Below are 230686 nucleotides of genomic sequence, written 5' to 3'. Positions count from 1 at the left end.
AAACAACTACGGATATATAGAGAAGGATCAGGCTGGCTTATACAAGTACATATCAGTATCAGGTGATGAAGCAGGAATAGGTGTTATCACCAGGATTATATTTAATGATTCTGTAGTCTGGTTTTACGGCGAACAGTCTGTTAGCCGGCACAATCTGAATGATAATAAACTGGAGCTGCGACTGAAATCACCTGATGACAGTCCATTTACCGGTATGTTCGTTACCCCGAAGAATACTTTTATAAACAGGCTAAACTCAGGTTTATTCAGACTTGAAAGTGATACACTTTTCCCTATAGTAACAGGATATGTGACTGAGAATATTGATATTCTCTTCTCGCTTCCATATGATCAGAACAGGGTTTTAGTTGGACTAAGCAATGGAAAACTGCAGCTTTTTGACGGTATAAAATATTACGATTACCAGGTTAAAGATGAAGGTTATCTCCGTGACAATATTCTCTCTGAGGGAATTATGATGGGAGACAGTCTTTATGCCTTCTCTACACTTGATGGCGGAGCTCTGGTTATAGATAAAAAAAGTGGTGAAGTCAGGTTCACAATTAACAACCAGAATAAACTTCCTGATGATGAGATATATGCAATTGGGCAGGATAGAAGCGGAGGATTATGGCTTTCTCACCAGTATGGCCTATCCAGAGCTGAACTGAAACTCCCGGTAGGAAATTTTAGTATTTATCCCGGACTGACCGGCAATCTTACAACATCCCTCTGGTTCAAAGGAGAGTTATTTGTTGGAACCAGTGAGGGTGTTTATTACCTGACCGCTGTAAGGAACTATGCAGAGGTTCAGGTTCTGGTTAAAAATGATGCAGCTTCTGCAGTTGCACAGACAGTTAATCAGTCAGCCACTCAGGAGCAGCAGGGTACCAGGAAGAGTATCTTCACCAGGATATTCGGAAAGAAAATCACAAAAGAAAAAAGCAGTGAGGCTGCATCCCCGTCAGCTTCCGTAAGTGCAGCTGCTAAAAAACCGGCAGAAACATTTACTAAAAAGACTGTAAATAAGCTCAAATCAATTAACTATATCTACAAAAGGGTTGACGGCTTTAATGAGAAATGCAGACAATTGGTGGCAACTGATTATGGGATACTTGCCGCAACAAACAAAGGACTTCTTGTAATAAATAATCATAAAGCTGAAACAATCGCACAGGATCGGTATGTAAATTTCATATCGTGGCAGCCTGTTAAGGACAGGTATTATATAGCTTCAGGTGATGGCTATTTTTCTGTAAGGTATTCCGGAGGAAAATGGATCAGCGAATCCCCGGATCCCGCTTTTTCTGATCCTGTTTATTCTCTGGCAATTACATCAGCTGGTGATTTATGGCTGGGAGTAGATAATGCAGCTCTCCTGACGGATTTACAAGGTGCTGGCGGAAGTGTGAAGTATACCTCGGTCAGCATAAAGAGCGATTTTCCGCAAAGATATCTGGTTGATGCAGTAAATGATTCCGTCTTTCTGTATACCGAGTCGGGAGTTTACTATTATCAGAAGCAATCTGCAGCATTTGTAGAAAGAGATGCTGATATCAGTCCTTTAACATCAAAGACAAAATTTGCTTATCCGCTTTCCAATAAACCATGGGTTAAACATGGATATAACTGGCTGTATCTTAATACTACTGATTCTTTCATTGAGAAGGAAATGTCACTTCTTAAACTATTCAGTGACGTTGTTTCAATAAATACAGAGAATAAGATTCTCTGGGTTGTGGACGGAGAAAATCGTTTATTCAGGATTGATATGGATAAACCTTTGAAAGTCAACCCCGAAAGCAATATTCTTGTTAAAAGTATCTATAATGCAAACGGTACTACATTCAGTCTGTCAGAAATTGTATTTAACCGTGGTGATAATGTCATATATTTCGATATCGTAGCTCCCGGCTACCTTAAACAGAATACCACACAATATCAATATACTGTAAATAAGCTGATGAATGGCTGGTCAAACTGGTCTGTCCGAACCAGTTATAATCTTGCTATCCCAATAGCTGGGGACTATACCCTACAGGTCAGGGCGAAGGATATCTGGGGAAACATCGGGGATATAAAAACGATCAAATTTACGATTAAGGCACCTTTCACAAAGACACCGCTATTCTTTATTCTGACAGCTTCATTTGTTTTGCTTATTCTTTTTCTGATTGTCAGGTTCAGGGAGGGACAGCTGCAGAAAGCAAATAAAATACTTGAACAGAAAGTAAAGGAGCGTACAGCTGAAATTGAAGCACAGAAAGAGGAGATAACCTCAAGTATTGAATACGCAAGCAGAATTCAAATGGCAATGCTTCCTGAGGAAGAGCATTTCAAATCTTTTTTCTCTGATCACTTCATAATTTTTAAGCCAAGGGATATTGTCAGCGGCGATTTCTATTGGATCGGAGAGACCGAAAAACAAATTTTTTTCACGGTGGCCGATTGTACGGGCCATGGTGTCCCCGGGGCTTTCATGAGTACACTGGGAATCTCCACACTTAATGAGATTATTACTAATAATTCTGATCTTCAGGCTAATACAGTGCTTGGACTTCTTCGTGAAAAGATAAAAACTTCACTTCATCAAACAGGAAAAGAAGGTGAAGCTGCAGATGGAATGGATATCTCATTCTGCATTATAAACAAGAGCAAAAAAGTATTGCAGTACTCCGGAGCATATAATCCGCTTTTCATTTTCCAGGGTGGTGAATTCAAGGAATATAAAGCCGACAGGATGCCGATAGGTATTTACTACGGGGAGAAGAAAGCATTTACCAACTATGAGATAAATCTCAAAAAAGGTGATGCGATTTATATATTTTCAGATGGTTATGCTGATCAGTTTGGCGGACCTGACGGGGTAAAATATAAAAGCGCCAACCTTAAGAAGTTATTGGCAGAAAACTATTACAGACCAATGTCAGAACAAAAGGCAATTATTGAAAAAGAGCTTGAAAACTGGAAAGGATCTGCTGATCAGGTTGATGATATAACAATGATAGGTATCAGAATTTAAAGCTAATAATTATCGCCTCATCAACTTTTTAACTTCTTCAATCCCTCATAATATGAGTATCTTTATAAAAATAATATAATATAAAATGAAAATAAAATTCATTGGAGCAGCAAGGGAGGTAACGGGAAGTAAACATTTAATTACTACTAATTTAGGCAAGAGGATCTTACTCGATTGCGGTATGTTTCAGGGGAAGGGACTCGAGACAGACGGTATGAACCGCGATCTTATGTTCGATCCCTCCCTGATAGATCATTTAATTCTCACTCATGCTCATATCGACCATGCCGGACTTATCCCTTATATGTATAAACTTGGTTTCCGGGGATCAATTGTATGTTCGAATGCTACCAGAGACTTGTGTGCAATAATGCTTGCTGATTCAGCCTTTATTCAGGAGCATGATACAATGACATTTAACAAAAGAAGGGCAAAAAAAGGTCTTCCGCTTGTTACTCCTCTATATACAAAAGAAGACGCATCAGCATGTATGAGTCTTTTTATTGGTGTCCCCAATGACATGAAATTCAGGATTGACGAAAATATAAAAGTTAAGTTCACCAATACCGGTCATATGCTTGGCAGCGGTGTAGCTAATCTTCAGATAATTGATAACGGACAGATAAAAAGGATCGCCTACACCGGCGATATAGGCAGACCGGTGGATCCTATTCTTGCTCCTCCGCAACCATTTCCTCAGGCCGACATAATAATAACTGAATCTACCTATGGTGACAGACTTCATCACGATTCAAAGGCTGCAGAAGAAGAGCTCCTGAATATTGTTATGGAAACATGTGTAAATAAAGGTGGTAAGCTGATTATTCCCGCTTTCAGTGTAGGCCGTACACAGGAGATCGTATATGCTCTTAATAACTTTTTTAACAGCGGTCGTCTTCCTAAGATTGACATGTTTGTTGATAGCCCTCTCGCTGTTAATGCCACAACTGTTTTCAGGATGCACCCTGAGTGTTATAACAATGATTTTCTGAAAGTTCTTGAGAAAGATGAAGATCCTTTCGGATTTGCTAATCTGTACTATATCTCAAAAGTTGAAGATTCAAAAAGACTTAATGATCATAAGAAACCTTGTGTAATAATCTCTGCATCAGGAATGATGGAGGCAGGAAGAGTAAAACACCATCTGGCAAACAATATCTCCAATCCGAAAAACACTATCCTGGTGGTTGGTTATTGCGCTCCAACTACTCTGGGTGCAAGAATCGTAAGAGGTGATAAAGAGGTCTCAATTCATGGTATAATTCACGAGGTTAAGGCTGATGTGAAAAAGATCGAATCTTTTAGCGGGCACGCTGATTACAGGGAGATGATTGACTTCCTTGGCTGTCAGGATAAAAGTGCTGTAGAAAAGATGTTTATAGTTCATGGTGAATATGAAACTCAGAAAAAATATGTTGCTTCACTGATTAATGCAGGATTTAAGAATATTGAGATACCTGCCAAAGGTCAGGAATATGAAATCTGAAAAATTTAGTAATTTCTGCAGAAGGATTGGTTCTAGTTATTATTTTTGCCCCTTCAATAAATTCTATTTAGTAAGACTTTAAGATAATAAAATGGGAAGAGCATATGAATACCGCAAGGCATCCAAGGAGAAAAGATGGGATAAGATGTCTAAGTTGTTTCCGAAGCTTGGTAAGAACATTACTATCGCTGCCAAAGAAGGCGGAGCGGATCCGGATCTGAATGCTAAACTCAGGACTGCTATTCTGAATGCAAAATCTCAGAATATGCCAAAGGATAATATTGAGGCAGCAATTAAAAGGGCTGCTGGCAAAGATTCTGAGAGTTTTTCTGAAATTTGTTATGAAGGAAAGGGACCTCATGGTGTCCTCGTTTTTGTTGAATGTGCCACAGACAACAACACACGAACCGTTGCCAATGTAAAAGCATATTTCAATAAATCAGGTGGTGGCATTGTCCCAACTGGATCACTCGAGTTTATGTTTAACAGGAAAGCAGTCTTCGAATTTGAGCTTCCTGCCGGCAAGACAGTTGATGAGATTGAGTTCGAACTTATTGAATCGGGACTTGAAGAGGTTGAAATGGTCGATGATACAGTTTATGTTTATGGTGACTATACAAACTTTGGGTCTTTGTCACAGGCAATTGAAGATATGGGTATTGAGATCAGAAATGCCTCGCTGAAGCGTTTTGCTCTAAATCAGGTTGAATTTACCGAGGAGCAGCTCGTTGATATTGAAAAGCTCATCGACAGACTTGAGGATGATGACGATGTTCAGGCTGTTTATACCAACATCGCATAAGAATAATTGGTTAATTTAAGAGCCTTTGTGTACTTCGTGAAAACTTAGTGTCCTTTGTGGTTAATGGATTTTCATCTGATATGTTTTCTTAATTCCTTTCTGACAGATTTCCATTCCGGGAAAAGCTCTGACAATAATTCGTAGTATTTTGCGCCATGATTATGATGCTTAAGGTGGCATAATTCATGAACTATGACATATTCAATATACAAATCCGGAAGTTTGATTAATTCAGTACTGAGTGTAATCACTCCTTTAAAAGAACAGCTTCCCCAACGCCTTTTCATTGAACGGATTATCAGACCGGCTGGCTTGAAATTCTGATCTTCATGTTTTGAAAGCATATTACCAAGAAGCACGGGAAATAGTTCCGTCGCTTCACGCTTGTATCCTGAATAGAGGACTCTCCTTACAGCTTTCTGATCTTCAGGTCTGGCAACACCAATTTCTATTTTGCCATCAGTAAACACAGCAAATGGCTTCGTGGAATTTATAACCGATAAAATTGCCTCTCTTCCTCTGTAAAGATGAATATCACCGTTGCAATAGGAGCGGCCCGAGATATTATTATTCTGTTTTCTGTAATTGTCGCGGTGTTTTATTATCCATTCCGCCTTCTCTTCGACTATTCTGACTATAGTTTTGTCTGATGTGCGGTAAGGTACCCTGACAATCACTGTGGAATCGGGATGAACACTAATCCCAAGTGTCCTTCGCCGTGAATAAACAACCTTGAAATCAATATCTTTTATTGTGCCTGTTCTTTCAGCAGTTTGCATCCTTTATTCTGATTTAACGACAATGATAATGATAATTTGAACGTTAATTTCCCGATGAGGAGCCTAATGCTGAAAGGTAATAAACCAGACAGGCAGTTCCATCCATTGTGCATTCATTACTCGTATAATCACCTGCATCATCGTGATAGTTGGCCATCGTGGTCTGGAATTTCGCGTATTGATCTTCTTTTTTTAAGGCAACATACTTGCTGTGAGCCCTGAAAATGGATGAGTATACCGGCCCGTCTACTAATCCGCCATTTACCTGTTTTCCCCTGATGACAAATGAAGAATGAGAATCAACAGGATAATCGCCATTTTCAGGAAGGCCGACTACCATGCTTGTCCCCCATGGATTACATCCGAAGAGCCAGTCGCGATGTGCTGCTTCAAGTTCAGCAAAAGAAGTATCCCCTGAAATTTCAGCATAAAGATGAAACTGGGTCAGAATTGATGAAACTAGATTATTTGAACACCAGATGAACGGCACTCCTATAAGAAAAGGATTCTTCTTTGCTTTAAGTTCTGTCATCTCAAGACCTCTTCTCATATACCCGGCAAACTCATCTTGCCCGGTATTCTTTTGAATGCGTGCAATTTCCGGATGTCCCATATTAACAAAAGGGTACCACTGATAGTGCAGGGCTGTATCTCTTCCTATCCAGGGTGTAACAGGTTCCTGTCTGCCAAATTCAACTGCGTAGTCAAAATATTTTTGTTCCCGTGTCAGATTATATAGTTCAGCTGCCGCAAGTTCCATGTCGTCAGTCCAATTATCCTCTTCGTAAAAATAGGGAGCTGATCCCGGAGCTGTCTGGCATACACCCGGATTCTTTAATCCATGATTGAAAGCATCTATAGCTTTAGAAGTGAGTAATTCAGAAAAATCAGGATCAGTTTCTTTATACACCATGGCGCCTCTGGCAAATGATGATGCAAACTTTCCGGCTGTTGATGCAATGCCCGTAGCCCTGTTTTTATATTTAAGCAATCCCTGTGGTTCTCCTGTACAAAAGTATACCGGTCTCTCAAGTCCTTTGCCATACTTTGCCGTGTCATCATTTGGGAACCTGAATCCTATATGGTCCCTGTCATCAGCAATCTGATTGAACATTACTCCAGGAGAGGGATTCATTTTCAGCAGCCAGTCCAATCCCCATCTGCTCTCATTAAGAATATCGGGTATTCCGTCTGCTCCCGGTAACCCGTTGGCCAGGTATTTATCTCCAAAGGAAGAAGGATTTTCAGAATACGAGAACAACATCTGGTATGTTGCATTGGCAGATGTGGCAACATACTGAAGGTAGTCTGCAGCATCGTGCCAGCCTCCTGTTACATCAATATGTGCAGAGTCATCATGTTTTCCGTACACTATATACCCGTCATTGGTGTGGCAGGAGTCATTCAGATACGGATTAAATCCGCATCTCTGTTGTCTCATATAGTTAAGAAGATAGTCAGCAGTACCATCGTACACATTTTCTGCTATTTTGAATTCAGGTGAGTAGCTCTTCCCTGCAAGGATCTTATATGTTCCGTTCTGTTTTAATCCGGAAAAATTTAACCGGTAGCAGCTGATAAACTGATCGAGTGGTTCTGCTTTAACAGGATTGTTTATTGTCATTACTACTTCTCCGCTACTGGCATTAATTACCCTGAAGTCTTTGATATTCTGTAGCTTTGTGCTGATAAAAACCCCGACCTTTATATCACCTGGCCTGTAGCCGAGCTGATTTACTCTAATCCATGTATCTGCTTCGTTATTGCATGATATTGTGCTTAATAAAGCAATTAAAAGAATCAGGGTGAAGGATCTGTTTTTCATTTTTTGACTTTACTGGATAGTAAGATGCAATTTAGTAATAAGTTAAAAATATCCTAAAATTCACCTTCAATGGAATATCCTTTATCTGTTTATTGTCTATATATTATAAAACTGAAATAAGATTTATGTTATTCTCTCTTAAAATGGTTAGTAAAATATCAGGTTAGGTTATTTTCATCCAAAACATTCATGGTTAGAAGGTTAGTTAAATTCTGGGAGAGTAACTACAACGGGCGGCAATTAATTGCTGCCCGTTTCATTTTCAGATGACTTAAGGGAGTTATTCCCTTGTTAGAGTAATAACAGTTATTTCAGGTGGCATACAGATCCTGAAGGGAATTGAAAGCACCCCAAGCCCGCGGTTTACATATTGAACCTGAAGCCCGTTGACGTAAAGACCGTTCCAGTTAGGATAGAAATATTTTGAAGGACTCCACTTGAATCTTTTTGTAATAATACCCATCTGCATACCATGCGTGTGTCCCGAAAGGGTAATATCGATATCTGTCTTTCCTGTGACTTTTTCTTCCCAGTGATTTGGATCGTGACTAAGTAGTATTTTAAGGTCTGCACTGTCTGTCCCGGCAATTGCTTTGTCCAGATCACCATGAATGATATTTGGATGACGTCCTTTTGTCGTTATTCCGATTAGTGCCAGCCTCGCATTTCCGATTCTTACTTCTGCATTTTCGTCATTAAGAACTGTATACCCCGAAGCTTTGATAAGATTGTTCAGAACTGATACATTATTATCTCTGTCAGCTTCAGTGTAATAAGGATGGTAAGTTCCGAAATCGTGATTACCCGCTATCGCAAAATTACCATATTTGCTTTTTGCCCCGGAAAGAATTGTATCGAACCTGCCAAATTCCCTCCAGCCGAAAGTCACAAAATCACCGGTATTTAAGATCAGATCAGGTCTTAGTGCATTGACATTATTTATAACTTTTTCAAGTACTTCCCTGTGATGATGGAATCCGGCAAGGTGCATATCCGATAGCTGCACAATCCTTAGCCCGTCAAGATCAGAGTTTAGCCCCTTAATCTTAATGGTAACCTCTTCTGTTTTAAAATTAAACCTTCCATGCAGAGTGCCTGTAGCAATTATTGTGAATATCACAGCTGCAGTTATTAATCCGGTATTTGTCAGCCATCTTAAGTGATCCCCACTATACCTTTTTATGAATACTCCTGCAAAATGGCAAAGAATAATTATTGTCCTTGGTACGACAACAGCGGCTGTCATTCCTGTAAGGCTCATTAACATCCATACCTGCTGTGGATTGTCAAAAAAGCTTTCATAACCTGCTACTGCAAAAAAGAGAATCCAGAGCCATATACTCAGAATGACATGTATTACAAGCAGAATATAGTACCTGTTTCTTGAATTGCTGAAAAAGTGTTGTCGGAGAACAACAGGCATAAGTATTTCAGCAAAAATCATCAATAACAGCAAAAACATAGGAGATGAATTAGTCTGTAAAATTACGTAATAATTACATATCATGATTATGCTTACATTAGCATCTGTTTAATGACTAGAAGTTATGTCAGAGGTAAAATTCTATGATGCTGTATATGAGCCTGCTACTAAATTGACTTATTCCGTTATCTCAGCCAGATATGAAAAAAAATGGATCTTTGTGCGCCATAATAAACGGACAACATTTGAGATTGCCGGAGGCCATATTGAACCAGGCGAAAGCTCTCATGAAGCTGCGTGCAGGGAATTGATGGAGGAGACCGGAGCTGTTCAGTTCACTATGGAGTGTATTGCCACATATTCAGTAAAAAAAGATGGTATTACAGGCTGGGGCAGACTATATTTCGCTGAAGTAACTGAACTTGGTCCGCTTCCCGAAATCTCAGAAATAGGTGAGGTGATCTTTGACACTAAACTGCCTGAAAAAAACACCCATCCAGATATTCAGCCTTTCCTTTTTACTAAGACACTGGAATATCTGAATGATGGAGAATAGATACGGCTGCTATCTGGAAAATGTCTTGCAGTCTTGCAGTCAGCTTTACTCCGGTCTCCGGTCTTCCGACTTCCGACTTTTTCAAATATACTCAAACGTCACCTTCTTAAGCCACTTCTCTTCAAGAAGCCGGGCAATCCTCTTAACAACTGTTCTCCTTATCTCAAGATCAACAGGCAGGTTGGGATCCTGATGGGCTATATTAATTCTTGTACCGATAACAAAGTGAATCTCATCACTTTCCATTAACAGTCTGACAATTTTATCAGCAGGACCCTTACCCAGTTTTACGCTGTTATTATATGTTTTCAGTATCTCATTCACTTTCTGAAGTGTAAGGATACCTTCGGTGACCAGATCTATGCCTTCAAGAAAACTCTCCGGCGGAAGTTCCGGGTCTTCAAAGATCAGTTCATCAACTATCTTCCTGTTTAGCTGTCGGGCGACTATATCGGCTGTGGTTCCTCCGCAAAGGATAACCTTACCTTTATATCCAACAACTTTGGCAGCCAGTTCTTTATCTTTCTCTTTTTCGTATGGGGGACCGGTGCATACAAGCAGTTTACGCGGTTCCCGAAAATATATTGTTGCACAACTGATATCGTCGCGGGCCTTATAACTGTCATTCTTATGGGCCATTGTTACAATTTTCCCAGCCAGCATAACAGCAGAGATAGAAGCCTCACTATTCACAAGTGCAGCAGCATAAGTTGCAATGTTCTCCCTTTCCCATCCAAAAGGATATGCATCACTTCCCATACCGCTCTGTGATACACCATCAGAGCAGAAGATGATACGGTCCTCTTTTTCTGGCATAAAAGAACAAGTTTTCAGCACTTTCCCCACATGTTTTCCTTTATCGAGCACAACTTTTTTCCACGATGGATCAAATATCTCTTTACCCCTGAGAATTATTGTTGAAGGATTGTCGTATTCAAGGATATTTGTTTTCCCGCTGCTTTCAATATCGACTATTGTGAAAGTGGAGTAGCTTATCTTCCTTTCACTGCAGACAGGCAGAGTATTCATTATTATCTCCGCAATTCTGTCGACCTCCTTATGTTCGCGGGTAAAATTTATCGCCATTGTGGAAGTAAGCGTAGCCAGTATATTCGCTTTTACGCCATGGCCCATTCCATCAGACAGTACGGCAATAACCCTGTCTTCCTCTTTAATGAAGCGGTAAAGGAAAACGTCTCCGCATATCCTCTCGCCGTCATGATTTCTCTGTTGGCTGTTTACCTCTATAAAGAAGTTCCGGTTCACTTTTTATTGTTTGAGATTGGTTTTCAAACCGCCTTTTTTTGACTTATACGACTCAATTATTGAGTTGAGCATCTGTTCTGTTTCGGAAGCACCTTCTCCAAGGAGGAATCCTATTTTTTGTACCATTTCAAGGTTTTTCTCTATTACTTCGCTTACCCTGTTGGTAACCTCTTCTCCCTGAACCTCAGGAGAATAAAGGTCACGGATAATAGCCCCGCACATCTTGTTTTTCTTAATCGGGAAAATCGAGATATTCAGCATCTTATCCTCGAAATGAACATCCTTGCTAACTACAGGCTCATCCTCCTTAATAACAAAAGTGAACATATTGTACACATTAAAGGGGATAAGGGTCTTGATATCTGCCCCTGCCAGTCCTGGTATCACATCGGATATCGCCTTAGCATCTTCCCCGATAATATTTATGAAGCTCTGGTTTGAGTGAAGGATCTTAAGATAATTATCCACAATAACTACACCCGTTGGAAGCTTTTCAAGCATATTATTCATCATGTCGGAAGCACTCTGCGCGATCTCTTTTTCCCTTCTGGCAAGCTCTTCAGAGTCTTTGAGCGCTTTTTTTGTGTCGGCAAGTTTCCTGTTAGTCTGTCTCAGAGTCTCAATATACTCCTGCTTGTTCCGGAGATTATATGTATGGCACATTTCAGGAATGGCGAGACCTTTTGCAACAGTGGAAGCAAATTCCCGGCACGATAGGTAACCACATGCGCCACAATTGATTTCTTCATCCGGATTATCTTTTCCAACAATTTTAAGAACTTCCAGTATGGCATCTTCAGGCGGCTCCGGTATTCTCTGGTCGTCAGGAGTAAAAGTCCTTGTGAAGTCGAGCTTCGACCATTTTTCAATATTCTTTTTCCAGAGCTCCTTATCAAGCACACCGACTCGCTTTTCGGCATAATGCCTTACGAGAGATCTCCTCCTGAAACGCTCATTATGGTGTTGCATCCCCGGTCCAAGCAGACAGCCGTGACAGAAAAAGAGGTTGAAATGGTGTTGTATTGTATCAATGTACTTGTCGAAATCATTTATTGCTTCGAGAATATCTTCTTTACCTGAAGCTGTAATTACACTGCTCGAAACCATATCGCGTTTTATTCCGCCAGCCTGGATTATTCCTGCAGGGAGAGGGTAGAGGGCACCCCAGTTTCCATGCGGAGGATCGAAATCAGACATCTTTACCAGTCTCTCCTGTATTTTGAACTCATCAAAAAGCTCTCTTAACTCAGCAAAGGTTAGTACCCCGTCAACAAGTTTGCCTGACTGATATAAATGTGCTTCATCCTTTGCATCTATACATGGACCTATCTGAACGGTAGCCACTTCAGGTCCATACAGATCTTTTACTACCATAGCAGTTGCTATCATCGGCGATACAAGAGGCGCCAGATTCGGAATAAGTTCAGGATGGAACTTTTCTATCATCTTCACAATGGATGGACAGTTCGCACTGATGAAGTATTTTCCTTCTGCTTTTGCAAAGAGTTTTGCATAGGCTGCAGCTATAAGATCAACCCCGAATGAGACCTCATGAACATAATCGAAGCCCAGCGATCGGATCATAGCCACAAACTTCCGGTAATCGGTTATGTCATCAAATTCAGATGCAATACTTGGTTCTATAAGGGCAGCCGTCTTTCTTTCAGAGGAAAGTAGAGCTTTTACATCTTCATTTGAGTTCCGATAAGCAATTGCATGAGGAGTACAGGAAACATAGCATAGCCCGCAACCAATGCACCTGTCCGGCAGAATAAAGGGATGCGCCTTCTGAGGTTTTACCTCAATGGCATTGACCGGACAAACACGAACGCAGGAATATGAGTTTCTGCATTTTTCATCATCTATATAGAGTACAGGTTTTCTGTCTGACATATCAGCTTCTTTGGTGTTTAAATGAATCGTGCAAATTCTTTCTCCAGGATACTCTCAATTTTTGAAAGAGTAACACCTTCGGTAATGACCCCGTTAATTATGAGGTTTGGCCCGTTGCTGCAGTGTCCCATACAGCGTGCTCCCTTGAAAATTACCCGGTCGTCGAGATGATTTTTTCTCAGATATTCCTTTATAAACATAACAACATCCTTGTTACCTCTTGAAAAACAGGAACTGCCAAGACAAATTTGCATTTCAATTCTCTGAGCCATTTTCTATCTGTTCATAAATAAACAACAACATCAAAAGTACAAATATTTTTCAATCAATATTGACCTACTTTATGCTTAGTTTCACATGATTGACTCAATATTTTGTGATATTTTTTTGCTTTGAAAACGAACAGTATTTTTTTAAAATATTAAGATTGTTCGGTAACTATCAGACATTCAGTATTATATATGCAATAACTGTTCATTAATACAATACATGTTTTATTGTTAATAAAATAACAATGTTTATTTGCTAACAATAAAATCAACTATATTTGTATAGATAATTCTTTACTTTATTATATCCCGATGAGTACAGATCTTGATACAATAATAAAAAAATACAAGCAGGGAAAACGGGAAGATCTTATTCCTCTTCTTCAGGAAATTCAGGAAGACCAGGGGTTTCTTTCTGAAGAGGCAATAGTGAAAACAGGGACTTTCCTGGGATTAAGTACTACTAAGATCTACGGTCTGGCCACTTTTTATGATAAGTTCCGGTTCATTCCTGCCGGTAAAATTCAGATAAAGATTTGTCATGGTACTTCCTGCTTCCTTAACGGCTCACAGTCAATTATTAACAGGATCAAGGAAGAAACCGGAATAAATCCGGGACAAACCACCCGTGATGGGAACTTCAGCTACGAGATAGTGTCATGCATGGGCGGGTGCAATAATGGTCCGGTAATTACAGTTAATGGCGAATTTCACTCTCACGTAAAAGCTGAACAGTTGCCGGAACTTATTAAGAAACTGAAATACGTTATTGATAACGACTAATATACCTGGATGAAAGAATGGAAGATCTGAAGTCATTCCTTATTGAGAAAGTTCTGCTGTTCGAATCAGATACTTTATCATCCGACACCGAAAAAGTGCTAGGTCAGGTGCGCCGTGAAAAGCCTGCCCAGCCTGTTGTTTATCTCTCTTCAGGCACCAGCAGCCTGATAGCCGGATCTGCCCGGACTTACTCCGCAATTGAGAATTATATAAGTGAAAATGCGCTGGAAGCTAAATTGATTAGTGTGGGTTGCACCGGACCTGCAAATTTTGAGCCTCTTGTCTGTGTTCATATTCCCGGAAAAAATAAACTCTTCTTCAGAAATATAACTGAGGAAAAGGTTGAACCTCTTCTTAACGGCGTTTTTCATAATGATATAAATGAAGATGATCTGGCGGGCCAGACAGGTACAAAGGGTTTTGAACTGTGGCCGGGGATTCCGTTTATGGATGAACATCCTTTTTTCTCTAATCAGAAAAGGGTGGTTCTCGGTAATTGCGGCTGTTATGATCCGGAGAGTATTGAAGAATACATTGCCCGGGGAGGGTACCGCTCTTATGTTAAAGCAATACGACACTACACATATGATGAGGTTTGTGATATAATTGAAAAAAGCGGTCTGAGGGGAAGAAGCGGAGGGGGATATCTGACCGGACTTAAATGGAAACATGCCCTTAACACAAATGCGAATGCCCGGTATCTTATCTGCAATGCAAAGGAGAGCGATCCCGGTGCATTTACAGACAGGACAATACTGGAAAGTGACCCTCACAGACTTCTCGAAGGAATAGCAATAGGCGCTTATGCTATTGGTGCTTCAAATGCAATAATCTTCATTCGTTCTGGCTCTGACCACGCCCGTAACAGACTGCAGAGGGCAATAGACAGTGCCAGGGAATTTGGACTATTCGGGCATGATATTTTTTCAAGCGGATATAATCTCGACATTGTTATAAAAAAGGAACCAGGTGCATTCGTCTGCGGTGAAGAGACAGCCCTTATAAATACCCTTGAAGGGAAAAGAGGCATGCCTCAGCTTAAACCTCCCTATCCGACTACTGCAGGTTTATTTGGCAAACCGACAGTGATAAATAATGTGGAAACATTAATGAATGTGCCGCTAATCATGCAGAATGGTCCGGAATGGTTCCGTTCCCTGGGTACGGAAAACAGTCCGGGAACAAAGGTGTTTGCCGTAGCAGGAAAAGGCCGGATGTCAGGCGTTGTGGAAGTTGAGATGGGAACCAGCATAAGAACCATCCTCGAGGATATAGCTGATGGTATCAGGGAAGGAAAAGATTTCAAGGCCATACAGCTGGGAGGTGCATCTGGCTCATTCATAACAAGTGAACACCTCGATCTTACAATTGATTTTGATGAGCTGAGAGAGAATGGTATCGGCATGGGCGCCGGCGGTTTTGTCATTATAGATGAGAATACCTGCATGGTCGACCTTGTCAGATATTACATGGAATTTATCCGTAACGAGAGTTGCGGAAAGTGCATCCCGTGCCGTGAAGGAACGGGCAGGATGCTTGAGATCCTTGAGAGTGTGATCAGGAAACCTCTAAACGAGGAGTCAGGAACTACTCTTGAACGTTTTAAAGGTGTTATGCAGCTCGAGACTATTGCATCGGTGATGAAGGATACATCGCTGTGCGGTCTGGGACAGACAGCTCCAAATCCGTTCATGAGCGCCCTTAAAAACTTCAGGGATGAATTTGAGGAACATATCTTCGACAGGAAATGCCGGGCCAATATATGCCGTGGACTGAGATCGTTTTCAATAGATGTTGAAAAATGTACCGGATGCACTGCCTGCGCCTCAAAATGCCCGGTGAATGCAATTTATGGCACGCGCCTTCAGCCCTTCTTTATTGTTGAGGATAAATGTATTGGCTGCGGGATCTGTTTTGACATATGTAAGTTCAGTGCAATAACTGTTAAATAGCTGATATGCTTTTTACTATACAGGTAAATAATAAGAAAATCAAGGCTGAGAAAGGAGAAACAATCCTTTCAGCTCTTAACCGAAATGGTATTATTATTCCTACCCTTTGCCGGATGAAGGATTTTACTCCGACAGGTGCCTGCAGAATGTGTGTTGTGGAGGTTGAAGGCCGTGAAAGACTTGTAACTGCCTGTTCTCAGCCTGTTGAGGAATGGATGAAGATAAAGACTCACTCTCCCCGTGTTATTCAGGCAAGAAAAACTATTGTTGAATTACTCCTTTCAAACCATCCCGACGATTGCCTCTACTGCGACAGGAACCTTAATTGTGAACTGCAGCGCCTTTCCGAAGAGCTTAATATACGCGAACGGCGAATGCGTGCACGTAAGATAAAGCCCCGTCTCGACCAGTCGAGCCCTGCCATTGTAAGAGAATTGTCAAAATGTATTTTATGCGGCAGGTGCGTAAGAGTCTGTGAAGAGGTAATTACCTGCACTTCATTGGATTTTATAAATAAGGGACGCGAGACACATGTGGGGGCAGCTCTCGACAAAGCCTTTAACTTCTCAAGCTGTGTGCATTGTGGTCAGTGTGTGCTGGTTTGCCCAACGGGAGCACTACATGAAAAACATAATATAACAGAAGTACAGGAATATCTGAATAAACCTGAAATAGTAAAGGTTATTCAATACTCCTCAATGGTTGTTTACGGAATAGCTGAGGAGCTTGGGATGAGGTATACCAAAGATTTTGATAAGCTTCTGAATGCCGTATTACGGAAGATCGGGTTTGATAAAGTATATAAGACGGGCACTGGTACTGACATCTGCATAACCGAAATTACAGACCAGCTAACCGAAAAAATTGAAATTAAGTCTGAAAAGCCATTATATATTTCTGCTTGTCCGGCCTGGGTAAAATATGCTGAACAGTTTTTACCATCTCTCTTGCCTCAGCTCTCAACTGTTAAATCACCGCAACAGATTACCGGTGCATTGATCAAGACTCTTGTTGCGAACCAGTTAGGAGTGAAACCAGCGGAGATCTTTTCAGTATCAGCAACTCCCTGCATGGCTATGAAATTTGAAGCAAGACGCGATGGTATGATGAGAAAGGGCATCAGCGATGTTGATTCTGTGCTCACAGTGAGGGAACTGGCACGTCTGATCAGACTTTACGGAATTGATACTTCAAATATTGAACGCGAACCTGCTGATGAGCCTCTTGCAGGAAGGAGTTCTGCTGCAATAATGGCTGAGGTTTCAGGAGGTATGGCTGAAGGTGTAATCAGGCTATACCATTATCGTAAAATGAAGAAAGAGCCTGATAAACTTGTCTTTAAGAAAATGAGATCAGGGGGAAACTTCAGGGAATCAACAATATCAGTAGGTGATGAGGTTATCTCAGTTGCAGTTGTAGACGGATTAACGGGGTTAGAAAAACTCAGGACCAATATTGCTGCAGGTAAAAAGTATGATCTGGTAGAGGTAATGACTTGTCCGGGAGGTTGTGTTCACGGAGCCGGCCTGCCTTTCAGTCCGTCAAAGGATGAGATAAAAAGCCGTGCGAAACTGGTCTATCAGTCTGACGAGACAGAAGCAATTAATCTGCCATGTAAGTCACCTGCATGTATCAATTTGTACGATAAGCTGTTAAAAGAGAATAGTGATATCTCTGACAAAAAAATATTTTACACCCATTTCGAGAAGAGAAACGTGTTATTATGATCAGCAAACTAAACTGATATGTTGGTTTATACTATAAAGGAACTTTGCCGTACATGCTATACCTGCGTCAGGGAATGCCCTGCAAAGGCTATACGTATAGTTGGTGGACAGGCTGAGGTAATCGACGAACGTTGTATTGCCTGTGGTAACTGTACAAAGGTCTGCAGTCAGGGAGCCAAAGTGTTTCTGAACACGATCGACAGGGTAGTAAAACTTCTTGAGGGTGATGCCAAAGTTGCTGCAATTATTGCTCCAAGTTTTCCTGCAGAGTTTTCTGATATCCCCGATCACAGGGTTTTGAACGGAATGATAAAAGGACTTGGATTTGAGTACGTTGCAGAGGTCTCTTTCGGGGCGGATCTTGTAGCTGACAGGTACAGGAAGCTGGTGAACGAGAGTAAGAATTTTTATATTTCCTCCGATTGTCCTTCGATTGTTACTTATGTTAAATTCTACCATCCTGCACTGGTAGATAACCTTGCCCCGGTTGTGTCACCGATGGTGGCAATTAGCAGGGTTATCAGAAAAAAGTATGGGAGCGATACCAAAATAGTCTTCATCGGTCCGTGCATTGCTAAAAAAGCCGAAAGCACCGAGATTGATGAAGCTATAACTTTTACTGAGCTGAGAGATATGCTGGCAGACAGGAATATTACTCCTGATACCTGTCAGCCTGCAGAGTTTGATCAGCCTGTCGGAGGACGGGGAGCTATTTTTCCTGTTGCAAGAGGATTATTACAGACCGCCAAAATAAGCGATAATGCTATTACCGGAAATATAATTGCAGCAGAGGGAAGGATCGATTTTCAGGGTGCACTTAAAGAGTTTGAGGCCGGACTAATTAAGAACCAGCACATGGAACTGCTTTGCTGTGAAGGGTGTATCATGGGCCCGGGATTATCAAAAAACGGCAAACAATATAACAGACGTTCGCTGGTGAGTTCATATGCTAATAGCAAGATGCAAAATATCGATAATGAGAGCTGGCAGAAATCATTTGATGAGTATGCAGATCTCGATCTTTCTATTCGTCATAAGGCTGAAGAACCCAGAGTAGAACAACTTGCTGAAAATGATGTAATTGATGTTCTGCAGAAAATGGGAAAATTCACAAGGAAAGACCAGCTCGATTGTGGTGCATGCGGTTACGAAAGTTGCGTGGAACATGCAATTGCTATTAAAAAAGGTCTCGCAGAAGTTGAGATGTGCCTTCCATATACTATTGAAAAGCTTCATAAATCAGTCAAGGATCTTGCGCTTTCAAATGAGAAGCTCTCGTCAATGAAGCAGGCTCTTAAACAGTCAGAGAAGCTTGCTCATATGGGACAGCTATCTGCCGGTATAGCACATGAACTGAATAATCCGCTTGGAGTTGTAATAATGTACAGCAATATCCTTCTTGAAGAGTCAGAAGCGGGAGATCCGGTGCGGGAAGATCTTAAACTTATTGTTGATCAGGCTGCACGCTGCAAGAAAATAGTAGCAGGACTCCTTAACTTTGCAAGAAAGAATCAGGTTAATCATCAGCAGGTCAATATAAAGGAGCTGATTGATCATAGTCTGGAGAGTCTTATAATCCCTGCAAAAGTTAAGATTTCGATAACAGATAACATGACCAGTCCCGATGCCATGCTCGACACCGAGCAAATGATGCAGGTGCTGACCAACCTTATCAAAAATGCATTCGAGGCTATGCCCGATGGCGGTTTAATAAATATTAAACTTGAGGATACTCTCAGCGATATAATAATTATTCTGAGTGATACGGGTACCGGAATTAAGGAGGAGGACAGGGCTAAGATCTTCGAGCCTTTCTTCACAACAAAAAGTATCGGGCAGGGTACTGGTCTTGGACTGGCGACTGCTTATGGTATAGTAAAGATGCATAAGGGACAGATTAGTGCGGAGTCAAATACTGATCCGGATAAAGGGCCAACGGGAACGAGTTTTAAGATTGTGTTGCCAAGGAGGAAGGCGTAGGCTCTATGCATCTTTGATCATTGAACAAAAAGTAGTTTTGAGATGTTAATTAATTAACAATAAATCATATTTATCATATTAACTCTTTGATTTAAAGTTTTTTTAGAAATTTGTGGAAAGATGAAGAAGAGTGACTTTACGATTCTGGTGGCTGACGATGATCCCGATTATCTTTTTCAGACAGTATTCAATCTTGAAAAAGCAGGGTATAAGACGATGGCAGTTGAGAGTCAGGCTGAGGCTGAATCGGTTATTGCAAAGTTTAAACCAAACCTTGCAATATTCGACCTGATGATGGAGAGTGACGACAGTGGTTTTATTCTTTGTTATAAGATTAAGAGAAAATATCCTGATGTCCCGGTTATTCTTGCAACCGCTGTATCGCATGAAACGGGAATGTCGTTCAGCATAGATTCGGAGCAGGAGAAATCGTGGATCAGAGCGGATGTCTATCTTGAAAAAGGGATCAGGCCTGAACAGCTCGATCAGGAGGTAATGAAACTATTAAAACTTTAACATGGCAGTTTTAAAGGTGCTTGTGATTGACGATGAACCCGGTATCCGCTCCGGTGTTTCACGTATTTTGAACAACTTCCATGTTACTTATCCTTTTATGGAAGAGGATTATACCTTTGAAGTTACAGAGGCTGCCACCGGTGAAGACGGTATAGAAATCCTTGAAAGAGAGATGCCTGATATACTGTTACTCGATAATAAATTGCCGGGAATACAGGGTGTTGAAGTTCTGGAGTATATCAGAAAAAGGAATTACGACATTGTAGTTGCAATGATTACTTCCTATGCTTCTCTTGATGTTGCTATAAGAGCAACACGCGACGGAGCAATAGATTTCATTCCGAAACCTTTTACTCCCCAGGAACTTAAATCAAGTATTGAGAACATTACAAAGCAACAGTATCTCAAGAGGATAACTCATAAAATGAAGCAGGAGGGGAAAAAGATCAGATATCAGTTTCTCTCTGTTCTGTCACACGAACTCAAAGCTCCCCTGAACGCACTTGAGGGTTACCTGAGGATGATGCAAGCCAAGCAGGCCGGAGATATGATTGATGATTATGCAACACCTATCGAAAGATCGTTGCAAAGGATACAGGGAATGAGAAACCTGATAATGGATCTTCTTGATTTTACCAAGATAAGACTTGAAAGGAAAGAAGAGAAGGTTGAGGAGGTGAATCTTTCTGAAATTGCTTCCGCCGCAATCGTTACAGTTCAGCCATATGCAATTCAGATGGATGTTTCAATTAACCTTGACATAAGGTCAGAAGCAATAATAATGGCCGATCCTGTGGATATGGAGATTGTTTTCAATAATCTTATCTCCAACGCAGTTAAATACAATAAAGTAGGAGGAAAGGCAGAAATAACAATCGACTCTTCTGATAGTGAAGTGATTCTGATCATTTCTGATACAGGTATTGGAATTACAAAGAGTGATACTGAAAACCTTTTTACCGAATTTGTCAGAATCAAGAATGAGAAAACAAGAAATATTTCGGGAAGCGGATTAGGCCTTTCAATTGTTAAGAAAGTTGTCGAGTTATATCATGGTACTATTAATGTTGATAGTACTCCGGATGTAGGAACCGTATTCACGATAAGAATACCAAAGAAACAGATTACAATAACCTGAAAACAGAAACCAATCTTAAACAGTCAGAGAAAGTACCCCAGTACAATTAAAATCGATATTTTATGATTAAACTACCAGGAAAAACCGTAGAAAGGCTTAGTGAATACAGAAGGACACTTCTGGAATGCCTGAATGAAAAAAGGAATTTTATTTTTTCTCATGATCTGGCTGCCAGGCTGCATATCACGGCAGTTCAGGTACGTCGCGATCTTATGCTCATCGGTTATTCAAGTGTCCTGAGAAAAGGATACGACGTAAGAGAGCTTATCGATACCATCGGAAATATAATTGATTCGGAAGAGAGTGTAAATGTTGCAGTTATAGGTATTGGTAACCTTGGAAGAGCTGTTGCAGGGTATTTCAAGGGAAAACGTTCAAAACTGAACCTGGTGGCATCTTTCGATAACGATCCGCAGAAAGTTAATAAGGTCATTTCGGGGGTCAAGTGTTACTCTTACAGTGATATCGAAAAGATAATTAAGGAGCTTGATATCAGAATTGCGATTCTGACTGTTCCGCCGGATTTCGCCAGGGAGATATCTGAGGAGATAGTACGTTTTGGAATAAAGGGTATACTGAATTTTACAACTATCCCGCTTAATGAACCATCAGAAGTCTATCTTGAAGAATACGATATGATAACCTCTATTGAGAAAGTTGCCTACTTTGTGAAGGAGAGCAAAATTTAGGACAAGGTTGCAACATGAAGATTTTCAGGAGCTTTGAAGATGCAAAGGTTATAAAAAATCCTGTTGTAACTACCGGTTCGTTCGATGGTGTTCACATTGGACATAAAACGATCCTCAACCGTCTTAAAATGCTCGCTGAAAAGCAAAACGGAGAATCTGTACTAATCACATTCGATCCGCATCCGAGAAAGGTTCTTTATCCCGATACTGCCGGGAAAGAACTTAAACTGATTAATTCACAGGAAGAGAAACTGGCTCTTCTTGAGAAAGCCGGACTCAATAATGTCATCATAATTGAATTTACAAAGGAATTCTCACGGGTAACAAGCGAGCAGTTCGTGCGTGACTTCCTTCATGGCCTCCTCCATGCAAAGGTTGTGGTTGTTGGTTTTAATCATCACTTCGGGTTTAATAAGGAGGGCGATTATAAGCAACTGTGGTCGTGGCAGGAGAAATACAATTTTGAAGCGGAAGAGATCCCTGAACAGGAGGTCTACCACGAAACGGTAAGCTCAACAAGGATCCGCCAGGCTATAAGTGAAGGCTACATACAGCGGGCTAATGCGTATCTCGATCATTATTATATTGTGATGGGAAAACCTGAGAATACTGACCGGGTGATTGGTTCTGAACTGCCGCATTTGCTGAACGTTCCTATTACTGAAGAGTGTAAAATCCTACCTTCTCCCGGAATATATGCTGTCTCTGTTGAATCCGGGTCTGACTATTCTAAGGGGATGGTAATTATTAACAGGGAGAACGGCGAAAGAGCTAAGGTTTTGATCAATATTTTTGATGACAATAATCACCTTCAGAATTCAAAAGTATCGATACTGTTCCATAAAAAAATCCATGGCGCTGTAAATCTGTCAGACACTCGTTCTGCACCGAAGATTGCTTCTGCAAAAGTTGAAATTTCAGACCTCATTTACTGACAAGAATCATCTGTATTCGCTCATTAATTGATTAACTTTGCGATCAAATACCTCACCCCAACCCCTCTCCCTTCGCCTTCGCGTAGCTTCTGCGAAGCAAGGCGGGGGAGAGGGGCTTAATAAACTATTTAATGAAGTTTTCACCTGAAAAATTATCCATCCCCGATCAGAGGATGAAACCATTCATAGATCCGGAGGAGATCTGGAATCTGATCAATAATACAAAACCCGAAAAACAGAGGGTCAGAGATGTTATTGCAAAATCGCTCGATAAAAACAGACTTACACTTGAGGAGACTGCTGTTCTTGTTAATGCTGTTGGAACAGACCTGGTTGATGAAATAAAACAGGGTGCCCGCACACTCAAGGAAAAAGTCTATGGCAACCGTATTGTTCTTTTTGCACCGTTATATGTAGGCAACAGATGCACAAACAATTGCAAATACTGCGGTTTCAGGGCTTCAAATTCTGATGCAGTAAGAATGACTCTTGACGATAATGCCATTATACATGAGGTTGAGGCACTGGAAGATAACGGACAAAAACGGTTAATTCTCGTTTATGGGGAACACCCCGATTATTCACCGGAGTATATTGCACATACTGTTAAACTTGTATATGGTGTAAAAAAAGGACATGGCGAAATCCGGAGAGTTAACATAAATGCTGCACCTCTTGATATTGAGGGATTCAGAACTGTCGGTGAATCAGGTATCGGCACATATCAGGTGTTTCAGGAAACTTACCATCCCGAAGCATATAAGTGGTACCATCTGGGAGGGAAAAAAAGAGACTACGAATATCGGCTTACAGCACTCGACAGGGCACAGGAAGCAGGGATAGATGATGTTGGCATAGGTGCACTGTTCGGATTGTACGACTGGCGCTTTGAGGTACTCGGACTGGTGCGTCATACAAACCATCTTGAGGCATGTTATAATGTTGGTCCTCATACAATTTCATTTCCAAGGATCAAAGATGCTGCAACCCTTAATCTCGATAATAAGTATGAGACCACCGATGATGAATTTAAGAAACTGGTGGCAATTCTTCGTCTGGCTGTCCCTTATACAGGATTAATCCTTACAGCACGTGAATCTCCTGAGACACGCAGGGAGGTAATGCAATATGGTGTATCACAGATAGATGGAGGAACAAAACTTGAGCTTGGTTCATATTCAGATACAAAAAATGAAGAGCAGAATCTGAATAAGGAGCAATTCAAGATAAATGATGCCAGATCACTTGCTGAAATTGTTGATGAGCTCCTTGAAAATGATTACATCCCCTCATTCTGTACTTCATGCTACAGGATGGGCAGAACTGGGGAGCACTTCATGGAGTTCTCTGTACCCGGATTTATTAAGCGTTTCTGTACTCCAAATGCGATTCTTACTCTTTCAGAATATATATGTGATTATGCACAGGGTGAGACAATTGACAAAGGATGGAAGGTGATTGAAAAAAATCTCGAAAAACTTGAACCAGCAGTTGCTGCTACTACAAGGGAGAAGATTGAGAAGATTAAGACGGGAGAGAGGGACTTATACTTTTAATTTGAAGGGGAGAAAGGGAGAAGAGGAGAGGGGGAGAAGAAAAGAATAAGGGATTAAGGGACTCCGTGTGACTCAGTGTAATCCGTGTCTCCGTGGTAAAAAAAATTAAGTGTAAATAATATTCAGGCGCTATGATTAAGGTACTAGGAATAAAAATCATCGACAGGATCAAGGAAGCCGGTCTGACCCAGGAGATCTTATCCCGTCATGCTACTCTAATTACAACCCGTCTCGGGTTTCACGAAGTAAGCGACTCAGTCTGCAGCCGTGAAGCATATATTATCCTTCATCTTAATGGCGATCCCTCCGATACAGATAATCTCAGATCTGAACTGGAAGCTCTTGGCGGAGTAGTTATCAGGGAAATGGTCTTTACAGCTGATAAGGAGAAACTTAATAAAATACCCGGTGCAGGAAGTGTTGAGATCCTTGGCTTACTTGTTGAAAGAAACCGCGATGTAATTCTGTCTGTCCAGAAACTTCTTACATCATACGGATGCAACATCCGCACCCGCCTTGGTGTTAATGAGGTCTTCTTTGGCGAGCCGGCAGGACTTATTATCCTCGAATTAAAAGGAGATCTTGCCCAGCGCCTCCTTCTCGAAAGAGACCTGAAGGAGCTGAAACAGGTTCACGTTAGGACTATGGTGTTCTAGCCCGTAGGTCCCTGAATTTCATATCCAGATTATTTTGTCAAAATTACTGTTGAATAACCAGGAATTGTAACCTGATTATTTTTAGTTTGGGCTGCTTTGCCAGCAAAATAGACTACATTAAATTCCTTCAAATTCGCCGGTAAATTAAATTTCTGACTTTTATCGGATAGATTGTGAATCACAACCAATCGCTCTCTTTCATCAGATCTGATAAATGCACAGATTGACTTATTGGCGGTTTCTACAGGAATTAATTCGCCATACGTCAGAGCATAACTCTTATTTCTCAGTTTTATTAATGTTTTATAATAATTAAGCAATGAACTTTTTTCGGCTGACTGTTGTGATACCGGTATAATTGTTGAATCGGTTGAAAAACGAGGTTTAATCCAGAAAGTTCTGGTTTTATCGTTCTCTTTTTTATCCCACAAAAAGGGTTCCCTTATATTTTCATCTGGTTTTTGTCCCAGCATCCCAATTTCTTCGCCATAATACAGATATGGGGAGCCTGGAAGTGTGAGTAATAATGCAACGGCCATTTTTTCTTTATCCGCATTGCCATTAACACTGCTCATAACACGATCCTGATCATGATTAGTTAAAAATGTCGCATCAATATATTCAGGATTAATTTTTTTATAGAAGTCTTCAATCTCTTTGTGTTTTGAAACGAGAGTACTTCCATTTCCTTCATTTACTGCTTTGATAATCTCTCCTCCCATATCAAAATTAAACAAGGCTGGTATTCCTTTCAGGTATGGTCCAACAAGCTCCGCCGGAGCCCATACTTCACCGACAATATATACATCCTTGTTCACGGTTTTCATTTCCTGCAGAAAATACTCCCACCATTTATGATTATCAGTGGCTCTTTCATCAGGGAATATATGGCGGGCTGCATCTAAACGAAATCCATCTACTCCGACATCACTCAACCAGAACTTTCCAATTTTAAAAACTTCCTGCTGTAATTTTGGATTATCAAAATTTAGATCCGGCATATTTCTGGTGAAATGAGAAAAATACAAATAATCACTATTTGGGACTGCATTCCAATTACTTCTGATTTTCCTTTGTGTTCCATCAGGTGCTGTTATAGATACTGGTTGTACCCTGGGATCATTTTTATGCGCCCATACATAATAATCCCAATACTTAATATGTTCATCTTTCAATGCCTCTTTAAACCATTGATTCTGACTACCTGAATGGTTAAATACCATGTCCATAACAACCTTAATATTTCTTTTATGAGCTTCCTTTACGAAATTCTTAAACTCCGCGAGTGTCCCGTAATTGGGATGAATATCATAATAATCGGAAACATCATACTTATGATAGGTTGGAGAAGGATTCATTGGCATCAGCCATATACCTTCGATTCCTAATTCCTGAAGGTAATCAAGTTTTGAAATCATACCATTTATATCCCCGATTCCATCACCATCAGAGTCGGCAAAAGACTGAACAAATATTTCATAGGTTATTCCCCTTGGCCATTTACTGACGTTTTGTTTATCCTGGGCTCTTAATGTGCTGACAAACAACAATATTATGAGTGAGCAGATGCTGATCTTAATAGCTTTTTTCATATTGATGGTTTGAATTTTTTTTATAATAAAGTCATCTTAAAAATAGTGAAAGTATTTGCATTTATAGTTCGTGACTTAAAATGGTTTCGTCTTTTAGAGTAAGTTATTTTTAAACTTTAGTTATCTTTGAGAAAAGGTTTATACAATGACAGTATCCGATTTAAAACTGAGAATTTTCCGCCAGATTGATTCATTGGAAAAGAACAAACTTGAAGAGTTTTACGGACTTTTGATGAATTATATCAACGGACAAAAAGATATTTCTGATTGGGACAAGCTTACCGAATTTCAAAAAAAGGAATCCTGGATGCTATTGATGAGGTTGAATCGGGTAAAGGAATTTCCAACAAAATTGTCATTGATAAATTCCGAAAGAAATACCCAAATGCCTAAACCAATTCTCTGGTCTCCTTTAGCAGAAGATGATTTTGCAAATATTCTCGATTACCTTGACAAGCACTGGGGGAATAAGGTAGTTAATAACTTTATTGATTTGACTGAGAATCTTTTGATTCTGATCTCAGAAAATCCAAAACAGTATCCACTCTTCCATAAAAGAAAAGGGTTAGAAAGTGTGTACTTACAAAGCACAATTCTTTGTTCTACAGAGATATGAATTCCTCTATTGAAATACTTAGAATTTACGATTCCCGGCAAGATCCGAATACACTTAAATTCAAATAAGCATTTCAATTATCCTGTTTAGTTTCTGATCACAGACTTTAACTTAAATAATTATTTCATATTTAAATATTTTTACCTAAATTTATAGGTAATGCTATTAGTTTCCAGGATATGAAGAAGTTTATATCATTATTGATATTCAGTAATCTGTTTTTAGGATCTTATAGTCAGGTTATTAAGGGAAAAATTCTTGACAAAGAAACAAAAAATCCAATTTCATTTGCAGTAGTCTATTTTGACGGAACTTCAGTTGCATCATATACAGATGAGAATGGAATATTTAATCTTGATATCAGGAAAAATTCTGCAATGCCGCTCACAATAAGTGCATTAGGCTATTATTCTACCAATATCAGTGATTTCTTATCTGCGAAAGACATTATTGTATACCTGACTCCGAAAGTATTCGAAATGAAGGATGTTAATGTAAGTGCAAAGGGAAATCCAAAGATCAGAAAGCAGAACCTGGCAATTTTCAGAAAAGAATTCCTGGGCAGGACGAACAATGCAAAAGATTGCGAAATTGTTAATGAAGATGATATTAAGTTCATCACCAGCCCTGATAAAGACACATTAAAAGCATTTTCGATTAAACCGATTTTTATAATTAATAAGGGATTAGGCTATAAAATTACATACTACCTCAATAAGTTTGAATACATAAAATCAGGGTATCTCAATCAAATAATTGGTAACTCTTTATTCGATGATGATACTACTGCGACAACTGATAAACAGAGTTTTGAAATTAAAAGGAACAATACATACTTTGGATCGAAGATGCATTTTATTAGGTCTCTCTGGAATGATGAGCTGAAATCAGCAGGATACATAATAAAAAACCTTAACCAACAACTTTCTTATAAAGATCTGGTCAGAAATCAACTAAGTACTGATCCATCCCAGCGCAAAAAAGTCATCTACTATTCCAAATCCATTCCCATACTTTTCTCTGTTAAATGGACTACAGCCAAGTCTGAAAGTGGAATGGAATTACTGAGAAACAATATTCTGTTTGATGAAAATGGCTTTTATAAAGGTCCCGGAATTATCTGGCATGGCGAAATGGCAAAGCAGGGGATCGCAGACTTACTTCCTTATGATTTCCAGCCTTCTGTAAGACAGCAAGATAAATCTCTGATAGATATCAGGTCTGTTGATTCTCTTTCAAAGATTGAATCAGATGACCAAACTGCAGAATTAGCTGAAAAAGTCTATTTACATACTGATCGTGATTATTATAATCTAGGTGATGATATCTGGTTTAAAGCATATGTGATAAATGATTTAACAAATGTACTTTCTGACAGCTCCCGGAATCTTCATGTGGAACTCATTTCTCCTTCATTTGAAATAATTGACAGCAGAACAATAAGACTGGATAATGGCCTGGGAAATGGTGACTTTACTCTGTCGGATAATCTCTTGTCAGGCACATACAGGATCAGAGCATATACAAACTATATGCGGAACTTTGGAGATAAATTATTCTTCAATAAAGACATTTCAATTATTAATTCAAATGATACAGCCAGTTCCACGTCTGATGCCATAAATTACATAAATCGTTCACTGGAAATCAGTTTCTTTCCTGAAAGTGGTTCGTTAGTTGATAATGTTACTTCTGTAGTCGCATTCAAAGCTGAAAATGCCACGGGATCGGGGTGTGATGTTTCGGGTGAGGTTTACTCATCTGCCGGAGACTTAATTACAACTTTCAGGAGTACTCACCTTGGTATGGGTTCATTTATATTAAAACCATTACCTGGTTCAAACTATTATGTAACTGTTAAAAACTCAGATGGTGATTTAATCAGACGGGAAATTCCAAAAAGTTTTCCTAAAGGTTTTGTTTTAAATGCAAGTGAAAACCAGCGGAATGAACATAAAATAGTACTTAAGACAAATCCTGAAACATTGCCCGATTTTATTGGCAAGGATCTTTTACTTACGATTTCAACTCATAACAAGATCCTGAAGTCACTCATTATAAAACCAGATTCACTCAATAACAGCTTTATTCTGCCGACTGAAGACCTATCTGACGGTATTTTAATGATTACCTTATACAGTCTTGATAATTATCCACTGTGCGAAAGACTGATATACCTTCAGAACAGGGAAGATCTTGATCTCAAAATTGAAACTGATAAATCAATTTATAAGCAGCGTGATTCGGTTTCTGTAAAACTATCATTAATTGATGATTCCGGATCAGAGCAGGAAGCATTTATGTCATTATCCGCGACTGAGAGTATTTATACAAAAAGAACATTTACGTTTCCAACAACGATTTCTTCCTGGTTTCTACTTGAATCAGATGTGCGAGGGAAGGTTGAAGATCCAGCATATTATTTCGATCCGTCAAATTTCAATCGTTTGAAAGATCTTGATCTTCTTTTGCTTACACAGGGTTGGCGTGATTTTGAATGGAAATATAAAGAAGCAAAATACTTGCCGGAGTCGGGCTTTTCTATAAGCGGAAAAGTAAGAAAAACGTTTTTGGATGCACCTTATGTAAACATTCCAGTCAATATTGGAATTTTTCAGGGAGAGAAGAATATTATTACTACAGTACAGACAGATTCAGCTGGACGATTTAGACTTTTTTTGGATAATCTGGCAGGTAGTGCAAGATTGGTTGTTAATGTGGCTGATAAAAATGGAAATTTTAGGGGTAAAGTGAAATTGGATTCACTCGGATTTGTACCTGCTAGAATTCAATCAAATAGTTCAAATGACGAAACATCTGTCAGCCTTACGCTAAATGAGGTAAATAATTTTTCAATACTATTGCAAACCAGCGAATTTCGAAATAATATCAAGAAAAAGTATTCCCTCTCTGATACAATCTTAATTGGAGAGGTCAATATATATGCAAGAAGGAAGGAAACACCCAGAGAGAGTCATATTAAACAGAGCCGCATTGTCTATGGACAACCTGATAAAGAAGTAATAGTTACTAATGAGTTAGCAAGTCTAAGAACTATAAAGGACTTATTGGTAGGTAGAGTGGCAGGAGTATATCCTCTTGGTTCAGGAATAAGAATCCGTGGATATGGTTCTTCTCTTGAAGGGAGTGATTTACCTTTATGCCTGCTCGATGGAATGGTGGTTTCATATGGGCAAGTTTCATCCTTGCCTCTATTTTGGATTGATAGAGTTGATGTTATAATGTCTGAAAAGACTGCAGCTTTTGGAGTCAGAGGAGCCAATGGGGTCATTTCAGTAATCACCAAAACTTTTGATAAATTACCATATAAGGCAGAATCTTATTCAATTAATTCAACGATTTATGGTTATGATACCCCCAGGATTTTCTATTCACCTAAGCATACCTCGAAATTTCAAACCGGACAACTTCCTGATATGAGATCAACTTTGTACTGGTTTCCGGATATAAAGGTGGTAACTAATCAGGACTATCTTATCAAGTTTTATAATGCGGATGTTTCTTCAACTTATAAGATTATTGTTGAAGGTATGACCTCAGGCGGAATTCCTGTGACAAGTAGGGTTGAGTATGAGGTGAAATAATTCTGCCGTATTTTAGTTTATAGAAGCATTTCTTTTACCCCCCGGGGATCCTTCGCTAACGCTCAGGATGACATGGATCTGGGTATTTGTAAGGGGAAAAAGTGGCGATTCGTAAATTGCTTTTTTATGGACACAGTCTTTCGTCAAATCGCCACTTTTTTCCCTCTATGATCCCAAAAAGCACTGTCATCCTGAGCGTTAGCGAAGGATCTCCGGCTTTCAGCAGGAACTCTCAATACCTTACCGAAAAGATATTGGACAATGGTTTCGCAGCATCAATACCCCGAATAAAGCTGATTAAACAGTAACTTGAATGTACTGTAAGTCTGTGCCCTGAAGGTAATCTCCGGTCCGAAAGCATACAGTTTTCCTGTACCGACTTTAGCTTCAAAAGCGGCTACTCCATCTTTTAAATATTGCTGTCCCCATGCCCAACCGCTTCGAAGTGGCTGATCTGAATCGAACCAGGCTATAGGCTTGATTGTACCCTGACTAACTGCTGTTGGGGTTATTCTGAAGACCGGACTCGAACTAAAAATTACATCGGTTTTCGATTCCATACCCCAGGCAAATGATTGTAATGTGTCAATACTGACTCTAAGAACACTACCGGGAATATAGTATTTATCTGAAGGTAATGTGACAGGATTGCCATTCCTGATTTCAATAAGTGCATTGGTAACAGGTAGTTTTAAATGGTAAGCAAGATTTGTACTTGTTCCGATAGTAACAACTGAACCTCCCGCCTCCATAAACTTCTTTAAAGCAAGGATCGAAGTATCGGCACTTATCCTTCCAAGCTGGGATTTATATTCATCAGGAATCCCAGTTACTCTGGCAGTATCTCTCGGAGAAAACTGAGCAGCGGATGAAACTGAAGGAATTGCACCTCCGACAAATATTATCACATCAAATTTCTTTTTCAGGTTCCCTTCATTTATTTCTTTTACATAAATAGTCTTATAAACGAAATTATGCTGTTCCATTATCCATTTCAGCCATCCTGCTGACATTGAACCTCCATATGTATCCCAGATAGCAACACGCAATGGTGATAGTTTTCCTGAGAGATTTCCCGGACGTTTTCCAACTGAAGTAACGTTGAGACTCAGATCAACTGAGGCTTTTTCAAGTATTGATTTGGCCTTTGCATTTTCAGGAATGAAGAAAGATCCCTGGCCAAAATCTGAATTGCCTGCCTGACTCTTGATTCTGAAAACATCAACACCTGCAGTAAGTAGTCTATTAACAGCAATATAAGAATTATCACATCTTGAATCTATTATATATCCTGCTGCAGATCCGGCAACTTTATAAGTTCCTTTTGGTGATTGGATTTCGCCGTATGATAGTGTTTTGAAAGGACCATCAAAAGAATCCAGGACTCTTTTAAATTTAAATCCCATTGTAAATGCTGGTGTCCATCCTGCCATATCGTAAGGCGGTACGGGAGGTCCACCGGGATACTGAAAATCATTCGGATGATCCTGTGGTTCGAACATATCAAGAACCATCGGACGAAATGCCTGATTCGTTTTAACTATATAAGAACCAGCCGGATAACTGGTTCCTTCAACCTTAAAGTCAGCTGTTGCCTGAGATACGCTTATGCCTGAACGGACCAGTGCATTTATAAACCTTACCGCAGTGGGGAAGTCGGGCTGATCGGCAGATATTATATAACCACGAGGGTCACGGAGAGATGAATCTTTAAATATAACGTCAAAGTATTTAGAGGGTATTGTACTCTGGTTTCCTCTTTGGACACCGAATGAACTCCCTTTTTGATCTTTCTCATAAGCCGCATTAATTAAATCAACCCTTTTTGGATATATAGTCCAGGTATCTTTGTTCCCCGATTGAATAGAACTTTTACCCATACTATAAATATTGTATAATAGGTGCTCGCTGTTTCTTGCAGCGTAATCTATTACAGCATAGTTGAGCGACAGGGAATAGTCGATTGAAGTCCTGAAATACCATTTCTGAGGCATTACAGGATAAGTGGTATTTCCGTTTGGAAGAAGCCGGGAAGGTACAAGGGGTACTGATGCAGGAGTAGGGTTTCCGATTATTTCGGTAAGCAATCCAATCATATTATGAAAATAAGTAGTTGTTCTAAGACCGCCATTGTACCAAGTGGAGAACACAGAACCTCCTTTTGCGGTAAATCCCGGTTTTCCTTCAACATTCAGTCTGCTTACCATTGCAGCTCCGACAGCATCTATACCCGTAATAACCAAAGGGTTGAATACATGATTAAAAGGATCACGATAAGGAGGTCCGGCTACTACTGACCCTGCCGGCCCTGCCTGATGATGATTGTAAATGATTTGCGGAAGCCATTCAATATAAAGCTGTTTGCTCATATTCTGTGTCTCCTTCATATTCATCATATAGAAATCACGGTTGTTGTCGTGACCAGCATACTTTTGATATAATCTCGGGATCTGGGAATATGATCTTTTAAGACTGTCAGGATTACGCATATACCAACCGGAGACCAGTTCCTGGCCATCGGGATTTGCATGTACCAGTAGAATTATTACTTTATCTAGAATCCTCAAGGTTTCCGGGTCTTTTCTGCTCACCAGCTGCCACAAAGTTTCTATCAGCTGATGTGTTCCGACTGTTTCAGTGGCGTGAAGTCCTCCATCAATCCAGACAACCGCTTTGCCTTCCAGTGCTAGTGCCCTGGCCTGTTCATCTGATATTCCTTCAGCCCGGGCAAGCTTCTGAGAGATCTCTTTATAACGGTTAAGGTTCTTAATGTTTTCAGGTGAGGATACTATCATCATATATTGTGACCGCCCTTCTTCAGTAACTCCAAGGTTTTCAAGTTTTACGCGGTCAGAAACAGATGCGATCTTTTTAAAATACTCTTCTGTCTGAGAATAGGTGGCAAGCTTATAATTGTCACCTATTGAAAATCCGAAATGTTGTTTCGGCGATGGGATCTCTTTACTATTTGCTGCATCCTTAAGTAAGGATTGGTCTTTAGTTACCTGTGCGTTGACTGAGAGGCATAAACACAGAGAGATTGACAGAGAAAGAAGCATTTTCATTATGAGAAATATTGATTGAATAATGTAACAATAGTAGTAAAAAATATGTTTGTAAAAACAAAGAGGATGTCTCAAACCCCATTCTTTTGCCCCCTGCCCCCTAAAGGGGGTTCTCTAAGTATTTGATAATTAGAAAGTCCCCTTTAGGGGATTTAGGGGCTTATATAGAAGGGACTTGTGAGACAACCTCTTTATGTTAAATATTCATAAATAGATTTATCTAAAGACTATCTCCAAAGTCAGTTTTGAATTTTGCGAGAAGTTTATCAGGCCAGTTGCTTACCGGAGCAAGTCTTCCTGTAAAGAAGCGCAACACAGGAGGCTCCTCTACAAATTTCAGTCCTCCGACAAGATTCCTGTTTTGATAGAGCCAGTTGAGTCGGTCCATCAGGTATTCTACCTGCGATAATGTGAATACCCTTCTCGGGAAGGCAAGTCGCATGAGTTCGAGATCGGCAAGGATGTCATTACCAGCTTCATCACGTATGCTGCTTAAGGTACCTCGCTCCATTCCTCTAACACCTGATATGATATAATATGCTGCAACCAAAGCTCCGGCAGGATACTCACTTTGGGGAATGTGCGAGAGGAACTGCCCTGCATCAACATGGCATCCAAGTGCTCCGCCGGGCATAATAACCGGGACCCCGAGTTTATCAAGCTCCTGAACGGCATAGCTTATAAAATGATGGGGACTGTCCGACAACATCCTCTTCAAGTGTCTCATAAAGACCAACTGTCATCGCTTCAATCTCTCTTATTGAAATACCTCCATAAGTAAGGAATCCCTCATACAGAGGAACGAGGTCTTTCATTTTATTGTAGAGTTCCCTGTTGTTTGTGCAGATAGCCCCTCCGCGCGATGAGCTCACTTTTCTTCCGGAGAAGTAGACAATATCTGAAAGATTGCACATTTCAAGAAGAATTGATCCGATAGTTTTATTCCTGAACTCCGGTTCACGCTGTCTGATGAAATATGCATTCTCTCCTATAAGACTTGCATCCAGCACAATCATAACTCCGTGTTTGTCAGCTACTTTTCTGACATTTCTCATGTTTTCCATTGAGAAAGGTTGTCCGCCAATAAGGTTGGTAGATGCTTCCATTCTTATAAATGGAATATTCTGTGCCCCGGTGGAAGTAATTAGTTTGTCAAGTTTCTCTATATCAATATTACCCTTGAACGGATGAGTACTTTTATCTTCATTGCCTCCTGGGTAAAAAGTTCCACAACTTTTCCCCGTTAAGCTGGATATGTGCAAGAGTTGTTGTAAAATGGTAGTTCATAGGCACTACCGATTCTTTTTTTACAAATGTCTGTGATATTATGTTTTCAGCTGCACGTCCCTGATGCACCGGCAGAATAAGGTTTTTACCAAATACTGTTTCAATACTTTTCTGGAATTTTACAAAGCTCTGAGAACCGGCGTATGCATCATCTGCAACGAACATTTTTGATATTTGTTCATCGCTCATTGCATTGGTTCCGCTGTCTGTCAGCATATCAAGAAATATATCCTTTGTGCCGAGAAGGAATGAGTTATAACCAGCTTCTGCGATAGCTTCACATCTTCTTTCAACCGGGACAAGCTTTAAGGATTGAACTATTCGGACTTTGTGCATTTCGAGAGGGATCTGCTTTCCATTAAAGAATTTTACAGTTCCTTTTGTCTGAGTTTTTTCCATGGTTTATTTCAATTGGTTTTAAGGGTTATAAAAAAAGCTTACCTTTTCCGGGTAAGCCTCATATTTTAAAAATTGTGTTGTCAGCACTAGTTATTAACAGGACTTACAATTCAGCCTGCAATAATAATAGTAATAGTAAATTCCAATATTTAACTTAATTATGCCCATTAGTTAATGTTTGAATTCAAACCTACAATATTTCTGATAGAAACCAAAAATAAGTTCGTTAAAAATATAAAATATTTGATAATTGTTTTTACAATTGAATGACTATCGAATGACCATTGAATGACTTTTCCCCACACCTCGCACCTCGCACCTCACACCTCACACTTCACTCCTCCGTCTTGAATAATGAGATGAATCGCCCCACTCACCATAAATTACCTCTGCGTCAGCAAGACTGACCCTTGCCTCCAGGCAGCTCTGACAATCTTCGGCTGAATCGTCGGTACAGGGTTTATTATCATATAGTTTATAGCTGTCGCGGTATTTGCCGGGAGTAATATTCGGCATAAGAATATTTGCACCGATTTTAACAGCCTTCTCCCTGCCGACAGGATCAATAGCCTGCAGGGCAGTTGCAGCTACAATATTGATATCCTTCATCATTATCCTTATAATAGCAATCATCTTCAGTGTCAGATCAAAGCGCTCTTTAAGAGGAAGAAGGTTTCCGGTATGTTCTATCAAAGGTGTATCGGCATGCTCAACATAAGGACCCATGCCACACATGTCGATATCAAATTCCTTCATAAAGAGCAGGTCACCCGCCAGATCATCGAGCGTCTGAAATGGAAGTCCAATCATTACTCCGGTGCCAGTCTGGTATCCGATGTCCTGAAGAGTTTTCAGGCAATCGAGTCTCTTCCTGAAATTGTGTTTAGAGTCATCAGGATGAATCTTTTTGTAGAGTGCCTCATTTGTAGCTTCAACGCGCAGCAGGTAACGATGAGCACCGGCATCGTACCATCTTTTGTACACTTCGGGAGATTGTTCCCCTACCGAAAGGGTAATTCCAAGTTCACCGTTTGATGATACTTTAATTCTTTGAAGCAGGTTTTCTATCCTGTCGGTTACAGATTTACTCTCAAGCTCTCCAGACTGTAAAGCAATTGAACCATATTTGTTTTCCCAGGCAAAACGGGCGGCTGAAAGGATCTCGTCATCAGACAGGCTGTAACGCGATACATTTTTGTTTCCCTTTCTGATACCGCAGTAAAGACAATCCTTTCCACAGACATTTGAAAATTCAATCAATCCCTGAACCAGACCTTTTTCCCGATGTATTTCTCCTTTACCTCAGCGGATTTCTTGAAAAGTAAAGTTCTATCCTTTCCTTCCGATCTCAGAAGTGAAACAATATTTTCTCTAGTAAAATCCTCTTTTTCAAGTATATTGATGATATCCATTCGTTTTGCTTTCAAAATCCCCTTCCAAACATCCCCCACAAGCTAACCTTCATCTCTTCCCAGCGTGTCATAGCAGCACCGGCAAAACTGTTTGTATAGGAAGTAACATATTTTTTTGCCTCCTCATTCTTACCTTCTTTTACCAGTTCCACGACTTTTTTGTCGATAGCGGGAAGCTCCTCAAACGCTTTATCCTCAAACTCTTTGACAGCAGGTTCTATCAGGGCCCTTCCTTTTGCCCAGTTAACTGTTGCAAGCCTGTTAGCCTCCCGGAACGACCAGATAGCAGCATCGGTTCTGTAACGCTGCTGACCGCATATATTAAATGAGGGAGGTAGGCTGATCGCACCTGAAAAGATCGGAATTCTTGGACTCTGTCCGGGATTATCGAATGAGAACCAGGCAATTGCACCAACTTCGTCGGGCAGCCAGCTGCGGCACTGAATGACATGAGAATAGGAGCAGCCTGCAATGGCAATTGTTCTCTGTCTTTCAATTACGCCTGGTTTAACTTCATTTAGCAAAGTCCTCAGATCGTTGCTCATCCAGTTATTGATTACAGGTGATTTTACCTTCTTTTCAATTTCATTTCCATCCTTATCTTTTTCCTTGACGGTTATCATGAGGTTTTGTGTCATATCCCATTTTGTTCCCTCATATGTCTCACGGAAATATTTCATTACATCGCGTGGTGAAAGCTTATTCTCTGGTTTTACCGAGAATGGCAGTTCCTCCGCCTCAAAGGAGAGATTCAACGATGGTGCGAGCGTACTGAGGATATAGTATTCCCTTATTGCAAAAGGTTTCTTGTCATTTATTATTTTCCAGAATTTAAGCGGTTCTTTTCCGTCCCAGTAACCAAGTTTCTTAGCTACATTCTGGAGGTCAGTGCTATACATGAACTTATCGGGATTTTTAAAATCAATTACAGAGATCCTTGGGATATTGGCAGCAACGCCAACGTGATCGTCAGGGATTCTCTGAGCACACCATAAAGCAGATGGTTTCCCTTTTCCCGATCCGGCTATCTCGAAGTGCCATACTTCTTTTGGATCGGCTATAGTTATGCATTCAGCAAGGTCTCCGTATCCATATTCTTCAGCAAGCTTTCCAATCAGGGCAATTGCTTCCCTTGCGGTTTTACACCTCTGTAATGCTATCTTTTCGAGTTCTTCTATGAGAAAAATCCCTTCTTCATTTATAAGTTCCTGCCGTCCGTAAATGGTGGTCTCGCCGATAGCAAGCTGTTTCTCATTCAGGCATGGATATGCGGTGTTCAGGTAGGCATAGGTCTCTTCAATTTCAGGGATCTCACCTTTCTTTGTGACCTTCGACATATCCCACGATTCTTCAGTATGCAGCATTCCCCAGTAGACCGGATGCATTGACCCTTTTTCAAACTTTACACGTGGTGCAATTTCAAGCCATGTTCTGTAGTTTCCGTCACAGCTGTGCGACGTCATTACTGATCCGTCGGTGGAAGCCAGCCTGCCAACCATAATTGTTGTGCAATTCTCGCCATAACCTGGTCCATCTGTATCAATATCAGAATATTGGGCGTTTGTAGTAAGTGAAAGGGAGAGGGATATAATAAGTGTTAATATGACACTTAATGGAGCAATTTTTTTCATAGATAATTTATATTGGTCAATTATTGATTGAGTGCTTTTACAAAAGTAATTTTTTACAGAATTAAATTGCATCATTTATTTTATTTATCATTAAGTCAATTCTCTTCTAACAGCTATTTTCTAGGTAACTCTGTGACTCCTCTGTGTAACTCTGTGTAAGTTCTTAAATATTTGTTACACAGAGAAAATCCGGAGGAGACACAGAGAGCCACAGAGGAACCAATTCAGTGTTTTACTTAACCTCTTAAGGAAGTTGTTTAAGCGATTAACATGACGTTTGTTTGGTTTTGCTCTTTTTATTTTTCTTATCTTGCTTTAAATAAAACAGACAATAAATTGGTTGCAAGTCATTATATATCAGAGAAGTATTTATTCGTTGTTGCTCTGAATGTTGGCTATCTCAAGAGGTTTGCGGGATTATAATTATCTTACCTGTATTACTGGATTCAAAATCGTGATTCGTAATTCATAATTCGTAATTTGTATTTCTTTTCTGAATCATTACTTTTAATTATGATTAGTGATAAACTTATAAATCCCAGGAGCATAGTAGTCGTTGGTGGTTCTGATGATACCGGTAAGCCTGGCGGAAAGGTCCTGAAAAATCTTATTGACGGCAGATTCTCCGGCAACCTGATTGCGGTCAATCCAAAGCAGGATATTGTACAGGGATAAAATCCTATAGGGATATAGTGCTTATACCCGAGACTGATCTTGCAATTCTTGCTATCCCGGCAAAATTGTGTGTGTCAGCTGTAGAGATTCTTTGCCGTGAGAAACAAACAAGGGCATTCATTATTCTGTCAGCCGGATTCAGTGAGGAAAATGCAGAGGGTAAAGTCATTGAAAAACAGCTTGTTGATATTATTAACAGGTATAACGGTTGTCTGATAGGACCAAACTGTATCGGTTTTCTCAACTATAATTACAATGGGGTTTTTACTACTCCGATTCCAAAACTTGATCCGAAAGGAGTTGATTTTATTTCTGGTTCCGGTGCAACTGCTGTCTTCATTATGGAAGCGGCAATTCCAAACGGACTCACATTTTCAAGTCTCTGGTCAGTAGGAAACAGTGCCCAGACAGGAGTAGAGGATGTCCTGGAGTATCTTGATAACTCCTTTGATGCGGAAAATTCATCAAGGATCAAGCTTCTCTATATTGAAACAATAAATAATCCTTCAAAGCTATTAAAGCATTCTTCTTCATTAATAAGAAAAGGTTGCAGGATAGCAGCAATAAAATCAGGTATTTCAGAGGCCGGAAGCCGTGCAGCTTCATCTCATACAGGGGCAATGGCCAGTCCTGATACAGCAGTGGAAGCTTTATTCAGAAAAGCCGGAATAATAAGGTGCAGCGGGCGTTCAGAACTGATTGCCGTTGCATCGGTTTTTACACGTCCGGAACTAAAAGGGAAGAGAATTGCAGTCATAACTCATGCAGGCGGACCGGCAGTTATGATGACAGATGCTCTTTCAAAGGGTGGTATGGAAGTGCCGCAGATCCTTGGAAAGAAAGCAGAGTTGCTTAAGGAAAAGCTGTTCCCGGGTTCATCTGTTGCAAATCCCGTTGATTTTCTGGCAACCGGTAATGCTGAGCAGCTTGGTTATATAATTGATGCCTGCGAAAATGATTTCGAAAATATAGATGCTATGGCAGTCATTTTTGGTAGTCCCGGACTATTCCCTGTCTATGATGTCTATGACTTGCTTGATAAAAAAATGAGGTCCTGTAAAAAGCCCATTTTCGCTGTCTTACCGTCAGTTATAAATGTCAGCAACGAAATCAGTGAGTTCCTTTCAAAGGGAAATGTTAACTTCCCTGATGAGGTGGTTTTTGCCAATGCGTTATGTAAAGTGTCTGATAATCAGGTTGTAAAAAATGCTGATTATCAGCCTGTTGTAATTGATATAAGCTCAATCCGTAAGATTATAGATAATTCAGAAAATGGATATCTTAAGCCGGAGGATGTAAATTCTTTGCTTAAATATTCCGGAATTCCATTAGCAAAAGAAGCTGTTGTTAACGACTCGGCTGAAGCAGTAAGAAAAGCTTCAGAGATAGGATTTCCTGTGGCAATGAAAGTTGTGGGACCAGTTCATAAATCAGATGTGGAGGAGTGGTGCTGAATCTGAAAGATAGTGATTCAGTATCCCGGGCATTTTCTTCAATGATGAAAATCAATGGTGCAAAAGCGGTACTGGTTCAGAAAATGGTTAACGGTACCGAGTTGTTTGCAGGCATTAAAGCCGAGGGATCATTTGGACATTTATTACTTGCAGGGCTTGGAGGTATTTATATAGAGGTGCTTAAAGATGTTTCAGCTGCGCTTGTTCCTGTTTCCTGTGGTGAAGCAGAAAAAATGATTCATTCTCTTAGAGGTTACGCAGTTATAAAAGGAGTTAGAGGTCAGGCAGGAGTTAATGAATCCGGATTTATTGATATTATATGCAGATTATCGGCGCTGGTTGAAGCAGCACCTGAGATTTGTGAGATGGATATAAATCCCCTTATGGCAACGGAGAATACTGTTATTGCAGTTGATGCAAGAGTGAGGATTGAGAGGGGTGATAAAATAACATATATGATCAGGTTATAAATTTATTACTTTTGAAAGTTTTTTAACGAATTCCAGGAGATCCTGAATACCAAAATGAGAAATACCCCGGTTGATAGTAGTCTGGTTAAAAAAAATTGTAACAGAGAGTGGTCTGACAAATCTCGGTACGGCCAGTATCCGTGAAATTGCAAAACTTGTAAGTCAGATAGAAGGTGCAACGGGAATCAAATATGTCAGGCTCGAGATGGGTATTCCCGGTCTTCCGCCTCCGATGATCGGTATAGAGGCTGAGATAGCTGCACTGAAATCAGGGGTTTCATCTGCCTATCCGAATATTGAGGGAATAGCTCCTCTGAAAACAGAGACATCAAGATTCATGAAGCTGTTTCTGGATATTGATATTGCTCCGCAGGGATGTATTCCAACCGTAGGCTCAATGATGGGGTCGATGGTTACTTTCCTGGTTGCAAACAGGAATGACAGGACGAAGGAAGGAACATTGTTTCTTGATCCCGGATTTCCGGTACAGAAGCAGCAGGTAAAAATGCTTGGTCATGATTACCATTCATTTGATATCTTTGAGCACAGAGGGCCAAAACTCAGGAGTAAACTGGAAACATATCTTAAATCAGGAAAGATCTCATCGATACTTTATTCCAATCCGAATAATCCAACCTGGATGTGTCTGAGCGAAGAGGAACTGTCAGTTATTGGTGAACTTTCCAGAAAATATGATGTTATTGTAATTGAAGATCTTGCTTATTACGGAATGGATTTCAGAAAAGATTATTCAAGTCCGGGTGCGGCTCCTTTTCAACCAACAATAGGAAAGTATGCTGATGACTATGTTATACTTCTTTCGAGTTCAAAAATCTTCAGTTATGCAGGACAAAGAATCGGTATGATGGCAATTTCCGATCATCTTTTTGACAGGTGTTATCCTGATCTGCTTAGATATTATTCATCTGATAAATTTGGTCATTCTGCCGTATTCGGAGCATTATACGGATTATCGGCCGGAGTTACGCATTCTGTGCAGTACGGTCTGGCTGCACTTCTCAAAGCTGTAAATGATGGAAATTTTATGTTCCTCGAACCACTTAAAGAGTATGGGGAAAAAGCGAAGATTATGAAGGAACTCTTTCTTAATAATGGTTTTTCATAACCTACGACACTGATATTGATGAGCCAATTGCCGATGGATTCTTTTTTACAATCACTTATCCAGGCATGACCGGACGGCAGTTACTTGAAGAGCTATTATTATATGGTATCAGCGCTATTTCGCTCGATATAACAGGAAGCAACAGGAATGACGGTTTAAGGGCCTGTGTTTCACATGTTTCCCGAAACCAGTTCGATGATCTTGAGGCCCGTCTTAAAATATTTCAGGAAAATCATCCTTTTAAAACGAATTAATATCTTTATATATGGCTAAGATAAAAGGCAGTATTGTTGTTAATATGGAGAAATGCAAGGGGTGCGAAGTGTGTATGGTTTCCTGCCCAACAGGCACCATCGCAATGGCCAGAGAAGTCAATGGAAAGGGTTATAATTATGCTTATCCGGCCAATCCCGATTTATGCATTGGTTGCGCAAGTTGTGCAATGGTATGCCCTGACGGAGTAATAACTGTTTATAAAACAAAAATATAGTCAGCCAATGGAAAAGGAATTAAGATTAATGAAGGGTAATGAGGCTATTGCTGAAGCTGCGATACGTGCCGGGGCAGATGGCTATTTTGGTTACCCTATAACTCCTCAAAGTGAGATACTTGAATACCTTATGGAGGCTAATCCTGCTGAAACAACCGGCATGGTAGTCCTTCAGGCTGAAAGCGAAGTTGCTGCAATCAACATGGTTTATGGTGGTGCAGCCTGCGGCAAGAAAGTACTGACATCTTCTTCATCTCCGGGCATCAGTCTGAAACAGGAGGGGATAACATATATTGCCGGTGCGGAACTGCCCTGTCTGATTGTGAATGTAGTAAGGGGAGGACCGGGTCTGGGTACCATACAGCCGGCACAATCCGATTACTTTCAGGCTGTAAAAGGCGGAGGTCATGGCGATTATCATCTTATTGTTCTTGCTCCTTCTTCGGTTCAGGAGATGGCTGACTTTGTTGATCTTGGTTTTGAACTTGCATTCAAATACAGGAATCCTGTTATGATTCTTTCTGATGGTGCAATCGGACAAATGATGGAGAAGGTGTATCTCAGTCCTCATAAGCCAAGAGCAACAGAATTCCCGTCATGGGCTACAACCGGAAAGCCGGATACAAGAGCCAGAAACATTATTACTTCTCTGGATCTTGATTCAGATGGTCAGGAGGCATTCAACCATAAGCTTCAGGCTAAATATGCAGAAATAAGGGAAAAAGAGGTACGATATGAAGAATTTCAGACTGAAGATGCTGAATATCTTCTGGTTGCTTACGGTACAAGTGCACGGGTATCGCAGAAGGCGATTCAGCTTGCAAGGGCGCAGGGACTCAAGGTTGGCTTGCTCAGGCCTATTACATTATATCCATTCCCGTCCAAAAGGATCAACGAACTTGCTGACCAGGTAAAAGGGATACTTTCAGTTGAGATGAGCGCCGGTCAGATGGTTGAAGACGTTCTTCTTTCTGTCAGCGGGAAAGTACCTGTTAAACATTTTGGCAGAATGGGCGGTATTGTTACAACACCTGATGAGGTTGTTGAAAATCTGAAATCAAAAATTATAGGAGGTTAAGATATGGCTGTTGTTACAGGAATCAAAGAGATCATAAAGCCTGAAAACCTGGCTTATCAGAAAACTGAACTGCTTACAGATAATACACTTTCATATTGTCCGGGCTGCGGACATGGGACTGCCCACAGGATTCTTGCTGAGGTTATAGATGAGGAAGGACTGCAGTCGAAGACTATTGGTGTATCACCTGTTGGATGTTCCGTTTTGTTGTATAATTATATTGATGTTGATATTCAGCAGGCAGCACACGGACGTGCACCGGCTGTTGCTACTGCTATTAAAAGACTCCTGCCCGATACTTTTGTTTTTACTTATCAGGGCGATGGCGATCTTGCTGCTATTGGTACTGCGGAAACAATTCATGCCTGCAACAGGGGAGAAAATATCCTTATAATTTTTGTGAATAATGGAATTTATGGAATGACCGGAGGCCAGATGGCGCCGACCACACTTGCAGGAATGAAATCATCCACTTCTCCCTTTGGAAGAGATGTGAAAACGATGGGAAATCCTCTTAAGATGACCGATATTGTTGCAACACTCGATGGTACCTACTATGTTACCCGTCAGAGTGTTCATACTCCCGCAAATGTGAGAAAAACAAAGAAAGCTATCAGAAAAGCTGTTCAGTATCAGAAACTTGACAAAGGAACATGTTTCATTGAAATAGTTTCTAACTGCCCTTCCGGATGGAAAATGACTCCTGTTCAGTCAAACAAATGGATGGAAGAGACAATGTTCCCGTTTTATCCACTTGGCGATCTGAAAGTTCCACAGGAATAGGCAGCAACTATTAATAAAGAAATTTATAAGAAAATGACTGAAGAAATAATTATAGCCGGATTTGGAGGACAGGGAGTACTGTCAATGGGTAAGATTATGGCTTATTCCGGAGTGATGCAGGATATGGAAGTAAGCTGGATGCCGTCATATGGTCCGGAGATGCGTGGCGGAACAGCAAATGTTATTGTTATAATAAGCAGTGAAAGAATTAGTTCTCCTATTGTCAGGCATTTCGATACTGCAATAATCCTGAACCAGCAATCGCTTGATAAATTTGAAGGATTCGTAAAACCAGGCGGTGTTCTTATCTACGATGGCAATGGAATTACAAGACATCCTGAGAGAAAAGATATCACAATATACAGAGTGGATGCCACTGAAGAGGCCGCAAGAATGAACAGCTCCAAGACTTTCAATATGATAGTATTGGGCGGATTCATTAAGGTTAAGCCTATTATAAAAATTGAGAATATTATAAAAGGTCTGAAGAAGTCACTTCCTGAGAGATATCATAACCTTATCCCTATGAATGAGAAAGCCCTCATCAGGGGTGAGGAGATAATTAAGGAAGTTCAGAAAGCTAAGATTTAAGACGCACGATGCACGACGCACGACGCAAGAAATAGATACTCTGCCGTGAGTCGCGAGTCGTTAGCCGTGTGCCGTTTTTTCGTAGAAATGCATCTCCCTAATATATTTCCACACAGCCGGGGCGAGGAAATAGGAGAGGTCTTTTCCGCTTGATATTCCTTCCCTTATAAATGTTCCTGAAATATCCATTAGCGGTGCATCAACGTAATGGATATCGGCTTCCGCCATTATTTCGTCAAGCTGAACTGATGCCGGTCTCACCGAATCAGGTCGCGGATAAACATAAACAGGATAGTTCTTTATCAGTTCTGCAGCATTCTTCCATTTATGAAGTGTGAAGAGATTATCTTCTCCCATCACAAGGCAGAACCTGTTTTTAGGATATTTCTCTTTCAGATATGTAAGAGTATCAATAGTATACGAAGGTACAGGCAGCTTGAATTCAATATCGGAAGCCTTCAGCCTGTCATTGTCTCCAATAGCGAGCTGCGCCATATAGAGCCGGTGGTGATCGGCGAGAAGTGTTTCTTTCTTCTTCAGGGGGTTGTGAGGACTTACAACGAACCAGACCTGGTCGAGGCCGGCATACTCTGTCATATAACCGGCAATGGCTGTATGTCCGATGTGAACAGGGTTGAATGATCCGAAATATAATCCGATTTTAGTCATCAACAGATATAAGTTAAGATTGAAGAAATGATGTTAATATTTTCACAGCTTCTTCCTTCGCCTTATCGAGCTGGTGATTGACAATTACAGTATCGAACTGGTTGGCAAGCTCAAGCTCCTGACGTGCTTTTTCTACTCTGATCCTGATTTTTTCAGGAGTATCAGTCGCTCTTTTTATCAATCTGTTTTCAAGTTCTTCAACTGAAGGAGGCATAATGAAAATGGCAATTGATTTATTACCAAATATTTTCTTCAGAGTTATACCTCCTTTAACATCAACATCAAAAAGTACATTTTGTCCGTTTGCCCAGATCCTTTCCAGTTCGCTTTTCAGAGTTCCGTAATAGAGATCTTTATAAACTTCTTCCCATTCAACAAATTCGTTGTTTTCGATCCTCTTTTTAAACTCTTCAACCGACAGGAAGAAGTAGTCCTTGCCACTTTCTTCATTTCCTCTCAATGGTCTTGTTGTTGCCGAAACCGAAAACGACAGATTCAATCCTGAACCCAGAAGATGGTTTACTATTGTTGTTTTTCCGGCACCGGAGGGTGCAGATATTATCACCAATTTTCCTGCCATTTTAGAGTACATTCAAAGTTTGCTCTTTTATCTTTTCAAGCTCATCTTTCATCATAACAACAAGCTTTTGTATAGAGGCATCATTTGCTTTTGAGCCGATGGTATTGATTTCCCGTCCGATCTCCTGGGTTATAAAGTTCAGGATTTTTCCGTTCGGGGCCGGTGTATTCATTGTTTCAAGGAAGTAATCGCAATGAGTTTTAAGTCTTACCTTCTCCTCATTAATGTCATATTTTTCAAGGTAAAAGATCAGTTCCTGCTCAAACCTGTTTTTATCTATATTTTCTTTACCAACTGCTTCTTCAAGGAGTGTGTCAAGTTTCTCTCTCACTTTAGCTATTCTTCCGCTCTCATATGTTCCTATCGTTTCAAGAAATGAAAGAATTTTTCCAATACATTTCTTCAGGTCGGTTGTTATTGAATTACCCTCTTCAATCCTGTAAAGATCGAGCATGTCTATCGATTCAATGATCTGTTTTTTAACAAGTTCCCATTCTCCTTCAGGCATCTCCGGCTTTTCAGTCTTTAGGGTATCAGGCAGTTTCATTATAGCAGTAAAGATCTGGTCATCAAGATCTATTTTAAGATCGGAAGCAATTTCTTTGAACTGGTTATAATAATTCCTTACAGCAGTCTTGTTTATAACAGTAACGACCTCATCATCAAGCATATCGCAATAGACTGAAAAGTCAATTTTACCGCGGTCCAGTTTCTGGCTTATCAGATTCCTGATCTCAGGTTCTTTTTCCTTGTAGAGCCACGGCAACTTTGTATTAAGGTCAAGTTGTTTGGAATTAAGTGATTTGATCTCAATTGTGATTTTCTTCTGCGGAGTTTCAGCAATTGCTTTCCCGTAGCCTGTCATCGATTTAATCATAAGCAGTTCTGTTGATTTAGAGAAGTATTAACAAAACGTAAGTTACAAATTCTCGTCGTATATAACAACCGACTTCTTTTTCCAACGTCCTGATTTATAGTAAAAGTAGGATAAGGCCAACCCAACAAACCAGCCGGCCGGAATTGACCACCAGATTCCATCTTCACCAATCTTGCCCGAGAGGTACCAGGCCATTGGAATCCTGATGATCCACAGGGAGAGGAGTGAAATAAACATCGGAATAAGAGTGTCGCCGGCTCCTCTCATAACACCTGCGTAGATAAACATCAGCGTAAACATTATATAGAATGCACTTACAATTGTAAGGTAGTTATCACCTATTCTTATCACTTCAGTATCTTTCGTAAACATACTCATTAAGAGGTGTCCTCCAAAAATTATGAACAATGATGTAACAATTGTTACAATTCCTGACATCTTCAGGGTAGCAATCAGACCGGCCCTTATCCTCTCAGGTTTATTGGCTCCGATATTTTGTCCGACAAAGGTAGAGAGAGCCTGGGAAAACGACATTGCCGGTATAACTGCCAGAGCATCAAGTCTGCTCGCAACTGAAAATCCTGCAATGATATTTGTCCCGAATTTATTGACAATACCCATTAATGCCAGTGCTCCTATTGCTACTAGAGTTTGTTGTATACCTGTTGGTAATCCGATCCTGATACTGTGCTGAAATACTTCCCTGTCAAAGTGCAGTCCCCTTATAGCGATTCTTATAATTTTATGGGTTTTATTCAACCACCAGATAGCCATACCGAAGGCTATTGCATTAGATACCAGTGTTGCATAAGCAGCTCCAGCCACACCCCATTTGAATACTGCAACAAAAAGGAGATCTAGTATTATATTGGAAACGGTTGCTATTATAAGAAAATACAAAGGTGTTTTTGAGTCACCCAACCCTCTTAACACTGCACTTGTACCGTTAAATCCAAAGAAGACTATCATCCCTGATAAGTAGATCTGAAGATATTTAACTGCCTGTGGCATAATATCTTCAGGTAGCCCTAATAATCTTAGTAAGGGTTCTGCAATAATAATTCCTACTACTGTTGTGATTATCCCGAAAACAGCACTGTAAATGTACATGGTGTCAATTGCTCTCTTGACCTTCACAAGGTTTTTTGCACCGAAGTACTGGGAAATAACAACTGTGGTTCCCATAACAAGTCCGATTATCATCGAGACCATTATAAAAATGACAGGAAAGGATGCGCCCACAGCAGCAAGAGCCTCTTTCCCGACAAAATTTCCTACGACTATACTGTCAACAACACTGAACAATTGCTGAAATACATTGCCAAGCAGCATTGGCGCCGCAAATTTAAAAATGAGTTTTCCCTCGTTACCGTTTGTGAGATCTTGCATTCGGAGAAATTAGAACCGCAAAGGAAATCATTTATGGAATATAAACAAAACGATTCTGGGTGCTGGGTACTGGGTACTGGGTACTGGGTCTCCTAGCGCCAAGCACCAAGCACCAAGCACCCAGCACCCAGCACCTAGCACCTCTCCAGCTTAACAGTGAAATGCCTCATAATAGGTGCTTCCCAATTAATTATGACACCCTTGTTTATACTTTTCCTTCTATCATAAACATTCTTAACAACTGCAGCTACATAATCCATATGATTATCAGTATAAACCCGCCTTGGAATTGCCAGCCTGACCAGTTCCAGTTCCGGGAACCTGTTTTCGCGGGTTATGGGATCGCGATCGGCCATTAGAGCACCAATTTCCACACCTCTTATTCCTCCTTCAATAAATAACTCAATTGCCAGTGTTTGCGCCGGAAATTCTTCTTTTGAAATTTCCGTGAGGAATTTTTTTGCATCAATGAAGACTGCGTGTCCTCCGAATGGTTCCATTAAAGGGATCCCGGAATCTTTGAGTTTATTTCCAAGGTATGCCACCTGGTTAATCCTCGATTCAAGATAAGACAGCTCTGTACCTTCCCTCAGGCCCTCTGCGAGTGCGTTCATATCTCTGCCCGACATACCTCCATAGGTTATAAAACCTTCATATATAATATTATAGGTAGATGCTTTCCGGAATAATTCTTCATCTCTGAATCCAATGAAACCTCCCATATTAACTATTGCATCTTTCTTGGAACTCATTGTCATACCATCTGCATATGAGAACATCTCAAAGGCAATCTCCCTGATACTTTTTTCGGCATAACCTGCTTCCCGGAGTTTTATAAAATAAGCATTTTCTGCAAACCTGGCTGAATCGAGAATAAATTTGATGCCATACTTTTTAGCCAGTTTTCCTGTCTCTCTGATATTCTCCATGCTAACAGGCTGACCGCCGGATGTGTTATTTGTGATAGTGGTTATAATACATGAGATCTTATCAGCCGGATTCTCCCTCAGTACATTTTCAAGTTTAACAAGATCTACATTTCCCTTGAAAGGATGCCAGGCAGTCGGATCCGATGCAATCCCTACTGTGCAATCGACAGTCTTCGCCTTACGAAATTCAATGTGTCCCTTTGTTGTGTCAAAGTGGGAGTTCCCCGGGACGATATCACCTTCTTTAACGAGTACTGAAAACAAAACATTCTCAGCAGCCCTGCCCTGGTGTGTGGGAAGGAAGAATTCGAAACCTGTGATCTCCCTGATTGATTCCTTCAGATTATAGTATGATGAGGATCCTGCATAGCTCTCATCGCCGGTCATAATAGCTGCCCATTGCCGGTCGCTCATTGCTCCGGTTCCTGAATCGGTGAGAAGATCTATGTAGAACTGTTCCGATCTGAGATTAAACAGGTTATAAGAAGCCTCTTTAATCCAGTTAAGTCTCTGCTCTCTTGTACTCTTATATATGTTTTCAACCATTTTAATCTTAAATGGTTCTGCGAATGGTAATTCCATGGAAAAATGTATTATTTATAATGTATGATGTATTATTTGAAGGTCAGGTTTTGGGCTAAAGCCAATGTTCATCTGCATCAGTTAACCACGGACTTAAGTCCGTGGTTAGCTGATATTGAGCTGCATATGGACTTTAGTCCGTAACTTGTATTAGTATTGGAGAGAAAAGAAATCCCTGTTTTTGAGATTCCTGTATATACCAGACCGGTATTTTTCCGTTATGAATGGACTTGTATGCAATTTTCAAAAATGTTTTTGTAAAATTAAAAGTATTTTATGATATATTCAACCGGGAAAAAGATTCAAAATATAATTGACATCATGGAACATAAATTCCTAAGGTATTTTATTATTGTATTCTTTGTAAGTATTTCTTTATCATCATTTTCGCAGGAAACAGGTGCAGGGGAAGAATCTGTAAAAGCTATAATAGACTCTCTTAAAAACAGCGGTGTTATTTTTAATTATAATGTCAGGAAACCTGAAATTTCCCTTTCAAAAGAACAGGCAATCAGATTTTTGCAGCATAGAATCAGGCCTCAGTACTGGAAGAATACCGAGGATCCTTTCAGAATTGCATTAAATCAACTTGTCTTTGAAGCATCACATCCAAAGTATGATTCGGCTGCCTATATACTTGCCAGTTATCCCTATGATTCGCTGAAAGTCGCATGGGATAAGTTTTATATATGGGAACCTCTGCGGTTGAAAATCCCTGTTGTATCGATTCCTGATTTTCCAATGAAGACCGATTCGGTATTAATTGTGGATTCTACAGTAGTAAGCAATCTGTCTGACACTCTTGCAGCTATACCGGCTCAGATGACAAATATGGTTGCTAAAAGACAAAATTCAGGACTTAAGGATACAACAATTATGGTTGTTCTGGATACCCTTAATGAAGTGACATCATATGCTGACGGTTTTCCTTTCAGGTACTATGAGTTTCCGTATCAGGGCGATTCTATTGAGGTTGCTGTAAGATTACTCATGAATTACCTTGTTGAGCGAGATTCGTCTGTCATAAGCTTTACCGGAATAAATAATGAAAACATTCCGGTCTGGCTGAACACCAGATCAGAACAGATGTCGAGGTTCTGGCTGAAGAATGAACTTTCTGATTCTGTAACAGTGTGGATAGGAAATCCTTCCCGAAATACAGTTGGACTTTACCTTGAGCAGGGTGTAAGTTTCAGAAGGCCTGTAAAACAGGGAAATTATTCCGATGCCAGAATAAATGTCCAGGCATTGGATAAATCTAAATTACTTGACGTTCAGAAGATTGTTGTGAAACCGCAGTACTGGAAATACAGGTCGGAGGCTTCATTTGTATTCAGCCAGTCAGCCCTGTCAAACTGGGTAAAAGGAGGTGAGAACAGCGTATCCACTGCTCTTGATATAACGGGATATGCCGATTACAATAATAAGGCCCTGAAACTCTCTTCAAGTAATTTTGCCAGGCTGAAATACGGTTACATTGCTTCAGGTGATAAGGGGATAAGGAAAAATCTGGATCTTCTTGAAACTAACTCCAAACTCAACCATAAAGCGTTTGGAAAGTTTGACTTCAGCGGTATTATGCTTTTCAAAACGCAAATAGCTAAAGGGTACAATTATACCAAAGTGAAGGACAGGGATACTGCAATCCTTGTTTCAAAATTTATGAATCCGGCTGTTCTGACAATAGGGTTTGGGCTTGATTATAAGCCCAATAAAACAACTTCCATTAACTTTTCGCCACTGTCGTACAAAGGAACATTCGTTTCTGATCCGGCCTATATGAATCAGACCTATGATTCTACAAAGATTGACCAGACAAAATATGGTGTACCCAAGGACAAGAAATCACTTAATGAACCAGGTGTCAGTTTTATGATAAGTAATACATGGAAGCCTTTTAAGTCAATAACTGTTACAAACAGGCTTCAATTATTTACCAACTATATCAATAACCCTCAGAACATTGATATTGACTGGGAAGCTATTGTTGTGGCAAACCTGAACTGGTTTACCGATATCAGATTTAATACCCACCTGATTTTTGATGATGACACCAAGACTCTGGAGCTGGATAGTGAGAAGAAACCCGTTTTAAGACCTGATGGCACTCAGAAAAAAACAGCACGGGTTCAGTTTAAAGAGATGCTGGGATTATCTCTGGTGTTCAGATTCTGAAGACTCATGCCTCATGCCTGACGCCTGTCGCCTTTACAGATCTTTCTGGTATATACGGAATTTTTTAACCACCTTACAGCCAACTCTCTCATATTCAGCTCTCATCTTGGTATTGTTTTCAAGTACAAGATGACTGTCGAGTGAATCCATTTTGTGCTTAATGCCCGATTGGAGGATTTTAACACCCATCAGAACATCAAGTCCTTTTCCTCTGTAGTCTTTCTTTACACCTCCGAGCATCATCAATAGTTTCTTTGATTTCTTTGAGTCGCTGAGGATCTTAAAAATTCCGAATGGAAATAATTTACCTTTTGCATCTCTTATGCCTTTACTGAAGTCAGGCAACCCTATTGCAAACCCAACTAATTCACCTTTTGCTGTTTCAATCAGTTTTACGAATTTAGGGTCGAGGATAGGAAGGTATCTTGCAGCAAAATCTTTCTTCTCATTATCGTTGAGGGGAACAAAACCATAAATTTCGGCAAAGGTTTGATTCATAAGTTCCAAGACAGCGATGATATAAGGCCTGAGCTCTTTCTTTGTGTTGAATTCAATTATTTTATACTCCATGCTGTGTTCCATCCTTGAAAGGACTTTTTCATAAATCAGCGGGAATTTTTCAGGAATTTTGCCGAGGTAATTTACCAGGTCTACTTTCTTTTCATATCCTTCAGCCTCAAGTAAAACAGGCATATAAGGTGAATTATTCACGCTTGTCATGAACTGAGGATATTCAAATCCTTCTATCTGAAAACCCTGAGGATCTTTGTCAGAAAAGCCCAGAGGCCCGATGATCTTTGTCATTCCTCTCTCTTTCAGCCATGTTTCGACCTTTGAAAGGAGTGCATGAAATACCTCTTTGTCGTCGTAACACTCCATGAAACAGAATCTGCCATGATTCTCATTGTTGATGGTGTTATACCTGTTATTTATGATACCCATTATCCTTCCAACCGGCTTACCGTCTCTGTAAGCAAGTAAGAGTAAAGCATCGGCATACTTATAGGATTTGTTTTTCTTCTTATCATATAACTCCCATTCATCCATGTAAATTGGTGGCAGCCATTCTGGTTCATGCTTATGTACTTTTTCAGGCAGATAAATAAAATCACGCCGGTCTTTCTTTGTAATGACTTCTTTTATAACCAGTTCACCCATAAGTCTATTTTTTGAAAGGAAAAACAAAAATTGATTTTGAAAAAATAAGGCGGAAATATAATTGAAAAAATTGAATCAGAACCTTTTTTTTGCCACCAAGACGCCAAGGCACTAAGAATCACCAGAAAAACCAACCATTTGCTGTTATTTAATTAACAGATCCAATATTATAAAAACAGCGAAGAGAATACTTGCAATTCCGTTAGTTGTACCAAAGGCCAGAGTTACTTTACTCAAATCGTCATGTTTTACAATCAGATGCTGATATATCAGAAGTGATGTAAAAATTACTGCTCCGGCCCAGAATAAAATTCCACCATTCCCGGAATACCCGGCTGCGAGGACCAGCAGGAAAGTGATAAGGTGAACCATTGATGAAATTGTAAGAGCCCTTTTTCTTCCAGCAATTGATGGCAGCGAATGGAGGTTGTTTGATTTGTCAAACTCATCATCCTGAAGTGCATATATGATATCAAAACCACTTACCCAGGTAAGGACAATAAATGAATAAATAAGAGGGGTTATACTGAATGTGCCTGTTACTGAGATATATGCGCCGATGGGAGCAAGGCTGAGCCCAAGTCCCAATATAAAATGACAAAGAGAAGTTATTCTTTTTGTTAAACTGTAGCCAAGAATTACGAGCAGGGCAACCGGTGATAAATATAGTGTAAGTCTGTTGATGAATGCAGTTGTGACGATAAAAAGAAGTGCGTTAATAATTACAAAAGCTGTTGCTGCTTTGGAACCAATTACACCTGCCGGAATTTCCCTGCTGCTTGTCCTTGGATTAAGTGCATCAAATCTCCTGTCTGCAAGCCTGTTAAAGCCCATTGCGGCGTTTCTGGCAAAGATCATGCAGAGTATTATCAACAAAAGGAGTTTAAGGCTAAAATCATATTCAGCATCCGCAACTGCCAGTGAAAATCCAATCAGGGCAAATGGCATTGCGAATACAGTATGACTGAATTTAACAAGCGACAGGTAGTTTTTAAAAGATCTGAAAAGTTCACTCATACATCCAAAAGCTTTCGGTATGTTTCGTAATTATCATCTCCGAATGTTACAAATATTACTTTTTCAGGATATTTGTTTTTTGCCAGGAATCTTCTGGTCTCATTAACTGCAATAAGTGCTGCAAGATCTTTCGGGAATCCATATACTCCGGTAGATATTCCGGGAAAGGCAATTGTTTTAATTTTATTCTCTTTAGCCAGAGTCAGACTCGACTGATAACATGCTGCCAGAGTTTCCGGTTCATCACGATATCCTCCATACCAGATAGGTCCGACAGTATGTATGACATGTTTTGCCCTCAGGTTATATCCGGCGGTTATCTTTGCTTTGCCGGTCTCGCAGCCATTAAGTCCTTCACATTCGGCAAGCAGGCCAGGACCGGCAGCAGAATGAATTGCTCCATCCACACCTCCTCCTCCCAGGAGTGAGTTATTGGCTGCATTTACTATCGCATCAACATCAAGTGAAGTGATATCACCATTTATAAGCTCGACTCTTTCTTTAGTCATTATCTGATTTGTGCATTAAGTTCTTTTTCAAAGACACGGATCAGATTATTCATGACTTTTTCTATATTCTTATCAGTCATTGTTTTAAGATCGTCGCGGAGGATGAAACTTACAGCATATGACTTTTTGTTTTTGCCCAGATTATCACTCTCATATACATCGAACAGGCTGACATCCTGTAGAATGTTCCTTTCTGTCTTATAGGCCAGTTCTCTTATCTGTCCGAATTTAACTCCTTTGTCAAGAAGCAAAGCCAGGTCTCTTTTTACAGCGGGATATCTGGGAAGTTCCCGGAATGTGATCTTATGTGTTTTAATTATTTTCAAAAGCAGATCCCAGTCAATATGACCGTAATAGACCTCCTGCCCGATATCAAATTTTGTCAGATAGCTCTTGGAGATTTTGCCAATTTCAGCAATGACTTTATTATTAATAATATATGTGAGTGATTCAGCAAAATATTTTTTATCACTTTCTCCTGTAGTCATATTTTCAGGTCTGATTCCCAGCCTTGAAAGTACCATTTCAACAGATGACTTAACGGTGAAGAAATCTGTAGGATTGGTCTTGCTGTTCCAGCCCTGCTTTTCCCTGTTTCCCGAAATGAAGAGATCGAGAGATGCTTTTTCAATATAGTCTTTTGCCTGAGGAATAGATTCGCCTGACTTCCTGAAGAAATAGCAGTGTCCGAACTCATAAAGTTTGAGGTCAGGATTTTGCCTGTTCAGGTTCCAGCTTACAGAACTCAGTCCGCCATAAAGTAGCGACTGTCTCATTGCATTCAGATCAGAGCTGAGCGGATTTGCAAGCATAACAAGCTCTTCATTTGAGAAGTCTGCACTCTGCTCATACCAGGCAGCAGGATTAAGTGAATTGCACATTATCTCAGAAAAGCCGTTAGCTGAAAGCATATCAGAAATTGTATTTACAATCTTCTCTTTATCAGGTTTTTCAGGATAAGTAAGTGTGGAATTTACATGGTTTGTTACCGCTATATTATTGTATCCATAGATCCTGAGAATTTCTTCAATTACATCTGCCTCTTTTTTTACATCAACACGGTATGCCGGAATTTCCAGAATCAGGTCATCAGCTGTTTCTGAAATAGTTTTAATATCAAGAAGTGCAAGAATAGTTTTTATTGTATTCTGTTCAATTTTCTTACCTATTAACCTGTTAATATTGTTATAGTTAACTTCAATGATCTCTCTCTTTACCGGTACCGGATATACATCAACCACGTCAGAAGATATTTTGCCTCCTGCAATCTCCTTAATCAGCATAATTGCCCTTTTAAGAGCCCATACTGTGATTTCAGGATCAGCACCTCTTTCAAACCGGAAAGAGGCATCAGTTTTAAGTCCGTGTCTTTTTGATGTTTTACGTATGGCAACCGGATTAAAATAGGCACTCTCAAGGAAAATATTTTTTGTGCCGGCTGTTACTCCTGATTTTATTCCACCGAAAACACCTGCTATACACATACCTTCCTTTGGATTGCAAATCATGAGATCCTTTGACGAGAGAGTTCTTTCAGCAGAATCGAGAGTGATAAATTTACTCTTATCAGGCAGGTTCTTGATTATCACCTTTTTACTGTCAATTTTGTCGGCATCGAACGCATGCAGTGGTTGTCCGGATTCATGCTGAACGAAATTGGTAATATCAACCACATTATTGATAGGGTTTAATCCAACAGCTCTCAACCTGTTCTTAAGCCAATCAGGTGATTCACCAATTGTGACTCCGCTGATTGTTATGCCGGTATATCGCGGACAATCGGCACTGTTTTCAATAATTACATCGTATTTATTATCCTGATTATCTGGTTTAAATCCTGACACCGACGGGAGCAATGCTTTCTCCTTCATCCCCGCATTCAGATTCAGGTATGCTGCAAGATCTCTTGCAACACCGAAATGGGAACCGCTGTCTATCCTGTTAGGAGTAAGACCGATCTCAAAAACAAAATCCTTTTCAATTTTGAAATAACTGCCTGCAGGAGTTCCTGGTATGGCATCCTTATCCAATACCATAATTCCATCGTGTGATGTACCCAGACCTAATTCATCTTCTGCACATATCATGCCCTCGGACAGCTCACCGCGGATCTTTGACTTCTTAATTTCGAGACTCTCATCACCTTTAAAAACCATAGTGCCAACAGTTGCAACAGGAACTTTTTGTCCGGCAGCCACATTCGGTGCGCCGCAGACAATATGAAGCGGTTCCGGAGCCCCGATATTTACTGTAGTAACAGAAAGCTTATCAGCATCAGGGTGTTTTTTACAGGTCAGAACCTCACCGATTACAACCCCTTCAAGGCCGCCTTTAACAGATACCCATTCCTCTGTTCCTTCAATCTCAAGTCCTATACCTGTAAGTATCTCTGCCACCTTGTGAGGATCAAGGTCAATCTTTAAATAATCTTTAATCCAGTTGTACGAAATCTTCATCTTTTGATCGGGCTATAATATTATCATTAAGGTGCAAAAGTAAGGATTTTTAAAATATGATTTGCCTATATTTGTATCTCAAAATGGTAATATTATGGTGATTGAAAAAGGTGATAAACTAATTCTTCTGACAAACGATGATGGTTTATATGCTGCAGGACTTAAAACACTGCTTGAGGTGGCAGAAGAGTTTGGCAAAGTCGTTCTGATTTCTACTACAGAGAGTATGTCGGGGATGTCGCAGGCACTTACTGTAAAGACACCCCTGAGAGTCAAACTGCTGGAAGATACTGACAGACATATGATTTATGCCTGCAACGGAACTCCGACTGATTGTGTAAAACTTGCAATAAATCAGTTGCTTGAGAGGATGCCCGACTGGGTTGTTTCAGGTATTAACCATGGTTCAAATGCTTCTGTCAGCGTATTGTATTCAGGTACAATGGCTGCTGCAATAGAAGGGTGCCTTTATGGTGTTACCTCGGTAGGTTTTTCACTCAACAATTTCTCGCCTACAGCAGATTTTTCAGTCTGTAAGAAATACATTCGCATTGTTTTGAAAAAACTATCTCTTGAGCCTCTTCCTGCCGGTGTATGTCTGAATGTTAATATCCCTGCAAAGCAAAAAGGTGAGATTAAGGGAATAAAAGTGTGTCGCCAGGCAAAAGGTAACTGGAAGGAAGAGTTTGAGAAAAGGAAAGATCCTATGGGAAAAACATATTACTGGCTCACAGGTATATTCAAGAATCATGAGCCGGAAGCTTCAGATACTGATGAATGGGCGATAGCTAATAATTATGTTTCAGTGGTTCCGGTATCCGTTGATATGACAGCTCACTGGTATGTTGATAAACTTAAAACCAGATTTAAAAAATGAGGTTTGCCGAAAAGTTCGATAATTTTATTACAGGTTTTTTCTCCGGAATATTACTTCCAGTTCTGGTTGGTGTATTAATCTATCTGTTTTCACCCGGAAGTCTCTCAGTTAAGGAATATATTGCCCGTATAGTTGAAACGAATATAGTAACACATTCCATTTCAATATGTGTATTCAGCAATATAATTATATTCCTGATATTCAATCGTTTTGATATGCTGCGTGCAGCAAAGGGAGTGTTGGCAATTACAATAGTGTGGGCAGTAATTGTATTTGCAATAAAGATTCTGTGATGAAGTATTTCATAATTGCAGGTGAACAGTCAGGAGATCTGCACGGTTCAAATCTGGTTAAAGGGTTGAAGGAAGCTGATTCAAATGCTGAAATAGTATGCTGGGGCGGTGATCTTATGGAAGCTGCAGGGGCAACCCTGCTGGTTCATTACAGAAAGACGGCCTTTATGGGCTTCATTGAGGTAATCAAAAACCTTGGTGCGATTTCGAAAAACCTGACTCTGTGCAAACAGCATATTGAAGATCAAAAACCCGATGTTGTAATTTTAATTGATTACCCCGGATTTAATATGCGTATAGCAGAATATGCTAAGAATGAAGGATATAAAACATTCTGGTATATATCTCCAAAGCTATGGGCCTGGAACGAGGGCAGGGTTAAAAAGTCAGGAAGTTTGTCGACCGGATGTTCATTATTTTCCCCTTTGAGGTTGAATTTTACAAAAAGCACGGCATAACTGTAAAATATATGGGCAATCCGCTTGTTGATGAGACTGAATTGCGGATAGCCTCATTTCCCTCTAAAGCTGATCTTGTAAAAAATCTTAAAGTTGAAGAGAAGCCCGTTATTGCGCTGCTGGCAGGAAGCAGGAAGCATGAGATAGAACTTATTCTGCCTGAGATGCTTAAAGTAGTCCATCATTTTCCTGAATACCAGTTTGTTCTTGCAGGTGTGAAAAACATTCCTGATGAACTATATTTACAAATTATTGGAAGTCATCCTGTTAAGCTGATTAAGGAAAAGACATATGAGATACTTTATGTGGCTGATGCAGCACTTGTCACATCAGGAACTGCCACACTGGAAGCCGCACTTCATGGTACTCCACAGGTGGTATGTTATAAAGGAGATTTCTTGTCGGCACTTATTGCATGGATTGTTGTTAAGGTGAAATATATCTCTCTTGTAAACCTTATAATGGATACTGAGGTGGTCAGGGAGGTGCTCCAGTACAAACTGACTGAGAAAAACGTTTTAAAAGAGCTTAAAGCTATTCTTCCCGGGGGGTCAAAAAGAGAAAAGATCTTATCTGATTACGAAGTACTTAAGCAGAAACTTGGTCCTGCCGGGGCGTCGGGGAGGATAGCGGGGGAGATGGTGGAGGAGCTGAGAGCGCAGAGCGTAAAGCGCAAAGCGTAAAGCGAATAGCGTTAAGCGCAGAGAAGATGACTATGATAGGTATTAGGATATTTATTATTTTTTTATTAAGTGTTATAAGTACACTTGTTTCTGCGCAGGTTAAGATCCGGCTGTTTGCAAATCAGTCTCCCGAATCTGCAGTATTTACCGTTGTCGAAGGAAGCTATTCGATAAATACATATCATGGCGGAATAACACCTCTTTCAAAGGGTGAATCATTGATCATATCACGCTTTGATGGAAAGCTTGCTGTCAAGACACGAAATTCAACAGGATACATTGCCGACTCAGTTCTTTTCTCGGAACAAACTCCCGAAGCTTCATTTTCTCTCAGAATAAACGGACAATTACCTGTAAGGCAATATTATACCGGTGACTTACATTGTTATCCTGATCTTGGAACTCTGGTTCTTATAAACAATTGTGATGTTGAGAAATATATTGCCGGCGTTGTTAAAGCTGAAGGAGGAAGCGGCAAAAATATTGAGTATTTCAAGTCGCAGGCTGTTATTGCAAGGACATATATGTATAAGTATTTCGACAAGCATATGCAGGACAAATACAATGTTTGTGATAATACGCATTGCCAGGCTTTTAACGGAACGTCAACAGATACTATCCTAAATAAAGCTGCCATGGAAACCCATGGTGAGGTTATTCTTGATCAGGATAGCGTCCTTATCATTTCCGCCTTTCATTCCAATTGCGGAGGCGAAACATCATCTTCCGAGGATGTCTGGCTGACAAGTCAGCCTTATCTGAAACGTGTTATTGATCCTTATTGTTTAACGTCCCGCAATGCATTGTGGGAGAGGAGTATAGCTCTTGAAGACTGGGTTGGATACTTAAGAAAATCAGGTTTCTCAGGTAACTCTGATAATCCTTCACAATTTGGATTCACTCAGAAGTCCAGATTAACGACTTACAAAGCAGGTACATTTACAGTGCCGTTAAGGACTATTCGAACAGATCTTAACCTGCGCTCTACTTTTTTTTCGGTATTGCCGGAGGGTGACACAATAAAACTTAAGGGAAGAGGTTATGGTCATGGTGTTGGCCTTTGCCAGGAAGGAGCAATGGCGATGGCAGCAAAAGGATTTGATTATAAGCAGATTATAGATTTTTATTATGTTGGGGTTCTAATTTCAGATATAGCTAATTTGCCCCCCAACCTCCCTAAAGGGGGCTAAGCCTCTCATATTGATGGAATTAGTGAAAAATATCATAATCTGCATAAAGGAAAACAAGAGTAAATAAAAAAGTAAAAAGTCTGATATATAGGAGTTTAATCCCCCTTTAGGGGGGCAGGGGGGCAGAAAAGGGGCAATAAAACAGATATAATATAACAGAATATGTACGCAATTTTCAGGAAGGAGATAACAGGTTTTTTCAGCAGTCTGACAGGATATGTTGTAATAATCGTTTTTCTGCTTGTTAACTCCATGTTTATGTGGGTGCTTCCCGGCGAATGGAATATTTTCGACAGCGGATATGCTGGTCTCGATACACTGTTTATACTTTCTCCATGGATCTTCATGTTTCTTGTTCCGGCTGTTACAATGCGGATGATCGCAGAGGAGAAACGTCTTGGTACTATTGAACTTATTTTTCACGACCGATCAGTGAACGGGAGATAGTCTATGGAAAATACCTGGCTTCAGTTGCTCTTGTAATTATAGCACTTCTACCGGGTTTAATATACTATATATCAGTTTATCAGCTAGAGCTACCCCTGGTAACCTTGATATTGGCGGTACAATCGGAGCATTTATCGGATTGTTTTTTCTGGCAGCAGTTTATGCTTCTGCCGGTATACTGGCATCTTCGCTTACTGATAACCAGGTAATTGCATTTATCATTGCCGTTACAATCTGTTTCATGATGTTTATCGGTTTTGATTCATTTGCCTATCTCCCGGGTCTGAAAAAGTAGACGAAGTAGTAATCCGGCTCGGAATAAATGAGCACTACAAATCGATTAGCAGGGGAGTAATTGACATAAGGGATATTGCTTATTTTCTTGCTGTTATAGCAATCTTCAACGAAATAACTGTATTCAAACTTCAATCTCATAAATGGAATTTAAGAAAGCTTGAAGCAAAAAACTGGATCAGGCTGATCGTCTCTTTTTCGGTAATCATTATTGTTACATCTGCCTGTTCTCTTATAAGGTTAAGGGCAGATCTGACAGAAGATAACAGATATACACTTTACACTCCAACCAAAACAATTCTATCAGGTATTAAGAATGATATCTATATACAGGTCTATCTCGACGGGGAGATCCCCATTCCGTTGAAACGTCTTAAAAGATCTGTGAGAGAAATGCTTGATGAATTCAGGATCACCTCCGGAAGAAGAATAGACTATGAGTTTATTAATCCATCGGAGGGCAGGGATGAAAAGCAACGGAATACACAGTATCAGAATCTGGCAAATAAGGGACTGACACCTATCAATTTGCAGGCCGGTGATGCGGAGGGCGGATCGACAAGGAAGATAATATTTCCGGGAATGATAGTTAACTACAACGGGATTGAGGTCCCGGTTAACTTCCTGAAGAATAATCCGTCTATACCTTATGAACAGAATATCCTGCATTCTGTGGAAGGACTTGAATATGAAATGATTCAGACTATTTCCACTTTAAGTTCTGACACGATATACAAGATTGCTTTTCTTGAAGGGCATGGCGAGATGCCGGAGATAGAGACAGCTGATATTACCTGGAATCTTGCAAAATATTTTACAGTCGACAGAGGTACAATAGGAGGAAAGTCAGGTATTCTCGACAGCTACTCTGCAGTTGTTATTGCCGGTCCGGAGGAAGAATTCAGTGAAGCTGACAAGCTTGTACTCGATCAGTACATAATGAAAGGTGGAAAAGTCGTATGGATATTTGAGGAGGTTTCCGTCAACTCCGACAGCCTTGCTCTTGGTGAAACAGTTGGCCTCTACAGACCTCTTAACCTTGAGGATCAGTTATTCAGGTATGGTGCAAGGGTTAATCCTTCAATTATTCAGGATCTCGATTGCATGGTTATCAGGCTGAAAGTCGCAACAGGGGGGACTAATCCGCAGCTGGTTCCGGCACCATGGGTCTATTATCCAAAACTACATCCTTCACAGAATCACCCGATTACAAGAAGCATCAATAAGGTGAAAGGGGAATTTGTTAATTACATTGATACAGTCGGACTTGACAGAAATATTAAAAAAACAGTTCTCCTTTCAACCTCAGAGCTGGCAAAGACACTTAATCCCCTGTTATGATAAGCCTCCGTGAGGCTGAATTGATAGCCGATGAAAAACCTATAATAAACCTTATCTTCCCGTAGCTGTCTTACTTGAAGGGATCTTCCTTCTGCTTTCAAGAACAGGATGATTAGCGGGATTACTGATGACAAGAATCTTGTTGTAAGGAACGAGAGCATTAATACAAAAATGATTGTAATCGCCGACGCTGATATTATAAGGAATGAAGTCAGAAGATCAGGCATGCAGGCGGCTCCGGTCCCGCTCGGTCAGGATAAGTATACCGGAGAGATCTTCGGTAACAGGGATTTTCTTGTTAACTGCCTTAATTACCTTGTTGATGATAAGGGAATCCTGGAACTCAGATCGAGGGAGCTCAAAATGAGACTTTTAAACACAGTAAAAGTGAAGTCTGAGAAGCTGAAATGGCAGCTTATAAATGTAGGGGGTCCGGTAATTCTAGTCATTCTGGCCGGATTGGTTTATGGGTATATGAGGAGGAGGAAGTATGCAAAGTGAAAAATTCAAAGTTCAAAATTCAAAGTTCAAAGTTCAAAATTCAAAATGAATCAATAGCCCCGCGGCTTTAGCCCGGGGTAGGCAAAACATCAACAAATTAGCGCCGGATTAGAAATCGGATTATGTTCAAAGAACTGACCCCGGCGCTTAAAAAATGCAAAGTAAAAAGTGAAAAGTGAAAAGTGAAAAATGCAAAATGCAAAGGTGAAAAGTGAAAAGTAAAGGAATAGGTACCATAATTGCTGTCATAGTAGTATTTGTATTACTGCTTCTCTTGTTGTTCCGGAACAGGTCGCCGTTCGGGAAGAGCAATACGTCATTTGCAGCTGAGCCCAAAAAAGAGATTACTAAGGTTCAGTTCCTTCAGGGTAAAGAACGACTCACACTTGAAAAGGAGGGTGATGAATGGATACTGAATGGCAAAACAGAAGCAAGAAAAAGCGGTGTTTTGTTTATTCTGCGGGTGATGAAAGAGATTAAAATAAAATCGCCTGTTTCTCAGGAACTGTTTGAATCAGAGATTATTACTAAAAATGTTGATCCGGTTAAAGTCGTGGTTTATGAAAAAAGGAAGATCATAAAGAGTTTCTATGTTTATAAAACATCTTCAAATGTGTATGGTAATATAATGAAGACAAGTGCCGGGTCAAAACCGTTTATAGTTTATATGCCTGGTTTTGAAGGTGATATTGGTTCAGGTTTTACTCTAAATGAGCTTTTCTGGCAGCCTTACACTGTTTTTAATCTTCTGCCTTCGGAGATTTCATCGGTGGATTTTGAAAATCTGACGGATAGTGTTAATTCTTTCACAATAAAAAGCAACAACAGAAATTATTCATTTACAGACAGAACCAATAATCTCACAGGCTGGGATACAGCGCTTGTTACAAGATATCTTTCATATTTTACCCGTATTCCTTTTGAATCGTGGCTGACTGAAATTAATGAAGAGGAGAAATTAAAAATCAAATCAGAAAAACCTCGCTACAGGATAACTGTAAATACTGTATCAGGATCAAAAATCGTCCTTTCTCTCTGGGAAAAGACAATCGGAGACAGCGGATCACAGCAAAAAGACAGTGACAGGCTGATCGGCAAGACTGATAGTCGCGATGAGTTCTTCATCATCAGGTATTTTGACATTGATCCCCTGTTAAAGAAGAGATCATATTTCTTCCCCCGATAAATTGATTTTTTCGCTCCCCCTGGGGCCCATAGTTGTCAACCTTAGGCTTGGTGATGAATGAGAAACAGCATAAAAGAGTTTCCACTCCTTCTAACTAATCTTTATACACTTCTTATTTACATTCATAGGCAGGCTCAGCCCGGAGGGCTGATAATCCAATAGCCACGGTAACGTCCGTGGGAAAGGCTGGGTGAGATATATCAACCCCGGAGTGGGTTGAAAATAATTAAATTATCAGATAGTCCTCATTGAAGTCCACAGAATGTTCCTTCAATAACTCAATTAATTCATCTTTAAAAGAAACGACTTTATGGTGCTCTCTCTGCCCTACAACATATCTAATGAGATTTGCCTTCGAAGAAATATGGTATGTAAAGCTGCTGTAGCCAACCTGCCATCCGCTAAAATGAGAAAACATCCTGCTATTCTGTGACATCATTTTATGACTGGCAAGTTTAATGTCCTTGACTATATATGCAGGTGCTACAGTAGGATGAAGATGTGTAATTATATGAATATGATTACAGGCTCCACCAACTATATATGAATGGCATGATTTATTTTTCAGAATACCGGCTATATATGCGAAAAGTATGTTTTCGTTCTCTGTATTCAAAAATGGAGTATAGTCATAGGTTCCGAAGACTATTTGATATAGAATCTGGGTGTAGGTTGACATATTTATCTTTTTAGCAGCGAGTATAAATTTATAAATTAATTAAATCCTATAAAAACATTATGCAATATTTTTGAATTTTAATATCTATGAATTTATTCTTACTATTTGATTTTCAACGCCTCCGGCGTTGTTCCATTTATTATCGAATTACCACGGACGTTACCGTGGCTATTGGATTTTGACGCTTACAGCGTCTTTCGCCCAGATATAATGGAATTACACAATAAATGTGTATAAAGGGTAGTCCTTCAAAAGGAGGGGAGACTTATTTATGAAGTTTCTCACCCATCCCCAAGGCTTAGATTAACGGATGTGCTCTAGGGCCGGGGTAATTGAAGAACCGGATAAACTCTTTATTTTTGTTTGAGGTAATAGTTTTTTTTTGTAATATTGGTAATTAAGATTTGAGCAGGAATCATGGCTCAATTCCTTAGTTAACAGATGAATAGTGAAACTTGTGAATCAAAAAATCAACTTAAAACGATAACAATATGAAATTTGTTGTATCCAGCTCGGAACTTCTTGGTCATCTTCAGGCTATAAGCAGGGTAATCAGTTCAAAGAACACCCTTCCAATACTCGATAATTTTCTGTTTAATCTTTCAGGCAACGATCTTGAGATTACAGCTTCTGACCTTGAGTCAACTCTGATAACCAGGATGAAGCTTGAGAATACCGACGGTGACGGTACAATTGCCCTTCCTGCAAGAATCCTGCTCGATACTCTGAAAGAGTTTTCAGTTCAGCCACTTACATTTGATATTAACATGTCAACTATGGCTGTTGTTATCAGTTCTGAGAACGGAAAATTCAATGTTGTTGGTCAGAACGGTATCGACTTTCCGGCATTACCGGCAATCAAAAAAGATAAGAAGATTGTATTCAGTATCAATGCAGATGTCCTGCTTTCAGGTATCACCAAAACACTCTTCGCCACTGCAGATGATGAACTGCGTCCGGTTATGGGTGGTATTTTTGTTGAGGCATCAACTGACAAGATAACCTTCGTGGCATCCGACGCTCACAAACTTGTAAGGTATCAGCGAACAGATGCTCATGCTGATGATAACGCTTCATTTATTCTTCCGAAGAAACCTGCCTCCCTTCTGAAAAATATTCTGCCAAGGGAATCCGGTCCGGTAACTGTTGAGTTTGACGATAAAAATGCCTTCTTCAATCTGAGCGACTATAAAGTTGTTTGTCGTCTGGTTGAAGGGAACTATCCAAATTATAATTCAGTTATTCCAAAGAACAACCCGCGCAAGATCACTATCGACAGGGTTGAGTTTTATAATACGCTCAAAAGAGTATCTGTCTTCTCCAACCAGGCAAGCAATCTTGTGAAGCTTCAGCTGAAAGGAAACCAGATTATGGTATCGGCACAGGATATCGACTTCTCGATTTCAGCATATGAGAGGATCAAATGCCAGTATGAAGGGGAGGAGATTGAGATTGGTTTCAAGTCTGTCTTCCTGCTTGAGATCCTTGCAAATATCGCATCTCAGGATGTTATGATTGAACTGGCTGATCCGACAAGGGCTGGTCTGTTCCTTCCTGTTATTGCAGATAACGAATCGGAAGATCTGCTGATGCTTCTTATGCCAATGATGATAAACGCATAGCCATTGAATCTGAATCTTAAAAGCCGATCGCTTTTATCGATCTTGAAACGACGGGTATTAACGTAACAACTGATCGCATCGTTGAGCTTTCGGTACTTAAGATCCATCCAAACGGTAAGGAAGAGTGGATGACCACCAGGGTTAATCCGGAAATGCCTATTCCTCCTAAAACAACTGCTATTCACGGTATTACAGATGCAGATGTGGCAAATTCACCTACTTTCAAAGAAGTTGGAAAAAACCTTGCAGCCTTTCTTGAGGGGTGTGACCTGGCCGGATATAATGCCATAAAATTTGATATCCCTGTTCTTGCTGAAGAGTTTCTGAGAACAGATATCGACTTTAATTTCAGAAAGCGCAGATATGTGGATGTTCAGGTTATATTTCACAAAAAAGAACAACGAACCCTTACCGCAGCTTATCTTTTCTACTGCAGGAAAGAACTAGAGGGGGCTCATGGGGCAAAAGCCGATACTGCTGCAACATTTGAAGTTCTGAAGTCACAGCTCGACAGGTATCCTGACCTTGAAAATGATGTTGAAAAGCTTGCAGATTTTAGCTCATTCAACAGCAATGTCGATTTTGCAGGAAGAATTATTCTTGATGAAAATGGTGTCGAGGTATTTAACTTCGGAAAACATAAAGGGAAAGCCGTTGAGAAGGTTTTTGCAGAAGAGCCTGCCTACTACTCCTGGATGATGAACGGTGAATTCCCTCTCTATACAAAAAAAGTTCTTACAGAAATAAAACTCAGATCGTTCGGCAAAACTCAGGGTTAAGATGAAGATAATCTGTATCGGACTGAACTACAGAAAGCATGCAATTGAGATGGGATGGCCGATCCCTGAAGAACCCGTTGTCTTTTTAAAACCCGACTCGGCACTTCTTAAGAATAACAAACCTTTCTTCCTTCCGGGTTTCTCCGATAATATCCACTATGAAGTTGAGGTAGTTATAAAGATCAGCAAGCTTGGTAAGGGGATCTCTGCAAAATTTGCACCCCGTTATTATGATGAGTTGACTCTAGGCATTGATATCACAGCCCGCGATATTCAGAGCCGGCAGGCAAAAAACGGTATGCCATGGGAGCTCTCAAAGTGTTTCGATGGTGCAGCACCAATAGGTACTTTTGTTCCTGCTGCCTCTGTTAAAGATATGAGCGACCTCGATTTCAGACTTGAGATTAACGGAAAAATTGTCCAGCAGAGCAATACCTCCGATATGATATTCAATATCAATGAGATAGTGGAATACGTTTCAAGGTATTTTACTCTTAAAACAGGCGATCTTATATTTACCGGTACTCCCTCGGGTGTTGGTCAGCTGAAGAAGAATGACAATCTTGTAGCCTATCTTGGGGATAGGCCGCTTCTTGATTTTATGATCAAGTAGTTATTACCGATTCTGCTCTGTCCCTGTAATACTCCCCGGCCAGCTTATGTTTGATAAGGATTATATCAATAAACTCCTGTGCCAGATTTGACATCTGCGATCTTTTCCTGTGAATATGTCCTTTCTCAGGATGGGTATTGAGAAATGATGGACCATTGTATTTTTTTGAAAACCAGGGTAATATCAAACCAAATGCATTGCTGTACGCTTCCATTTTTGTTATTCCGCCTACTCCGAATGAGGAGTCCCCTTCGAACTGGACTTCTTCATGAATTATCTTTCCGATTAGTCCTTCCTTCTGATAATGAACCAGTTGTTTAAATAATTCAGATTCCTCTGATAGCATGCTTGCCCGGAGTATCACATGAAATGGCTTATGGAGGTATATATTGTTACGGTTCCTCCCGGCCAGGTAACAGGCTGTTTGCGCAGCTACTATGGTACCGGAGCTCGAAGATGTTATAATAAGTTGTGTGTCAGGTGATATGCCGGCTGAGACGATCATATTAAGAGCCTCTGAGATCAGCTTCTCATTATCGGGATTGACTACCGGTTTCTGGGCATTATTCAGAGCCCAGATAACATTAAGCATGGTTGATTTATAGTAGATCCCTTTAATATACTGAAAATCATCTTCAAAGATCTGATTCATCAGACTTATAAAAGAGCCGGTAAATTTGTTGAACCTGGTATCCCAGTTATCAGCCCCGGGAAAAAACCAGACCTTGCATTCCTCTTTATTTATGGCATTAATCAGTTCGCCGGTACTATTCATAAACGCTAATTAAACCAATACGAAAGTTTAACTACCAAACCTCTGTTCTTGATTGTATAGTCGCCCGGGAATGAGTTTTCTGTGTAGACAATGTAAAGGTCAGAAACCGGTGCAAAGCGCCATTGAAAACGAAGGTTCAGATTCAGGTTGTCAATCTGGTTATTATATTGAACAAACGAAGTAAAGAATAATTTATCAGTGAAAGTCAGATCCAGGCGTGGGCCAATTAAAAACAGTTTCACACTCTTATATGGATCAGGTAAAGAAATGTCATTGTAATTTGCTGTAATTGAAATGCTTCCATAAGGCTGAGATCTGTAGTTGATTGTTGCCCCAAGTGTTGATCTGGTTCCGTTATAATAATTACCATATCCGCCATTTACGCTGAAATTAAACATCTTGCGAAAGTCAGAAGAAAAGTTAACTCCTGCCGATTGCCAGTTATAATCACTTCCTGCAATGAGTTTTATTCCGCCGCTGTTAGTAGGGTCAAATGCGTTGCTGAGCTTTACATAATAGTCACTTACATTAAAGGTAACCTGGTTTCTGTTCTGCCATCCAATTGTATATGTAAGCTGCGTTTGACGGTCAGTCATTTCTGCGCTTGGATCAAGAATAATGTCAAAATCAAATCCCGGACCATGGCTTAGTATTTTACCCGAAGCTGGAAAGAACAGATACTTAATCCCCGGGGCTACCTCGAAATATCCCGTTCTTCTTATATACCCGACCTCCGAAACATAATCCGCACCGATCCAGGTCTGTTCGAAGCTGGCTTTCAGGGAGCGGCCTGAATATAACAGACTGTTTGCTACTGTCGCAGCATCGCCTGTTGCTCCCGGATAAAATGCCTGATGATAAAATGATTTTCCGGCCCACTTGTTATTCTTACTTGCAAGGTTGTATTCCAATCCTGCTACTCTGTTATATTTATATCCTGTATAAACGGTATCATTATAATTTCCTGTAACCTGTTTGTTTACAAGGAATCCAACTACGCTCGATCTGTTGAAAACCTGTCGCTGCAAAACCGCAACAGCAAAATTGGTTGATGGAATATCTTCTTTTGATCCGGTTTGCATATCCATTACGCCTACTCTCCAGTTTTCTCCAATCCTTCCGCTTAGTCTGCCTCCGCCAATTACCGGTATATTTAACCCGATCCGTCTGGAAAAGAAAGGCTGATCGCCGGTTGTGCCCAGATTCGAAAACAGGTCGCTGTTTTCAAGAAAGAACTGTCGCCTTTCAGGGAAGAACAGTTCAAAACGGTCGAGATTTGTTTGTTGACGGTCCTCTTCTACCTGAGAGTAATCAGGATTTACAGTAAGATCGAGGTTCATTGATGAGGATAATATCATTTTAGCATCAAAGCCTCCATTACCCTTCCAGTTTGTACTCTCATTCAACTGATTATTTTTGGTTGCCTTTGCTGTTACGTAAGGGATCAGAGAAAAGCGAACTCCCGCATTGCCTAATGGTTTATCCCATACAAGTGTTCCGGTATGAGGAAGAGAGCAATGATTCAGGTTGCGGGGTATTGGTGCCCAGGCCGATTTCTCATTTGTTTTCAGATCCAGACGTCCGAAATTAATGCCCCATTCAGTGGATCCCTCAAAATAACGGATACTTCTGAAAGGAATACTAAACTCTATCACCCAGCGATCGTCGTAACTGGTTACAGCCGACTTCCATTTTATGTCCCAGCTGTATGAAATCAATTGGGCATCATGTTCCAAGCCTTCAGTCTGCGCACCAGCAGCTGAAACACCAAAAGCAAATCCATTTGTCAGATCATTATAGGTGTCAATAAATAACATGAAGTTATCGTTCTTCGAAAAATTGAAATCTCTCCGCAAAGATTCAATTGGCCTTTTCCCGGGAGTCGGATCATAGCAGATTGCACCAAGGTAAAAATTTGTCTCATCATAGGAGATCATAACTTCAGTCTGAGCAATCGCGAAACCTGTGTCAGAAGGAGTTACGGTATGAAAATTTCCAACCCGCTGAGCTGTCTTCCATGCTTCGTCATCGAGAATACCATCAATAACTACCGGTTTACTGGTACCGGCAATGTTGATCCGGTAATTATCGCGGTTTACACCTTTAGTCTGACCGGACAGATTATAGTTCACACAGAGTATCAGAACAATACTCAGAAAAATTGAAGATTTAAACATCAGGTTAGAAATTTGACCACAAGATATGTAAAAATCATAAACAGTCTGGAAACGGCTTATGTTACTTAACATACTTTAACTAACCGGTTTTTTATTTGGGATAAAAATTCAGAGTATTTAAATCACTTCTGATTAATTGTTTTAATTTTAACGGAAGAGTTTAAAACCAGTTGAGATGAATATTATAATATGTGAAAATGCTGCGGAGCTAGGATTAAGAGCTGCCCGGCTTGCAGCTGAAAAGCTGAACCAATCAATTGCTGGCAGGGGAGAGGCACGACTCGTTGTATCTACAGGAAGCTCCCAGTTTGAGACTTTAAGCGCGTTATTAAGTGAAAAGGTTGAATGGGAGAAGGTTGAGATTTTTCATCTTGATGAATATATCGGGCTTCCTGTAACCCATCCTGCAAGTTTCAGAAAATATCTGTACGAACGATTCATTAATCATATAAAGGCAAAAGCGTTTCATAGTGTTGATGTTGAGGGATCTATCGAGCAAAAGATAAAAAAGCTTACTGAAGAGATCAGAAGGAAACCTGTTGATCTTGGACTTATCGGTATCGGGGTAAACGGACATATTGCATTTAATGATCCGCCAGCTGACTTTGATACAAGGGAAGCGTATATCGTTGTTAATCTTGATAATGAGTGCAGGATGCAGCAGGTTAATGAAGGGTGGTTCAAATCTCTTGAAGAGGTACCGGCGCAGGCAGTTTCAATGACACCCTGGCAGATAATGCAGTGCAAAACGATCATATCGTGTGTCCCTCATAAGGTTAAGGCAACTGCAGTAAGAAATACATTATTAAATAAGGTGACGGAAGTTGTGCCGGCAACTTTGCTTAAGCAACATCCGGAATATCATCTTTATATTGATAAAAACTCATCATCGGCGATCATACCTTTTTAATTCTATAGATGGAAAGAGTCAGGAAAAAGTCAGATGATGATATTTTACTTTCAGGTATTGAAGGTATCCATTATTCCAATGGCAAACCAGTCAGACTGGAGGTAAAAAACGGGATCATTACTGAAATCCAAGAGATAAAAGTACTCAGTAATCAGCAGACTAAATTATATGTGGCACCCGGATTAATTGATAATCAGATTAACGGGTACGCTGGTATAGATTTCTCAGGAAACAGATTGAATGATAATGATTTACTTACTGCTGCACAAGCAATCTGGAGTGAGGGAGTTACCTCTTTCATTCCAACAGTTATTACAAACAGTCATGAGAATATTGTTAAAAATTTAACAATACTTGGTGAAGCATGTAAGGCCGATGAACAGCTTCGTAAATCAATCCCAGGATTTCATCTCGAGGGACCGTACCTGTCACCTGTTGAAGGATACAGAGGCTGTCATCCGGAACAATACATGCGAAAACCATCTTTTAAAGAGTTCTCTGAATATCAAAAGGCATCAGGCGGAAGGATAATACAGGTAACAGTAGCTCCGGAACTTGAAGGTGCAATGGAGTTCATTAAGGAATGCACCGGAAATGGTATAATCGTTGCAATTGGTCATAGCAATGCATCCGCAGATAAGATTAACAGGGCGGTTGATAATGGTGCAACAATTTCAACTCATCTGGGAAACGGATGTGCAAACTTAATTCACAGGCATAATAATCCGTTATGGCCTCAGCTGGCGAACGAAAAACTCACACCATCAATAATTGCTGATGGCCATCATCTTACTGCCGATGAGATCAAAGTGTTCTGCAAAGTCAAGGGAACTGATAATATAATTCTTACTTCTGATGTTATTTATCTCGCTGGAATGGTGCCCGGCCGGTACTTATTCCTTGGAGCTGATGTCTTACTGAAAGACGATGGGATGCTAATCAATGAAGAGCTGAACTGTCTTGCAGGTGCCTCTTTCCCTTTGAAGAAGGGTGTTGAGAATATAATGAAACTGGCCGGCTATTCACTTTCTGATGCAATTAAGATGGCCTCGGAAAATGTCGCCCGTCTCTACAGACTGAATTCACTTGGAACACTCGAAAAAGGCAAAAGAGCCGATATTATATTATTCGAATTAGTAGAAAACCAAATACATATTAAACAAACAATACTAAGTGGAAAAACTGTATTTAAATACAATTAACCGGACTCTTTTTTAACCACAAAGCACACAAAGAAGGCTCAAAGAACACAAAGATAGCCTAATTCCTTTGTGACCTTTGCGAATAACCTTTGTGACCTTTGAGGTTATGGATTTAAATTTTACAACAAACTACTTCATATGAGTACAATTGATTATATAGTCTTATTCGGATATTTCATTTCAATTACGGCTTTCGGCCTCTGGATGGCAAGAAAGACAAAAACAAGCGACGCCTATTTCAGAGGTGAGCGTAAATTCAAATGGTACATAATGATTGGTCAGGCTTTTGGTGTAGGCACACATGCAGAAATGCCTGTAGCACAGACAGGTGCAACATTCAGTCAGGGATTCGCCACAATCTGGTACCAGTGGAAAAACATGCTTATCACCCCGTTTTACTGGCTTATTGCACCTTTCTACAGAAGGAGCGAACGCACAACTGTTGGAGAGATAATCGAGGACAGGTACGGAAGCAGGATGGGTCTTGTATATTCTTTGTTCGCTGTTTCATTTTTTGTATTCAACATGGGTGTAATGCTTCAGGGAGCTGCAATGGTTATTTCAGTGGCATCAGGAAATCTTATATCGCCAACGATGGTCGTTCTGGTTATGACAATAGCTTTTATTATTTACAGTTTTGCCGGAGGTTTAATTGCTGCGGCATATACTGATTTCATTCAGGCTTTTCTTATCATAATTCTGTCAATAATGCTTATACCGCTGGGATTAAGTGAAATAGGCGGCTTTGCAGGAATGAAGGCTGTGCTGCCCGATCATTTCTTCGACCTGTTTAACAGTGCCAGCGGGATTGACGGATTTACGATTGCCATGCTTGCAGTTAACGGGATTGTTGGAATAACGGCTCAGCCTCATATGATATCAATGTGCGCAACAGGGAATACTGAAAGAGCCGGACGTATCGGTCAGACATTCGGTTCGATGGTAAAGCGTCTTGTAACAATAGGATGGGCCCTTACCGGTCTTGTTGTGGCAGCACTTGTTATTAAAAACGGAGTCACTCTTGAAAATCCTGAGATGGCTTTCGGATATGCATGCAGCGTGCTTCTGGTACCCGGATTGGTTGGCTTAATGCTGGCCGCAATTGTAGCAGCCAACATGTCGGCATGTTCAAACTTCATGGTTAATACAGGAGCCCTTTTTACAAAGAATTTTTATAAAAAATATCTTAAGCCTGATGCACCGGATCAGACACTTTTATGGATGGGCCGTTACTCGGGACTGGGATTATCAGTTCTTGCTGTGTTATTTGCACTCAGTATTAAGAATGTTCTGCACGCATTTCTGTTCACTGAGACTCTTGCCGCTTTTATGGGCATAATTTTTCTAGGCGGTATTATCTGGAAAAGAGCAAACAGGTATGGCGCGGCAGTTGCGCTTGTTGTATCTGTATCTGTTTATTATGCTGTGAATTATGTAAATACAGGTGAGCTGATGCTTGTATATAAGTGGAAACCTGCACCTTTTGGCATGGCAATGCTATCCGGTTTTTTTGTATTCTGGCTGGTTAGTATTCTTACAAAACCTGAAGAGAAGGAGAAAATAGAATCATTCTTTGACAATATGAGAAGAAAGTCAGATGCCAGGCAGCTGCTTCCCGACGGCAGGAAACCATTGGCATCCGATACCGGTGATGATCTCTTGCTTCTCGATCTTCCGGGCTGGGGACATAAAGAAAGGTGGGTAAATTTCTTCCGGAGATACAGGGAAGATCTAATTGGTTTCCTCCTAAGCTGGGTAGTTGTGGGAGCGCTTATCCTGCTTGCCTGGGGAATACTTCAGATTTAATAATTTCAAATTACAAAAAATGAATCTTTTTGATTTAGGACTTACAACTGAACTTTCAGAATATATTAAGGAACATATTTCTTCCGACCTCACAATAGGAAGGGTAACACAGGAACACAGAGAAAGATATGCTGTGTCGACAGGAGAAAAAGAGTATGAAGCTGAAATTACAGGGAACATGAGGTTTACAGCAAGCTCGAGGTCTGATTTTCCTGCTGTAGGCGACTGGGTAGCAATGATGACATATGATACAGATTCAGCAATAATACACCAGATCCTGCCGAGAAAGTCAGTTCTTGAACGTCAGGCTGTAGGGAAAGCCGGGGAAAAGCAGATAATCTCATCAAACGTCGATTGTGCTTTTATAATGCAATCTATCGACAACAACTTCAATATTAACAGATTGGAAAGGTATCTGTCGGTTTGTTATTCTTCAGATATTGAACCGGTGATGGTAATAAGCAAAATTGATTTATCTACAGAATCAGACATTCAGAAGGCTGTCAGCGGACTCGAGACAAGAGAAAAGAAAGTAAAATATATACTTCTCAGTAATGTTACAGAGGAGGGACTTGATCAGATTGTTTCCATTATTCAAAAGGGAAAAACATACTGTATTATCGGATCATCAGGTGTAGGTAAATCAACCTTAATAAATAATCTTTTAAAAAAGAATATCCTTAAAACAAAGGAAATTAGTCTTAGCACCAATAAAGGAAGACACACTACTGAACACAGAGAACTCTTCATTCTTGAAAATGGCGGAATAATTATAGATACTCCGGGTATGAAGCTGCTTGGCATGGCTGACAATATTGAGGGAATACAGGTAACATTCAGTGATATTGCCGAACTTTCATTAAAGTGTAAATTTCCTGATTGTCAGCATATTAATGAAAAAGGATGTGCTGTGATTGAAGCTCTAAAGAACGGTACAATAGACAGTAAATCCCTTGACAATTACATGAGAATGTTAAGGGAACAGGAGCATTTTCAGAGTACTGTGGCCGAAAAGCGCAAAAAGGATAAGCAGTTTGGAAAGATGGTAAAAGATGTATTAAAGGAGCAGAAAAAGAACAAGTTTTAGGCTGGTATGTTGCTGAAATACTGATCTTATAGTTATTATTCTGAAACCCTATTGAGTGATGTAAGGTAAAGATTTAGGATTATTTAACAGATCGTATTACCCCTTTTGGTTTGGTAATAACTGATACTATACTTAACTTTGAGTGTTAATTTAATTTTAAGAAGATGGGAAATTTTGGAGCTACTGAGATCATTCTGATATTACTTGTTGTTGTACTTCTTTTCGGCGGACGTAAGATTCCTGAACTTATGAAGGGAATTGGTCAGGGCATGAAAGAATTCAAGAAAGCCTCACGCGTTGAGGATGAGCCTGAGAAGAAAAGTACTGATACTAAAGAAGAGACTAAATAAAAAAGGTTGTTGCAGAATTACGTTGTGAAACAACCTTCGTTTTCATAGCGTATTGTTGATCAGTCTGATACAATATATTTTGGCGCTTTTCTGTGTTTTGTTCCCTGTTCGTAACTGTATGCAATTTCGAGCAGCATTGGTTCGTTCCATGCCTTGCCGAAGAAGGTGACACCAACAGGCAGATCATCAACAAAACCCATAGGTACTGTAATAGCAGGGTAACCTGATATTGCTGCAAGCGATGAACTTCCTCCAACAAAATGATCACCAAGGAGCAGATCTGTCTTCCAGGCAGGTGATCCTGTTGGTGCCATAATAGCATCAAGCTTATTGCTGTTCATAACTTTATCAATTCCATTTTCGCGTGTTGCTCTGAGCATAAGTTGCAGAGCTTTTTTGTATTCCGGCGAATCAATGGGTCCCTTCTTTTCGGCCATCTCAAGAAGCTTCTGATCGAAATATCTCAATTCGATGCTATCGGTTTTGTTGAATTCAATAAGTTCTTTAAGGGTTCTTACTTTCGCACTATCCCCAAGACCAGCAAAATATTTATTTAATCCATCCTTAAATTCATACAGCATCACCTCAAAAGAGGCATCTTCATAATTTTCTCCTCTCGGGAATTCAATTTCAACTACCTCAGCGCCATTTGCTTTCAGGTAAGCTACAGTCTCATTCATAAGAATATCCACTTTATCTGAAAAGCCCATAGATTTTTTCATGAGTCCGATGCGTTTACCATTTAATCCATCCTTCTTCAGAAATTTTGTATAATCCTTAAGAAATTTTCCGGCAGAGGCAAAGGTTTTTGAATCTGCAGAATCAATTCCGGTAAGCGCTCCAAGAGCAATTGCAACATCTTCAACTGAGCGTCCCATCGGACCGGGAGTATCCTGTGTAAAGCTTATGGGAACAATCCCGGAACGGCTTAACAGTCCAACGGTAGGCTTAATTCCAACTATTCCGTTATTATTTGAAGGGCATACTATTGAACCGTTTGTTTCTGTACCTATTGCCAGCATACAGAGGTTAGCCGACACTGCAACACCTGATCCTGAACTTGAACCGCAGGGATTACGGTCGAGTACATAAGGATTTTTGGTTTGTCCGCCAACACCGCTCCAGCCGCTCGACGACATCATTCCCCTGAAATTTGCCCATTCGCTCAGATTAGATTTTCCTATTATTACGGCACCTGCCTCCCGAAGCTTTTTTGCCACATAACTGTCTGCCTCAGGGAATGAATTCCTGAGGACAGTTGCACCTGCAGTTGTTGGCATCTTATCATGGGTATCAATGTTGTCCTTAAGTATCACAGGTACACCATGCATTGGACCTCTGCTCTTGCCTGCAGCTAGTTCACGGTCGAGTTCTTCAGCGATCTGCAGAGCATCAGGGTTGATCACAATAACAGAATTGAGTCCGGGACCATTTTTGTCTATTTCGATTATGCGGTCGAGATAAGTGCTGACAACGCTAGTAATTGTATATTTTCCTTCCTTATAGCCTTGCTGGAGCTCTGTAATTGTCAGTTCTTCAATCCAGTTGTTTTCGGGCTCTTCCTGAACCTGATTATTTACCGGCGATTTGCATGTTATAAGTACCAATAGAAGGGAAGCAATGAATAATGGAAATCTTGAGTTTATTACTGTTTTCATCTCTGTCAGAATTTGTTTGACTAAGTATGTATTTCTTTGTGTCCCTTAGTGTTATCCTTAGTGTTCCTTTGTGGTTAATGGATTTTTTTACCACAAAGGGCACAAAGTACTTCACAAAGTAGCACAAAGGAGTAAAAAGAACGATCAAAAAAATTGCCTTTAATTGTATGAACGATAAAAATATGAATAATAAATCAAATTAATCTATATTTGTTATCAGACAGCTTTCAGGCTGAAATATAACTACTAACTGTCCGGAGAATATGAAAAACATTTACATTCAGATTCTTGATTATCAATCCGGAAAATCACCTTTGGCATTGGCCACTGTTACATCAACGAGCGGGTCTACTCCTCAGAAACCCGGAAGTTCTGCACTGTTCAGCATGAATGGCATTGTTACGGGTACCATTGGAGGAGGGATTGTTGAAGGTAAAGTGCAAAAACTGGCTGTTGAAGCACTCAAATCAAAGGAGTCTGGCCTCTTCCTTTTTAACCTTGCTAACGATATATCAAATAAAGAAGATGCTATTTGCGGCGGTCAGATAAGTGTTTTGATTGATGCTAATCTCAATAATTCTGTTTCGGTTTTCGGGCAGATAAAGAAGTCTCTTGAAGAAAGAATTCCCGGTGTTCTGATAACCATGGTGACCATGTATAATGAGAAGAGTGTACTGATAAACCGTTACTGGATGAGCAGTACAAATTCTCCTGAAATACCTCAGCCCTTTCTGGAAAAGATTTCACCTGTAGTTATCGAACTTGTTAATTCTAAGAATCCTTCAGACTACAGGCAACTTGAGATAAGTATTCCCGGAGAAGAGCCGGCTTCTGTCTTTTATCTGGAGCCAGTATTCCCTTTGCCAAAGCTTATTATTGCAGGTGCCGGACATATAGGGAAGGCTCTTTCGCATCTCGGCAGCAGACTTGATTTTGATGTTACAGTTATTGATGATCGTCAGGAGTTTGCAAATGCTGAAAATCTTCCTGATGCCAGGACTATTATAGTAGGTGACATTGGTAGGGCAGTACAAAATATTAAGAAAGGTGATGATACATATATCGTTATAGTCACACGCGGACATAAAGATGATGCTGAAGCCCTGAAACCCTGCATCGGAACAGATGTGGCTTATACCGGCATGATTGGAAGCAGGAAGAAAATTGCAGCCATGCGAACTCATTTTATTGAGCAGGGTTGGGCAACAAAGGAGCAATGGGATTCAATTTATGCGCCGGTTGGGATAGATATAAAATCGCAGACAGTTGAGGAGATAGCGGTTAGTATAGCGGCTCAGCTTGTGCTTGTCAGGAATAGTCAATCCGCAATCCGCAATCCGAAATCCGAAATATCTTAATTCTAAAATGGGAACGATCCGGGCAATAATACTGGCAGCAGGTGAATCGAAGAGGATGGGCTTTCCGAAGATGCTTCTTGATTTCAACGGGAAGAGCATGCTTGAGAAGGTCATTGAAAATGTTAAATCATCAGATGTAAATCAGATAGTGGTGGTTTTGGGAGCGGAAAAGGATAAGCTTCTCAAACTGGTAAATAAAATGAGTGTAAGTTATTGTTATAATGAACATTATAAGAAGGGAATGCTTTCATCCGTACGATGCGGGGTGGAAACTACACCCGGGGATTGTGATGCAGTGCTGGTATTTCAGGGTGACCAGCCTTTCATATCTCCCAAAGTTACAAACATGGTGATTGGCGCTTACCGTTCAACAGGTAAAGGCCTGGTAATGCCTGTCTGTAATAAGAAACGTGGCCATCCGCTTTTAATAAGCAAAATGTATCTGGAAAAAATTGCACTGCTTGATGATCATGAAGGACTGAGATCACTTGCTTATCTTTATTCAGATGATGTACTTGAGGTAGAGACTGATGATCTGTCAATACTCAGGGATTTTGATACTTACGAAGAATATAAAAAGGAAATAAATCAAATATTGTAACTATGGAACAGAAAATTACTTTTCAGTTAAACGGGAAAAAGACTGAAGCGATGCTTGATCCTTCACAGACACTTCTGTGGGTGCTTCGCGATCATTTCGGTCTTACCGGGACTAAGTTTGGCTGCGGAATGGGATTCTGCGGATCGTGTACCGTTCTTATCGACAATGAACCGTTAAGATCGTGCCAGGTAACTGTTGGTGAGGTTGCAGGCAAAAAAGTGGTTACCATTGAGGGCCTTGCCGAAAAAGGGAAATTACATCCTGTTCAGAAGGCATTTGTTGAACACGATGCACTTCAATGCGGTTTCTGTACTCCGGGTATGATAATGAATGCAACCGGGCTGCTCTTAAAAAATCCAAATCCTACCACCGAACAGATCAAGGCAGGAATGGAGGACAACTTGTGCCGTTGCGGAGCTCATGTTAGAATTGTTGAGGCTGTTAAAACAGCTTCCAAAGAAATGAAAGGAGGGAAGTGATCATGAAAAAAGATGTTAAAAAAGCAAACAATAAGACTTCATCAACGAAGCGCAGCGGGATGCCAAGACGCGATTTCTTTAAACTGCTGGGAAGCGGTATCATAATATTTTTCCGTCCGTGGGGCGCATTGGATCTGATAGCACTTCCAGGAGATCAGGCTCGCAGCCTTCCTAAAGACTACAATTCATTTTTGTCAATAGCAGAAGATGGAACAGTAACATGTTTCACAGGTAAGATCGAAATGGGTCAGGGGATAATTACATCACTTCCTCAAATGATGGCTGATGAACTGAATGTCCCGCTTGAAAAAGTAAAAATGGTTATGGGAGATACTGATCTCTGTCCATGGGACGGAGGTACCTGGGGATCACTTACTACAAGGGCTTTTGGTCCGGCAATGAGGGCTGCAGCAGCGGAAGCGAAAGCTGTTCTTCTTGATCTGGCATCAGTCCAGCTGGGAGTGCCCGTAGCTCAGCTTGAAGCAAAAGATGGAATTATAATTGATACAAAGAATCCTAAAAACACTGTAAGTTATTCTCAACTGGCTAAAGGTAAACGGATTGAAAAGTTTCTCGATGTAAAACCGACACCGGAAGACTATACAAAATTCTATTATGTAGGGAAATCATATAAGCACAGTGATGCCAGCCTGAAAGTTACAGGAGCTGCAAAATATACAGGTGATTTGAAACTTCCCGGTATGGTTTATGCGAGGATACTCCGTCCGCCTTCACATGGTGCCAAACTGACTTCAGTTGATTACTCAGCGGCTGAGAAATTGCCGGGCGTTAAAGTCATCAGGGATGGTGATCTGGTTGCTGTTCTTCATGAGAACCGTGAGAAAGCTGATGCTGCCCTGGCAACTATAAAGGCTGAGTATTCATTTAATGAGATGCCTGTAAATGACAAGACTGTATTTGAATGGATGCTCAAAGCTGATTCAAGAGCTAATGTTGTACGATCAAAAGGAGATCTTGAAGCCGGACGTCAGCAATCAGAAAAAGTTTTTGAATCGGAATATCACGATCCGTATCTTGCTCATGCTCCGATGGAAACGCATACCGCTCTCGCACAGTTTGAGAATGGGAAAATGACAGTGTGGGCTGCAACGCAGACTCCTTATCCTTTGCAGGACTCTATCTCAAGGGACCTTGGATTGCCACTTGATAAAGTGCGGGTTATAGTGCCTTTTGTCGGAGGTGGTTTTGGCGGAAAAAGTGCATATCAGCAGGGAAATGAAGCTGCTAAACTGGCAAAATTATCTGGCAAACCAGTTATGGTTATGTGGACCCGCGATGAGGAGTTCTTCTATGATAATTTTCACTCAGCGGCTGTAATAAAGATCAAGTCGGGCATTGATAAAGAGGGCATGATAAAACTATGGGATTATCATGTCTATTATGCCGGGACAAGGGGGTCAGAAACGATATATGATGTTCCGAATAATAAGACAACCGACTACAGCCGTAACAGAGAGGCACCACCTGTTCATCCGTTTAGCACTGGTCCGTGGCGTGCACCAAATGCCAACACAAATACCTTCGCCAGGGAAGTGCAAATAGATATTATGGCCTCTGCAGCAGGAATTGACCCACTGGAATTCCGGTTGAAAAACCTCAAGGATGAGAAGATGATCGCTTGTCTGAAGTCTGTAGCTGATAAATTCGGATATGTACCGGGTAAATCGCCCAGCGGCAGGGGTATAGGTGTAGCCTGTGGTACTGATGCAGGGACATGGGTTGCCCATATGGCTGAGGTTAAGGTTGATAAGGCAACAGGTAAGGTTACCGTTGTCAGGATAGCCTGTTCACAGGATATGGGCTTATGTGTGAATCCACAGGGTGCAACAATTCAGATGGAGGGATGTATAATGATGGCCCTTGGATATACTTTCACCGAGGAGTTGTTCTTTGAGGGAGGAAAGATTATTGACCGCGGATTTGATACATATGAAATACCAAAGTTCTCCTGGTTGCCAAAGATCGATACGGTTATACTCGACAGGAAAGACAAAGCCCCTCAGGGTGGCGGTGAGCCTGCAATAGTATCGGTCGGTGCCGTAATTGCAAGTGCAATATTTGATGCCACAGGTGCTAGGCTTTACAGAATGCCAATGACGCCAGCCCGGGTACTTGAGGCGTTGAAGAAGGCGTAACGACATAACGGCGTAATGGCGCAAAAGTGCAAAGGAAGAAGATAGAGAGGGGGAGAAGGGGAGAATGGGAGAGGAAGAGGAAGAGACTCCGTGTACCTCCATGCTCTCTGTGTCTCCGTGGTAAAAAATGAATAATTGAGTACTAGTTTAATGTTAATAAATTAACAGGAAGAGAAGGGGAAGGATGATTCCGATTATAGTCAGGATCGCTCCCCTTTTTGTTATTCCGTTTTTGCCTTTTACAATAAACAGTCCGGTTATTGTAACTGTGATAAGGGCAAGACAGAAAATATCACTGAAGTATTTCCACCACCTGCCCGGATTATAATGCAGGAAGTTCAGCTGGTAGAAAATTGGTCTTTTACTGATCTTCTCAATAACTCCTTCCCCTGTTGTTTTTACCTGGATGAAACCACCATCTATGAAGATTGTAACCTTGTTGCCTGTTGGGAAATGAAATGCTTTATACTCAATGTCATTGCCGATACTCTCAATGATCTTCAAAGCGGTTTCGTCATTAAATGATTGTCTGTCAACAGGAACCGAAGTTGTGAATTCCCGATTATCGAAGATATAGTTTGGATTCCAGTTATTCTTATGGTTAAGCGCTATTCCGGAAATAGCATATATAATTGTTAGTCCGGCAATAAGATATCCTATATCACGGTGGGTGACCCGGTTCAGTTTTGACAGATTCATTAAATTCAGATATTAAAAAAAAGGTCAGCTGTTCACTGACCTTCTCATATTTCGAAAAGATAAATTATTTAACAGAATGACTTTTATAGTCCATGATTATGTTTGCAAGTGAAGACTGTTTTGCAAGAGCAGTTTCTGTTTCGCAGGTATCAGCAGCCATCGGTTTAGCTGTACCTTCAGCCATCATTGCAGCATGTTTTTCTCCTGCAGCCATTTCTGGTGCGCCGCCGACTTTGGTAATTGTACCTTCAACTGTGACTTCGCTACCAAGAAGTTCCAACGGGAATTTCGGCATGTTTTCACCTGCAGCAATGAATAATCTTACATCGGGATTTTCGCCAACAATAAACAGTTTTTTGCCGCTCTCGGTGCATACATGAACAACTTTACCTTCAACAACAATATTTTTACCAACGAAATTATCAGGATTTTCAACAAGTGATGCAAATTCAACTTTTACCGCATCTGAATTTTCGGCTTTTGCAGTTTCCTTATTACTTGTATTACCACATGATGAAAGTATTGCAGCAATAACTACGAATGAAAAAATACGTCTGATCATAATTGTCTTTGTTTAGTTAGGTTTTATTTTAAATTTTGGAGCTGCAATATCCGAAAATTTATTCAGTTATCAATGACTTATATCAATTTTAACTAATCCTTAACTCTTAATTGATTGGTAATTATGACGGATTATTAATCTGATCCATCTTTCAAAATATTTGTCAATTTCAGATTAGTCCGGTATTTATGAACGTAGCACTGTCTTTAAAAGTATCTATATCCATCTCAACAAAGATGTTTTTCACTCCTCCTTTTTTTAGTGATGAAAAAAACTCCTTCCAGTCTACAATCCCTTTTCCGAGAGTTACATTTTTCTTTTCAGTTGGTGAATAGTCAGCCAGATGCGCTGAGATAAACCGTCCCGGGTATTTATTAAAGTAATCCGAAGCTTTATACCCGATACTTATAACAGCAACCTGAAATTGCATCTTAACGTAATCAGGATCAAACTGTTTAAGTAAAGCGTCGTAAATCAGCGTATCATCGATTTTTTCAAATTCTCCGTGATGATTGTGAAATCCCGTCTGAATTCCGGATTTTTTAGTCTTCATTCCAATGGTGTTGAGTTCATCAGCTGCCTTCATCCAGTCACTCATTGTTGCAGTCCGCGGAAGTCCGAAACTTGATAGTATCATTTGTTTCTGCCCTGATTCGGCTGCAAATGCGATCCTTTCATCCAGATTTTTTCTTAGTTCTGTCATCCCATAATGAGTGCTTTCAAAGCCGAGTCCGGCATCGTTGATTATCTTCTTCATCTCTTTGGCTGTCAGTTTCATCAGCGGACCAAATCCGGAACTCTCATATCCTGGAGGCGAACACATCTCTACGGTTTTATAACCAAGAGCGGCTATCTCTTTTAATGTCCCGGGAAAGTCTTTGACAAGTTTGTCCTTTACTGTCCAGACCTGAAATCCGAGAGGCAGATTTACTGCTTTGGGTATGCTGTTACTGTATGAATCCAGAGGGATTTGTGATGCCAGAACAGCGGATCCTATTCCGATAGCGCTTTTGCCCAGGAATTCTCTTCTTGATATTTTTTTCATATGATTAATTTTTATAGCCTGACTAATTAACCAAATTTACATAAATGTCATGATTATTGCAATCCCGCTTGAAAATCAATTTTTTTACCTGTATTTTTATGTCATGAAGAAGACATATCTGTTAATATCTGCACTGGCATTCAGTGCGATATCATTGGCCCAAATCCCGCAGGCAGACATATCTAACGGGATTATCAAAGCAAAATTTTATCTGCCTGATGCAGAGAATGGCTATTACCGGAGTACCAGATTTGACTGGTCGGGTAATATGCCTGTTCTTGAATATAACGGACACAGCTATTTTGGACAGTGGTTCTCAAAATACAGTCCCGAGATACATGATGTTATTATGGGCCCGGTTGAAGAGTTTGTTGCTCTTGATTATGCAGAGACCAAACCCGGGGATAATTTTGTAAAAATTGGAGTAGGTGTACTTAACAAACCGGATGATAAACCATATACTTTCAGCCGGCTATACACTGTTGTAAATGCCGGTAAGTGGAGCGTAAAGAAGAAATCTGATAACATCGTTTTTAAACATGATTTAAAAGACAAGGTGTATTCCTATAAATATGAAAAAACCGTTAGTCTTACCAAAGGCAAACCTGAACTGGTCCTTCATCACATACTTAAGAACACAGGAACAAAAACAATTGAAACAAGTGTCTACGATCACAATTTCTTTGTAATCGATAATCAGCCAATTGGCCCGGATTTCATTATTAAGTTTCCGTTTAATCTTTCAGGAACAGGTCAGGGTGTTGGTGTCCTTGCAGAATTAAAAGAAAACACAATTCAATTTCTGAGAATTGTAAATGACGGAGAAACAGTATTCTGCGGTGATATAAAAGGTTACGGACCTGATGCAAAGGATTATGATATCAGGATTGAAAACCGCAAAACAGGAGCCGGTGTAAGAATAACATGCGACCAGCCTTTCCAGAAACTCAATTACTGGAACTGCGCAACAACATTATGTCCTGAACCTTATATTAAAATCAAGGCAGAACCGGGAAAATCAGTTGAGTGGACTATAAAATATGAATTCTATACTCTTCCGGAATAATTCAGGATTTTACAACTCCTGAATTATCAGTTTTCTCCATTTTACTTTAATCCCGCCGCCATCGTGAATCTGGAGGGCAATAGAACCATTTGCCTTACCTATCTTTTCATCGGAGAAATCAACCATCGGTTTCCCGTTAAGCCATGTCTGTACCTTGTCGCCTTCAACGCGCAGACGTAGTTTATTCCATTTGCCGGGTTTAAGTATGTTTTCTTTCTCATCCTCAATCTGTTTCAGCCATCCACGGCCATATGATTCATAGATGCCACCGGTATCTTTTCCCTTAGGAGCCACTTCGCACTGCCACCCTGAAATTTTTGTTCCTTCAATTGTTGAACGGAAGAAGAGTCCGCTGTTACCGTTGGCTTCCTGAAGGAACTCAACAGTTATATCAAAGTTTTTGTAAAACTTTTCAGTTGCCAGGTATCCGTATTTTTTATCCGGACCGCTCTCACAAACAAGAAGACCGTTTTCCACATACCATTTTTCAGTTCCGTAGATCTTCCAGCCTGTAAGATCTTTGCCATTAAAAAGAGATTCTTTCTTCTGAGGAGCGGAGAAGCTGGCGAGAAGAATTAAAACAGTTAAGGATAGGATTAGTTTTTTCATAAGTTATTGGTTATTGGGTTATTGGGTTATTGGGTTATCTGTGTTTTGAACCCCCTGTGGTCCCCCTGAGAGGGGGACAAATTTGGAGTCATTATATTATTTCGTTAAGAACTGGCGGAGGTAGTTACGGCTCTGGAGGAGTGCTGTTTTTCTGTTTTCCAGGGAACCTTCAAATGATTTATCTTCCACCTCAATACAGGCACTTCCTTTATACCCGACTTCGTAAAGTGCCGAAAAGAATTTTCCCCAGTTGATATCTCCAAGTCCGGGAATCTTTGGAGTGTGGAGGTTTAGTGGTGTTGTCAGAATACCGACTTCATTGATCTTTTCCCACAGCACCCTGGCATCTTTTATATGTACATGAAAAATCCTGTCCCTGAATTCAAAAATGGGTTTTACATAATCCATCATTTGCCATATCAGATGTGACGGGTCGTAATTCAATCCGAAATTTTTCGAGGGAATAGCCTCAAACATTCTTCTCCAGAGAGCAGGGGAGTGGGCAAGGTTATTTCCTGATGGCCATTCATCCCTGGTAAAGAACATCGGACAGTTCTCGATTCCTATTTTAACATTTTTTTCTTCAGCATACCTTATAATAGCGGGCCATAACTCCATGAACTTCGCGAAATTGTCGTCATCATGTTTTGAGGAGTCGGCACCTATAAACGTATTCATTATGCCAACTTCAAGACGGGCAGATGCATCTATAACCTTCTTAATATGATCGATATAGAAATCTGATTTTTCCTTATCAGGATCAAGGGGATTAGGATAGTAACCCAATCCTGAAATAAATACATTTCTCTCCCTCAGTTTTTTATTGATTCTGCTTATTTCATTATCGTCGAGGGCTGCAACATCGATATGTGTGACACCGGCATATTTTCGGTTGGCTTGTCCTTTAGGCCAGCACATTAGTTCCACACAGGCAAATCCGTTATCAGATGCGAAATCTATAAGCTCATCGAAAGAAAGATCTCCAAGAATGGCGCTTTGAATTCCAAGTGTAATCATATTATCAGTTTGAAATTATCAAATGAAATTATTACCGCAATTTAATTAAAAACGGCATTAATGATTTCTTAAAAACACTTAAAAAACTGATTACAGGAATCTTCTTTCCTGAATTAGAATTATAAATTAATCCACAGGTTTTTTTTATTTAACCTCAGCCTTTGCACCAGTTGTTATAGCGACATTTTTTCTCCACTCATACTTGTTTCCCAGGTTCAGTAGTACATCATATGTGCCTGGTGAACAGCAATTAGTGATCTTTGCCTTCTCATAACTTATTGTCTCAGCTGATTTGTTCGGAGCCGGATTGCCTGTCTGGCGGGCAGCAGTTCCTGCCGGATAGAGATGCATCCCTTTTACGTCGAGAGGGCCTGCATAGGTTATTCCACCGGCGTTAAGATTTGTTGTTATCAGGTACTTAATATCGGGCTGCATCTTAAAATTCTCAAGCCAGATCTTATGTGTTTGTCCGGAAATACCTACCGAAACAAGTACATCATAGGTATTTGGTTTTATACTCCCTTTAGTTTTCTCTGCAATTTTATCAGGATTAATTGATGCATCGTGTTTGCCCGGTAAATAAAATGTGGGTACTCCGAAATAAATATCCTGGATAGTATTTGTTTTGCATCTGTTAACAACTGATTCGTAGGATGCCAGACCTGCCTGCGGTGCCGGTGACTCTGTTACTGTGATCTGATAATCATACAGAGTTATTGATACTGTTGTCTTTGTATTCGGTTTAATAATGACATTCTTGACAACAAAACCGAGTGTCCCGGGTTTTGCTGATAATTTGAAAGTCAGTTTCAAATCGTATGTACCAGAGGCTGCTCCCTGGGTTTTTACTTCCTTGTTTCCGCTGAAAAGTTTGAAGGAAGATCCGGAAATAAGATCTCCCAGTGTCCTGATATCAACATTCAACGCTGTCTTGTCGGCAGCATTCATTGCGGCATAGCTCTGCTGAACCCATACCTGGTTCCAGCATCTTTCAGTCTTGACAGTTATCCCATTGTCAAATTTGTAACTGTACTCTGTAACAGGTTGTGCCTGAAGTGACAAAATCACTAAAGCCTGAATAGTTATTAAAGAAAATACCTTTTTCATGGCAGTAAATTTTAGTCTGTTGAGAAAGAACTAATCAAATTTACGCCAATTAAACGTTAGAAAAAAATCTTTCTTTTAACTGGTTATAACCTGAAATTTTCCTGAATAATCCGGATCAATATCAACTCCTGACCCTGGTCCGGTCGGGACTTTTACAACGCCATTTACACTTTTAAGCGGCGATGTTTTGCATTCGTAAACAATATCCGTTTTAAATCCCTTGAATTCGTGGTAGGGCAGGGCATTGGGAAGTGCTGATACAAAATGAATCATATAAAGGAATCCCAGATCTCCACCGGTCATATGAGGAGTACATGGTTTGCCAAAAGCGTTTGCCATCATCGCAACCTTCATTGCCCTGATCATTCCTCCGAAATAGAAATAATCAGGCTGTACTATCTGAAGACCATCATTTGCGATTAACCAGCGGAAGCCATGCAAACTATATTCCTGTTCTCCTCCGGCAACAGGAATACTGAGGGCATCGGCTACCTGTTTGGTTTCCTCATACCAGTCGAAATGGACCGGTTCTTCAAAAAACTGAAAATTGTAATCCTCGAGTAGTCTTCCAACTCTTATGGCCTCCTCAACTGAATAGAATCCATTCGAATCTCCATATAAAACCATATCATCACCAAATGTTTTCCTGACAAGCGGAATAATCGTTTCAGTCCTTCCGGGAGGACCAACGGCATTAATATCTGCAGTACCGAACATAAGCCCCCCGACTTTGATCTTGAGAGCCTTTGCATTATATTCTGCTACATCTCTTTTTATCAGTTCCATTGATTCTGCTACCGGTTTTTCTCGGTATTCAGTAGCCTGGTATACAGCAACAGCCGGATTATGAATATCTCCGATTAGTTTTCCCAAAGGCTTATTTGCAATTCTTCCCATCATATCAAGTATTGCAAACTCAATAGTGGCAAGCGGTACACCCAGAGCCATTCCCGACAGTCTGAAATTAAGCTGGTAGATATAAACTTTTTCAATAAGAAGATCAAGATCGCGAGCATCCTTATTTATAAAAAATGGTTGCAACAGATTGGTAAAAATCGGGTATAACGACCTTAACTGGCCGCTATGTCCTACCGATATGCCCTCAGCTCCGTCTTTAGACCTGACCCTGCACAGGAAACTGTTTTTATATCTGAGCAACTCCAGTTTTTCAATAATTACCGGATTGGAATAGAACTCCCTTTTGAAAACAGGTCTCTTTAATACCTCATCGAGTTTTGTATAATTGCTCTTAATTTTTTCCGATACCTGTTCAGAAGAAAAGCCGGATGAATTAAGAGGAATCGTTGCTGCAATGCCTCCGGCTATTGAAGTCTTAATAAATTTTCTGCGGTTTGTTCCCATAATATTTTCAGGTTTTTTAAGGTTTATTATTCAAGATCTATTCCTATTATCTCATGGTCAAGGATATGACCAACATTAAGTTCAATCCTGTTATCTTTTATTACATATGATGCCGGTCTTTCGCCAACAAGGAGTTTAACTGCTGTGACTTTAGTATTTTGAGGAATGTTTATACTTATATCTGCGCCAACCGGAATCAATTCTCTGAAAGGTCCTTTCATCATCATCGGATTTGTCAGGTTTACCAAGTGTACAGTCATTGAGTTCTGCTGTCTCCATAGTGTAACATCAAGTACTCCCGGCCCTTTTACCTCAATAATTGGTTCTTCTTTGAGGGCCCATCTGATGGTATTTCGGAGAAGTTTACCATGATCAGCGCTCATTATCTGCCAGAAGGTTCTGTCAATATCTCCGGGGAAATAAGCTATGCGTCCTTTATTGGTTTCGCGAAGGAAGAGACCACGTGTATTTGTCTCGGGGATTCTCGGATAAACATCTTCCATCGGAAGATCAGGATAAGTTGGTATATGAGTTACAGGATCGGGGAATGTGGCTCTTGGAATAACCTTTACCATATTAACTGTATTAATGATACGGTATGCTTCCTCAAGGTCCTTTAGTACCGGATGAAACTGACCTGATGAACTATCCTTCTTCAAACGCAGATAACTGTTTTGCATTGGTCCTTCAACACCTTTATCATAAGAAACTCCGAACAGATCTGCCAGTCCGAAATCCATCCTTCTTCTACCTTCCTCATCATAAAGAGATGTTTCGAAAGTTGCCAGGATACTTCCTCCTGCGATTACAAATTTTCTTATCTGGTCACATTGCTCTTTCGAAAGAGTAGCAATATTCGGAAGTATAAGAAGCCGGAACTGTTTTAAATGTTCTTCATCCAGAAGCCTGTCATTTACCATTTCAAAAGGCATACGGTCCTCTATTAGTGCATGATACATACCTGAAGCATGATCGCCATTTCTTTGTTGCCAGGTTTCGCTGCCATAATTTGGATTCTGTTCTTTAAATACCATTCCAACCCGCGCCATAGGTGAAGTATTTCTGAGATAACTTTCATTTCTGTAATGCACCTGATAAATCTTATCAACAATATCAAGCCATCGTTTATCGTATAATACTCCTGAAAACTTGGTGAACCACGGATGCATTCCATTTGCCGTACCCTCAGCTACCCAGACTCTTATCTCCGCCTCCGTTTGTACCGAATCTTTCCATCTGTACTGTTCCTCGACACCGACACTGAAAATTCCACCAAGTGGTTTCATTCCTATTGAGGCTCGTAACTCCTTGGCAACTTTTCCGTTTGACCATGGCAGAGTTGAGCCGCTTCTTGCCTGGTGGTCTGTAAAGACTATGTCAGATAATTGTCCGGTAATAACTTTGTCGGGGAATCCGTTAGGAATAAACCTCGATTCGGCTTTTTCCTTTCTGATGATCCCATCCCATAACAACCATAGCTCTTTTAACCTGCCCGTGCTCCATTCAATATATTTCTGATAAGTCTTGTCGAACCTGTCATTACTTTCAGGCAATTCAAGCCCTGAATATTCTTTGAAATTTCTACGGCAATGTTCACAATAACATATACCATGTCCGGCCCAGCGATTCGAGAAAATGCCATCCGGCTTATATCGTTCCATGATCTCCTTATGGACCTGGCTCATAAACTCAAAATTGTAGGGTCCAAGAGCGCATGTCACCCATAATTCCTTATTAGCCCAGTGACGTCTCTTTTCACCATTCGCAGTAACTGCAATCCAGTCGGGATGAGCATCAAACACATCCTGCCGTGCAGCGTGCGGATCAGTCCTGGCAATAATTGACATTTTCATCTTTCTGCTTCCTTCAACAAGGTATCCGAAAGGATCGCTTTCTCCCAGCCAGTTGCTTCTGTGATGCAGTGGAATATTTGTAGGATAGTATGCCACCACACCCCCGGCACTGAGGGTGGCCCCGTCAGCATGGATCTTTTTAAAGTAACTTAGCCAGAAGTCGGGATCAAATTTCCCGGGATCATTTTCTACTAATGTAAGTTGAGCCCATCTCATTGGTTTATTGAACCATTCAGCCTCCTGTTGAAGTCCAAAAATTCCGAATGCTGAAGGATCTGTAAGAAGATATGCTCCAGTAGCTGCCGAGGTGGATTTAATGAAATTCCTTCTGTTCATTTCTCTTTATTTAAGTCATAAAAGATAGTCAAAATATCTTTTGCCAACTATCCGGAATCATTAACAATACGTTAACACTCTGTTAACTAAATATTTGTATTAATTTATGTAACATTTGTAAAATATTACCGTCTTTATAGATGACTAACCTAAAACTAATGCAGAATGGATCATGTTGTTTACCTCGATTGGAGGTCCCGGGAACTTGAGAATCTTGTAAAGGGCAATAAATCAATGATTATCAGAGGAGCCAGCGGACGGAAATTACCTTATGGAAGGGTAAATGAAGGTGACGTACTCTATTTTGTAAATAATAACGGAGAGGGTGAAATTAAGGCAAGTGGTGTTGTATCTTCCGTGCTTAATACTGAAAAGCTAAGTGTTGAAGAGTCATATGAGACAATAATTAATCACCAGGACAGGCTTCAGTTGCCCGATAAACAATTTGAACAGATAGCCGGAAAAAGGTATCTTGTCCTTATTGGTCTTACCGATATTAAGCCTGTTAAGCCTCTGCGGATAGATAAGTCTTCATTCCCGAATACAGATGACTGGATTGCAGTTGGCAATATCTCAGCAGTGCTTCCGGTAAGAGTTGATTTTTAGTATAAATAGCCTGAAAAATGTTTAAGAACATTTTGGTGTTTTTTTTCAATTTTGCGGGAATATTTTCAGTAGATTAGTTGTCATATACAAAATCAACTCACTTAAATTCTTCTAATATGAAAAAAAGTTTTATGAGATTCCTATCAATTACAATCGTTCTGGCTCTTATCGCGCCTGTAATGATTAATGCACAGGCTGGCAAAGCTAATTTCGCCGGCAGCTGGGTTGCAAATGCAGAGAAAAGTACTCCGGCTCCTGCTGGTGGCCAGGGTGGTGGCGGCATGAGAATGGGTGGCGGCGACTTCACAGCTACTCAGGATGCTAATCTCCTTTCTGTTACAAGAACAAGAACCGGACAGGATGGTACCGCAACTACAACAACAACCAAGTATACCCTTGACGGAAAAGAAACTGTAAACACAACACAGAGAGGCGAAAGCAAATCAACTGCAACATGGTCAGCTGATGGTAAAGCCCTTACGATAGTTACAGTAAGTACTTTCGGCGACCGGGAAATGAAAACTACCGAGGTATGGACACTTACCGATGCTAAAACTCTTACAGTTACATCGACCAGACCAGGTATGGATGGTGCTGAAGTCACAACCAAAAGAGTTTATGATAAAAAATAGCTTTTGAGATTCTGGATTTTTTCAAAGAGGCTCCATTTTGGGGCCTTCTTTTTTTCTCCTGTGTTAATCTACTGTTAATGTTTTCTTTTTAAGAATATAACCTGATTTATGATTGTCTATTGATTAAACAGACGGATCAGGATGGTGTACAACTTCTTCTCCGGCTTAGTTGAAAATAAACAAATTAAAAAACGATAATTATGAAAACAACAGTAAAAATGACAGGACTTCTACTGATGATCCTGTTAGCATTTGGCGGAACACTTAATGCACAGAGAGGAATGAGAGGAAATGGTATGCGTACCGACTCAGTAAGAACAAGAGAATTCAGACCTGATTTGGCTCCGGGACGAATGACCCCGCGGGGACAGTTTAATGATCAGAGGCAAATGAATGGAATGCGTCATGGTATGGGAATGGGTCCGATGGCAGGAATGGGACGAGGCGCCGGATATAATTTCAGGAATGGCCGCGGACCAGTGGGTCCGGGTAGACTTATTAATGAAAGCCTTCCGAATGTAACCGAGAAGCAGAAAAAAGATATGGCCGATCTGCAGGTAAAACAGCAGGAGGAGATGAAAAAACTCCGTGAAGAGGTAACTGCTAAAATGCAGAGCCTGCGCGATGCTCACAAAAAGGCCATGGAAAGTTTGCTTACCGAAGAACAGAAGAAATTTATTGAATCAAAACAGGTTAAGCCTGCGGCTGCACCTGCTGCAGTAACCGCTCCTGCAAAATAGGATCTGTTTAAAATACTTGTTTGTTAATTGAACTTATTGATCTGTACGGCTGTTTCTTCGAAAGAATAAACATAACTTAGTACAGATCAATATTTTTTATATGATAAAGCTCTTTTTTATTGCACTGCCTGTATTTTTCGCCATCGACATGCTATGGCTCGGATTAGTTGCCAAAAAATTCTATAGTCAGCATCTTGGTTTCCTGATGCGACCTGACGTAGGGTGGGTACCGGCGATAATATTTTACCTTTTGTTTATTACTGGTCTTGTAACTTTCGTTATTTCACCTGCTGTCGAAAAACAGTCATGGCTGAATGCTTTATTATTCGGGGCATTCTTCGGACTGATAACCTATTCCACATACGATCTTACAAACCTGGCCACTCTTAAGGACTGGCCGATAATAGTCACAATAGTAGACCTGATCTGGGGAATGGTGTTGTCAGCATCAGTTTCCGTGGTAACCTATCTCATTGCAATCAGAATAGGGTAGGAAGAGGGTAATTTAAATTTCGCTGAATTTTACCAGCCTGCCGCTCTTTTCATCATACAGCTTTAAAAGTGCCGATTCAAATGCACTCCAGAATGTAATTGGCTTTACCTGCTGAAATATTGCATTTTCCCTGTGACATTTTTTCAGATTATAATTCGGGATCATTGGACTCAGATGGTGGATATGATGATATCCTATATTTCCGGTGAACCAGTTCAGAAGAAAAGGAAGTTTAAACATAGAACTGCCCTTTAATGCTGTGTTCATGTAATCCCAGTTCTCAGCCTTAGACCATAAAACATCTCTGAACTGATGCTGTACGTAAAATAGCCATACTCCGTGCGCAGTTGCTATATACAGGATCGGAATCTGGACAAGAAGAAAAGTCTTCCAGCCAATAAGAAAAATGAGAGCGACTACAGCTGCTGCCAGAGCTAGGCTTGATAAATGAACGTAAAGTTTCTCGGTTAAGTTCATATTTTTTTTTGGAAACCTCTGAGCAATTGTAAAAATAATTATCGGTGCAATTCCGAAAAGAACTACCGGGTTACGGTAGATCCGGTAATAAAGCTTCTTCCACTTTGATAGCTTCTGATACTCATCAACTGTAAGTGTCATAACATCACCCACTCCCCGTTTGTCAAGATTCCCGACTGTCTGATGATGAATCTTATGCTCGTGATGCCATTTATTATATGGTGTGAAGACAATGAGGCCTGTGATTATTCCAACAATCCTGTTGAGCACTTTTGATTTGAAGAATGATCCATGCCCGCAGTCGTGAAAAATTATGAATATCCTTACCATGAAACCCGCAGCAAAAACAGAAAGCAGAAGAGTAAGCCAGTAAGATATTTCAATAGATTTGATCATTAATATCCATAGTATTATATATGGTCCCATTGAATTGACTACCTGCCACCAGCTTTTGAGAGCATTGGGTTTGTTATACCTTGATATAATAGTCATCCAGTCGGGTTTGCTGCTATTATTTATATTTTCGGTTTTTTCCATTATTTCTGTTTATAAATCGGATGCATTTGTGCAATTCTTTGAAAATCAGAATGCAAAGTTACAATATTGAGCATCAAATGTCAAGTCCCGGGGATTTTTGAAAGCAGGAAGTTGATATGTAAAACCCATTATTAATTATAAAACAAAATTCTTACCGAAATGTTTAAGCTGCTGTCTCTTCATAAAATAGCATAACCGGAAATTTATGAGTACCTTTGAGCAATTAATGCATATTGCAGGATAAATAACGAACCAAATTTAATTTATGGGAAGATCGCAGGAGACATTCAACAAAAAAGAGGTTAAGAATAAAAAAGAGAAAAAGAGAAAAGAAAAAGAGAAGAAGCGTCTGATCAGAAAAGAGTCTGGAAAAAAAGGCAGCTTCGACGACATGATAGCATATGTTGATGAAAATGGTATGATTACATCAACTCCACCCGATCCCAATAAAAAAATTGTTATTGATCCGAGCAGCATTGAACTCGGAAATACAAAGAGTGACCCATCCGATAAGCCTGATTATATAAGAAAAGGAGTTGTAACCTTCTTTAACGATTCCAAAGGATTCGGATTTATCCGCGACATGGATAACAAACAGAGTGTATTTGTTCATGCAAATAACCTTCTTGATAAAATCAAGGAAAACAATGTTGTGACATTTGAGATTGGAAAAGGCCCTAAGGGAGCGACAGCTTTAAATGTTAAGTTGTTCAAAGATTAGCAGTTCCATCTTTAAACAATTTCAATGATCAATCGTTACTAGGGTAATGATTGAACAATTTTCCCATATATTTTATTACCATTATGTCTTTAATTCTTAGAAGGATACTGACTGTTGTTATTTTATTAACAGTCAGTTTTAAAGTATTTGCACCAAGCAGCAATGCCATTGTAATCTTCGCCTCACAACCATACGAGCCATTCCGGAAACTTATCACCGCAATTGGTATGGTAGAAACAAAATTCGATACACTTGCCTATAATCCCGAGGAGGAAGCAGTTGGTTATTTTCAGATCAGACCCATAAGGGTACAGGATTACAATGAAAGAACCGGAGAAAGTTATGAACCGGCTGATATGTACGATTATCAAACTTCTGAAAAAGTATTCTTATACTACGCTTCAGAAATTGGTCCCTATAATTTTGAGAAGATTGCAAAGAACTGGAACGGTTCCGGTAAAAAGACTATTCAGTACTGGAAAAAGGTGAAGAAATACCTGTAAAACGTATTACCCTCTACACCTCTTTCCTCACAATTTACTCGTTTCTCGCTACTCCGTTTAACAGGATATTCCCTTTTTTTTACCATCCGTTTGGTCAATCCTGCCATCCGTTGGATTATCCTTTTCCGGTATTGTCTTATAGCATAATTTTGATGTGAAGATTGAAACTAATCCTTCATGAAAATGAAGAAAGAATAAAAAAGAGACAGTTAAAAGCATTAATCAAAATTATCAAAATTTAAAATTTTAAAGCCATGAAAAGAGTGTTAATCGCAGGTTTACTAATGTTAGCATTAAGTACTGCATCGTTTTCGAGAGAATTTGTTGCTGCAGGGAAAACCCATTCAGCACTGGGAGACTACAAAATAGAGATGGCCGATAAGCCTGTTACCATTAATGGTGAAGAACTTAAGGCATTTGTTATCAGCTATCAGAATTCACCTCTTGAGGTAACTGTAGCTATTAAGAAAGACAAGAAGTGTAAAAACTACATTGTGCTTTCCGATAAGTTATCAGTTCAGTATGTATGTAACGGAGATTATTTCGGGGTTCAGAAACTTGACAAATCAATGGATCTGGTAGGTTACACAAAATCTGAGGAGGCTTTGGACAGGAGCCAGTATTTTCATCAGAAGTTAATTGTACCAGGTAAAAACAGTGAGACCGAAAGTACCCAACTTATAGCAGCTTACTTCCCCCTTCTTATCAAAGGTGAAGTGCTTGCAGCAATGTAGATCATCGCGATCAATAACAGGCCGCCAGGCCATCCCTAGTTTTAGGTTTTAATTTAACTGAAAAGAGACATCCACCGATGTCTCTTTATCATTTTATTGATTATTCATACCTGAGCGACCTTACCGGATTCCGGCTTGCAACATTCCACGTCTGTGAGCTAACCGTCAGTAATGCGACCAGTATGGCCAGCAAAGGTCCTGAAACAAAAGCCCAGACAGGAACCGGAGTATGGAAAAAGAACCTTCCGAGAAATATCCTGCCAATCATTAATGCCAATGGAACAGCCATAAGAACTGATATTAAAAGCCATTTACAATAATTTGTTAGCAACAGTCGCATCACAGATAAGGTTGTGGCTCCGTTGGCCTTCCTGATCCCTATTTCTTTTGTACGGTTTTCAGAAGTGAAGGAAGCCAGTCCAAATAATCCCATGCAGGCAAGAATAAGCGCGATTATGAATGCAAGACCAACCAGTTGTGATGGCAGATTCAGATTAGAGTATGAGATCAGATCACGAAATAATATTGCCCTGTATGGCTCTTCTGTCTCATATGCATGGTAAACTTCCCTAATTTTGTTGCTTACTGTTAAAAATGAACCTGATGAATACTTTACCAGAATAGTTGGCTGTTCATCTGGTTTGATGCGCATAATTGTTGGTACAAGAGGACCGGCCAGATCAATTGCGTGAAAATCCTTAAAGACACCTATAACAGTACCTTTTTGTCCCTCAACGGTGATTGTCGATCCAACCGGATTTGTGTTTTTTATCACTCCGGCTGCAATATCATTTATGAGATAGGAAACAGAATCTGTTGAAAAGGCAGGATCGAAAAATCTGCCATCGGCAATGTTTACTGTTACCGTTTTGTTATAATCAAAATCCGAATTGACACACCAGAAAAGTATTTGTTCGGTGATATCCTTTCCATTCCAGCTGACTTCACCCGAAACCTTTGCACCGCGTCCGGGAATACAGTTAGTAAAGCTTACTGCATCAATACCCGGAATGGCAAGCAAATCAGCCTTAACACTTTCTGCATGTTTCTGTATATTGGTTGTAGTATTAAGTATAATTGTCCTGTCCCTGTCTACTCCAAGGTCGTAATTTCGCATGTAACTGTCCTGGGCCCTTATTATCATCATGCATATAATCAGAACCACAGGTATTGTGAACTGGAATACAATAAGAGTTTGCCTGAAAAAACTATAGCTGTGACTGGTGATCAGTTTCCCCTTAAGGGCATCCACAGGATTGGATGATGCAAGATACAGGGCCGGAAGTAATCCTGAGACCAGGCCTGTAAACAGGGCAACTGCAATAAGAATACCGATTATTACAGGGTCGGGACTGAAATGAATATCAAAGCTGAGTATTGCATTTAAGCCCGGAAGTAATGCCATTACTAAAATAAGAGAACTCAGAAGGCTAATTGCTGTTAATATGAATGTTTCGCCGAGGTACTGAATTGCAACAGAAGACCTGCCTGCACCCGCTGCCTTTTTTATTCCCGCTTCGCGATACCTTCTGAAATTTAAGGCAATTGAAAGGTTTATATAATTGAAACATGCAATCAGAAGAATTGCAAAACCTATGGAACCTGCAATTGCGATATTCTGCATTTCATTCCATACCCTTTTTCCTCCGGCATATGAGTACAGGATCTTTTCTTTCAGAGGAAACAGGAACAGCTCCTGATTAAGAGTTGTTTCCTCGTCTTTGATAAGATCTCTGATCTTGTTCTCAACATACAATTTTTCAGCATTGTCCTTTAATACAATCCAGGTTTGATTAGCTGTTGAACCAGGGTCAGTAGCCCGGGTATTCTCTGACAGAAATCCTGAAAAGGGAATAACAAAGTCAAATTGCAGGAGAGACTGACGCGGAACATCTTTAAAGATTCCGGCTATATTAAAAGACTTCTCTTTTCCGTTCTCTTTAACTATCAGTGTTTTTCCTTCACAGTCTGTGCTCTGAAAGAACCTGACAGCCATGCTTTCAGATACCAGAATTGAGTTCGGACCCGTCAGTATATTGGTTTTGCCCGGACTGACAAGAGGGAAAGTGAAAACACTGAAGAAGTTACTATCGGCATATAATCCGGTCCCGGTAAACGCTTTATCACCGGTGATAAAAGTAAAATCCTGTGCTGCTGTCCGGGTTATTTCCTGTGCTTCGGGAGCCGCTTCCTTCAGCAGATCTGAAAGAGAAGCTGAAAGGTACTCTTTAGGAAAACGGTCTCCATTGAAGTATGTTACCCAGGCTTCAACTGAATAGATTCTATCATAATTCTTATGAAACCTGTCATAACTATATACATTCCTGATATAGAGGAGAGTAATAATTGCGCAGGTTAGTCCGAATGTCAGACATAAATAAATGAGCAGACTGTATGTTCTTTTTTGCCATAAATAGCGGAGAGCTATCTTAAAGAAATATTTTAGCATAATTGTTCAGATTAAATTCATATCAAAATGAGCAAATGCTGAACTCATTGCCAAATCTGATATACCAAATGAACAATTTGCCAGACGAAATCTGCTGTATGACCAGTGAAATAAAGTGAATGAGCTTTATGAACTGCTGTTTCATTTGATCCTGAAAGGTTTAACCTTCCAGATCTTTTCACAATAATCACCGATAGAGCGGTCAGAGGAGAATTTTCCCATTCTGGCGACATTCAGTATTGCCATTTCATCCCATTTACCGGCATTTTTCCAGGTGCCGGCTACCAGGTCCTGGCAGGCAACATACAATGGATAATCAGCCATAAGCATATAAGGATCGTGCCATAACAGGTTGTCGGTTAAAGGCTTAAACAAATTGCGGTCGCCTTTTGAGAAATGACCTGAATTAATCATGTTTATCACTTCGCGCAACTCTTCGTTATTATCGTAAAGAAACTTAGGATTGTATCCGTTACGTTTTGCGTCATCCACCTGCGAAGAAGTGAGGCCGAAAAGGAAGAAATTTTTATCTCCAACCTCTTCGCGGATCTCAACATTAGCCCCGTCGAGTGTGCCTATTGTCAGTGCTCCGTTCATTGAAAACTTCATATTACCGGTACCACTGGCTTCTTTACCGGCTGTTGAGATCTGTTCTGAAAGGTCTGCTGCCGGGTAAATAATCTGTGCATTTGTAACATTAAAATCAGGAAAGAAGACCACCTTGAGCCGGTCCTTAACATCCGGATCAGAGTTTATCACCTCGCCAACTGAATTAATAAGTTTTATAATGAGTTTGGCAGTATAATAACCAGGGGCTGCCTTTCCTCCAAAAATAAATGTCCGGGGTGCAATATCGATATCAGGATTTCGCTTTATGCGTAAATACCGGGTAATGATATTCAATACGTTCAGGTGTTGACGTTTATACTCATGAATTCTTTTTACCTGTATATCGAACATTGAAGCCGGATCAACTATAATACCCGTTCTTTCTTTAATAAGTGCAGCAAGAAGTTTCTTGTTGTTGAGTTTAACATTTCTGAACTGTTCCCTGAATGAGGCATCGCCGGCAAAGGGCTCAAGCTTTCTCAGTTCCTCCAGCTTACCGGGCCATTTGTCACCAATAGAATCAGTAATAAGCCTGGTTAATCCGGGATTGCTCAGTACAACAAACCGGCGGGGCGTTACGCCGTTTGTAACATTATAGAATCGGCCTGGGTACATTTCAACCCAGTCGTGCAATACCTGTTCCTTCAGCAGATCAGTATGCAATGCTGCAACACCGTTTATTGCATTACTGCCTGCGCAGGCAAGGTTAGCCATCCTCACAAATTTGCCTCCAGTTTCATCAATAAGGGACATTCGGGAGAGTTTTCCCTCATCGCCTGGAAACCTTTTGCTGACTTCTGTCAAAAAGCGGCGATTGATTTCATAAATAATCTCAAGAACCCGTGGTATCAGGTATGCAAACAGTCCCACAGACCATTTTTCAAGGGCTTCGGGGAGGAGAGTGTGATTAGTATAACTGAAGGTTCTGCATGTTGTATCCCATGCTGTGTCCCAGTCAACGCTGTATTCATCAACGAGTATCCGCATTAGTTCGGCAACAGATACTGAAGGATGTGTATCATTAAGTTGTATAGCCCATCTTTTATGGAAATCCTTAGGCTTACCATCGAATCTGAGATGTATTCTCATCATATCCTGGAGAGAACAAGATACGAAGAAATACTGCTGTTTTAGACGCAGCTTCTTACCTTCAAGCATCTCATCATTGGGATATAATACCTTGCTGATATTTTCAGACTTCACTTTGTAATCCACAGCTTTATAGTAGTCACCCTGGTTGAATGAGGAAAAATCGAATGATTCTTCGGCTTCCGATTTCCACAGGCGCAGGAAATTACACGATGGTACATGGTATCCCATTATAGGTGTATCACAGGGTATTCCGGTTACTTTATAAGCCGGTTTCCACCTGAAGTATACATTTCCGTCAGAAGTGGTATATGACTCGGTATGGCCACCGAAATTTACGTTAACAGCAAGCTCTGGTCTTACGCTCTCCCAGGGATTACCTTTACGCAACCACTTGTCTGTTTTTTCAACCTGCCAGCCATCGCGGATCTCCTGATCGAAGATCCCAAACTCATACCTGATTCCATATCCTATAGCAGGTATCTGCAGAGATGCCAGCGAGTCAATATAACAGGCTGCCAGCCGGCCGAGACCACCATTGCCCAGTCCGGGTTCTTCCTCCTGGGCTATTATTTCCCCGAAATTGAAACCCAGCTCTTCAACAGCCTGTTTCATAGCGTCGAAAATATCCAGAGCAATAAGGTTAACTCCTAAATGCGGACCCAGAAGAAACTCAGCAGACAGATAGCTTACCAGCCGCGCATCATTTTCAAACACGGCATTCATTGTTTTATGTTCTCTCTGTAGTAACCTGTCACGTATGGTATATGAAACAGCCATATACATATCATTCAGGGAAGTATTCACTATATTTCTGCCCTGCTGGTAAAATAAATGCTCTGTAACAGCCTGTTTCAGTGATTCTACATCCATGCCACTACGGACATCTATCTTGGGTCCGTTTGAGTTGGTGCTTCCCATATCACCTTTATTCGTCTTCTTTGCCATTTGAGTTTAGTGTAAAATGATCGATCCGGTTTTGAAAAAACAGCAACGAAAAGGTACGAATAAAAACGTTAAAGTTTTCAGCGCTTTTAGAAATCTGTAAGCAACTACGAAAATGCTTCTGGAAAGTTTACTCTTATTATAACTGAATTACCATGCAAATGGTATCAGCCTGTATTTGGTTTTAAGAGTATAAGCAGTATACCCCTTCAGCTCCTTCCTTAAGGTTTCATCTTCCCATAATGTTCTCATTATGTGCAGAATGATCATAAAGACAACAGGAATAATGCTCCACAAAGATCCTAACAGAAGCGGGAATCCAATAGCCTGGATAGTTGATCCCATGTAAGCAGGATGCCTTACAACTTTATACAGTCCTGTATCACAAACAATATGTTCTCTTTCAGTTTGTATTCTGACAGTGCTTGAAAAGAATCTGTTCTGTTTCTGTGCCACAATAAAAAGCAGTTGTCCGGTTGCGGTGAGGATAATCCCGGCCAGAGTCAGGCTCCAGTGGAAATCCGGTGACCAGTAATAACGTCCCGAATCAAGTCCGGCCACAATGTACATAGCAATAGTAGCCAGAAACGATAGTCCCAATAACATTTTATCCCAGCTTTTGGTTCCCTCTCCAGGCTTTGAACGTTCTTCTAAAAGTTCAGCATCAGGTTTGAGCAGTGTATAACTCAGGATACCCATTATCAGTCCGATGCCTGTATAAATCAAACCCTGCCAGTAATAAAATCTGCCCGCACTCAAAAACAGAATGAGAAAGAACACCAGTGTACCTGTGAGGTGTTTAAGAATATAACCTGTTTTCATCTGATCATGAATATGAATTATTTTAATGTAAATAGCTTCTAGTCAGAATCATTTAGTGGTATGGTTCTCAGACTCTAAGCAATCCTCGGAACCCTCTGGCAGCATAGTAAGATTCTGCCCCATTGTGATAAACAAAGACCTGGTCAAAGCGACGATCGCAAAAGAGCGCACCTCCAAGTTTTCTGATATTTGCAGGTGTTTTTACCCAACTCGATGTCTTAAGATCGAATTGTCCGGTTTTCTGAAGATCCCTGTATTGTTCTTCAGTTAAAAGTTCAATCCCCATTTCCGCAGCCATATCAACTGCACTGGTTTGGGGCTTATTTTCCTTCCTGGACTCCAGTGCTTCTCCGTCGTAGCAGATGCTTCTCCGGCCTGCAGGACTCTCCGCTGAACAGTCATAAAATATGTACTCTCCGGTCTTCTTATCAAAACCAATAACATCCGGTTCACCGCCGCTTTTTTCCATCTCACAAAGTGACCACAGTTTCCTGGTATCAGATTTAAGCTTTGCCTTAACTTTATCCCATTCAAGATCATTATGCCGGATCATATTCTTCTCAAAACGTAATTTCAAAGTATTGAGCTGTTCATCCTGTTGTTCGGGTATCAACTCTTTTCTTGTATCGACTTTTGACATAGTTAGTTTGGATTAATTGGTGATAATTTTATTACATCCTGTTAACAAAACAAATAATCAATTGTATTTGTTGTCAGGTTTAAAACTATCTGATATTCCTTATCTCTGCTCTGCTACCATCCATAGCACACTGATAATGGAGCACCTCTACAATTCTGGCATTGCTGCCGTCTGCATTCATCATCCAGACCGGACGTTTATCACCTTCTTTTTCAGCATATGTCTGTTTCATCTTTTGCTGGTCGCGCCAATAGGCTTCATTGGTGACTCTGAATGTTATAATTCTGCCGTCTGGTGAATATGCCGGAGAACTACTGATTTGTTTAAGATCTGTCAGTTGCCTTAAATCAGATCCGTCGGCATTACACGAGAAGATCTCAGCAATCTCACCTGCCTGCATTGAAAATGCTACTCTTTTCCCATCAGGTGACCATATGGGAGCTATACCGCCAATCTCGGATTCATTTGGTATTATCTGTAATGGATTCTTCCCATCCCAGTCCATTATCCATACTCCCCAGGCTTTTTGTCCTTTTCTTGTGAAAACCAGTTTTTTCCCGTCCGGTGAAATATTGGCATCCCTTCCTTCTGCTGTTACTTCCTGTTGAGAGCCATCGGGTTTTACTCTATAGATCTTCGAAGAATTTCCTTCATTAAAATAAATCCATTTGCCATCAGCAGTAAATGACGCCCAATAAGCAACTGATCCTTCTGTCAGACTGGTAATCTTTTTTAAGGTTTGAGCCATCAGAATTTGATATATAATAGTTAAAAGTTTTACCATCATCACGATCAGATGTGAAAATGACCTGTTTACCGTTTGGGTGAAATGCCGGATAACGCTCTTCTGATTCAGGTGCTTTGGTTATGTTGAAAGCATCGCCTGTAACAGGATCAACTGTAAAAATTTCAGTATCACCTGTGCGGACAGTTGTAATTAAAAATTGGATGCGTTCAGGCTGGCCAAATACATTATTGCTAAGTACAAGCAGCAAAATAATCAGTTTTTTCATGTCACTTTTCCTGTAAATTATTTGTATGATTTATAGAGCCGGGGAAACCTGGAAGACTTTAATCAGAAAGACAAATAAAAGTAGCATCTTCATTTAAGTATTTGCAATTCAGAGTTTTCTTGCGACAATAAAGCTGGCTGTAATTCCATCAAAAATCTTTTCGGATTCAACTATCTCAAAATTCTGATCCATGATTAGTTTTTCTACATCCGATGCTTTATACATGTTTAAGTGCAGAGGGAATATTCCAAGTCTTTTCATAATCAGAATTGATGTTACTTCGAGTCTTTTGCCGGAGGCCATCTTTTCTTTCATGCAGCCGGTTGTTGAAATAAACAGCCCGCCTGGTTTTAATAACTCATGAATTCTCCGGATTACTTTTTCACTATCCTCTAATAGATGAATTATTGCGCCAGCAATTATTTTATCAAAGGAAGAATTCTCAAAATCATCATCTGATAATGTTCCCTTTGAAAAAGATACATTCTCTGCTTTCGACTCTTCTTTTTTATTAATGCATATCTGATCATTTCAGATGAGAGGTCAAGGCCATGAATGTGTTTTACTCCACCCGCGAGCTCAATCGTTTTTGTCCCGGTTGCACAACCAAAATCAAGTACATTGTCGTTTATACTCAGATGTTTCCTTATCCTGGCAATAATATCCTTATTAATTGCATCCGATTGACTTTCACTGTTTTTAAAGGCAACCGCCTGCTTATCCCAGAATTTCTCGGCTTTTGTTATCATTTTTTGTCTTTGTCACGGACTTAAATTTATTAAGCAAAAAAATGAAAAGCAAATAAAAATTTGATTGTCCCGATGATCACACCTGCTCTTTTTATGCAGCAGAATCTCCTGATCTGAAACCAGCTTTCAAAAAGGGATCAATTTTGAAGGTTCCGGAAACAGTATTTATATACTAGCTTTCTTCAATGAAATAAAGTTTATTGTCTTCGACAAGGTAGAATAGGGGAGCAATCATGATTTTGGGATACCTTAGCCGCAGCCTTTTTGTCTCACTTAGAATAAATTCAGTCTCGTTGCTGATCTCAAACATAGGAGCGTAATTCATAAATTGCTCTTCTGCCCTTTCTTTAGTCCATCCAGCTGTAGCTACTAAGCCGTCAATAAACTCGGTACGTCGTGAAATCAGATTAACCATTCCACAGTTGTTGTGTCCTATCAGTGCGATATAGCTTACTTGGCCTACAGCAATTGCATAAGAAACTTTGAACTCGCTGTACCTTAAATTTGCCCCGCCTGAACGAATGATAAAGGCAAAGTTATCGGGCATATGAAGGTGTTTACGGTTATCCATACACATACCAACAAGAAGCTGAGCTTTCTCATATATCTCAAGTGGCCGGTTCAGGTTATGAAACTCCAGGAGCAATCCAATCGGGGTTTGACGATATTGCGGAAGTATGTCTTCTAACGTGTTAATTGACAAAAGCTTATCCATTTGGTCCGTTTTATATTTTAGTGTTGATTTTCATATTGTTGTTTAAAAAGATTTGACAAGACGGATACCAATAGAGTAGTCACCGTATTCTGGTGTGACATTGTCGCGATATGCTGACCTGCAACATTTTACACAATCATTCCAACTTCCGCCACGGCGTACATGGGTTTTTCCGGAAGTTGCATCTTTCCGGTTTACGATTATACCCGGATGTTTTTTTCTGCCGGTAGCATCGCTAAACAGATCGTACTTCTCACATGTTACTTCGTATCTGCTCATCATGAAAGCACTTAAGTTTACCTGATGCATAGTTTCATTATCATCTCTTTCTGCCTCACAGGCCGGACTTCCCACATTAAATGTTCCGGCGGGAATAGTAACCCACTCAATGGCAGGCTTGTTTTGAACAGTAACAATCAACTCATAGCTTATAAACGTTAAAATAAAAAATGCTTTCAGCATGGGTTGATTATTTTTTGTTGTTTTTATGGTATGGAACTTGTTTGTAACTGTCAAATCTGGGTTCTTAGAAGAAAAAGTCCGGGATAATTTTAATGGTCCGATTTCATTTATTTTACTTACTTAATCCTTGAAACTGGAATCGCGATCTTTTAGATTATGAAGGTTGATGATTTGTGTCCAGAAATTAAACTATCTATTGGTTTAAAGATGTTTATGGATAATTGAAAGAATTCCTTCTCTGGTAAAAGGTTTACTCAAAAAATCATCACAGCCGGAAGCCATGGCATTTTCTGTATCAGTAACGAATGCGGTCTGGGCAATCACAGGAAGATTTGGAAAATGCTCCTTGATTATTTTTGTTGCAGTATAGCCATCCATTAACGGCATCTTCAGATCCATTAACACCAGATCGAAATTGTTTGCTTTACATAGATTAACTGCTTCATTTCCGTTCAATGCTCTCATTATTTTTACTTGAGGATCAGACAAAAAATGTAATATAAGATTGAAATTCTGATCATCATCTTCCGCTACAAGAATAATTACTGGTTGTTTGAACTTCAAATATTTAAAGTCTTTTATTTCCTTTTCCCTCTGAACTTCGGATTCAGAATTAATATAAGGAACATTGAAATAAAATGTCGAACCCTTGCCTGGTTCGGATTGTAGCCATATTTTTCCTCCAAGAAGTTCTGTGTAAGCTTTAGAAATTGCCAGGCCAAGACCTGTTCCACCATATTGCCGTGAGAGTTCATTTTCAACCTGATAAAAGTTTTCAAAGATCCTTAAGTGCTGATCGTCTATTATCCCAATTCCGGTATCTGACACAAAAAATTCTATCATAGATTCTTTAACTTTGTAGCCAATTTCAACTTTCCCGTTTTTGGTGAATTTGAGAGCATTGCTAATCAGATTTGACAAAATTTGAATCAGCTTTGTACTATCTGTTTCAATCTGGGCATCTTCTTTTCTAAGGCCGGGAGTGACTTGAATAGAATTGCTATTCTCGACAGCTTTTAATTGGAACTGTGTATAAAGGCTCTCTAAAATATCGTTGATATTAACTTTAGTAATACTTTTCTTAAGAATATTCGCTTCAATACTTGAGATATCAACAATATCATTAATTATTGAAAGAAGCTGGTTACTTCCTTCCTGAATTGCTTTGATAAAAGATTTCTGATTTTCAGAAGTAGTGTCTTCTTCCTCAAGAATAGTAGAAAATCCGATTATCGCATTCATTGGTGTCCTGATCTCGTGAGAAATATTATGAAGAAATGCTGTTTTCAGGCGATCACTCTCTTCTGCTCTGTCTTTAGCTTCTTCAAGTTTGAGTTCAAAATGCTTTCTTTCATCAATGTCACGCAAAGATCCTTCAATACCATCTGGGTTACCTTCAGAATTGAGTAATAAATGTGCGTTTAGAGAAGTATATTTAGTCATTCCGTCTTTAGTTCTCATTCTGACTTCATAATCCCATACTTCGCTGTTCTTTGATAATTTTTCCAGCAATTGATTTCTTTCTTCCGGATAATAATAGAATATTGATACTGGCACTCCGATCAGTTCCTGAGAAGTATATCCTGATAATCTTTGTATTGACGGACTAATTTCTGTTATAATTCCATCATTATTAATCCGGTAATAGACATCCTGAATATTTTCGAATATGCTTCGGTATTTTTTTTCACTCTCCTCCAAAGCTTTTTGAGTCAGTTTTCTATCGGTAATATCCTTTAAAATATGAACTGATGACTCAAATTTCCCATCAGCATCGGGTATCGGCCAGACTTGTAAATGGTAAAATTTGTTATCCTGTTCATATTCGAATGAGGTACTTTCAGCGAATTGTTTAATCTTTGCACATGGACAATCTGGAATTGGTCCTGATGTATTATGAATACACTCATAGCACTTGCTACCAATAGTTTTTTCAACAGAAAATACGGGATTCTCCAGTCCGGCACGGTTCATTGCCAGGATCTTATAGTCTTTTGAAACGATATAAACAGTATCTGAAATAGCATCAAAAGTGCTCACCCACCTCAAAGCTGCTGCCTCGAGATCCCTGCTCGCCTTTATTCTTTCAGTAATGTCCCTGCAACTTCCATATAAAAAGCCCCCGGGCAATATAACAGCATTTAAATCTACAGGTAAAAATGATCCATCCTTTTTAAGAAGTTCAAGTTCTCCGATAACTTTTCCTTCAGCAAGCAATCTATTAAAAAGCATATTAAATTTATCAATAAGGTTTTCAGGAGCAAGGTCGGTAATAGTTTTCGAGATCATTTCTTCTCTGGAGAATCCCAACATTTCTGTAACCCTGTTATTTGTAAAAACATACCTTCCGGTTTGATCAGCAACAAAAATTGCGTCGGCAGAGTTTTCTGTTATTGTTCGGAATTTTTCTTCACTTTCCCTTAATTCTATTTCTGCTTTAATTTTGTCTTGCTTAAGGCTGGCTTCCTCCAGTGAATGTTCAACAGCGGTTGCCAGGCGCTTCAGATTCTGTTTAAGAAGATAATCTGAGGCCCCGTATTTCAGCATCTGAACAGCTATATCTTCACCAAGAGTTCCGGAAACTATTATAAAAGGTATTTCAGGATAACATTCAGAGCAGATCTTAAGAGCTGATATGCCATTAAATGACGGCAAATTATAATCCGCCAGGATTATGTCGAAATGATTTTGTTCAAGCTGATATCTGAAATCCTTTTCACAATCAACCCTTGTATAATCTATTTTGAAGGGGAGTGTTCCTAGCTCAGTCAGAACAAGCTCTGAATCATCCGGATCGTCTTCTAGATGAAGGACCTTAATTAATTCATCCTCTTTCATTGCTTAAATATTTAAGTTTTTAACGGAGGTTTATTAATAATACCCCAGAAAGCACCTACGAGCTTAACTGCCTCTATAAACTCATTAAATACAACTGGTTTTACAACATATGCATTTGTTCCCAGACGGTACCCTTCAATTATGTCCTTTTCTTCATTTGAAGATGTAAGAATCACTACCGGGATCATTTTTGTCTGATCGGTTTCTCTAATCTTTTTCAGAACTTCCATACCACTGACCTTAGGAAGTTTTAAGTCAAGGAGAATTACAGCTGGGTTACCACTTTCCCTTGATTTCCACTTGCCCTTGTAAAAAAGATAATCAAGAGCTTCTGATCCATCTCTTGCGATATCCAATTCATTTGCAAGGTTATTTTTCTTTATGGCGTCGATTGTCAGTTCCAGGTCATTTTCATTATCTTCAACAAGCAATATTCTATTAAGCTGGATTTTCATATTAATAGATTTTTAATTAGGATAAAAGATTATATCATAGTCTCTTTGGAAGAGTAAAAAAGAAAGTCGCCCCTTCATTTTCTACTCCTTCAGCCCAAACAGATCCGTTATGCTTATGTATGATTCTTCGAACAGTAGCGAGACCGATACCAGTTCCCTCAAATTCCTCATTGGTATGCAGCCTCTGGAAGACACCAAATAATTTATCTACATACTGATTATTAAAACCGGCTCCATTGTCCTTAACAAAAATTGTATATTCCTTTTTACTTTTATCGTAAAATCCGATTTCGATTACTGCGTTTTTTTTCTTACTGGTAAACTTTATCGAATTTAAGATCAGATTCTGCAACACAAGTTTGATTAGTGTAGAATCTGCAATAACATCAGGAAACTGGCTTATCTTCCATTCAATCTTCCTGCCTTTGGTAATATCAGCGGCTTCTTTTATAATGTTCTTAATGATAGCATTTAATGATAGTTTGACTGCCTTTAATTCAGCTCTTCCATGGCGTGAGTAGGTTAGTAGTTCATCTATCAGCAGACTCATTCTTGATGCTGCATTTTTTATTTTACCGGTTAGCCTGGTTATTTCCGGATCATTTTTATCTCTAAGTTCTGATTCAAGCTTTTCTGAAAATCCTATTACATGTCTCAGGGGTGCCCGAAGATCGTGAGATACCGAATAAGAAAAAGCTTCCATTTCATGATTGGCTTCTTTCAATTGAACGGTTCGATCTTCAACACGCTGTTCCAGGGTTTCATTGAGTTTTATTATTTCTTCTTCAGCATTCTTACGCGCGTTAATATCTATTACAAAGCCTATTACATTCAAGGGCGCTCCATTATCATCATTTTTGACGATAGCGCCTATATCATAAAACCATTTATATTCTCCTGCACTGTTCATAATACGATATTCAACCTCGTATTTTTCTGATAGTCTGCTTAAGTGCATTTTCATCGCGTTCATTGCTTTGTCTAAGTCCTCCGGGTGAATCAATGCTGTGAAATCAGTATAATGCTTAAATTTTTCAGGCTGATAACCCAACATAGTGGCTTTAAGTTTATCAAATGTTACTTTGCCAGTACTGATTTCCATTTCCCACCATGCCATATTTGCTGTTTGCATTGCAAGGTCAAGCCTGGAGCTCTTCTCTCTCAGTGCTTCTTCAGCCAGTTTCTTTGAGGTTATGTCCATATTAAACCCATACCATGTTACACTTCCGTCAGGCAATCTTTCAGGTGTTGAGTTGGAATAGATCCATTGTATTTCCCTGCCTGGTATCTGCACTCTGAATTCGCAGGTAAAATATGTCAGATGTTCAGCTGAATATTCAATATCATGAATTACTCTTTCCACGTCATCCTTATAAATTACCCGGCCAATAGGAGAAAAATCAGCCACAACATCTTCGGGTGTGCATCCAAAAATATTTCGGATTCCTTCCGAGGCTATTGGTACATAGTATGTCCCATCAGGTCGACGTGTGAATTGAAAGATTAAATCAGGCACATTTGCTGAAAGCTTTCTGAATTCTATATCCTTTTCCCGAATTTTTTCATCTGCTATCTTTTGTTCTGTGATATCATTGCAAATTCCAATCATTCTCAAGGGCTGGCCGTTTGTGTCATAAAATGCTTTACCGGTGGCATTGATCCATCGTATTTTTCCATCCGGAAGTCTAACCCTGTAATTGTTTTGCAGGTTGATTTTGTTTTTCAGGGCTTCTGCAATTTTTAATTCAGCCTGTTCTTTATCGTCGGGATGTAGTGCAGCTCTCCAGGTGTCGAAAGATGCATCTGCAACTTTCATATCGGTACCGAAAAGTTCATACATCTGTTCTGACCAGATAATTTTGTTTGTGGCTACATCCCAATCCCATACTCCGGAGTGGGATGAATTCAAAGCAAGATCCAAGCGGATGCCAGTTTCCTGTAACGCCTCACTAGCTAATTTGCGTTCGGTAATGTCCTCAATAATACCCAGGTTATAAAGAAACTGACCATCACTATCATAGGTGGATGTAACTGTCAGCGAACCCCAAACCACCTGCCCGTCTTTCCTGATGTAGCGTTTTTCTGTCTTATAAACTGCCAACTCTTTATTCATTAGCTTATGGACATTCTTAATATCATTCTCCAGATCATCCGGATGGGTTAAGTCTTTAAATGTTAATTTACGGATTTCAACTTCATCATAACCCATGATTCTGCAGAACATAGGATTTGCTTTTTAAACCGGAATTCTTTATCTGCCATTACCATGCCGAAAGGACCATTTTCATACAACTTTGTAAATCTGAACTCGCTTTCATAAAGCTGTTCTTCCCGAAGTTTACGCTCGGTTATATCTATGGATAAAATAAATACTCCTTCCGGAACCGGTTGAATACTCAAATCGAACCAGCCATGACTTCCATCCGGATAAACAAATTCATTTTCAAGATGACTCGCGGTTTTTTCTTCAATTGTCTGTTTAATGATTCGAAAAACTTCTGTTTTTTCAATTCCAGGCCACATGTCCTGATACCGGTTACCTATCAATTCTTCATTAGGGCGACGATTATGGATCTCTGCAGTTCGATTCAGATAGATGTATTTCCAATCAAAACCAATTATCTGGCACCCTTCCAAAAGATAGTCAAGTGTCGACTGGAATCTTTCCTCACTTTTTGCCAGGGTTGCAATCTTGCTTTGTCTCTCTGCTTCAATGGCCCTTAGATTTGCCTGACGCATTGCCTCAGAGACCCCAGCGATCATGGCACCTGTTATTGCAAATACAAATAGTCCGATAACATCGCCATGAGTCTTAATAAATGGCTGTGGAACTATGAGAAACCATAAAAAGTAACTGATGCTGCAAGCCAGTATGGTTCCAAGTAATCCGGCCCAAAGTCCGCCAAAAACCGAAACAATCATTACTGCAGGATAAAATGTCAGCCATGCCAATGTAGAGTCTAATGATTGCAATGGCCAGATTCTAAGTAAGGATGCAAGAATGATAAGGGAAAGTGTTATTGTTAAACGCTTCCATGTAAATGGAGTAAGTTGATTCAGTTTCATGTTAATATCCTTTAAGTTACCAAATGATTGAAGTGGAGAGCAAAAAAGGAACCTGAACACAGAAATCTAAAAGAACCTTCAATATATAAATAATAAATGATGTTTTAAGAAGAAAGTCATATTTATGCTATTTGTAAAACAATTTTCAGGTCATTTTTTGAGCGTCATTATGGGTATAAATTAAGAATATTACTGCTATTTATATAGGTAAACAGTAGAATACAGTATAAAACAGTAATAAACATTGATAATATTTGAAAAATGTTGTAATTTTATAGTATAACTAATTTCTTTAACCATGGAAAAAGCTAATGGATTAATTGAAGTTTTCAAAATATTTCAGAATGCTGAGTCATATTTTGAAGAGCGAAGTAAGGATCAATCGAAAAGACTAATCCTTAATCAGTTGCTGATTATTTGCGTATTTACATTTCTTTATGGAATTGTCATGGGCAGTTATCATAGCTTCCTTCAGTCACTTATTGCCGGATTAAAAGTGACTTTTCTGTTTATTAGTGCAATTCTGATTTGTTTCCCGTCATTCTATGTAATTCAGCAGGTCCTGAGTTCCAAAATGACACTGAAACAAATGATATTTATAATTCTGAGCGGTTTTGTACTTACCGCTGCCATTGCTATCTCTTTCGCACCAATTGTAATATTGTTTCAGTTAACAGGGGGGAACTACCATTTCCTGCAGCTTCTGCATGTATCAATATTTGTCTTCTCAGGGATCTTCGGTATGAGATTAATGATTGAAGCGTTGAAATTTGCCTGTGAGAAAAAAGATATTTATCCGCGTATCGGGGTCAATGTTTTCAGAATCTGGATGATAATACTTGCTTTTGTCGGAATACAGATAGCCTGGAACCTGCGTCCTTTTCTGAGTAACAAGACCGAGGAATTTAAGCTCTTCAGGAAATATGAGGGTAACTTTTATACCGCAATAATCTATTCAGTCCAACAGCTTACGAACCCTGCAATTCCTGACAATCAAAATGATTTCAATGAGGATAAACGAAACCCAATAAATGAAAAATCACAAATTAACGACACAGCATTGGTGAATCTGCTGAACAAGCTTAATGGTACAGATACAACTGTAACTTTAACCTTTAAGAGGAGGTAAGGATGGATGAAATTATGACGATTGAGGAAGTAGCAAAGTATTTAAAGCTAAAGCCGCAAACCATTTACACATGGGCTCAGAATGGAAAAATCCCGGCGGCAAAACTGGGAAAGGAGTGGAGATTTAAAAGATCCGTTGTCGATAAATGGTTTAACCAGCATATTGATCAGAGGTTTTCTGACTACTTATAAAAGTGAGCATAATCCGATCAAGACCTTTCTTAGTTCATTATTTTATACTGCAGGAGCAATGGTTCCCTGTTTTAACCTTCTCAAAACACTCCCTGCCTTCTTTGAATGAATAATAAGCCAGCCCGAGTGTGCCGATAGAATCGATGTATGGTATTTTAAATAGTTCGTATGTTACACTGGCAATTAAAACGATAACTGACATATAGATGCATACCTGTGTGCATTCTGCATCTGCAATTATCGCATTCGAATTGAGTTCCTTTCCGATTTTCCTTTTGCCATAAACAAGCAGTAACATAACGACTATCGATAACAGGGAGATTATAATTCCCCAAAGAGTCGTTACAGGCTTATGATCTGTAACAATATTATAAGCACTTGAAATAACCAGACCTGCTGTGAGTATATAAAATGAAACACCGGTTATTTTTAATGCTGTCCGTTCAAAATCATCCCTGCTGCCATTTGGGTTATTCCTGATTCGTATTATCATATGAGCAATACCTACTCCTGAAAGAACTTCTATAAAACTGTCAAAACCGAAACCCAACAGAGTTAAACTTTCATCGGTATAACCAAAGTATACTGAAAACAGACCCTCCAGTATGTTATAGAAGATTGTGAAAAGGGCAAGATACCAGGCATATTTATAAAGCCTATGTTTATCCATAATTTCCGGAAGATAGGTTTTTATTCTATATACAACAAGAAGCTATCGCCATTGTTCAGCAGGTCGGTTTTTGAGGATTCTGATAGTCTTTTTTTGTTATAATGACAGATGACTTTTCTATTTTTTCGTTTCGCCACCATAATACGGTCTGAAAGATCAAACTGCTTGATGATAAAATATTTAGGGTTATATGGTTTATGTATTGATTTCAGCTGTATCGTTCTGATATACTTATAATATTTGAATTCTGAGTTTTTCAACTATTACTTATTTCAAGAAGGACCATCACAGTTCCCATGTCGAGTAAGCCATGCATGATTGCAAAATATGGGAATAATTTTGGGACGATTATAGAGGGTGATGCCAATCAGACAGGCGAAGGGTAAGTACATTAAAAGCCTGTATATTAAGAATTTCAAGTCTGGAATAAAAGGCAATGTACAATGCTGGGCAGATAAAAATAATACAGGGAAGAAGACTGCTAACCACTTTTTATTCAGTTGTTTTTTTAGCGCAGGCATAATATAGCCAAAGTAAGTTGCTAATTCTCCAAATGCAATAGTAACAGGAAACAAGACCAATAAAACATATATCAATGGAAGCGGGATTGGGTTAAACATCATGTTATATGGAACAGCCGAATCTCCCCACAGCCAGATGCTAAGATAGTAATTAGGGAAAAAAAACACCGGGCCACAAACCAGGGTAAGACCTAAAAATAAAAGGATGTCTTTTTTAAATGAGGTTTTGTCTACTCTAAACAAATCCAGAAAACGGAGTCCCTCCGACTTAAAGACATATATTAAAAAGATAATACTAAAAAGGTTTGTTACTGATGCTGATAATAACCAATATTTTACTGATTGCTCAAAAGAACTTAACAGGAGTGCAATTAATAGCTGAAAAACCAGAAATAACACTAGCCGGCTTGGCAGAAGAAATATAGATGGTATTATTTTCGAATTCATTGATGATTTAAGATTTGTTTTATTATGAATGGCATCGGAAGGAAATTCTGAATGCTATAAATGAATTGAGAAGGAGAAAGTTTTTACTACATTTTAAGTACAATTAATACTCCTGTTATAAAATCAATTAAATTTAAAAGGCAGTGGGCTCCGATACCAAGAAACAGGTTTTCTTTTCTTTTTACCAGATATATTAAGGGTAATACACCAAATGTGCGAACGACAATCATCCATGGCGTCCAGGTATGATATAGTGCAAATAATCCACTGTGTGTTATTTCTGTCCAGCCTTTCAGGCTGTCTGGCATTCTTGGTAAAAGGTATCCTCTGAAATAAAACTCTTCAATAATTGGTACGACCAAGACCATAATGGGAAGAAAGAGAAGATATGTGAATAGAAGCTTTGATTTTGTCAGTGTAGAATCCAATCCCATGTCAATAATTGTATCAGCAGGCAGCCAATTGAAAAAAGTCATGAGAAATGTCGAAGTAAAACCGAGTATTTTAAACAGAACACCGGCAATTACAATAATCAATGGGATGAATAAAAGATATTGCCAAAATGGGATAGGTTTAAAATATTGAATTACACCTTTAAAGAGATTCTAAGAAGTCACTTTCTTCTGGTAGATTAAGAACCCTAATTCAAAAGGAATTAAAATGACTGTACCAGAAATAATAAGTGCCATAAGTGTTGGAAAACCATTTGCCTTTACAATCGGGCTTAAAATATAATAAGCTATTCCGCCCAGTATTCCCGGTAAAAGATGCAAGGCTATTGACTTTAAGAGGGTGTGTCTGGTAATATTATTTTCCATATTCTAAAACTGAATAAATGAATACACATAAACTTCTTCTGCTAACAATTTATTTAATCACTGCAATTCAGCTATAAATTAAATGGTGGCCAACTCATGTATATGAAACATGACAGAATCAATTTCTTTGCTAAGGTTTCTGTAGTAAAAATAGGAAAGTTTCAGTAATTAAAAACTAATGTCGATGGGCAAATGTGTCAGGTAAGACTTTTATCTGATCAGAAACAGTGGGGGATAGAGCTTATTAAAAGGGCATAAAAGTGTAATTGGGTTTTACGGAACCAGGCAAAGATTATGACAAGTTTTAATTTCAGTTATCCATACAATGGCCTGTTGGCTGGCGAATGAGAATACCTATACCATCCAGGTTAGATTAAGTGCTAATTTTAAACTGTCATGCAGGTACGAATTTGTCCTGTGTCATTTAGGTTTTATAATGCTCTTTGAATTCTTCGCCTCATGTCTGTTTGATAAAAACATTGCGAGAATAGTAAATGACAGTGAAAGCATACCCAGAAAGGGTCCCATATTCGATTTTGAAATCAGGTCCTGATAATCGATGAAAAACAGATTTGAAACTAATAATGCAAAAGAAAGGCCAGCAATAATTAACCTGAATTTTCTCATATTTTAACTGTTTTGTAATGAACACTTGAATCCAGTTTGAAATTTAATAAAAATTCCAATATGTTGCGTGCGATCCCGGGACCTCGCTTTTGAGTCAAAGTGTGACAAACAATATGCCCATATTGCCCGTGTTAACTGATCGCTTTTTTATTATCATTTTCTCTGTATTCCAGAATATCACCTGGCTGACAGTCTAACGCATTGCAAATAGCTTCAAGGGTCGTAAACCTGATTGCTTTTGCTTTTCCGGTTTTTAGAATAGAAAGATTAGACAGGGTTAAATCAACTTTCCCCGACAGCTCATTGAGCGACATCTTTCGTCGCGCCATCATTACATCCAAGTTTACTATGATTGGCATGGCTTATACAGTTAAATCGTTTTCATTCTGGATTTCAACTCCTCTCGAAAAAATAGTAGCCAGAACATAAACTACAGCTGCCATTAATAAAAATGCACTGCCATCTTCCCAGAATTTATCCAGCGTGCCAGGTTCTAATCCGTAATGAACCATACTTTGTGATATTTCACGGGCTATTAAACTAATTATCCCTATTTCGAGAGTGATATAACTGATTTTTTTAAACTGGTCGGCAACATAAGTATTGAATGGTTTCTCCAAATCAAGTTTATGTAAAAGCATTATTACTACATAGAACAGATATGCCTTTGAAATCGAGATTGTCAGGATAAAACCGTACATACCGAAATACACCCAAATGTTAGTATTATAAATTTGACTGAGGTCCAGCTTCTGATAAAGGTTATGGACAACTTCAGGATTGAAGAGACTCAAAACAAAATTAACTATAAGTGCTCCGGCTTCGATGCACAAGCCAACGAATATGATCCAGCCAATTATTTGAAGGCCTATAAATACGAGATTGTTTCTTTTTGTCATAATACTTAAGATTAGAATTATGGCTCAAAGATAATAAAAAATTATTGATAAACAATATATATGTAATAAATATCAAAAAATATTTAATGAATATATATTTATTTCTTTTTATTTTTCTGTGTGATGGTTGTCACTGTTCATATAGGCCAACGGTCAAATTGCATGTGTGTATATCTGGTGGATATAACTAAATTTCAAATTGTTATTGAGAATGATCGCTAACAGTTCGGCGGTTGGGGTAGAAAAAGATTATTATCCCTACCATCTGTGTTAGGCGCCGGAGTTTTTAAATCCCGACAGATGAGTGAAACCTGTCACGCCAAGATAAAGCAATCCAGTCAGCTGAGCGTAGGGATGAGAGATTTGTAAAAGGGAAGAAAATTGTCAGGTGATAGATTTTTATGTCTGCCAGTCATGGTTAAGCTGTCCGTATGTCATTATCAGTTAAGGATATTTAGGAGAATAAAAATCCTTAGATTTAATAGGAATACTGGTTTGTTGTTAGGTTGTTGAGAATCTATTTATATTAGTCTGTATATAATTTTATTATTCAACTCTCCTAGATTCAATTCTGCTACCTGTTATCGTTCTGGTAATGCTGAATGCGGAAATATTGATTATTGACATTATTTGGTCATTGTACTGTGATGAGATTAATTTATCACTTTTAGCACCGTCCATGTCACCAAGGACTTCCTTTACTTTAGATCTTGATTCGTAAAACTCAAAATTAAACCGGTTGTCTGTAATTGCCTCATTGTAGAGCTTTAAAGCTTTTTCATACTTTTGTTTTTCAAAATATCTTTTAGCATTTTTATTATAATCAATAGGTTGTGTGTTTTTGTAAATTCTATACCTGAAAATGAACAGATAGTTTTTGTCAATTGGTATATTATTTATTTTAGCAGGACTCCATTCCTTTTCCAGATCATTTATTGCGACTAATGAACTGTTAGATAGAGAAATATCCGGAGAGCTTACCACTGCTAAGCTGGTGAGTTTGCCTTCCTTTGTAATGGTACACGAAAGAACTACATCACCCTCTATCTTTGGCGATGACCCTTCTCTAGGGTAAAGAACCCTGCGGGCAAAAAATTTATTAAGATCTCCCTTTAGATATTCTGCCTTTTTATTTCCTAAGGTAGGATCAGAAATTTGAATTGACTGACTTTTCCCATTCATCAAATAAGTCAGGAGAATCATTATAGCTATTAATATTTTCTTCATATTTCGATAGTATTTTCAGTTACCTAAAGTTAATATTCTACAATAATATTTTACCTGTTTTAAATTTTTTTAATCTGCAGATTAATGTGATTTGGATAGTCAAATTAGATTTTTCAAGGAGATTGATTTTAGATTTAAAAGTCTGTAAGTCAGGGTTAAGCCGTTATCTGGCTTTGTCGTTAGCATGAGTGAGCATTAGTGAGCAGGATTTGTCAGGGATGGCCGGCTCCGAAAATTGGCAAGATGATAAAATGATCAAAAGAAAAAGGAGCGTTCGGGCCCCTGAATTACTTGCAGTTTTTGCTCGGCTGGCGTTCACGTCACCAGGCAAAAATTGTGACAAGTTTATTACCCCAACCATCCGGGTTAGCATTTGTGCCTAGATTAAAACTGTCCCGATATGAAGAACTTGTCACAATAACTGAAATTTGTCACGGTTTTCAGTCCTGGATTATGGGCAGGATTTATCTAGGTATTGTTTTTTGATATAGTTTTTGTGGAACTGATTTAGCAGTTATCAAGAATTAGCTCGATTGCGTCATAACTGATAGCGTCAAACATTACCTGAACATTCTTTGTGTACTCAGAATCATGACTCATAATGGCATCTTTGACAATAAAAGCCTTATAATCATGGTTCTGAGCTCCAATTTTACTAGCCAATACACAACCTATGGCACTAAAACCGCAAAGGAACACTGTATTACAGCCTTTTTTCTTTAGAATATCATCAAGTATTGTTTTGTTGAAACTGTCAGAATATGTTTTGATAACCTGAGTGTCTTCTGATTTAATTTTAATTGTATCTGGATATTCGAATTCTTCAGAATTTGGTAATTGTCCGGTTTCATTATTACTGTGGTAAATACGGATGATTGGAAAATCATGTTTTCTAAAGAGATCAATTAAAAGATTAATGAAGAAAAATGCAAGTTCCTTGTCTCTTTGTGCGATAGATGTTAGATATCTATTTTGGACATCAATTATTAGTAAAGCTGGTTTGATGTCTCTTCTTTTTTTTGATTTATCTGCCATGATAGTTTCTTAGTTGTATAGTGCGAAATTAATAAATATTTGTAGAAAGAATCATTCGAAATTGTTCAAAGTCAGTGTCATCGGTGAGTGATTGCCAAAATCGTGCAAAAGCAAATTTATTATGTGTTTTGAATACTTGTTGCTGTGGAGTCCTTGCCTTTTTCGTTAGCATTTGTGCGATCTGTCAAGGGTTACATAATTGTCACACTATAAGTAAACTGTCCCGGCAGGAGCGGACCGCGCATAAATACTATCGGTCTGCCGGTAACAGGTGTTTTTGTTGGTGAGTCCACCTAAGGCCGCAGGCAGGAAATATAGTGGGGATCAGTCATTTAATAAGGCCATATGGGAGCGAACCAGGGCGTGGTTTTTTGCCTGATGAAGTATCGTGGTGCAAACATGAACGATGCCAGGATTAACTTATGGTGCAGGATTTAATAGCCGGCAGATGCACCAATCCGGGTTTACGGACATGATAAATTCTCTCCGATGCAGGAATATAACGCAAAAACCGTGACAAAAAAAATAATTGCTACTGTCCGTGTTTGCATTTCGTGATATTTTATTTGTCTTAATCACTTTGAAACTCACAATATATTTTTAGCTTTGTAGCACAAAGTTCTTTGTATTATTCTAAGTTATAATAAAGTAATAATTTAAAAAATTAGCATTATGAACAGCTTATCTATTATCGGGAAAACATTCAGTTGGATTTTCGGAACTGCTACCTTTTTGGCGGGCATAATCAATACATTTTGGGGGAACGATCCGTTTTTTGGAATTTTCTTGATTATTGTATCGGTATTTTACTTTCTGCCAGTGAATATATTAATTATGCTGACAAAAAAAGTTTCGCGTATTTCAATTGGTCCTAGATTGGCGATTTTAGCAAAAGTTCTTGTCGGCATTTTTATCTTTATTGCAGTTCTTGGTGTAGGTGAGATATTTGATAAAATAAACTTGATGATGGCTGATTTAAATTTTTAAGTTAAAGTTTGGAACGAATGTAAATCTTCTGCTAATTCTCGATCTCATGAAGGCTAACGGCTCTGCGGTTGCGCAATTTTTACCATCCCGGCTGAAGAGTGAAAACTGTCACGTCACCAGGCAAAAATTGTGACGAGTTTATTACCCCAACCATCTGCGTTAGGTGGTCGTAGCAATATTAAAATCATTTTATCATTTGATTATCGGCCATCCCTTCAGGTATCCAATGGAAATCAAGAATTTATCTGTTTCTTCCATTGTCGAGAAGAAAGTTGGATTTTCACCTTTGTAATAATTGAAAAAACCATGCCCGAGTCCTTCAAAAGGGACAACTTCACAATTATTGTCATATTTTTTCATAGTCTCACAGAATCTGGTAGCCTGATGAAAGGGCACTGCATTATCTGCTGTCCCATGGAATATGATTGTTGGTGGCACCCCTACGGATAGGTGATGAATTGGAGAAATTTCTGTCTCTCTACCCGCGAAAGCTTTGATTAACTTTTTTGGTAAATTATTCACTATCTCTGGCACATCAAGTACAGGATTATAGAGCACCAATGCATTTGGTACTGAGCTTATACTCAACTCTTCAGTTGTCTCATCAAAGTCTTTTATCAAGGCGGTACATGCTGCCATGTGACCGCCGGCACTTCCTCCTGCTGCTACGATTCGATTTTCATCAATACCAAACTCACTGGCGTGTGCTCGTACATAACGAATGGCTGATTTCGCATCTGCCACACATTCAAATGGTGTAGCTCCCTGCCGCTTTCTGACCCGATATTCGACACTTATTGCTACCATCCCACGTTCAGCCAGATACTTACACTGAGGTATAAACTGCCAAGCATGTCCTCCAGACCAAGCACCTCCGTGAAAAAATACTATTGCAGGGAATTCTTCCATATCATTTCGTACAGAAGGCTGAAAGATGTACAGTTTTAGTTTTGTCAATCGGATAGTTTTATAAACCTTGGTTTGCATTACATATCCATTGTCTGGAACTTGTGAATAAATTAATCCTGTAAAGGAACTTATCACAACTAGAAGCAAAAAAATTGGGAGTTTGTATTTCATGTTGTGTTTCATTGAAATATAGTCTCTTTTGGAACATAGGAACTTAATTGTAAAAGTACAAAACTAAAATTAGTCCGTTAGGTGGTCGTAGCAGTTTTTAACAATGGCAATCCGAAAATAGTGACTTTCTGAAATAGTCATGTTGTAAATATATTTGCCTTGTAATGAGTTGTTTAATAAATTTGTAATAATTGACAATTCTTCTTTTAGTTTAATTCTAATGAATCACAAACCTTATGAAAAAAATTAGTTTAACAATCATAGTGATGGTCGTCCTGCTGATTCTTTCGAATGGTCTCCAAGCGCAAACTTCAGGTGATAAACTTGATCAAGTTGAATTAATGAAACAATTTACTGGAAAATGGAAATGCGAAATAGCAAAAGACACATCAGAAGTTATGGAGGCCGTACCTTATGGAAAAGGTTTTGAAGTGCATTATATGTTTGTTGGGTCAGGCAACATATTTATGGAAGGTAAACAACTTTGGGGCTTTGATTCGAAGTACGAAAATTTCATTTGCTACTCACTCTCAACTGGAGGCAAATTTCAATATTTTACTGGGAAGTTCACAACAGATAAAAAAATTTATTGGGAAGGTAAAAGTCTCATTACTCCCGATAAAATACTTTCAAGATATGATTATGAATTTTTATCACCTGATTCATTTAGCATTCTTGAAGGGAAGAATCCAGTCCCATTTGTTTATAAACGAGTGAAATAGTAATGATTAGCTCGCAATTTGAAAATAATTAAGGTAATAAATCCTAGTCAATATACAGAATTTATCAATACCATTACGTGTCCTGACCTCGCCCTCCGAAGCGTTTTTCACGCGTAGGAGGGTGCCGAAAAACTGTCCCGGCAGACAAGCCACCATGGCGCATTTTTTGCCATCGCGACAGAAGAGTGAAAACTGTCACGATGAAACGAATTTGTCACGGTGTGCAAAAGTTGATTACTAATCAAGCCGGTTGATTAGTCACGATAGCCAGGCAGCGTGTTCTTTTAGTCTTTTAATATGTTTGAATTCTGGTGCTTTTAACTTTTTTTGCTTTTCAAGATCAAAGTCGTTCTGAAGTCCAAGCCAGAATTTAGCAGAATTACCAAAATAGTAACTCAGTCGTATAGCCGTGTCGGCAGTTATGCTTCGGTTGCCTTTGATAATCTCGGATGTTCTGGTCTGTGGAATTCCAAGGTCCTTTGAAAGTCTATAGGCAGATATATTCAAAGGGATGAGAAATTCTTCCAGCAGTATTTCTCCGGGGTGAATATTTGATAGCTTTTCCATTTTATACTATTTATGATAATCCATTATTGTAACATCACTCGAATTTCCATCGTCCCATTTAAAAACAATTCTCCATTGGTCATTAATCCTGATGCTGTAAAAGTCACTCATATTGCCTGAAAGTTTCTCAAGCTTATTTGATGGTGGAATCTTTAAGTCAATCAAGTTCTGTGAGTTATTAAGCATCCTTAATTTTCTTCTTCCAATTTGTTGTATCTCCTGGGGTAGGTTTTTAACTCTATCCCCATTCCATATTTTTTCAGTATCCTTAGTCCCAAAAGAGGTAATCATTTTCCGTTTAGCGTTACTAACGTCAAAGATAAGTAGTTTATTTCAATAATTCAAATCTTAATTACAAAAACTAATTTGTCCATTTTGCTGTTAGGCGCCGGAGTTTCTAAATCCCGATAGATGAGCAGGATTTGGATGTCACGATAAAGTTGTCCAGATGAGTGAGTCCCGATAAGTGAGCAGGATTTGTCACGGTTTGATAAAATTGTCACGACGGTGATGCAAAAACCATGACAACAGCGCGATGGCCGACAGCCCCATTGGCTTTGTCTCGGTAGCAGGATTTGTCACGGTACAAAAAGTTAAATAAGAGGGTGCAAATTAAGGTGATAGACATTGGGCTGATTACGAATTGGTCCGGGCTGGCGAAGGCAATTACCTATACCATCCGTGTTATGCTTAGGCGTTATTTTTAAATTCTCTCTCAAGCAGTTTAATTGTCAAGTCAAGTCCATCTGTCATTTTTAATTTTTCGGAGATTTCACCTGCCCTTTTTTTAAACTCACTATTATTTACACAATTTTTAATAGCTGAAGAAATTGCATTTGCAGTCAACTTTTTAAAATCGCAAGTCTTAGGTCCAAGTCCAAGTTTTATAATCTGTTTTCTGTTTTCAAATTGGTCAGCCATAAATGGGAAAACTGCTTGTGGGATAGCAGCTCTTGCTGCTGCTGCCATAGTCCCTGTACCTCCATGATATACTATTGCTGCAAGTCGTGGAAATAGTAATTCAAAAGGAATTTCATCGACATAAAGAATATCAGTTGAGTTATTCTCTTGCAGATTTGCCCATCCTTTTGAAACTATTAATCTTTGATTTGTCTCTTTCGAGACTTGGTTAAAAATAAGATTGTACTTTTCAGGTCGATCTACTGGATTACTACCAAATCCAATATAAATCGGAGGTTTCCCTGATTTAAGGAAATTGTCCACATATTCAGGTAATCCATCTTGTGCTATGAACAACATATATCCTGTTTGAGTAAAATTAAATGAAACCCCATCTCGAACAGTATTTAACTCTTTGTCACATGCAGCAATGACATGTTCCCCCATCCAGTGTTCCCAAACGTCTTTTATTGGAGGTAGTCCCATGTCATTTCGACTTTTATTGATGAAACTTTTCATAACCAGATTAGTCATCGATCTGCCAAGTCCGAAAAGTAGTCGATTGAAAAAGGGATCTTTTTTACTCGTTCCCAAAAGCATTGGGTAGAAAATAACGAAACGATATGGGATCTTTAAGAGGTCTGCAACGGTATGAACACCTAAAACAAACCCCACACCCAGTACTAAATCAGAACCTTGAACCATTTTCGGGAGCTTTTTAATCTGGTTATCAGTCTCCGTTTTCATCTCTTTTGGGGAAGGCGCTGAAGTTGCCCCACCTTTCATTTGTGCATTTTGTTTGAACTTTTCTTTGTAGTTCGGACCAAATGCAACAAAAGGACAATTATATTTATTTGCGATTTCTTCATTCTCAGGTGGGGCAAAGAGAATTACTTCATGTCCATTTTTCTTGAGTCCAATTGCTAGAACAAGCATTGGTTGCACATCTCCTCTTGTTCCGTTAATAACGATTGAGATTTTCATTTTTTGTCTTTAAATGATTAATCTTGAAGTATGGATTTGTCGTCAAGTTAGAAATAAAATTGTCCCATTTTGCATTAATCATCGATTTTACCGTTATGTTTAGGCGTTTTTTAATAGACTAACTGTCTCGGCACGAATCGCTTAAGCATAAGGGCCCGGCTGTTGAGGGAGTAAGCGTTGGTGGCGCCGTCCGCCGTTACGTGTCCTGGCTTCGCCCTCTGAAGCGTTTTTCACGCGAAAGAGGGTGTGACAAAACTCTCCCGGCGGGCAAGCCACCATGGCGCAATTTTTGCCAGTCCCGGCGAAAGATAATTTGTCCCTGCATTACGGATTTGTCCAGAGCCGGAAAACATGGATTTGGCAGATAAGTTAAAAGTTTTGTGGCAGGATAAAATTGTCACGGTGGCGAGCAAAAAATGTAAATAGTTTATTGCCTATACCAGCGTTGTTAGCGTTTCGTTATTTATTTTTAATGCATCGTACTGAGAATCCCATTCTTTTTGGATGGGTATCTCGGGCTACTAATTCAAAAGAATAGATCAAGTTTCGATAATATGCGCTCGATGCACTCGCTTCAGTACTTGTCCACCAGAAACCACTACTACCACCTGCATAGAAGCGGCTCAATCTCTCTCCTCCAGGTAGAGCTGAAAAGCCTAATTCGTCAGTGCCAGTAACTCCCTTTCTCCAGCCATTGACAGATTTAAGTCTTTGTCCGGCATCAAATCCTCTAAGTCCCAGTTTATTCCAAATTGAATCAGTCATTTTATATTTTGTATCTGCCGTGCCTTCAATTTGTACCCAGTCACTATCTGCAGGGACCCTCCAACCTGTAGGACATAGTTTTCCTGAGTTAACCGCATACCAATTATAAAGAAATCCAAGAGTATCCGCATAATTTAGATTATTCTGATAATAACAGTATGCAGGTGAGTCTAATCTTAACCAAATTGATTGATCTTTTACGCATGGAATATTTGAGCCATCATTGAACCTGGTCGATTTTAAATTCTCTGTCATCCACAAGTAGTCCCCAATCAAGACAGTACTGTAAATATTGCCATCGATATCTTTAATAGTATTGTTTTCTGACCGCTTGCATTGCGAGGTAATTGCTAGAATAAGCAAAACTGTCATTATAAGGTAAATACGAGAGATCATATCGTTGTTAGCATTTGTGCTTATTTCAAACTGTCATGATGCAAAGAATCTGTCACTATAAATGAAATTTGTCAGGGGTGCAGGTCCTGAATCAAATGCAGGATTTGTCTTGGTGTGTTATTTTGTTAACAGATGTCTGGGAAATCTGAAATTATCCTGTTTGTTATTTAGAAATTTACATTTTTGAAATAGGCTTATCTAAAGTATCCCAAATCATGGTATGAACTGAATAATCAAACCATTGGGTAAATAATTTAAATGTCCTTTTTTGGACCCAAAGTGATTCGTCAGTATACCAATGATTCATTTGGTCACAAAAGATTATATCGAAGTTTTTCGTAATCCACTTCTCCATTTGATCTGTGTCATCGAAGGCAGGCAAAAGATAGATATCGGTATCATTGTAAATATCAGGATCATCTGACAGACTCTCAATACTATTAAGCCAATCGAAAAATGGTTTATTGGGTTTTATGACAAGCGCAGTTCTATTTACATTGTCAAAAAATACTGGGATTGGCTCCATGCTATTGGTTGGTTTTATTGTTGTTTCGTAAACTATTTAAAAATCTCAAAAGATGGAGCTATAAGTATTTTTTCTGAATCAGGGTATTCGCATAAGTCATATCCAATATATGATCTTACATCAAGATATGTGACTGGTTCAGAAGTATGATTATAAAATTGATGCGCACCTGTTTCACCCATCTCAAAAAAAACAAGGTCTCCAGTTTTAACAATTTCTAGTCCTTCGGGGGTTCTTAGCATCATTGAACCTGAAATTACCATAAATAGTTCTTCTGCAAACCTGTGATAGTGAAATGGTGCTGAAAATTGGCCAGGATTTAATAATCTAAGATCGAAGTTTAAATTTTGGGGATTTAACCCCCTCTTTTTTATTGAAACATCAGAGAATAAACGAAAATTGTCAATCTTATTGGGATCTTCTCGAAATTCTCTTTTTTCCGATTTAAATATTGTTGCCATAATTCTTTTTTTGATTTTAAAATATGCTTAATTAGTTTTAGTAAAGTGAATATGAATCTGTCATTAACAGGGTTTTGTAATTTCACTGTCACCAAATTTACAAAGTATTTTGAATCATGGATCCATAAGGAATCATGCTTTTTTCGTTAGTATTTGTGCGATCTGTCAAAGGTTATGTAATTGTCACACTATATGTAAATTGTCACGGTAGAAGGATTAGTCACGATATACAAGACTTGATAAGTGGGTGTAAATTGCGATGATAGACATTGGGGTGATTACGAAGTAGTCCGGGCTGCTGAAGGCAACCGAGGACCGACTGAAATCTCAATTGCAAAGCAGGTAAATACTATCTCGGTCCGAGCTCGGCGCAGCCAATTACCTATACCATCCGGGTTATATTTAGGCAAGGAATTAAAACTGTCACTGAAGAGTAATTTCTCCAGATATAAAAAGCTGTCTAGATCTTTTTGTAGTCCAATTTTATTTAGGATCATTATTTTGTGTCTTGAAAGTAAAATGTTTTTGCGTTAAGGCGCGATCGCGGTACAAGGTTGCTAAGTGGCCGGGAATTGCTCCCGGTGCAGGAATTTTATAAATGGGAACTGGCGAAGTATCGCGGTACAAAGTTGTCTCAAAGGCAGAAATTAGTCAAGGTGCAAGATTTTAATTGTGAGCAGATGCGCGTATCCGGGTGCAACGGCCATTACAAATTTGTCTTGAGTGCAGGAGCAAAATCAAAAACCGTGACAAACAAATTACCCATAGCACTTATGATAAAAGCATAGTCTCCGGTACGATACAATAATTTCATAAATTAAAGTTCGTAAATGACTTAAACTTAGAGACTATGCAAACACAAGTTACGAAAAAAATCGATTTCACAGGTAAACAGCTATTCATTGGATTAGATGTTCATAAGAAGAGCTGGAGTGTAACGATCCTTGTTGATGGTACTGAACACCGTACCTTCACTCAACCTCCCGACCCGGAATCTCTCAATAGTTATCTTCATCGAATGTTTCCCGGAGGAGAGTATAATTCTGCTTATGAGGCCGGATTCTGTGGTTATGCAATTCATCGAAGGCTAAATCAACTTGGGATAAACAATATTGTAATCAATGCTGCCGATATTCCTACCTCCCAGAAAGATAAGCTTCAAAAGCGTGACCCGGTTGACAGCCGTAAAATCGCCCGGTCACTTGAAAAAGGGTCACTTCGGGGGATTCATATTTTTGATCGTGAACTGGAAGAACTCCGTAGCTTAAACAGGACACGGTTTTACCTGATGCGTGATCTTCGACGAAGCAAGACCAGGATAAAAAGCTTTCTTCAGTACTACGGAGAACCGATCCCTGTGGAATTTGACAATAACCAATGGACATTAAAGTTTGTATCGTGGTTAAAACAGGTAAAGATGCAGACACAAAGCGGTCAGGATGCACTATCCAATCTGATTAGTTCATACGAGTATCACAGGAACCTGTTGCTGACACTAAGTCGTCAGATAAGGGAAAGGATCCGGGAATATGACAGAGAGCTTTATACATTATTAAAATCAGTATCAGGAATAGGTCCGCTAACTGCATCAGCATTAATTACAGAACTTGGGGATATTAATCGTTTTACGAACATTGATCAGTTAGGCAGCTATGTTGGTCTCATTCCCAGGATAAGGGAGAGCGGAGAAACCACTTATACCGGTGGAATAACCTTTCGTTGTAATTCGTTTCTCAGAACCCTTCTCATTGAATCCTCATGGCAGGCAATAAGGATGGATCCTGCAATGATGCAGTACTATCATTCCCATCTGGTAAATAACAAAGGACATAAAGTTGTGATCAAAGTGGCACGTAAACTATTAAACAGAATCAGATATGTAATGAAAAACAGGAAGCCATACATAACAGGAGTGGCATAGAAAAACAAAACCTATAAGGTCAAAAGAAATGAGGGATAACGTAAAACACGGCAGGTAACATTGCGATTACAACCCTTAGCATACGTACCCTTACTATAAAAAATGACAAGTGATTGCGGCAGGCATATCTTACTGACCACAGATAGCAGTGTGATTTTATAGGATTTTTTAAGAAGTTTATAAGTGAAGAATATTATTTAAATTTGCTTAACCCGAGGCGATTGCTTTTCATAGCATTGTCCGTGTTAGCATTTCGGGCCAGATTTAAAATTGTCTGGGTATCTATTTATTGGCAGATCTGACGATATTTAAACGAGTCAAGACCCAAAGAGTGTCGATTTGATTAAATTTTAGTGCTTCTCTTTTATATTGTCAAGTAGCTCTTTAGGATTTAAAATTGGGAGAGGAAATTCGTTAATTTTTTTTCCCATGGTATTTTTTATCATCATGCCTCGGGTAGTCCCAATTACAACACTAAGTAGAGATATCAGAAATTCGTCCTTAATATTGATTTTGTCATTTTCAGTTGTAACTACTTCATCAATATTTAAAACACTGAAAGTAGTTTGATTTTCATATTTTAAGACTTCATCCTTTTTAAAAATATATTGGATTAAGGTACCAATTATGAATTCATTTTCTTCCTTCTTCAGTTGGAAGTTAAAACCGATTTCAATTTTTAAATATTTTTCAATAATACTGTAATCCAGATCATTGGCGATATCTGTACAAGAAAACGACAATTCTTTTACTTTTAAGAACTTAACTTGTACTTCTTTTGTCTTTGACATTTTTATGAAAGATAGGATGTTGCTTTCTGAAATTTTGAATGGATCTCAATTTCTTGAGATTCTCCAATATTGATTTTTTTCCCTTGATTAAAGTGAGCATATTCTTTTTTTACAAGAAAAAGGGTTGGATGTTTCTGAATTTGGTCCTCTTTTCTCACCACTTTAACAATAGAAGATCCAAGAACTTTTTCAATCCTAACAATTGTTTTTATGGTGAAATTGTGAGTACCAGACATCCACTTGCTAATTTCAGACTCCTTTTTTCCAAGTAGAGTTGCAAGATCTTTTTGATCTAGTTGTTTAAAAGTTAATATTTCATGTATCCTATCAACTATATCAAATGATCTGGTTACAAATAAGTCAATTTCAGTTGGAATTAACTTCCTTCGTTCTTCAAGTCGGGGATTCTTTTTCATGGTTTAAATTTCAAACTCAAGTTTACCAAATAGTTGTTTTTCAAAAATTTGAATAGCTCCTTTAATGAGTCTACTCCTAAGTAAAACATCTATGGATTGCAGTTGTTCAACGTAACTATTGAGTTCAGGATCTTCGTTGTAAGTTTTTGTTTTCTTGTTTCCTCCATTACCAAGAATAATAATATGGTCTGAAATTCGAATAACATATAATCTTAAATTGGTAGTTTCAATAGGAATAGCATAAACATTATCTTTGAATTTTCCTTCTGGCCTTAAGTACCTTTCTAATGCTCCTTTTTCGCCGATTTTAGTTATCCATGTAACTATAATGTCAATATCTTCATCAAATTCACAACCCAATGGATACTTGTTCAAAAATTTGTCAAATTCTGACAAATCATTTTGATATCGAACTGTGTAGATATTGACATTTGTGTGCTCTTCGAAAAGTTCTATTTCTAGCTTTTTCTTCACTTATAAGTTAAGTTACAAATATAGATACTTAAAATTAATCTCCAAATATTTTTCGAACATAATGAAAATAATTAAGCAGTTAGAGTAGATTTATCGATAATTATCAACATATTAAGAGATATTTCTTGTTGAAATATTTTTATCATATTTAGTAGAAATGATGAAATATATTCATATGTAAAATTCAAGAATCTACATTTAAAGTCGAGAAGCTTTATTTTGTATTTTGCTTATAGTTGAAGTAAAGGCAATTTATTCATAATTTAAAAGTATTTTGAATCTCGGTAGATGTGTGAAATCGTGCTTTTCTGTTAGCATTTCGGGCCATCTGTCACGGTAACGGAATTGTCAAGCTATGTGTAAATTGTCCCGGTAGGCGCGAAGCGGGCCTGAATGCTAACGGCTCGGTGGTTGCGGTAGTAAGCGTTGGTGGCGCCGTCCGCCGTTACGTGTCCAGGTACTTTAGGTCGGATTAGTCCCGGCGGGCAAGCCACCATGGCGCAATTTTTGCCAGTCCCGGCGAATGATAATGTTGTCACTGATTCTGGATTTGTCCAGAGCCGGAAAAAACGGATTTGGCAGATGATTGATAAGTTAAGTGTCAAGATAAAATTGTCACGGTTGAGAGCAAAAATTGTGACAAGCTTATTACCTCAACCATCCGGGTTATGTTTAGGCGAAATATTAAAATTGTGAGTCCAAACGAATCTGTCACTGATATCGAAATTGTCCCGATTGTTGATGACTTCTATTAAAATTCGTGAATTATTTTTATGAATTGGAGATCAAATTAACGATTATTTATACTCAAACTTGACATCGCCTTTTTTTATTGGATAATCCTGTAAATTATATTCATACGTTGATTCTGTTACCTGAATTTTGTCAACTCCAGCGACATTAATGTTAAGGGTCAATGTTTTCTTTATTATATTATTTTCATTGGTATATACTCCAGGTTGTAGAAGTCGCTTAAATGCTTTGTATGGGTTATTTTTGTCATCAAATTCGAACTGTTCTGTGGAACTTACTACTGGACTTCCATTAACTAAATCTTTGTGCGTCACAAGAATTAGGTTGCCTCTTTCATCATAACTATATTCACGGAAACCACTTGGTTGATTGTTGTAATAGTATGTTTGCTTTGAAATCCTACCATTATTATCATAATCAAACGTGACGGAATTAGCGGTACCACCTGGGAACCGTGTTACTGTAATTTTGTCAACTTATTATCATTGTATGAATAAGTTGCTTGGCCAGAAATTTCAGTATTCTTTGGGGAAACCCAATCAGTTCTATTCATTGCTGCCTGAAGAGTAGTCCAGTCGCTGCTGGCCATACGCAAGTCTTCATACATATCATAAGAAACTAATTGATTGTCATTATTGTAAGAATAGCTTGTATATGACCATTTGGTCTTCCTTTCAAAAAGAAGATTTGCCTCATTATAAGTATATTCAAAATATAAATCTTCTGCAAAAACTTCTTTCCAAAGCAAAGGCATATTTTCGTTCTCTATTGTCATCTCCTTCGCATTTTCACACGAAAGAAGCAAGATGCTGGAAAAGAGTAATATATAAAATAGACTCGGTTTCATGTCATTAAGTTTAAGTGAGTGAGTCAAAGTAAAAATCAAAGTTATGTTAATTTATTAACAGAGAAGTATAGTCCTACATTAAAAATTAATTTCAAGGCTTTAAAAAATGCTTGAAAACGGTTTTTGCAAGTCCTGATAAATAGATAGGATTTGGGTGTCATGGTAAAGTTATCAAGATGTAAATGTCCCGATAAATGGGCAGGATCTAACCCGTCATGATGTATTTGTCAAGGTAATGAGCAAAAACCATTGGAGTATCTGTCAAGTGGATAGAAATAGTCAAAATTATTAACAATTTTTCATCAAAAAGTTATGTTTAGGCGAATCCTGTCAAGACGGGTAAGAGCTTGATATTAAGGCGAATTTGTCCAGATAATGCGAAGCTCGCTTAAACATAACGGCCCGCTGGTATGGGCAGTAAGCGTTGGTGGCGCCGTCCGCCGTTACGTGTCCTGGTACTTTAGGCAGGATTAGTCCCGGCGGGCAAGCCACCATGGCGCAATTTTTGCCAGTCCCGGCGAAAGATATAATTGTCCCGGAAGCAGGATTTGTCCAGAGCCGGAAAAAGATTGGTAGATGAGTGAGAAGTTAACCGTCATGATAAAACTGTCAAGGTGGCGAGCAAAAATTGTGACAAGCTTATTGCCTATACCAGCGTTGTTATAGTTAGTTGTAATATTAAAACTGTCACGTGGAAACGAATCTGTCACGATAAAGAGAGTTGCAGATTATAAGTACAGATTTAAAATTTAGTCTAAGGGTACTATTCGATTCTCTCTATTATTTGATTTTTTGCGATTAGGAAATAGTCCTTCGGAATTGAATTGTCAACGATTTTGAGAATAACATCAACTGTAATGTCAGTATCCCAAATGGGGCCATTGTTGCTTAGTCCATATAATTTGTAGTCAGGGAATTTTCTTTGTCGATTATCCAGTGGGTCTGAAACCCAAATTGTCTGGTTTGAGATAATGTACATTTTTTTTATTTGAATATGATCAGGAATTGAATTACTGTCACATTTAACCAAATATACCGAAGCAATCAATGGACTTTTTCTTGGAATTGGTCCACCAGGGAAGAAGTCCCGGTATAGTTCTGCTTCGATTATACATTTGTCAATCCCGATAGTCAGTGTATCAACCGAGTCTGAGTAAAGACTTGAATATAGTTTTGGATCCTCAATTAAGTCACCGGAAATCTTATCTTTTTCGCATGAAACAAATAAAAGGGAATAGATTAGGAGCAAGGTAATCCTATTCATAAATCCAGTACTAGTATTAATCTTATAAATATCTTCTTAATCTATGATAAAAAAATAATTTCTTTTAAAATGGAATTCAGGATAGTCATAATATCCGGGATCATTTGATTTAAGAATCATTTCGTCATTTGTTAGCGAAGTTAGAGTTATAATTGAATTAGCAAATAGATGTGACCCTGCAAATGAGCTTGTCATTGGATAAACTGCAGCAAAGTATATTTCCAATTTATCATTATTCTGTGAAATTATTTTTATAGTACCATTTTCGATTGTGTTAGTAGAATCATATTGAATGGTATATGTAAGATCGTCATTTATTATTAACCTGTCATATCTTGTTGATTTTGTGACGGTAATACCTGAACTATCATAAGTTATGAATTGAGTATTCCAAGGTCCAATAACTGACTGATATTTAGCGATAAAGGTATTATCCTCTTTCTTGCAACAGATCAAGAGAAAGGTAATAGGGATAAGTAGAAGAAACTTTTTCATAAAATTTGTTTTATTGTTAATTTGTTCACAACAAAAATCGAGCCACTCAGTTCAATATCAGAGTATTATTTTCAGTTCTGGTAGAGGTGTAGAAATTAGATTGTCCTGATAAAGTTGTCAAGGTTACCAATCCCGGCAGATGGGTGTAAATTTACTCGTCATGATGTAATTGTCCAGATGTTAAATCCAGTCAAAAGAGCAGGATTTGTCTCGATAAACGAACCTCGCTTTCGGTTATAGTTAGTTGCTTAAAACTCTCTAACGTGCAGAAAACCAACAATTAACTATAACGGCCGGCTGGTGTAGGTAGTAAGCGTTGGTGGCGCTGTCCGCCGACACGGGTCCCGGTACTTTAGGTCGGATTTGTCCCGGCGGGCAAGCCACCATGGCGCAATTTTTGCAAATCCCGGCGTAAGATAAAACTGTCACGGTAAACGGATTTGTCCAGAGCCGGAAGTCACGAATTTGGCAGATTAGTGATAAGTTTTGTGTCATGATTAAACAGTCAAGGTGGCGAGCAAAAATTGTGACAAGCTTATTACCCACACCAGCCTTGTTAGCACAAGTAGTAATTTTAAAGGTGTCAAAACTATCATTGTAGTCTTTAATCCTGAAATATGTGGCGAAGCAGTCACCCCAGCAGGGTTTCGATAGGAGAGTGTCATACTTTAATTCAGGTTTTCAAAACTGAACTGATTAGCCCGGATACATAAAAAGGTCATGATATATTCTGATCCCGGCAAAAGAGGAGAAATTGTCACACTAGCAGTGTTTTGGTAAATGGTTTTATAGCGAATGTTTTATTTTTTACTGCGAGAATAAATCATTTAATTGAACTCTTGAACAAAAACAATTCATGTCCCAAGGTTCTATAAGGTCCCGAGTTCTGCCAATAATCAGAAATCCTTTATCTGACAACTGACGGACGTCATAACCTAAATCATTAAATGGTTGTTTATTATAACTGTTTTTTGACCATTGCAGTACTCCATTGTCATTGAATTTTTGTAATAAAACCTGTTTACCGCTCCAAGTACCTGTAATTGCGAATCCATTTTTATTCATAGGTGAAACAGATGCCCCAGAAAAACATAATTCTGATCACTGTTTTCCCATTCCTTCGAAAAATCTGAGTTTAGTTTAATTAATTTGCTACCAAAAAGTAAGTATCCATCATCATTAGTTCTGATAACGCTGAGAAGCGAAGTATGCTCTAATTCAGTCTTAGTTTTTTCATTGCCAAATTTATCAAGTGTGACTATTAACACGGAATGCCACATTACATCGCCACCTTCTGATACTGAGCAGAAGCATACAAGATTTCCATTCTCTTTTTGAAATATATCTACAACCTCAACTGAATAGAAAGCTCCTCCCCAACCTCCCTCAGATAATAATTCGCCCCATTCATAATTATCTTTTTGCCATATCGGATCAAAATTCACGTCCAATTTTGATATTGTTATTCTTGAATCCTTTATTCCAGAAACTATGAATCCATTATTAATCTCTTTTATGTTAAGTAGAGTATTTAATTGAACTTCGGCAGTTGCTGTTAGATCAATTTTAGTACAACTTGACAAGAATAATGTGGCTAGGAATAAAAATTGAAAGGAATAGAGAAATTTCATTTTCATAGAATTATTAATTTTCACTAGCAAAAATCGTTCCAATTGGTTAATAATCAAAGTATCTGCTTTAATCACATTGGTTATTACCGGTTTTTAGTTAGCACAAGTAGTTTTAGCAGGAATTGTCCCGAATTGGCCGGCGGATAAAATTCTCCAGGTTGACGAAATATGCTTTTCAGACGTATTTGTCAAGGTAGCAGTAGCGGGGCGATATTCAGTCCAGATGACACGAAATATGAATGTCAAGATAAGCCCAATAGACGGCGGCGCGAGGCCAATAACACCGAAGACTATTTGTGCTAACGGCTCGGTGGTTGCGGTAGTAAGCGTTACCTGGCGCAGCAACCGTTACGTGTCCCGGAACTTTAGCTACGAATTTCTCACGGTTGCAAGACAGGTATGGCGCAATTTTTTCAAAGTCCCGGCGAAAGGAATAAGTGTCAAGAGTACATTTATTTGGCATGAGCCGGCATGCAGGAATTAACAGCTGAGTGAAAGTATTGGTTTAAGATAAAATGGTCCCGGTAGAAAAAAAAATTGCGACAAGCTTATTACCCCAACCATCCGGGTTAGCACAAGTAGCAAATTAAAATTGTCACGGTAGGAGAAAGCTGTCAAGGTATCTAAAAATCCAGGCTTAGTTGGAATGATTTTAACACAGGCCAAATTAGTCCTGATACAAAAAACGGTCATGATATATATTGATCCCGGCAGATAAGTAGAAGTTGTCACGAAAGCAGGATTTTGGTAAATTGTTTTAAGTGCATAGATCCAGTTGTCAAAGCGGGACGAAATTGTCCAGTTAAAAATAGCTGGCTTGTGACGTTAGCACAAGTAGTTTTAGCAGGAATTGTCCCGAATTGGCCGGCGGATAAATTTCTCCAGGTATACGAAATATGCGTTTCAGACGAAGTTGTCAAGGTGCAGCAGCGGGGCGATATTTCAGTCCAGATGACACGAAATATGATTGTCAAGATAAGCACAATAGATGGCGGCGCGAGGCCAATAACATGACAAACTATTTGTGCTAACGGCCGGCTGGTGTAGGTAGTAAGCGTTACCCGGCGCAGCAACCGTTACGTGTCCCGGAACTTTAGCTAGAAAATGGTCCCGGTTGCAAGACGGGTATGGCGCAATTTTTTCAAAGTCCCGGCGAAAGGAATAAGTGTCAATAGTACATTTATTTGTCATGAGCCGGCATGCAGGAATTAACAGATTAGTGAAAGTATTGGTTTACGATAAAATGGTCCCGGTAGAAAAAAATTGCGACAAGCTTATTACCCACACCAGCCTTGTTAGCACAAGTAGTAGAATTAAAACTGTCACGGCAGGAGAAAGCTGTCATGGTAGTCTTAAATCCTGAAATAAGTGGCGAAACAGTCACCCCAGCAAGGTTTTGATAGGAGAGTGTCATACTTTAATCAAACAATGTAAGACTGGCCTGATTAGTCCGGATACATAAAATGGTCATGGTATCTTTACGCTGTGGATTTTAATTTTTCAATTTTTTGTAGAAAACCCCAATTAATCCTGAAAAACAGATAAATCCAAGTCCTATTACAAGGCTATATTGCTTTAAGGGATTGTTTGGGAAAATATTAGTCAAGGAGATAATTAGAAGTATTAGACTTATGGTCCAGATAAGTGGAGCAGAAATCCAAAAAAGCTTTGCCATGGTCATAATGATTATTTTTTTAAAGGTAATGTATTTTGCATAGTTGCAGTCAAGTTATCAAAGCGGTACGGATTTGTCCGGTTAAAAATAGCTGTCTTGGGGAGTTAGCACAAGTAGTTTTAGCAGGAATTGTCCCGAATTGGCCGGCGGATAAAATTCTCCAGGTATACGAAATATGCGTTTCAGACGAAGTTGTCAAGGTGCAGAAGCGGGGCGATATTTCAGTCCAGATGACACGAAATATGATTGTCATGATAAACACAATAGATGGCGGCGGGAGGCCAATAACACCGAAGACTATTTGTGCTAACGGCAGGCGGTATAGTAAGTTGCCGACTTCCCTGTCACTGGAATGGGTTTTTGCTAAGTCCCGATAGATTGCGATATGTTTCACGTCGCGATAAAGTTGTCAAGATGGCTGAGTCCCGGTAGCGTGGCGAAATGGTCATGATATAGAAAAACTGTCAAAGGAAAGAGCAAAAACCCATGCCAGCCAGAAATTTCTCCCGGTAGCCAATGCAGGATTTGGGCATTAGAATAATTTGTCCGGGCTACCGTTCGGCAATTTACTATACCGACCTTGTTATAGTGCGTTCAATTAAAATTGTCCTCCAGCGATGAAATTGTCACGGTAACAGGATTAGTCACGGTATCGAAATTTTGCAATCTCCCGAAACCTGTCACGGTCGCGCGAGGGCCGAATCCAGGTAGAAAGCAGTATTGTTAATTAAATAACAGAGTTTATATGTGAAGGTGCGAGGGCAAATTTCTGTCGAGCGTTGGCAGGTCCCGATAAGTGTGAGGAAACTATCATGTCATGACGAAACTTATAGAACAGTGCGCGAGGGCAAAATCATCAACTATTGAATATTTGCGGTTTGGAGTTATAGTGCGTTTGTCCGGGTCAAGCTGGGATTTGTCAAGGGCTGAAAATGCACTATAACGGCTCGGCGGTTGCGGTAGTAAACGGTGGTGGCGCCGTCCGCCGTTATGTGTCCCGGTACTTTAGGTCGGATTAGTCCCGGCGGACAAGCCACCATGGCGCAATTTTTGCCAGTCCCGGCGAACGATAAAGTTGTCACAATAAACGGATTTGTCCAGAGCCGGAAAATACTAATTTGGCAGATGAGTGAAAAGCTAAGTGTCACGATAAAATTGTCACGGTAGGGAGCAAAAATTGTGACAAGTTTATTACCCCAACCGACCGGGTTAGCTGCTGGGCAAGAATTAAAACTGTCCCGATTGCAGGTACTGACACGTTAAGGGAGAATTTAAAAGTCCCGGCAAAAGAAACTGATTTGTCATGGTATAAGAATTTTATATAAAACCTTTCCATATTTTGAACACTCAAGTTATTGTTGATTTTAATTCAATCTGTTTGTTCATAGCTTTAATAACATAATTGGTTTTTAAGTACCAAATTCTCAAAATTTTTAATGTAATCAAATCTGGTATTGGTTTTTTAGCTGGTGCATGCAATGAGCTTTTTTATGACAAATTTGGGATAAAAGCAAGATTAAAAGCTTATTGCACGCACCAGCCAGTTAGCTGCAGGGCAGAGTTTAATTAGACTTGGCATATTAACTAAACGCCCGATTTAACGCCTGATCGGATGAGTGGCAGGGACGGGCTTGAAGGCTCTTTACGCAAAGACATATTTCAATTTGTAGGATGGAATTTAATGTTTGCGTAATGTGCCTGAAAGCAGTAGGGACGGTTTGGCCATATAAATCAGGTATTGAATTCCGTTAAGTATTTGCATGAAAAGAAATCAGGCTTTTGAATCAGTGCTTTTATAATCTCAAGAAGTATATTAAAATTTGAGACTATAAGTAACTGACGGAAGAATTGGAAACAGAGTATATTTCTTAAAAACAATTATATCCTTCCTGCCATGCAGATCATCGTTACCAAAGTAAAGAAAGAATACATTCTTATGGTTATAAGCATTATAAACGCTAATGCTCCATGTTCTGTAAACTGATTTTTTCTGTTTATGAAAATTTACCCCCAGATCAAGTCGGTGATAAGCCGGAAGACGGTAATTATTTCTGGACTCATAGTATTGAATATTAGTAAAACTTCCAGCAGGTAGATATGACTCATAAACATCAGTGATTAAAGTAAATAAATTTCCTGAGCTGAATTCCCATGTAAGTCCTGCATCTATTCTGTCATTAAATTTTTGATTTACAAGTATGCTGACATCATGACGGCGGTCATATTTGTATGGGAACCAATTACCCATACTTATGTTTTCAAATTGTCGTTCTGTTTTTGCTAAGGTGTAAGTGATCCATCCCGTTGTTTTTCCTGAATTCTTTTTTAGCATGAATTCAAGCCCATAAGCTCTTCCTCTGCCACCTTTCTCAATTTTGCTTTCCCAACTGCCCGGGTCAAGAAAACTGCTGCCTTCGGAGTATTCAATCAACTCATTCATTGATTTGTAATACGTTTCAATACTCAATTCAATATCTTCATTGATGTTGAAGATTGAACCAATTGCAATTTGATCAGACATCTGTGGTTTTACTTTGTCGGTTGTAGGTACCCATAAATCAGTGGGAAATGTAATTCTTGAGCTGGTAAGCAAATGGATATATTGGTTCATTCTTGAATAAGCCAACTTTATAGCCCACTGATCAGAAAGGAGATATCGACCTGAAAGGCGAGGTTCTAAAGAGCCGTAAATTTTATTTTTGACAAGAAATGATGACAATCTGAAGCCAGCATTTACTTTGAGTCTGCTACTTAATTGAATCTCGTCTTCCAGATAAAATGAAGGTTCAAACGCAAGTTGTCGGAAATTGTCTGAATTGGTAAATGTACTGTCGGGATTTGAATTAATTAACGAAATCTGAGCATATGGAGTGAAAATATGATAAATACCTCCTAGCCCAAATTTAACATTGTGACCAGTAAAAGGTTGATAATCAAAATCAATCTTTGAAGCTATGTCTCTTATCCCGGTTTTAAAATCTGATTTGAACTTCTCATTTTTAACTACTCCGGTTGCCAGTTTGGTCTGTGTGTTATTGAATAGCTTATTATCAAAGTATTTATAATTGCTGTATGTAATGCTTGTATTACTGAAAAGTTTGCTGTTGAAAATGTAATTCCATCTGAGTGCAGCTGTTATATTGCCCCAACCATAATAATGGTTCTGTTCGGAAATATACTTAATGCCTTCGCTTACAAATTCACTTTTTGTATTTATACTCGAGATATGGTCCCTCCCGGTATAAACGCTAAAGTATAACCTGCTTTGATTTGAAAATGTGTGATTAATTTTTGCGGTGAGATCATAGAAATAGTAATAGGGCATTTCTTTCTTTTTGAGGAAGCTGCGTGTGATGATGTCAATCCAGCTTCTACGGGCTGATATCAGGAATGCTGTTTTATTATTTTTAAGGGGACCCTCAAGTGTTATCTTTGAAGAGATCAAACCGACAGTTGCATCACCATGAAATTCTTTATTATTCCCTTCTTTCATCCGAATATCTATCACTGATGATAACCGTCCACCATATTGAGCAGGAAATCCACCTGTAATCAGGGTTACATTTTTAATCGCATCTGAATTAAAGACTGAAACAAAACCAAAAAGATGGTCAGGATTATATACAGGTACTCCATCCAGTAATATAAGGTTTTGATCTGGTCCTCCTCCCCGAACATAAAGACCAGCAGTACCTTCTGTTCCAGCCTGAATTCCGGGCATATATTGTAGCGCCTTTAAAACATCTACCTCTCCCATGAGCATGGGTATCTGTTTTATAGTATTTACCGGAAGTATTGTGGTACTCATGCGGGAACTTTCAACAAGACGTTTTTTATCACCAACAATAACCTCTGAAAGTGCATAAATTTCCGGCTCGAGCAAGATATTTACTGATGTATCATGAGTCAGATAAAAATTCATTCTTGATGTTTTATAACCTATGAAACTGCTGATTATATTTACTGAACCCTTTGCTCTTTTTAAAATAAAATAACCATAGGAATTGCTGCTTGATCCGGAAAATGATAAGGAATCGTAGACCATAGCACCAATAAGCCTTTCACCTGTTTTTGAATCTTCAATGTATCCGCTTATCGAAATGGTTTGCCCGGATATTTGAGAGAGGGGAAAAATCAGAGCGAATATTATTAAAATGATTTTCATTTGGAGTTCCTATTTTTTATTAAACCACACATAATAGTAGATTGGAACTATAATCGAAGAGTCAACACTTGCTGAAGAGCCTGAAAAGATTCCTGTACCATTGTTAATATTATTATAAACATAACAAGGTTCAGAGAAGAAGTCATTTTTCTTATAGAACTGAATATAATTTGAACGTGCATATTTGTAATATTCCTCGTTAATTGAAGACAATTCAAAATTAATTTTCCTCAATATGAATTTCTCTCCATGTTGTGGGAAGGCCATATCTTCTAATAAATAAACAGGAATCATTACTATCAATTCGTAGATTTTTCCATCAAAAGAATCATCAGCTATATAGATTTTGTCAGGCATTGCTTCTTCCATCTCCATATCCGGAGTAACTAATATCTGAGATTCAGGAGGTCTTTTAAAATATACTGCATTAAGATCATGGCAAAGAAAAGGGATAGCCTGCTTAAAGGTGAATAATCCTGAATATCCGGGTACTGATCCTGCTGACAGATAGTATAATGCGGTTCTTCTGAGACTTAATTTATAATAGTTTCTGATTCCTGGTGGATCACGGAATTTTATTTTGCATTCAATAGTTTTATATTGATATGGGCCGCTCATTGTAAATACAGTACTAGTATCAATAGATATTATAGGAACCGGATTTGGCAAATAGGTACTTGAATTAACATCAGGAAATCCAGGTGAACTGACTTTGATTGAATAAGAATGATCTGTTCTGGGACGGAATTGATTTAGAGAATGGTACGCTGCTGTAACACGGGGAATACGCATTAAGTTGAAAGTTTCCTGATAAACAAGATCTTCTATGTATACATCATCTTCATAAAGTTTTACAATTGCATTCTTAATAACAAGGTCGGTATCTGTAATTGGTGGATATGGTTGACTTTCGCTTACCCGCATTTGAATTGGTTCACCTTCATTCAATATGCAATTGACAGTGATCATCGGACCACTATCCGGAATTTTAATTTGCAGAATTTCTTCGCAAGATTGAATTATCAGAATCAGAAATATTAATGGAATTATCCGGTTCAATTTTGTCTGGTTAGTAGTAGATTGAAACATGATGTGTTAGTTAGGGCTATCATTGTTGCACAAAATTCATTCCAAATAGTAAACTACCGATATTGATTAAATTAAAACTATTTCAATGTACAAAATGAAAGTCACATTTGAGACAAGCGATGGCTTAAAATCATTATAAAGTTGTCAATTGATGCCAAATTCCCGGCAGGTGTGTAGGGTTTCTCACGGTTTGAAAGATTGTCACGATGGCGGAGTCCCGGCAAGTGGGTGGGATTTCGCACGGTTCGATACAGTTGTCAAGAGATGCCAAAGTCCGGCAAGTGGGCAGGATTTGTCATGATTTGATAAGTTGTCACGAGATGCCAAAGTCCCGGCATACGGGCAGGGGTTGTCATGTTATGATAAAACTGTCACGAGATGCCAAAGTCCCGGCATACGGGCAGGGGTTGACTTGGTAAGATAAAGTTGGCCCGATGGCGGAGTCCGGGCGGGCAAAGAAGCATGTGTTTTGAAGCGAAGGGACGGTTGCAGGGAAGGGCTTCAAAACTATTGCGCGCGCGTCGGAAGTCTTGGTAGAATGGGGGTGTAGTGTAATGCCTTGCAGCTAACGGCTCGGTGGTTGCGGTAGTAAGCGTTGGTGGCGCTGTCCGCCGTTACGTGTCCTGGCTTCGCCCTCCGAAGCGTTTTTCACGCGAAGGAGGGTGTGACAAAACTCTCCCGGCGGGCAAGCCACCATGGCGCAATTTTTGCCAGTCCCGGCGAACGATAAAGTTATCACGGTATACGGATTTGTCCAGAGCCGGAAAGAACGGATTTGGCAGATGATTAAAAAACTAAATGTCATGATAAAATTGTCACGGCGGCGATGCAAAAATTGTGACAAGCTTATTACCCCAACCATCCGGGTTATAGTTAGTTGTAATTTTAAAATTGTCCCGGGGAAACGAAACTGTCACTATAACTGAACATTGTCAAGATTCCCAGTCATGAATGCCATGCAGGATTTGTCTTGGAAGTCGTAGTTTGTTAAAGCAGAGCTATTTTAGTCTATTATTTTTAGCCGAGTAGTTACTCAGTATAATAGAGTTTCAATTTGTACTCCATTTTGCCTAGATTCGAATTTCTAGAAAAAGAAATAATTGAATCGGTAACTTCTTCAATATTGTAACTTCCCATTAATAAATAGTCCTGATTACATTCAGCAACAGTCTTATTCGGAGGCTGGGCAATTTGAATATTATCAAAATTTATAATACCATCATTGATTTTGTAACTACCTTTTGTCAAGCAGTAAAGTGGAAATTTTTGATTCATGACTCCTCCAGAGGCATACTCAACAAAAGTGCCATTTTTAATTCCAAATGATACCCAAAGTTGTTGAGTACCATAATTAAATGATCCCATATAAGAACCGTCTTTTAGGCTTTTGACATCCTTTTCACAAGCCAGAAGAGCCAGTAATAAACAAATAAGTAATAAGTGTTTCATGGCAATCAATTTTAGAAATTATTAGTTCTAGTAAATGAATTTCGATTTATAGTGTTAATATATTCACAGCAAAAACCAAGCCAGTGGTCAGTAACGAATTTGTCATTTTATTTGAGGAAAATTGTCTTATTGATCATGTTAATTCCTTTTTTCATAGATCAGTACCCTATTTTGATAATAAGAATCCCATGATGGTGAAAGAAAGTAGCAGGTATTGTCACCTGAATATTCAGCACCTGATTTACATTGCAAAATGCCATCACAATCGAAAACTAAGGATATAGCATCTTGTCCATCTACGCGTGTACAAATAATGTATTCTTGACCATCAAATTCTAGTTTAAACACATTCGCATAAGTCGTCAAAGACAGAAAATCTTTAAGCCAAGGGATATTCTCTTCAGGATGCTCAACACTGCAGGTACAGATAGATTCTTTTTTACAGGAGTTTGGAATCAGGAAAAGAAGGATTAGTAATAAAATTAATACTGTATGTTTCATATTTTTTGAAGCTTATATAAAAATAAGAAATTATAACTATTTGTTCATCTGATCTCAGGTAAAAATTTTGCATCTTAATTAATCCCGGCAGAGGGGCAGGAGTAGTCCAGTTTTACGACTTTGTCCCAGGTACAAATCCCGGTGGCGAAGAAGGATTTGTCACGATATCGGACCTCGCTTTTCTGTTATAGTTAGTTGCTTAAAACTCTCTAACATGCAGGAACCCAACAATTAACTATAACGGCTCGGCGGTTGCGGTAGTAAACGTTGGTGGCGCCGTCCGCCGTTATGCGTCTTGGTACTTTAGGTCGGATTAGTCCCGGTGGGCAAGCCACCATGGCGCAATTTTTGCCAGTCCCGGCGAAAGATAAGGTTGTCACGGTAAACGGATTTGTCCAGAGCCGGAATGTACGGATTTGGAAAATGAGTGAGAATTAATCGTCATGAAAAAGTTGTCAAGGTATGGCGCAAAAATTGTGACAAGTTTATTACCCCAACCGTCCGGGTTATGGGCAGTAGTTATTTTTTTAATAGATCTTTTTTTCCCAAGTCCTGATAAATTGTAGTATTTGTCACGATAGCAGGATTGGTTATGGTAGAAAAGTATAAAAATAATATTGGAAAAATTTCTTTTATAAACTTCGAGGCAATTACGGATTAGTCCTGGTGGCCAATCTTCATTGGAATTTTAGTAAACTGCATAATCCAATATTAATACCATTGTGCTTGCACTGTCGGTTTTAACCGTTACTGGATTAATCACACCTTGTCCATCCGTGCTGTTCGCATAGAATTTATCATTTTCCTTTATGAAGATTGAGTACTTTCCAGGGTCTATAGTTACCTGAAAAAAACCAACTTGGTCAGCATTACATTTAGCGATCAATTTTGAATTTACCGAATTATAAGAAGGTCCCCATCCCTCTACCTGATTCATGTTAGTAGAATTATAAATCAAAATTGTTCTGCTAACAGGGTAAGTCCTACAGGTGTTACTCCCGCTTATCATTGGCATGCAGTCTCCGGCCTTCTTTAATAAGGTGCCAGCTATCCCATTTTTAATACTAACTTTTGATGCATTCTTTAAGACAAGAGAGTCGATATTAATTGATTGAATTATGTCGACTGGTCCATCATTTGATTCGCAGGAAACAGATAAGACTAATATAATGAAACCTATTATACTTATATTTCTCATGGTAGTTACATTTGAAGTTTGTCAAGAGGAATTTTGGGTCAATTCTCAAAATAGTATCTTTCCTACTATATCCACAATTATGATGCCAAGCTGTTATAGGCTGTTGCGCTGATAGATAATTTGTCACGGGGAAACGAAATGGTCACGCTGACGAATTTGTCTAGGTAACTGTAACTGAATCAGCGCTATTGCCCATAACGGCTCGGCGGTTGCGGTAGTAAACGTTGGTGGCGCCGTCCGCCGTTACGTGTCCCGGTACTTTAGTTCGGATTAGTCCCGGCGGACAAGCCACCATGGCGCAATTTTTGCTCGTCCCGGCAGAAGAGTGAAAACTGTCACGTCAAGATAAAACAAGCCAGCCGACCGAGCGTAGGCATGAGAAATTGGTAAAGGGCAGAAAATTTTAATGAAGATAAAATGATCAAAAGAAAAAAGAGCGTTCGGGCCTCTAAATTACTTGCAGTTTTTGCTCGGCTGGCGTTCACGTCACCAGGCAAAAAATGTGACAAGTTTATTACCCCAACCGTCCGGGTTAGCATTTCGGGCCAAGGTTAAAACTGTCACGATAATTGAAATTTGTCAAGGGTTCCAGTCCAGACTGAAAGGCAGGAATTGTCATGGTATTGTTATTTTGTTAACAGTCTTTGTCCGGGTTGGATTTGTATCGGTAAAGTGACCCCGCAGATGATTTAGTGTCCTTCGAAAAATATGACAAACAACTTACATTTATTGTGTTAGCCTTAGAATTTTTCTATTCTATTCCTTCATTATCCCGTCATAATATTCAACAGAGCCATAGTAATTAAAGCCTTCTAATGAGTTAATTCTCCACTGGTCAGCTTTTCTTAGTGCTGTCATTTTGTATTTATGGGGGGCAAAATCTGGACTTTTATTCCATGTCCAATAAAAACTTGCGGTGTCGTTTGCAATTTTTATTTCGGTTAAAGTTAAAATCTCCCAATAATTATCTGGATAGTCTTGACAGCCACACCAATCATCAGCATTTGTATCCCATATGGGTATACCTTCATTCATGTCTCTCCACTTTATGTCTGCTTTATTTATTGATGAGTCAATATTTAATGCTAAAGTCTTATGATAGGATAAAAATTGATCAGTGAAGAAATTTGTCTTTTTAAATATTTCAATGTTGTGATCATATGATTCCCAGTCAATTCCAGTAAAAATATTTTCTGAAGGTTTTTCATATTTATAGGGAAAGTCATTCAAACGGGTGGTCATATGCCATTTATAAACTTGTCTGACTAATGCTGTAAGTTGTATACTGTCATTCGCTAATTGGTTTTTGGTTTGTTGGCTTTCTAATCGATTTGAATTGTTTGATCCGTTGCAGGTTGTTAGGAAAGCCATTATTGAAAAAAGTACGGTTAAGTAGATCGTTTTTATCATCTTATAGGAAATTTAAATCATTTGTAATCTGTCTCTTATGTTGCAAGTTAAGGAATATCATTTTTAAACTAATAATCAAAGTTACAAAGTATTTTGAATCCCGATTATCAAGTGAGATTTTGCTTTTGACCGTTAGCATTTCGGGCCATCTGTCAAGGTTACGAAATTGTCATGCTATTTGCAAACTGTCATGGTAGGCGCGAAGCGGGCCTGAATGCTAACGGCTCGGTGGTATAGGTAGTTGCCGTCTGTGTCGGGGTTGGCATGTGTTTTTGCACAGTCCCGATAGATGAGCAGGATTTGGATGTCACGATAAAGTGGTCCAGATGAGTGTGTCCCGATAAGTGAGCAGGGTTTGTCACGGTATGATAAAATTGTCACGATGGCGATGCAAAAACTATGACAACGGCGCGAAGGCCGACAGCCCCATTGGCTTTGTCACGGTAGCAGGATTTGTCACGGTATACAAAACTTGATAAGTGGGTGTAAATTACGGTGATAGACTTTGGGGTGATTACGAATTGGTCCGGGCTGGCGAAGGCAATTACCTATACCATCCGGGTTAGGTTACGTGCTAGAATTAAAACTGTCCCGCTGGCATAAGTCTGTCCTGTACTATTTATTATTGTCACAAAACTCAATTTGTGCTGTAAACTCAGGCCATAAGCAAGCAGCATTTGCTGGCCCGGTCCATTTATTATATTGTATTATCTTAAAATAAATAAGATCTCCTTTATTTATCTTTGAAAAAGCTAATGTGGGATCAAACGTTGTTGTTGAACCTATTGATAGTCCCCCTGCTTCAGGGCATTCAATAATTTCAAGGATATTATTACATCCATCCCCATTGTTTAGACTTACAACTTTGCCTTTATAACAGTCTGAATTAATATGTTTTACACAACCAATTATTGGCAAAATTAGCAGGATGAACAGAAAGCTACATTTTAAAATATATGTTTTCATTGTCTGGAAATTATTATAAAGTTAATAATTTAAAAATTAGCTTGAGATAGGACTTATACTTATATTTTTATTCACAGAATAATCTGAAATAATGATATTTAAGAGTTGTCCGGTTACACAAATCATTGTAATTTGAAAAATTTTTCAGGGTGCCGTTAGGTTGCGTGCAATCCCCAGATCCCGATAAATGGGCAGGACAATCACGTCAAGCAGGATTTGGCAGACGGCTGAATCCCGGCAAATGGACGAAATCTAATTGTCACGATAAATTTGGATAAGTATGAATCAAGATATAATAGAAAGGAGAAACTATCAAGATATATAAAACATGGTGGATAGATTTTGGAGCATGCAACCTAACGGCCCGGTGGTAGGATTAGTTGCTGTCCGTGTCAGGGCTGGCGAGTTTTTTGCTGGTCCCGGTAGATGGAACGGAGTTGTCATGTCAAGGTAAATCTTAATAGTGTAGCTGCAAAAAACTTGACAGCTTGTGCGTCAGCCGGCAGCCCTATTGACCTTGTCATGGTAGCAGGAGTAGTCATGGTGCCAAAAGTTTGATTAGTGTGCTTAAACATGCGCTCATAGACTTTGGGGTGATTAGGGATTAGTCCGGGCTGCCGAAGGCAATTAAGCCTACCATCCGTGTTAGGTTACGTTGCAATTTTTGTCCGGATTAATCCCGTCCTTGAATTATTGAATTTTGCCTCTGACAAGTTGCTCAAATTTAAGTAATGCGTTTCTGAGTTCAGTATTTGTCACTTCTGTCTCTTTATTATTAGAAACTAAATAAATATAAGCCCAAGTTCCTGTTTTTAATGTTGATTGTTTAAAATCCCCATTTATTTGAATCTGGCTGTTAAGTGCCTGGTTTAAAGACGAAAAGGCTTGAGTATTATCATTATTGGCATCAATAACAATTTGAATCGTTGTGTCACGAAAACTATATTTTGTTACAATAGCATTTAGTTCGGTGTTGTCGGTGGTATATAAATTGAATTCAATTTGCCCACCGCCCTCACGTACAAAGTGCATAGAATCATAATATCCTTTCACAATATCTGCATCTGTTTCACAACCAGCGCACATTACAACAAAAAAGAAGAATGTCGTTAATGCTTTCATTTTGTAAGAATTAGTCAAAGATAAAAGACTTATTGTTATTTTATTCACAGCAAAAATCATTCCATTAAATGCTAAGAAGTTAACCGTCAAGTTGCAACTTTAAAACGACCGTTAGGTTTCTGTTGCCTTTTTAAGTCCCGATAAACAGCAGAAAACTATCACGTCAAGAGAAGATTGGAAGATGAAGTAGTCCCGAAAAGTGATGAGCTCTAAGTGTCATGATAATTTGTCATACAGGCAGTTACTCGGTTTTTCGAAGGCAATGAAACCTAACGGCTCGGTGGTATGGGGAGTTGCCGTCTGTGTCGGGGTTGGCATGTGTTTTTGCACAGTCCCGATAGATGAGCAGGATTTGGATGTCACGATAAAATGGTCCAGATGAGTGTGTCCCGATAAGTGAGCAGGGTTTGTCACGGTATGATAAAATTGTCACGATGGTGATGCAAAAACCATGACAACGGCGCGAAGGCCGACAGCCCCATTGGCTTTGTCACGGTAGCAGGATTAGTCACGGTATACAAAACCTGATAAGTGGGTATAAATTACGGTGATAGACATTGGGTTTATTATGAATTGGTCCGGGCTGGCGAAGGCAATTACCTATACCATCCGGGTTAGCATTTGTGCTTAAATTAAAACTGTCCCGATGCGAAGAATTTGTCACAATAACTGAAATTTGTCACGGTTTTCAGTCATTGCTAACAGGCTGGATTTGTCATGGGGCTGATGTTTTATTAACATCTGATTAAGTCCGGTTAAAAGTTGTAGCCCATTATTTAGCATTTGTCCTTATTTTAAAACTGTCCCGATCAAAAGAATTTGTAACGATAACTGAAATTTGTTAAGATTTTCAGTCCAGCCTAACAGGCAGGATTTGGTGCTTTGACTACAAAATCCGAAAAATTTCATTTACCTCATTGGTGGGATTCAATTCATATATTTTCTTTCTTATGTGAACGAATGAGTTTAGTATATGGCATTTTCTTTTGTCCATTGTCCATTGTCAAAACTTGAAAATATTGCTGCATCAAGAACACAAGGATATATATTAGCCCTTTCACAGAGTAGCTGGATACCATCAGATACAAAATGATAATAAGCTTTTTCTTGCAATGCAGTTGCAGATAGTGTAACAGGAAAGCCAAAGTCATTCAACCAATTCGATATTCTCGAGTCAATTGGAATTTCAAATTTTGTGATGCCTAATGCTTGTAAAAAATTACGAGCTTGTTTAGAACCAAATCCTTTAAAAGATTGATCAATACTATCTGCAACAATTCTTTCAGTTTGTTTAGTCACCTGATCTTCAAGAAGGCTTTCAATATTTGTTAGCAATAACCATTTGGTATCTTCCAGATAGCTCAAATTGATAGCGAAAAAGGCAGGTATCTTATTTATAAACCGACTCAAACTATTCTTTTGTAATACCCATCTTACATAATCTTCAACATCCTCAACATGAGATATAATCGAATAGGTCAAAGGGAAAGGATTCTGCCTAAGGAAAACGTTAGTCATACTGTCAGGACCAGAGCGTTGTTGTGATGTTAATAAGCACATTAACATACATTTTAGGACAGAATCTTTGTCAATATGAAGGTTGTGTCGGTATATGTTTTGTTCAATCCTTTTCTCCACAAAAGGATTTTTATGTTGATTAACGAAATCAATTATTTTCTGAATGTCACTTTCGGTTATATCCCATTTTATGTCCATGTCAGTTAAGCTTTATGGTAAATTCTTATAAAAAATAAATTTCATGGTTGTGTAATATAATACTTACAGGTTAAAATTGCCTGACGCTTCCGGTTGATAAATAATTTTATCAATCCTGATTCTAGTTAGACCTGCTGGGACAATCCATTCAATCTCGTCCTTTATTTTGTAGCCAATTAATGCAGTGGCAATCGGAGAAAAAATTGAAATTTTGTTGTCTTTTAAACTAGCTTGATTTGGGTATACTATCTGAAATTCAATCTGTTTATTTGTGTTAAGAAAACTTATCCTGACAACTGAATTCATGGTTACCACATTATCTGGAATTTCTTGTGGCTCAACAATTTTAGCAGAGTTCAATTCTTTTAGTAAAGTCTCTTCTTCTGATGCACTTATCGATTTAAACTGTTTCGCGTCACTGATGCACTTTTTTATCCTTAGATAATCCAATCTATTCAAAACTATTTTATTCATAATCCTTGTTTTTTCTGTTCATCTAAAGATAGCAATCTTATTGTCAAACTCCAACCAATTCGAGTTTCAGTAAATTTGTATTTTTGAACCTTTGTCAGTGAAAGTATGCGTTGTTAGGCCCTATGTTTGTAAAAACATAAGTTTCAGAATAGTTATTAGATTTGAATAGTTACCAAGTACTCATCCAATAATATCTGAAACTTATGGAAGCACAAGTTAAGAAAATTGATTTTACAGGACAAAATATTTATGCAGGATTTGTGCCTGTTTTAAAACTATCCCGATGCAACGAATTTGTCACGATAAGTGAAATTTTTCAAGGTTTTCAGTCCTGGATTAAGTGCAGGATTTGTCTAGCTAGTATTTTAAAATTAGAATTCTGATCAAGTTAAGGTTATAAACCATTTTATCGCCAGTATTTTTAAAAAATAGTTAAAGGATATGTATGGGGAACGTTGATATTTTTATTACTATCCGAAAAGATTATATTTGTAATCAAATGTGGCAATTATGAGAAATAGGCAGCTTAGGTCAGATCTTTTCAATAATATAAAGGATACTCTGTTAATAGGTATTGGAGTTTTTAGTGCTAGCATTGGTTTGGAATGTTTTTTGGTTCCAAATGAATTATTAGACGGTGGAGTGACTGGCATATCACTATTACTTTCCAGGTTATTTGATTGGAATTTATCTGTTTTGATTTTTGTTATAAATTTCCCCTTTATCTTAATGGGCATTAAACAGATATCCCTTAAGTTTGGCATAAAGACATTATTGGCAATAATTGCATTATCCCTTTCTGTCGAGTTCATTCATTTTCCAGTAGTAACGGAAGATAAATTATTAATTGCTGTATTTGGGGGGATTTTTCTTGGATCGGGTGTTGGTATGGCGATGCGGGGTGCGAGTGTGCTGGATGGCACGGAAATTCTAGCCCTGTTCTTTAGCAGAAAGTTTGCAACACAGGTGGGTGAATTTATCCTCATAATTAACATTGTAATTTTTAGTATAGCAGCCGTTGCATTCGATATCGAGACTGCTTTATATTCAATCCTGACTTATATTGTGGCTTCGCGAGCCATTGACTATGTTTCTCAGGGAATTGAAGAATATATTGGCGTGACGATAATTTCAGATTATAGTAAAGTAATTAGAAAAGCAATAATCCAAAAGTTAGGTAGGGGTGTCTCAGTATATATGGGTAAAAGGGGGATTATAGGCAAAGGTGCATTAGAAAGTGGCCTAAATAACCAAGATATTCTGTTTGTTGTAATTACAAAACTGGAACTTGCGAAGTTGCATCGAGAAATTGAAACTATTGATCATAATGCATTTATTGTAACCCATAAATTAGGGTCCGCAAAAGGCGGAATGCTTAAGAAAAAACCTTTGCACTAAAGTGACCAGGTTAGTTTATTCTATTTTTTCACCCTCATAATCTTACCCTGACTCAAAATTGCAACGGAATTATTTGGCTTGACACAAATCGTTATTGATTCTATTAGTGGTTCATTCACAAGCGAATCGGCAGACCATTCGATGAGGAAATTAGCCCCAGTGCCACTCTGATCTTCATATGGGATATAGAAGTCTTTAGTAGCTAAAGGTTTAATAGTAATTGTGCCATTTGGTAAGAAATCATCTACTAATCTACCGTCTTGATTGAAATACAAGACTTTTGATAAAAGGATACTATTATTAAGGTCGGTGTTATGAATTGCAACAAAAGCACTCATATCAAATTTCAATGTATCAATCTGATATGGGACATTTGAATAAACTGGGAGATATAATAATTGTCCTTTAAATTGCTTATAGGCTTCAAAATCACTATTTAGTGTACTCGGATTAAAACTAACAGATTCTTTTGCTTCAGGAAGATTTCTAGATTCCCTATAACAAGAAGTTAATTGAAGGCTTATAAGAAAAAGAAATACGATTCTAGTCATATTTGAATATTTTTTCAAAGTTACATTTGAAACATTAATATAACAATAAAATTAATTAAGAAAATTTCTTAATGGAAGCCATATTAAACTAACAGAGTGAGAAACATGGTGCATTACTAGTTATAAATCAATTCTATTAAATCCTGAATCATGGAGAAATCTGTCTGGTTAGCATTTGTGGGATCTGTCAAAGGTTGCGTAACTGTCACACTATAAGTAAATTGTCCCGGTAGGAGCGGAACGCTGCATAAATGCTAACTCGTTTTAGCATACGGGCCAGAATTAAAACTGTCCCGATGTAAAGAATTTGTCACGATATCTGATTTGTCACGATTTTAAATCCTGGCAAACAGGCAGGATTTGTCACGATTGTGTTATTTTGTAAACAGCAATTACGCAGTTTTGGTTTATCCGGAGAAAGGTTTTTATAGTTTATTTTAATATTTTGATTAGATGATATTTAATTTTATCTTTTCCGACACCTTTACTGAAAACTAAAGAATCATTCATAGTTATTAAGTTGATCTTGTAGTCCCCTGGTAGAATCATTTCTGGATTACATGGAATAAAAAAGGTCGGGAATTTGTATTTGTCAAGGTCATATTTTAATATAGTATTATTAATGCTAAATGATCCTGTAGTAAGGCAACTCATCTCTTTTTGATATAAGGCACCTCCTGATGGCCATTCTTCATATGTATTACTTTTAAATTCAATTTCGCACCAGTATCGCTGGTCTTGGAGTACAAAATAACCCATATAAATTCCTTCAGAGAAGCTATCTTTTTCTAAAATAGTTGGATCATCTTTATCAAATAGATCTCTTTCACAATCAATGCATAACAGCGAAAATGTAATAAGAATGATGTACTTTTTCATTGCAATAGGATTTGATATTATAAAGTTATGAAATTCTTAATTATAAAGATCTCTGAATTCTCAAAGATTTAGATTTTGTGTATAATCAAGGTTATAAAGTGTTTTGAATCCCGGCCGTCGAGTGAAAGCCCGCCTTTTCGGTTAGCATTTGGGCCATCTGGCAAGGTTACGTAGTTGTCACGGTATGAGAAATTGTCCCGGTAGGCGCGAAGCGGGCCTGAATGCTAACGGCTCGGTGGTATGGGGAGTTGCCGTCTGTGTCGGGGTTGGCATGTGTTTTTGCACAGTCCCGATAGATGAGCAGGATTTGGATGTCACGATAAAGTGGTCCAGATAAGTGTGTCCCGATAAGTGAGCAGGGTTTGTCACGGTATGATAAAATTGTCACGATGGTGATGCAAAAACCATGACAACGGCGGGTCGGCCGACAGCCCCATTGGCTTTGTCACGGTAGCAGGAATAGTCACGGTATACTAAACTGGATAAGTGGGTGTAAGTTACGGTGATAGACATTGGAGTGATTGCGAATTGGTCCGGGCTGGCGAAGGCAATTACCTATACCATCCGGGTTATGCTTAGGCCTGGAATTAAAACTTGATTCTTAGCAGGATTTGTCACTATAAACAGTTTCTGTTAAAGTATGGAGTATTATAATAATCAAGTAAGGGATGTCTAAATCTATTATTTTGACTTTGAATTATATAGAAATTCTTCCTGATAGTTGAGATTAAACTGTCCAGAGGTAAAGTTCATTATTTCTCCAGCATTAGATAATCTTTTGTCTTTGAGAAGTTTTACCTCGAATATCCCAGAAATTTGTCTATTTATTGTATCAAGTGATGTTATTTGAATAAAATTGGCTGAAATTGAATCTATTACATAACTATCAGTAAGTAAATCTCCACCAATAGTTTTATTCCAGGAAGACGAAAATTTAGTGATGGTATTCAATTCTGAAATGTCAGAAATGTAGAATGAAAGATATAAACCCTCCTCTTCGTAATTTTTAGAATTTTTCTTTCTTCCATAAATTGAAATAGAATTGTCAGTTTTATGTAAGTAAGAATAATTAGATGTGGCGATCCATTCAGCTCCATCTTTCAGCGCCTTAAAAGATGATAGAGAATCATTCTCAGATTTTTTGCAAGAGAATATGAAGAAGAAAATTGATAGACCAATTATTAGACTTAATCTTTTCATATATCTGGATTTAGTTTGTTAATAAATTAACATCAAAAATCGTTCCAATGGAGCATTTTAATCCGAGATTTTGCCTTGTCCTGATAGGGGAGTAGGATTTGTCTTGATTAACAAATTTGTCACGATTTATGGTCCGTCAGCGATTAAGAAATTGTCCATATTATGACGAAAATTTACTTCGAAACCGTTATGCTTAGGCCTTTTCGGCCTAGTCGAATTTGTCACGGAACAGTCTGAGGCTTAAGCATAACGGCTCGGTGGTATGGGGAGTTGCCGTCTGTGTCGGGGTTGGCATGTGTTTTTGCACAGTCCCGATAAGTGAGCAGGATTTGGATGTCACGATAAAATGGTCCAGATGAGTGTGTCCCGATAAGTGAGCAGGGTTTGTCACGGTATGATAAAATTGTCACGATGGTGATGCAAAAACCATGACAACGGCGCGAAGGCCGACAGCCCCATTGGCTTTGTCACAGTAGAAGGATTAGTCACGGCTTACAAAACTTGATAAGTGGGTGTAAATTACGGTGATAGACATTGGGGTGATTACGAATTGGTCCGGGCTGGCGAAGGCAATTACCTATACCATCCGGGTTATGCTTAGGCCTGGAATTAAAACTCAATTATCCAGCAGGATTTGTCTTGATATACAAATTTGTCATGGTAAACGGTCACTCTGCGATTAAAAAATTGTCCATTTTATGAAGAAATTTAACCAAGAAACCGTTATGCTTAGGTGTGTTTTCTTAATATGAAATTAATATCTAACTCCATTGTCATAATAAATCTTTGTCTTGTCAGTGTCATTTATATAGGCGAATGGAATATCTGAATCCTCCTGATGGATTTTCCAGGCAAGTTTAAAATTATGTGCTGAATTTCCAGATCCGGCATTTAAGTCATAATATCCAATCTCACATAGGAAACATTCATTTTTTAAGCTTTTACTTGTATAGAAGCCATCGTCATCAACAAGCTCGAGGAAAAAATCCACTGCTTCATTCTTGCTCATCTTCGGATCTGGGCTTAAATTAATCTCAGAAATAATTTCTCCAGACAAGAAGTTATATTGATTTTGGCTATTAAAATGAAAAATTACTTCATCACTAAAAACCTGAAGATTATTAACATATTGGTAACATCTAACGTGATTGTACCCTATATTATCTTTCTGAAGACGATAAACCAAAAAATTGTCCAAGCTTAAATTATTTGCATTGAAAAGAGAATTGACAATATTTAAATCAGATTCAGCAATCAGATTTTTATCAGGTTTCCCTTTTATTATATCTGTACAATAATTCGAATCTTCACATGCACTGAAGCAGATGAGAAATAGTAGGAAAGTGATTTTTTTCATGTCCATCTAGGTTTATAGAAATGATTGTTAATTTATTAACAGCAAAAATTGTTCCAATCCAACAAGTATTAATGGGAGTTTTGTCCAAGTCCCGATAGGTAAGCAGGATTTGTCAGGGTAACAAATTTGTCAAGGTATCCGGTCTCTCAGCGATTAAGAAATTGTCATTTTAGATTGAAATTTTACTTCGAAACCGTTATGCTTAGGCCTTTTCAGTCAAGACGAATCTGTCCCGTAACGGCCTGAGGCTTAAGCATAACGGCTCGGTGGTTGCGGTAGTAAACGTTGGTGGCGCCGTCCGCCGTTACGTGTCCTGGTACTTTAGGCAGGATTAGTCCCGGCGGACAAGCCACCATGGCGCATTTTTTGCCAGTCCCGGCGAACGATAAAGTTGTCACGGTATACGGATTTGTCCAGAGCCGGAAGAAACGAACTAGGCAGATGAGTGATAAGTTTTGTGTCACGATAAAATTGTCACGGTGGCGAGCAAAAAATGTGACAAGTTTATTACCCCAACCATCCGGGTTATAGTTAGTTGTAATTTTAAAACTGTCACAGCACCAGATACTTAATGGTTAGAATTTTAGAATCAAAAGGCATATTTCTAATCATGATATTTATTTGAAAACTAAAACAAAACTAATATTTGCATGTTAAGACCAGTCCCAGTAAATCCATCAGGTAGTAATTGTCGCATTGGGACAAAAGAAATGTCGAGGTTTTTACTAACATCAAAATTTGTGAGACTTGCATCTACATTTGCATCCAGGATTGTTAATAGATACCATCCTGCGATACCTATATATGATAAGTCGCGGTAACGTTTATAACCATCAACACCACGTAACATACCTTCTTCATAGTATGCTTTCTGAGAGGGCCTATAAGTATCAGGGTATAAAACTGGGTCATATGTTTTCGGATCTATAGTTTTTAGCTTACCTAGCTTAAGGTAACTAGTTGTCTGAGGGTTTTTATCTGAAAAATCCTGAAGAGCTTTTAAATATTGATTGTATTGTGCAGAATTGAGTCCAACACTATAGATTAAGCTTGCGAATCCTGCATAGACTAGGGGGGCTTTCCAGTATTTCTTGTTATAAATTTGTCCAAGTCCGGGGAAAACGACAGCCATCATTGTTGCTTTAAGCGGGTATGCCTTAAATTTTTGTTTTACTTGAGTCTGAACACGAAGAGAATCCTGTGCAAAGGTGATGTTTTGTCCCACAACGAATTGCAGAGTTACTAAAAATAATATCGTGTGAATTGTTTTCAATTTAATTAAAACGAAACAATTAGTTGTTTATTTAGAAAACTGAAAATTTTATTTGTCAAGGATCCCAGTCCCGGCAGATGGGTTTAAATTATCCGTCCAGACAAATTTGTCCAAGTTACCAATCCAGGCAGATGGGTGTAAGTTTTCTGTCCAAACGAAATTGTCCAAGTTACCAATCCCGGCAGATGGGTTCAAATTTAATCGTCATGATGTAACTGTCAAGATGTTAAATCCAGTCAAAAGAGCAGGATTTGTCTCGATAAACGAACCTCGCTTTCGGTTATAGTTAGTTGCTTAAAACTCTCTAACGTGCAGGAAATCAACAATTAACTATAACGGCTCGGTGGTATGGGGAGTTGCCGTCTGTGTCGGGGTTGGCATGTGTTTTTGCACAGTCCCGATAGATGAGCAGGATTTGGATGTCACGATAAAATGGTCCAGATGAGTGTGTCCCGATAAGTGAGCAGGGTTTGTCACGGTATGATAAAATTGTCACGATGGTGATGCAAAAACCATGACAACTGCGCGAAGGACGACAGCCCCATTGGCTTTGTCACGGTAGCAGGATTAGTCACGGTATACAAAACTTGATAAGTGGGTGTAAATTACGGTGATAGACATTGGGGTGATTATGAATTGGTCCGGGCTGGCGAAGGCAATTACCTATACCATCCGGGTTAGGTTACGTGCTAGAATTAAAACTGTCCCGCTGGCATAAGTCTGTCCTGTACTATTTATTATTGTCACAAAACTCAATTTGTGCTGTAAACTCAGGCCATAAGCAAGCAGCATTTGCTGGCCCGGTCCATTTATTATATTGTATTATCTTAAAATAAATAAGATCTCCTTTATTTATCTTTGAAAAAGCTAATGTGGGATCAAACGTTGTTGTTGAACCTATTGATAGTCCCCCTGCTTCAGGGCATTCAATAATTTCAAGGATATTATTACATCCATCCCCATTGTTTAGACTTACAACTTTGCCTTTATAACAGTCTGAATTAATATGTTTTACACAACCAATTATTGGCAAAATTAGCAGGATGAACAGAAAGCTACATTTTAAAATATATGTTTTCATTGTCTGGAAATTATTATAAAGTTAATAATTTAAAAATTAGCTTGAGATAGGACTTATACTTATATTTTTATTCACAGAATAATCTGAAATAATGATATTTAAGAGTTGTCCGGTTACACAAATCATTGTAATTTGAAAAATTTTTCAGGGTGCCGTTAGGTTGCGTGCGATCCCCAGATCCCGATAAATGGGCAGGACAATCACGTCAAGCAGGATTTGGCAGACGGCTGAATCCCGGCAAATGGACGAAATCTAATTGTCACGATAAATTTGGATAAGTATGAATCAAGATATAATAGAAAGGAGAAACTATCAAGATATATAAAACATGGTGGATAGATTTTGGAGCATGCAACCTAACGGCTCGGTGGTTAGGATTAGTTGCCGTCTGTGTCGGGGTTGGCATGAGTTTTTGCACAGTCCCGATAAGTGGGCAGGATTTGGATGTCACGATAAAGTTGTCCAGATGAAGGTGTCCCGATAAGTGAGCAGGATTTGTCATGGTATGGTAAAATTATCACGACGGTGATGCAAAAACCATGACAACAGGAGCGAGGGCCGGCAGCCCATAGACTTTGTCACGGTAGCAGTATTAGTCACGGTACCAAAAACTTATAAGTGGGTGAAATTTATGGTGATAGACATTGGGTTGATTAAAAATTTGTCCGGGCTGCCGAAGGCAATTAAGCCTACCATCCGGGTTAGCATTTCGGGCCAATTTTTAACCTGTCATTTTATATGAATTAAATTGTATACAGATACGCGTGTCCGGGGTATCAACCATAAAATATCTGTCTTGAGTAGAAGAGAAAAAGCTAAAACTGTAACGAACAACTTACCCATATTGTCAGGGTTATGGGGCGTAACTATATTAGTGTTATAAATGGCAATATCAATGATGTCATCCAGAGTATAATGGTGTATATAAAATCTGCCATTGATGGAGCAGGTTTATCGACAACAGGTTCTCTCTTGAGTATTTTTATGAATAATCTTCTTAAAGGAAATTGGATTGTTAAAAGGAAAATTGGCAAATATGATGCTGATTTGATAAATCTATAGTCAAACGTAAGAAGTTTCTGAAATAATATGTAGCTGTATATTATCGGAAAAATTGAAATTGCAACTGCTATGAGAAAAATGATAGATGTTGAAGCATTTTATAATCTAAAACGAACCAACCCCAAATTCCCCAAAAGATAAATCCTGTCATCAAACTAAAATTCTTTGAATTCCCGATAAATGCATAACTTATTAAAATCAAGAGTACAACAACGAGTGAGATAATACTTGTTCGCCTTTTAATCTTTTCTTTTTCTTTAAGCGCGACCTTCTTTGGATCAACCTTCTTTTTTTTAAAATTTGAGGTGATGAGAGAACTGAGAAATCTAATGGTGGTTTTTCAAAACTTTTGATTAATGAAGATTTAATCGTTTTACCTCCAAAATCAATTTTAAACACTTCATTATATTGAGTCACGGCATATACATTATCGTACTCTGTATCATTTTGGGGAACAAAAATTTCTATTTCATAGTTTAATTTCTCTTTTGGGAAAATCGTTGTGTCTTTCACAAAAGTGTAACCACTAATTATTGGTTTATACTTTATGTTTTCAGGGTAGTATAAATAATTAACCAAAAAATTGAATGACTGATTATCAATATCTTCTTTGGGTATAATGACATACTTATTTGTGTCATACTGATATAACTCAATACAAAAATTCTCTGACAATGATTTATCATACATATAGATCCATTGTCTGATTGCTTTTTTTGATCTGGAATAGTGTGCAATCTTGGACTATTATGAAATTAGTTTGGGTCATTGATCAAAGATATTTATTGGTTGGAATTATGCCCAATAGCTTGTTTATAGGATTTATCGACAGTCAAAGTTAAAAAACATTTTGAGTCCCGAAACCGAGTGTAATCTGATTTTTCGGTTAGCATTCGGGTCCCCTGATTACGTTACGGAATTGTCACGATATGAGTAAATTGTCACGGCGACTTTGGGCCTGAATGCTAACGGCTCGGTGGTTAGGATTAGTTGCCGTCTGTGTCGGGGCTGGCGAGTTTTTTGCAGGTCCCGATAGATGGAACGGAGTTGTCACGTCAAGGTAGATTTAAATAGTGTGGCTGCAAAAAACTTGACAGCTCGCGCGTCAGCCGGCAGGCCCATAGACCTTATCACGGTAGCAGGAGTGGTCAAGGTACAGAAAGTACAATAAGTGGCTTTAAACATGCTCTAAATGACTTTGGGGCTGATTACGGAATTGTCCGGCCTGCCGAAGGCAATTAAGCCTACCATCCGGGTTAGCTGCTGGGCTGAAATTAAAACTGTCACGTTTGCAGGTATTGTCACATTATAGAAACGAATTAAAAATCCCGATAAAAAGAACGGATTTGTCACGATTTGCAAATTGTACAAATGGCGGAAAGTCCCTTGTCAATAATGTAAAAATATCCATCTTGTCTATTAAAAAATTGGAGTCATTGGATTTATGTGGTCTGGTATATGTAATAAGCGTTTTGGGAGTTTTTATCTAAATTGTCATGGTTTGGAAAGCTTATTACATGTACCATGGAGTTAGCTGCTGGGCAAAGTTTAAAAATGAGTCCTGGCATACTGACGAACCTTCTGATTTAGTGCCCCTCGGATGAGTGGCAGGGACGGGCTGGAAGGCTCTTTACGCAAAAACTGAAATCAAATTGTGTTCAGAATTTAAGGTTTGCGTAATGTGCCTGACAGCGCAGGGAAGGTTTGGATTATTTAAATTTTTTTACTCGTGTTATGACTTAGAATACGCAGGGAGGTCTGCTAATTAGTACTAAAATTACTTGACTTTAAAATTTGTTCTAATTGATATTGTTTTACCTTCTGAAGTAATTCCATTTACATTAACTAAATACTCAGCTTTTATATCTGATGTCCAAAATTTAATATGTGCAATACCGTTTTCATTTGGTTTCACTAAGGGATTCCAGAAAAGAGTATTTCTATAATCTGCTATTCGTGAATTTTTCATTTCTGCAGTTGAATAATCAGGTGAAACAAAATAACTGACAGGTTCAAATAGCCTGTTGCTTACCCTGATTGCATCATCTGGAAGTAACCCGGACCTGAAGTCACTTGATTTGGAAATTATATTTATTATTCCATTGAATATGTATCCTCCAACACGATATCTATCCCAGACTACATCAATTTTTTCAACAAGATCAGGATTGAGATTAACTATAGTTGATAAATCCTTAATAATAACTCCATCAAGCATTACAACTGGTGAGCCTTCAAGTTTATTCCTTAATGGATCAGTTACCGAAATTTCATACACTGAATTTTTTAATTCCAGAGATACACGTGGAATTAATTCAAAAAATACTTCCGGCATTGAATCAAGCGTGACGAAATCTTTCATATTCAACTCAAAATCAGGAGTTCCGTAAAATCTTTTTTGATTACCCGGTCTGATGTTGGGTGTAATTGGTTCCCTTGCTGATGAGGATGCATAACTTTTCCTTATCCTATAGTTTAAGATTTGTCTTAAAATAACAGGAGGAATATTCTCTTTTAATGAATCAATAAAAACCTTTGCAGATATATACTGATTTGCAAAGGATGATTCAATGTAAACTTTTTGATTAATAATGTTTAAATCAGGCTGAATAATAAAGTCTTTGGACTCGTTACCAATGTCAACTTTGAAGTTAAAATCACCCTTCATGTCTGTTGTGGTATATTGAAATAATGCCTCCTTCCCAGGGACTGACATAATTAGAACCTCATACTCATTCACTGGTTGCAGGTTATCGGTTAATAGTTTTCCGAAGATATATTGATTATCTAATTCAGCAGGAAATTTGAAAGCTGGCTCATTGTTTGAAAATATTGAATCCCAAATAATCCAGTTGCTTTTCAGAGTTAGCAGAAGACTATCTAAAATTTCGGGAGAAATCTCAGTGGTCCTTTTCCTATAAAGCATACTTTGTGGAGAAAATCCAAATTCAGTACCAAAGATCAGATAATCATACAGATCCATTGGTGGGATACTGCTTGACACTGGCGAAACTGAAACACTTAGATTTTTTAAATCAGTTTTTTGTGAAGAATTGTTTACAATCTCAACATCAATTGTTACTTCATCCCTCTTAATGCAACTATCAATCGAATGAAGAATAATGTCCTGATTTTTCTTTCCGGGAGTATAAATATATCTTTCACAAACCGGACCCTCCGAATCAAATATTGTTATCTGATTAATTCCGGGTAGAAGTGACATTTTAGGAACAGCTATCCTGGTATTTTCACTGAGTATCTTTTCAGTTCTGAAATAGTTAATTACTCCATGTGTCTGGATAAAAAGAAAGATCTGATTTTTATTGTCAATTCGAAATTCTTCATCAGTATTAACAAAAATTTCAAGGCTATCCTGTTTTCGATTATTAACTGTCAGATTCAGGCCTGAATTGGCAGATGTTTCGGTAATTGCTTCCTTCTCTTCAAATATCCTTTCACTTCTTTTAAATACATTGGTATTAAATGCATTATAGACTTCAATCTCCTTTATAAAACAATTATACGGAAGAAAATTTTTCATCCAGTTGGTATAAGCTATTATAGTATATGTACCAGAACTTAAAGTATCTGGCAGGACTAAGTGCCCCGGGCTGACTCCACCCTCAAGCATGAAACGTTTTTGAATGACCGGTTTGTTTTCATAATTCAGAATTTCAACATAGGCAATTTTACCTGATGTTGCCGGTTTGAAACTCTTGCGATCTATCAGGTAAATATTGAACCATATATCTTCTCCGGAAATATATTCTTCCTTGTCAGTATGGATAAATATTTCTTCTCTTATAACCGAATTACAGTAGCTTTGAAACTTCTGGCTTATATATTCCGGAATAACGGACTGAGACTGTCCGAAAGCACAATTCAGAAAGAGAATGTTCAATAATAATACAGCAACCGGTATTTTTCCTATTCTCATTGTCTTATCTCATAGTGCTAATTATCTTCATCCCAGAATGAAGGTCTGATATTGCGATAATCACCAAAAATCCCTTTTTTTGTGCAATCACTGCACCATCTGGTATTTACAAGAATCCTGTATGGGGGATTCTCGTCTGTATGATCTTCAGCCACCCAAACAGTTGCATCGAGTCCAACTATTGAAGTATCTTTTCCATACGAAGGTGAGTTGATATTCTGGTCGAATTTTGGTAAACCAAATTTAATACTGGAATTACAGCTCTCATCATAACCTATAAAATTGTCATTTATGAATATTCTTTTCAATGATATTGCCGAAACGCTGAAATAACCTAATGTCTTTTCATCCGGATTCTCAATGCAATAGATATTATTTGGGATTATTGGTGGAATTATATCATACAAGCCACCTTGTTGGTCCAATGAAGTTTTTAATGCTTCCCAGTAAATATATTCATCTTCATTAAGTGAATATTGCTTCACCTGAATACTGTATTTTATGGTTAACCTGTCAATAGGGTTGTCTATTGTCTTTATGGGAAATCCAACAACCCTGTTTTCTGCCAGAAGAGAACTGTTTTTAAGAAATATGTCTTCAGAATTCTCCGTTCTCCAGCATACTTTGTTTTCAACATTGAATGGCAGATTGATTTCCCATGTTTCAGAATATGCCCATCTGTAGAAATGGCTATTATTTTGCGGGTCATGGGTGTCTAAAAATATCTGGCAGCCTTCAACCGGCAAGTGATTTGAAATAAAAGCCTTCTTTTCATAGTAGAGACTGTCAATTTCAGGTACAGGTTTCAATTCCATTGGGAATGATTCATAATTACGATTGCCATTGGCAGAATTTGTCCTGATATGTAAGGTATATTTTCGTCCTATAATACCCTTAAAACTTGAAGAGTCTGTTATATAAGTTCCGATGGTTGTTTCTTTCAAATTATCAATGTGCCCAAGATCATCACTTAACCATACTTTACATCCTGTTAAATGTACAGGATTTTGGCCGGTCCATATAGGACGGGATTTTGATAGTTTTATTGTATTTACTCCATGCTGATCAGATATCAGGCCTTCAACTACCAATAGCTGGTCATTTTCAGGTGGTTCAGGTATGTATGGTACAACACAGCTTTTCAAAGTAAGGAAAAGTAATAGAAGTATTTTAATCACTGATGAGTTAGCGGGCAGATAATTCCTCCCTGACTTCCTTATATATCTGATATATTTGACAATACTATTCATTCTGGCTTGTAAAATTTTTTACATACGATTAAAAATCAAAACTGAAAGTAACTGAAGGGATTGGTCTGCCAAATACCGATAATTTGTATCCCCTGATTGTCTCGTAATCCTTCTGAAAATATACGGAATATGCATTTTCTTTCCCCAGCAGATTATAAACTGAGAGTGTCAGACTAGGATGTGCTATCTTATCCGATCTCAGATTACCACTGATTTTTAAGGAAACATCAAATCTGGAATAGTCCGGGATCCTGTATTTGTTTCGATCTGAATACTGGACCATCAGAATATCGTTGACTCGATAAAATGCAATAGGCAATGTTATGGGCCTGCCGGTACTATAGGTATAGTCGGCAGAAAAGCTGAACCGGCGTGAATAAAGATACTGATAAGTAATTATAAGATTGTTTGGCTTATCATAATTAGCCGGATACCAGTTTCCTGAGTTAATTTTTTCCTCTCTGAATACGCTTGTGCTTCTGATAAAAGTCCTGGCATAAGCATAGCTGACACTAAAGCGAGTCCTTCCTTCTGTCTTTTTAACAGCCAGTTCCATACCATATGCTTTTCCCTCCACATCTATCATGTATTGTTCTATATCCCCAACCATAGCAAGTGTAGAGCCTCCCTTAAAATCTACCATATTCTTTATTTCCTTATAATATAATTCAGCTGAAGTCTCAATACGCTTATTCATAAGCACTTGATAAAATCCGACTGCATATTGATCTCCTACTTCCGGTTTAAAATAATAGTCAGACAATTTCCAGGTGTCAGTCGGTGATATTGAGATAGAATTCGATAAAAGGTGAATGTACTGTCTGGTTCTGTTATAATTAATCTTAAAGGAATTCCTATCTGAGATCCTGTAGTTTAATGAAGCTCGCAATTCAGGACCAGCATACTGGCTGGTAATCTCGCCTGTAATGAAATTAATTGTATCAGAAATATTCGAACTGTTTTTTGAGAAACCTGGGTTATATGAGAGAACAGTTTGCGGTCCGAATGAAAAGAATGAAGAGATTCTTATTCCCAGATTTAATGACAAATAATCTGTGATAGAGAATTTATCGTCGATATAGAATGCAGCTTCATATGCCCTTTCTCTCTCTATCATGTTTGGAAGAATGAGCGATGAGTCACCGGCAGGATAATACTTTCCGGGTAGAACAGCATATTTGATTATATCAACACCGGAATTGAATTTGTGACTGCCAAGCAACAAATTAAAATCTGCTTTGAGATGAGTACTGTTGATTTTATGTGACAGTGAATAGGCTTCCGTTGTAATGTCCTGATTCAAAATATAATATTTATATGCACTATTACTTAAGGAAACAGACGAAGAAAGACTACTGTTATAAAAATGAAGCCAGGTAAGAGCCAGAATATTATTGTCGTATTTATAAACAGTGTTCATATTGAACCGGAAGTAGTCGAGACTGAAATATGATGCCAGATCTAACTTATTGTTTTTATTCAGTTTATAAGTTATTTTCGCATCCATATCATAGAATGAACCCCTTTTATCGTGTATCAGAGGATTCTTTATCAGATCAAATATCCAGTTTGAATAGGTTGACCGGGCTGTAAGAATATATGATAATGTATCTTTTATCAAGGGTCCTTCAACCATTAAATGTGTTGTTATTGGGCTTATCCCGACGCTCCCGGCAAATTCTTTATTATTCCCTTCCTTTGATTCAATATCAAGAACAGAGGATATCCGTCCCCCATACCTTCCCGGAATACCTCCTTTGTAAAGAGTAACATCTTTTATTATATCAGAGTTAACTGATGAAAAGAATCCAAAAAAATGTGAAGAATTATAAATTGGAGCACCATAAAGCAGTATCAGATTCTGAGCTGCCGATCCGCCTCTTACATTGAATCCGGCAGAGCCTTCTCCAACCGATTGTACCCCCGGGAGCATGATGATGCTTTTAATAACATCTGATTCACCCATTGTTGACGGCAATAATTTATTAATCTTTTCAACACCTGCTTCAGTGCGATCGAGTGTGGTATTCTTATTAGCAGATACAATTATTTCCTTCAACGAAACCACAGAATTGTCTAACCCAACATTTAATTCTCCTGAGCCATATAGATTTATACTGACTTTTTTTTCTGTTAAACCAATAAATGAAAACTGAATTTCGTGGAATCCGCGTGGCATTGTTAAAGAATAAAAACCATTTTTATTGGAATTTGTTCCAATGCCAAGATTTTTTATATAGATCGTAACGCCTGCCAGATTACTTCCTGTTTCAGAATTTGTTATGATTCCGGTAATTGTGACATTCCCTTGTTTGTTTCTCTCACTTCTGTTTCCTATTTCCACAACTTCATTTGCCTTAAACTGCTGGCCTTCATTGTAATAGGCATTGTCTGATGCAAGTATTTGAGAATTGCCTGTTTGTTCAGGATCATTTGACTTAACTGCAGAGTATCCCTTTGTTATTATTACATTTTCTGAATCATCAATAAAATAAAAGAGGTTTGTGTTTTTGAACAGATTAGTCAAAATGCATGGAAGGTTTTTGCACCCCGGATAACTACCCAGCTTCAGTTCATTCACCCACTCCTCCTTAAAAAGGAATCTGATATTAAACTGACTTTCAGTCTTTGTGACAAATTCGTTAAAAGGTAAACCTTTATAATCCCAGGGTATAGTATAATTCTCCTGCGCCGAAAGAGTTAAGGTTAATGTTAAGAAAAAATACAGAAGAAATTTTTTCGGCTGCATATGTTATTCATCTATTTGCTCAAACTATCATAGAATCTGAGAATCGGAATGAAGCTTTCAGGACTTTTTTTTGAGATCTTTAACTTATTGTTCCTGAGGTAATTCTTAATTACCATTTTGTCTATATTCAATGTATTGATAAAGTCATTTTTGGATAATACCGGATACAAAGATTTGTCTTTAACCAAAAATACTTTGTGAGTCTCAATAAATTCACCATCACTCTTTTCCGTAATATTTGGTGATATGTATTTATTGTATTTTATATACAGAGCTGATTTTCCCTTATATAAAACGCATAAATATCCATTAAAATCATTCTTTCTATTTAACGAATCATCATTGATTTTTTCAAAACGATACATTCTGTTTTCATAACTAATTGAGAAGCTGTCAACCATTTCTTTATTCAACTGAACGATCTCCTCAAGATCAACAGGAATCAATATTTCATCAGAAAAAGTATCATATTTGATCTTAAGATTTTTGTAAGTCCTTCCATAAACTGTAACTGAACCATCTAAAAAATAATCTGTAAAAAGGAATTGATCTCCGTTGATTCTTCGATACAAATTTTTCCAGACTTTCCCGGAATAAAGAGCCTGATTATTTTTCAGAGTATCCTGCTCAGTTATAACTGAATATGCTAGTTCAGTTCTGTCCGATAATATTACTGACGGACTATTTGTAGTCGAAATGGTAAGCAATACAATGGAGATGATTACAATTTGATTCATTTATCAATATGTGATGCGTTTCATTTAAAGTAAAAATATAGAAGATTATTATATCATACTTGATTTTGTAAGAAGAAAATTGATATTGATTTGGCATCATCATTTAAAACTCATATTTTATGAGATTTTACTGTGGTATATGTTGATCTGATTATGAATTTATTATTGACAAGTATTGATATTTGTATTAAATTAGTACTTATTTTTTAGTTTATAACCAAATTTATTACAAAATGAAAACAAAAGAATTCAGATTTGTGATTTTTTTAGTTTTTTTAGGAATCTGTTTTTCTGCCTTTACAACTAATGGGCGGAATGAAAAAACATGACAACCTTTTTAGCTGCAAGAGAGGATCCTTATATGATTCTTTATTGCGGTGGAATTAATGTCACAGATGGAGAAATTGAGTTTGAAGGTACAACACCTGTGTACCCATATACCAATGATGTAGATATTGAAGTTACAAACGGTAATTGGGTAATTGAGTACCATACACTTAGTGCTGAGCAACATATTGATCTAAGTGAAGACCAGGGTTCAAGTGATGGTACAGTTACTATCTGGCCAGATGGTACACCGGGTACATACATATTGGATTTTTATTTGGACAATGTAAAAATGACAGAGCTAACAATCGAGGTGGAATAAAGAATTTTTTTACTTGCAATGTTGCGGAAAAAATCCTTACCAAAGAGAAGGGTTCACTATTATATGAAGAATTGGCCCGATGGCGGAGTCCGGGCGGGCAAAGAAGCATGTGTTTTGCAGCGAAGGGATGGCTGCAGGGAAGGGCTTCAAAACTCTTGCGCGCGCGTCGGAAATCCCGGTGCAGTGAGAACTTGTCGCACTTTGCCTTGCAGCTAACGGCTCGGTGGTATGGGGAGTTGCCGTCTGTGTCGGGGTTGGCATGTGTTTTTGCACAATCCCGGTAGATGAGCAGGATTTGGATGTCACGATAAAATGGTCCAGATGAGTGTGTCCCGATAAGTGAGCAGGGTTTGTCATGGTATGATAAAATTATCACGATGGTGATGCAAAAACCATGACAACGGCGCGAAGGCCAGCAGCCCCATAGACTTTGTCAGGGTAGCAGGATTAGTCACGGTACTAAAAGCTTTATAAGTGGGTGAAAAATTTGGTGATAGACATTGGGGTTATTACGGATTAGTCCGGGCTGCTGAAGGCAATTACCTATACCATCCGGGTTATGTGTAGGGTGGAATTTAAAATTGTCTCGGTATGGATAATTTGTCCTTGTGTCATATAACTATTGTCCAGAATATGAAACTAGCAGGCTCTTTTGCAGCTTTAGGTGTCGGGATGGAAAGTGCGAGCTGCAAATGTGCCTGAAAGCCGAATAAGCAAGCTGAAAAATGGAATTCATCTTTAAGGTAATTTAACTATCAAGATTCAAAGGTCTTTTTGACTGTAAGACATAATTTGTCCATGATAGCTTTGTTTCTAGTTAAAATTTCGTCTTTATAAAAGGAGTATTCATTACTTTTTTTAACCAAATTCTTTTCAGGATCTGAATCAAAGTAGATACTTAAAAGTTTTTCATTTATGGATAATAATCCTTTAGTAAGGTCTTCGAAATATTTATGGTCGTTGGAATCAAAATAGATCTTTAATTCCAAAAGAGTTTCTTCTAATTCGTTTAGATATGGAAAGATTATTTTGTCAATTTCCTTTGTTGGAATTTTCCTATTTAGAATTTCATAAATAGCAATTTGGTGCCACATTAATTCAGCCTTTGCATATTTCGAAAAAAACAACTTAACTGCAATCAGTCTATTCTGCTGAAATAATGAATGATTAATTTCAATTTTTTTCGATTTGTTATCGAGAATTCGCTTCAAGAGGAAGCCAACTGCAAACAGCATCAAAGTAACTTGGCTCCAATAGGTTGTTAATAAATCTTTTATCTCCATTTTTGGAATATTCAGTTTGTCTTTATTTAATCATAACAATAAGATTTTTAATCCAGAAGGCATCTATCGAGTAAAATGCATCTCAATTATGCTTTTATGTGGTTCAAAATTCGGCTTATTCGTCCTTCAAAGCCGGCTTTTGTGCCATCATGGAGTCCATAAGATATAGCTAGCTGGCAGACTTCAATTGCTTTTTCGTATTCTTCATTTTCAGTTAATATAGTAGCATAATGCTGGAAAGTACTAATTCGCGGAAGTGAGCCACCCATGTCTTCTTTCAGAGCAGGGGCAAGTGAGGGAAATTCTTGAAGATGTTTTTCTGAGAATTCAGTGCAAATTTTTCTATACTTCTCATCTTTTCTTAGTTTGTAGCTCTCTGTGACAATTGATTGAAGGAGAAAATGCCTGTCGATTGGATTAGTTTGAGTATTTGCTGCTTTAAGCATTTCTTCAAGATTTCCAGAAGTCCATGCACGAAATGCATCATCAATGGGCAGTGATTTGTCTATGCGTGTAACAAAAGTAGTAGGCTCCTGTTTGTTAGATTTGTTATTACTTCCGAAAAATGATGTAAACCAGTCCATTGTTTATTTGTATAAATATTTATCTAAAGTTATGAATTTTATCTATTCCAATATTCCAGTATTTGCTCAAAAGCGTTGGCAAAAAAAGCATGTGTTTGGCAGCAGCGGGGCTTATCGCAGTGGCAGGCTGCCAAACTCTTGCTTTGTGTGTCGGAAATCCTGGCACATTTAAAAATATTAAATCTTTTGCTGTTATGTGTAGGGTTCTGTCGCGGTAGGTTAACTGTCACGGGACTAACACCTTACACATAACGGCCCGCTGGTATGGGCAGTAAGCGTTGGTGGCGCCGTCCGCCGTTGTGTCATGCCATACTTTAGCCGATAAACAATCCCGGCGTGCAAGCCACCATGGCGCAATTTTTGCCAGTCCCGGCGAAAGATAATTTGTCCCTGTATTACGGGTTTGTCCAGAGCCGGAAAAGATTTTGCAGATGAGTGAGAAGTTAATCGTCATGGCGAAATTGTCACGGTGGCGAGCAAAAATTGTGACAAGCTTATTGCCTATACCAGCGTTGTTAGCATTTGTGCTTAAATTAAAACTGTCCAGATGTGAGGAATTTGTTACGATATCTGAAATTTGTCACGGTTTTCAGTCCTGGCTAACAGGCAAGAATTGTCTTGATAGTGTTATTTTGTTAACAGTACGGGAATTGACTCGGTTTATATATGGTTACAAAATTGTCTCAGGTGTTGGAGCCATCTGCAAAAACCGTAATAGAGATTTAACTAATATTGTTTTGGTGGTAGTTATTTTTTGTTCTCAAGGAAGTATCTAAAGAGATATCCAATTGGAATTATAAGAATAATAAGAAGTCCATATTTCATAGTCATCACGGAAATGATAATTATCGTAATTATGAATAGAATAGAGACATAGATCCAGAATTTTGCATCTTTTGAAGTATCGTAATTAAAATATTTTGGGAATGTAGCCGATAAATTGCTATTTGACTTTTCGGATAATTCGCTAATTGACCTAAAATCAGCAAGAAGCTTTTCAAAATCATCATTTCGGTTAAAATGTGCATGTTTATATAGTTGGAAAGTCATATGATTTTTAAAGTACAGGGTCAATTTTAGTCCAGGTCCGGGGACGTAATCGGAATATTCACTAATGTTTTGAAATAGAGCTTCTTTAGCTTTTTTGATGGTTTGAAGATCCCTTGATAGGTACTCTAATCTAATTTTATTATTAGTAAAGATAATTTTGATAGGCTGAAGTCCTAGTTTTGCAAGAAATATTCCACTAATAGAGCATAATCCAAAGACAACCAAAGTTGTAATTAAATCCAACCACCCTGAGACAACTATGATAAAAGGAAATATCAGCGATACCACTGCAAATATTAAAAAGCAAAGAGGTCTATAATTGTAAATCAAGTATTCTTTATTTATATCCATAATTATTTAATATGCTGCAATTTACAGTTAACCTAATTTAAAATTTGTATAAAATCAAATTTACAAGGATTTTTGGATATTGGGTGTTATTGAAGCCCTGCCTTTTTGGTTAGCATTTGTGCGATCTGTCAAAGGTTACGTTACTGTCACACTATAAGTAAATTGTCCCGGTAGAGCGGAACGCTGCATAAATGCTAACGGCCCGGTGGTAGGTTTAGTTGCCGTCTGTGTCAGGGTTGGCATGTGTTTTTGCATAGTCCCGATAAGTGGCGAAAAGTTGGCTTTCACGATAAGTTGTCACGATGACTGAGTCCCGGTAGACGGCGAGAATTGCTCCGGGTGCAAAAGTTGGCAGATGGCGATGCAAAAACCATGACAACAGTGCGTCGGCCGACAGCCCCATTGACTTTGTCACGGCAGCAGGATTGGTCCCGGTACAAAAAGTTTAATAAGCGGGTGTAAATTACGGTGATAGACATTGGGGTTAATGAGGATTTGTCCGGGCTGGCGAAGGCAATTAAACCTACCATCCGTTGTTAGCACAAGTATTGGATTAAAACTGTCAAGCTACAGAAAGCTGTCACTGTAGTGTCTTGATGTATTTAAAAAGTATAAAGCTATAAATGATTACAAATCTTTTTAGCACAAGTAAATATTTACATTTTTTCTTTAGCTATCTCTAGAGATTTTAGAATACGATTTTTCAAATCATGATCTCCTATTGAACTATTTACTTTATTGATTGCACTATCAACATCAATCCCATCATCCACTGGATTTTGAATTATGAAGTCGATATAATTCATTTCAAGGTTTTTCGTATTTGAAAGAATTTCCAATGTGAATTCAGTATGTTCGATAAGTAACCTATATATTACTCCCCCACTAAATTCGGAAAATTCAACATTGTTCGAGCATTTTTTACAGCAGCAAAGGAAAAACCTTGACAGATCTGTCTCACTAACATTCGTAATATCTTGCGCAATTTGGACGAAATTGGAAGCCCAGCAACTATCACAATTGACTAAATTAGTTTCAATTAATTGAGATTTATGGTTTTCTTTCTTAGATCCACAATTGAATAGAAGTACGATTACAACTAGAGTTAGGATAGTAATTGATGTTTTTTTCATTTAATAACTTTTTAAGGGTAATTCCAATCTATTTACAAAGTTAGCACAAGTAGTTTATTGGTATTTACAGTCCTTACAATACTTTACAAGCAATTCTGGTTTAATATTTAAGTCACTATACTTTATGCCGTATGAGTTCATTACTTTAAATATTTGTGTAGAGTCTATTTTTGTTTTACATAAGCTCAGAACAAACTTAACCTTTTCAAAATCCTTGTTTTTATAAAAGTAAGAAGCTAAAATCATTTTCTCATTTATGGGAGCTATTGAAAGTCTTATTGCTTTATCAAATAAAACCATAGCATTTCCCTTATTCGAATTCCAAATTTCTTCAAGATATGGTTCATCGATATCATCAAATTTTTTGGTTTCGGAATTGAAAATGTAGATCTTTTTTAAAACAAGAATTGAATCAGATTTTGATAATGGAATACGCTCTTGTCCAGAAAGATCTGTTACCGTAGAGAACAATATAATTGCCAAAATTGATAATCGAATAATAATAAGTCTACTCATATTGGAAAAGTTTTGTAATTGTTCTATTTTAAATTGCTAAATTATACTTTGTCTCTTGATATACAAGATTGTCACAAAAAATGAACACCCTAAGTCTTTTCTGTTAGCACAAGTATTTATCTCATGTCGCGCGAGGGGAGAGTCCCGGTAAAAGCAGTATTGTTAATAAAATAACAGATTTGGCAGATGACGGCGCAAGGGCTTTTTGTCTGTCGCGCGAGGGCAGGTCCCGGTAAGAGTGCAGAAACTATCCTGTCAAGACAAAGCATAATAAAAACGGCGCGAGGGCGTAATTGTCACACACAGAAATATTTGTGCTAACGGCTCGGTGGTTAGGATTAGTTGCCGTCTGTGTCAGGGTTGGCATGAGTTTTTGCACAGTCCCGATAAGTGGGCAGGATTTGGATGTCACGATAAAGTTGTCCAGATGAAGGTGTCCCGATAAGTGAGCAGGATTTGTCATGGTATGGTAAAATTATCACGACGGAGATGCAAAAACCATGACAACAGGAGCGAGGGCCGGCAGCCCATAGACTTTGTCACGGTAGCAGTATTAGTCACGGTACCAAAAACTTATAAGTGGGTGAAATTTATGGTGATAGACATTGGGTTGATTAAAAATTTGTCCGGGCTGCCGAAGGCAATTAAGCCTACCATCCGGGTTAGCATTTCGGGCCAATTTTTAACCTGTCATTTTATATGAATTAAATTGTATACAGATACGCGTGTCCGGGGTATCAACCATAAAATATCTGTCTTGAGTAGAAGAGAAAAAGCTAAAACTGTAACGAACAACTTACCCATATTGTCAGGGTTATGGGGCGTAACTATATTAGTGTTATAAATGGCAATATCAATGATGTCATCCAGAGTATAATGGTGTATATAAAATCTGCCATTGATGGAGCAGGTTTATCGACAACAGGTTCTCTCTTGAGTATTTTTATGAATAATCTTCTTAAAGGAAATTGGATTGTTAAAAGGAAAATTGGCAAATATGATGCTGATTTGATAAATCTATAGTCAAACGTAAGAAGTTTCTGAAATAATATGTAGCTGTATATTATCGGAAAAATTGAAATTGCAACTGCTATGAGAAAAAATGATAGATGTTGAAGCATTTTATAATCTAAAACGAACCAACCCCAAATTCCCCAAAAGATAAATCCTGTCATCAAACTAAAATTCTTTGAATTCCCGATAAATGCATAACTTATTAAAATCAAGAGTACAACAACGAGTGAGATAATACTTGTTCGCCTTTTAATCTTTTCTTTTTCTTTAAGCGCGACCTTCTTTGGATCAACCTTCTTTTTTTAAAAATTTGAGGTGATGAGAGAACTGAGAAATCTAATGGTGGTTTTTCAAAACTTTTGATTAATGAAGATTTAATCGTTTTACCTCCAAAATCAATTTTAAACACTTCATTATATTGAGTCACGGCATATACATTATCGTACTCTGTATCATTTTGGGGAACAAAAATTTCTATTTCATAGTTTAATTTCTCTTTTTGGGAAAATCGTTGTGTCTTTCACAAAAGTGTAACCACTAATTATTGGTTTATACTTTATGTTTTCAGGGTAGTATAAATAATTAACCAAAAAATTGAATGACTGATTATCAATATCTTCTTTGGGTATAATGACATACTTATTTGTGTCATACTGATATAACTCAATACAAAAATTCTCTGACAATGATTTATCATACATATAGATCCATTGTCTGATTGCTTTTTTGATCTGGAATAGTGTGCAATCTTGGACTATTATGAAATTAGTTTGGGTCATTGATCAAAGATATTTATTGGTTGGAATTATGCCCAATAGCTTGTTTATAGGATTTATCGACAGTCAAAGTTAAAAACATTTTGAGTCCCGAAACCGAGTGTAATCTGATTTTTCGGTTAGCATTCGGGTCCCCTGATTACGTTACGGAATTGTCACGATATGAGTAAATTGTCACGGCGACTTTGGGCCTGAATGCTAACGGCTCGGTGGTTGCGGTAGTAAGCGTTGGTGGCGCCGTCCGCCGTTACGTGTCCTGGTACTTTAGGTCGGATTAGTCCCGGCGGGCAAGCCACCATGGCGCAATTTTTGCAAGTCCCGGCGAACGATAAAGTTGTCACGATAAACGGATTTGTCCAGAGCCGGAAAGCACGAAATTGGCAGATGATTGATAAGTTAAGTGTCAAGATAAAATTGTCACTGTGGCGAGCAAAAATTGTGACAAGCTTATTACCTCAACCATCCGGGTTAGCATTTGTGCTTAAATTAAAACTGTCCCGATGCGAAAAATTTGTCACGATATCTGAAATTTGTCAAGATTTTCAAGTCCCATCTATCATGCAGGATTTGTCTTGGTAGTGTTATTTTGTTAACAGATGTTGGAGTACTGTTAAAAGTTAAAAAGCATAATTGTTTTTGATTTGGCATTTATTTCAGACATGAGATATGTTTTTTTGTCGTTGTAGTTTGTTAATTTCTTTATGCAGTCGCCTATTTACCTGAACATAATTGCAATACCAAATGAGAGCCGGTTGATTTCCTCAATATGCTCCCACTCATCAAACTGGCCCTGGTCGTATTCCTTTCTTGCAATTGATTTTGTTTTCTGATACTGATATGCTGCAGTAAATAACAAATCACTGTTTTCGTTTAACGGAACTTTAACGCCTACTTCGGGATGCAAAATGAATCCCCCATAATTCCGTAGCCTGGTATCATTTATGAAGTAGGGAGGCCAGTCCAAGTAAAGTTCGTCAAAATGCTTGGCTTTGAAACCAGCAAAAGAATATCCTGACTTTATTACAACAAATGGGGAAATTTTATGATCCCATAATGTATATCGTAATTCAGCAAAAAGCGGATAAAGATTGTAATTGAAAATTTCAAATCCGACTCCCGCTCCTGCTGCCCAATGTTCGTTGAACATATAACCATTTGTAATTGTGAATGAAGGTGCCACGGTCAATTTGGTAAGTAAATCAGGATAATAATATACATGGTTAGGGGCAATATAGGTAGAAGAGTGAGCCTGATATGGTGTGTAATAAGCCGGTTTGTTGGTGAATTGACCGGCTCCTATTAAGAGGCTGACATGCATTATGTTATAAAACCCTTTCTCTTTTCTGTCAAGGAGACTGGAGTTTATTTTATTGCTCTCTCCGTTGAGATTAACTTCTATTCCAGATTGAGCAAAAGTGCTGAGTGTCAGTAATAACGATAAAATGATAAAAAAAATCCTTTTCATAAAAAACATTTTAGGGGATGAGCTTAATATTTTCCAAATCACTTATATCATATAAGAATAAACCTTGTGTATTAGCTACTGCAAGGACATTTCCTGCTTGTGAATAGCAGGTTCCTGATATGTCAGGATAGTTTTTCACAAGCTTAAGTTCATTTTCAGAAGATGAATAAACTGATAGCTCATTTCCAAGAGTAATCACATTGTTTCCTATTCTGAATATTGAAGATGCAGCAGTTGGTATTTTATAATCAATATATTTTTCCATATAAACACTTGTTTCCCCAGGATATTTAAATGCTCCCCAAACTGATTGGCCTGACAGAACCAAAAATTCCTTTAAATCCGGAAGGTAAGTAATATCCAAAGGAGTGAAGGTAGGAAAATATAGATGAAAGGTTAAAGGATAGTTTTCATTATAAGTTATACAATCAGAATAACCAGAGTAATTTCCCTTTCCCAAAATATAAATTAAACTGTCCTTAAAAAACATTCGTGCCGGCCATGCATCACTGTAATAATAAGGAGGAGCATATTTTCCTCTGGGTGTCGTCCACACATTTTCCTCTCTTACAGTGAAAGTACTTGATATGAAAGTACAAATGGCCCAACTATTGTAATTGCCATAAGTATATATTTGATCTGCACCCATTTTAATTATTCCAACGTATGGCTTATCATTTTCAGGATGATTGCTGAACCAGGAATCGGGTAACACTTTAGTCATTAGATTGCCGTATAGACTATCATACTCTGTGAAATCAAGATCCGGCTTCTTGTCCGTCACTGTACCCGTCTGTACATGTGTCTCTGTGCCAACAATAAGTCCTTTTCCTTCCACATAGGGTACATTCCAGTATTCCTTAAAGCTTGTGAACCGGTTAAAATGATTTTTTTGTCGGTGTAAAATATTTGACTGCATGGGATTGCTGACATCAAGGACAACTAAATCTACAAAATTATTACAAAAAAGCCTGTTATCGGCAAGTTCGAAGTCTTTGATATACTTGCACTCAATAAAACACAGATAACTCACACTACCTGCTTTCTTTTCGTAAACGTAAATACCTTTGAGCATGTCGCCTATAAAATAATATTTATCATTGTATACTATCTTGAACGGATCTCCTTGCGGTAGTCTGTCCGTTACCTTTATATTCCCGATTTCATTCATATCGAGATACACTGAATACTCTTTTGTTTGTGAAATTATTTTTGAGTATCTGTAAAGATCTTCATCGTTGTTCTCACATCCAAGCAGAACAAAAATAATTAACAGACAGGAATGATATTTCATAAGGTAATTATCTATTTAAAACAGGATTAGTAGTTAATAATGATAAAAATAAGTATAATTTATTAGTCGTTACGTGCAAAAATCTTGTCATTGAATACAAAATTTTTGATGTTTTATAGTTAAACATTCAATTTGCATATAATCAAATTTATAAGGATTTTTGGATATAGGGTGTTACTGAATCCAATCTTTTTCGTTAGCATTTGTGCGATCTGTCATGGAAGCAAAAACTGTCTTGCTATAAGTAAATTGTCCCGAAGCTTTGGCCCCCGCATAAATGCTAACGGCTCGGCGGTTGCGGTAGTAAACGTTGGTGGCGCTGTCCGCCGTTACGTGTCCTGGTACTTTAGACCGGATTAGTCCCGGCGGACAAGCCACCATGGCGCAATTTTTGCCAGTCCCGGCGAACGATAAAGTTGTCACGGTAGACGGATTTGTCCAGAGCCGGAAAGCACGGATTTGGCAGATGAGTGAGAAATTAATCGTCATGAAAAAATTGTCAAGGTATGGCGCAAAAATTGTGACAAGTTTATTACCCCAACCGTCCGGGTTAGCATTTGTGCATATTTTAAAACTGTCCATATGCAGAGAATTTGTCATGATATATGAAATTTGTCGAGGTTTTCAGTCCTGACTAAGGAGGCAGGATTTGTCATGGTTTTGTTATTTTGTTAACAGTATTAGGCCATGTTTGTTTCATCAAATTTTATTAACAATCTTGATATCTTAATAATTCTTTGATATTCGTCTCTAATAAATCTGTAAGTATCATTTGAGTTGTACTTAGAAGTTAAAAGCGGCTCAAAAAGGTCTAACTTTTCTGTGAATACAATATCTTCTGGTGGGAAAAAACAATAAAGTTTACCGTTTTGAATACTAAGTGGCAAATTATTTTTACTAGTAAATTCGATAAATGGTTTTAATTGTTCTAAACTAGAATTGTCTTGGTAAAAAATTGTCACATTATCCTTGTCGACTTTTTTAAAACCATTTTTGTTTAAATATTTACTATTATAGGGAACAGATTGGTTGAAAAAGATCACATTTTGATTAATGGATCGCTTCATGTCAGTTGAAAAAAGTAAGCCTTTAAAAAATTCATATTTGTTTTTCTTGACAATTATTTCTTGAATACAAACAATATTGTCCTTATGTTTTAACCTTATAAAATCTTCAGTTTTAACCTGATACTTTCTATTTATGGTCAGTAGGCCTGAATTGATAATGTTTATGCAATCCGATTTCTGTTCAGTATCGATAGTGTAATCATCGAAGTAGGAAAGAAATAGGTTTCTGATTATACCTTCTTTATACTTTTTGGAGTAATTTTTAATCAGGTCTTTCAATAGAAAAGCGTAGGGGGCTGGAATGGCAAAATAAATGTAAAAAACGTTAGGTCTTTTGGTTATGATAAAGAGAAACCCTACGATAATTGTTAAAATGATAACAGATATAACTGTAATGGATGTTATTTTTTTATGAAGCGATTTACGTTCATTATCAATTTCTTTTAATTGAGGAAGTATCGATGAAATATAATAGGATCTGAAAGGGTCCATCTGAATGTTATTAGTTCATAGTGTCACAAATATATCTTTTTGTACCAACTCTAGTTATGTTTGGAAAAATGTGGCCTAGCTTGTTTTTAGAATCCACACTTAAACAAATTTACAAGGTTTTCGAATACTGAAACTTGATGAATACTTGATTTTTCGGTTAGCATTTGTGCGATCTGTCATGGAAGCAAAAACTGTCATGCTATAAGTAATTTGTCCCGAAGCTTTTGGCCCCCGCATAAATGCTAACGGCCCGGTGGTTAGGATTAGTTGCCGTCAGTGTCGGGGTTGGCATGAGTTTTTGCAAAGTCCCGGCAGATGGCGATGAGTTTGGTGTCACGATAAAATGGTCCAGATGGCTGAGTCCCGATAAACGGCTGCGAGTTGTCCTGTCACGATGAAACTGTCCTGAGGGTGATGCAAAAACCATGACAACGGCGCGAAGGCCGGCAGCCCTATTGACTTTGTCACGGTAGCCAGGATTAGTCACGGTACAAAAAGTATAATAAGCGGGTGTAAATTACGGTGATAGACACTGGGGCTATAACGGAACAGTCCGGGCTGACGAAGGCAATTAAGCCTACCATCCGTGTTAGGCGCCGGAGTAATTTTAATCCTGTAATACATTAGAAATTTGTTTAAAGACCACTCTGCTCAATCAGAAAAATAATATTTGTTCCAGTCAAGTTGAGAGCATACCTAGTCATCTCATCATCAACTTTCTGTGGAATTTGTCCCTGTCCGTGCCCACTTAACTTATTTCTTATTGCTGGTATTCCGCTCTCCAGAAGATTTGCAAGTGAGGTGAATTGATTTTGCGTAAAGCTTGGCACTAACTCATTTTGCATGCAAATAGAAATAAGCTTTTTTGATGTATCCTTTGTATCAAAATGCCACTTTTTTTCTTTGCAAATTATCTTCATTGTACTTTCAAAAGATTTCAAGCACTCGGTCAAGCATTCTTTATTTTGGCCATGTCTGTAATGGTCATGCGCTTTCATAAATTCATCATTAGCACCTTGAAACTTTTTATGTGTGAGCAGACTAATTGTTGGTTTAATTATTTCTGAGTGTGTATATGTCGAATCAATTCTGATTAATTCACCTCCTTCAAATTGAAATCCTATTCCATGTTCTTTAAATCTATAGTTTAATTCTTCTATGGCTTCTTCAGGTTCCATTTTGAGATTTGTCATAAATTTGTAAGTATTCAGGTCTTTCTTTATAACTCGATCTATATATTTAAAGAAGAACTCAATAACATCAATAGCTTTTTCATTTTCTTTTGTTTGTAGAAAAAAGTTTAGAACTGACTCCTCATCAGTTTCTCTGAATTGCGACTGTCCCAATTTAAAAACGCCGTATTCTCGGCATAAGGATTTGTGAATGAATTCATAAGCTCGTTTTGGTTCATTTTGAGCTGCATGTGACTTCATATCCCCTAATGCATCTCTAATTATATGGATTATCTGAACTCGTAAAGGATTAGGGATATTATCATAGACAAAAACATCAGGGACCTCACCTCTTAATGCTTTTTGTCTTTTTGAGTATAGGTCAAATATTGCCATAATTTAAATACAATTACGTGATTAGCTAGTTGTTAAATTTATGAAATTATTAGAACAATACTTAATTCTTTTGAAGAACCAAAAAAAATATTTGAGGACTCTATGAATTAGTAAAGATTAATAGTGTTGGCGTTCTTTGGATTGAGTAATGTTAATTGAAGATTGATTTTGAATTGTCAGGTTTTAGAATTAGTCAAGATGAGGAGGAGTATGGCTTTAGCTGTTAGGCGCCGGAGTTTCTAAATCCCGGTAGATGAGCAGGATTTGTCATGGTACTGAAAAGTTGTCCCAAGGTCCAAGTCCCGAAAAGTGAGTGAAAGTTGTCCGTCAAAGTAAAATTGGATAAGAAGTGCAGGAATTAAATAGAACATACGAAATATTATTGTCACGGCAAATTCTCTAGCGAAGACGGCATGGGGTGATACGTAACTCTGACGCCTAACGGCCCGCTGGTATGGGCAGTAAGCGTTGGTGGCGCCGTCCGCCGTAGTGTCATGCTATACTTTAGCCGATAAACTGTCCCGGCGGCAAGCCACCATGGCGCAATTTTTGCCAGTCCCGGCGAAAGATAATTTGTCCCTGTATTACGGATTTGTCCAGAGCCGGAAAAGAGTTGGCAGATGAGTGAGAAGTTAATCGTCATGATAAAATTGTCACGGTGGCGAGCAAAAATTGTGACAAGCTTATTGCCTATACCAGCGTTGTTAGCATTTGTGCTTATTTTAAAACTGTCCCGATATGAAGAATTTGTCACGATATCTGAAATTTGTCAAGGTTTCAGTCCTGGCTGACAAGCAGGATTTGTCACGGTGCTGTTATTCTATTAACTGCTGTTGTAGTTTGGTTTGAAGCTATAACCGATTATTATTTTAAGTCTATTGCCAGTCCAAATTTCAAATCAATTGTTCTGAGAAAGCTCTTTTCTCCAATATATTTATTGCGAAATTGAGAAGCAAAAAAGTTCACTTTATTATATATTTTGATTTTCTCAACTAAGCCAATATCAACTCCTGTGTTCCAACTATTTCTTGATGTTCTAGTTGCTGTGTCAGTAAAAACATAATTTCTTGAGTCTTCATAAGTCGTTTTGGATCCAACGACGATTTGTAAATTGAAAAAATCTGACTTAACTACATCATAACCTAGATGAAGTGGAATATCAAAGTAGGTTCTACTTCTTTCTTCATAAAATGGTCCAGAATATCCAATTGGATCAGTAAACATAAAGCCATAACCATTTACGTTACCTGTTGAACGATATTGAAGTCCAAAATCAAAAGAAAATCGTCTAAGACTTAATAAAGATGTTTCAATTCCTACACCATAGGGAACTAAGCTATCATTTCTTTTAAAATGACCACCCCCAGGTGTCATCGATGAAACACTATATGAGATCTTGACATCATTAAAAACTGATATTTCTTTTGATATCTGACCTTTAACTAGAATAGGTAGAATAATTGTTATCCCTATTAATATTATTCTTTTCATAACATAAAATTTATTGATTTAGATCAATTGTATTTAAGTGAAACATCATTGGTCTCTCATTTAAATATCTCGCTTTCTACAAATTTACAAAGTATTTTGAATCTTGGATTCAATCCGGTCCTTGCCTTTTCGGTTAGCATTTGTGCGGTCTGTCAAAGGATATGTAACTGTCATACTATAAGTAAATTGTCCCGGTAGGAGCGGAACGCGCATAAATGCTAACGGCCGGCTGGTGTAGGTAGTAAGCGTTACCCGGCGCAGCAACCGTTACGTGTCCCGGCACTTTAGCCAGAAATTTCTCCCGGTTGCAAGACGGGTATGGCGCAATTTTTTCAAAGTCCCGGCGAAAGGAATAAGTGTCAAGAGTACATTTATTTGTCATGAGCCGGCATGCAGGAATTACAAGATGAGTGAAAACATTGGTTTACGATAAAATTCTCCCGGTGTAAAAAAATTGCGACAAGCTTATTACCCACACCAGACTTGTTAGCAAAAGTACGTAATGAGAGGTCCAGATGTAATTGTCATGCGACCAGAAAAAAAGTCCCGGTAGAATTGATAATTTCTCCAGATATAAAAGAACCCGATAATGTATGTGTCCTGCAAAGTGGGCAGAAGTTATCCTGTCAAGCAATAATAGCCTCAGAGCGTTAGCAAAAGTACGCCCCCTTGCAAATGACGTGTGAGATCTGTCACTGGTGAAAATTTGTCCATTTGCAAGGGGCGTAGCGAGGGCATAAAAAATTGGACGGCTTGTGTGTCGCGGTACAAACTATATTGAAAGTGTAATTAGTCAAGGTATTGTTATTTAATTAAGAGCAGTAGCGGGAGGCCAATTTTTTATAGAAGCGGGGGCTCTTCAATGAGGCTGGCGACGAGATTTGTCCCGATTGCAGTATTTGTCTAAAAAGTGAAAGCATCAAACGGACCGATGGAGCGTCGCGGCACAAATTATTATAGATGGCGAGTAGCATAATCGTCAAGGCAAATTTAAATTACGTGTAGCGCGCGAAGCCTCATGTCCGGGAGGCAGCGTATTTTTGCTAACGGCTCGGTGGTTAGGATTAGTTGCCGTCGGTGTCGGGGCTGGCGAGTTTTTTGCAGGTCCCGATAGATGGAACGGAGTTGTCCCGTCAAGGTAGATTTAAATAGTGTAGCTGCAAAAAACTTGACAGCTTGTGCGTCAGCCGGCAGGCCCATAGACCTTGTCACGGTAGCAGGAGTGGTCAAGGTACAGAAAGTATAATAAGTGGCTTTAAACTTGCTCTTAAAGACTTTGGGGCTGATTACGGAACTGTCCAGCCTGCCGAAGGCAATTAAGCCTACCATCCGGGTTAGCTGCTGGGCTGAAATTAAAACTGTCCCGTTGCAGGTATTGTAACGGTTAATAATCAAATTTAAATCCCGATAAATAGAACGGATTTGTCACAATTTGCAAATTGACCAAATGGCGGAAAGTAACTCGTCCGAAATTTTAAAATATCCATATTATCTCTTAAAAAGTTGGAGTCATTGGATTTTTACGGTCTGGTATATGTAATAAGCGTTTTGGGAGTGTTTTCGAAATTGTCTTGGTTTGTAAAGCTTATTACATGTACCATGGAGTTAGCTGCTGGGCAAAGTTTTAAAATGAGTCCTGGCAAATTGACGAACCTACCTCTTTAACGCCCCTCATATTAGTAGCAGAGACGGGCTTGAAGGCTCTTTACGCAAACGCGAATATCAATTTGTAGTACGAATTTAATACTTGCGTAATGTGCCTGAAAGCGCAGGGAAGGTTCATTTAATAAGTCGAAAATTCAACATTAGTTCAGCAGCATATCCGGTTCTATCTACTAAATAACCAGCATAATCAAGACCCCCAACCCTATCTGTCTAATTAGCACCATGGCATTGGTGAGGATTTGGAAGTGTCTTTACCCATATCTGAACTGAGATTTTAATTAAATTCCACCTTCATTCTGCATAATCATCAGTATAAGTGAGAAAATAAGGAACAGCAATGAAAATAGCATATAGTAAACAACTTTTCTCCTTCCTTTTTTCCTGTCATCTTCACTCTCATTTATAAATTCGTTAGTGATTCTTTTATATTTTCCGTTAAAGACAAAAACAAAATAAAGTATTATAATGTACGGAATTCCGACTGAAACAAAAAAACTTGCTCTTGAAATCGAAGGGAACATAGTAAATGGATACACTACATTTAAAATTGATACGATGGAAAGCATATTTAAAAAGAACAACGTACCTAATCCAAGCATAGCCGTATATTCGGGAAGGTCATCCTGCCCGTTAATTCTTACAAACAACTTAAAAAGTTTGTAGTACAAATACTTAATAGAATGCCACATAAATATAGCTTTTATTATCTCATTGATAGACCAAGTATATCCCACATCATCGAATAGTCGCCCTGACTAATTCTATTTGCACCTTCTACGTTCATATTTACTCCATTTTGCCAGAAATTATCCAGGCCAATTGTCGCATCGATTAAAACCATTGGCCCAGCAATTATCATCCCGGGTATGCCTCCACAACATTATCATGTTAGAAGTAAAGGTAGTGAATTAAAATAGGCTTGGATGTAGTGAGATTAGACTGATATATAAATCGGTTATGATATATCTTGATTCAGGCAAAAGTGGAAAAAGTGAAAGTCCCGGCATACGGGCAGGGGTTGTTATGGTATAATAAAGTTGACCCGATGGCGGAGTCCGGGCAGGCAAAAAAGCATGTGTTTTACAGCGCCGGGATGGTTGCAGGGAAGGGCTGTAAAACTCTTGCGCGCGCGTCGGAAGTCCCGGTGTAATCAGGACTCGGGGCAAATTTGCCTTGCAGCTAACGGCTCGGTGGTATGGGGAGTTGCCGTCTGTGTCGGGGTTGGCATGTGTTTTTGCACAGTCCCGGTAGATGGGCAGGATTTGGATGTCACGATAAAATGGTCCAGATGAGTGTGTCCTGATAAGTGAGCAGGGTTTGTCACGATATGATAAAATTATCACGATGGTGATGCAAAAACCATGACAACGGCGCGAGGGCCAGCAGCCCAATTGTTAATCCCGGCAAAAAAGGAGCAGGGAAGGCGCCGAAATTTAAGTAGAGGGTAGAAGATTGTTATGTTGGTGAATTGAATCAAAAGAAAAAAGAGCGTTCGGGACACTAAATTACCGAGAGCTTTCGTAAGGTGGCCTTCGGGTCCCCGTACGGAAGCTGTCCGGGCTGCTGAAGGCAATTACCTATACCATCCGGGTTATAGTTAGTTGTAATTTTAAATCTGTCACGGGACTGCAAAACTGTCTCGCTATAAGAAATTGTATAGTTAATTGCAATTTTGAAACTGTCTGGGTAGATGTTACTAACTGGTCGGCAGAACCTATTTCTTTTTAACCAATAATAGTCCAAAGTAACCACCGTCTGTTGCATTATTAGTTAAACGAATAGAATCTTGGCTAAATATGGTAACAGTTAGAGATGATATTGACATCCGGTAGAATAATTGATCTATTGGATTTAATTCTTTTGCTTTGAATTGGATAGTTAAATTATCCGCTGATTGGTTTTCAATATCGATCTTCCCTTTTCCCACCACTATATCATTTTTAATCACCTTATATGAGTCATTTTTAATAATTTGAATCACATCACCTATTTTGTGAGGATCAGCAGAATAATCCATTCCTGCGCTTAATTGAGTAGGAGTCCAATCACCATAGAGAAAACTATACTGATCGTTAAAGGAAACTTTCTCACAACTTAGAGTGAGTAAAAATGTCAGAATAATTAAGGTCAACTTTTTCATGAGTTTGAGGTATCAGGGATGATTAACATGTGATATTTTGAACAAAATTTATGCCAAATCAAAAAAACAAGATGCTGAATATCAATTAATCCTTATGAATTCAGCGAAACTGTCTTGCAACAGATTCTGATATGTTTTTGCAAATCCTGGTAAATGTGTAGAATTCACGTCAAACAATATTTGTCAAGCTTTAAAATCCCAATAGATGGTTGCAAGTTTTCTAGTCCAGTCGAAGTAGTCAAGGTTACCAATCCCGGCGATGAAGTGGGATTTGTCAAGGTATTTGAAACTGGCCTTTTCTGTTATAGTTAGTTGCATAAAACTCTCTAACGTGCAGAAATTCAACAATTAACTATAACGGCTCGGTGGTATAGGGAGTTGCCGTCTGTGTCGGGGTTGGCATGTGTTTTTGCACAGTCCCGATAAGTGAGCAGGATTTGGATGTCACGATAAAATGGTCCAGATGAGTGTGTCCCGATAAGTGAGCAGGGTTTGTCACGGTATGATAGAATTATCACGATGGTGATGCAAAAACCATGACAACGGCGCGAAGGCCAGCAGCCCCATTGGATTTGTCACGGTAGCAGGATTAGTCACGATATACAAGACTTGATAAGTGGGTGTAAATTGCGATGATAGACATTGGGGTGATTACGAAGTGGTCCGGGCTGCTGAAGGCAATTACCTATACCATCCGGGTTATATTTAGGCCAGGAATTAAAGCTGTCATACGATAAGAAATTGTCACGGTAGTGTTAATTTTATAACAATGATGGAGTGGTCTATTTGTCCCAGTTATGAGTCCCGGCAAATGGCTCAAAGTACGTAAAAGTCGTGACAAATCTGTTTGCTTTATCGTACAAATTATAGGAATGTTAATCTCTTAGTGAAAATGATTTTTAAGAATTGTTTCCCAATCAAATATTTCAAAATTGTCAATTATGCGTCCATCAGGACCAATTAGAAAGCAAGTTCTGGAACAAATATCAGGTCTATATGTATTTCTAATCATTGGATTATCTGCTGCAATAACAAATCTACCTGAAATTTCTAAGTCTTTTATATTGTTCCTGAGCGCAATAGGCGAATCATCAATTCCGATAAATTCGAATTTGTTTTTAAAAGTCTCTGTCAAATCCATAAAGCATTTATAGCTGCTAATTTCAGACCAACAAGCAGAAACATTGATAAGTAACAGGTACTTTCCTCTATAATCATTAAGTGCGATTGAATCACCATCAATTGAATGACAATTAAAATCTGGTGCTATAAATCCAACCTGTGTTCCGATCTTGTTACTGACATCTTTTTCCTTAACCAGCGTGACCAATCTACCATCATTTGAAATGTCTGCCAGATAATAATAACTTTTGCTTAATCTAAGATATTCACCAGTTGTAGCAATATCACTATTATTTAATGAATCTTTTTTGAGCTCGTCTTTGGATAAAATCGCAATTAATGGATTCTCGAAACAAAATCGGAGAAATGGGAAACTATTAATAATGCCTATTTTGAATGAATGATTATCGTATGTAAAATCACACTCCAAATGATGTGCAACTGAATAAACTAGAATGTTGGAATTATCGACGCCAATGTTTATCCATCCGGAATCCTCGGCCATTTGGGTTCCATTGTAAATGTTGTATTTGCAAGGAATTAAATCAGACAGGGATTTATTATCAAATTTTCGGTAGGATCTTATTTTGTCATCTGTGAAATCTTTGTTGTTGTTTTCATCAACAATGAAAACATCTTCTCCAGCTTTCTTTCCACTTAATATGCAAATTGAATTTTCTTTAAGGGTAGGAATATTTAATGTATCAAATTTATTGGGATAATAATTTTTCAAAAATGTAGGCATGTAATCAGATTTATTCATTTTAATATTTCCAAACCAAGTTGGTTTAAAATCAATAAGTTCATAAGCAACTTTAATATCAGAAACATTATTGGGGTAAACTAATCTGAAACTCTTTTCCTCAATTGTGTCAACAAAATCGAGATTATAAGAGGCGGCATTAAATAATCCATAACCTTTAATCTTTTTAGTCGTAATAAATAAAGTATCGTAATCTGAATTAAAAACATTATGAACTTTTTTCTCTCTATTACAAGCAATTGTAATTAAAAGAATTAATGCAATAACTAAGGTTGTTTGTTTCATTCTGGGGTTTTACAATTTTTCTGAAACTAAGATATAAAATAAATCCATACTTGAGGAGTTATATTTAGGCCATTGAGGTGTAAGTGTCTCGCTATCACGTCGTACGATGGCTTAAATATAACGGCCCGCTGGTAGATTTAGTTGCCGTCTGTGTCGGGGTTGGCATGAGTTTTTGCACAGTCCCGATAGATGAGCAGGATTTTGGTGTCACGATAAAGTCGTCAAGATGAGTGTGTCCGATAAATGAGCAGGATTTGTCACGATATGCTAAAAAGTATCAAGATGATGATGCAAAAACCATGACAACAACGCGAAGGCCGGCAGCCCCATTGACATTGTCACGGTAGCAGGAATGGTCACGGTACTAATATTTTAATAAGTGATGACGAACTCTCTCTCATAGACTTTGGAACTGATTACTAGACTGTCCGGGCTGACGAAGGCAATTAAACCTACCAGCGTTGTTATAGTTAGTTGTAATTTTAAAACTATCACGGTACAACGAATTTGTCACGGTATACGAAAGTTGTCAAGGAATCAATCCCGGCAAAAAGATGGAGTTGTCTTGATAGGGTAATATTGTCTACTTTTGGGACAAATCTTTTATATTTAATTTAATATCTATCGCAACTTTAATAAATCCCATGAAGAATTGGTCATTACCAAAACAAATATTTAAAGGAGTTATTTCATATGCTAATCTGCTTTTTGGTTGATTTACCCTGATACCCCAAGCCAGATGACCACCATAATATAATTTAAAAAGATAATCTGATATGTTATTTCCTGCCTCTGGCCAACCACCAGTACCAAGTAGTCCACGAGTATAATTTATCAGTCCGCCCGCTACTACAAATAATGAAAATGGTTTATACTTGATAACGTCAAAATACCCATCGACTCCAAGAGATGTAATTCTGTAATATTGGTCTCTAGTATCAGTTATTCCAAAAGGGAAGAATCCTCCTGTCATGAAGTTTGGGTTAATTCTAAGTCTGTCATTAAGAACTGATTTCTGGTATCCGAATGAAACTAGAGTCCCCATACCCATTTCTTTGAGTCCTTCATTCATCCCGATACCAAGTCCAACTTTAAGGCTGTTATTGGAATATTCTTGACTCATCAAATCTGAGTTAATGCTTAGAAGAGTAGCAGTCAGTATAAGCAGGTATTTTTTCATTTTCAGTATAAAAGTTTTCTTAATTTGTAAAGTTTGTAAATGTAACTAATCCCGTTAGATGATAATGAACTGTCAAGTCATACGATATTTGTCCAGTTATAAGTCCTGATAGATGGATGCAAATTGTCCATCCAGATGAAGTTGTCAAGGTTACTAATCCCGGTTGAAGAGCAGGATTTGTCATGCAAGATCAGCCTCGGTTTTTTGTTATAGTTAGTTGCATAAAACTCTCTAACGTGCAGGATATCAACAATTAACTATAACGGCTCGGTGGTATGGGGAGTTGCCGTCTGTGTCGGGGTTGGCATGTGTTTTTGCACAGTCCCGATAAATGAGCAGAATTTGGATGTCACGATAAAGTGGTCCAGATGAGTGTGTACCGATAAGTCAGCAGCGTTTGTCACGGTATGATAAAATTGTCACGATGGTGATGCAAAAACCATGACAACGGCGGGTAGGCCGACAGCCCCATTGGCTTTGTCACGGTAGCAGGATTAGTCACGGTATAAAAACTTGATAAGTGGGTGTAAATTACGGTGATAGACATTGGGGTGATTACGAATTGGTCCGGGCTGGCGAAGGCAATTACCTATACCATCCGGGTTATGCTTAGGCCTGGCATTAAAACTCAATTATCAAGCAGGATTTGTCAAGATAAACGGTTTGAATATCATGTGAGATTTGGTTGAAGATATTATTTTGACTTTGAATTATATTGATATACCTCCTGATAATTGAGATTAAATTGGCCAGAGGTAAAATTCATAATTTCTCCTGTATTTGAATAAATTTTGTTTTTGAGTAGTTTTACCTTGAAAGTTCCAGAAATATTTCTATTAATTGTATCGAGGGAGATAATTTGAATTAAGTTGTCTGACGTTGTATCAATTACATAACTGTCAGTAAGTACATCTCCGCCAATAATATAGTTCCATGAAGAAGTAAATTTAGTGACAGTATTAGATTCTGAAATGTCAGAAATGTTGAATGTTAAGTTTAAACCCTCTTCCGAGTAATACTTAGAGTTTCTTTTTATCCCATTGATTAAAAATTTATTATCTGTCTTTGACAGATTGGACCAATTTGATGTGGAAATCCATTCCGTACCATCCTTCATCGCTTTAAATGAGGATATAGAATCATTATCAGATTTTTTACAAGAGAATATAAAGAAGATAGTAAGTAGGACTATCAGCAAATTTAATTTTTTCATAGTTCTGGTTTTCTTTTGTTAATAATTTCACAGCAAAAATTGTTCCAATCCAGCAATTTAAACGGGACTTTTGTCTAAGTCACGGTAGGGGAGCAGGATTTGTCATGATATACAAATTTGTCACGATAAACGGTCTCTCAGCGATTAAGAAATTGTCCATTTTTATGATGAAAATTTACTTCGAAACCGTTATGCTTAGGCCTTTTCTGTCAAGACGAATCTGTCCCGTAACGGCCTGAGGCTTAAGCATAACGGCCCGCTGGTATGGGCAGTAAGCGTTGGTGGCGCCGTCCGCCGATACGTGTCCTGGTACTTTAGGCAGGAATAGTCCCGGCGGGCAAGCCACCATGGCGCAATTTTTGCCAGTCCCGGCGAACGATATAGTTGTCCCGGATGCAGGATTTGTCCAGAGCCGGAAAAGAGTTGGCAGATGAGTGAGAAGTTAATCGTCAAGGCGAAATTGTCACGGTGGCGAGCAAAAATTGTGACAAGCTTATTGCCTATACCAGCGTTGTTAGCATTTGTGCTTATTTTAAAACTGTCACGGCGAAACGAATTTGTCACGATATCTAAAATTCTTCACACTTTTCAGTCCTGGCTAATAGGCAGGAGTTCTGCATAAAAGAAAGTGTCGAAAAATTAGAAATTGAAAAGTGTGTCGTACTTAACTTTTAAATTAGAAAGTTCTCCAATGATCCGATTCAAACTTTCTGGAAGTTCAGATTCATTGGGTTGGTAAATATATGTATCAATTTGCTTTTTATTTGTTTTAATGCTTAGAGTTGTAACTGCTAAATCAGTCGCTTTGTCTGGTCCAACTCCATATTTCTCATTAATATCGCTATTTAATAAATCGACTAAGTAGGGTTTAAGTTGTAATAAGTCAGGATTATTGATTGAATAGACGGAATGCCTTATAGATTCAGAAAAAGGACGTTTTGATTGAATATCCAATTCTCCAGTTTCGTTTAATTGTAAAAGATAAAAGTAGCTTGGCCATCCGCTCCCAATATTATAATTAAGCTCAAAACTCGAAATGTCATCAATGTCATATTTTTTCTCGCATGATGAGAATAGAAAAAACAATATAAGTGAAATAGGGATCGAGGCTTTCATATTATCGATTAATTGTCAAGCTAATATCTTGCAAAAATTATACCAAATATCATCTTCACTTAAGACGAATCTGCCTTTTCCGTTAGCATTTGTGCGATCTGTCATGGAAGAATAAACTGTCATGCTATAAATAATTTGTCCCGAAGCATTGGCCCCCGCATAAATGCTAACGGCCCGGCGGTTGCGGTAGTAAACGTTGGTGGCGCAGCCCGCCGAAGTGTCATGCGATACTTTAGCCGATAAACTGTCCCGGCGGCAAGCCACCATGGCGCAATTTTTGCCAGTCCCGGCGAACGAAATAGTTGTCCTGGATGAAGGATTTGTCCAGAGCCGGAAAAGTTTGGCAGATGAGTGAGAAGTTAACCGTTATGTTATAATTGTCAAGGTAGCGAGCAAAAATTGTGACAAGTTTATTACCCCAACCGTCCGTGTTATAGTGCGTTTATTTATTAAAACTGTCAACCAGCGATTAAATTGTCACGGTAGCAAGATTGGTCACGGTATCGAAATTTTATAATATCAAGAAACTTGTCACCGTCGCGCGAGGGCCGAATCCAGGTAAAAAGTAATTTTTTAATTAAGTAACAGAGTTTATTAATGGAGGCGCGCGGGCAAATGTCTGTCGTACGTTGTAAGGTCCCGATAAGTGTGAAGAATCAATCTTGTCATTTGGGAAGTACTCCTCTTACATTTCTTATTATTTTTACCCTTGAGGTCTTAGTATCCAATTGTAATTCATCAAATGAAATGCTATTATTAGGTTTAATATCAGTGTTTTTATATTTAAAAGACTCCATCTTCCCATTCTCATAATTAATTTGACTAATCCTTAAATCATGAGTAGCAGATTCTGCTATAAAAATATTATACTCTTCGTCATTTTCTTTAATGATGAAGATTGGGTCTTTGATAGTTAGAATTGTGTCGTTTATATACGCGCCTTTCCCTAGCTCTAAAGCAGTATATCCTTTTGGATTGCTTGAAGCAGGTTTAATATTACTCCCAAAAGTAAATTGGGATGGATCGATGTTATGTTTTTTAATTAATGGAAACCACCATTCATTTTCATACTTTGAGTCGGTTAGGAAAGACACGTTATTTTGACCAAAAGTAAATCCGGTCCCAAAACAAAGGAATAGAATGACAGTAACAGTTTTTCTACTGAAAGAAAAAAGTGAAGGTCTGAATTCAGTACTCATGATTGTGGGATTTAAATTTATGAACTATCTAAATTAAATACTAGGTATGTATTGTTAACGTATTAACAGCAACAATATTGCAAATGTCAATGTGATTATTAAGTCCAGATGCCTGATAGAAATTTGTCATTGTGATCTATTTATAAATTTGATGTCATAATACTCACAGCAAATCATTTCTGGTCCATGTTTAAGTTTGCAATGTCTTTCCGCGAGTTGAGTCCAAGTTTTGAATAGATCCTGTTAATATGAGTCTTTACGGTACTTAATTCTATGTTTAATGATTCGGAAATCTCTTTATTTGATTTACCGTCAATGAGAAGTGCAAATATTTTCCTCTGTTGCAAGCTTAAATCAGCTATTGGATTTGGATTTCTCTTAAGTTTCGTAACAGTCCATGATGTTAAAAATCCAAGAATGAAAACAATGCAAGAAATAGTTAAATAAAGCCAAATGTTCTTTTTTTCGGTGATTGGGATTTCTTTTCTGAATTCTACAAAATATGAAGATTGCTCATTTCTCCATTTAGATAAGTAGTCTTTATAAAACTGCTGATTTGTCGGGTAGTTTTGCTCAAATTTACTTTTATACAGGGCATATAAGGAAACCAGTGGATTTGAACATGTATCTGCAACCTGACGGAGCTTCTCAAATACAGAGCTTCTGATTAGACTTGTTTTGATAATAGATCCATTAAATTTTGTAGAATCAAGATAAGTGGCTATCGCATTAACCTGTTGAAGTATCTGATTCGGATAATAACCCTCGATTATAATACCCTTAATGATGTCAGAATCAATTGTGTCTCTTATTTGTACAAATGAGTGATTATTTGCAATCAGGAAAAAATGGTTTTCATCTTTGCCACCGATGATTAATGAAGCCGGAGGATCTGTTTTTTTTGAGAAGTGAAGTCTATATAAGTTGTCATTATCCGGAAAGAATTGCATGTTAAAAGTAAATTTCCCCGATGGATCTATATTAGCTTTTTCAACAATAATTTCGTTCGACATTGAGTACATGTCATTGAAGTTTGAAATAATCGAAAGATAAACTTCAGGTTTCCAAATTGCAGTGTCAATAATAATTTGACCTGAAATGCCGGATTGGGATCTGAGATTTTGACTAGTAAAGCTAATCAATAAGAGAATCAGGAATTTATATTTCATCATCCTTTCAAAATTTACTTTTTTATGGATGATTGATCAGAGTCAATATTCAATGAGCCTTTCACATTCTTGGGGATAACGATAATCTTCCAATCTCCTTTAATGGGAGACTCAACTAATTTTGAAATTTTTCCACTAACTGTCTCATTTTGGGTAGGGTTGTTTGTTTTACCAGTTGTTTTTAGAGAATTTTGACTTCCAACAGAATACTTGCCTTGTTCTTCACCGGTGGGGTCAAATACTTCAATTGTTAGCTCGCCTGAGAAAACGATTGATGAGATCATTAGTTTAAGAACATTGTTTGACTCAGTAACTTGAATTAGAATTTCAATTTTTTCATTCTCTCCATTGAAGCTAATCGACTTATGAAGGCTAAACTCAGTTCTGTCAATCTGGCCAGTCTGTTTCTTTTCTTGGGCGGAGACAGAATTTACAGTTAAGCATAGAATTAAGAGCGTGCCCGATAATGATTGAAGTAGATTTTTCATAGTACTAAATTTAAGATTAAAAACTTTATCGCAAATCTATTTCAAGAATTATTGCTGGCGTTTAAAATAAGGGTTGATAAATAGGTGACAAAGGGTTTAAATGAGATTGAACTACTCTCGGCATTCATGTTTATTGTAAGAATATTTCAGTCTTCGGAATTAAAAGCAGTAGATTTTAAGAAAATGTACGTCGGATGCAAAGTCATGGTGGATTATTGAAAAGTTATCAATTGAGTCAGAGTTGTCCAGATGACTGAGTCCCGATAAACGGCTCGGATTTGTCACGATATGATAAACTTGTCCAGATAAAAATGCAAAATCAATACTCAATAATCTAGATAGTCTATCTTGAAGAACTGTCTTTGATGCAGGATTTGTCACGTGGTACAATTTTAATTAAAAAAAGGATTTGGAGTTATAGTGCGTTTGTCGGGGTATACTTGAAATCTGTCACAGGTTGAAAATGCACTATAACGGCCGGCTGGTGTAGGTAGTAAGCGTTACCCGGCGCAGCAACCGTTACGTGTCCCGGAACTTTAGCTAGAAAATGGTCCCGGTTGCAAGACGGGTATGGCGCAATTTTTTCAAAGTCCCGGCGAAAGGAATAAGTGTCAATAGTACATTTATTTGTCATGAGCCGGCATGCAGGAATTAACAGATAAGTGAAGGTATTCGTTTACGATAAAATGGTCCCGGTAGAAAAAATTGCGACAAGCTTATTACCCACACCAGCCTTGTTAGCACAAGTAGTAGAATTAAAACTGTCACGGCAGGAGAAAGCTGTCATGGTAGTCTTAAATCCTGAAATAAGTGGCGAAACAGTCACCCCGGCAAGGTTTGGATAGGAGAGTGTCATACCTTAATCAAACAATGTAAGACTGGCCTGATTAGTCCGGATACATAAAATGGTCATGGTATCTTTACGCTGTGGATTTTAATTTTTTCAATTTTTGTAGAAAACCCCAATTAATCCTGAAACACAGATAAATCCAAGTCCTATTACAAGGCTATATTGCTTTAAGGGATTGTTTGGGAAAATATTAGTCAAGGAGATAATTAGAAGTATTAGACTTATGGTCCAGATAAGTGGAGCAGAAATCCAAAAAAGCTTTGCCATGGTCATAATGATTATTTTTTTAAAGGTAATGTATTTTGCATAGTTGCAGTCAAGTTATCAAAGCGGTACGGATTTGTCCGGTTAAAAATAGCTGTCTTGGGGAGTTAGCACAAGTAGTTTTAGCAGGAATTGTCCCGAATTGGCCGGCGGATAAAATTCTCCAGGTATACGAAATATGCGTTTCAGACGAAGTTGTCAAGGTGCAGAAGCGGGGCGATATTTCAGTCCAGATGACACGAAATATGATTGTCATGATAAACACAATAGATGGCGGCGGGAGGCCAATAACACCGAAGACTATTTGTGCTAACGGCAGGCGGTATGGTTAGTTGCCGTAATTCCGGATCTGGCGAGTTTTTTGCAGGTCCCGATAGAAGGCACAAAGTTGTCACGTCATGATAAAATTTAATAGTGTTGCTGCAAAAAACTCGACAGAAAGAAATTAGTCCCGGTAGGCCCATTGAATATTTAATCGTCATAACGGATTTGTCCGGCCTGCCGATAAAGGCAATTAACTATACCGACTTTGTTAGCACAAGTAGTAGAATTAAAACAGTCACGGTACCAGAATGTTGCCATGGTAGTCTTTAATCCTGAAATACGTGGCGAAGTAGTCACCCCGGCAAGATTTTAAAATGAGTTTGTCTCTTAAAGTGTTAGCAGTTTGCATATATTATTTTCAGATGACTTTAGGTTTAAGGTCCATCCATTATTGAAGAACTCAAATACAAGAATAAAGAATCCAATCGTAATTGAAATATCGGCCATATTCACTATTCCAGTTTGAAATAGCACAAAGTCAAAGTGTAAAAAATCTGTCACGGAGCCATATATTATTCTGTCATAGACATTTCCTAGTCCACCCCAATAACAAGACATATTCCGATGATTAATAGTTTGGAGAGATTATTACTAGTCAATAAATAATAGAGTGCATATCCAAGTACAATCAATGGTAGAATTATCATAAGGATTTTATAGATAATTCTTGGTAATTGATCTCCAAGACCTAGAAATGCTCCAGTATTTTCAACCTTTGTAATTGTTACAAAACTCCCTATTACACTTGTCCTGTGGTCATAGTCAATTGTTTGTCGGACAATAGATTTGGATATTTGATCGCATCCAACATTGGTTGCCAAAAGAATTAAAATCAATAAGTTTCTAACGATTTTTTTTACTCTCATATTTACTCAAGTTTAATCACAATCCTCAATCATCGTCTTGTTGTTATCATGATTATAAAGCTAGTCGTTTTTTCTTTTGATCGTGATAAGTCCGGATACATTAAACGATCATGATATATTCTGATCCAACAGATTTGTCCAGAATCGCGAAACTATCTTTAAGCTGTGGAAATTAATTTTTCAGTTTTTTGTAGAAAACCCCAATAAATCCTGAAACACAGATAAATCCAAGTCCAATTACAAGGCTATATTGCTTTAAGGGATTGTTTGGGAAAATATTAGTTAAGGAGATAATTAAAAGTATTAGACTTATGGTCCAGATAAGTGGAGCAGAAATCCAAAAAAGCTTTGTCATGGTCATAATGATTATTTTTTTAAAGGTAATGTATTTTGCATAGTTGCAGTCAAGTTATCAAAGCGGTACGGATTTGTCCGGTTAAAAATAGCTGTCTTGGGGAGTTAGCACAAGTAGTTTTAGCAGGAATTGTCCCGGATTGGCCGGCGGATAAATTTCTCAAGGTATACTAAATATGCATTTCAGACGAAGTTGTCAAGGTGCAGTTGCGGGGCGATATTCAGTCCAGATGACACGAAACCCGATTGTCATGATAAACCCAATAGATGAGGGCGGGAGGCCAATAACATGACAAACTATTTGTGCTAACGGCTCGGTGGTTGCGGTAGTAAGCGTTGGTGGCGCCGTCCGCCGTTACGTGTCCCAGTACTTTAGGTCGGATTTGTCCCGGCGGGCAAGCCACCATGGCGCAATTTTTGCCAGTCCCGGCGAACGATAAAGTTGTCACGATAAACGGATTTGTCAGGAGCCGGAAGAAACGAATTTGGAAGATAAGTGATAAATTATGTGTCACGATAAAATTGTCACGGTGGCGAGCAAAAATTGTGACAAGCTTATTACCCCAACCATCCGGGTTATGGGCAGTAGTTATTTTTGTCATAAATTATCCCCAAGTCCTTGAATGAGAGCAGTATTTGTCAAGGTAGAGAAGTACTGGAAGAAGATAAGTTTATGAAATTATTGTTGGCACTTGTAGAATAATTTCTCCAGTCATTACATCAGCGTAAACTTTGCAATACACTGGAGATGGAATGTTGAACATCCAAGTCAATCTTAATTCAATTTTCTTATCTGTCCTGATAGGCACAACTTTCAACTCTCCAGAGATATTATTTAAGTCCGGTTTGGTAATCGTCACATAGTATTTATCTCCTCCAATATTAGAATGAGTAACATCCTGTCCAACTAAATGTGTTTTGGCCTCACTTTCATTGAAATTGAATTTATCAGGTATATAAATCTCCGGGAACCAGTTCCCTTCACAAGTGACGAGTACTCCATTTGTCATTTTGATCACAACTTCAGTATTTAGCACTTCTGTATTATTAACTTTTTGATTGGATGTTACTACCACCCAATGAATTCCGCCAGACAAAGGATAGGCCTTTGCTATTACCAAGTCCTCAAGATTTTGGATACCTGTTTCCTCCTGATGTCCTGAAATAAAATTTTTTGCTAGCTGAGTAGATGTTTCCTCAGTCAACAAATCTGAATTGGCAGGCGGATTAGTATCTCTATAATCATTGGGCCAGTAGCAAAATCCAAACTGGTTTATTGATGTTTTTAGATACGGATAATTTGATTCTAGGGCTGCTCTCCTACTTAAAAGAATGTCGGTTGGAATCTCTAGATAAGTTGAAGGATAATCTGGATCAACATAAAGGTTTCCTCTTTCGCAACTTACTAGTATAAAAATAAATGGCAAAAATCTCAGGAGCTGTTTTGTCATGGTGGTGAAGATTTAATCGATAATTGTTATAAGTGTAAAGTTAGATAATTTGTTGTTAATTAGTTAACAGCAAAAAATGTTCCAATAATATGAGTCATAACATAATCCCGGCAGATGGCGAAAAATCAACCGTCAAGATAAAATGGTCACGATGGGAGAGTCCTGATAGATGAAACGAAATTGTCACGTCAATGATAATTGATCCAGATAGGCTGTTATAGGCTAGTTGCGCTGAGAGATAATTTGTCACGGGAAAACGAATCTGTCACGCTGACGAATTTGTCTAGGTAACTGTAACTGAATCAGCGCTATTGCCCATAACGGCTCGGCGGTTGCGGTAGTAAACGTTGGTGGCGCCGTCCGCCGTTACGTGTCCCGGTACTTTAGTTCGGATTAGTCCCGGCGGACAAGCCACCATGGCGCAATTTTTGCCAGTCCCGGCGAAAGATAAATTTGTCATGATAAACGGTTTTGTCCAGAGCCGGAAAGCACGAAATTGGCAGATGAGTGAAATCTAAGTGTCACGATAAAATTGTCAAGGTGAGGAGCAAAAATTGTGACAAGTTTATTACCCCAACCGACCGGGTTATAGTGCGTTTATTAATTAAAACTGTCCACCATTGATTAAATTGTCACGGTAGCAGGATTGGTCACGATAGTAGTATTGGTCACGGTACTAAAAATAAAATAAGTGAGTGAATATACCTGTACGGGCAAGGAAGTTAGAGGGCTACCAGTTCTGCGAGCTTGGCCGCTACGTTTGTCATTGACTCTTCTGCAGTGCTTAGGCCGCTTCGCGAGCCGAGCAATGGACTAACTTCACGGAGTTCTTCATACGTCGTGTTATGCACAATGGGAACGAGTAAATCACGAGCCAAGAGTGCCGAAAGTTCTTTGTCAGCTATTCCCTCACCTGCTAGGCGATTCAACAATGCAGGAGTCACCAGCACAATACCTACTCGTGACTTCGCAAGACCCTTATCGATTTCGCGGAGCAAGTTTGAACCGAGGAGGACGTCTTTTTCGCTGAACCATACTGAGACGCCACAAGACTCGAGAAGGTCGTACAGCTCCTTGGCGGCCCCTTTCCTGTCGTCCCACGCGTGGCAAAGAAAAAAGTCCCGAAGGTCAGGTACGGATGATCGCTTTTCGACGTTTGCTCGAACCGGGGTCAGTGTCCGCACTTCTGCTGGTGTGTAGAAAACAGACGAACCTGCTCGCGACCAACTCGGCTTTTCACTTCTGCTGGACCCGCCACCGATACTCCGGCCGCCCGAGCTGCTCCCCAACGAGGAGTAGGGCGTGGAGTAGGGTGAGTATGAACTGTAGCGACTATAGCGGCTGCCACATGCTGGGCAGGCTGCTCTTCCGCTAGCTGTGCGATGTCCATTTACTGGTGCTGTACATCTTGCCATGTCTATAACCTTTTTAAATTGTTAGATTAGATTGCTTTATGTAAATATACTAAAATTAAAATTTTAATGCGAAAAATAGGTATGTGTAATTGTGCTGTTTTTGCATAGTTCCGGCAGATGACCGAAAAGTTAAGTGTCAAGATAAAATTCTCCAGATGGATAAATCCCGGCAAATTATACGAGGTGGTCATGGTAAGATTAAACTATCACGATGGCGATGCAAAAACCATTACTTAATAATCTTGATTGTCTGTCTTGAGGAACTGTCTTTGGGGATGAATCTGTCAAGGTATATAAATTCAATTATACAAAGGATTTGGAGTTATAGTGTGTTTGGGTGAGTCAATTTTAGGGTCAGGCGGGATTCGCAAATGTACTATAACTTGCTTTGAACAGTAGGAATTAATTTACAATAAATTTAAGATCATCTGTCTCAAAAAGTAGCTGCATTTGAGAGATTCCTGTTTCTGGGTTTAATAAATCAAAGTCACCTAGTCTGTTTGAGTGTATTATTGCCGTACCTAGAAATGGTTTCAATCTCAGATAGATATCTTGGTTGAGTCTTGTATAGAATTTTTCTGATTTGGCATAGTCTGAAAGTGCTTCAATTCTTTTTAAATCATGTATTAAACTATCACAAGAATCATAATATCTGTTAGTTTGCTTGAAATGTAATAAATACCAATACTCCAAACAAGGATTGTTAATTATAACCTCTATATTTTGATGCTCTTTTAGTAACGGATAGTATCGTGAGAATGTCTGTATTGGTTTTTCACCTCTTCTAGATTCTCTTGACTCTCGTATAATTACATCAAAATCTACGATCCAAAAAACTTTATTGTATTCTGATGAAAGTTCAATTAATTTATTGTATTGATCAGTAACAGATTTCTTTTGGGGTAATTTAGGTTCAAGGTTTATATTTAATGATCGCTCATTCCGCTTAAGCATTTGTATATACCAGAACTCACATTCCCCATCAACAATTATTGCGAATTTCTGCCGGCACTTGCACGGCATTCTTTTATTTACTCTCATTATTTATATCAATGAAATAGTCTCCAAGATTAGGAATGCCACCAAGTTTCCCATATTTGTAGGCATTTAGAATATTACTCGTATCTCTTATTACCGAGCTATCAAAGTCAGACAATGAATATAATTCAGTTGAACAACTTTCCTTTTTATCTGCAAACCAAATTGAATCATTCCTGAAAATATCTTTATTATTCAAAATCTCTCTATTGTGTGTTGTGGCAATAAGTTGAGAATTCTTTGAATTAGTAATAAATGATAATAAGAAATGAATATACAAATCAGGATGTAAAGAGGCTTCAAGTTCATCAATTGGAATTGCAATAGAATCTCTTATCATCATACTTAGGATACCTGCAAAGCCAAAGTACCTAATTGTGCCTTGTGATTCAAGTTTTGATGGTAAGTTGTATTTATGATCATTCACTGTGTGTTCAAATTCTAGCTTTGCAGCGGTTATTTTCCCTTTGCTTTTAAGTTCATTTATACTCTCACTGGGGTTTTTAATCTGTTTCTCCATCAACTCAATAAAGCCATCAGGGATGTCTTGTTCTTCTTTTTGTATAACGATATCCGAAATATTGAAATCTGCCTTTCTAAGTATATTAATAACATCCGATTTATCTATTTCATTAGTGTCGATTTTTGCTGTTATGTATCCTTCTAATTGAGTTTTGGAGAATATTACAGGTTTCAAGTAATTTATAAACCAGTCAGTAGCATCTTTTAATTCCTTTAACTCAATATTAGTTTTTAAGAATCCTCCTAAAACTGAAACATTCCATAGGGTAACTGATTCAAGAGCCTTATCTTTATTTTTATCTTTCTTGATTTTGCTGCCAAATATAATCTTTGAAAGTTGCTTTTTTAGGTCAGTTGTTCTTTTAAAAACATTTGATTTACTTGGATTATAATGATCGAGTTTCTCTCTAACTATAGCGCTCTTATTAAATTCAATTTCATAAAAGTATCGTATCTTATTCTGAATAAACTCTATGGCGAGAATTGAATTCTCATTTGGCGTGTTTGAATCGAATAGAAATGGGTTAAAGTCTAATGGTTCCGTTTTTTTGCTTTCAGGTTCTAGAACAAGATCTCTTAAAAATTCTAGAGCTTTAAGAATATTGGTTTTACCAGATGCATTCGCTCCATATATTAGTCCTACCTTCAAAAGTCTTATTCCTTTAAGAGGTTCAATGATATAATACTTTTCGAGGTGATCTGACTTGTCAGCCTCAAAAGATAAAACTTGTTTGTCCTTTATTGAGGCAAAGTTCTGAATGCTAAAATTAATAATCATTACTGCTTGATTTTGTAAATGATTTACAAATATAGATCATAAAATTACAATAATGCAAATTATTAGTATAAAATATGTAAGTGAATTACAAAATATCATACTAATGGGCTATCTCGTCTTACTGCTAATGGCCCAGTTATTAGGATTGGTTGCTGGCCAGTCAGGGTTGGCATGAGTTTTTGCACAGTCCCGATAAGTGGGCAGGATTTCCATGTCAAGATAAAGTTGTCCAGATGACTGAGTCCCGATAAAAGGCTGCGATTTGTCCTGTCACGATAAAACTGTCACGACGGCGATGCAAAAACCATTACTCAATAGTCTTGATTGTCTGTCTTGAGTAACTGTCTTTGATGCAGGATTTGTCACGGTATACAAATTTAATTATAAATAGGATTTGGAGTTATAGTGCGTTTGGAGTGTAAATTTGGGGTCAGGCATGATTCGCAAATGCACTATAACGGCTCGGTGGTTAGGATTAGTTGCCGTCTGTGTCGGGGTTGGCATGAGTTTTTGCACAGTCCCGATAGATGAGCAGGATTTGGCTGTCACGATAAAGTTGTCAAGATGAATGAGTCCCGATAAGTGGGCAGGATTTGTCACGGTATGAAAAAATTGTCACGACGGTGATGCAAAAACCATGACAACAGGAGCGAGGGCCGGCAGCCCCAATGGCTTTGTCACGGTAGCAGGATTGGTCATGGTGTACAAAACTTAATAAGTGGGTGAAAATTATGGTGATAGACTTTGGGGTGATTACGAATTTGTCCGGGCTGCCGAAGGCAATTAAGCCTACCATCCGTGTTATAGTTAGTTGTAATTTTACTTATCAATTTATTTTGTGAACACATGTCCGAAAACTAGTCCAAAGTTTATACCAGCAGTGGCTAACCTAAACGGACTTTCAAGTTCATGAAATGGTATAAGATTGTGTAACCAGAGTCTTGGTTCTATATTCAACAAAAGACCATCATTTAATCTGAAATTTCTTCCAATACCAAATGACATACCCAATCCGGACTGATTATCTGTAACAAGTAATCTGTCATAATTTACTTGAAAATCTAATGAGGGATCTAAGCTCGCATAGAATTCCTTTGGCAGCTTAAATTTTGATTTAAGGCTAATGGAGAAAAGATCTATTCTTTCGTGATCAGCAGTAAAGTCCGACATAATTGGAATCCAAATTAGAACCTGACTTATATGATATCCTAATCCGATTCCAAATTCTACTTTTCTGTTTGTAACAAATGAATAATCTATGTTGCCAACATATCCAAATCCAGTTGTCCCATACGTTGTACCTTTAACATATTTGAATTGGTAAACATTACTCAAAGTGGGTGCAACTGAAACTCTGAGTTCTTGTCCAGAAAGCAAAGAAGTCAGGCAAATAATGCTTAATAAAATAATTGTTTTTTTCATTGTGGCAGAAATTAGGTATTGAGTTAAACAAACGGAGGAATCTATATGATATTTTATGTGGTGTTTGATATTTGGTATTTTTTTCATCGTCTTGATCTTGGTGTTAATAATTTCACAACAAAAACCAAGCCAGTCATTAAAAACTCAAGAGATTATTATAATCCAATCCAGGCAGATGGGCTGAAATTAGATCTTCAAGATAAAATTGTCAAGGTTACAAATCCTGGTAGATGAGTGAAAATTACCTGTCCAGACGGAAAAGTCAAGGTGATGAATCTGGGAGAAAGAGATATTTGTCAAGGTACAGAATTAACGCTTTTCTGTTATAGTTAGTTGTCAGGGGCTGTCTAACGTGCAGAAACTCAACAATTAACTATAACGGCCGGCTGGTGTAGGTAGTAAGCGTTACCCGGCGCAGCCAACCGTTACGTGTCCCGGAACTTTAGCTAGAAAATGGTCCCGGTTGCAAGACGGGTATGGCGCAATTTTTTCAAAGTCCCGGCGAAAGGAATAAGTGTCAATAGTACATTTATTTGTCATGAGCCGGCATGCAGGAATTAACAGATTAGTGAAAGTATTGGTTTACGATAAAATGGTCCCGGTAGAAAAAAATTGCGACAAGCTTATTACCCACACCAGCCTTGTTAGCACAAGTAGTAGAATTAAAACTGTCACGGCAGGAGAAAGCTGTCATGGTAGTCTTAAATCCTGAAATAAGTGGCGAAACAGTCACCCCAGCAAGGTTTTGATAGGAGAGTGTCATACTTTAATCAAACAATGTAAGACTGGCCTGATTAGTCCGGATACATAAAATGGTCATGGTATCTTTACGCTGTGGATTTTAATTTTTCAATTTTTTGTAGAAAACCCCAATTAATCCTGAAAAACAGATAAATCCAAGTCCTATTACAAGGCTATATTGCTTTAAGGGATTGTTTGGGAAAATATTAGTCAAGGAGATAATTAGAAGTATTAGACTTATGGTCCAGATAAGTGGAGCAGAAATCCAAAAAAGCTTTGCCATGGTCATAATGATTATTTTTTTAAAGGTAATGTATTTTGCATAGTTGCAGTCAAGTTATCAAAGCGGTACGGATTTGTCCGGTTAAAAATAGCTGTCTTGGGGAGTTAGCACAAGTAGTTTTAGCAGGAATTGTCCCGAATTGGCCGGCGGATAAAATTCTCCAGGTATACGAAATATGCGTTTCAGACGAAGTTGTCAAGGTGCAGAAGCGGGGCGATATTTCAGTCCAGATGACACGAAATATGATTGTCATGATAAACACAATAGATGGCGGCGGGAGGCCAATAACACCGAAGACTATTTGTGCTAACGGCCAGCGGGTTAGGATTAGTTGCCGTCCGTGTCAGGGTTGGCATGCGTTTTTGCACAGTCCCGATAAGTGGCGATAAGTTGGCTGTCATGATAAAATAGTCACGATGGCTGTGTCCCGATAAACGGCGAGAATTGCTCCGGGTACAGAAGTTGGCAGATGGCGATGCAAAAACCATGACAACAGCGCGTCGGCCGACAGCCCCATAGACTTTGTCACGGATGCAGGATTGCTCCCGGTGCAAAAGTTTAATAAGTGGGTGTAAATAATGGTGATAGACGTTGGGGTTATGAAGGATTTGTCCGGGCTGGCGAAGGCAATTAAGCCTACCCGCTTGTTATGTTTAGGCGATATTTGAAAGTTGTCAGGGTCTAAACGACTGTCCAGTTGGTATATTTGTATTTATAGATAAACCTTACCTGTTAATTTTTTAATTGTTGCTTTTCGGGTTTTCATATCTATTGTCAACTCATCAAATGAAATGCTGTGAGTTGGTTTATTGTCTTTTGAATCGAACTTAAAAAATTCCCATTTGCCATTCAACCATTTATACTCTTTGGTCCCTAAAAGATGGTTTGCAAATTCTGCCACAATTAAATTATAACCCTCTTCGCTCTCTTTATATATAAATACAGGATCTTTAAGTGTAAAAGTTCCATCATTCAAATTAGCCTCAAATCCAAGTTCTAAAGAATAAAAGTAACTAGTATCACTTGAAGCTGGATTACTATCTCCCATAAAAGTATATTGTTTAAGATCTATGTTGTGCTTTTGAGTGACCGGAAACCACCATTTGTTTTCAATATTTTTGGAAACATCCATTTTTTCAATTTTCTGGCTAAATGTCAGTGTAATTGCCATTATCAGGAATAAAGAGATAGCTGAAAACTTTCTCAGGATCGATTTGTGCAAAGGGTTGCTTTTAGTCATCATATTAATTCTGCTTTTAATAAATGAATACTTGAAATTGCTGACCAGATAGTTAGTATTGTTTCGTAGAAGAATATTTAGCAATAACTGTTGATAATCAATGGGATCTCTGTAAGCCAGAACTTTATTGTCTGCGTAATACTCGTGATTTAAGAGGATTGATTTTCTGAAGAGCCAGATAGCGGGATTGAACCAAAGGAATATGTTAAGTAATTCGATTATTATAATGTCAATTGAATGATATTGCAAGCAATGGGCTTCTTCATGTATTAGAAGTTCTTTCTCTATTTTACCATTCTCATAGTCTGTCCGATTGACAAAAATGTACCTAAAAAACGAATATGGTAGAATTCTTTCTTCAACTAGAACAAGCGAAGTTTTTGAATAATCTACTTTTTTGCTTTTAAGTATTTTACTGAGAATCCTGAATAGGTTAAGGATAAAGCGAATCAAGACGATTGATGTAATAACTATAAAGAGAGCTATTAATATAAATTGGAATGAAAATACCGTAGGAGAATTTTCAATTATAGCTTCTCTTTGAATTAGTTGTCCTGTGGGAAAAGTGAGTTTTTCAAGTGTATTATTAATTGGAAGACTAGATTTTATCGGGATATCAATCTGAGGAATAATCATTGAGAATACCAACGAGAAAATCAAATAAAATCTATTGAAGAGTAAGATCTTTTGATGCCGGAGAAAAATATGGTAAAACCCGTATAGAATGAGAAGGCATACCGTTGATTTGATGAGAAAAGTAATCATGTCACTTTGATTTTTTCTTTGACTTTATCTTTTGTTCAACTAGCTGCTTAATTTCTTCGAGATCGGTCAGATTCAAATTAGTCTCGTTTGTGAAGAAAGAAGCAAATTGAGATGCAGAATTATTAAAATAATCCTTAATCATGGAATTCACCTGCTTAGAAAAGTAATCTGTTTTCTTGACCTTAGGAAAGTATTCTCTGTTACTTCCATGCTGCTGATAACCAACGAATCCTTTGTCAATTACTCTTTTTAATAATGTTGCAATGGTTGTTGTTGCAGGCTTCGGGTCCGGAAATTCGTCAAGTATATTTTTTAGGTATGCTTTTTCGAGATTCCAGAGATAACGCATTACCTGTTCTTCCGCTTTTGTTAATTGCATGTCTCTATATTTAATAATTACATTCTACAAATATAGAACGTAGTTTGTAAATATGCAAATAATTCTTGAAAAATATTTTTCAATTGAAGTTTCCTTCATATTTGTGAGATTTGTCTAGGTTTTTGCCAGTCCTGAAATATGACCAGCAATTGATGCATTATGATAAAGTTTTCCAGATGCCAAAGTCCCGATAAATGGGCAGGATATATCCAGTCATGATGAATTTGTCAAGGTAGCGAGCAAAAACCGATTGAGTCTTTCTCAAGGTCTAGAGATTGTCACTTTTGATGATTATTATACTCTGAAAAGTTATGTTTAGGCGAAAGAGAATCTGTCCCGGAAATGCGGCCGCTCGCTTAAACATAACGGCTCGGTGGTTGCGGTAGTAAGCGTTGGTGGCGCCGTCCGCCGATACGTGTCCTGGTACTTTAGGTCGGATTAGTCCCGGCGGGCAAGCCACCATGGCGCAATTTTTGCCAGTCCCGGCGAACGATAAAATTGTCACTGATTCTGGATTTGTCCAGAGCCGGGAAAAACGGATTTGGCAGATGATTGATAAGTTAAGTGTCAAGATAAAATTGTCACGGTGGCGAGCAAAAATTGTGACAAGCTTATTACCTCAACCATCCGGGTTATGTTTAGGCGAAATATTAAAATTGTGAGTCCAAACGAATCTGTCACTGATATCGAAATTGTCCCGATTGTTAATGACTTCTATTAAAATTCGTGAATTATTTTTATGAATTGGAGATCAAATAAACGATTATTTATACTCAAACTTGACATCACCTTTTTTTATTGGATAATCCTGTAAATTATATTCATACGTTGATTCTGTTACCTGAATTTTGTCAACTCCAGCGACATTAATGTTAAGGGTCAATGTTTTCTTTATTATATTATTTTCATTGGTATATACTCCAGGTTGTAGAAGTCGCTTAAATGCTTTGTATGGGTTATTTTTGTCATCAAATTCGAACTGTTCTGTGGAACTTACTACTGGACTTCCATTAACTAAATCTTTGTGCGTCATAAGAATTAAGTTGCCTCTTTCATCATAACTATATTCAAGGAAACCACTTGGTTGATTGTTGGAATAGAATGTTTGCTTTGATATCCTGTCATTATTATCATATTCAAACATTACGTAATGTGAAGTACCACTTGGAAGACGTGTTACTGTAATTTTTGTCAACTTATTATCATTGTATGAATAAGTTGCTTGGCCAGATATTTCAGTATTCTTCGGTGAAACCCAATCAGTTCTATTCATTGCTGCATGAGCTGTAGTCCAATCGCTGCTGGCCATGCGCCAGTCTTCATACATATCATAAGAAACTAATTGATTGTCATTATTGTAAGAATAGCTAGTATATGACCATTTGGATTTCCTTTCAAAAAGAAGATTTGCCTCATTATAAGTATATTCAAAATATAAATCTTCTGCAAAAACTTCTTTCCAAAGCAAAGGCATATTTTCGTTCTCTATTGTCATCTCCTTCGCATTTTCACACGAAAGAAGAAAGGTGCTGGAAAAGAGTAATATATAAAATAGACTCGGTTTCATGTCATTAAGTTTAAGTGAGTGAGTCAAAGTAAAAATCAAAGTTATGTTAATTTATTAACAGAGAAGTATAGTCCTACATTAAAAATTAATTTCAAGGCTTTAAAAAATGCTTGAAAACGGGTTTTGCCAGTCCTGATGAATAGATAGAATTTGGGTGTCATGGTAAAGTTATCAAGATGTAAATGTCCCGATAAATGGGCAGGATCTATCCCGTCATGATGTATTTGTCAAGGTAATGAGCAAAAGATATTGGAGTATCTGTCAAGGGTATAGAAATAGTCAAAATTATTAACAATTTTTCATCAAAAAGTTATGTTTAGGCGAATCCTGTCAAGACGGGTAAGAGCTTGATATTAAGGCGAATTTGTCCAGATAATGCGAAGCTCGCTTAAACATAACGGCTCGGTGGTTGCGGTAGTAAACGTTGGTGGCGCCGTCCGCCGTTACGAGTCCTGGTACTTTAGCCGAAAAGTTGTCCCGGCGGGCAAGCCACCATGGCGCAATTTTTGCAAGTCCCGGCGAACGATAATTTGTCACGGTATTACGGATTTGTCCAGAGCCGGAAATAACGGATGTGGCAGATAAGTGATAAGTTAATCGTCATGAAGAAATTGTCAAGGTGGCGAGCAAAAATTGTGACAAGTTTATTACCCCAACCATCCGGGTTAGCTGCTGGGCTTATTTGAAAACTGTCCTGTTTGCAGGTATTGTCGACTTGAATGAGAATCTAAAAGTCCCAGCAAAAGAAACTGATTTGTCATGGTATTAGAATTTTATTGATGACATAATAGAAGTCTGCAAGGCTAAATCATTTGTTTAATGTAATCAAATCCGGTTTTGGTTTTAGCTAGTGCATGCAATGAGCTTTTTGATAATAAATCTGGGATAAGAGCATGGTTAAAAAGCTTATTGCACGCACTAGCCGGTTAGCTGCAGGGCAAAGTTAGTGTTTGTCTCAGTGAGTCACCGTTTTCTACTTTAGCCGCCTGTCCTGCTGAGTGGCAGGGACGGGCTTTAAGGCTCTTTACGCAAAACCGAGTGTGATGTTATTAAACTGATTTAATTTTTGCGTAATGTGCCGTAAAGCGAAGGGACGGTTTGGCTATTAAAATCAGGTATTGAATATCATTAATTAATCGTAAGTAAAGAAATCCCAGAATTTTGATTTGAGCTTGTGTTGCAGGATGTGCCTGACAACATCCGTAAAGTATTAAATTATTGGTCATTCGAGATAATTACTCATATCTTAATGCTTCTACCGGATTTCTTGTCGCTGCTTTCCAACTTTGCCACGTTACAGTTAATAATGCGATCCCAAATGCAATTATTCCGGCTAAAAGAAAGATCCACCAACTTAATTCTGTCTTATACACAAAATTCTGTAACCAATTATGCATTGTATACCATGCAATTGGCGTTGCAATTATAAATGCAACCAACACCCATTTGATGAATTCCATATTCAATAAAAGAAGTATTTCAGAGCTTTTTGCTCCAGCTACTTTACGGAGACCAATTTCTTTGGTGCGTCGGTCGATAGAAAAAACAGACATCCCAAGAATGCCGAGAATAGAAATTACAATGGCTAAAAGGGCAAAAGCAATAGTAATATTTCGTAAACGTGTCTCCTCCTGATACTTTTCGTTAAGGAGATCATCAAAGAAACGGTAAGAAAACTCTCTGTCATTTCTATACTTCATGTACATGTCACGAATGTAATTTAGCGTCTCAGTAGTATTTCCCGGCGCAATACGTACATTCATTGTCATTATATTTTGTGGGTCATTTGTCATAACTAACGGACTTATAGGATAACGCAATGGTCTGAAATGGAAGTCTTTCGCTACGCCAACAATTATATTATTGCCAATTCGCTGTCCAATTGGATCATCAAATCCCAATAATTTTTCTGCTGTTTCATTAATAACTATTGGTAGAGAAAAAGTATAATCTTTCCCTTTATTACGACTATTCTTTTCAAGTTCCTCCCAGTATTTACTATAATCCATTTGCAAGAATTGACCCTTAACAATTTCTAAATGGTATGTTTCTGCAAAATCTTCATCAACCCAAAATAGCGATGCTTCAAGGCTGTCAACTCGACCTTGGTGACTAAGTGGGAATTGGTATTTCCAACCAAAGTCAATTGGTGCGGCAACACTTGCTGAAACATTTAGAATATTTGGATTTCTAAGCAGTTCTTGCTTGAATTCCTTATTATCGTACCACAACCCAGTTGGGATGACTACGACATTTTTGTCATCAAGGCCCAGGTCTTTATTATGAATAAAATTTAATTGTTTAATGAAAATTAAAGTAGCAATTATGAAGAAGATTGCTAATGTAAACTGAACAGTTACAAGTAATTTGATAAAATTGCTTCTTGATCCGGAAACTGTACCTCTTCTGAAAATGGATATTGGAGGAAATGAAGAGAGGTATAATGAAGGATATAATCCAGAAATGATACCAACAAGTAATGTTAAAATAAAAAGATTAAGAATAAGTCTTAGAGAAACATTAAGAATTAGTTCTTTTGAAGTCAGGTAATTAAAAGTCGGGAGAATTAATTGAACCAGAAGGAGCGCTAAAATAGTCGCCAGGAAAGTTTGAAATAAAGAATCAGACATAAATTGTCTGAATATACTGTTCCTGCTTCCACCGTTAACCTTTCTAATTCCAATTTCAATAGCACGTTCCGAGGCTCTGGCAACTGATAATATAGAAAAATTAAGCGATGCCATAAGGACAATCAAAATGGCAAGGATTGAAAATATCCAAACATATTTGTAATTACTTATGTCTATGTCCCGACTATAAGTCTCGTAATCAGTAAATAGATGAATATCTGCTAATGGTTGAAACATGAGCTTATCTGTATATTTTGTATACCGACTAAGGTGATTTGAAATAGAGTTTAGAAACTGCTCATCAATTTTTACATCCTTATGAAGTTTTATATATACATAAGACTTTGAGTACCATTCATTTAAAAATGAGGAATACCTGGAGTTTTTACTAGATACAATAAATCCCAAATCAAGATGACTTTGAACTGGAATTTTTATTACACCGCTAACAGTATAGACTTCATTAGAATACTTGGAACTAATTAGTTTTTTACCTAAAGCTTGGTTTTTACCAAAGATTTTTCTTGCTACTTTTTCGGAGATAACAATATTCTCAGGTTTATCAAATGCGGATTCTGGTGACCCCTCCATAAATTTGAACCCTGAAAATATTTGAAAAAAATCATCACTGGTCCAGCTCATTCGGGCTTCAATTTTATCTCCTCCGGATTCCAATTGTAATGGTGAATCTTCACTGCTATAGCCTATATATGCAGCATTTTCTATTTGAGGATAATCCATTTTCATTGTTTCAGCTACGGGAGCATAGCAAAGGGCTGATTTTACGATTTTATCTCCTTGTTTTGAAAGCGTGAGGACTCGGTAAATTTGTTGGTAATCTGGATGGAATTTTTCATAGCTAAGCTCATTAAAAACCCACAGATAAATTAGTAATCCAGCAACAATACTCAAAGTAAACCCCACGAATGTTATTATGGAATAAATTGGTTTTTTGATATAATTACGCAGAATGATTTTGATATTGATAGTCATTTCAATGATATGTTTATTTAACGTAAATAAGGATCATGTCAGAAGGTTTTAGGTTTGTGCCAATTGAAATTTGTTTATTACGGATTTCTTCAGAGATTGTTGATTCTCTGAATCTGGAGGAGTTAATATAATCCCCAAAAACTTTACCAGAGACAAGTTTTATCATTTCACCTTGTGGAGTGACGTAATCGGGCCAGAATGGCATACCCCCATCAATATCATTAATAATACCTTCAGGTTCTTTGGAGAATCCTGTTTGATGATATAATTTCATCTGCTTCTTGTCGAAGAGGACATTGAAAAACTTTACTGAATTTTTTTTCAGATTATTGGGTGAATCATTGTTTTGAGTATATCGGATTAGTAGAAAATCAGATGTCTCAAACATTGAGTTCAACATGAACTTTTCTGAAATATCAGAATTTGGATTGAGACCTTCCATATAATCGACTTTAGATTCTCCAAAGTCAATTATATATGTTGGTAATAATCTGTCTGGAGGGATAAGTCTAAAAACAGTATCGTTATATTCCTGTTTAATTGTCAGTAATCCCTCATAATAGTAGTTGATAAAATCTTCAGAGCGTCTGAATGTGGATTGATTATAGTTTACAATACGATCAAAATCAGTGAACTGACAGATTGTATCTCCAATGGAGTTATATGTTACAAGTAGTGAACCAGTTTCCCCTGCAGTCATTTTTGAATTAATCCCTGCCCAGGTATCTGAGCTAATCCCATAGATCCAGTCAAATAGTTCCAATCGCTGCATCCCTGAAATTGAAAGAGTATTTCCCTTTGGTGCAGAACCTAATCCAGGCACTTCTTTTTGGGATTGAACAGAAATGTCGATTGTTGATCCAGGTTTATATCGCATGTATTGTGTAGTACCAGTATTCCCATCTGTGAAAGTGTAAAAAATGTTCCCATTCAAAATAGAAACCGGATTATTTGGCATTACACCAAAAAAACTTTTAGGGAACCATGCAGCACTTTGTCCCATGAATTTTATCCCTCTTTCATTCTTCCAAATGGTTTCCTGGTATTCACCCTGCATATTAAAGCGGGTAACGCCGAATATTCCCTGAAATATGATTTGTCCATCTGCAACCTTAATTGTCGACATCAATCTAGTTCGATAGTAAAATGGGTCATAAGTTAAGTTCGTATCAGGTGGTGTTTCAAGTTTTATATAACTTACAGAAGATGCTATATCGGAAAGTCTAAAGTCACGTGTGTTCTTATTAGCTTCAAGTAAGTCTAGTTTAATTGGAGGTCTCCTTGAATCAACTGAACGAATTTCTTTCCTCCTCAATACTCCTGAGTGGCCATTCTTGGATTCTGGAGATTCTTTATCAAATTCTGAGATTTTGCCTTCATTTTTTTCTTTTTCAAGGGCGAGGATTTCATTAGATAGTTTTTTTTCACTGATTTTAAGACGATTTTGTCGGCAAGCTTGGAAAATTGTCAAGGATAGACTTATAAAGATCAGAATGAATATTCTTTTCATAATTAATTTATTAGATTTTTTTGCTAATCCAATTTAAAGGTATAACGAATATGTTAGTTGAGCAAATTAATTTGATTAAAAAGAAAAGCTATATAAAGGCCAGATAAATTGGCAGGATTTGTCATGGTATGATGAAGTTATCACGAGATGCCAAAGTCCCGGCAAACGGGCAGGGGTTGTCATGGTATAATAAAATTGGCCCGATGGTGGAGTCCGGGCGGGCAAAAAAGCATGTGTTTTGAAGCGAAGGGACGGTTGCAGGGAAGGGCTTCAAAACTCTTGCGCGCGCGTCGGAAATCCCGGTGCAGTGAGGACTTGCACGCACTTTGCCTTGCAGCTAACGGCCCGCTGGTATGGGCAGTAAGCGTTGGTGGCGCAGCCCGCCGATATGTCATGCAATACTTTAGCCAGAAAATTGTCCCGGCGGCAAGCCACCATGGCGCAATTTTTGCCAGTCCCGGCGAAGGATAATATGTCCCTATATTACGGATTTGTCCAGAGCCGGAAAAGAGTTGGCAGATGAGTGAGAAGGTAATCGTCATGGCGAAATTGTCACGATGGCGAGCAAAAATTGTGACGAGCTTATTGCCTATACCAGCGTTGTTATGGTTAGTTCTAATCTTAAAACTGTCAGGCAATAACGAATTTGTCTCGATAAAGAAAATTGTCCTGGCAAAAGGAGGAATACTTATCAGGGGTTTAATACTCTAAGTCCATCATTAAAGTTAAAAGCAAAACTTTAAATCCCACCATATTCTTTATACTTTGGTGCTTTCCAAACATATTGCTTGCAACATTTTTCTTTGCAATAGTCTGTGTTTATATCATTTGCCCAGATGTGAAGGGTGTCACCTGAAAAAGAAATAGCTCTTGGTGATGAAGAACTAACAACATTGTGATATTCAAAATAGTATTCATTTTGCCAACTATAACGCAACCAACAACCATAAGCAGTCATGAATTTTGGAGAATCTTTGATTGTTTGTTCATCTTGACTAATTTTAGTCTTAAGCCATTCAGGAACCTCTTTTTCGGGTACTAAATAATCTTTCTCGCAAGAAATGAACATGAGAGAGAAGAAAAACAACAATACAAATTCTTTCATGATATTAGTAATCAATATAAGAAGAAGTTTTCCAAACTATTTCCTTGCAACATTTTTCTGTCTCAAAATTTAAATACTCCTGATTGAGAGTCATTTTATCTCCAGCATAAGTATATTTTTCAGGTCCTGCAGAGCTAAATGCGTTGCGATATTCAAAGAAATACTTCTCATTCCATTTGTACCTAATCCAAGCTGAAGATTCTAGTCCTGATTGGGGGTTCGATTCAATTATCTTTTCATCATGTGAAATCCTCTCTTTAAGCCACCTTGGAACTTCAGAGCTAGGAATTAAAAAATCCGGCCATTTTTCACAAGAGATTAACAGAAGAGTAAACGAAAAAAGAATAAGTAGTTTTTTCATCGTCTTTAGGTTTAGTGTTAATATATTCACAGCAAAAATCACACCAATCATTTGTCCATCAGTACTCAAAGATAAATAATCCCTGAGAATATATTGAAATACACATATCGAAACGAATTTGTCAAGATGAATAGTCCCGATAGATGTGCAGAATCTGTCATGTTAAAAGAATTCTCTCAAGGTTTCCAATCCCGGCAGAAGGGCAGGAGTAGTCCAGTTTTACGAATTTGTCAAAGGTTATCAATCCCGGTGGCGAAGCAGGATTTGTCACGATTTATGAACCTCGCTTGAGTTATGGTTAGTTCTGAGAAGATTGGAACTGTCACGAAACTAGAGAATTAACCATAACGGCCCGGTGGTATGGGAAGTTGCCGTCTGTGTCGGGGTTGGCATGTGTTTTTGCACAGTCCCGGTAGATGGGCAGGATTTGGATGTCACGATAAAGTGGTCCAGATGAGTGTGTCCCGATAAATGAGCAGGGTTTGTCACGGTATGATAAAATTATCACGATGGTGATGCAAAAACCATGACAACGGCGCGAAGGCCGACAGCCCCATTGGCTTTGTCACGGTAGCAGGATTTGTCACGATATACAAAACTTGATAAGTGGGTGTAAATTATGGTGATAGACATTGGGTAGATTATGAATTAGTCCGGGCTGGCGAAGGCAATTACCTATACCATCCGGGTTATGCTTAGGCGAGGAATTAAAACTGTCATGCTAGCAGGAATTGTCTTGTCATGTAACATTCTATCTGACCTCATAATCAGCCTTTCCCGTTATTGGTACACCATTTAAGGTTATACCCTCTGCAATAGCCCTGATAACTGATGAATTGTCTCCGTTGTAATAGTTTAGAGTCACCTTTTTATTACTCTCCAGATCAATATCAGGTTCCCAGAGAAGTGTTGATCTTAGATCAGGGCCAAAGGCAGAATCTGAATCGGACAAATGTTGTGGTGAATAAAATATTCGTGAGGAGCTGTAACCCATAATCCTGGCATTTATGGAGTATCTAACAGGTACATAAGCTGAGCCTCCTGCTCTGGTAATAAGGTTGAAAACTCCCGAAGAACCCCTAAATCCAAAAATACTTGTTGTGGCATATGATTTCAACACATCAATTCTGTCAATGTTGGAGATTGGCATATGAATCAAATCTTCAAAACTAGCCTCGTTCCCATCGATGAGTACAAGAGGCTGTCCTTGGGCACTTACGGAACCGAATCCACGAATCAGAACTCTGTAATCCGGATATGACCCTTCAACAACAACACCCGCAACATGACCCCTCAGGATTTCAATAAGGTAGGGGTAGCTTTGCATCTGCTGAGTGATTATTAATTCACTGTCAGGGTTGTCATATTTTTCCCGACTACTCTGGATTTTAACAGTTTGAGGATCCTTATGTCGTTCAGCTATAATCTTAACTTCCCCTAGATTTATTGTGTCTGAAAGTTTGTATTGTTTTCTTACAGACTCATTTATCTCAAAATATGTTCTTAGATAAATCCATTTATTTTCAATTATAACTGAAATCTGGTTCAAACTATCAGTCACTTTAGCAGGAAAGTATAAGACTGAGTCTAAATAAATCTCTCCCTTGAAGCGATCCTTTTCACCAATTCCTGTTACAATTAATCTTGCATCTCCAGTAAAGTCAATACCAGACAAACTGAATCTCCCGGATGAGTCGACTGGAACTGTTTCTAAAAAGGAGCCAGTACTTCCGAAAATGCCTATACTGACCCTTGAGTTTTGAATCGGTTTGTTAATATATGTCTTTCTTAATCTACCTGATATAGTAAATCCATTTTCCGGTGGAAAATATGTATTCTCGTACTTCCAGGTAAAGTCACGCCATCCTTGTGTAAGAAGCAGGAGGTCCATATTTCTGAATCTATCGGTATTTGAAGGATCAAAGTAATACGATGGATCTTCAACAGGACCATGAACATCTGACTCAAGCAAAAACCATGATGAAATATTACTGGGAAACCGGGATGTGCTATCAATCAGGTTACTATTAACAACAGCTAATGAGATATTTCCATTTATAGTATAAGATGAATCTCCCGGCATTAGAATGTTGAGAGAGACTCGTTCTCTTTTGTTGTAAATGAGTTTATCAGTTTCAATTTGAAGGGTTACCGGGTCCACTCTTTGAATATATATAAGTCTTTCAGCGAGTGGAGTATTATCCAGAGTCGAAAGTGTAAGCATTAAAACTCCATCAGGAAGATCAATTGTCGGAAGAATAAAATTGGTTGTAGGAGCCTTAACTTTACATACAACAGTTTTTATTAATTCCTTTCGTATTGAAAATCTAAGTAACAGATCATGTTCTGATTTAAGTTGAAAGGTCTGAGGATCACTCCTTGTAGTAATTAGTAGTTCATTGTTCTGATTTATTGAAGCACTTAATGTTACACCATCTGAAAAACTCTTTGGCAATTCAGTCCGAACCTCTATGCTATCGGCCCCTTTGATGACAGAATAATAACTCAATCCCGATATTGGTCTAAGTAAGAAAGAGCCCATTCCAAGATAAGTCGATCTGAATGTGGTTATCAGATTGCCGTTTGAGGAATAGATCCTGCCAGTTATATCACAGCCATTACCAAGGTTATTAGTAGCTTTAAAAGCAACAATTGAAGGGACATTGTCTACAAGAGAACCACCTTCTGGAAAAAAACTTACATGAATGTTATTTTCAACATATTTTACATCATCTGAGATTCTGTCTTTTTCATCATTTGAATTGATAAGAGTAATTTCTTTGCTGAAATAAAATTGATCTCCAAAATTTCTCATGTAGTTGGTATATGCACGTATTCTGTATCTTCCAGAAATGAGATCGGCAGGAAGTCTGAAATCGCCGTTACCTAAACCACCTTCGAGTTTGATTGTTCTGCTGCCTATGATTTTTGAAGCTGGAGAGATAATTTCGACATGAAGGTTATTACTATGATCGGAGAGGAACAAGTTTGACGCATCAATAAGATATGCTTTAAACCATATATCCTCTCCGGGAAAGTAGTAAGTACGGTCAGTATGAAGATAGACCTTCTCGATTAAAGTTAAAGAGTCACTATTGAATCGTTCTGCAATAGGAGTATTAAAATTGTTTTGATCCTGCTCTTTGCTTGTGTTTAATTGTGCATAACCGATGGAATAAAAGAAAAGTAGAAATAGAAATACGAAGGATTTTTTCATAAACTCAATTGTTAATTAATTAACATCAAAAATTGTTCCAATAGGTTTCCTTGCTTTGATTTTTACTAATATTCAATCCTAATAGGGTAGCAGGAGTTAAAATTGGGTTAGAAAATTGTCAAGTTTAAGATCCTAATTATTTGCGAATTTATCAAGTTTTAATTAGAATTTCAACTTTTGGACGTTATGCTTAGGCGATTGAGTCAAGGCAGGATCTGTCCCGTAAGTGACTGTCGCTTAAGCATAACGGCTCGGTGGTATGGGGAGTTGCCGTCTATGTCGGGTTGGCATGTGTTTTTGCACAGTCCCGATAGATGAGCAGGATTTGGATGTCACGATAAAGTGGTCCAGATGAGTGTGTCCCGATAAGTGAGCAGGGTTTGTCACGGTATGATAAAATTATCACGATGGTGATGCAAAAACCATGACAACGGCGCGATGGCCAGCAGCCCCATTGGCTTTGTCACGGTAGCAGGATTGGTCACGGTATATAAAACTTGATAAGTGGGTGTAAATTATGGTGATAGACATTGGGGTGATTATGAATTGGTCCGGGCTGCTGAAGGCAATTACCTATACCATCCGTGTTATGGTTAGTTCTAATATTAAAACTGTCAAACGACAACGAATTTGTCCCTCAAATGAAGTTTGTCAGTGTTTCTAATCCATGCAGGTAGTCAAGATTAGTCATGGAATTGAATATTTGATATATATATATATGAATATGAGTGTATTGAAGACAGTTTAGCCTACAATTTCTCATTTATGGATAGTTTAATCCTTGATACATCTGACACTAAATCCAAATCCCTTTTTAATACTTGAACGTCCAACCTGAGTATTATTATTTGATATAGATCTGGCCCAAGAAGAAATAGCGTCATACTCTGTACTTGACCAATAGTATGCTTTTAGTCCAGCCTCTGAAAATATTCCGTTATCATATCTATAACCGCCTCCCAATGCTGAAAAGCCAGACGAGTTTGTTGCTCCAATATTTTGACATGTCCAAAAATCCGGGCATCCAATCTGCTTTAACTTTCCACCCTGATCTATCCCTCTCAATCCTGTAGCATCAGCCTGAATTTGACTCATCCCAAGGTATACTTCTAAAATTTTCCAATCCTCGTCAGTTGGTACATGCCAACCTGTTGGACAAAGTTTACGGGTATCAGCTATAGCATAATAATTGTACAATTTACCATAAATTGGATTATATGTACTATAAGCACTTGTAAATGTTGAGTTCCATGATAAATTATCCTCCACAAAACTAATTGGAGTCCCGTCTTTGAAATTTGATACTTTCAGGTTTTCAATAGTCCAGACTTGATTGCCGATAGTTTTGATTTGATAAATATTTCCATCTATATCAGAAATTTCTCCTTCAGTAGTTGAAATACTTTGCTGGCCTGTATAAGATATACCAGATTCATTTTTTATGTATCCACAAATATAATACTTAGTATTTGGTAATAAGTTATTTATGATGATGCTAGTTGATGTGTAAGGGCCAGCAGCAACAATATGCGCTCCTTCAATAGAAGGAGACCCAGTGGTATTATAACATATACCATTTTCTTCCCAAGGCCGTACTGGGGGTATTGATAAACTGTAAGCAACAATAATTGAATTAGTTGTCGCAGTTATCTTTCTTAACTCTATTGAATTAGAATCTGGTGGTTTTAATTTTGGATAAAAAGAAAGTTCTTCGCCATAAGATGTCCCATTTCTATTTGTAGCGTAAGCTCTTAAATAATGCGTATCTCTAATTGACATTGATGCTCCATGCCATATTATGTTAATTTTACTCTCAAAACTGCCGGTACCTGAACCATCAACTGTTAGCCAGGGCTGATCCCATTTGGTGCGAGCACTAACGCCTCTTGAAATAACTTGAGAACCTCCATCATCAATGACTTCTCCGCCAGCTATAGCATAGTCCCATGTAAATTCCGTTATTGGAGTAGTAATCACATTGGGAAGGTTCTCCTTTATACAAGAATTGGTAAAGATAAAAAGACAAAATAAAATACTAATTTGTTTCATACTTTATAGATTGAAATTAAACATTGATGGTTGCTTGATATGGTATTTTAACTTTTCTAATTTACTTAAAACTTGAATAATTCCCATTACTCTGAGGACTTAGCTATTTCTTATGTGAAAAGATATATACTCTCTAATCACGTTAAGTTTTCTAGATGACCAATCCCGGCAGAAAGGCAGGAGTGGTCCAGTTTTACGAATTTGTCCCGGTTACCAATCCCGGCAGAAGGGCAGGAGTTGTCCAGCTTTACGAATTTGTCACAGTTTACCAATCCCGGTAACGAAGCAGGATTTGTCACGATTTATAAACCTCGCTTGAGTTATGGTTAGTTTTGAGAATCTGTAACTATCACGAAACTTGCGAATTAACCATAACGGCTCGGTGGTTGCGGTAGTAAACGTTGGTGGCGCCGTCCGCCGATACGTGTCCCGATACTTTAGGTCGGATTAGTCCCGGCGGACAAGCCACCATGGCGCATTTTTTGCCAGTCCCGGCGAACGATAAAGTTGTCACGGTATACGGATTTGTCCAGAGCCGGAAAGAACGGATTTTGCAGATGAGTGAAATCTAAGTGTCACGATAAAATTGTCACGGTAGGAAGCAAAAAATGTGACAAGTTTATTACCTCAACCATCCGGGTTAGGTTACGTGCTAGCATTAAAACTGTCACCTTAGTGTGAAATTGTCAAGGTAGATAGAGCCTTTTTGTAAAAAAGGAGATTTATCAATTGTTAAGCATATTGTATTGACAGCATAGAACATTTTTCGAATCAAAATCTCGAAGGTGCATTCCATTTCCAACACACCATTTAAATACTTCACATTGTTTACATATTCCAGTTTTCATCCAATCTCGTTGGCGCATTATTTTAAATTGATTATTCCAGATATCTAAAAAATTGGTTTTATAAATATTCCCTTGGGAATAACGACCATCTATATTGGGACAGGCTGAAATTGAGCCATCTACCAGAATAGAAGCTACATTTATTCCAGCTCTACAGAAGTAATATCCGTCCCGAACTTCCATTTCATAATTTCCAACAAAACCTTCACATTCATAGTTTGCTTCGATTTGCCTTTCCTGTCGTGTATCTTTTATAAATTCCATTAAAATCGTAAATTGTTGGTCGTTAAGGAGTAGATCTGAATTGGATTTCGCACGGCCAATAGGAGAAATGGTAAATAGTCTCCACCTTTTTACACCTAAAGAGATTAGCAGGTCTTTTATTTCGTTTAGCTCACTAAAATTTTTTTGATTAATACAAGTCACAACATCAAAGACTAAGCTTTCTTTTTCTACAAGCAATTTAATTGCCCTAATAACATCTAGATAGCACTTTTTATTTCTAATCCAGTTATGGGTTGTCTCTAATCCATCTAAGCTTACTGTAATAGATTGTAATCCAGCGCTAAGTAAACTATTCAATCGTTGTTGGGACAGAAGTACACCGTTTGTAACCATTCCCCATGGATATCCTTGCTTAGTCAATTCTGTACCACAGAATTCGAGATCCTTTCTCATTAAGGGTTCTCCACCCGTAATTATAATCATAATGTCGTTCGGACGGTATTGAGTTTTAATTATTTCCGTTATTTGAAGAAAATCAGAAGCAGGCATATCGGGAATTATGCTATTTTGCTTACAGTCGCTTCCACAATGGATACATTGTAAGTTGCAGCGGTGGGTACATTCCCAGAAAAGATACTGCAATTCATGAAGGGAAATTTCAGTTTTCCGATATTCTTTAAATACATTGAGTGTTAAACGTTTTTTGAATGAAATATTTCTATTATTCATTCTTGTCTAATTTGATTTCAATGTTTTCTTTGATTTGAGCTAACTTTTCGTCTGAACTCAACAAAAGTACGGTATCTTTTGGAAGGAAGCTTCCATTTAACGCTCCATCAATGTCTGAGATATGTATATTAACAGAGTTCTCAAATTCATCAAGCACAGAATTGATTGAAAACACACCATTATTATCTGTCAACACTTTAGGGTTTGACAGGCTATTTCTTACTTCGATTTGAATACCTTCGATGATTTGTGTAGTCGCTTTGGATCGAATCGTTCCTTTAACATTCATGTATAGAGTAGAAACCAAGGCTCCGTATTTACAGCAAGACGCCATTAATCCAGCACTACACACACCCATAAAAATAAGAACTTTCTTTAACAATCGCCTTTTAATAATCGTGATGTTTTTCATCTTTGTTAATTTTGGATAATAATTGACTAACGGAGAATCTACTTCATTGTTTTATTGTCTCTACTTTATTGTCGTAACCCATGTCTAGCAGATCAAATATACAAATTGATTGCTAATTTATTCCCAAACGAAACTATGTGGATTTAAGATTTGTCACTTTTACACAAATTATAGTAATTTGAATGATTTGTCACTGTGACTGTTAGGTTGCGTGCGATCCCCAGATCCCTATAAATGGGCAAGACAATCACGTCCAGCAGGATTTGGCAGACGGCTGAATCCCGGCAGATGGACGAAATCTAATTGTCATGATAAATTTGGATAAGTATTAATCCAGATATAGTAGAAAAGAGAGACTCTCAAGATATGTGAAAACATGGTAGATAGATCTTGGAGCATGCAACCTAACGGCTCGGTGGTTGCGGTAGTAAGCGTTGGTGGCGCCGTCCGCCGTTACGTGTCCAGGTACTTTAGGTCGGATTAGTCCCGGCGGGCAAGCCACCATGGCGCAATTTTTGCCAGTCCCGGCGAATGATAATGTTGTCACTGATTCTGGATTTGTCCAGAGCCGGAAAAAACGGATTTGGCAGATGATTGATAAGTTAAGTGTCAAGATAAAATTGTCACGGTTGAGAGCAAAAATTGTGACAAGCTTATTACCTCAACCATCCGGGTTATGTTTAGGCGAAATATTAAAATTGTGAGTCCAAACGAATCTGTCACTGATATCGAAATTGTCCCGATTGTTGATGACTTCTATTAAAATTCGTGAATTATTTTTATGAATTGGAGATCAAATTAACGATTATTTATACTCAAACTTGACATCGCCTTTTTTTATTGGATAATCCTGTAAATTATATTCATACGTTGATTCTGTTACCTGAATTTTGTCAACTCCAGCGACATTAATGTTAAGGGTCAATGTTTTCTTTATTATATTATTTTCATTGGTATATACTCCAGGTTGTAGAAGTCGCTTAAATGCTTTGTATGGGTTATTTTGTCATCAAATTCGAACTGTTCTGTGGAACTTACTACTGGACTTCCATTAACTAAATCTTTGTGCGTCACAAGAATTAGGTTGCCTCTTTCATCATAACTATATTCACGGAAACCACTTGGTTGATTGTTGTAATAGTATGTTTGCTTTGAAATCCTACCATTATTATCATAATCAAACGTGACGGAATTAGCGGTACCACCTGGGAACCGTGTTACTGTAATTTTTGTCAACTTATTATCATTGTATGAATAAGTTGCTTGGCCAGAAATTTCAGTATTCTTTGGGGAAACCCAATCAGTTCTATTCATTGCTGCCTGAAGAGTAGTCCAGTCGCTGCTGGCCATACGCAAGTCTTCATACATATCATAAGAAACTAATTGATTGTCATTATTGTAAGAATAGCTTGTATATGACCATTTGGTCTTCCTTTCAAAAAGAAGTTTTGCCTCATTATAAGTATATTCAAAATATAAATCTTCTGCAAAAACTTCTTTCCAAAGCAAAGGCATATTTTCGTTCTCTATTGTCATCTCCTTCGCATTTTCACACGAAAGAAGCAAGGTACTGGAAAAGAGTATTAGATAAAATAGACTCGGTTTCATGTCATTAAGTTTAAGTGAGTGAGTCAAAGTAAAAATCAAAGTTATGTTAATTTATTAACAGAGAAGTATAGTTCTACATTAAAATTAATTTCAAGGCTTTAAAGAAATGCTTGAAAACGGTTTTTGCCAGTCCAGATAAATAGATAGGATTTGGGTGTCATGGTAAAGTTATCAAGATTTAAGTGTCCCGATAAATGGGCAGGATCTATCCCGTCATGATGTATTTGTCAAGGTAATGAGCAAAAACTATTGGAGTATCTGTCAAGGGTATAGAAATAGTCAAAATTATTAACAATTTTTCATCAAAAAGTTATGTTTAGGCAAATCCTGTCAAGACGGGTAAGAGCTTGATATTAAGGCGAATTTGTCCAGATAATGCGAAGCTCGCTTAAACATAACGGCTCGGTGGTATGGGTAGTTGCCGTCTGTGTCGGGGTTGGCATGTGTTTTTGCACAGTCCCGATAAGTGAGCAGGATTTGGATGTCACGATAAAATTGTCAAGATGAGTGTGTCCCGATAAGTGAGCAGGGTTTGTCACGCTATGATTTAATTGTCACGATGGTGATGCAAAAACCATGACAACGGCGCGAAGGCCGACAGCCCCATTGGCTTAGTCACGGTAGCAGGATTAGTCACGGTATACGAAACTTGATAAGTGGGTATAAATTACGGTGATAGACTTTGGGTTGATTACGAATTGGTCCGGGCTGGCGAAGGCAATTACCTATACCATCCGGGTTATGCTTAGGCCTGGAATTAAAACTCAATTATCCAGCAGGATTTGTCACGGTAAAGGTGATGTAATTTGTCACGGTAATCGAAGTCGTCAAGGAAGGAGTAGACCGGCATAAAGCAGATTATTTGGACTTAAGGTACTGTTTACAGAAGAAATTCGGTCTCTCCATCAACCAGAGATATGTGACAACAATCTGAAGTAATAGTCAATCGTTTCTGGATTACTAAAACATCATTGAGGTATCCTTTAAATTCTACCTCAGTATTCTTGAATTTAAAGAGGTCGAGTTTAAGGTCATTCGTAATTTGATAATATCCATTGTTGTCGGTGAGATTGTCATCGGTAATTGTAATATCCCTATTGTCCGACAAACGTATGACCGTATAATTGGTAAGAACAAAGGCCGTATTATCACTCTCATGTTTTATTGAAAATACTATAGATCTGAATTCCTCAGTACACATAGCAAATGCACAACTAGTCTTGTTGTCATCATCGCACTCAATAAGAAGAAATGCAAGTAAAACTGAGGAAAATACAAGTAACTTTCTTTTAATCTTCATTGCTTTATGTTTGAAAATTTGGTGTTAATGTAATAACAGCAAAAATTGTTCCAATCCAACATTAAAACTAGATCTAGTACAAGTCCTGGTGGGGGAGCAGGATTTGTCTTGATATACAAATTTGTCACGGTAAACGGTCTCTCAGCGATTAAGAAATTGTCCATATTATGACGAAAATTTACTTCGAAACCGTTATGCTTAGGCCTTTTCGGTCAAGACGAATCTGTCACGTAACGGCCTGAGGCTTAAGCATAACGGCAGGCGGTATGGTTAGTTGCCGTAATTCCGGATCTGGCGAGTTTTTTGCAGGTCCCGATAGAAGGCACAAAGTTGTCACGTCATGATAAAATTTAATAGTGTTGCTGCAAAAAACTCGACAGAAAGAAATTAGTCCCGGTAGGCCCATTGAATATTTAATCGTCATAACGGATTTGTCCGGCCTGCCGATAAAGGCAATTAACTATACCGACTTTGTTAGCACAAGTAGTAGAATTAAAACAGTCACGGTACCAGAATGTTGCCATGGTAGTCTTTAATCCTGAAATACGTGGCGAAGTAGTCACCCCGGCAAGATTTTAAAATGAGTTTGTCTCTTAAAGTGTTAGCAGTTTGCATATATTATTTTTCAGATGACTTTAGGTTTAAGGTCCATCCATTATTGAAGAACTCAAATACAAGAATAAAGAATCCAATCGTAATTGAAATATCGGCCATATTCACTATTCCAGTTTGAAATAGCACAAAGTCAAAGTGTAAAAAATCTGTCACGGAGCCATATATTATTCTGTCATAGACATTTCCTAGTCCACCCCCAATAACAAGACATATTCCGATGATTAATAGTTTGGAGAGATTATTACTAGTCAATAAATAATAGAGTGCATATCCAAGTACAATCAATGGTAGAATTATCATAAGGATTTTATAGATAATTCTTGGTAATTGATCTCCAAGACCTAGAAATGCTCCAGTATTTTCAACCTTTGTAATTGTTACAAAACTCCCTATTACACTTGTCCTGTGGTCATAGTCAATTGTTTGTCGGACAATAGATTTGGATATTTGATCGCATCCAACATTGGTTGCCAAAAGAATTAAAATCAATAAGTTTCTAACGATTTTTTACTCTCATATTTACTCAAGTTTAATCACAATCCTCAATCATCGTCTTGTTGTTATCATGATTATAAAGCTAGTCGTTTTTCTTTTGATCGTGATAAGTCCGGATACATTAAACGATCAT

The 230686-nt window shown here is 38.3% G+C and carries 185 protein-coding genes and 8 pseudogenes (1 of these 193 cut by a window edge); 59 read left to right on the top strand and 134 right to left on the bottom strand.

What is annotated here, in order from left to right:
* The 3 genes from IPJ16_02975 to IPJ16_02965 all read left to right on the top strand — a co-directional run.
* Nucleotides 1-3022 carry the 3' portion of a SpoIIE family protein phosphatase gene (locus IPJ16_02975; GenBank protein MBK7626156.1) on the top strand. It extends 275 nt beyond the left edge of the window, so 3022 of the gene's 3297 nt are visible here — the last part of the coding sequence; its start codon lies off the left edge, out of view; the stop codon is at nt 3020-3022.
* 85 nt (nt 3023-3107) lie between these two features.
* Nucleotides 3108-4508, top strand: a complete 1401-nt coding sequence (locus IPJ16_02970) for an MBL fold metallo-hydrolase (GenBank protein ID MBK7626155.1) — start codon at nt 3108-3110, stop codon at nt 4506-4508.
* Between the two features lie 91 nt (nt 4509-4599).
* Nucleotides 4600-5310, top strand: coding sequence for a YebC/PmpR family DNA-binding transcriptional regulator (locus IPJ16_02965; protein ID MBK7626154.1), 711 nt, complete (start codon nt 4600-4602; stop codon nt 5308-5310).
* 71 nt (nt 5311-5381) lie between these two features.
* Here the strand turns inward: IPJ16_02965 and IPJ16_02960 are convergent, their stop codons facing one another.
* The 3 genes from IPJ16_02960 to IPJ16_02950 form a co-directional block, all read right to left on the bottom strand.
* The gene (locus tag IPJ16_02960) at nt 5382-6089 is read right to left on the bottom strand and encodes a M48 family metallopeptidase (GenBank protein ID MBK7626153.1); all 708 of its coding nucleotides are present in this window, start codon (nt 6087-6089) and stop codon (nt 5382-5384) included.
* A gap of 43 nt (nt 6090-6132) precedes the next feature.
* Nucleotides 6133-7914 (bottom strand): glycoside hydrolase family 9 protein, encoded by a 1782-nt coding sequence (locus tag IPJ16_02955; GenBank protein MBK7626152.1) that lies wholly within the window; start codon nt 7912-7914, stop codon nt 6133-6135.
* Between the two features lie 280 nt (nt 7915-8194).
* Nucleotides 8195-9376: a metallophosphoesterase gene (locus IPJ16_02950; GenBank protein ID MBK7626151.1), complete on the bottom strand. Its 1182-nt coding sequence runs from the start codon at nt 9374-9376 to the stop codon at nt 8195-8197.
* An 85-nt stretch (nt 9377-9461) separates the two neighbouring features.
* On the opposite strand from IPJ16_02950, the gene IPJ16_02945 reads away from it, so the two are divergent.
* Nucleotides 9462-9893, top strand: coding sequence for an NUDIX domain-containing protein (locus IPJ16_02945; GenBank protein MBK7626150.1), 432 nt, complete (start codon nt 9462-9464; stop codon nt 9891-9893).
* An 81-nt stretch (nt 9894-9974) separates the two neighbouring features.
* Here the strand turns inward: IPJ16_02945 and IPJ16_02940 are convergent, their stop codons facing one another.
* Genes IPJ16_02940 through IPJ16_02930 form a run of 3 tightly spaced genes read right to left on the bottom strand, consistent with a single transcriptional unit; the run spans nt 9975 to nt 13324 of the window.
* Entirely contained in the window at nt 9975-11159 is a 1185-nt protein-coding gene (locus tag IPJ16_02940; GenBank protein ID MBK7626149.1) for a SpoIIE family protein phosphatase, read from the bottom strand.
* A gap of 3 nt (nt 11160-11162) precedes the next feature.
* Entirely contained in the window at nt 11163-13052 is a 1890-nt protein-coding gene (locus IPJ16_02935) for a 4Fe-4S dicluster domain-containing protein (GenBank protein ID MBK7626148.1), read from the bottom strand.
* A 17-nt stretch (nt 13053-13069) separates the two neighbouring features.
* Complete coding sequence (locus IPJ16_02930) at nt 13070-13324, bottom strand: (2Fe-2S) ferredoxin domain-containing protein (GenBank protein ID MBK7626147.1); 255 nt, start codon at nt 13322-13324, stop codon at nt 13070-13072.
* A 309-nt stretch (nt 13325-13633) separates the two neighbouring features.
* Between IPJ16_02930 and nuoE the strand changes: the two genes are divergently transcribed.
* The 10 genes from nuoE to IPJ16_02880 all read left to right on the top strand — a co-directional run bounded on the left by nuoE (nt 13634) and on the right by IPJ16_02880 (nt 25253).
* Nucleotides 13634-14104, top strand: coding sequence for an NADH-quinone oxidoreductase subunit NuoE (nuoE, locus tag IPJ16_02925; GenBank protein MBK7626146.1), 471 nt, complete (start codon nt 13634-13636; stop codon nt 14102-14104).
* A 17-nt stretch (nt 14105-14121) separates the two neighbouring features.
* On the top strand, nt 14122-16056 hold the full coding sequence (locus IPJ16_02920; GenBank protein MBK7626145.1) for a 4Fe-4S binding protein: 1935 nt from the start codon (nt 14122-14124) through the stop codon (nt 16054-16056).
* Between the two features lie 5 nt (nt 16057-16061).
* Nucleotides 16062-17783, top strand: coding sequence for a (2Fe-2S)-binding protein (locus tag IPJ16_02915; GenBank protein MBK7626144.1), 1722 nt, complete (start codon nt 16062-16064; stop codon nt 17781-17783).
* 18 nt (nt 17784-17801) lie between these two features.
* A complete protein-coding gene (locus IPJ16_02910) occupies nt 17802-19763 on the top strand; it encodes a 4Fe-4S dicluster domain-containing protein (GenBank protein MBK7626143.1) in 1962 nt (653 codons plus the stop codon).
* Between the two features lie 120 nt (nt 19764-19883).
* Nucleotides 19884-20279 (top strand): response regulator, encoded by a 396-nt coding sequence (locus IPJ16_02905; GenBank protein MBK7626142.1) that lies wholly within the window; start codon nt 19884-19886, stop codon nt 20277-20279.
* A gap of 1 nt (nt 20280) precedes the next feature.
* Nucleotides 20281-21417, top strand: a complete 1137-nt coding sequence (locus IPJ16_02900; protein ID MBK7626141.1) for a response regulator — start codon at nt 20281-20283, stop codon at nt 21415-21417.
* Nucleotides 21418-21479: 62 nt separating this feature from the next.
* Nucleotides 21480-22106, top strand: a complete 627-nt coding sequence (locus IPJ16_02895) for a redox-sensing transcriptional repressor Rex (GenBank protein MBK7626140.1) — start codon at nt 21480-21482, stop codon at nt 22104-22106.
* A 14-nt stretch (nt 22107-22120) separates the two neighbouring features.
* Nucleotides 22121-23041 (top strand): adenylyltransferase/cytidyltransferase family protein, encoded by a 921-nt coding sequence (locus IPJ16_02890; GenBank protein MBK7626139.1) that lies wholly within the window; start codon nt 22121-22123, stop codon nt 23039-23041.
* 131 nt (nt 23042-23172) lie between these two features.
* A complete protein-coding gene (gene hydG / locus IPJ16_02885; GenBank protein MBK7626138.1) occupies nt 23173-24597 on the top strand; it encodes a [FeFe] hydrogenase H-cluster radical SAM maturase HydG in 1425 nt (474 codons plus the stop codon).
* 131 nt (nt 24598-24728) lie between these two features.
* Nucleotides 24729-25253 (top strand): hypothetical protein, encoded by a 525-nt coding sequence (locus IPJ16_02880; protein MBK7626137.1) that lies wholly within the window; start codon nt 24729-24731, stop codon nt 25251-25253.
* Between the two features lie 29 nt (nt 25254-25282).
* On the opposite strand, the gene IPJ16_02875 is transcribed toward IPJ16_02880, so the two are convergent.
* Complete coding sequence (locus tag IPJ16_02875) at nt 25283-26845, bottom strand: alpha-glucosidase C-terminal domain-containing protein (protein ID MBK7626136.1); 1563 nt, start codon at nt 26843-26845, stop codon at nt 25283-25285.
* A gap of 193 nt (nt 26846-27038) precedes the next feature.
* On the opposite strand from IPJ16_02875, the gene IPJ16_02870 reads away from it, so the two are divergent.
* Nucleotides 27039-27461, top strand: coding sequence for a type II toxin-antitoxin system RelE/ParE family toxin (locus tag IPJ16_02870; protein MBK7626135.1), 423 nt, complete (start codon nt 27039-27041; stop codon nt 27459-27461).
* A 179-nt stretch (nt 27462-27640) separates the two neighbouring features.
* Nucleotides 27641-31066 carry a carboxypeptidase-like regulatory domain-containing protein gene (locus IPJ16_02865; protein MBK7626134.1) on the top strand — a complete coding sequence of 1142 codons (3426 nt, stop codon included), beginning with the start codon at nt 27641-27643 and terminating at the stop codon, nt 31064-31066.
* Nucleotides 31067-31341: 275 nt separating this feature from the next.
* Here IPJ16_02865 and IPJ16_02860 read toward each other — a convergent pair whose 3' ends face one another.
* From IPJ16_02860 to IPJ16_02845, 4 genes and pseudogenes are all read right to left on the bottom strand, one after another.
* Nucleotides 31342-34125 carry a peptidase gene (locus IPJ16_02860; protein ID MBK7626133.1) on the bottom strand — a complete coding sequence of 928 codons (2784 nt, stop codon included), beginning with the start codon at nt 34123-34125 and terminating at the stop codon, nt 31342-31344.
* A gap of 226 nt (nt 34126-34351) precedes the next feature.
* Nucleotides 34352-35817, bottom strand: a pseudogene (locus IPJ16_02855) (tryptophanase).
* 327 nt (nt 35818-36144) lie between these two features.
* Nucleotides 36145-37229 (bottom strand): annotated as a pseudogene (hydE, locus tag IPJ16_02850) ([FeFe] hydrogenase H-cluster radical SAM maturase HydE).
* An 11-nt stretch (nt 37230-37240) separates the two neighbouring features.
* A complete protein-coding gene (locus IPJ16_02845) occupies nt 37241-38860 on the bottom strand; it encodes a C69 family dipeptidase (protein ID MBK7626132.1) in 1620 nt (539 codons plus the stop codon).
* 513 nt (nt 38861-39373) lie between these two features.
* Between IPJ16_02845 and IPJ16_02840 the strand changes: the two are divergent.
* From IPJ16_02840 to IPJ16_02815, 6 genes and pseudogenes are all read left to right on the top strand, one after another.
* A pseudogene (locus IPJ16_02840) lies at nt 39374-41459 on the top strand (acetate--CoA ligase family protein).
* Nucleotides 41460-41513: 54 nt separating this feature from the next.
* A pseudogene (locus IPJ16_02835) lies at nt 41514-42839 on the top strand (pyridoxal phosphate-dependent aminotransferase).
* A gap of 11 nt (nt 42840-42850) precedes the next feature.
* Nucleotides 42851-43075, top strand: a complete 225-nt coding sequence (locus IPJ16_02830) for a 4Fe-4S binding protein (protein ID MBK7626131.1) — start codon at nt 42851-42853, stop codon at nt 43073-43075.
* A 7-nt stretch (nt 43076-43082) separates the two neighbouring features.
* Complete coding sequence (locus IPJ16_02825; GenBank protein MBK7626130.1) at nt 43083-44153, top strand: 3-methyl-2-oxobutanoate dehydrogenase subunit VorB; 1071 nt, start codon at nt 43083-43085, stop codon at nt 44151-44153.
* A 3-nt stretch (nt 44154-44156) separates the two neighbouring features.
* Nucleotides 44157-44936, top strand: a complete 780-nt coding sequence (locus tag IPJ16_02820) for a 2-oxoglutarate oxidoreductase (GenBank protein MBK7626129.1) — start codon at nt 44157-44159, stop codon at nt 44934-44936.
* A gap of 33 nt (nt 44937-44969) precedes the next feature.
* A complete protein-coding gene (locus IPJ16_02815) occupies nt 44970-45527 on the top strand; it encodes a 2-oxoacid:acceptor oxidoreductase family protein (protein MBK7626128.1) in 558 nt (185 codons plus the stop codon).
* 60 nt (nt 45528-45587) lie between these two features.
* Here the strand turns inward: IPJ16_02815 and IPJ16_02810 are convergent, their stop codons facing one another.
* From IPJ16_02810 to IPJ16_02790, 5 genes are all read right to left on the bottom strand, one after another.
* Entirely contained in the window at nt 45588-46196 is a 609-nt protein-coding gene (locus IPJ16_02810; protein MBK7626127.1) for a nicotinate-nucleotide adenylyltransferase, read from the bottom strand.
* Between the two features lie 13 nt (nt 46197-46209).
* Nucleotides 46210-46776 (bottom strand): guanylate kinase, encoded by a 567-nt coding sequence (gene gmk, locus IPJ16_02805; protein ID MBK7626126.1) that lies wholly within the window; start codon nt 46774-46776, stop codon nt 46210-46212.
* A gap of 1 nt (nt 46777) precedes the next feature.
* Nucleotides 46778-47641 (bottom strand): YicC family protein, encoded by an 864-nt coding sequence (locus tag IPJ16_02800; protein ID MBK7626125.1) that lies wholly within the window; start codon nt 47639-47641, stop codon nt 46778-46780.
* A 54-nt stretch (nt 47642-47695) separates the two neighbouring features.
* The gene (locus tag IPJ16_02795; protein MBK7626124.1) at nt 47696-49042 is read right to left on the bottom strand and encodes an MATE family efflux transporter; all 1347 of its coding nucleotides are present in this window, start codon (nt 49040-49042) and stop codon (nt 47696-47698) included.
* Nucleotides 49043-49176: 134 nt separating this feature from the next.
* Nucleotides 49177-50553 carry a tryptophanase gene (locus IPJ16_02790; protein MBK7626123.1) on the bottom strand — a complete coding sequence of 459 codons (1377 nt, stop codon included), beginning with the start codon at nt 50551-50553 and terminating at the stop codon, nt 49177-49179.
* A gap of 321 nt (nt 50554-50874) precedes the next feature.
* Here IPJ16_02790 and IPJ16_02785 point away from each other — a divergent pair, with 321 nt between their 5' ends.
* The gene (locus IPJ16_02785; GenBank protein MBK7626122.1) at nt 50875-52728 is read left to right on the top strand and encodes a DUF3078 domain-containing protein; all 1854 of its coding nucleotides are present in this window, start codon (nt 50875-50877) and stop codon (nt 52726-52728) included.
* Nucleotides 52729-52761: 33 nt separating this feature from the next.
* On the opposite strand, the gene IPJ16_02780 is transcribed toward IPJ16_02785, so the two are convergent.
* The 4 genes from IPJ16_02780 to IPJ16_02765 form a co-directional block, all read right to left on the bottom strand.
* The gene (locus IPJ16_02780; GenBank protein MBK7626121.1) at nt 52762-53886 is read right to left on the bottom strand and encodes a hypothetical protein; all 1125 of its coding nucleotides are present in this window, start codon (nt 53884-53886) and stop codon (nt 52762-52764) included.
* A 144-nt stretch (nt 53887-54030) separates the two neighbouring features.
* Complete coding sequence (locus IPJ16_02775) at nt 54031-54903, bottom strand: UbiA family prenyltransferase (GenBank protein MBK7626120.1); 873 nt, start codon at nt 54901-54903, stop codon at nt 54031-54033.
* Nucleotides 54900-55412: an O-acetyl-ADP-ribose deacetylase gene (locus IPJ16_02770; protein MBK7626119.1), complete on the bottom strand. Its 513-nt coding sequence runs from the start codon at nt 55410-55412 to the stop codon at nt 54900-54902. The genes IPJ16_02775 and IPJ16_02770 overlap by 4 nt, the downstream gene beginning before the upstream one ends.
* A complete protein-coding gene (locus IPJ16_02765) occupies nt 55412-57868 on the bottom strand; it encodes a phenylalanine--tRNA ligase subunit beta (protein ID MBK7626118.1) in 2457 nt (818 codons plus the stop codon). Before IPJ16_02765 ends, IPJ16_02770 begins: the two co-directional genes overlap by 1 nt.
* A 94-nt stretch (nt 57869-57962) precedes the next feature.
* On the opposite strand from IPJ16_02765, the gene surE reads away from it, so the two are divergent.
* From surE to IPJ16_02725, 8 genes and pseudogenes are all read left to right on the top strand, one after another.
* On the top strand, nt 57963-58745 hold the full coding sequence (surE, locus tag IPJ16_02760; GenBank protein MBK7626117.1) for a 5'/3'-nucleotidase SurE: 783 nt from the start codon (nt 57963-57965) through the stop codon (nt 58743-58745).
* Nucleotides 58742-59038 carry a hypothetical protein gene (locus tag IPJ16_02755; GenBank protein MBK7626116.1) on the top strand — a complete coding sequence of 99 codons (297 nt, stop codon included), beginning with the start codon at nt 58742-58744 and terminating at the stop codon, nt 59036-59038. The genes surE and IPJ16_02755 overlap by 4 nt, the downstream gene beginning before the upstream one ends.
* Nucleotides 59038-60179 (top strand): annotated as a pseudogene (gene lpxB, locus IPJ16_02750) (lipid-A-disaccharide synthase). The gene IPJ16_02755 and the pseudogene lpxB overlap by 1 nt, the downstream one beginning before the upstream one ends.
* Before the next feature lie 32 nt (nt 60180-60211).
* Nucleotides 60212-61369: a SpoIID/LytB domain-containing protein gene (locus tag IPJ16_02745; GenBank protein ID MBK7626115.1), complete on the top strand. Its 1158-nt coding sequence runs from the start codon at nt 60212-60214 to the stop codon at nt 61367-61369.
* 162 nt (nt 61370-61531) lie between these two features.
* A pseudogene (gldF, locus tag IPJ16_02740) lies at nt 61532-62218 on the top strand (gliding motility-associated ABC transporter permease subunit GldF).
* 255 nt (nt 62219-62473) lie between these two features.
* The gene (locus tag IPJ16_02735; protein MBK7626114.1) at nt 62474-63451 is read left to right on the top strand and encodes a Gldg family protein; all 978 of its coding nucleotides are present in this window, start codon (nt 62474-62476) and stop codon (nt 63449-63451) included.
* A 108-nt stretch (nt 63452-63559) separates the two neighbouring features.
* Nucleotides 63560-63952: a hypothetical protein gene (locus tag IPJ16_02730; GenBank protein MBK7626113.1), complete on the top strand. Its 393-nt coding sequence runs from the start codon at nt 63560-63562 to the stop codon at nt 63950-63952.
* A gap of 211 nt (nt 63953-64163) precedes the next feature.
* Nucleotides 64164-65138, top strand: coding sequence for a hypothetical protein (locus tag IPJ16_02725; GenBank protein ID MBK7626112.1), 975 nt, complete (start codon nt 64164-64166; stop codon nt 65136-65138).
* Nucleotides 65139-65364: 226 nt separating this feature from the next.
* On the opposite strand, the gene IPJ16_02720 is transcribed toward IPJ16_02725, so the two are convergent.
* Nucleotides 65365-65817, bottom strand: a complete 453-nt coding sequence (locus tag IPJ16_02720; protein ID MBK7626111.1) for a transposase — start codon at nt 65815-65817, stop codon at nt 65365-65367.
* Nucleotides 65818-66308: 491 nt separating this feature from the next.
* Between IPJ16_02720 and dnaN the strand changes: the two genes are divergently transcribed.
* The 3 genes from dnaN to IPJ16_02705 are packed head-to-tail and all read left to right on the top strand — an operon-like array spanning nt 66309 to nt 68831.
* Nucleotides 66309-67439: a DNA polymerase III subunit beta gene (gene dnaN / locus IPJ16_02715; protein ID MBK7626110.1), complete on the top strand. Its 1131-nt coding sequence runs from the start codon at nt 66309-66311 to the stop codon at nt 67437-67439.
* Between the two features lie 26 nt (nt 67440-67465).
* On the top strand, nt 67466-68218 hold the full coding sequence (locus IPJ16_02710; protein MBK7626109.1) for a 3'-5' exonuclease: 753 nt from the start codon (nt 67466-67468) through the stop codon (nt 68216-68218).
* Nucleotide 68219: 1 nt separating this feature from the next.
* Nucleotides 68220-68831: a fumarylacetoacetate hydrolase family protein gene (locus IPJ16_02705; GenBank protein MBK7626108.1), complete on the top strand. Its 612-nt coding sequence runs from the start codon at nt 68220-68222 to the stop codon at nt 68829-68831.
* Here IPJ16_02705 and IPJ16_02700 read toward each other — a convergent pair.
* Together IPJ16_02700 and IPJ16_02695 are read right to left on the bottom strand one after the other, a co-directional pair.
* Nucleotides 68824-69606: a hypothetical protein gene (locus IPJ16_02700; GenBank protein ID MBK7626107.1), complete on the bottom strand. Its 783-nt coding sequence runs from the start codon at nt 69604-69606 to the stop codon at nt 68824-68826. The genes IPJ16_02705 and IPJ16_02700 overlap by 8 nt on opposite strands.
* 5 nt (nt 69607-69611) lie before the next feature.
* Nucleotides 69612-71783, bottom strand: coding sequence for a carbohydrate binding family 9 domain-containing protein (locus tag IPJ16_02695; GenBank protein ID MBK7626106.1), 2172 nt, complete (start codon nt 71781-71783; stop codon nt 69612-69614).
* Nucleotides 71784-71958: 175 nt separating this feature from the next.
* Here IPJ16_02695 and IPJ16_02690 point away from each other — a divergent pair, with 175 nt between their 5' ends.
* The 5 genes from IPJ16_02690 to tatA all read left to right on the top strand — a co-directional run bounded on the left by IPJ16_02690 (nt 71959) and on the right by tatA (nt 77138).
* Complete coding sequence (locus IPJ16_02690) at nt 71959-72693, top strand: glucosamine-6-phosphate deaminase (protein MBK7626105.1); 735 nt, start codon at nt 71959-71961, stop codon at nt 72691-72693.
* Between the two features lie 8 nt (nt 72694-72701).
* The gene (gene nagA / locus IPJ16_02685) at nt 72702-73895 is read left to right on the top strand and encodes an N-acetylglucosamine-6-phosphate deacetylase (protein ID MBK7626104.1); all 1194 of its coding nucleotides are present in this window, start codon (nt 72702-72704) and stop codon (nt 73893-73895) included.
* Nucleotides 73896-74033: 138 nt separating this feature from the next.
* Nucleotides 74034-75701 (top strand): sodium:solute symporter family protein, encoded by a 1668-nt coding sequence (locus IPJ16_02680; protein MBK7626103.1) that lies wholly within the window; start codon nt 74034-74036, stop codon nt 75699-75701.
* Nucleotides 75702-75720: 19 nt separating this feature from the next.
* Nucleotides 75721-76788 (top strand): ribosome small subunit-dependent GTPase A, encoded by a 1068-nt coding sequence (gene rsgA / locus IPJ16_02675; protein ID MBK7626102.1) that lies wholly within the window; start codon nt 75721-75723, stop codon nt 76786-76788.
* Nucleotides 76789-76952: 164 nt separating this feature from the next.
* Nucleotides 76953-77138, top strand: coding sequence for a twin-arginine translocase TatA/TatE family subunit (tatA, locus tag IPJ16_02670; protein ID MBK7626101.1), 186 nt, complete (start codon nt 76953-76955; stop codon nt 77136-77138).
* A 59-nt stretch (nt 77139-77197) separates the two neighbouring features.
* Here tatA and IPJ16_02665 read toward each other — a convergent pair whose 3' ends face one another.
* Nucleotides 77198-78796 (bottom strand): amidase, encoded by a 1599-nt coding sequence (locus tag IPJ16_02665; protein MBK7626100.1) that lies wholly within the window; start codon nt 78794-78796, stop codon nt 77198-77200.
* Nucleotides 78797-79059: 263 nt separating this feature from the next.
* On the opposite strand from IPJ16_02665, the gene IPJ16_02660 reads away from it, so the two are divergent.
* The 4 genes from IPJ16_02660 to IPJ16_02645 are packed head-to-tail and all read left to right on the top strand — an operon-like array spanning nt 79060 to nt 83390.
* The gene (locus tag IPJ16_02660) at nt 79060-80154 is read left to right on the top strand and encodes an XdhC family protein (GenBank protein ID MBK7626099.1); all 1095 of its coding nucleotides are present in this window, start codon (nt 79060-79062) and stop codon (nt 80152-80154) included.
* Nucleotides 80155-80161: 7 nt separating this feature from the next.
* On the top strand, nt 80162-80755 hold the full coding sequence (locus tag IPJ16_02655) for a nucleotidyltransferase family protein (GenBank protein MBK7626098.1): 594 nt from the start codon (nt 80162-80164) through the stop codon (nt 80753-80755).
* Nucleotides 80756-80757: 2 nt separating this feature from the next.
* Nucleotides 80758-81234, top strand: coding sequence for a (2Fe-2S)-binding protein (locus tag IPJ16_02650; GenBank protein ID MBK7626097.1), 477 nt, complete (start codon nt 80758-80760; stop codon nt 81232-81234).
* Nucleotides 81235-81236: 2 nt separating this feature from the next.
* Nucleotides 81237-83390, top strand: a complete 2154-nt coding sequence (locus tag IPJ16_02645) for a xanthine dehydrogenase family protein molybdopterin-binding subunit (GenBank protein ID MBK7626096.1) — start codon at nt 81237-81239, stop codon at nt 83388-83390.
* 153 nt (nt 83391-83543) lie between these two features.
* Here the strand turns inward: IPJ16_02645 and IPJ16_02640 are convergent, their stop codons facing one another.
* From IPJ16_02640 to IPJ16_02630, 3 genes are all read right to left on the bottom strand, one after another.
* The gene (locus tag IPJ16_02640; protein MBK7626095.1) at nt 83544-84089 is read right to left on the bottom strand and encodes a PepSY-associated TM helix domain-containing protein; all 546 of its coding nucleotides are present in this window, start codon (nt 84087-84089) and stop codon (nt 83544-83546) included.
* 64 nt (nt 84090-84153) lie between these two features.
* Nucleotides 84154-84651, bottom strand: a complete 498-nt coding sequence (locus IPJ16_02635) for a hypothetical protein (protein MBK7626094.1) — start codon at nt 84649-84651, stop codon at nt 84154-84156.
* 169 nt (nt 84652-84820) lie between these two features.
* On the bottom strand, nt 84821-85696 hold the full coding sequence (locus tag IPJ16_02630) for a sugar phosphate isomerase/epimerase (protein ID MBK7626093.1): 876 nt from the start codon (nt 85694-85696) through the stop codon (nt 84821-84823).
* 103 nt (nt 85697-85799) lie between these two features.
* Here IPJ16_02630 and IPJ16_02625 point away from each other — a divergent pair, with 103 nt between their 5' ends.
* Entirely contained in the window at nt 85800-86762 is a 963-nt protein-coding gene (locus IPJ16_02625) for a hypothetical protein (GenBank protein MBK7626092.1), read from the top strand.
* 9 nt (nt 86763-86771) lie between these two features.
* On the opposite strand, the gene IPJ16_02620 is transcribed toward IPJ16_02625, so the two are convergent.
* The 5 genes from IPJ16_02620 to IPJ16_02600 form a co-directional block, all read right to left on the bottom strand.
* A complete protein-coding gene (locus IPJ16_02620) occupies nt 86772-87371 on the bottom strand; it encodes a DUF1080 domain-containing protein (GenBank protein MBK7626091.1) in 600 nt (199 codons plus the stop codon).
* A 96-nt stretch (nt 87372-87467) separates the two neighbouring features.
* On the bottom strand, nt 87468-88385 hold the full coding sequence (locus tag IPJ16_02615) for a sugar phosphate isomerase/epimerase (protein MBK7626090.1): 918 nt from the start codon (nt 88383-88385) through the stop codon (nt 87468-87470).
* Between the two features lie 147 nt (nt 88386-88532).
* Nucleotides 88533-89495: a hypothetical protein gene (locus IPJ16_02610; GenBank protein MBK7626089.1), complete on the bottom strand. Its 963-nt coding sequence runs from the start codon at nt 89493-89495 to the stop codon at nt 88533-88535.
* A 75-nt stretch (nt 89496-89570) separates the two neighbouring features.
* Nucleotides 89571-90857 carry a mandelate racemase/muconate lactonizing enzyme family protein gene (locus IPJ16_02605; GenBank protein MBK7626088.1) on the bottom strand — a complete coding sequence of 429 codons (1287 nt, stop codon included), beginning with the start codon at nt 90855-90857 and terminating at the stop codon, nt 89571-89573.
* A gap of 26 nt (nt 90858-90883) precedes the next feature.
* The gene (locus IPJ16_02600; protein MBK7626087.1) at nt 90884-93046 is read right to left on the bottom strand and encodes a beta-galactosidase; all 2163 of its coding nucleotides are present in this window, start codon (nt 93044-93046) and stop codon (nt 90884-90886) included.
* A 165-nt stretch (nt 93047-93211) separates the two neighbouring features.
* Here IPJ16_02600 and IPJ16_02595 point away from each other — a divergent pair, with 165 nt between their 5' ends.
* The 4 genes from IPJ16_02595 to IPJ16_02580 all read left to right on the top strand — a co-directional run bounded on the left by IPJ16_02595 (nt 93212) and on the right by IPJ16_02580 (nt 95517).
* Nucleotides 93212-93652, top strand: coding sequence for a hypothetical protein (locus IPJ16_02595; GenBank protein MBK7626086.1), 441 nt, complete (start codon nt 93212-93214; stop codon nt 93650-93652).
* Nucleotides 93653-93768: 116 nt separating this feature from the next.
* On the top strand, nt 93769-94284 hold the full coding sequence (locus IPJ16_02590) for a hypothetical protein (protein ID MBK7626085.1): 516 nt from the start codon (nt 93769-93771) through the stop codon (nt 94282-94284).
* Between the two features lie 200 nt (nt 94285-94484).
* Nucleotides 94485-95024, top strand: coding sequence for a hypothetical protein (locus IPJ16_02585; GenBank protein ID MBK7626084.1), 540 nt, complete (start codon nt 94485-94487; stop codon nt 95022-95024).
* A 100-nt stretch (nt 95025-95124) separates the two neighbouring features.
* Entirely contained in the window at nt 95125-95517 is a 393-nt protein-coding gene (locus tag IPJ16_02580; GenBank protein MBK7626083.1) for a DUF2177 family protein, read from the top strand.
* 12 nt (nt 95518-95529) lie between these two features.
* Here the strand turns inward: IPJ16_02580 and IPJ16_02575 are convergent, their stop codons facing one another.
* A complete protein-coding gene (locus tag IPJ16_02575; GenBank protein ID MBK7626082.1) occupies nt 95530-96531 on the bottom strand; it encodes a fatty acid desaturase in 1002 nt (333 codons plus the stop codon).
* Between the two features lie 265 nt (nt 96532-96796).
* On the opposite strand from IPJ16_02575, the gene IPJ16_02570 reads away from it, so the two are divergent.
* The 3 genes from IPJ16_02570 (at nt 96797) to IPJ16_02560 (ending at nt 98489) form a co-directional block, all read left to right on the top strand.
* A complete protein-coding gene (locus IPJ16_02570; protein ID MBK7626081.1) occupies nt 96797-97252 on the top strand; it encodes a cold shock domain-containing protein in 456 nt (151 codons plus the stop codon).
* Between the two features lie 83 nt (nt 97253-97335).
* Nucleotides 97336-97755 carry a hypothetical protein gene (locus tag IPJ16_02565; protein ID MBK7626080.1) on the top strand — a complete coding sequence of 140 codons (420 nt, stop codon included), beginning with the start codon at nt 97336-97338 and terminating at the stop codon, nt 97753-97755.
* Nucleotides 97756-98009: 254 nt separating this feature from the next.
* Nucleotides 98010-98489: a hypothetical protein gene (locus tag IPJ16_02560; protein MBK7626079.1), complete on the top strand. Its 480-nt coding sequence runs from the start codon at nt 98010-98012 to the stop codon at nt 98487-98489.
* A 100-nt stretch (nt 98490-98589) separates the two neighbouring features.
* Here the strand turns inward: IPJ16_02560 and IPJ16_02555 are convergent, their stop codons facing one another.
* The 13 genes and pseudogenes from IPJ16_02555 to IPJ16_02495 all read right to left on the bottom strand — a co-directional run bounded on the left by IPJ16_02555 (nt 98590) and on the right by IPJ16_02495 (nt 114341).
* Complete coding sequence (locus IPJ16_02555) at nt 98590-100938, bottom strand: ABC transporter permease (protein MBK7626078.1); 2349 nt, start codon at nt 100936-100938, stop codon at nt 98590-98592.
* Between the two features lie 141 nt (nt 100939-101079).
* On the bottom strand, nt 101080-103584 hold the full coding sequence (locus IPJ16_02550) for a glycogen/starch/alpha-glucan phosphorylase (protein MBK7626077.1): 2505 nt from the start codon (nt 103582-103584) through the stop codon (nt 101080-101082).
* A 147-nt stretch (nt 103585-103731) separates the two neighbouring features.
* Complete coding sequence (locus tag IPJ16_02545; GenBank protein MBK7626076.1) at nt 103732-104403, bottom strand: isoprenylcysteine carboxylmethyltransferase family protein; 672 nt, start codon at nt 104401-104403, stop codon at nt 103732-103734.
* Nucleotides 104404-104470: 67 nt separating this feature from the next.
* On the bottom strand, nt 104471-105043 hold the full coding sequence (locus IPJ16_02540; protein MBK7626075.1) for a DUF4256 domain-containing protein: 573 nt from the start codon (nt 105041-105043) through the stop codon (nt 104471-104473).
* A gap of 85 nt (nt 105044-105128) precedes the next feature.
* Nucleotides 105129-106056, bottom strand: a pseudogene (locus IPJ16_02535) (PD40 domain-containing protein).
* A gap of 108 nt (nt 106057-106164) precedes the next feature.
* Nucleotides 106165-106578: a methyltransferase domain-containing protein gene (locus tag IPJ16_02530; protein MBK7626074.1), complete on the bottom strand. Its 414-nt coding sequence runs from the start codon at nt 106576-106578 to the stop codon at nt 106165-106167.
* Nucleotides 106476-106805 carry a methyltransferase domain-containing protein gene (locus IPJ16_02525; protein MBK7626073.1) on the bottom strand — a complete coding sequence of 110 codons (330 nt, stop codon included), beginning with the start codon at nt 106803-106805 and terminating at the stop codon, nt 106476-106478. Before IPJ16_02525 ends, IPJ16_02530 begins: the two co-directional genes overlap by 103 nt.
* 172 nt (nt 106806-106977) lie before the next feature.
* Nucleotides 106978-107520: a carbonic anhydrase gene (locus tag IPJ16_02520; GenBank protein ID MBK7626072.1), complete on the bottom strand. Its 543-nt coding sequence runs from the start codon at nt 107518-107520 to the stop codon at nt 106978-106980.
* Between the two features lie 42 nt (nt 107521-107562).
* Nucleotides 107563-107982, bottom strand: coding sequence for an SUMF1/EgtB/PvdO family nonheme iron enzyme (locus IPJ16_02515; GenBank protein ID MBK7626071.1), 420 nt, complete (start codon nt 107980-107982; stop codon nt 107563-107565).
* Between the two features lie 201 nt (nt 107983-108183).
* Nucleotides 108184-110820, bottom strand: a complete 2637-nt coding sequence (locus IPJ16_02510; GenBank protein MBK7626070.1) for a PAS domain S-box protein — start codon at nt 110818-110820, stop codon at nt 108184-108186.
* An 11-nt stretch (nt 110821-110831) separates the two neighbouring features.
* Nucleotides 110832-111275: a response regulator gene (locus IPJ16_02505; protein ID MBK7626069.1), complete on the bottom strand. Its 444-nt coding sequence runs from the start codon at nt 111273-111275 to the stop codon at nt 110832-110834.
* Nucleotides 111276-111309: 34 nt separating this feature from the next.
* The gene (locus tag IPJ16_02500; protein ID MBK7626068.1) at nt 111310-113499 is read right to left on the bottom strand and encodes a PAS domain-containing protein; all 2190 of its coding nucleotides are present in this window, start codon (nt 113497-113499) and stop codon (nt 111310-111312) included.
* The gene (locus IPJ16_02495) at nt 113451-114341 is read right to left on the bottom strand and encodes a PAS domain-containing protein (GenBank protein ID MBK7626067.1); all 891 of its coding nucleotides are present in this window, start codon (nt 114339-114341) and stop codon (nt 113451-113453) included. The genes IPJ16_02500 and IPJ16_02495 overlap by 49 nt, the downstream gene beginning before the upstream one ends.
* Nucleotides 114342-114639: 298 nt before the next feature.
* Here IPJ16_02495 and IPJ16_02490 point away from each other — a divergent pair, with 298 nt between their 5' ends.
* Both IPJ16_02490 and IPJ16_02485 read left to right on the top strand, forming a co-directional pair.
* Nucleotides 114640-115470, top strand: coding sequence for a hypothetical protein (locus tag IPJ16_02490; protein MBK7626066.1), 831 nt, complete (start codon nt 114640-114642; stop codon nt 115468-115470).
* Nucleotides 115471-115472: 2 nt separating this feature from the next.
* Nucleotides 115473-115661: a helix-turn-helix domain-containing protein gene (locus IPJ16_02485; GenBank protein ID MBK7626065.1), complete on the top strand. Its 189-nt coding sequence runs from the start codon at nt 115473-115475 to the stop codon at nt 115659-115661.
* A 37-nt stretch (nt 115662-115698) separates the two neighbouring features.
* Here the strand turns inward: IPJ16_02485 and IPJ16_02480 are convergent, their stop codons facing one another.
* The 9 genes from IPJ16_02480 to IPJ16_02440 all read right to left on the bottom strand — a co-directional run bounded on the left by IPJ16_02480 (nt 115699) and on the right by IPJ16_02440 (nt 121905).
* Nucleotides 115699-116331, bottom strand: a complete 633-nt coding sequence (locus IPJ16_02480; protein MBK7626064.1) for a cation transporter — start codon at nt 116329-116331, stop codon at nt 115699-115701.
* A gap of 272 nt (nt 116332-116603) precedes the next feature.
* Nucleotides 116604-117299 carry a hypothetical protein gene (locus IPJ16_02475; GenBank protein ID MBK7626063.1) on the bottom strand — a complete coding sequence of 232 codons (696 nt, stop codon included), beginning with the start codon at nt 117297-117299 and terminating at the stop codon, nt 116604-116606.
* Nucleotides 117300-117385: 86 nt separating this feature from the next.
* The gene (locus IPJ16_02470) at nt 117386-117835 is read right to left on the bottom strand and encodes a CPBP family intramembrane metalloprotease (protein ID MBK7626062.1); all 450 of its coding nucleotides are present in this window, start codon (nt 117833-117835) and stop codon (nt 117386-117388) included.
* Nucleotides 117836-117904: 69 nt separating this feature from the next.
* Entirely contained in the window at nt 117905-118117 is a 213-nt protein-coding gene (locus IPJ16_02465; GenBank protein ID MBK7626061.1) for a hypothetical protein, read from the bottom strand.
* A 420-nt stretch (nt 118118-118537) separates the two neighbouring features.
* Complete coding sequence (locus IPJ16_02460; protein MBK7626060.1) at nt 118538-118744, bottom strand: hypothetical protein; 207 nt, start codon at nt 118742-118744, stop codon at nt 118538-118540.
* A gap of 131 nt (nt 118745-118875) precedes the next feature.
* On the bottom strand, nt 118876-119103 hold the full coding sequence (locus IPJ16_02455; protein MBK7626059.1) for a helix-turn-helix transcriptional regulator: 228 nt from the start codon (nt 119101-119103) through the stop codon (nt 118876-118878).
* Nucleotides 119104-119106: 3 nt separating this feature from the next.
* Nucleotides 119107-119643 (bottom strand): DUF2975 domain-containing protein, encoded by a 537-nt coding sequence (locus IPJ16_02450; protein MBK7626058.1) that lies wholly within the window; start codon nt 119641-119643, stop codon nt 119107-119109.
* Between the two features lie 546 nt (nt 119644-120189).
* The gene (locus tag IPJ16_02445) at nt 120190-120870 is read right to left on the bottom strand and encodes an energy transducer TonB (GenBank protein MBK7626057.1); all 681 of its coding nucleotides are present in this window, start codon (nt 120868-120870) and stop codon (nt 120190-120192) included.
* A gap of 507 nt (nt 120871-121377) precedes the next feature.
* Nucleotides 121378-121905, bottom strand: a complete 528-nt coding sequence (locus IPJ16_02440) for a cysteine hydrolase (protein MBK7626056.1) — start codon at nt 121903-121905, stop codon at nt 121378-121380.
* Nucleotides 121906-122577: 672 nt separating this feature from the next.
* Between IPJ16_02440 and IPJ16_02435 the strand changes: the two genes are divergently transcribed.
* Nucleotides 122578-122892, top strand: coding sequence for a hypothetical protein (locus IPJ16_02435; GenBank protein MBK7626055.1), 315 nt, complete (start codon nt 122578-122580; stop codon nt 122890-122892).
* Nucleotides 122893-123084: 192 nt separating this feature from the next.
* Here IPJ16_02435 and IPJ16_02430 read toward each other — a convergent pair whose 3' ends face one another.
* Complete coding sequence (locus IPJ16_02430) at nt 123085-123972, bottom strand: alpha/beta hydrolase (GenBank protein ID MBK7626054.1); 888 nt, start codon at nt 123970-123972, stop codon at nt 123085-123087.
* 236 nt (nt 123973-124208) lie between these two features.
* Here IPJ16_02430 and IPJ16_02425 point away from each other — a divergent pair, with 236 nt between their 5' ends.
* Nucleotides 124209-124694, top strand: a complete 486-nt coding sequence (locus IPJ16_02425; protein MBK7626053.1) for a hypothetical protein — start codon at nt 124209-124211, stop codon at nt 124692-124694.
* Between the two features lie 258 nt (nt 124695-124952).
* Here IPJ16_02425 and IPJ16_02420 read toward each other — a convergent pair whose 3' ends face one another.
* The 6 genes from IPJ16_02420 to IPJ16_02395 form a co-directional block, all read right to left on the bottom strand.
* Nucleotides 124953-125261 carry a HigA family addiction module antidote protein gene (locus IPJ16_02420; protein ID MBK7626052.1) on the bottom strand — a complete coding sequence of 103 codons (309 nt, stop codon included), beginning with the start codon at nt 125259-125261 and terminating at the stop codon, nt 124953-124955.
* A gap of 6 nt (nt 125262-125267) precedes the next feature.
* Complete coding sequence (locus IPJ16_02415) at nt 125268-125552, bottom strand: type II toxin-antitoxin system RelE/ParE family toxin (protein ID MBK7626051.1); 285 nt, start codon at nt 125550-125552, stop codon at nt 125268-125270.
* A 399-nt stretch (nt 125553-125951) separates the two neighbouring features.
* The gene (locus IPJ16_02410) at nt 125952-127145 is read right to left on the bottom strand and encodes a glycosyltransferase (GenBank protein ID MBK7626050.1); all 1194 of its coding nucleotides are present in this window, start codon (nt 127143-127145) and stop codon (nt 125952-125954) included.
* A gap of 459 nt (nt 127146-127604) precedes the next feature.
* On the bottom strand, nt 127605-128282 hold the full coding sequence (locus tag IPJ16_02405; protein ID MBK7626049.1) for a fibrobacter succinogenes major paralogous domain-containing protein: 678 nt from the start codon (nt 128280-128282) through the stop codon (nt 127605-127607).
* Between the two features lie 199 nt (nt 128283-128481).
* Complete coding sequence (locus tag IPJ16_02400; GenBank protein MBK7626048.1) at nt 128482-128832, bottom strand: hypothetical protein; 351 nt, start codon at nt 128830-128832, stop codon at nt 128482-128484.
* A 32-nt stretch (nt 128833-128864) separates the two neighbouring features.
* Entirely contained in the window at nt 128865-129293 is a 429-nt protein-coding gene (locus tag IPJ16_02395; protein ID MBK7626047.1) for a cupin domain-containing protein, read from the bottom strand.
* 850 nt (nt 129294-130143) lie between these two features.
* On the opposite strand from IPJ16_02395, the gene IPJ16_02390 reads away from it, so the two are divergent.
* A complete protein-coding gene (locus IPJ16_02390; GenBank protein ID MBK7626046.1) occupies nt 130144-131214 on the top strand; it encodes an IS110 family transposase in 1071 nt (356 codons plus the stop codon).
* Nucleotides 131215-131564: 350 nt separating this feature from the next.
* On the opposite strand, the gene IPJ16_02385 is transcribed toward IPJ16_02390, so the two are convergent.
* The 19 genes from IPJ16_02385 to rnk form a co-directional block, all read right to left on the bottom strand.
* Nucleotides 131565-132005, bottom strand: coding sequence for a hypothetical protein (locus IPJ16_02385; protein ID MBK7626045.1), 441 nt, complete (start codon nt 132003-132005; stop codon nt 131565-131567).
* Between the two features lie 2 nt (nt 132006-132007).
* On the bottom strand, nt 132008-132421 hold the full coding sequence (locus tag IPJ16_02380; GenBank protein MBK7626044.1) for a helix-turn-helix transcriptional regulator: 414 nt from the start codon (nt 132419-132421) through the stop codon (nt 132008-132010).
* A 3-nt stretch (nt 132422-132424) separates the two neighbouring features.
* On the bottom strand, nt 132425-132895 hold the full coding sequence (locus IPJ16_02375) for a hypothetical protein (GenBank protein ID MBK7626043.1): 471 nt from the start codon (nt 132893-132895) through the stop codon (nt 132425-132427).
* A 797-nt stretch (nt 132896-133692) separates the two neighbouring features.
* Entirely contained in the window at nt 133693-133962 is a 270-nt protein-coding gene (locus IPJ16_02370) for a hypothetical protein (GenBank protein ID MBK7626042.1), read from the bottom strand.
* 143 nt (nt 133963-134105) lie between these two features.
* Complete coding sequence (locus IPJ16_02365; protein MBK7626041.1) at nt 134106-134495, bottom strand: hypothetical protein; 390 nt, start codon at nt 134493-134495, stop codon at nt 134106-134108.
* 470 nt (nt 134496-134965) lie between these two features.
* On the bottom strand, nt 134966-135205 hold the full coding sequence (locus IPJ16_02360; GenBank protein ID MBK7626040.1) for a hypothetical protein: 240 nt from the start codon (nt 135203-135205) through the stop codon (nt 134966-134968).
* A gap of 53 nt (nt 135206-135258) precedes the next feature.
* Nucleotides 135259-135759 (bottom strand): hypothetical protein, encoded by a 501-nt coding sequence (locus IPJ16_02355; protein ID MBK7626039.1) that lies wholly within the window; start codon nt 135757-135759, stop codon nt 135259-135261.
* 36 nt (nt 135760-135795) lie between these two features.
* Nucleotides 135796-136254 (bottom strand): hypothetical protein, encoded by a 459-nt coding sequence (locus IPJ16_02350; GenBank protein MBK7626038.1) that lies wholly within the window; start codon nt 136252-136254, stop codon nt 135796-135798.
* A 1061-nt stretch (nt 136255-137315) separates the two neighbouring features.
* Complete coding sequence (locus IPJ16_02345; GenBank protein MBK7626037.1) at nt 137316-137891, bottom strand: hypothetical protein; 576 nt, start codon at nt 137889-137891, stop codon at nt 137316-137318.
* Between the two features lie 3482 nt (nt 137892-141373).
* Nucleotides 141374-143725 carry a TonB-dependent receptor plug domain-containing protein gene (locus tag IPJ16_02340; protein MBK7626036.1) on the bottom strand — a complete coding sequence of 784 codons (2352 nt, stop codon included), beginning with the start codon at nt 143723-143725 and terminating at the stop codon, nt 141374-141376.
* A gap of 9 nt (nt 143726-143734) precedes the next feature.
* Nucleotides 143735-144814 (bottom strand): DUF4249 domain-containing protein, encoded by a 1080-nt coding sequence (locus IPJ16_02335; protein ID MBK7626035.1) that lies wholly within the window; start codon nt 144812-144814, stop codon nt 143735-143737.
* Nucleotides 144815-145843: 1029 nt separating this feature from the next.
* Nucleotides 145844-146263, bottom strand: a complete 420-nt coding sequence (locus IPJ16_02330) for a hypothetical protein (GenBank protein ID MBK7626034.1) — start codon at nt 146261-146263, stop codon at nt 145844-145846.
* A 138-nt stretch (nt 146264-146401) separates the two neighbouring features.
* Nucleotides 146402-146764 carry a hypothetical protein gene (locus IPJ16_02325; protein MBK7626033.1) on the bottom strand — a complete coding sequence of 121 codons (363 nt, stop codon included), beginning with the start codon at nt 146762-146764 and terminating at the stop codon, nt 146402-146404.
* Nucleotides 146765-147452: 688 nt separating this feature from the next.
* On the bottom strand, nt 147453-147962 hold the full coding sequence (locus IPJ16_02320; GenBank protein MBK7626032.1) for a hypothetical protein: 510 nt from the start codon (nt 147960-147962) through the stop codon (nt 147453-147455).
* A gap of 756 nt (nt 147963-148718) precedes the next feature.
* The gene (locus IPJ16_02315) at nt 148719-149372 is read right to left on the bottom strand and encodes a hypothetical protein (GenBank protein ID MBK7626031.1); all 654 of its coding nucleotides are present in this window, start codon (nt 149370-149372) and stop codon (nt 148719-148721) included.
* 615 nt (nt 149373-149987) lie between these two features.
* Nucleotides 149988-150338: a hypothetical protein gene (locus IPJ16_02310; GenBank protein MBK7626030.1), complete on the bottom strand. Its 351-nt coding sequence runs from the start codon at nt 150336-150338 to the stop codon at nt 149988-149990.
* A gap of 690 nt (nt 150339-151028) precedes the next feature.
* On the bottom strand, nt 151029-151460 hold the full coding sequence (locus IPJ16_02305) for a hypothetical protein (protein ID MBK7626029.1): 432 nt from the start codon (nt 151458-151460) through the stop codon (nt 151029-151031).
* Between the two features lie 966 nt (nt 151461-152426).
* Nucleotides 152427-153176 carry a hypothetical protein gene (locus tag IPJ16_02300; protein ID MBK7626028.1) on the bottom strand — a complete coding sequence of 250 codons (750 nt, stop codon included), beginning with the start codon at nt 153174-153176 and terminating at the stop codon, nt 152427-152429.
* Between the two features lie 63 nt (nt 153177-153239).
* Complete coding sequence (gene rnk, locus IPJ16_02295; protein MBK7626027.1) at nt 153240-153650, bottom strand: nucleoside diphosphate kinase regulator; 411 nt, start codon at nt 153648-153650, stop codon at nt 153240-153242.
* Nucleotides 153651-154160: 510 nt separating this feature from the next.
* Between rnk and IPJ16_02290 the strand changes: the two genes are divergently transcribed.
* Nucleotides 154161-155048, top strand: a complete 888-nt coding sequence (locus tag IPJ16_02290) for a YitT family protein (GenBank protein MBK7626026.1) — start codon at nt 154161-154163, stop codon at nt 155046-155048.
* Nucleotides 155049-155068: 20 nt separating this feature from the next.
* On the opposite strand, the gene IPJ16_02285 is transcribed toward IPJ16_02290, so the two are convergent.
* The 6 genes from IPJ16_02285 to IPJ16_02260 form a co-directional block, all read right to left on the bottom strand.
* The gene (locus tag IPJ16_02285) at nt 155069-155599 is read right to left on the bottom strand and encodes a DUF3124 domain-containing protein (GenBank protein MBK7626025.1); all 531 of its coding nucleotides are present in this window, start codon (nt 155597-155599) and stop codon (nt 155069-155071) included.
* A gap of 432 nt (nt 155600-156031) precedes the next feature.
* Nucleotides 156032-156478, bottom strand: a complete 447-nt coding sequence (locus IPJ16_02280; GenBank protein MBK7626024.1) for a hypothetical protein — start codon at nt 156476-156478, stop codon at nt 156032-156034.
* 681 nt (nt 156479-157159) lie between these two features.
* On the bottom strand, nt 157160-157678 hold the full coding sequence (locus IPJ16_02275) for a hypothetical protein (protein MBK7626023.1): 519 nt from the start codon (nt 157676-157678) through the stop codon (nt 157160-157162).
* Between the two features lie 754 nt (nt 157679-158432).
* On the bottom strand, nt 158433-159035 hold the full coding sequence (locus tag IPJ16_02270; GenBank protein ID MBK7626022.1) for a hypothetical protein: 603 nt from the start codon (nt 159033-159035) through the stop codon (nt 158433-158435).
* Between the two features lie 628 nt (nt 159036-159663).
* A complete protein-coding gene (locus IPJ16_02265) occupies nt 159664-160308 on the bottom strand; it encodes a hypothetical protein (GenBank protein MBK7626021.1) in 645 nt (214 codons plus the stop codon).
* Nucleotides 160309-161038: 730 nt separating this feature from the next.
* Complete coding sequence (locus tag IPJ16_02260; GenBank protein ID MBK7626020.1) at nt 161039-161389, bottom strand: hypothetical protein; 351 nt, start codon at nt 161387-161389, stop codon at nt 161039-161041.
* Nucleotides 161390-162244: 855 nt separating this feature from the next.
* Here IPJ16_02260 and IPJ16_02255 point away from each other — a divergent pair.
* The gene (locus IPJ16_02255; protein ID MBK7626019.1) at nt 162245-162451 is read left to right on the top strand and encodes a hypothetical protein; all 207 of its coding nucleotides are present in this window, start codon (nt 162245-162247) and stop codon (nt 162449-162451) included.
* Between the two features lie 198 nt (nt 162452-162649).
* Here the strand turns inward: IPJ16_02255 and IPJ16_02250 are convergent, their stop codons facing one another.
* The 5 genes from IPJ16_02250 to IPJ16_02230 all read right to left on the bottom strand — a co-directional run bounded on the left by IPJ16_02250 (nt 162650) and on the right by IPJ16_02230 (nt 171124).
* Nucleotides 162650-163141 carry a hypothetical protein gene (locus tag IPJ16_02250; GenBank protein MBK7626018.1) on the bottom strand — a complete coding sequence of 164 codons (492 nt, stop codon included), beginning with the start codon at nt 163139-163141 and terminating at the stop codon, nt 162650-162652.
* Nucleotides 163142-164228: 1087 nt separating this feature from the next.
* A complete protein-coding gene (locus IPJ16_02245) occupies nt 164229-166388 on the bottom strand; it encodes a hypothetical protein (protein MBK7626017.1) in 2160 nt (719 codons plus the stop codon).
* 17 nt (nt 166389-166405) lie between these two features.
* On the bottom strand, nt 166406-167638 hold the full coding sequence (locus IPJ16_02240) for a DUF4249 domain-containing protein (protein MBK7626016.1): 1233 nt from the start codon (nt 167636-167638) through the stop codon (nt 166406-166408).
* Between the two features lie 28 nt (nt 167639-167666).
* Nucleotides 167667-170387 (bottom strand): TonB-dependent receptor, encoded by a 2721-nt coding sequence (locus IPJ16_02235; protein ID MBK7626015.1) that lies wholly within the window; start codon nt 170385-170387, stop codon nt 167667-167669.
* Between the two features lie 11 nt (nt 170388-170398).
* Complete coding sequence (locus tag IPJ16_02230; protein ID MBK7626014.1) at nt 170399-171124, bottom strand: hypothetical protein; 726 nt, start codon at nt 171122-171124, stop codon at nt 170399-170401.
* 325 nt (nt 171125-171449) lie between these two features.
* Here IPJ16_02230 and IPJ16_02225 point away from each other — a divergent pair, with 325 nt between their 5' ends.
* Complete coding sequence (locus IPJ16_02225; protein ID MBK7626013.1) at nt 171450-171773, top strand: hypothetical protein; 324 nt, start codon at nt 171450-171452, stop codon at nt 171771-171773.
* Between the two features lie 755 nt (nt 171774-172528).
* Here the strand turns inward: IPJ16_02225 and IPJ16_02220 are convergent.
* From IPJ16_02220 to lspA (IPJ16_02015), 42 genes and pseudogenes are all read right to left on the bottom strand, one after another.
* Nucleotides 172529-173056: a hypothetical protein gene (locus IPJ16_02220; GenBank protein MBK7626012.1), complete on the bottom strand. Its 528-nt coding sequence runs from the start codon at nt 173054-173056 to the stop codon at nt 172529-172531.
* Between the two features lie 86 nt (nt 173057-173142).
* On the bottom strand, nt 173143-173640 hold the full coding sequence (locus IPJ16_02215) for a hypothetical protein (protein ID MBK7626011.1): 498 nt from the start codon (nt 173638-173640) through the stop codon (nt 173143-173145).
* A gap of 747 nt (nt 173641-174387) precedes the next feature.
* On the bottom strand, nt 174388-175041 hold the full coding sequence (locus IPJ16_02210; GenBank protein ID MBK7626010.1) for a hypothetical protein: 654 nt from the start codon (nt 175039-175041) through the stop codon (nt 174388-174390).
* Between the two features lie 656 nt (nt 175042-175697).
* Nucleotides 175698-176174 (bottom strand): hypothetical protein, encoded by a 477-nt coding sequence (locus IPJ16_02205; GenBank protein MBK7626009.1) that lies wholly within the window; start codon nt 176172-176174, stop codon nt 175698-175700.
* Nucleotides 176175-176228: 54 nt separating this feature from the next.
* Nucleotides 176229-176690 (bottom strand): hypothetical protein, encoded by a 462-nt coding sequence (locus tag IPJ16_02200; protein MBK7626008.1) that lies wholly within the window; start codon nt 176688-176690, stop codon nt 176229-176231.
* An 827-nt stretch (nt 176691-177517) separates the two neighbouring features.
* Nucleotides 177518-177865, bottom strand: coding sequence for a hypothetical protein (locus tag IPJ16_02195; GenBank protein MBK7626007.1), 348 nt, complete (start codon nt 177863-177865; stop codon nt 177518-177520).
* 1330 nt (nt 177866-179195) lie between these two features.
* The gene (locus IPJ16_02190; GenBank protein ID MBK7626006.1) at nt 179196-179945 is read right to left on the bottom strand and encodes a hypothetical protein; all 750 of its coding nucleotides are present in this window, start codon (nt 179943-179945) and stop codon (nt 179196-179198) included.
* 10 nt (nt 179946-179955) lie between these two features.
* Nucleotides 179956-181239 carry a hypothetical protein gene (locus IPJ16_02185; protein MBK7626005.1) on the bottom strand — a complete coding sequence of 428 codons (1284 nt, stop codon included), beginning with the start codon at nt 181237-181239 and terminating at the stop codon, nt 179956-179958.
* A gap of 174 nt (nt 181240-181413) precedes the next feature.
* Nucleotides 181414-181839, bottom strand: coding sequence for a hypothetical protein (locus IPJ16_02180; protein MBK7626004.1), 426 nt, complete (start codon nt 181837-181839; stop codon nt 181414-181416).
* 80 nt (nt 181840-181919) lie between these two features.
* The gene (locus IPJ16_02175; protein ID MBK7626003.1) at nt 181920-182798 is read right to left on the bottom strand and encodes a hypothetical protein; all 879 of its coding nucleotides are present in this window, start codon (nt 182796-182798) and stop codon (nt 181920-181922) included.
* Between the two features lie 635 nt (nt 182799-183433).
* Nucleotides 183434-184366, bottom strand: coding sequence for a hypothetical protein (locus IPJ16_02170; GenBank protein ID MBK7626002.1), 933 nt, complete (start codon nt 184364-184366; stop codon nt 183434-183436).
* Nucleotides 184367-185230: 864 nt separating this feature from the next.
* Complete coding sequence (locus IPJ16_02165; GenBank protein MBK7626001.1) at nt 185231-185857, bottom strand: hypothetical protein; 627 nt, start codon at nt 185855-185857, stop codon at nt 185231-185233.
* Nucleotides 185858-187800: 1943 nt separating this feature from the next.
* Complete coding sequence (locus tag IPJ16_02160; protein ID MBK7626000.1) at nt 187801-188211, bottom strand: hypothetical protein; 411 nt, start codon at nt 188209-188211, stop codon at nt 187801-187803.
* A gap of 14 nt (nt 188212-188225) precedes the next feature.
* On the bottom strand, nt 188226-188363 hold the full coding sequence (locus IPJ16_02155) for a hypothetical protein (protein MBK7625999.1): 138 nt from the start codon (nt 188361-188363) through the stop codon (nt 188226-188228).
* 873 nt (nt 188364-189236) lie between these two features.
* Complete coding sequence (locus IPJ16_02150; GenBank protein MBK7625998.1) at nt 189237-189662, bottom strand: hypothetical protein; 426 nt, start codon at nt 189660-189662, stop codon at nt 189237-189239.
* A gap of 883 nt (nt 189663-190545) precedes the next feature.
* A complete protein-coding gene (locus IPJ16_02145; protein MBK7625997.1) occupies nt 190546-191832 on the bottom strand; it encodes a redoxin domain-containing protein in 1287 nt (428 codons plus the stop codon).
* Between the two features lie 583 nt (nt 191833-192415).
* Complete coding sequence (locus IPJ16_02140) at nt 192416-193012, bottom strand: hypothetical protein (GenBank protein MBK7625996.1); 597 nt, start codon at nt 193010-193012, stop codon at nt 192416-192418.
* A 694-nt stretch (nt 193013-193706) separates the two neighbouring features.
* A complete protein-coding gene (locus IPJ16_02135) occupies nt 193707-194225 on the bottom strand; it encodes a hypothetical protein (protein MBK7625995.1) in 519 nt (172 codons plus the stop codon).
* Between the two features lie 639 nt (nt 194226-194864).
* Nucleotides 194865-195341, bottom strand: coding sequence for a hypothetical protein (locus IPJ16_02130; protein ID MBK7625994.1), 477 nt, complete (start codon nt 195339-195341; stop codon nt 194865-194867).
* A gap of 665 nt (nt 195342-196006) precedes the next feature.
* A complete protein-coding gene (locus tag IPJ16_02125) occupies nt 196007-196540 on the bottom strand; it encodes a hypothetical protein (GenBank protein ID MBK7625993.1) in 534 nt (177 codons plus the stop codon).
* A 173-nt stretch (nt 196541-196713) separates the two neighbouring features.
* The gene (locus IPJ16_02120) at nt 196714-197712 is read right to left on the bottom strand and encodes a helix-turn-helix transcriptional regulator (protein MBK7625992.1); all 999 of its coding nucleotides are present in this window, start codon (nt 197710-197712) and stop codon (nt 196714-196716) included.
* Between the two features lie 11 nt (nt 197713-197723).
* The gene (locus IPJ16_02115) at nt 197724-198197 is read right to left on the bottom strand and encodes a hypothetical protein (protein MBK7625991.1); all 474 of its coding nucleotides are present in this window, start codon (nt 198195-198197) and stop codon (nt 197724-197726) included.
* Nucleotides 198198-199962: 1765 nt separating this feature from the next.
* Nucleotides 199963-200501 (bottom strand): annotated as a pseudogene (gene lspA, locus IPJ16_02110) (signal peptidase II).
* Nucleotides 200502-201526: 1025 nt separating this feature from the next.
* The gene (locus IPJ16_02105) at nt 201527-202306 is read right to left on the bottom strand and encodes a hypothetical protein (protein MBK7625990.1); all 780 of its coding nucleotides are present in this window, start codon (nt 202304-202306) and stop codon (nt 201527-201529) included.
* Nucleotides 202307-203028: 722 nt separating this feature from the next.
* Entirely contained in the window at nt 203029-203721 is a 693-nt protein-coding gene (locus IPJ16_02100) for a toll/interleukin-1 receptor domain-containing protein (protein ID MBK7625989.1), read from the bottom strand.
* A 402-nt stretch (nt 203722-204123) separates the two neighbouring features.
* Entirely contained in the window at nt 204124-204762 is a 639-nt protein-coding gene (locus IPJ16_02095) for an RloB domain-containing protein (GenBank protein MBK7625988.1), read from the bottom strand.
* Nucleotides 204749-206059: an ATP-binding protein gene (locus IPJ16_02090; GenBank protein MBK7625987.1), complete on the bottom strand. Its 1311-nt coding sequence runs from the start codon at nt 206057-206059 to the stop codon at nt 204749-204751. Before IPJ16_02090 ends, IPJ16_02095 begins: the two co-directional genes overlap by 14 nt.
* Nucleotides 206060-206890: 831 nt before the next feature.
* Nucleotides 206891-207481, bottom strand: coding sequence for a hypothetical protein (locus IPJ16_02085; protein MBK7625986.1), 591 nt, complete (start codon nt 207479-207481; stop codon nt 206891-206893).
* A 1736-nt stretch (nt 207482-209217) separates the two neighbouring features.
* A complete protein-coding gene (locus tag IPJ16_02080) occupies nt 209218-210405 on the bottom strand; it encodes a hypothetical protein (GenBank protein MBK7625985.1) in 1188 nt (395 codons plus the stop codon).
* 106 nt (nt 210406-210511) lie between these two features.
* Complete coding sequence (locus IPJ16_02075) at nt 210512-210889, bottom strand: BlaI/MecI/CopY family transcriptional regulator (protein ID MBK7625984.1); 378 nt, start codon at nt 210887-210889, stop codon at nt 210512-210514.
* A gap of 763 nt (nt 210890-211652) precedes the next feature.
* Nucleotides 211653-212384, bottom strand: coding sequence for a hypothetical protein (locus tag IPJ16_02070; GenBank protein MBK7625983.1), 732 nt, complete (start codon nt 212382-212384; stop codon nt 211653-211655).
* Nucleotides 212385-213691: 1307 nt separating this feature from the next.
* The gene (locus IPJ16_02065; GenBank protein ID MBK7625982.1) at nt 213692-216079 is read right to left on the bottom strand and encodes an ABC transporter permease; all 2388 of its coding nucleotides are present in this window, start codon (nt 216077-216079) and stop codon (nt 213692-213694) included.
* 13 nt (nt 216080-216092) lie between these two features.
* Nucleotides 216093-217589: a DUF4933 domain-containing protein gene (locus IPJ16_02060; protein ID MBK7625981.1), complete on the bottom strand. Its 1497-nt coding sequence runs from the start codon at nt 217587-217589 to the stop codon at nt 216093-216095.
* 739 nt (nt 217590-218328) lie between these two features.
* A complete protein-coding gene (locus IPJ16_02055; GenBank protein MBK7625980.1) occupies nt 218329-218694 on the bottom strand; it encodes a hypothetical protein in 366 nt (121 codons plus the stop codon).
* A gap of 4 nt (nt 218695-218698) precedes the next feature.
* A complete protein-coding gene (locus IPJ16_02050; protein MBK7625979.1) occupies nt 218699-219055 on the bottom strand; it encodes a hypothetical protein in 357 nt (118 codons plus the stop codon).
* 751 nt (nt 219056-219806) lie between these two features.
* Entirely contained in the window at nt 219807-222272 is a 2466-nt protein-coding gene (locus tag IPJ16_02045) for a TonB-dependent receptor plug domain-containing protein (GenBank protein MBK7625978.1), read from the bottom strand.
* Nucleotides 222273-223046: 774 nt separating this feature from the next.
* The gene (locus tag IPJ16_02040; GenBank protein MBK7625977.1) at nt 223047-224321 is read right to left on the bottom strand and encodes a fibrobacter succinogenes major paralogous domain-containing protein; all 1275 of its coding nucleotides are present in this window, start codon (nt 224319-224321) and stop codon (nt 223047-223049) included.
* 725 nt (nt 224322-225046) lie between these two features.
* Nucleotides 225047-226123 carry a TIGR04133 family radical SAM/SPASM protein gene (locus IPJ16_02035; GenBank protein ID MBK7625976.1) on the bottom strand — a complete coding sequence of 359 codons (1077 nt, stop codon included), beginning with the start codon at nt 226121-226123 and terminating at the stop codon, nt 225047-225049.
* A complete protein-coding gene (locus IPJ16_02030; GenBank protein MBK7625975.1) occupies nt 226116-226535 on the bottom strand; it encodes a radical SAM-associated putative lipoprotein in 420 nt (139 codons plus the stop codon). Before IPJ16_02030 ends, IPJ16_02035 begins: the two co-directional genes overlap by 8 nt.
* A gap of 936 nt (nt 226536-227471) precedes the next feature.
* Entirely contained in the window at nt 227472-228071 is a 600-nt protein-coding gene (locus IPJ16_02025; GenBank protein ID MBK7625974.1) for a hypothetical protein, read from the bottom strand.
* Nucleotides 228072-229023: 952 nt separating this feature from the next.
* Nucleotides 229024-229443, bottom strand: a complete 420-nt coding sequence (locus tag IPJ16_02020; protein ID MBK7625973.1) for a hypothetical protein — start codon at nt 229441-229443, stop codon at nt 229024-229026.
* 618 nt (nt 229444-230061) lie between these two features.
* Nucleotides 230062-230562 carry a signal peptidase II gene (lspA, locus tag IPJ16_02015; protein MBK7625972.1) on the bottom strand — a complete coding sequence of 167 codons (501 nt, stop codon included), beginning with the start codon at nt 230560-230562 and terminating at the stop codon, nt 230062-230064.
* Nucleotides 230563-230686 lie beyond the last annotated feature (124 nt).

It is taken from the genome of Bacteroidales bacterium (assembly GCA_016709865.1).
In the GTDB taxonomy this organism is placed as follows: Bacteria; Bacteroidota; Bacteroidia; order Bacteroidales; family VadinHA17; genus LD21.
This window is presented reverse-complemented; position numbering and strand designations above follow the sequence as displayed.

Coding starts and splice junctions, on each gene's coding strand:
- IPJ16_02970 (MBK7626155.1), top strand. CDS start 3,108: ATGAAAATAAAATTCATTGGAGCAGCAAGGGAGGTAACGGGAAGTAAA.
- IPJ16_02965 (MBK7626154.1), top strand. CDS start 4,600: ATGGGAAGAGCATATGAATACCGCAAGGCATCCAAGGAGAAAAGATGG.
- IPJ16_02960 (MBK7626153.1), bottom strand. CDS start 6,089: ATGCAAACTGCTGAAAGAACAGGCACAATAAAAGATATTGATTTCAAG.
- IPJ16_02955 (MBK7626152.1), bottom strand. CDS start 7,914: ATGAAAAACAGATCCTTCACCCTGATTCTTTTAATTGCTTTATTAAGC.
- IPJ16_02950 (MBK7626151.1), bottom strand. CDS start 9,376: ATGTTTTTGCTGTTATTGATGATTTTTGCTGAAATACTTATGCCTGTT.
- IPJ16_02945 (MBK7626150.1), top strand. CDS start 9,462: ATGTCAGAGGTAAAATTCTATGATGCTGTATATGAGCCTGCTACTAAA.
- IPJ16_02935 (MBK7626148.1), bottom strand. CDS start 13,052: ATGTCAGACAGAAAACCTGTACTCTATATAGATGATGAAAAATGCAGA.
- IPJ16_02930 (MBK7626147.1), bottom strand. CDS start 13,324: ATGGCTCAGAGAATTGAAATGCAAATTTGTCTTGGCAGTTCCTGTTTT.
- nuoE (MBK7626146.1), top strand. CDS start 13,634: ATGAGTACAGATCTTGATACAATAATAAAAAAATACAAGCAGGGAAAA.
- IPJ16_02920 (MBK7626145.1), top strand. CDS start 14,122: ATGGAAGATCTGAAGTCATTCCTTATTGAGAAAGTTCTGCTGTTCGAA.
- IPJ16_02915 (MBK7626144.1), top strand. CDS start 16,062: ATGCTTTTTACTATACAGGTAAATAATAAGAAAATCAAGGCTGAGAAA.
- IPJ16_02910 (MBK7626143.1), top strand. CDS start 17,802: ATGTTGGTTTATACTATAAAGGAACTTTGCCGTACATGCTATACCTGC.
- IPJ16_02905 (MBK7626142.1), top strand. CDS start 19,884: ATGAAGAAGAGTGACTTTACGATTCTGGTGGCTGACGATGATCCCGAT.
- IPJ16_02900 (MBK7626141.1), top strand. CDS start 20,281: ATGGCAGTTTTAAAGGTGCTTGTGATTGACGATGAACCCGGTATCCGC.
- IPJ16_02895 (MBK7626140.1), top strand. CDS start 21,480: ATGATTAAACTACCAGGAAAAACCGTAGAAAGGCTTAGTGAATACAGA.
- IPJ16_02890 (MBK7626139.1), top strand. CDS start 22,121: ATGAAGATTTTCAGGAGCTTTGAAGATGCAAAGGTTATAAAAAATCCT.
- hydG (MBK7626138.1), top strand. CDS start 23,173: ATGAAGTTTTCACCTGAAAAATTATCCATCCCCGATCAGAGGATGAAA.
- IPJ16_02880 (MBK7626137.1), top strand. CDS start 24,729: ATGATTAAGGTACTAGGAATAAAAATCATCGACAGGATCAAGGAAGCC.
- IPJ16_02875 (MBK7626136.1), bottom strand. CDS start 26,845: ATGAAAAAAGCTATTAAGATCAGCATCTGCTCACTCATAATATTGTTG.
- IPJ16_02865 (MBK7626134.1), top strand. CDS start 27,641: ATGAAGAAGTTTATATCATTATTGATATTCAGTAATCTGTTTTTAGGA.
- IPJ16_02860 (MBK7626133.1), bottom strand. CDS start 34,125: ATGCTTCTTTCTCTGTCAATCTCTCTGTGTTTATGCCTCTCAGTCAAC.
- IPJ16_02845 (MBK7626132.1), bottom strand. CDS start 38,860: ATGAAAAAAATTGCTCCATTAAGTGTCATATTAACACTTATTATATCC.
- IPJ16_02830 (MBK7626131.1), top strand. CDS start 42,851: ATGGCTAAGATAAAAGGCAGTATTGTTGTTAATATGGAGAAATGCAAG.
- IPJ16_02825 (MBK7626130.1), top strand. CDS start 43,083: ATGGAAAAGGAATTAAGATTAATGAAGGGTAATGAGGCTATTGCTGAA.
- IPJ16_02820 (MBK7626129.1), top strand. CDS start 44,157: ATGGCTGTTGTTACAGGAATCAAAGAGATCATAAAGCCTGAAAACCTG.
- IPJ16_02815 (MBK7626128.1), top strand. CDS start 44,970: ATGACTGAAGAAATAATTATAGCCGGATTTGGAGGACAGGGAGTACTG.
- IPJ16_02810 (MBK7626127.1), bottom strand. CDS start 46,196: ATGACTAAAATCGGATTATATTTCGGATCATTCAACCCTGTTCACATC.
- gmk (MBK7626126.1), bottom strand. CDS start 46,776: ATGGCAGGAAAATTGGTGATAATATCTGCACCCTCCGGTGCCGGAAAA.
- IPJ16_02800 (MBK7626125.1), bottom strand. CDS start 47,641: ATGACAGGCTACGGGAAAGCAATTGCTGAAACTCCGCAGAAGAAAATC.
- IPJ16_02795 (MBK7626124.1), bottom strand. CDS start 49,042: ATGCAAGATCTCACAAACGGTAACGAGGGAAAACTCATTTTTAAATTT.
- IPJ16_02790 (MBK7626123.1), bottom strand. CDS start 50,553: ATGGAATTACCATTCGCAGAACCATTTAAGATTAAAATGGTTGAAAAC.
- IPJ16_02785 (MBK7626122.1), top strand. CDS start 50,875: ATGGAACATAAATTCCTAAGGTATTTTATTATTGTATTCTTTGTAAGT.
- IPJ16_02780 (MBK7626121.1), bottom strand. CDS start 53,886: ATGGGTGAACTGGTTATAAAAGAAGTCATTACAAAGAAAGACCGGCGT.
- IPJ16_02775 (MBK7626120.1), bottom strand. CDS start 54,903: ATGAGTGAACTTTTCAGATCTTTTAAAAACTACCTGTCGCTTGTTAAA.
- IPJ16_02770 (MBK7626119.1), bottom strand. CDS start 55,412: ATGACTAAAGAAAGAGTCGAGCTTATAAATGGTGATATCACTTCACTT.
- IPJ16_02765 (MBK7626118.1), bottom strand. CDS start 57,868: ATGAAGATTTCGTACAACTGGATTAAAGATTATTTAAAGATTGACCTT.
- surE (MBK7626117.1), top strand. CDS start 57,963: ATGGTGATTGAAAAAGGTGATAAACTAATTCTTCTGACAAACGATGAT.
- IPJ16_02755 (MBK7626116.1), top strand. CDS start 58,742: ATGAGGTTTGCCGAAAAGTTCGATAATTTTATTACAGGTTTTTTCTCC.
- IPJ16_02745 (MBK7626115.1), top strand. CDS start 60,212: ATGATAGGTATTAGGATATTTATTATTTTTTTATTAAGTGTTATAAGT.
- IPJ16_02730 (MBK7626113.1), top strand. CDS start 63,560: ATGATTAGCGGGATTACTGATGACAAGAATCTTGTTGTAAGGAACGAG.
- IPJ16_02720 (MBK7626111.1), bottom strand. CDS start 65,817: ATGTCAACCTACACCCAGATTCTATATCAAATAGTCTTCGGAACCTAT.
- dnaN (MBK7626110.1), top strand. CDS start 66,309: ATGAAATTTGTTGTATCCAGCTCGGAACTTCTTGGTCATCTTCAGGCT.
- IPJ16_02705 (MBK7626108.1), top strand. CDS start 68,220: ATGAAGATAATCTGTATCGGACTGAACTACAGAAAGCATGCAATTGAG.
- IPJ16_02700 (MBK7626107.1), bottom strand. CDS start 69,606: ATGAATAGTACCGGCGAACTGATTAATGCCATAAATAAAGAGGAATGC.
- IPJ16_02695 (MBK7626106.1), bottom strand. CDS start 71,783: ATGTTTAAATCTTCAATTTTTCTGAGTATTGTTCTGATACTCTGTGTG.
- IPJ16_02690 (MBK7626105.1), top strand. CDS start 71,959: ATGAATATTATAATATGTGAAAATGCTGCGGAGCTAGGATTAAGAGCT.
- nagA (MBK7626104.1), top strand. CDS start 72,702: ATGGAAAGAGTCAGGAAAAAGTCAGATGATGATATTTTACTTTCAGGT.
- IPJ16_02680 (MBK7626103.1), top strand. CDS start 74,034: ATGAGTACAATTGATTATATAGTCTTATTCGGATATTTCATTTCAATT.
- rsgA (MBK7626102.1), top strand. CDS start 75,721: ATGAATCTTTTTGATTTAGGACTTACAACTGAACTTTCAGAATATATT.
- tatA (MBK7626101.1), top strand. CDS start 76,953: ATGGGAAATTTTGGAGCTACTGAGATCATTCTGATATTACTTGTTGTT.
- IPJ16_02665 (MBK7626100.1), bottom strand. CDS start 78,796: ATGAAAACAGTAATAAACTCAAGATTTCCATTATTCATTGCTTCCCTT.
- IPJ16_02660 (MBK7626099.1), top strand. CDS start 79,060: ATGAAAAACATTTACATTCAGATTCTTGATTATCAATCCGGAAAATCA.
- IPJ16_02655 (MBK7626098.1), top strand. CDS start 80,162: ATGGGAACGATCCGGGCAATAATACTGGCAGCAGGTGAATCGAAGAGG.
- IPJ16_02650 (MBK7626097.1), top strand. CDS start 80,758: ATGGAACAGAAAATTACTTTTCAGTTAAACGGGAAAAAGACTGAAGCG.
- IPJ16_02645 (MBK7626096.1), top strand. CDS start 81,237: ATGAAAAAAGATGTTAAAAAAGCAAACAATAAGACTTCATCAACGAAG.
- IPJ16_02640 (MBK7626095.1), bottom strand. CDS start 84,089: ATGAATCTGTCAAAACTGAACCGGGTCACCCACCGTGATATAGGATAT.
- IPJ16_02635 (MBK7626094.1), bottom strand. CDS start 84,651: ATGATCAGACGTATTTTTTCATTCGTAGTTATTGCTGCAATACTTTCA.
- IPJ16_02630 (MBK7626093.1), bottom strand. CDS start 85,696: ATGAAAAAAATATCAAGAAGAGAATTCCTGGGCAAAAGCGCTATCGGA.
- IPJ16_02625 (MBK7626092.1), top strand. CDS start 85,800: ATGAAGAAGACATATCTGTTAATATCTGCACTGGCATTCAGTGCGATA.
- IPJ16_02620 (MBK7626091.1), bottom strand. CDS start 87,371: ATGAAAAAACTAATCCTATCCTTAACTGTTTTAATTCTTCTCGCCAGC.
- IPJ16_02610 (MBK7626089.1), bottom strand. CDS start 89,495: ATGAAAAAGGTATTTTCTTTAATAACTATTCAGGCTTTAGTGATTTTG.
- IPJ16_02605 (MBK7626088.1), bottom strand. CDS start 90,857: ATGGGAACAAACCGCAGAAAATTTATTAAGACTTCAATAGCCGGAGGC.
- IPJ16_02600 (MBK7626087.1), bottom strand. CDS start 93,046: ATGAACAGAAGGAATTTCATTAAATCCACCTCGGCAGCTACTGGAGCA.
- IPJ16_02595 (MBK7626086.1), top strand. CDS start 93,212: ATGGATCATGTTGTTTACCTCGATTGGAGGTCCCGGGAACTTGAGAAT.
- IPJ16_02590 (MBK7626085.1), top strand. CDS start 93,769: ATGAAAAAAAGTTTTATGAGATTCCTATCAATTACAATCGTTCTGGCT.
- IPJ16_02585 (MBK7626084.1), top strand. CDS start 94,485: ATGAAAACAACAGTAAAAATGACAGGACTTCTACTGATGATCCTGTTA.
- IPJ16_02580 (MBK7626083.1), top strand. CDS start 95,125: ATGATAAAGCTCTTTTTTATTGCACTGCCTGTATTTTTCGCCATCGAC.
- IPJ16_02575 (MBK7626082.1), bottom strand. CDS start 96,531: ATGGAAAAAACCGAAAATATAAATAATAGCAGCAAACCCGACTGGATG.
- IPJ16_02570 (MBK7626081.1), top strand. CDS start 96,797: ATGGGAAGATCGCAGGAGACATTCAACAAAAAAGAGGTTAAGAATAAA.
- IPJ16_02565 (MBK7626080.1), top strand. CDS start 97,336: ATGTCTTTAATTCTTAGAAGGATACTGACTGTTGTTATTTTATTAACA.
- IPJ16_02560 (MBK7626079.1), top strand. CDS start 98,010: ATGAAAAGAGTGTTAATCGCAGGTTTACTAATGTTAGCATTAAGTACT.
- IPJ16_02555 (MBK7626078.1), bottom strand. CDS start 100,938: ATGCTAAAATATTTCTTTAAGATAGCTCTCCGCTATTTATGGCAAAAA.
- IPJ16_02550 (MBK7626077.1), bottom strand. CDS start 103,584: ATGGCAAAGAAGACGAATAAAGGTGATATGGGAAGCACCAACTCAAAC.
- IPJ16_02545 (MBK7626076.1), bottom strand. CDS start 104,403: ATGAAAACAGGTTATATTCTTAAACACCTCACAGGTACACTGGTGTTC.
- IPJ16_02540 (MBK7626075.1), bottom strand. CDS start 105,043: ATGTCAAAAGTCGATACAAGAAAAGAGTTGATACCCGAACAACAGGAT.
- IPJ16_02525 (MBK7626073.1), bottom strand. CDS start 106,805: ATGATAACAAAAGCCGAGAAATTCTGGGATAAGCAGGCGGTTGCCTTT.
- IPJ16_02520 (MBK7626072.1), bottom strand. CDS start 107,520: ATGGATAAGCTTTTGTCAATTAACACGTTAGAAGACATACTTCCGCAA.
- IPJ16_02515 (MBK7626071.1), bottom strand. CDS start 107,982: ATGCTGAAAGCATTTTTTATTTTAACGTTTATAAGCTATGAGTTGATT.
- IPJ16_02510 (MBK7626070.1), bottom strand. CDS start 110,820: ATGAAAGAGGATGAATTAATTAAGGTCCTTCATCTAGAAGACGATCCG.
- IPJ16_02505 (MBK7626069.1), bottom strand. CDS start 111,275: ATGAAAATCCAGCTTAATAGAATATTGCTTGTTGAAGATAATGAAAAT.
- IPJ16_02500 (MBK7626068.1), bottom strand. CDS start 113,499: ATGTTCTGCAGAATCATGGGTTATGATGAAGTTGAAATCCGTAAATTA.
- IPJ16_02495 (MBK7626067.1), bottom strand. CDS start 114,341: ATGAAACTGAATCAACTTACTCCATTTACATGGAAGCGTTTAACAATA.
- IPJ16_02490 (MBK7626066.1), top strand. CDS start 114,640: ATGGAAAAAGCTAATGGATTAATTGAAGTTTTCAAAATATTTCAGAAT.
- IPJ16_02485 (MBK7626065.1), top strand. CDS start 115,473: ATGGATGAAATTATGACGATTGAGGAAGTAGCAAAGTATTTAAAGCTA.
- IPJ16_02480 (MBK7626064.1), bottom strand. CDS start 116,331: ATGGATAAACATAGGCTTTATAAATATGCCTGGTATCTTGCCCTTTTC.
- IPJ16_02475 (MBK7626063.1), bottom strand. CDS start 117,299: ATGAATTCGAAAATAATACCATCTATATTTCTTCTGCCAAGCCGGCTA.
- IPJ16_02465 (MBK7626061.1), bottom strand. CDS start 118,117: ATGGAAAATAATATTACCAGACACACCCTCTTAAAGTCAATAGCCTTG.
- IPJ16_02460 (MBK7626060.1), bottom strand. CDS start 118,744: ATGAGAAAATTCAGGTTAATTATTGCTGGCCTTTCTTTTGCATTATTA.
- IPJ16_02455 (MBK7626059.1), bottom strand. CDS start 119,103: ATGCCAATCATAGTAAACTTGGATGTAATGATGGCGCGACGAAAGATG.
- IPJ16_02450 (MBK7626058.1), bottom strand. CDS start 119,643: ATGACAAAAAGAAACAATCTCGTATTTATAGGCCTTCAAATAATTGGC.
- IPJ16_02445 (MBK7626057.1), bottom strand. CDS start 120,870: ATGAAGAAAATATTAATAGCTATAATGATTCTCCTGACTTATTTGATG.
- IPJ16_02440 (MBK7626056.1), bottom strand. CDS start 121,905: ATGGCAGATAAATCAAAAAAAAGAAGAGACATCAAACCAGCTTTACTA.
- IPJ16_02435 (MBK7626055.1), top strand. CDS start 122,578: ATGAACAGCTTATCTATTATCGGGAAAACATTCAGTTGGATTTTCGGA.
- IPJ16_02430 (MBK7626054.1), bottom strand. CDS start 123,972: ATGAAATACAAACTCCCAATTTTTTTGCTTCTAGTTGTGATAAGTTCC.
- IPJ16_02425 (MBK7626053.1), top strand. CDS start 124,209: ATGAAAAAAATTAGTTTAACAATCATAGTGATGGTCGTCCTGCTGATT.
- IPJ16_02420 (MBK7626052.1), bottom strand. CDS start 125,261: ATGGAAAAGCTATCAAATATTCACCCCGGAGAAATACTGCTGGAAGAA.
- IPJ16_02415 (MBK7626051.1), bottom strand. CDS start 125,552: ATGATTACCTCTTTTGGGACTAAGGATACTGAAAAAATATGGAATGGG.
- IPJ16_02410 (MBK7626050.1), bottom strand. CDS start 127,145: ATGAAAATCTCAATCGTTATTAACGGAACAAGAGGAGATGTGCAACCA.
- IPJ16_02405 (MBK7626049.1), bottom strand. CDS start 128,282: ATGACAGTTTTGCTTATTCTAGCAATTACCTCGCAATGCAAGCGGTCA.
- IPJ16_02400 (MBK7626048.1), bottom strand. CDS start 128,832: ATGGAGCCAATCCCAGTATTTTTTGACAATGTAAATAGAACTGCGCTT.
- IPJ16_02395 (MBK7626047.1), bottom strand. CDS start 129,293: ATGGCAACAATATTTAAATCGGAAAAAAGAGAATTTCGAGAAGATCCC.
- IPJ16_02390 (MBK7626046.1), top strand. CDS start 130,144: ATGCAAACACAAGTTACGAAAAAAATCGATTTCACAGGTAAACAGCTA.
- IPJ16_02385 (MBK7626045.1), bottom strand. CDS start 132,005: ATGTCAAAGACAAAAGAAGTACAAGTTAAGTTCTTAAAAGTAAAAGAA.
- IPJ16_02380 (MBK7626044.1), bottom strand. CDS start 132,421: ATGAAAAAGAATCCCCGACTTGAAGAACGAAGGAAGTTAATTCCAACT.
- IPJ16_02365 (MBK7626041.1), bottom strand. CDS start 134,495: ATGAAACCGAGTCTATTTTATATATTACTCTTTTCCAGCATCTTGCTT.
- IPJ16_02355 (MBK7626039.1), bottom strand. CDS start 135,759: ATGAATAGGATTACCTTGCTCCTAATCTATTCCCTTTTATTTGTTTCA.
- IPJ16_02350 (MBK7626038.1), bottom strand. CDS start 136,254: ATGAAAAAGTTTCTTCTACTTATCCCTATTACCTTTCTCTTGATCTGT.
- IPJ16_02345 (MBK7626037.1), bottom strand. CDS start 137,891: ATGAAAATGAAATTTCTCTATTCCTTTCAATTTTTATTCCTAGCCACA.
- IPJ16_02340 (MBK7626036.1), bottom strand. CDS start 143,725: ATGAAAATCATTTTAATAATATTCGCTCTGATTTTTCCCCTCTCTCAA.
- IPJ16_02335 (MBK7626035.1), bottom strand. CDS start 144,814: ATGTTTCAATCTACTACTAACCAGACAAAATTGAACCGGATAATTCCA.
- IPJ16_02330 (MBK7626034.1), bottom strand. CDS start 146,263: ATGAAACACTTATTACTTATTTGTTTATTACTGGCTCTTCTGGCTTGT.
- IPJ16_02325 (MBK7626033.1), bottom strand. CDS start 146,764: ATGAAACATACAGTATTAATTTTATTACTAATCCTTCTTTTCCTGATT.
- IPJ16_02320 (MBK7626032.1), bottom strand. CDS start 147,962: ATGAGAAATATAAGTATAATAGGTTTCATTATATTAGTCTTATCTGTT.
- IPJ16_02315 (MBK7626031.1), bottom strand. CDS start 149,372: ATGATAAAAACGATCTACTTAACCGTACTTTTTTCAATAATGGCTTTC.
- IPJ16_02310 (MBK7626030.1), bottom strand. CDS start 150,338: ATGAAAACATATATTTTAAAATGTAGCTTTCTGTTCATCCTGCTAATT.
- IPJ16_02305 (MBK7626029.1), bottom strand. CDS start 151,460: ATGAAAGCATTAACGACATTCTTCTTTTTTGTTGTAATGTGCGCTGGT.
- IPJ16_02300 (MBK7626028.1), bottom strand. CDS start 153,176: ATGGACATAAAATGGGATATAACCGAAAGTGACATTCAGAAAATAATT.
- rnk (MBK7626027.1), bottom strand. CDS start 153,650: ATGAATAAAATAGTTTTGAATAGATTGGATTATCTAAGGATAAAAAAG.
- IPJ16_02290 (MBK7626026.1), top strand. CDS start 154,161: ATGAGAAATAGGCAGCTTAGGTCAGATCTTTTCAATAATATAAAGGAT.
- IPJ16_02285 (MBK7626025.1), bottom strand. CDS start 155,599: ATGACTAGAATCGTATTTCTTTTTCTTATAAGCCTTCAATTAACTTCT.
- IPJ16_02280 (MBK7626024.1), bottom strand. CDS start 156,478: ATGAAAAAGTACATCATTCTTATTACATTTTCGCTGTTATGCATTGAT.
- IPJ16_02275 (MBK7626023.1), bottom strand. CDS start 157,678: ATGAAAAGATTAAGTCTAATAATTGGTCTATCAATTTTCTTCTTCATA.
- IPJ16_02270 (MBK7626022.1), bottom strand. CDS start 159,035: ATGAAAAAAATCACTTTCCTACTATTTCTCATCTGCTTCAGTGCATGT.
- IPJ16_02260 (MBK7626020.1), bottom strand. CDS start 161,389: ATGAAAACATATATTTTAAAATGTAGCTTTCTGTTCATCCTGCTAATT.
- IPJ16_02255 (MBK7626019.1), top strand. CDS start 162,245: ATGGGGCGTAACTATATTAGTGTTATAAATGGCAATATCAATGATGTC.
- IPJ16_02250 (MBK7626018.1), bottom strand. CDS start 163,141: ATGTATGATAAATCATTGTCAGAGAATTTTTGTATTGAGTTATATCAG.
- IPJ16_02245 (MBK7626017.1), bottom strand. CDS start 166,388: ATGAGAATAGGAAAAATACCGGTTGCTGTATTATTATTGAACATTCTC.
- IPJ16_02240 (MBK7626016.1), bottom strand. CDS start 167,638: ATGAATAGTATTGTCAAATATATCAGATATATAAGGAAGTCAGGGAGG.
- IPJ16_02235 (MBK7626015.1), bottom strand. CDS start 170,387: ATGCAGCCGAAAAAATTTCTTCTGTATTTTTTCTTAACATTAACCTTA.
- IPJ16_02230 (MBK7626014.1), bottom strand. CDS start 171,124: ATGAATCAAATTGTAATCATCTCCATTGTATTGCTTACCATTTCGACT.
- IPJ16_02225 (MBK7626013.1), top strand. CDS start 171,450: ATGACAACCTTTTTAGCTGCAAGAGAGGATCCTTATATGATTCTTTAT.
- IPJ16_02220 (MBK7626012.1), bottom strand. CDS start 173,056: ATGGAGATAAAAGATTTATTAACAACCTATTGGAGCCAAGTTACTTTG.
- IPJ16_02215 (MBK7626011.1), bottom strand. CDS start 173,640: ATGGACTGGTTTACATCATTTTTCGGAAGTAATAACAAATCTAACAAA.
- IPJ16_02210 (MBK7626010.1), bottom strand. CDS start 175,041: ATGGATATAAATAAAGAATACTTGATTTACAATTATAGACCTCTTTGC.
- IPJ16_02205 (MBK7626009.1), bottom strand. CDS start 176,174: ATGAAAAAAACATCAATTACTATCCTAACTCTAGTTGTAATCGTACTT.
- IPJ16_02200 (MBK7626008.1), bottom strand. CDS start 176,690: ATGAGTAGACTTATTATTATTCGATTATCAATTTTGGCAATTATATTG.
- IPJ16_02195 (MBK7626007.1), bottom strand. CDS start 177,865: ATGACAGGATTTATCTTTTGGGGAATTTGGGGTTGGTTCGTTTTAGAT.
- IPJ16_02190 (MBK7626006.1), bottom strand. CDS start 179,945: ATGAAAAGGATTTTTTTTATCATTTTATCGTTATTACTGACACTCAGC.
- IPJ16_02185 (MBK7626005.1), bottom strand. CDS start 181,239: ATGAAATATCATTCCTGTCTGTTAATTATTTTTGTTCTGCTTGGATGT.
- IPJ16_02180 (MBK7626004.1), bottom strand. CDS start 181,839: ATGACAAATTCTCTGCATATGGACAGTTTTAAAATATGCACAAATGCT.
- IPJ16_02175 (MBK7626003.1), bottom strand. CDS start 182,798: ATGGACCCTTTCAGATCCTATTATATTTCATCGATACTTCCTCAATTA.
- IPJ16_02170 (MBK7626002.1), bottom strand. CDS start 184,366: ATGGCAATATTTGACCTATACTCAAAAAGACAAAAAGCATTAAGAGGT.
- IPJ16_02165 (MBK7626001.1), bottom strand. CDS start 185,857: ATGAAAAGAATAATATTAATAGGGATAACAATTATTCTACCTATTCTA.
- IPJ16_02160 (MBK7626000.1), bottom strand. CDS start 188,211: ATGTGGCATTCTATTAAGTATTTGTACTACAAACTTTTTAAGTTGTTT.
- IPJ16_02155 (MBK7625999.1), bottom strand. CDS start 188,363: ATGGTTTTAATCGATGCGACAATTGGCCTGGATAATTTCTGGCAAAAT.
- IPJ16_02150 (MBK7625998.1), bottom strand. CDS start 189,662: ATGAAAAAGTTGACCTTAATTATTCTGACATTTTTACTCACTCTAAGT.
- IPJ16_02145 (MBK7625997.1), bottom strand. CDS start 191,832: ATGAAACAAACAACCTTAGTTATTGCATTAATTCTTTTAATTACAATT.
- IPJ16_02140 (MBK7625996.1), bottom strand. CDS start 193,012: ATGAAAAAATACCTGCTTATACTGACTGCTACTCTTCTAAGCATTAAC.
- IPJ16_02135 (MBK7625995.1), bottom strand. CDS start 194,225: ATGAAAAAATTAAATTTGCTGATAGTCCTACTTACTATCTTCTTTATA.
- IPJ16_02130 (MBK7625994.1), bottom strand. CDS start 195,341: ATGAAAGCCTCGATCCCTATTTCACTTATATTGTTTTTTCTATTCTCA.
- IPJ16_02125 (MBK7625993.1), bottom strand. CDS start 196,540: ATGAGTACTGAATTCAGACCTTCACTTTTTTCTTTCAGTAGAAAAACT.
- IPJ16_02120 (MBK7625992.1), bottom strand. CDS start 197,712: ATGATGAAATATAAATTCCTGATTCTCTTATTGATTAGCTTTACTAGT.
- IPJ16_02115 (MBK7625991.1), bottom strand. CDS start 198,197: ATGAAAAATCTACTTCAATCATTATCGGGCACGCTCTTAATTCTATGC.
- IPJ16_02105 (MBK7625990.1), bottom strand. CDS start 202,306: ATGACAAAACAGCTCCTGAGATTTTTGCCATTTATTTTTATACTAGTA.
- IPJ16_02100 (MBK7625989.1), bottom strand. CDS start 203,721: ATGGCAAGATGTACAGCACCAGTAAATGGACATCGCACAGCTAGCGGA.
- IPJ16_02095 (MBK7625988.1), bottom strand. CDS start 204,762: ATGAGAGTAAATAAAAGAATGCCGTGCAAGTGCCGGCAGAAATTCGCA.
- IPJ16_02090 (MBK7625987.1), bottom strand. CDS start 206,059: ATGATTATTAATTTTAGCATTCAGAACTTTGCCTCAATAAAGGACAAA.
- IPJ16_02085 (MBK7625986.1), bottom strand. CDS start 207,481: ATGAAAAAAACAATTATTTTATTAAGCATTATTTGCCTGACTTCTTTG.
- IPJ16_02075 (MBK7625984.1), bottom strand. CDS start 210,889: ATGCAATTAACAAAAGCGGAAGAACAGGTAATGCGTTATCTCTGGAAT.
- IPJ16_02070 (MBK7625983.1), bottom strand. CDS start 212,384: ATGACAATAGAGAACGAAAATATGCCTTTGCTTTGGAAAGAAGTTTTT.
- IPJ16_02065 (MBK7625982.1), bottom strand. CDS start 216,079: ATGACTATCAATATCAAAATCATTCTGCGTAATTATATCAAAAAACCA.
- IPJ16_02060 (MBK7625981.1), bottom strand. CDS start 217,589: ATGAAAAGAATATTCATTCTGATCTTTATAAGTCTATCCTTGACAATT.
- IPJ16_02055 (MBK7625980.1), bottom strand. CDS start 218,694: ATGAAAGAATTTGTATTGTTGTTTTTCTTCTCTCTCATGTTCATTTCT.
- IPJ16_02050 (MBK7625979.1), bottom strand. CDS start 219,055: ATGAAAAAACTACTTATTCTTTTTTCGTTTACTCTTCTGTTAATCTCT.
- IPJ16_02045 (MBK7625978.1), bottom strand. CDS start 222,272: ATGAAAAAATCCTTCGTATTTCTATTTCTACTTTTCTTTTATTCCATC.
- IPJ16_02040 (MBK7625977.1), bottom strand. CDS start 224,321: ATGAAACAAATTAGTATTTTATTTTGTCTTTTTATCTTTACCAATTCT.
- IPJ16_02035 (MBK7625976.1), bottom strand. CDS start 226,123: ATGAATAATAGAAATATTTCATTCAAAAAACGTTTAACACTCAATGTA.
- IPJ16_02030 (MBK7625975.1), bottom strand. CDS start 226,535: ATGAAAAACATCACGATTATTAAAAGGCGATTGTTAAAGAAAGTTCTT.
- IPJ16_02025 (MBK7625974.1), bottom strand. CDS start 228,071: ATGACAATAGAGAACGAAAATATGCCTTTGCTTTGGAAAGAAGTTTTT.
- IPJ16_02020 (MBK7625973.1), bottom strand. CDS start 229,443: ATGAAGATTAAAAGAAAGTTACTTGTATTTTCCTCAGTTTTACTTGCA.